160 protein-coding genes, 11 tRNA genes, 1 pseudogene and 1 riboswitch (1 of these 173 cut by a window edge) are annotated in these 230,686 nt (G+C 43.7%); of the genes and pseudogenes, 82 read left to right on the top strand and 90 right to left on the bottom strand.

Annotation, left to right across the window (positions count from 1 at the left end; genetic code table 11):
* Nucleotides 1-172 precede the first annotated feature (172 nt).
* The 4 genes from P3L47_RS10410 (at nt 173) to P3L47_RS10395 (ending at nt 7,571) form a co-directional block, all read left to right on the top strand.
* Nucleotides 173-1,138 (top strand): ROK family protein, encoded by a 966-nt coding sequence (locus tag P3L47_RS10410; RefSeq protein WP_122361005.1) that lies wholly within the window; start codon nt 173-175, stop codon nt 1,136-1,138.
* Nucleotides 1,139-1,225: 87 nt separating this feature from the next.
* Nucleotides 1,226-1,750 carry an NUDIX domain-containing protein gene (locus P3L47_RS10405; RefSeq protein ID WP_277783560.1) on the top strand — a complete coding sequence of 175 codons (525 nt, stop codon included), beginning with the start codon at nt 1,226-1,228 and terminating at the stop codon, nt 1,748-1,750.
* A gap of 621 nt (nt 1,751-2,371) precedes the next feature.
* Nucleotides 2,372-5,812 (top strand): SusC/RagA family TonB-linked outer membrane protein, encoded by a 3,441-nt coding sequence (locus tag P3L47_RS10400; RefSeq protein ID WP_277783559.1) that lies wholly within the window; start codon nt 2,372-2,374, stop codon nt 5,810-5,812.
* A 37-nt stretch (nt 5,813-5,849) separates the two neighbouring features.
* Complete coding sequence (locus P3L47_RS10395) at nt 5,850-7,571, top strand: SusD/RagB family nutrient-binding outer membrane lipoprotein (RefSeq protein WP_277783558.1); 1,722 nt, start codon at nt 5,850-5,852, stop codon at nt 7,569-7,571.
* A 111-nt stretch (nt 7,572-7,682) separates the two neighbouring features.
* Here the strand turns inward: P3L47_RS10395 and P3L47_RS10390 are convergent, their stop codons facing one another.
* The 5 genes from P3L47_RS10390 to P3L47_RS10370 all read right to left on the bottom strand — a co-directional run bounded on the left by P3L47_RS10390 (nt 7,683) and on the right by P3L47_RS10370 (nt 15,824).
* Nucleotides 7,683-9,086 carry an alpha-L-fucosidase gene (locus P3L47_RS10390; protein ID WP_277783557.1) on the bottom strand — a complete coding sequence of 468 codons (1,404 nt, stop codon included), beginning with the start codon at nt 9,084-9,086 and terminating at the stop codon, nt 7,683-7,685.
* An 88-nt stretch (nt 9,087-9,174) separates the two neighbouring features.
* On the bottom strand, nt 9,175-10,665 hold the full coding sequence (locus tag P3L47_RS10385) for a RagB/SusD family nutrient uptake outer membrane protein (RefSeq protein ID WP_277783556.1): 1,491 nt from the start codon (nt 10,663-10,665) through the stop codon (nt 9,175-9,177).
* A 21-nt stretch (nt 10,666-10,686) separates the two neighbouring features.
* Complete coding sequence (locus P3L47_RS10380; protein ID WP_277783693.1) at nt 10,687-13,962, bottom strand: TonB-dependent receptor; 3,276 nt, start codon at nt 13,960-13,962, stop codon at nt 10,687-10,689.
* Between the two features lie 289 nt (nt 13,963-14,251).
* Complete coding sequence (locus P3L47_RS10375) at nt 14,252-15,193, bottom strand: FecR family protein (RefSeq protein WP_277783555.1); 942 nt, start codon at nt 15,191-15,193, stop codon at nt 14,252-14,254.
* Between the two features lie 43 nt (nt 15,194-15,236).
* Nucleotides 15,237-15,824: an RNA polymerase sigma-70 factor gene (locus P3L47_RS10370; RefSeq protein ID WP_277783692.1), complete on the bottom strand. Its 588-nt coding sequence runs from the start codon at nt 15,822-15,824 to the stop codon at nt 15,237-15,239.
* A 212-nt stretch (nt 15,825-16,036) separates the two neighbouring features.
* Between P3L47_RS10370 and P3L47_RS10365 the strand changes: the two genes are divergently transcribed.
* The 3 genes from P3L47_RS10365 to P3L47_RS10355 all read left to right on the top strand — a co-directional run bounded on the left by P3L47_RS10365 (nt 16,037) and on the right by P3L47_RS10355 (nt 22,259).
* The gene (locus P3L47_RS10365) at nt 16,037-19,036 is read left to right on the top strand and encodes a tetratricopeptide repeat protein (RefSeq protein WP_277783554.1); all 3,000 of its coding nucleotides are present in this window, start codon (nt 16,037-16,039) and stop codon (nt 19,034-19,036) included.
* A 9-nt stretch (nt 19,037-19,045) separates the two neighbouring features.
* The gene (locus P3L47_RS10360; RefSeq protein WP_277783553.1) at nt 19,046-20,842 is read left to right on the top strand and encodes a TonB-dependent receptor; all 1,797 of its coding nucleotides are present in this window, start codon (nt 19,046-19,048) and stop codon (nt 20,840-20,842) included.
* Nucleotides 20,843-20,927: 85 nt separating this feature from the next.
* On the top strand, nt 20,928-22,259 hold the full coding sequence (locus tag P3L47_RS10355; protein WP_277783552.1) for an MATE family efflux transporter: 1,332 nt from the start codon (nt 20,928-20,930) through the stop codon (nt 22,257-22,259).
* Between the two features lie 61 nt (nt 22,260-22,320).
* Here the strand turns inward: P3L47_RS10355 and P3L47_RS10350 are convergent, their stop codons facing one another.
* Both P3L47_RS10350 and P3L47_RS10345 read right to left on the bottom strand, forming a co-directional pair.
* A complete protein-coding gene (locus P3L47_RS10350; protein WP_277783551.1) occupies nt 22,321-23,859 on the bottom strand; it encodes an Ig-like domain-containing protein in 1,539 nt (512 codons plus the stop codon).
* A 22-nt stretch (nt 23,860-23,881) separates the two neighbouring features.
* On the bottom strand, nt 23,882-26,026 hold the full coding sequence (locus P3L47_RS10345; protein WP_277783550.1) for a TonB-dependent receptor domain-containing protein: 2,145 nt from the start codon (nt 26,024-26,026) through the stop codon (nt 23,882-23,884).
* Between the two features lie 133 nt (nt 26,027-26,159).
* A riboswitch (cobalamin riboswitch) is annotated at nt 26,160-26,362 on the bottom strand.
* Nucleotides 26,363-26,479: 117 nt separating this feature from the next.
* On the opposite strand from P3L47_RS10345, the gene P3L47_RS10340 reads away from it, so the two are divergent.
* Nucleotides 26,480-27,760 (top strand): O-acetylhomoserine aminocarboxypropyltransferase/cysteine synthase family protein, encoded by a 1,281-nt coding sequence (locus tag P3L47_RS10340; protein WP_277783549.1) that lies wholly within the window; start codon nt 26,480-26,482, stop codon nt 27,758-27,760.
* A gap of 312 nt (nt 27,761-28,072) precedes the next feature.
* Here the strand turns inward: P3L47_RS10340 and P3L47_RS10335 are convergent, their stop codons facing one another.
* The 4 genes from P3L47_RS10335 to P3L47_RS10320 form a co-directional block, all read right to left on the bottom strand.
* Entirely contained in the window at nt 28,073-31,078 is a 3,006-nt protein-coding gene (locus P3L47_RS10335; RefSeq protein WP_277783548.1) for a DUF6383 domain-containing protein, read from the bottom strand.
* A 773-nt stretch (nt 31,079-31,851) separates the two neighbouring features.
* The gene (locus P3L47_RS10330; protein WP_277783547.1) at nt 31,852-33,003 is read right to left on the bottom strand and encodes a glycosyltransferase family protein; all 1,152 of its coding nucleotides are present in this window, start codon (nt 33,001-33,003) and stop codon (nt 31,852-31,854) included.
* A complete protein-coding gene (locus P3L47_RS10325; protein ID WP_277783546.1) occupies nt 33,000-33,803 on the bottom strand; it encodes a UDP-2,3-diacylglucosamine diphosphatase in 804 nt (267 codons plus the stop codon). Before P3L47_RS10325 ends, P3L47_RS10330 begins: the two co-directional genes overlap by 4 nt.
* A 130-nt stretch (nt 33,804-33,933) precedes the next feature.
* Complete coding sequence (locus P3L47_RS10320; RefSeq protein WP_122361021.1) at nt 33,934-36,090, bottom strand: elongation factor G; 2,157 nt, start codon at nt 36,088-36,090, stop codon at nt 33,934-33,936.
* 203 nt (nt 36,091-36,293) lie between these two features.
* Between P3L47_RS10320 and P3L47_RS10315 the strand changes: the two genes are divergently transcribed.
* From P3L47_RS10315 to P3L47_RS10295, 5 genes are all read left to right on the top strand, one after another.
* Nucleotides 36,294-37,784 carry a capsule assembly Wzi family protein gene (locus P3L47_RS10315; protein WP_277783545.1) on the top strand — a complete coding sequence of 497 codons (1,491 nt, stop codon included), beginning with the start codon at nt 36,294-36,296 and terminating at the stop codon, nt 37,782-37,784.
* Between the two features lie 5 nt (nt 37,785-37,789).
* Nucleotides 37,790-38,233 carry a lipocalin-like domain-containing protein gene (locus P3L47_RS10310; protein ID WP_233577038.1) on the top strand — a complete coding sequence of 148 codons (444 nt, stop codon included), beginning with the start codon at nt 37,790-37,792 and terminating at the stop codon, nt 38,231-38,233.
* A 52-nt stretch (nt 38,234-38,285) separates the two neighbouring features.
* A complete protein-coding gene (hemW, locus tag P3L47_RS10305) occupies nt 38,286-39,413 on the top strand; it encodes a radical SAM family heme chaperone HemW (protein ID WP_277783544.1) in 1,128 nt (375 codons plus the stop codon).
* Between the two features lie 140 nt (nt 39,414-39,553).
* Nucleotides 39,554-40,129 carry an ATPase gene (locus P3L47_RS10300; RefSeq protein ID WP_122361024.1) on the top strand — a complete coding sequence of 192 codons (576 nt, stop codon included), beginning with the start codon at nt 39,554-39,556 and terminating at the stop codon, nt 40,127-40,129.
* A complete protein-coding gene (locus tag P3L47_RS10295; RefSeq protein ID WP_165359785.1) occupies nt 40,122-40,292 on the top strand; it encodes a hypothetical protein in 171 nt (56 codons plus the stop codon). The genes P3L47_RS10300 and P3L47_RS10295 overlap by 8 nt, the downstream gene beginning before the upstream one ends.
* A 75-nt stretch (nt 40,293-40,367) precedes the next feature.
* Here the strand turns inward: P3L47_RS10295 and P3L47_RS10290 are convergent, their stop codons facing one another.
* The 4 genes from P3L47_RS10290 to P3L47_RS10275 are packed head-to-tail and all read right to left on the bottom strand — an operon-like array spanning nt 40,368 to nt 44,316.
* Complete coding sequence (locus P3L47_RS10290; protein WP_277783543.1) at nt 40,368-42,527, bottom strand: S46 family peptidase; 2,160 nt, start codon at nt 42,525-42,527, stop codon at nt 40,368-40,370.
* 24 nt (nt 42,528-42,551) lie between these two features.
* A complete protein-coding gene (locus P3L47_RS10285; RefSeq protein WP_129729500.1) occupies nt 42,552-43,028 on the bottom strand; it encodes a CYTH domain-containing protein in 477 nt (158 codons plus the stop codon).
* Between the two features lie 48 nt (nt 43,029-43,076).
* Nucleotides 43,077-43,214 carry a hypothetical protein gene (locus P3L47_RS10280; RefSeq protein WP_277783542.1) on the bottom strand — a complete coding sequence of 46 codons (138 nt, stop codon included), beginning with the start codon at nt 43,212-43,214 and terminating at the stop codon, nt 43,077-43,079.
* A gap of 34 nt (nt 43,215-43,248) precedes the next feature.
* On the bottom strand, nt 43,249-44,316 hold the full coding sequence (locus P3L47_RS10275; RefSeq protein WP_277783541.1) for a DUF2027 domain-containing protein: 1,068 nt from the start codon (nt 44,314-44,316) through the stop codon (nt 43,249-43,251).
* 105 nt (nt 44,317-44,421) lie between these two features.
* On the opposite strand from P3L47_RS10275, the gene P3L47_RS10270 reads away from it, so the two are divergent.
* Both P3L47_RS10270 and porE read left to right on the top strand, forming a co-directional pair.
* Nucleotides 44,422-45,639, top strand: a complete 1,218-nt coding sequence (locus P3L47_RS10270; RefSeq protein ID WP_277783540.1) for an S-adenosylmethionine:tRNA ribosyltransferase-isomerase — start codon at nt 44,422-44,424, stop codon at nt 45,637-45,639.
* Between the two features lie 71 nt (nt 45,640-45,710).
* Nucleotides 45,711-47,702, top strand: a complete 1,992-nt coding sequence (gene porE, locus P3L47_RS10265; RefSeq protein WP_122361029.1) for a PorE family type IX secretion system protein — start codon at nt 45,711-45,713, stop codon at nt 47,700-47,702.
* Nucleotides 47,703-47,710: 8 nt separating this feature from the next.
* Here porE and P3L47_RS10260 read toward each other — a convergent pair whose 3' ends face one another.
* The 5 genes from P3L47_RS10260 to P3L47_RS10240 all read right to left on the bottom strand — a co-directional run bounded on the left by P3L47_RS10260 (nt 47,711) and on the right by P3L47_RS10240 (nt 65,639).
* The gene (locus P3L47_RS10260; protein ID WP_277783539.1) at nt 47,711-48,070 is read right to left on the bottom strand and encodes a hypothetical protein; all 360 of its coding nucleotides are present in this window, start codon (nt 48,068-48,070) and stop codon (nt 47,711-47,713) included.
* 437 nt (nt 48,071-48,507) lie between these two features.
* Nucleotides 48,508-49,632 carry an aldose epimerase family protein gene (locus tag P3L47_RS10255; protein WP_277783538.1) on the bottom strand — a complete coding sequence of 375 codons (1,125 nt, stop codon included), beginning with the start codon at nt 49,630-49,632 and terminating at the stop codon, nt 48,508-48,510.
* A 175-nt stretch (nt 49,633-49,807) separates the two neighbouring features.
* Complete coding sequence (locus P3L47_RS10250) at nt 49,808-53,509, bottom strand: MBG domain-containing protein (RefSeq protein WP_277783537.1); 3,702 nt, start codon at nt 53,507-53,509, stop codon at nt 49,808-49,810.
* A 19-nt stretch (nt 53,510-53,528) separates the two neighbouring features.
* On the bottom strand, nt 53,529-60,197 hold the full coding sequence (locus P3L47_RS10245; RefSeq protein ID WP_277783536.1) for an MBG domain-containing protein: 6,669 nt from the start codon (nt 60,195-60,197) through the stop codon (nt 53,529-53,531).
* 306 nt (nt 60,198-60,503) lie between these two features.
* Nucleotides 60,504-65,639: a DUF6383 domain-containing protein gene (locus P3L47_RS10240; protein WP_277783535.1), complete on the bottom strand. Its 5,136-nt coding sequence runs from the start codon at nt 65,637-65,639 to the stop codon at nt 60,504-60,506.
* Nucleotides 65,640-66,467: 828 nt separating this feature from the next.
* Between P3L47_RS10240 and P3L47_RS10235 the strand changes: the two genes are divergently transcribed.
* The 6 genes from P3L47_RS10235 to meaB all read left to right on the top strand — a co-directional run bounded on the left by P3L47_RS10235 (nt 66,468) and on the right by meaB (nt 76,528).
* Complete coding sequence (locus tag P3L47_RS10235) at nt 66,468-67,262, top strand: thymidylate synthase (protein ID WP_122361035.1); 795 nt, start codon at nt 66,468-66,470, stop codon at nt 67,260-67,262.
* A gap of 71 nt (nt 67,263-67,333) precedes the next feature.
* Nucleotides 67,334-67,831 carry a dihydrofolate reductase gene (locus P3L47_RS10230; protein WP_122361036.1) on the top strand — a complete coding sequence of 166 codons (498 nt, stop codon included), beginning with the start codon at nt 67,334-67,336 and terminating at the stop codon, nt 67,829-67,831.
* A gap of 194 nt (nt 67,832-68,025) precedes the next feature.
* On the top strand, nt 68,026-73,683 hold the full coding sequence (locus P3L47_RS10225; protein ID WP_277783534.1) for an alpha-2-macroglobulin family protein: 5,658 nt from the start codon (nt 68,026-68,028) through the stop codon (nt 73,681-73,683).
* A 155-nt stretch (nt 73,684-73,838) separates the two neighbouring features.
* Complete coding sequence (locus P3L47_RS10220) at nt 73,839-74,216, top strand: DUF1573 domain-containing protein (protein WP_277783533.1); 378 nt, start codon at nt 73,839-73,841, stop codon at nt 74,214-74,216.
* 29 nt (nt 74,217-74,245) lie between these two features.
* The gene (locus tag P3L47_RS10215) at nt 74,246-75,358 is read left to right on the top strand and encodes a DUF1573 domain-containing protein (RefSeq protein ID WP_122361038.1); all 1,113 of its coding nucleotides are present in this window, start codon (nt 74,246-74,248) and stop codon (nt 75,356-75,358) included.
* Between the two features lie 72 nt (nt 75,359-75,430).
* Complete coding sequence (gene meaB / locus P3L47_RS10210) at nt 75,431-76,528, top strand: methylmalonyl Co-A mutase-associated GTPase MeaB (RefSeq protein ID WP_277783532.1); 1,098 nt, start codon at nt 75,431-75,433, stop codon at nt 76,526-76,528.
* 71 nt (nt 76,529-76,599) lie between these two features.
* Here the strand turns inward: meaB and pfkA are convergent, their stop codons facing one another.
* The 4 genes from pfkA to porQ all read right to left on the bottom strand — a co-directional run bounded on the left by pfkA (nt 76,600) and on the right by porQ (nt 80,291).
* Entirely contained in the window at nt 76,600-77,580 is a 981-nt protein-coding gene (pfkA, locus tag P3L47_RS10205) for a 6-phosphofructokinase (RefSeq protein WP_122361040.1), read from the bottom strand.
* Between the two features lie 96 nt (nt 77,581-77,676).
* Entirely contained in the window at nt 77,677-78,549 is an 873-nt protein-coding gene (locus P3L47_RS10200; RefSeq protein ID WP_122361041.1) for a 4-hydroxy-3-methylbut-2-enyl diphosphate reductase, read from the bottom strand.
* 28 nt (nt 78,550-78,577) lie between these two features.
* Nucleotides 78,578-79,267: a (d)CMP kinase gene (gene cmk / locus P3L47_RS10195; protein WP_277783531.1), complete on the bottom strand. Its 690-nt coding sequence runs from the start codon at nt 79,265-79,267 to the stop codon at nt 78,578-78,580.
* Nucleotides 79,268-79,289: 22 nt separating this feature from the next.
* Entirely contained in the window at nt 79,290-80,291 is a 1,002-nt protein-coding gene (gene porQ, locus P3L47_RS10190; protein WP_122361043.1) for a type IX secretion system protein PorQ, read from the bottom strand.
* A gap of 221 nt (nt 80,292-80,512) precedes the next feature.
* Here porQ and P3L47_RS10185 point away from each other — a divergent pair, with 221 nt between their 5' ends.
* The 8 genes from P3L47_RS10185 to P3L47_RS10150 all read left to right on the top strand — a co-directional run bounded on the left by P3L47_RS10185 (nt 80,513) and on the right by P3L47_RS10150 (nt 85,696).
* Nucleotides 80,513-81,202, top strand: a complete 690-nt coding sequence (locus P3L47_RS10185; RefSeq protein ID WP_122361044.1) for an energy transducer TonB — start codon at nt 80,513-80,515, stop codon at nt 81,200-81,202.
* Between the two features lie 82 nt (nt 81,203-81,284).
* On the top strand, nt 81,285-82,259 hold the full coding sequence (locus P3L47_RS10180) for a polyprenyl synthetase family protein (RefSeq protein ID WP_277783530.1): 975 nt from the start codon (nt 81,285-81,287) through the stop codon (nt 82,257-82,259).
* Nucleotides 82,260-82,262: 3 nt separating this feature from the next.
* Nucleotides 82,263-83,048 (top strand): TatD family hydrolase, encoded by a 786-nt coding sequence (locus tag P3L47_RS10175; RefSeq protein ID WP_277783529.1) that lies wholly within the window; start codon nt 82,263-82,265, stop codon nt 83,046-83,048.
* Nucleotides 83,049-83,198: 150 nt separating this feature from the next.
* Nucleotides 83,199-83,286, top strand: a tRNA-Ser gene (locus P3L47_RS10170).
* 81 nt (nt 83,287-83,367) lie between these two features.
* A complete protein-coding gene (locus P3L47_RS10165; protein WP_122361047.1) occupies nt 83,368-84,114 on the top strand; it encodes a MotA/TolQ/ExbB proton channel family protein in 747 nt (248 codons plus the stop codon).
* Nucleotides 84,115-84,123: 9 nt separating this feature from the next.
* Nucleotides 84,124-84,597 carry a hypothetical protein gene (locus P3L47_RS10160; protein WP_122361048.1) on the top strand — a complete coding sequence of 158 codons (474 nt, stop codon included), beginning with the start codon at nt 84,124-84,126 and terminating at the stop codon, nt 84,595-84,597.
* 38 nt (nt 84,598-84,635) lie between these two features.
* Nucleotides 84,636-85,226 carry a biopolymer transporter ExbD gene (locus P3L47_RS10155; RefSeq protein ID WP_122361049.1) on the top strand — a complete coding sequence of 197 codons (591 nt, stop codon included), beginning with the start codon at nt 84,636-84,638 and terminating at the stop codon, nt 85,224-85,226.
* 2 nt (nt 85,227-85,228) lie between these two features.
* Nucleotides 85,229-85,696 carry an ExbD/TolR family protein gene (locus P3L47_RS10150; protein WP_122361050.1) on the top strand — a complete coding sequence of 156 codons (468 nt, stop codon included), beginning with the start codon at nt 85,229-85,231 and terminating at the stop codon, nt 85,694-85,696.
* A gap of 63 nt (nt 85,697-85,759) precedes the next feature.
* Here the strand turns inward: P3L47_RS10150 and P3L47_RS10145 are convergent, their stop codons facing one another.
* Nucleotides 85,760-86,317: a GNAT family N-acetyltransferase gene (locus P3L47_RS10145; RefSeq protein WP_277783528.1), complete on the bottom strand. Its 558-nt coding sequence runs from the start codon at nt 86,315-86,317 to the stop codon at nt 85,760-85,762.
* 146 nt (nt 86,318-86,463) lie between these two features.
* On the opposite strand from P3L47_RS10145, the gene P3L47_RS10140 reads away from it, so the two are divergent.
* Nucleotides 86,464-86,934 (top strand): Lrp/AsnC family transcriptional regulator, encoded by a 471-nt coding sequence (locus tag P3L47_RS10140; protein ID WP_122361052.1) that lies wholly within the window; start codon nt 86,464-86,466, stop codon nt 86,932-86,934.
* Nucleotides 86,935-87,016: 82 nt separating this feature from the next.
* Here P3L47_RS10140 and asnS read toward each other — a convergent pair whose 3' ends face one another.
* The 3 genes from asnS to purB all read right to left on the bottom strand — a co-directional run bounded on the left by asnS (nt 87,017) and on the right by purB (nt 91,375).
* Nucleotides 87,017-88,423, bottom strand: coding sequence for an asparagine--tRNA ligase (asnS, locus tag P3L47_RS10135; RefSeq protein ID WP_122361053.1), 1,407 nt, complete (start codon nt 88,421-88,423; stop codon nt 87,017-87,019).
* A gap of 67 nt (nt 88,424-88,490) precedes the next feature.
* Complete coding sequence (locus tag P3L47_RS10130) at nt 88,491-89,969, bottom strand: pseudouridine synthase (protein ID WP_122361054.1); 1,479 nt, start codon at nt 89,967-89,969, stop codon at nt 88,491-88,493.
* A 62-nt stretch (nt 89,970-90,031) separates the two neighbouring features.
* Complete coding sequence (gene purB / locus P3L47_RS10125; RefSeq protein WP_277783527.1) at nt 90,032-91,375, bottom strand: adenylosuccinate lyase; 1,344 nt, start codon at nt 91,373-91,375, stop codon at nt 90,032-90,034.
* A 237-nt stretch (nt 91,376-91,612) separates the two neighbouring features.
* Here purB and P3L47_RS10120 point away from each other — a divergent pair.
* The 3 genes from P3L47_RS10120 (at nt 91,613) to P3L47_RS10110 (ending at nt 91,896) form a co-directional block, all read left to right on the top strand.
* Nucleotides 91,613-91,687, top strand: a tRNA-Val gene (locus tag P3L47_RS10120).
* A 27-nt stretch (nt 91,688-91,714) separates the two neighbouring features.
* Nucleotides 91,715-91,789, top strand: a tRNA-Val gene (locus tag P3L47_RS10115).
* Nucleotides 91,790-91,818: 29 nt separating this feature from the next.
* Nucleotides 91,819-91,896: transfer RNA gene (locus P3L47_RS10110), tRNA-Val, on the top strand.
* Nucleotides 91,897-92,018: 122 nt separating this feature from the next.
* Here the strand turns inward: P3L47_RS10110 and P3L47_RS10105 are convergent.
* The 6 genes from P3L47_RS10105 to P3L47_RS10080 form a co-directional block, all read right to left on the bottom strand.
* Nucleotides 92,019-93,296 carry a sensor histidine kinase gene (locus tag P3L47_RS10105; protein WP_277783526.1) on the bottom strand — a complete coding sequence of 426 codons (1,278 nt, stop codon included), beginning with the start codon at nt 93,294-93,296 and terminating at the stop codon, nt 92,019-92,021.
* Nucleotides 93,296-93,973, bottom strand: coding sequence for a response regulator transcription factor (locus tag P3L47_RS10100; protein WP_277783525.1), 678 nt, complete (start codon nt 93,971-93,973; stop codon nt 93,296-93,298). Before P3L47_RS10100 ends, P3L47_RS10105 begins: the two co-directional genes overlap by 1 nt.
* Before the next feature lie 57 nt (nt 93,974-94,030).
* Nucleotides 94,031-94,339 carry a hypothetical protein gene (locus P3L47_RS10095; protein ID WP_277783524.1) on the bottom strand — a complete coding sequence of 103 codons (309 nt, stop codon included), beginning with the start codon at nt 94,337-94,339 and terminating at the stop codon, nt 94,031-94,033.
* A gap of 89 nt (nt 94,340-94,428) precedes the next feature.
* Nucleotides 94,429-94,869 (bottom strand): DoxX family protein, encoded by a 441-nt coding sequence (locus P3L47_RS10090; protein ID WP_277783523.1) that lies wholly within the window; start codon nt 94,867-94,869, stop codon nt 94,429-94,431.
* A gap of 270 nt (nt 94,870-95,139) precedes the next feature.
* A complete protein-coding gene (locus tag P3L47_RS10085; RefSeq protein WP_277783522.1) occupies nt 95,140-95,598 on the bottom strand; it encodes a hypothetical protein in 459 nt (152 codons plus the stop codon).
* A gap of 328 nt (nt 95,599-95,926) precedes the next feature.
* Nucleotides 95,927-100,135, bottom strand: a complete 4,209-nt coding sequence (locus P3L47_RS10080) for a DUF6383 domain-containing protein (protein ID WP_277783521.1) — start codon at nt 100,133-100,135, stop codon at nt 95,927-95,929.
* A gap of 1,103 nt (nt 100,136-101,238) precedes the next feature.
* Here P3L47_RS10080 and P3L47_RS10075 point away from each other — a divergent pair.
* Nucleotides 101,239-101,424, top strand: a complete 186-nt coding sequence (locus P3L47_RS10075) for a type II toxin-antitoxin system HicA family toxin (RefSeq protein WP_122362911.1) — start codon at nt 101,239-101,241, stop codon at nt 101,422-101,424.
* Nucleotides 101,425-101,486: 62 nt separating this feature from the next.
* Nucleotides 101,487-101,891, top strand: coding sequence for a type II toxin-antitoxin system HicB family antitoxin (locus P3L47_RS10070; RefSeq protein ID WP_122362910.1), 405 nt, complete (start codon nt 101,487-101,489; stop codon nt 101,889-101,891).
* A 335-nt stretch (nt 101,892-102,226) separates the two neighbouring features.
* Here the strand turns inward: P3L47_RS10070 and P3L47_RS10065 are convergent.
* Nucleotides 102,227-102,299, bottom strand: a tRNA-Arg gene (locus P3L47_RS10065).
* A 228-nt stretch (nt 102,300-102,527) separates the two neighbouring features.
* Here P3L47_RS10065 and asnA point away from each other — a divergent pair.
* Nucleotides 102,528-103,565, top strand: coding sequence for an aspartate--ammonia ligase (asnA, locus tag P3L47_RS10060; protein WP_277783520.1), 1,038 nt, complete (start codon nt 102,528-102,530; stop codon nt 103,563-103,565).
* 86 nt (nt 103,566-103,651) lie between these two features.
* Complete coding sequence (gene ung / locus P3L47_RS10055) at nt 103,652-104,314, top strand: uracil-DNA glycosylase (protein WP_277783519.1); 663 nt, start codon at nt 103,652-103,654, stop codon at nt 104,312-104,314.
* Here the strand turns inward: ung and P3L47_RS10050 are convergent, their stop codons facing one another.
* The 3 genes from P3L47_RS10050 to P3L47_RS10040 all read right to left on the bottom strand — a co-directional run bounded on the left by P3L47_RS10050 (nt 104,315) and on the right by P3L47_RS10040 (nt 107,990).
* Nucleotides 104,315-107,047, bottom strand: a complete 2,733-nt coding sequence (locus P3L47_RS10050) for a putative LPS assembly protein LptD (protein ID WP_345799070.1) — start codon at nt 107,045-107,047, stop codon at nt 104,315-104,317.
* A 132-nt stretch (nt 107,048-107,179) separates the two neighbouring features.
* On the bottom strand, nt 107,180-107,722 hold the full coding sequence (locus tag P3L47_RS10045; protein WP_122362868.1) for an HDIG domain-containing metalloprotein: 543 nt from the start codon (nt 107,720-107,722) through the stop codon (nt 107,180-107,182).
* 85 nt (nt 107,723-107,807) lie between these two features.
* Complete coding sequence (locus P3L47_RS10040; protein WP_277783517.1) at nt 107,808-107,990, bottom strand: hypothetical protein; 183 nt, start codon at nt 107,988-107,990, stop codon at nt 107,808-107,810.
* A gap of 154 nt (nt 107,991-108,144) precedes the next feature.
* Here P3L47_RS10040 and P3L47_RS10035 point away from each other — a divergent pair, with 154 nt between their 5' ends.
* From P3L47_RS10035 to P3L47_RS10005, 7 genes are all read left to right on the top strand, one after another.
* Nucleotides 108,145-109,356, top strand: coding sequence for an exo-beta-N-acetylmuramidase NamZ family protein (locus P3L47_RS10035; RefSeq protein ID WP_277783516.1), 1,212 nt, complete (start codon nt 108,145-108,147; stop codon nt 109,354-109,356).
* 146 nt (nt 109,357-109,502) lie between these two features.
* On the top strand, nt 109,503-111,761 hold the full coding sequence (locus tag P3L47_RS10030; protein ID WP_277783515.1) for a sensor histidine kinase: 2,259 nt from the start codon (nt 109,503-109,505) through the stop codon (nt 111,759-111,761).
* A 416-nt stretch (nt 111,762-112,177) separates the two neighbouring features.
* Entirely contained in the window at nt 112,178-112,696 is a 519-nt protein-coding gene (locus P3L47_RS10025) for a DNA-binding domain-containing protein (protein ID WP_277783514.1), read from the top strand.
* Between the two features lie 47 nt (nt 112,697-112,743).
* Entirely contained in the window at nt 112,744-116,016 is a 3,273-nt protein-coding gene (locus P3L47_RS10020; RefSeq protein WP_277783513.1) for a SusC/RagA family TonB-linked outer membrane protein, read from the top strand.
* A gap of 20 nt (nt 116,017-116,036) precedes the next feature.
* Nucleotides 116,037-118,022: a RagB/SusD family nutrient uptake outer membrane protein gene (locus P3L47_RS10015; protein ID WP_277783512.1), complete on the top strand. Its 1,986-nt coding sequence runs from the start codon at nt 116,037-116,039 to the stop codon at nt 118,020-118,022.
* Between the two features lie 21 nt (nt 118,023-118,043).
* On the top strand, nt 118,044-118,850 hold the full coding sequence (locus tag P3L47_RS10010; RefSeq protein WP_277783511.1) for a DUF5018-related domain-containing protein: 807 nt from the start codon (nt 118,044-118,046) through the stop codon (nt 118,848-118,850).
* 75 nt (nt 118,851-118,925) lie between these two features.
* A complete protein-coding gene (locus P3L47_RS10005; RefSeq protein ID WP_277783510.1) occupies nt 118,926-119,561 on the top strand; it encodes a hypothetical protein in 636 nt (211 codons plus the stop codon).
* Nucleotides 119,562-119,706: 145 nt separating this feature from the next.
* Here P3L47_RS10005 and P3L47_RS10000 read toward each other — a convergent pair whose 3' ends face one another.
* Together P3L47_RS10000 and P3L47_RS09995 are read right to left on the bottom strand one after the other, a co-directional pair.
* Nucleotides 119,707-120,153: an META domain-containing protein gene (locus P3L47_RS10000; RefSeq protein WP_122362861.1), complete on the bottom strand. Its 447-nt coding sequence runs from the start codon at nt 120,151-120,153 to the stop codon at nt 119,707-119,709.
* 5 nt (nt 120,154-120,158) lie between these two features.
* Nucleotides 120,159-120,584 carry an META domain-containing protein gene (locus tag P3L47_RS09995; RefSeq protein WP_122362860.1) on the bottom strand — a complete coding sequence of 142 codons (426 nt, stop codon included), beginning with the start codon at nt 120,582-120,584 and terminating at the stop codon, nt 120,159-120,161.
* A 186-nt stretch (nt 120,585-120,770) separates the two neighbouring features.
* Between P3L47_RS09995 and P3L47_RS09990 the strand changes: the two genes are divergently transcribed.
* Complete coding sequence (locus P3L47_RS09990; protein WP_277783509.1) at nt 120,771-122,027, top strand: peptidoglycan DD-metalloendopeptidase family protein; 1,257 nt, start codon at nt 120,771-120,773, stop codon at nt 122,025-122,027.
* Nucleotides 122,028-122,084: 57 nt separating this feature from the next.
* Nucleotides 122,085-122,453, top strand: coding sequence for a YccF domain-containing protein (locus tag P3L47_RS09985; protein ID WP_277783508.1), 369 nt, complete (start codon nt 122,085-122,087; stop codon nt 122,451-122,453).
* Here the strand turns inward: P3L47_RS09985 and P3L47_RS09980 are convergent.
* The 9 genes from P3L47_RS09980 to ribD all read right to left on the bottom strand — a co-directional run bounded on the left by P3L47_RS09980 (nt 122,450) and on the right by ribD (nt 132,073).
* Nucleotides 122,450-123,118, bottom strand: coding sequence for a M15 family metallopeptidase (locus P3L47_RS09980; RefSeq protein WP_277783507.1), 669 nt, complete (start codon nt 123,116-123,118; stop codon nt 122,450-122,452). The two genes, P3L47_RS09985 and P3L47_RS09980, sit on opposite strands and share 4 nt — an antisense overlap.
* Before the next feature lie 9 nt (nt 123,119-123,127).
* Nucleotides 123,128-123,961, bottom strand: a complete 834-nt coding sequence (gene murI / locus P3L47_RS09975) for a glutamate racemase (protein WP_277783506.1) — start codon at nt 123,959-123,961, stop codon at nt 123,128-123,130.
* A gap of 80 nt (nt 123,962-124,041) precedes the next feature.
* Entirely contained in the window at nt 124,042-124,545 is a 504-nt protein-coding gene (locus P3L47_RS09970; protein ID WP_122362855.1) for an OmpH/Skp family outer membrane protein, read from the bottom strand.
* Nucleotides 124,546-124,613: 68 nt separating this feature from the next.
* Nucleotides 124,614-125,132 carry an OmpH/Skp family outer membrane protein gene (locus P3L47_RS09965; protein WP_277783505.1) on the bottom strand — a complete coding sequence of 173 codons (519 nt, stop codon included), beginning with the start codon at nt 125,130-125,132 and terminating at the stop codon, nt 124,614-124,616.
* A 145-nt stretch (nt 125,133-125,277) separates the two neighbouring features.
* The gene (gene bamA, locus P3L47_RS09960) at nt 125,278-127,950 is read right to left on the bottom strand and encodes an outer membrane protein assembly factor BamA (protein ID WP_277783504.1); all 2,673 of its coding nucleotides are present in this window, start codon (nt 127,948-127,950) and stop codon (nt 125,278-125,280) included.
* A 14-nt stretch (nt 127,951-127,964) separates the two neighbouring features.
* Nucleotides 127,965-128,708, bottom strand: a complete 744-nt coding sequence (gene uppS / locus P3L47_RS09955; protein ID WP_277783503.1) for an undecaprenyl pyrophosphate synthase — start codon at nt 128,706-128,708, stop codon at nt 127,965-127,967.
* A gap of 8 nt (nt 128,709-128,716) precedes the next feature.
* The gene (gene porG, locus P3L47_RS09950) at nt 128,717-129,436 is read right to left on the bottom strand and encodes a type IX secretion system protein PorG (protein WP_122362851.1); all 720 of its coding nucleotides are present in this window, start codon (nt 129,434-129,436) and stop codon (nt 128,717-128,719) included.
* Between the two features lie 80 nt (nt 129,437-129,516).
* Entirely contained in the window at nt 129,517-130,947 is a 1,431-nt protein-coding gene (gene bamI, locus P3L47_RS09945) for a BamI family beta-barrel-assembly machinery protein (protein WP_277783502.1), read from the bottom strand.
* A 64-nt stretch (nt 130,948-131,011) separates the two neighbouring features.
* Nucleotides 131,012-132,073: a bifunctional diaminohydroxyphosphoribosylaminopyrimidine deaminase/5-amino-6-(5-phosphoribosylamino)uracil reductase RibD gene (gene ribD / locus P3L47_RS09940; RefSeq protein ID WP_277783501.1), complete on the bottom strand. Its 1,062-nt coding sequence runs from the start codon at nt 132,071-132,073 to the stop codon at nt 131,012-131,014.
* 54 nt (nt 132,074-132,127) lie between these two features.
* On the opposite strand from ribD, the gene prmC reads away from it, so the two are divergent.
* From prmC to P3L47_RS09925, 3 genes are read left to right on the top strand one after another with little or no spacing between them, the layout of a single operon-like run.
* The gene (gene prmC / locus P3L47_RS09935) at nt 132,128-132,985 is read left to right on the top strand and encodes a peptide chain release factor N(5)-glutamine methyltransferase (protein WP_122362848.1); all 858 of its coding nucleotides are present in this window, start codon (nt 132,128-132,130) and stop codon (nt 132,983-132,985) included.
* Entirely contained in the window at nt 132,973-133,464 is a 492-nt protein-coding gene (locus tag P3L47_RS09930) for a regulatory protein RecX (RefSeq protein ID WP_277783500.1), read from the top strand. The genes prmC and P3L47_RS09930 overlap by 13 nt, the downstream gene beginning before the upstream one ends.
* Nucleotides 133,445-134,131, top strand: a complete 687-nt coding sequence (locus tag P3L47_RS09925; RefSeq protein WP_277783499.1) for a ComF family protein — start codon at nt 133,445-133,447, stop codon at nt 134,129-134,131. The genes P3L47_RS09930 and P3L47_RS09925 overlap by 20 nt, the downstream gene beginning before the upstream one ends.
* Nucleotides 134,132-134,336: 205 nt before the next feature.
* Here P3L47_RS09925 and P3L47_RS09920 read toward each other — a convergent pair whose 3' ends face one another.
* The gene (locus tag P3L47_RS09920; RefSeq protein WP_277783498.1) at nt 134,337-137,771 is read right to left on the bottom strand and encodes a DUF6383 domain-containing protein; all 3,435 of its coding nucleotides are present in this window, start codon (nt 137,769-137,771) and stop codon (nt 134,337-134,339) included.
* A gap of 538 nt (nt 137,772-138,309) precedes the next feature.
* On the opposite strand from P3L47_RS09920, the pseudogene P3L47_RS09915 reads away from it, so the two are divergent.
* Nucleotides 138,310-138,405, top strand: a pseudogene (locus tag P3L47_RS09915) (transcriptional regulator); the annotation flags it as partial.
* 243 nt (nt 138,406-138,648) lie between these two features.
* On the opposite strand, the gene P3L47_RS09910 reads toward P3L47_RS09915, so the two are convergent.
* The 3 genes from P3L47_RS09910 to P3L47_RS09900 form a co-directional block, all read right to left on the bottom strand.
* Complete coding sequence (locus P3L47_RS09910; RefSeq protein ID WP_277783497.1) at nt 138,649-141,903, bottom strand: DUF6383 domain-containing protein; 3,255 nt, start codon at nt 141,901-141,903, stop codon at nt 138,649-138,651.
* A 462-nt stretch (nt 141,904-142,365) separates the two neighbouring features.
* Nucleotides 142,366-144,762 (bottom strand): DUF3987 domain-containing protein, encoded by a 2,397-nt coding sequence (locus P3L47_RS09905; RefSeq protein ID WP_277783496.1) that lies wholly within the window; start codon nt 144,760-144,762, stop codon nt 142,366-142,368.
* Nucleotides 144,763-144,788: 26 nt separating this feature from the next.
* Nucleotides 144,789-145,025 carry a DUF4248 domain-containing protein gene (locus tag P3L47_RS09900; RefSeq protein ID WP_277783495.1) on the bottom strand — a complete coding sequence of 79 codons (237 nt, stop codon included), beginning with the start codon at nt 145,023-145,025 and terminating at the stop codon, nt 144,789-144,791.
* 212 nt (nt 145,026-145,237) lie between these two features.
* On the opposite strand from P3L47_RS09900, the gene P3L47_RS09895 reads away from it, so the two are divergent.
* From P3L47_RS09895 to P3L47_RS09840, 12 genes are all read left to right on the top strand, one after another.
* On the top strand, nt 145,238-145,681 hold the full coding sequence (locus tag P3L47_RS09895; protein WP_277783494.1) for an HU family DNA-binding protein: 444 nt from the start codon (nt 145,238-145,240) through the stop codon (nt 145,679-145,681).
* Nucleotides 145,682-145,697: 16 nt separating this feature from the next.
* Complete coding sequence (locus P3L47_RS09890; protein ID WP_122362841.1) at nt 145,698-146,165, top strand: glucosaminidase domain-containing protein; 468 nt, start codon at nt 145,698-145,700, stop codon at nt 146,163-146,165.
* A 16-nt stretch (nt 146,166-146,181) separates the two neighbouring features.
* Nucleotides 146,182-146,352, top strand: a complete 171-nt coding sequence (locus P3L47_RS09885; protein ID WP_199715735.1) for a hypothetical protein — start codon at nt 146,182-146,184, stop codon at nt 146,350-146,352.
* Nucleotides 146,353-146,461: 109 nt separating this feature from the next.
* A complete protein-coding gene (gene pyrE, locus P3L47_RS09880) occupies nt 146,462-147,100 on the top strand; it encodes an orotate phosphoribosyltransferase (protein WP_122362840.1) in 639 nt (212 codons plus the stop codon).
* A 16-nt stretch (nt 147,101-147,116) separates the two neighbouring features.
* On the top strand, nt 147,117-147,527 hold the full coding sequence (locus P3L47_RS09875) for an SRPBCC family protein (protein ID WP_122362924.1): 411 nt from the start codon (nt 147,117-147,119) through the stop codon (nt 147,525-147,527).
* An 11-nt stretch (nt 147,528-147,538) separates the two neighbouring features.
* Complete coding sequence (gene argH / locus P3L47_RS09870; RefSeq protein WP_277783493.1) at nt 147,539-148,876, top strand: argininosuccinate lyase; 1,338 nt, start codon at nt 147,539-147,541, stop codon at nt 148,874-148,876.
* 3 nt (nt 148,877-148,879) lie between these two features.
* Nucleotides 148,880-149,338 carry a Rieske (2Fe-2S) protein gene (locus tag P3L47_RS09865; RefSeq protein ID WP_122362838.1) on the top strand — a complete coding sequence of 153 codons (459 nt, stop codon included), beginning with the start codon at nt 148,880-148,882 and terminating at the stop codon, nt 149,336-149,338.
* Nucleotides 149,339-149,405: 67 nt separating this feature from the next.
* Nucleotides 149,406-149,478 (top strand) — tRNA-Gly (locus tag P3L47_RS09860).
* A 19-nt stretch (nt 149,479-149,497) separates the two neighbouring features.
* A tRNA-Leu gene (locus P3L47_RS09855) sits at nt 149,498-149,582 on the top strand.
* Between the two features lie 15 nt (nt 149,583-149,597).
* Nucleotides 149,598-149,670 (top strand) — tRNA-Gly (locus tag P3L47_RS09850).
* A 118-nt stretch (nt 149,671-149,788) separates the two neighbouring features.
* Nucleotides 149,789-150,088, top strand: coding sequence for a nucleotidyltransferase family protein (locus tag P3L47_RS09845; RefSeq protein WP_122362837.1), 300 nt, complete (start codon nt 149,789-149,791; stop codon nt 150,086-150,088).
* The gene (locus P3L47_RS09840; RefSeq protein WP_122362836.1) at nt 150,081-150,422 is read left to right on the top strand and encodes a HepT-like ribonuclease domain-containing protein; all 342 of its coding nucleotides are present in this window, start codon (nt 150,081-150,083) and stop codon (nt 150,420-150,422) included. The genes P3L47_RS09845 and P3L47_RS09840 overlap by 8 nt, the downstream gene beginning before the upstream one ends.
* A gap of 271 nt (nt 150,423-150,693) precedes the next feature.
* On the opposite strand, the gene gltA is transcribed toward P3L47_RS09840, so the two are convergent.
* The 15 genes from gltA to P3L47_RS09765 form a co-directional block, all read right to left on the bottom strand.
* Nucleotides 150,694-152,166, bottom strand: coding sequence for an NADPH-dependent glutamate synthase (gene gltA / locus P3L47_RS09835; RefSeq protein WP_277783492.1), 1,473 nt, complete (start codon nt 152,164-152,166; stop codon nt 150,694-150,696).
* 12 nt (nt 152,167-152,178) lie between these two features.
* On the bottom strand, nt 152,179-152,976 hold the full coding sequence (locus tag P3L47_RS09830) for a sulfide/dihydroorotate dehydrogenase-like FAD/NAD-binding protein (RefSeq protein WP_122362834.1): 798 nt from the start codon (nt 152,974-152,976) through the stop codon (nt 152,179-152,181).
* A 95-nt stretch (nt 152,977-153,071) separates the two neighbouring features.
* The gene (locus P3L47_RS09825; RefSeq protein WP_122362833.1) at nt 153,072-153,455 is read right to left on the bottom strand and encodes a co-chaperone GroES; all 384 of its coding nucleotides are present in this window, start codon (nt 153,453-153,455) and stop codon (nt 153,072-153,074) included.
* A 95-nt stretch (nt 153,456-153,550) separates the two neighbouring features.
* Nucleotides 153,551-154,129: a DUF4251 domain-containing protein gene (locus P3L47_RS09820; protein ID WP_122362832.1), complete on the bottom strand. Its 579-nt coding sequence runs from the start codon at nt 154,127-154,129 to the stop codon at nt 153,551-153,553.
* A gap of 71 nt (nt 154,130-154,200) precedes the next feature.
* The gene (locus P3L47_RS09815) at nt 154,201-155,553 is read right to left on the bottom strand and encodes an MATE family efflux transporter (protein ID WP_122362831.1); all 1,353 of its coding nucleotides are present in this window, start codon (nt 155,551-155,553) and stop codon (nt 154,201-154,203) included.
* Between the two features lie 33 nt (nt 155,554-155,586).
* Nucleotides 155,587-156,630 carry an ABC transporter ATP-binding protein gene (locus P3L47_RS09810; RefSeq protein WP_277783491.1) on the bottom strand — a complete coding sequence of 348 codons (1,044 nt, stop codon included), beginning with the start codon at nt 156,628-156,630 and terminating at the stop codon, nt 155,587-155,589.
* Nucleotides 156,630-157,664 (bottom strand): iron ABC transporter permease, encoded by a 1,035-nt coding sequence (locus P3L47_RS09805; RefSeq protein ID WP_277783490.1) that lies wholly within the window; start codon nt 157,662-157,664, stop codon nt 156,630-156,632. Before P3L47_RS09805 ends, P3L47_RS09810 begins: the two co-directional genes overlap by 1 nt.
* A 7-nt stretch (nt 157,665-157,671) precedes the next feature.
* Nucleotides 157,672-159,672: a fructose-1,6-bisphosphatase gene (locus P3L47_RS09800; RefSeq protein WP_277783489.1), complete on the bottom strand. Its 2,001-nt coding sequence runs from the start codon at nt 159,670-159,672 to the stop codon at nt 157,672-157,674.
* Between the two features lie 184 nt (nt 159,673-159,856).
* Nucleotides 159,857-160,759 carry an alkaline phosphatase family protein gene (locus P3L47_RS09795; RefSeq protein WP_277783488.1) on the bottom strand — a complete coding sequence of 301 codons (903 nt, stop codon included), beginning with the start codon at nt 160,757-160,759 and terminating at the stop codon, nt 159,857-159,859.
* Nucleotides 160,760-160,768: 9 nt separating this feature from the next.
* Nucleotides 160,769-162,289, bottom strand: coding sequence for a SusD/RagB family nutrient-binding outer membrane lipoprotein (locus tag P3L47_RS09790; protein ID WP_277783487.1), 1,521 nt, complete (start codon nt 162,287-162,289; stop codon nt 160,769-160,771).
* 13 nt (nt 162,290-162,302) lie between these two features.
* A complete protein-coding gene (locus P3L47_RS09785; protein WP_277783486.1) occupies nt 162,303-165,662 on the bottom strand; it encodes a SusC/RagA family TonB-linked outer membrane protein in 3,360 nt (1,119 codons plus the stop codon).
* A 151-nt stretch (nt 165,663-165,813) separates the two neighbouring features.
* Nucleotides 165,814-166,815 carry a FecR family protein gene (locus P3L47_RS09780; protein ID WP_277783485.1) on the bottom strand — a complete coding sequence of 334 codons (1,002 nt, stop codon included), beginning with the start codon at nt 166,813-166,815 and terminating at the stop codon, nt 165,814-165,816.
* Between the two features lie 65 nt (nt 166,816-166,880).
* Nucleotides 166,881-167,468 carry an RNA polymerase sigma-70 factor gene (locus P3L47_RS09775; RefSeq protein ID WP_277783484.1) on the bottom strand — a complete coding sequence of 196 codons (588 nt, stop codon included), beginning with the start codon at nt 167,466-167,468 and terminating at the stop codon, nt 166,881-166,883.
* A 290-nt stretch (nt 167,469-167,758) separates the two neighbouring features.
* Entirely contained in the window at nt 167,759-171,133 is a 3,375-nt protein-coding gene (locus tag P3L47_RS09770; RefSeq protein ID WP_277783483.1) for a DUF6383 domain-containing protein, read from the bottom strand.
* Nucleotides 171,134-171,841: 708 nt separating this feature from the next.
* Entirely contained in the window at nt 171,842-172,282 is a 441-nt protein-coding gene (locus tag P3L47_RS09765) for a DUF6078 family protein (RefSeq protein ID WP_277783482.1), read from the bottom strand.
* Between the two features lie 114 nt (nt 172,283-172,396).
* Here P3L47_RS09765 and P3L47_RS09760 point away from each other — a divergent pair, with 114 nt between their 5' ends.
* The gene (locus tag P3L47_RS09760) at nt 172,397-176,428 is read left to right on the top strand and encodes a hybrid sensor histidine kinase/response regulator transcription factor (protein ID WP_277783481.1); all 4,032 of its coding nucleotides are present in this window, start codon (nt 172,397-172,399) and stop codon (nt 176,426-176,428) included.
* Nucleotides 176,429-176,480: 52 nt separating this feature from the next.
* Here the strand turns inward: P3L47_RS09760 and P3L47_RS09755 are convergent, their stop codons facing one another.
* On the bottom strand, nt 176,481-177,686 hold the full coding sequence (locus tag P3L47_RS09755; protein ID WP_277783480.1) for a glycoside hydrolase family 88 protein: 1,206 nt from the start codon (nt 177,684-177,686) through the stop codon (nt 176,481-176,483).
* A gap of 7 nt (nt 177,687-177,693) precedes the next feature.
* The gene (locus tag P3L47_RS09750; protein ID WP_277783479.1) at nt 177,694-179,628 is read right to left on the bottom strand and encodes a heparinase II/III domain-containing protein; all 1,935 of its coding nucleotides are present in this window, start codon (nt 179,626-179,628) and stop codon (nt 177,694-177,696) included.
* Between the two features lie 652 nt (nt 179,629-180,280).
* Here P3L47_RS09750 and P3L47_RS09745 point away from each other — a divergent pair.
* Nucleotides 180,281-183,487 (top strand): SusC/RagA family TonB-linked outer membrane protein, encoded by a 3,207-nt coding sequence (locus tag P3L47_RS09745; RefSeq protein WP_277783478.1) that lies wholly within the window; start codon nt 180,281-180,283, stop codon nt 183,485-183,487.
* A gap of 34 nt (nt 183,488-183,521) precedes the next feature.
* Entirely contained in the window at nt 183,522-185,237 is a 1,716-nt protein-coding gene (locus P3L47_RS09740) for a RagB/SusD family nutrient uptake outer membrane protein (protein WP_277783477.1), read from the top strand.
* Nucleotides 185,238-185,334: 97 nt separating this feature from the next.
* On the opposite strand, the gene P3L47_RS09735 is transcribed toward P3L47_RS09740, so the two are convergent.
* From P3L47_RS09735 to P3L47_RS09720, 4 genes are all read right to left on the bottom strand, one after another.
* Complete coding sequence (locus tag P3L47_RS09735; RefSeq protein ID WP_277783476.1) at nt 185,335-187,086, bottom strand: RagB/SusD family nutrient uptake outer membrane protein; 1,752 nt, start codon at nt 187,084-187,086, stop codon at nt 185,335-185,337.
* A gap of 20 nt (nt 187,087-187,106) precedes the next feature.
* A complete protein-coding gene (locus tag P3L47_RS09730) occupies nt 187,107-190,427 on the bottom strand; it encodes a SusC/RagA family TonB-linked outer membrane protein (protein ID WP_277783475.1) in 3,321 nt (1,106 codons plus the stop codon).
* Between the two features lie 696 nt (nt 190,428-191,123).
* The gene (gene lacZ4 / locus P3L47_RS09725; protein ID WP_122362921.1) at nt 191,124-193,160 is read right to left on the bottom strand and encodes a beta-glucuronidase LacZ4; all 2,037 of its coding nucleotides are present in this window, start codon (nt 193,158-193,160) and stop codon (nt 191,124-191,126) included.
* Nucleotides 193,161-193,359: 199 nt separating this feature from the next.
* Nucleotides 193,360-195,900, bottom strand: coding sequence for a TonB-dependent receptor (locus tag P3L47_RS09720; RefSeq protein ID WP_277783474.1), 2,541 nt, complete (start codon nt 195,898-195,900; stop codon nt 193,360-193,362).
* 201 nt (nt 195,901-196,101) lie between these two features.
* On the opposite strand from P3L47_RS09720, the gene P3L47_RS09715 reads away from it, so the two are divergent.
* From P3L47_RS09715 to P3L47_RS09705, 3 genes are all read left to right on the top strand, one after another.
* Complete coding sequence (locus P3L47_RS09715; protein WP_277783473.1) at nt 196,102-196,734, top strand: SagB/ThcOx family dehydrogenase; 633 nt, start codon at nt 196,102-196,104, stop codon at nt 196,732-196,734.
* 84 nt (nt 196,735-196,818) lie between these two features.
* Nucleotides 196,819-197,910 (top strand): metallophosphoesterase, encoded by a 1,092-nt coding sequence (locus P3L47_RS09710; RefSeq protein ID WP_277783472.1) that lies wholly within the window; start codon nt 196,819-196,821, stop codon nt 197,908-197,910.
* A gap of 12 nt (nt 197,911-197,922) precedes the next feature.
* A complete protein-coding gene (locus tag P3L47_RS09705; RefSeq protein WP_122362811.1) occupies nt 197,923-199,047 on the top strand; it encodes a metallophosphoesterase in 1,125 nt (374 codons plus the stop codon).
* A 72-nt stretch (nt 199,048-199,119) separates the two neighbouring features.
* On the opposite strand, the gene P3L47_RS09700 is transcribed toward P3L47_RS09705, so the two are convergent.
* Entirely contained in the window at nt 199,120-200,874 is a 1,755-nt protein-coding gene (locus P3L47_RS09700; protein ID WP_277783471.1) for a S41 family peptidase, read from the bottom strand.
* A gap of 47 nt (nt 200,875-200,921) precedes the next feature.
* Entirely contained in the window at nt 200,922-201,899 is a 978-nt protein-coding gene (locus tag P3L47_RS09695) for an adenosine kinase (RefSeq protein ID WP_122362809.1), read from the bottom strand.
* A gap of 106 nt (nt 201,900-202,005) precedes the next feature.
* On the opposite strand from P3L47_RS09695, the gene P3L47_RS09690 reads away from it, so the two are divergent.
* The 3 genes from P3L47_RS09690 (at nt 202,006) to P3L47_RS09680 (ending at nt 202,298) form a co-directional block, all read left to right on the top strand.
* Nucleotides 202,006-202,079: transfer RNA gene (locus P3L47_RS09690), tRNA-Asn, on the top strand.
* 33 nt (nt 202,080-202,112) lie between these two features.
* Nucleotides 202,113-202,186: transfer RNA gene (locus P3L47_RS09685), tRNA-Asn, on the top strand.
* Between the two features lie 38 nt (nt 202,187-202,224).
* Nucleotides 202,225-202,298, top strand: a tRNA-Asn gene (locus P3L47_RS09680).
* 252 nt (nt 202,299-202,550) lie between these two features.
* Here the strand turns inward: P3L47_RS09680 and P3L47_RS09675 are convergent.
* From P3L47_RS09675 to P3L47_RS09650, 6 genes are all read right to left on the bottom strand, one after another.
* A complete protein-coding gene (locus P3L47_RS09675; protein WP_277783470.1) occupies nt 202,551-205,190 on the bottom strand; it encodes a glycoside hydrolase family 78 protein in 2,640 nt (879 codons plus the stop codon).
* Nucleotides 205,191-205,318: 128 nt separating this feature from the next.
* On the bottom strand, nt 205,319-206,098 hold the full coding sequence (locus P3L47_RS09670) for a LytR/AlgR family response regulator transcription factor (protein ID WP_122362807.1): 780 nt from the start codon (nt 206,096-206,098) through the stop codon (nt 205,319-205,321).
* Nucleotides 206,091-207,128, bottom strand: a complete 1,038-nt coding sequence (locus P3L47_RS09665) for a sensor histidine kinase (protein WP_129729649.1) — start codon at nt 207,126-207,128, stop codon at nt 206,091-206,093. Before P3L47_RS09665 ends, P3L47_RS09670 begins: the two co-directional genes overlap by 8 nt.
* Nucleotides 207,129-207,240: 112 nt before the next feature.
* Nucleotides 207,241-207,873 (bottom strand): outer membrane beta-barrel protein, encoded by a 633-nt coding sequence (locus P3L47_RS09660; RefSeq protein WP_122362805.1) that lies wholly within the window; start codon nt 207,871-207,873, stop codon nt 207,241-207,243.
* Nucleotides 207,874-207,888: 15 nt separating this feature from the next.
* Entirely contained in the window at nt 207,889-208,521 is a 633-nt protein-coding gene (locus tag P3L47_RS09655; protein ID WP_122362804.1) for a DUF4136 domain-containing protein, read from the bottom strand.
* A 69-nt stretch (nt 208,522-208,590) separates the two neighbouring features.
* Nucleotides 208,591-208,752 (bottom strand): hypothetical protein, encoded by a 162-nt coding sequence (locus tag P3L47_RS09650; RefSeq protein WP_199715731.1) that lies wholly within the window; start codon nt 208,750-208,752, stop codon nt 208,591-208,593.
* Nucleotides 208,753-209,007: 255 nt separating this feature from the next.
* Between P3L47_RS09650 and P3L47_RS09645 the strand changes: the two genes are divergently transcribed.
* The 8 genes from P3L47_RS09645 to P3L47_RS09610 all read left to right on the top strand — a co-directional run bounded on the left by P3L47_RS09645 (nt 209,008) and on the right by P3L47_RS09610 (nt 217,073).
* On the top strand, nt 209,008-209,208 hold the full coding sequence (locus tag P3L47_RS09645; RefSeq protein ID WP_075556047.1) for an HU family DNA-binding protein: 201 nt from the start codon (nt 209,008-209,010) through the stop codon (nt 209,206-209,208).
* A gap of 30 nt (nt 209,209-209,238) precedes the next feature.
* Nucleotides 209,239-211,608 (top strand): TonB-dependent receptor, encoded by a 2,370-nt coding sequence (locus tag P3L47_RS09640; protein WP_277783469.1) that lies wholly within the window; start codon nt 209,239-209,241, stop codon nt 211,606-211,608.
* Nucleotides 211,609-211,671: 63 nt separating this feature from the next.
* Complete coding sequence (locus P3L47_RS09635; RefSeq protein ID WP_277783468.1) at nt 211,672-212,754, top strand: sensor histidine kinase; 1,083 nt, start codon at nt 211,672-211,674, stop codon at nt 212,752-212,754.
* Nucleotides 212,744-213,808 carry a sensor histidine kinase gene (locus P3L47_RS09630; protein ID WP_277783467.1) on the top strand — a complete coding sequence of 355 codons (1,065 nt, stop codon included), beginning with the start codon at nt 212,744-212,746 and terminating at the stop codon, nt 213,806-213,808. Before P3L47_RS09635 ends, P3L47_RS09630 begins: the two co-directional genes overlap by 11 nt.
* Entirely contained in the window at nt 213,805-214,518 is a 714-nt protein-coding gene (locus tag P3L47_RS09625; RefSeq protein ID WP_129729657.1) for a LytR/AlgR family response regulator transcription factor, read from the top strand. Before P3L47_RS09630 ends, P3L47_RS09625 begins: the two co-directional genes overlap by 4 nt.
* 99 nt (nt 214,519-214,617) lie before the next feature.
* On the top strand, nt 214,618-215,163 hold the full coding sequence (locus tag P3L47_RS09620) for an ORF6N domain-containing protein (RefSeq protein ID WP_129729659.1): 546 nt from the start codon (nt 214,618-214,620) through the stop codon (nt 215,161-215,163).
* 17 nt (nt 215,164-215,180) lie between these two features.
* Complete coding sequence (gene trmB, locus P3L47_RS09615) at nt 215,181-215,939, top strand: tRNA (guanosine(46)-N7)-methyltransferase TrmB (RefSeq protein WP_277783466.1); 759 nt, start codon at nt 215,181-215,183, stop codon at nt 215,937-215,939.
* Between the two features lie 24 nt (nt 215,940-215,963).
* On the top strand, nt 215,964-217,073 hold the full coding sequence (locus P3L47_RS09610) for an Mrp/NBP35 family ATP-binding protein (protein ID WP_122362796.1): 1,110 nt from the start codon (nt 215,964-215,966) through the stop codon (nt 217,071-217,073).
* A 160-nt stretch (nt 217,074-217,233) separates the two neighbouring features.
* Here P3L47_RS09610 and P3L47_RS09605 read toward each other — a convergent pair whose 3' ends face one another.
* The 4 genes from P3L47_RS09605 to secDF all read right to left on the bottom strand — a co-directional run bounded on the left by P3L47_RS09605 (nt 217,234) and on the right by secDF (nt 223,874).
* Nucleotides 217,234-218,541 carry an outer membrane beta-barrel protein gene (locus P3L47_RS09605; RefSeq protein WP_277783465.1) on the bottom strand — a complete coding sequence of 436 codons (1,308 nt, stop codon included), beginning with the start codon at nt 218,539-218,541 and terminating at the stop codon, nt 217,234-217,236.
* Entirely contained in the window at nt 218,538-219,089 is a 552-nt protein-coding gene (locus P3L47_RS09600) for an RNA polymerase sigma factor (protein WP_122362794.1), read from the bottom strand. The genes P3L47_RS09605 and P3L47_RS09600 overlap by 4 nt, the downstream gene beginning before the upstream one ends.
* A gap of 266 nt (nt 219,090-219,355) precedes the next feature.
* Complete coding sequence (gene hutI / locus P3L47_RS09595; protein WP_122362793.1) at nt 219,356-220,606, bottom strand: imidazolonepropionase; 1,251 nt, start codon at nt 220,604-220,606, stop codon at nt 219,356-219,358.
* Between the two features lie 241 nt (nt 220,607-220,847).
* Nucleotides 220,848-223,874 (bottom strand): protein translocase subunit SecDF, encoded by a 3,027-nt coding sequence (gene secDF / locus P3L47_RS09590; protein ID WP_122362792.1) that lies wholly within the window; start codon nt 223,872-223,874, stop codon nt 220,848-220,850.
* Between the two features lie 170 nt (nt 223,875-224,044).
* Between secDF and P3L47_RS09585 the strand changes: the two genes are divergently transcribed.
* Both P3L47_RS09585 and P3L47_RS09580 read left to right on the top strand, forming a co-directional pair.
* The gene (locus P3L47_RS09585) at nt 224,045-225,070 is read left to right on the top strand and encodes a DUF4468 domain-containing protein (protein WP_277783464.1); all 1,026 of its coding nucleotides are present in this window, start codon (nt 224,045-224,047) and stop codon (nt 225,068-225,070) included.
* An 11-nt stretch (nt 225,071-225,081) separates the two neighbouring features.
* Nucleotides 225,082-225,624, top strand: a complete 543-nt coding sequence (locus P3L47_RS09580; protein WP_199715729.1) for a DUF4468 domain-containing protein — start codon at nt 225,082-225,084, stop codon at nt 225,622-225,624.
* 18 nt (nt 225,625-225,642) lie between these two features.
* Here P3L47_RS09580 and P3L47_RS09575 read toward each other — a convergent pair whose 3' ends face one another.
* Genes P3L47_RS09575 through P3L47_RS09565 form a run of 3 tightly spaced genes read right to left on the bottom strand, consistent with a single transcriptional unit; the run spans nt 225,643 to nt 228,324 of the window.
* Nucleotides 225,643-226,758 carry an endonuclease/exonuclease/phosphatase family protein gene (locus P3L47_RS09575; protein ID WP_122362789.1) on the bottom strand — a complete coding sequence of 372 codons (1,116 nt, stop codon included), beginning with the start codon at nt 226,756-226,758 and terminating at the stop codon, nt 225,643-225,645.
* Nucleotides 226,755-227,633, bottom strand: coding sequence for a rhomboid family intramembrane serine protease (locus P3L47_RS09570; protein WP_122362788.1), 879 nt, complete (start codon nt 227,631-227,633; stop codon nt 226,755-226,757). Before P3L47_RS09570 ends, P3L47_RS09575 begins: the two co-directional genes overlap by 4 nt.
* The gene (locus P3L47_RS09565) at nt 227,614-228,324 is read right to left on the bottom strand and encodes a rhomboid family intramembrane serine protease (protein ID WP_122362920.1); all 711 of its coding nucleotides are present in this window, start codon (nt 228,322-228,324) and stop codon (nt 227,614-227,616) included. Before P3L47_RS09565 ends, P3L47_RS09570 begins: the two co-directional genes overlap by 20 nt.
* Before the next feature lie 183 nt (nt 228,325-228,507).
* Here P3L47_RS09565 and P3L47_RS09560 point away from each other — a divergent pair, with 183 nt between their 5' ends.
* On the top strand, nt 228,508-228,780 hold the full coding sequence (locus P3L47_RS09560) for an HU family DNA-binding protein (protein ID WP_277783463.1): 273 nt from the start codon (nt 228,508-228,510) through the stop codon (nt 228,778-228,780).
* A 344-nt stretch (nt 228,781-229,124) separates the two neighbouring features.
* Here the strand turns inward: P3L47_RS09560 and P3L47_RS09555 are convergent, their stop codons facing one another.
* Nucleotides 229,125-230,686: the 3' end of a fimbrial protein gene (locus tag P3L47_RS09555; protein ID WP_277783462.1), read on the bottom strand. 1,591 nt of this gene lie beyond the right edge of the window; the window shows 1,562 of its 3,153 coding nt (coding positions 1,592-3,153); its start codon lies beyond the right edge, outside the window; it ends in the stop codon at nt 229,125-229,127.

Raw genomic sequence — 230,686 nt, 5'->3', positions numbered from 1 at the left:
AAAAGCTGAAAATGACACATTTTGATCAGGTAACAAACTAAAGTTACATTTATTGCCAAAACTGAAAACTGAAACAATTCAGCATTTTTTTGAAGAAAATCATTGCAGCTAAACAGATTCCTCTTATATTTGCTTTCCAGAAACGCTCATTATTAATCATAAATATAAAATCATGGAGAAGCCTTATGTAGTAGGTATTGATATAGGCGGTACCAATACTGTTTTTGGAGTAGTAGACGCAAGAGGTACAATCTTGTACAGTGGATCAATCAAAACAGGTAAATATAACGACATAGATGATTATGTTGCCGAACTCGGACAAGGTTTGTTATTAGTGATCGACCAGGCCGGCGGTCCCGACAAAATCAAAGGTGTAGGTGTAGGAGCTCCCAATGGAAACTTCTTCAACGGCTGTATTGAATTTGCTCCGAACCTTCCATGGAAAGGAAAAATTCCTTTGGCTCAGTTGATCAGCGAACAGATCGGCGGTATTCCTGTAGCACTGACAAACGATGCGAACGCTGCAGCAATCGGTGAAATGACTTATGGTGCAGCGCGCGGTCTGAAAGATTTTATCGTGATCACACTGGGAACAGGCGTTGGTAGCGGTATTGTTATCGGTGGTAACCTGGTTTACGGACATGACGGATTTGCCGGTGAGTTGGGACACGTAATTATGCGTCGTAACAACGGTCGTCCTTGCGGTTGCGGTCGCCAGGGATGTCTGGAAACCTATGCATCTGCGACAGGTGTGGCTCGTACAGCACGCGAATATCTGGAAATCCGTAAAGACGACAGCTTGCTGCGTGAATTGGATCCGGATGAAATCACTTCAAAAGATGTATATGATGCAGCGATGAAGAATGATAAACTGGCTCAGGAAATCTTCGAATTTACAGGAAATATCCTGGGTGAAGCTTTTGCCGATGCTGTTGCATTCTCCAGTCCGGAAGCTATCATCTTGTTCGGCGGTCTGACTAAGGCGGGCGATCTGATCATGAATCCGATCAAACGTTCTATGGAAAAGAACATGCTGAAAGTGTATGAAGGTAAAACAAAACTTCTTTTCTCTCAATTGAAAGAAAGCGATGCAGCTGTATTAGGCGCAAGTGCTTTGGGTTGGGAAGTGAAAGAGTAATCGTATTTCACAGGGGATTTTCCCCGGATCAAGGGCGGCCTAAAGCCGCCCTTATTCATTTGTATACATTATATATTAGTCAATTCTATGAGTCATCCTTTACATCAGTTCGTTTATTGCCCCAAATGTGGTGCTAAAACTTTCGTCGAACGTAACGAGAAAGCTAAACAATGTACGACGTGCGGTTTCGTATACTATTTCAACCCGTCATCGGCTGTAGCCTGTTTTATTCGTAATGCGGCAGGTGAGATCTTATTGGTACGCCGTGCCAAAGACCCGGCGAAAGGGACGCTCGATTTACCGGGAGGATTTGTCGATATGCATGAATCGGCAGAAGAAGCAGCACATCGTGAGGTGAAAGAAGAGACAGGACTGGATATAACCGAATGCCGCTATCTGTTTTCTATTCCTAATTTGTATATGTATAGCGGTTTCGAAGTACATACGGTGGATATGTTTTTTGAATGTCTCGTGGATAATTTCAACGGTGCCCACGCAGAAGATGATGCTGCCGAAATCGTTATCCTGAAAAAAGGAGAGCTAAATGCAGATGATTTCGGTCTGATATCAATAAAGAAAGGGATCGAAATCTATAGAAAAAATAATAACTAATCGGTAAGTACCAATTTATGACAATCAGGAGCGGGATAAAAGTCCGCTCTTTTTTATTTTTAATACAGTCAGAAGTATTACTGGATAAAATAAATTAATAGATAGTAAAAATTGAAGAAAAATAAGGAGATTTGGTAGAAATATCGCCTAAGTTCTGAAAGAACTCAATACTTAATACTTGCCACAAATGTATATCTTTTTTATTTCACATTGTTATTTTTCGTCAATATTTATTTCATAAAAGACCATTTTTAACATTCTAGTCTAAAACAAAATAGATCGCCCTGGTGTTATCAAACAACAAATCTTAGACCATGATTTTATTCATATTGTATATTTAAAGTACAAAAACATCCATTTAATTCCAGAAATTCAACCAGAACTATCATTCACACAATATTTGTTAATCAAGTATTTCTAAGCGATTCTGAATAGAAGTAGCTTGTTTTTCTATATTCATTTTTTTTATCACTTAAAATAAGTAAACCATCTTTGACTATCAATAGCTTCAAGCCTTTTTAAAGCCTAAGTTCTTTCAGAACTAAGATCAAAGATCAATAAACGTCAAAATCTAAAGGACCTTTACTAACACTAGTATTATCATCAATAACATCATTTATTATGTTGAAACACTTCAAACAAGTCAGCTTACTCCTCGCCGCAGGAGCCATGGTACTGCCAGTCAGTGCATATGCTGATTTAGCGCCAGAGAAGCTAGAAACCGCGATTTCCCAACAAAACGGGAAAGTGACAGGTGTTGTAGAAGATGATTTCGGTCCTGTTGCCGGAGCATCAGTAGTGATCAAAGGAACCACAAACGGTAATATTACCGACATGGATGGTAACTTTAGCCTTGAAGGAGTTAAAAACGGAGACGTTATCCAGATTTCCTTTATCGGATACGCGACTCAGGAAATTACCTACACAGGCCAGGCTTCCTTGAACATCAAATTAGCCGAAGACAGCCAAAAACTCGATGAAGTAGTCGTAACAGCTTTGGGTATCAAAAAAGATGCCAAAAAATTGGGTTACGCTGTAAGTAACGTTTCTTCTGAAGAATTGACAAGAACCGGCGGTTCGAACCTCGCTTCAGGACTTTACGGTAAGGCAACCGGTGTACGTATCCAGGCTGCTCCAGGTGGTGGAACATCTGCTGTTTCTATTTCTGTCCGTGGCCTTTCTTCTATCACAGGTAATACACAGCCATTGATCATCATGGATGGTGTCCCCCTCCACAACGGTAACACCAACAACGACGGCTATTGGGGTAACCAACGCATCAATTCCAACGGTATGGTCGATATCAACCCCGAAGACATTGAGAACATCTCTATCTTGAAAGGTGCTGCCGCTTCTGCTCTGTACGGCTCGGAAGCTGCCAACGGTGTTGTGATGATCACAACCAAAAAGGCTAAAGCCGGTACAGGTACACGCGTAGACTTCAGTGCCAACGTAAGTTTCGATAAAGTAGCCTACATGCCTGAGATTCAGAAAGAATACGGTCCCGGTTACGATAACTCTGAATTAGGTAACAGCAGCCAGGAAGCTTTGACCGGTTTCCGCCAATTACGTGTCGACCGCAACGGTAACCCTATTACTACGACTAACCGCGAAACGTACTATTCATGGGGTGCTAAATACGATCCGAGTAAGATGGTAACCTATTTTGACGGTACACAGCGGGCATATGAACCGATCGATCACAACCAGTGGGCAGATATCTTCCGTACAGGTATCAACCAAACATATAACCTGTCATTGACCAATAGCAATGAACGCAACAATGTACGTTTCTCGTACACCTATACTGATGCGAAGGCCATGCAGCTTAACTCTAACAATCATAAGCACAATTTCAACCTGAACGGTACATTCGATGTTACTAATACAATCAAGTTGAACTATACGGCTACTTATCAGAACCAATATATCAAGAACCGCCCATATCGCATCAGCCGTTTGACTAACAATTTTAGCGGTATGTTCGGTGGTTTCACCGATGTCGCTTACATGCGTGACCATACAGTAACTAGTTTCGGGTATAAGAACAGTTATTCTGCCAACAACGGCGGAACAAGCGATACCTTAACACCGGACGAACAGTTCCTTTACTCACCGATGGGTTCTACAGCGCTGATTGACGAATACTTCTGGAACATCATGGGTAAGGAACAGTTAGAAGATCATCAACGTTTCATTGGTTCTATCAACCCAACCTGGGAGATTATCCCCGGATTGACATTGAGTGGACGTGTAGCTGCCGATCTGACAGTCGACAAGATTGAAAACAAAGAGTATTCAGATAACTCACATATTTTCTCTACCAACGGTCAATTTAGTGACAAATACGGATTGAAAAACAGTCAATACCAAATTGTTTATAGCGACGTTATGTTAATGTATGACAAAACATTCAACGAACTCCATAACATAACAGCTAACCTGGGTTGGACAGCACGCCAAGAATCCTACTATCTGTCAGATGTAAGCACCAATCAAGGCTTGACACCGGAAAACTGGTTTAACCTGAACGCCTCCGTTGGTACAAAGAATGCAAGCATGACCAAACAGGAGTTACTTAAAACAGGTGCTTTCCTGACAGCCAGCTACGGTTATAACGGATGGGGTTTTGTGGAAGGTTCTATCCGTCAGGAAAAGACATCTACCTTGAAAAAGGGCAACAACTCTTTCTGGTATCCTTCTGCCAGCGTCAGTGTGCTCTATACAGAGTTGCTGAAAGATCAAATGCCGACTTGGTGGAACTATGGAAAGGTACGTGCCTCTTACGGTATTGTAGGTAACGCCCCCGAACTCTATCTTGCTAACCTGGCTTTCAGTCAAGAATCTTTGATGAGATCATCCAACTATATTTATAATACCGTACCAACAAGTATTGGTAACGAAGATATCAAACCGGAAACCAAGTATGAATTTGAAATCGGTTTGGAAAACAAATTCTTCGGTAACCGCTTGGGGATGGAGTTCAACTTCTATAGCAATACTATCAAGGATCAGATTCTTGCAACAACCAGTGCTGCATCAATGGGTGCACAAAGTATGTTGATGAATGTCGGTGAGTTAAGCAACAAAGGTGTTGAATTAAGCGTATACGGCACTCCCTTTGAAAACAAGGATTGGAAGTGGGATTTGCGTGCAAATGTAGCATGGAACAAAAACACCGTAAAAAAACTGGCCGAAGGTCTGGATGTATTAACCCATACAAACATCGACGGTGGAGCCGCTATTCTTGAATCACACGTTGGCGAATCTATGGGTGACTGGTATACTTATACCTATAAAACCGACGAAAACGGTAACTATATTGTAGGTAGCAACGGTTTGTATATGACTGACACATCTGAACGTCACAAAGTTGGTAACGCTATGCCGAAAGTAACCGGAGGTTTCGGTACAAGTTTAAGCTACAAGAACTTCACATTAGACATGGCATTCGACTTTCGCTTCGGTGGTGATGTATTGAACACTCCCTGGCAGTATATGATGGCAGTTGGAAATATAACCGATGCAGTAGGTGTTCGTGACCATTCAACCGGAGGTCTTTTCTACTACAGCGATACAGAAAAGATGGAAAACAAAGGATCTATCCATGTACTCAATCCAAGTGAAGTAGGCAACTACAATCGAGGTGAAACAATGGTTAACGGCCACTATGTTTGGGACAATGGTTTAATACTTCCGGGCGTGAAAGAAGACGGAACACCGAACGATATCGTTGTGACTCAAATGGAAGCAAACAACAATATGTATGGTTGGGGAACAGGTCCCAGCATGAGTTATCAGGATGCTATCCAGAAAAACAGCTACATCAAATGTCGCGAAATCAGTCTAGGTTACACTTTACCGGCAGAATTGACTAGAAAGTTTGCCTGCAACAACCTGATGGTTTCCGGTTTCGTACGTAACCCGTTCTATGTATATCGCACAATGAAACTGTTCGACGCTGAAGCGACAGACGGAACAAACTGGATCTACCAGGCACAAATCGGCGGTTCTACTGCCAGTGCACGTACATTCGGTTTCTCAGTACGCGCAAGCTTCTAACTTACTATTTACTAAATCAGATTAAAAAGAAGAATTTATGAAAAAGATATTTTCATTGTTAATAGGAGGAATCGCACTGATATCGCTCGCTTCATCATGTGCCGATTCAGCGTATGATGACAAGTATGCTGATCCCTCCAAGACAGAAACAGTAGGCGTTCCTCAGGTATTTACCGGTCTAATGTTCAAAGGTAATACATGGATGAACCCGATTTACTATCGTCATTGGATACAATCTACCACATCCGGTCTTTTCTCCGGTATTATCGGTACCAACAATGCACGCGGCCGCTATATGGGTTCTGGAGAAGGTCGCTACGACGATCGTTGGAAAAACTTCTATGACATGGTAACCCAGCTGCGTTTGCTGGAATATACCTATGAAAATCTTCCCGAGGTTGAAAAACCATCGAACTTGGTATTCTATTATTTGGGTCGTACGTTGGTTGAATCACAGTTGCATGAAATGTTGTCGGTATTCGGTGATGTTCCCTACACCGGTGCCGGAACTCTTTGGAGAGACGGTGACTACAATGAGGCTAAAAAGAAGTGCGTTTACGACGACGATGTAGAACTATACAAGCAGATTCTTACCAACTTGAAAGAGGTAGGCGACTATTTCGACCACGGCAATGTGGATCAGAAAGGATTAAATGCATTAAGCCGCCAAGATTATACAATCGCAGCTGGTGATGCTACTATGTGGCAGAAATACGTAAACTCGCTCCGTCTGCGTATTGCCCTTCATTTGTCAACCTCCGGTGATTGCGTAGCGGAAGCTCATGCCGCCATTGCTGAAATCCTGAACAATCCGGGCAAGTATCCGCTGATTGACAACAATAAGGAAAATATGGGAGTGACACCCGACACCCAAAAAGATGACTTCAACTTTGGTAAGTCACTGTCGCAAGCACTTCGTTCAAGTGGCATGGCAGCTTGTTCACAAGCAGTTCTGGATGCTATGAATGTACCAGCAAACGGTCTACCCAATGACCAGACTGACCCACGTTTGGAAGTAATGTACGACTGTAACCCAGAGGGCGAATATATCGCTTACGATGTCATGATGACCGATGCAGAAATATCTAACTTGATAGATCAAAAGCATCAGGAATATGTACAGAAAGGCATGCCAGATGCCAACTATTTCTGTGAAATTGACTCTATCGCAGCTGCCGGCTGGAAAGAGTATCAGGGAAATGAAAACATATTCGGTTTATGGTTGAGCGCAGCAGAGGTTAGCCTCAGCAAGGCAGAAGCCTATTTGATGGGTTATGGTGTAGCAGCTGACGTCAACAAGGCGAAAACTCACTTCGTAGAAGGTGTGAAACTGTCTACTGAATATTACTGGGATATGAAGGAAACAAGTTCGCTTTATAAGCCAGGCAACGATAGCTACAGAGGATTCCGTCCATTGGTTAGACCGACAGATGATGAAATCACAGCATACGCTGAAAGTATCTGGAAACCGACACAGGAAGCTGTCTGCACTCAGTTATGGTTAAACTTCGGTTTCTTGAACAAGCTGGAAGCCTGGAATGTGACACGTCGTACCGGTTATCCTGTTGTTGGATTCGCAACAGACAACCAGGTGACCGCTTTCCCGACTCCTCCAAATCGCTTACCCTATCCAAGTGATGAGCTGACTTACAACAGTGACAACTGCCAGGCAGCGATCGCCAAGAACTACGAAGAGTCATCCGGTTATTACACCAACCTCTTCTGGGCTAAGAAAGATTATTACAAAATGGTTCGATAATCAATAATAAAGATATATCCACATAAATTATATAAAACATAATTGATGGTAAATGTGGAACCCGAAACCGCCCCGAAGTGATTCGCGGCGGTTTTATTATTATATAAACTATCAACGTTGTTCATCATACACCCCGAACTCCGCAATGGAAGCTTGTCCGTTGGTTCTGTCAATCTCTATTTTTACTTTATTACCCCAGAGACGGTCGAAACGATGTACTTTCACTTTATCAGACTTATCACTCGAACAAATTTCTTTCCAGACACCATCCGATTCATATAACAAACGATAACTCTTTATACTTCCCTGCAGGTCTGTGATCGTTATCATATTGAATGAATGACATTTGTCCAAATCGACTTCCAGCCAAGGCTTTGCCACCTGTTTATTGGATCGCCAACTTGTTGTAAAATCATCATCATTGGCAAAATCCATGATCCACATATCATCGCTCCAGCTGGAATTAGTCGGTTTATGCTTTGCTATATTCGTTGCTGTTATCGGAGCATCATACACCGGCAATCCAGGGACTGTCGCATTGTCTTTCCAAATAGCTCCTATCTGCTTCAAACCTTCTACAGCATTCGGATCAATCAATCCGTCCCGGTTAGGAGCCACATTCAGTATGAAATTGCAATAAGCCTGGTTGAACGGCTCCAGATTATCCTTTACAATCGCGGTCGGATCCTTCACCGGAGAAGTTGGAAACTCTTCTTTCCAGAACCAACTCTTATTGATGGGCAGACAGGACAGAGCCGGCAACTGATTGGATTCTTTTGAAATATGCTGTCCGGCATTCTGTTCGTATGATTTAATATCGGTATAGAACAAAGCATCTTTCGGATATTTGGCAGCATTCAGGTCCATGACCAAACAGTCAGGCTGAAGCCGTTTGATCAGTCGGTAAATTTCCTGGAAAGGTATATCTTCATACGAAATTCTTGACCAGGGAGCATCCCAACCGTCGATAATGATCGCAGTTATTTCACCATAGTTGGTCAGAAGCTCCGTCAACTGCGCCTTCACCATATCGATATGCTCCTTCGTAATAAAGCCGGGACGCAATTTATGATGCGTATCCAGTATGGAATAATAAAGCATCGTTTTAAGTCCCTGCTTCCGGAAAGCCTCCACATATTCTTTTACTACATCCCGCTTGAGCGGACTGTTCATAACATTATAACCGGTCGTTTTCGTATCCCATATACAAAAACCGCTGTGATGTTTGGTCGTCAGACAGCCATAACGCATCTTGGCCGCTTTAGCTGCTTCCGCCCACTGGTTACAATCCAGTTTCACCGGATTAAAGATAGCCGGACTGGCATCGGGATCAGCCCAGTCGTCACTCATAAAAGTCGGAATATTAAAGTGGATAAACATTCCGAATTTCAGATCGACAAATTGCTGCTGCAAAGTGCGCAGATCCGAAGTTCCATTTACCGATTGTGTTTTTCCCTGTACTGCCAGGCAACATAAAAAGGCAAAACACAAAAGAATTGATACATTTTTTCTCATAACTGTTCCTTATTAAAATATTTGCCGGTTCCTCCGAAAAGTCAACCGGCAAATATACCTTTTTTATTCTACTTAAATAATCGTTCTTTTAATAACCGTCATTCTGTTTCAGGTTCTTATTGTTCTTGATCTCGTTCGTCGGAATCGGGAACAGTAATTCCCGTGAACTCAATACAGGACCATACGTAAACTTATGCCCGACATAGTCATCAAACTTACCGGTTGCCAGGTTCAACACCTTGCGGGTACGTGCCATATCAAACCAAATCTTATTCTCGAAAGCCAGTTCATGGTAACGTTCTTTCCAGACTGCATAACGAAAATCTTCCTGCGATAATCCGCTCAAATCTTTCAGATTCGCACGTTGTCTGATCTGGTTGACACAAGCATAAGCAGTAGCCGAAGGACCTCCCTCCGCTTCATTCTGAGCTTCCGCATACATCAACAGAAGATCGGCATAACGAAGCAACGGATAATTAAGACTGCTCTTAGCCGTATTCAAATGAGCATCCATATCGAAGAACTTATAAATGTAATAACCGCCGAATTTCACAACTTCTTCACGGTTGGCATTCGAAGTGAATTGTGTATAATAAAACTCACCTTCTTCAGTACGCTTATCCCCATCTTCATACGTATTGATAAATTCATCCAGTGCATATACAGAACCCGTTTCCGTCGAATAATAAGAAACGTCCATATTGTAAGGCAAGAGCAAGCTCTGGAACGGATTCTCTACGATACCGGACTGATATTGTATCATGAACAGATGTTCCCCTTTATTCTCCATTTCAATATTATGCAGGTCGCTGTAAGAAGAAAAGAGTTTATAACTACCGTTATCGATCACCTCTTTTGCCTTGGATGCAGCCAGCGCATAGTATTCCTTTCCTTTTTCCATCGGATATCCTGCCATTGTCAGATAAACGCTTGCCAGCAAAGATTTCACTGTCGCTTTCGTCACACGTCCGGTTTCATCCGTCCAGCCCAGATCAGATTCTTCCGCCTGTTTCAGGTCCGAAAGGATCGAGTTATAAACCTCTTCCGTAGAAGCCTGTTGCGGATACAATTCGGGGGAAGAAGCATCCACCGGCACCAATACCAACGGAACAGAACCAAACAAACGTACCAGGTTGAAATAATTATAGGCACGAAGGAAATAGGCTTCGCCCAAACATTTACTTTTAGTCGATTTATCCATCTCGATTCCCGGTATGTAAGTGATTGCCAGGTTTGCATTGGCAATAGCACGGTATGCATAGTTCCACCAACTCTTACTGTACTCGTTGTCCGAATTATTCACGACCAAACGGATATTATTGATGTTGACGTTCTGGCTTACTTTCGTACCTGCCAGCCCTGTCAGGAAATCGGTCATGAAATACGGATTGCCACCATAGTCACCGTTTGCCGAATACCGCAGATCTGCATAGATAGAATTAACCACGCTGCGCGCATGCTCCGCTGTCTTAAAATAGTTTTGCTGAGTAAAGTTAGACGGATTCGATTCGTCCAAAAAGTCAGTACAACTACAACCGAGCACCAGTGATAATATCAATAAAGCATATTTTGTCTTCATATTTAATAATAGTATTAAGAGTTAAAAACTAACATTCAGACCAATCGTGAACGTACGCGGTTTCGGATAACCGAATACGGTGATACCTTGAGCAAACGTCTGTGTCGCATCCGACACTTCCGGGTCATAACCGTTATATTTAGTGATCAGGAAGAAATTCTGAACACTACCGTACACTCTCAGATACTTGATCGAGATCTTCTTTGTCAATTCAGACGGGAAAGTATACCCCAAAACCAGGTTCTTACCACGCAGGAACGAGCCGTCTTCCACGAAATGAGAGTCGATGTTCGTCGTATATCCTGCACCGGTCGGTCTGATCTGTGCGATCATCGTATTCTGGTTTTCCGGAGTCCATGCATTCAGAACAGTCTTATAACTGTTTGCTATACCGGTACGGTCTTCTGCCGAGTGTTTGGAAATATCCAGTACATCGTTACCGAACATATACTGCAGGTCGACAACCAGGTCGAAGTTTTTATAACGGAATGAGTTGGAGAATGTCCCGTAACCGTCAGGAATACCTTTACCGATGATCAGGCGATCCATATCATTGATCTGTCCGTCATTGTTACGGTCCCAAAGTTTCAGGTCACCCGGACGCAAGTTATATTTAGCTGCTTCTTCCGCTTCATCCGTACCCCAGGTTCCCAGACGTTTGTAGCCATAGAAAGAACCGACCGGTTCACCAACACGGATGATGTTATTGCTTGAAGACAAAATATCCGGTCCCGGATAAATATCATCGTCTCCCTCGCTTAACGCCAACACCTTGTTCTTGTTGAATGAGATATTGAACGTCGTTTCCCATGAGAAATTCTCATTGGTAATATTTACCGTATTGATAGAAAACTCAAAACCCTTATTGCTCATACTTCCGACATTCTTCGTAATCGATGTGAAACCGCTGGAAGCCGGTACCGGAGCACTCAGCAACATATCTGTCGTCTTTTTATAATATACATCCATTTCCAGGTTTACGCGGTTGTTGAACAGACCGATGTCCAATCCGGCATTCACCTGAGAAGTCTTTTCCCATTTCAGATCAGGATTAGCCAAAGAAGAAACACCGATACCGGATGCTTTCGAACTGCCGAAAACAGTCGTATAATTGCCCAAACTACCCTGTGAAGCATAAGCACCTGTTTCCGAGTTACCAGTCAAACCGTAGCTGACTCTCAACTTCAAATTAGAGATAGCAGTAGCCGGTTTCATAAAACTCTCTTCCGAGATACGCCACGCAGCACCTACAGAGGGGAAGAATGCATATCTGTTTGACTGACCGAATTTAGACGATCCGTCTAAACGAGCTGTCGCCGTCAATAAATATTTACTCTTATAGCCATAATTGACACGGGCAAAATAAGAATTCAAACCATATGCATTGGCACTCGATGCTGCCGTAGGAGAAGTTCCGATCCCCAGGTTGTTATACTGGAAGAAATCATCTTCGAAACCTGTTGCCGACGCTGTGGACGAAGAGTTATCCACATGCTGCCAGGATAAACCGACCATACCGGTAAATGAATGTACCCGGGCAAAATCTTTATGATAAGTCACGTAATTTTCAAACTGCCAGGAGTTATTCCGGTTATTATTTACAGAAGCACTGCCGTTCGGAGAAGAGATCCAGATCAACTGACGACCTCCATAATAATTCGATTTCTGATTGATGATATTGGCACCCAATACGGAACGGAACTCCAACCCCGGAAGAATAGTGATGTTCGCATATACATTACCCAGCATAGTCTGTGTTTCCAATGTATAGTTACGGTCTTTAGCCACCTGCACCGGACTGTTACCGCCTTCCATTCCCGGATAATCGTTGTTTCCGGCAAAAGTTCCGTCCTCATAACGGACAGGCAGGAAAGGCAATGCCTCCACGATCTGACGTCCTACCGTGATACCGCCATCCCCCATTGAGTCGGTCTGGCGTTCTTTCTGATAGGCATAGCTCAGGCTACCCCCTACTTTCAACCATTTGGTCAGCTCGCTGTCCATAAAGAAACGGGCAGAATAACGTTTCAGGTAAGATTCGATGATCAGACCGTCCTCTCCTCTGAATCCGACAGACAACCCGTAGCTGTCGCCACCTTTTGTATTGGACACGGATACTTGATGTGTCTGCGAAAAAGCATTGCGGATAGTTTCGTCCTGCCAGTCTGTATCGTACAACGGCTGGCCGTTAGAATCGAACAACCGCGAGTCTGTTCTTTTCAGTTTCGGATCTTTATAGTTTCCGTTCTGCCATCCTTCCGGATCGAACTTCTGAGCATTCGCATAGGCGAGATCCTCCAGTTGCAGGAACTCGGCAGCATTCAGTACATCCAGTTTTTTAGGAAGAACACCTATACCGAAGTCGGTATCGTAACGAATACTAGTACCCACACCTTCACCTTTCTTGGTTGTAACCAAAATAACACCATTCGCACCTCGGGCACCGTAGATGGCTGTTGCCGACGCATCTTTCAAGACTTCCACCGACTTGATATCGTTCGGATTCAGATAGTCGATCGGAGATGTTCCGTTGGTCAATGTGCTGACATTCAGAATCACACCGTCCACCACATAAAGAGGGTCGTTCGTTACGCTGATAGAAGAGTTACCACGGATACGAATGGAAGCACGTCCGCCCGGACGACCTGAGTTAGTCGAGATATTCACACCGGATACGCGTCCCGACAAAGCCTGTCCGAAAGAAGTAACTGTCCGTTGTGCCAACGCATCTTCTTTTACAGAACCGGAAGCACCAGTCAAGTCACTTTTCTTCATCGTACCGTAACCAACAATCACGACCTCTTCCAGATTCTGAGTGTCTTCATGCAAAGTGATCTTCAGGATCGATTTATTTTTTGTACTGACTTCCTGCGTCAAATAGCCGATATAGGATACTTCCAGTACGGCATTATCCGGCACTTCGAAAGAGAATTTACCATCTACATCCGTTATATTCCCGGTCGTCGTTCCTTTTACCAGCACATTGGCTCCGATAACCGGATCGCCGTTATCATCTACGACAACTCCGGAGATCTGACGTCTCGACTGTTGCTGTGTTTCCTGCTTATTTTCTTTGGAGGACAAAACGATATGATTACCCTGGATCATATACTCGATATTGGTATCGCGAAACAGCTCATCCAATACCTGGGCAACCTGTTTCTCCTTTACATTAACAGAAACTTTTCGATTCACATCTATCTGGTTGTTATATACAAACAGATACTCCGTCTGCTTCTCTATTTCAGAGAAAATTTTGTTTAACTGTGTGCTTGATTTACTTATGCTCACCCGCATATTTTGTGAATGGGAAGTAGAGGCAAACGAACAAAAGATACAGACCAATAACAAGAATGTAGTTATCCGCATAATTCTAAAGAGTTGTTTAAGGTTGGGACTTTTTAAGCAATAATGTCCCTGTAAAGTATTTTTTTTCATACATTTGTGTGTTTCAAAATAATACAATTTAATTAATTGTGATTGAGATTCCTGCCGGTTGATGCGTCACCATCAACCGGCTTTTTCGTTAACAAAAACTTTTTTTACTATATCATAGGCAATCAGATTTAAAAGGTTATTATTTCATTTAATTAATATACACCACATGATTTTCGCGGTCGCGTTGATAGGTAAAGTGGATATTTTTCTGCAGCAGACTTAGCGCATAATCAATACCATCTGTTTGCTTAAATTTCCCTGTGTACAAATACTTTGTCACTTTCTGGTTGTTCACAATTATCTTCAACCCATAGAATTTCTCAAAGTCTTCCATCACCAGCCTGAACGGTTCATCCTGGAAACAGATCAACCCTTCTTTCCAGCGGTATCTTTCGTAATTATCAATTTTCTGTGTCAACAGTTTACCATTCGAACGATACACCTTATTATTGGGTTTTAGTGAAATTGTTTCCGAAGGGTCATTATGCATGGATACCTTGACGCTTCCTTCCATCAGCACCGTTTCAAATTTATCCCGGCTGGAATAGGCATCCACATTGAATTTCGTACCCAAGACCTCCACACTGCATTCTTTTGTATTGACGATAAAAGGCCGTTTCTTATCTTTCGCCACTTCAAAGTAAGCTTCGCCATCCAGCTTGATCTTACGTTCATGTTTGTTGAACGAAACCGGATATTGTATAGTCGTCTGCGCATTCAGCCAAATGTTACTGCCGTCAGGCAACGTGATATTGACGCATTGGCCGGCAGGAACGGCTATAGTCTGCATAGCTACCGGCCCCTCGTCGTCCCGGTCCTGGGCAAAATACCCTAACCCGAAAGCGATGACGATCATTGCCGCTATCCGCAGGAACTTCACGAAACCTAAATGCAACCCATGTTGTTTTTTGTTTCCGGCAACCGATGTATTCTCCGGTTCGGCATTCAACAGTATCGCATTATACAATTTCCTTTCTTTCAGAAAAGCAGCTTTATTATCCGGAGATACTTCCATCCACCGCATAATGCACTCTTTTTCTTCCAGTGTAGCAGTTCCTGTAAAAAACTTATATAGTAATTCTTTCTCCATATTTCTATCTTCTGTATATATAGAAATCGGGAGAAGCAAGCGCCTAGTTTAAAAAAGTTAAAAATTTCAGATTGTAAAATAAAAAGGGAAGGATCGTATAATAGTCTTTCAAATTCACACGAAGGGCGGCCAGCGCTTTGGATATATGGTATTCTACGCCTTTCGAAGTCATATTCAATTCGTCGGCAATCTCTTTACGGGTTTTATTCTCAAAACGGCTCATCAGAAAAACACGCCGTGTCTGTTCAGGTAATTGCTGAAGGGTCCGGTTTACTATCTCTTTTATTTCTGTAGTGAAAAGCTCTGTGGGTTCGCAGACTTCCAAAGAGGATATTTGCAGATTCAGCTCCCATTCGGCAACCGTCCGGAGCCTTTGAGAGACATCTTCCTGCAATTGTTTTCTTTTCAGGTGATTCAGACATTTATGCTTGATCAAAGTCAGGATATAGGCCGGTACATTCGAATCAGGCTGCAGCATTTCCCGCATTTCCCAATAATCCATAAAAGCCTCCATCGTGAAATCTTCCGCTACGGAAAATTCCTGCACATAGGAATTTGCAAAGCTGATAAAACGGCCTTTATAACTTTCCAACAACCTGCTTAATTCTTTTATGTCTTCCGATCCACCCATCTTTTGCTGTATGAAGAGAGCGTAAATATAAGACATTTTTACACGAAATCATGACCGATACCCTCACTTTTTGTTTTGACACGTTTGTTTATGATTCCAAATATTAATTCTTTTTGTTAATAACTTACTTAGCATTTGTATGTTATTCTTTATATTTGCAACTTAGAATTAACAGAGACTGTTTAATATCTGTACATTAAAGCGAAGGAGTGATGAAAAGAATACTTATTCCACTGTGCCTGGTGGTAGGAAGTCATGTGGCTAGCGGGCAGCGGTCGTACCAGTTTGAGGCACCGGACCGTTTGTTCGTAGAAGGTAAAGAATTGTTTAGTTTAAAAAACTATCCGGGTTGTATCAATAAGCTGGAGGCTTATAAACAACACGCAAAAGACGCAGACCTGGTCCAGGAAGCTGACTATATGATCGTATACGCAGCTTATGAACAGGGACGTCCCAATGCCGACGAACTATTGAAAGATTATCTGGAGGATTATCCGGCTTCACGCCATAACGACGAAGTGAACTTCCTGATCGGTTCCGTTCATTTCGGACGCGGGGAATACCAGAAAGCTATTTTCTGGTTCAACGAATCGGATATAGACCTGCTCAGTCCGGAGCAACAGGAAGCCTATAGTTTCCGGCTGGCTTATTCACTCCTGCAGACGGGCGAGATGGATAAAGCACGTAACTACTTTGCCCGGATACAGCAAATCGGCACACAATATCGGGAAGCCGCTACTTACTATGTGGCTTATATCGACTATGCGACCGGTAAATACAACAATGCGCTGGTCGAATTCAGCCGCCTGAAAGAGATGCCGGATTACCGTGAACAGTCGCTATACTATATTACACAGATCTATTTTATACAGAACAAGTATGAAAAGGTAATAAGCGAAGGGGAAGAACTCCTCTCCTCTTATCCGAACAGCAAGAATAACAGCGAGGTTTATCGTATCCTGGGTAACTCGTATTATCATCTGGGCAATCAGGACAAGGCGATCAGCATGTTAAGCAAATACGTATCGTCTACCGACAGCCCGTTAAGAGGCGACCTGTATATTCTCGGTGTATGCTATTATAATAAAGGGAATTACAGCAGTGCTGTCAGCGCCTTGTCACAGACCGTACGCGAAAACGATGCACTGACACAGAATGCTTATCTGTATTTGGGACAGTCTTACCTGAAACTGAAAGACAAGAACAACGCCCGCATGGCTTTCGAAGCTGCGGCAACGGCATCTTTCGACAAACAGATCCAGGAAGTGGCGATGTTCAACTATGCGTTGCTGATCCATGAAACAGCCTTTACAGGATTTGGCGAATCGGTGACTATTTTCGAAGACTTCCTGAACGATTTCCCTAATTCACAATATGCCGATAAAGTGAACGACTACCTGGTGGAAGTCTATCTGACTACTAAAAACTATCAGGCAGCCCTCAACTCCATTAATAAGATCAATCGTCCGAGTACAAAGATACTGGAAGCGAAGCAGGACATCCTGTTCCAACTGGGAACGCAGGCATTCACCAATATGAAACTGGATGAAGCGGTCGACCTGTTCACACAGGCGATCAATCTGGGTTCTTATAATATGGAATCACGCAACGATGCTTATTTTTGGCGTGGAGAATCATACTACCGCAAAGGAGAGTATCAGCAGGCGATCTCTGATTACCGTACCTATCTGAACAATACCCGCCAGCGGAATACAGACATGTACGCACTGGCTCATTACAATCTGGGGTATTGCTACTTCAAACTGAAAGAATACGGGGAAGCAGAAAACCGTTTCCGCCAGTATATCAACCTTGAAAGCAGCCAGCAGGCTCCTGCCCTGGCGGATGCCTATAATCGTGTCGGTGACTGCCTGTACCAGAAACGTCAGTTCACACAGGCAGAAGAAAACTATAGCCGTGCCGCTCAACTGCAGCCCTCTGCCGGAGATTATTCGGTTTATCAGAAAGGCTTCCTGCTCGGTTTGCAGAAAGACTATCGGGGTAAGATCAGTGCGATGGACCGCCTGATCCGCGATTATCCGGAATCACAATATGTAGACGACGCTCTTTTCGAAAAAGGACGTTCTTATGTATTGCTTGAAAACAGTTCACAGGCAGCCCAGGCATTCGAAACACTGATTCAGCGTTTCCCGCAAAGCAGTCTCGCCCGTAAAGCCGGTATCCAGTTAGGTCTGTTGTACTTCAACGACAACCAACCGCAGAAAGCGGCTGAAGCCTATAAGAAAGTGATCAGTAACTATCCGGGTAGCGAAGAAGCCAGAGTAGCTCTTCAGGACCTGAAGTCTGTTTATATCGACCTGAACGATATCAATGCGTATGCCAACTATGTCAACTCACTGGGAGGTAACGTCCGCCTGGAAGTCGGCGAACAGGATTCACTGACATACATCGCTGCAGAAAAACTCTTCCTGCGCGGTAATAACGACGAAGCCCGTCGCAGTCTGGTCAACTATCTGCAGACATTCCCGGAAGGAGCTTTCAGTTCGAATGCGAACTATTATCTGGGAAGCATCGCCTTTGCCAAGAAGGAATATGATGAAGCCCTGCAGCGTTTCAAATCGGTTATCGACAGCGGCGATACGAAATTCCTGGAAGAGTCAGTGGCACGTACGGCAGAAATGCAATATCTCACCCAGGACTTCCCGGCAGCACTGGAAACCTTCAAGCGTTTACAGGTTATCGCAGAAAATCCGGAGAACAAACAGGCAGCCCGTCTGGGTATCATGCGTTGTGCCCTGCAGACCGGACAACAGGAAGAAGCACAGCTCGCAGCCAACGAATTACTGAAAGATCCGAAGCTGTCTCCTGAAGTAGAAGCCGAAGCCCGTTATATCCGTGCCAAAGCTTATATCGACCATAAACAGCCGGCGAAAGCGCTTGAAGACTTGAAAGTTCTTAGCAAAGACACCCGTACGGCTCACGGTGCAGAAGCCAAATATCTGTTGGCTCAATATTTCTATGACACTAAAGACGATAAGAATGCTGAAAAGATACTGGAAGATTTCGCTAAGAACGGAACTCCTCACCAGTACTGGCTGGCACGCGGATTCATCCTGTGGGCAGATATTTATATCCGCCAGGGAGATGACATTCAGGCACGCGCTTATCTGAACAACCTGCAGAACAATTACAAAGGTGACGATGAGATTGCCGGTATGATAGAGGACAGATTAGGTAAACTAAAGCAATAATTGAATACAATGAAGACTATATATAATGTAAAAGCGCTGTGTGTTGTAGCCTTGCTTGGGACTACTGCCACAATGAGTGCACAGGAAGATACTTCGAAGAAACAGAATCTGGACCGGGAGATGACGCTCGAACGTGAATATGATCCGACGGTACAGGATGCAAGCAAAGTGAACACCCTTCCGGTCATCAAAGAACCGGAAGTGAAGAAGATGGCGATCGATTATGCCGGTTTTACGATCGCTGCCGATCCTCAGAAAGAGATCAGCCTGCTCCCTTCCGGTAATATCATGACGGATATCCAGTATAACAAACGCCGTGGTTATTTTAACTTCGGCGGCGGTACCTATCTGAACCTGAACGGTGACCTGGGGTATCATATCCTCAGCACAGACAAGGATCAGCTGAATATCTGGTTCTCACACCGTTCTACCAACGGCAAGGTGAAATATCTCCAGATAGATGAAAAGGTAAAAGCGAAGCTGAATGATAATATGGGCGGCCTTAACTTCAAGCATAACTTCGATAAGTTAGCTCTGAAGATGGGCGTTAAGTATGGTTATTCAGGATTCAATTATTACGGATTGCCGGCATTAGATCCACTTTCCAGTGTGGCTCCGAATTTAGCCAGCGATGTCGAAACCAACCAGGTCGCTCAAACGATCAAAGCGAATGTAGGCGTTGAATCAAAAGAAGATGCACCTGTTGGTTATCTGCTGGATTTAGGTTATACCAATTTCTCTTATAAATACGGAGCGGGCAAACAATTCGACGGACCGACAGAAGGAACATTCAATCTTAATTTTGGATTAAACGCAGGTTTTAGCGGTAATCAAAGAATTGGATTAGATGGAAACTTCCAATACTTCAACTATAGCTTACCAAATGAAATGAAGATACCGGAGGGAGAAAAAGCCGGATATATATATTATTTTGACAATTTTGCCGCAGCTACATTAAGTCCATATTATAAGGTAATAGGTGATAACTGGCATGTTAAACTGGGAGTGAACGCTATGTTTTTTAGCGGAGCAGAAAAAGAATTCATGGTGTCTCCCAACATTTCAGCAGACGTTGAAGTAGCAGACAAGACTGTATTGTATTTAAATGCTAATGGTAAATTAAATTCAAACAGTATGTATGACTTGTTTCAGGTAAACCGTTATGCATCTCCTACATCCAGACTAACCCCTTCCCGCAACTGGCTAGACGGTATCGTAGGAATCAAGAGTGGTGTTGCACCCGGTTTCTGGTTTGATGTTTTCGGCGGATATAAAATCACCAGCAACAACTATTTCTTTGTTCCGACACTCGCGTACGGAGATGAAGACTACTTCGGTTCTGCATGCGGTATGTTAAACGAAATAGATACAAAACAATTGTTGATTGGGGCTAATTTGAAATACAGTTACCAGCAATTGTTCGAAATCTCTTTGAAAGGTGTTTACAATAACTGGACAGCAGAATACAGTGACAAATATCCCGATACAGATTTAAGAGGAAAAGACGCCAAAGCATGGGGAATGCCGGAAATGGAAATCACTGCCGGTGTTACAGTGCGCCCGATCAAAAACCTGTCTGCTTCTTTGGACTATTATCTAGGGACCGGACGTGAGGCCAAACTGGGTTCTCAGGATGTGAAGATGGATAACATCAACGAACTGAACCTGACCGGAGCATACAACTTCAACGATACTTTCGGAATGTATCTGAAACTGAATAATGTATTATTCCAAAAGTATGAACTTTATTACGGATATCCGTTACAGAAGTTCAGTGCAATGATCGGAGTGAATATCAACTTCTAAGTTGATAAAGATATATAGGAGAAGGAGAATCCGGTTTTCGGGTTCTCCTTTTTTATTCCTACTTTTGTACCTAAATACGACGAACATGCAAGGAACAAAAAACCTGACACAAGGTCCCATCAAACGGCAGCTATTCAACCTGGCATTGCCGATCATGGGCACTTCTTTTATTCAGATGGCTTATAGTATAACCGATATGGCCTGGGTAGGACGCCTGGGAAGCGAAGCTGTTGCCGCTATCGGTGCTGTGGGTATCCTGACCTGGATGACCAACTCGATATCGCTATTGAATAAAGTCGGTTCGGAAGTGAGTGTCGGACAAAGTATCGGAGCACGGGATGAAGAGGATGCAAAAAACTATTCTTCTCATAACCTCACCATCGCTCTGATTATTTCCATCTGCTGGGGATTGCTGCTTTTTGTCTTTGCTCATCCGATCATCGGTGTATATAAGCTGGAAGCTCCTATTGCAGAGAATGCTGTCGAGTACTTACGTATCGTGTCTACAGCCTTTCCCTTTATTTTCCTGTCGGCAGCCTTCACTGGTATTCATAATGCTGCCGGAATGAGCAAAGTTCCGTTTTACATTAGCGGAACGGGGCTTATCATCAACATGCTGTTAGACCCGGTGTTCATCTTCGTATTTAATATGGGAACGGCAGGAGCTGCCTGGGCTACCTGGTTATCGCAAGCCACAGTATGTGCCATATTCGTTTATCAGCTAAAACAGAGGAGTAAACTATTCGGAGGCTTTTCATTCTTTGTCAAACTAAAGAAAAACTATTCCAAAAGAATCCTGCAACTGGGATTACCGGTTGCCATGCTAAACACATTATTTGCCATTATCAACATATTTATGGCCCGTACAGCGTCTACCTACGGCGGACATATAGGTTTGATGACACTTACCGCCGGAGGACAGATAGAAGCTATAGCCTGGAATACTTCACAAGGATTCAGTACAGCTCTAAGCGCATTTGTCGCCCAAAACTATGCAGCATCCGAAAAGAACAGAGTATTGGAGGCTTACCATACGACGTTGAAAATGACAGCCGTCTTCGGTATCCTGTGTACACTGTTATTCGTATTCTACGGCAGTGAGGTATTCTCGTGGATCGTGCCTCAACGGGAAGCCTATGAAGCCGGAGGTATTTTCCTGCGAATAGATGGATACTCCATGTTGTTTATGATGCTTGAGATCACCATGCAAGGTCTGTTCTACGGAACAGGACGAACGGTTCCACCTGCAATTATCAGCATTACTTTCAACTCGCTGCGTATCCCGATGGCGATCGCCTTATCGGCTATGGGACTAGGTATTGTCGGCGTTTGGTGGGCAATCAGTATATCCAGCATGCTGAAAGGAGTTGTTGCTTTTATTTGGTTCAGGATATTACAGAAGAGGATATTAAAATAAAAGTTACAGTTTCCCAGTTTGGGAAGCTGTAACTTTTATTTATATCAAACGAAGAAAAGGATCAATCGTTTTCCACCACGCGGATCATATCGAAGAAGAATTCGCCAGCCACTTCAGCACCCTTCTCTACAGTACCGGTCTTGATATCGTAGATATAGATGATAGCGTTGGTATCAGCCTCGGTATTCACACCAATGTAAGCTTTCTCGTTGAAAACAACAGAACGCTGAGAGAAGCGGCCACCGCTGTAAGCAATCTCTTTGCCGTCAAAGCTCAAACGAGTTCTTTCGCCTGTAGTAAGGTCGACGATAGAGTAATAGTGGCTGTAGCTATCAATTTTTGTACCGGCAGCATCATCACGCAAATAGACAAGAGCTTTGCCATTACCCAAATATTGCGTAGTCAGCACCTTACCTTCCGGATTCGGATAGCCGTTGTAGCTGGTATCGAAATCGGTTTCACCGTTGTTGATACGCAAGATATAGCCTTGCTCCATCTTCTCTGTTTCAGTAAATGCAGCCAGGTAAAGGTTACCGCTTTCATCGTACATAACACTGTTCTGCATTAGCTCGCCATACGCGCTTCCTGCCATTTCAGCAGCAATAGAGTTACGCTTGTTGCTCTCCACCGACAAGTCAGAAGGATTGAGGACAGCTGTATAGAATTGGGTAGTTGTCATACCACCTCTGCCGGATACACCATTCTTACCGAAATAAAAATAATACAACTTATCAGCCTTTTCATTATAGGTAAGGATACCCGAAGTTGAGAACTTCTTTGTTTCCTCGCCTTCTACTTCCGACTTCGGCAACGGGATATCCAACTCACCTTCTGCTATAATCGACATATTATCAGCATTCAACTTACTCCAAAGCACTTTAGAAGCATCGCCGCTGGCAGCCATAACCAATAAGGTATTGTCGTCAATCCATGTATGAGAATAAGAACGTACTTTATACGTATTTGTTTTGAACGGACAAGCTGCCACTTCCACTACCTGATTATTCTTAACCTGATACTTCACGAAGCGGTCGTTGCTGGAAGGCACCTGGTAGTAATACTTACCTCTTGAGATACTTTCCATCGCATAGTCACCCAGTTCAGTTCCTTCACCTTTTACCGTAATGGTTCCCATATCGGCAGTCAGTTTGCCTACGCTATTGACAATAGTGGTGTTATTGCTCGCCATACCGCCATGCTTACCTACGGTCAGGAACAAATCGAAGTGATACTTGCTTTCATCGAAAGCCGGAGCATCGCTTGTCACTGTCACTTCGCAAGTCGCTGTGAAACCACCATCATCTGTCTTTGCGGTAATTGTAGCTGCACCTTCGGCAACGGCTGTAACAACGCCTTTGTCTACCGTTGCAACAGCCTCATCCGAACTACTCCAGGATACAGATGTTACAGCAGCAGTACCAGGAGTAACAGTTGCGGTCAGTGTGCCGGTGGTTCCGGTTTTCAATGCCAATGTAGTCGGGCTGACAGTAACGCCGGTCACTGATACACTTTCTACCTCATCGTCGTCAGAACAAGCTGTGATTCCGAATGAAAGCAAAGCTGTCATAAAGGCTAACAATACAAATTTGAACTTCTTCATTTTCTTTTGTTTTAAATATGAATTAATTAATGAATACTCTGAATTTAGCGAAGAAAGCACGACCGGGCTTTTGCAGTTTATAATTGTCGTAGGCCGTCTCGTCAAGGAAGTTGGAACATTCCAATGAGATATTGTAGCGGTCGCGTTTCCATGAATAGGTGACATTGGCATTGCAGATACGTTGCGAAGGAATGCGTGCCTTCGTATCATAATTACCATACGCCTCCCAGGTCAGGAAATACCAATGCACCCACTGTAGCGAACATCCCAACCGTAACTTATTATCCGGAAACAAAAGATTACGGAACGTATAGCTCGCCTCAGCACCTCCGAACAACCAGGGGCGGTTGGGCACGTGATTATTGTATGTGGCAGAGGGTTTGCCGTCCTCTTTGAACTCTTTCTGATCGCGGGCATCCTGGTAGCTGACATTCGCCATGAGTTGCAGCCGTCCGTCCCAGTCGTAACGAACTTCTCCTTCCACTCCTTTGATATGGACAGCCGGATCGTTGACATACTGCAACATTCCCTCCTTTTCGATAACGGAAGTTTGTATGTAATTGTCTACATAGCGCAGGAAGCCATTCGCCTCATAATAAATGGAATGTCCGGCAGCAGGAAACCAGGTTCCGAACAGGGCGAAATTGACATTGTCACTCTTCTCCGGCTCCAGCGCCACGTTGGCATAGATAGTCGTTCCATTGCCCAACAACTCGCGGGCGATCGGCAAACGTACGCTATGCTCGTAGGAAACCTTTACTGCCAGGGGAGCGAAGAACTCATAACGCAGTCCGGCTCCGTATCCAAAATAATTCTTGGTAGCCGCGCCTTGCACCTTGTTCGAGCCGGTTACAGTAGACTGGTCGGTCTGTTGGATATTGGGGCGATTCACGTAGTCTTTTGCGAAGAATACATTCTGCATCTTACCGTCAAAAAACGACTGACTGTAGGTCAGTCCGAGAATATGTTTGGTGACCGCATCGTTAGACGGCTCAAAACTTTTGTCCAAATCGTCATAACGGTCGTTGCCCGTCCGGCTCAGATTATAGTTCAGGTTAAAACCATGATGCTCGTTCAGCTGATAATCCAGATTGGCTCGTGCGATGGTCAGCGGACGTTTATAATGACGCATGGAAGGTTCCCCGCCCCGGATTTCGTTGCGTTGACTTACGATATAGCCGCCATCCCAGTAATATTTACGATAAGCGGTATCGATTGTGAGGGAGTGATCCCATGTCTGTGATAAGGTCGCCTTCAATGTCATGTTTTCAGTGAGGAAGTTACGCTTGCTGTAACGTGCCGAGACGTTCCAGGCATCCGAATTGCGTTCTGCCATGCCATATACTTTGGTCTGCACCGAACCGGTCTGCAACTCCTTATCCGTTTTGGAGTAAGAAGCCGATACAAAGAATTCGTCTGCCCAGGATTTGCCTGTAACGCCTGCTTCCATCTGTGCTAACAGTGAAAAATAACCGTCATGGAAACGTTTGGGATTGCCATTGATAAACCGGTCGCCCGCCTCATTGCGCACCTGCACATCTTTCATTCGGTAATCATTTTTCGAATAGTTGATACCGATGGCAGGACGCACGATCAACCCCGTACGCCGTTCCACAAACTGCGCATTCAGATCGGCACTATGTGTATGAAAGGAACCGATACTGTAGGAGGCATCCAGGAAATTCGTCTTTTCCGCTTTGGTAATGATATTGATAGCACCACCCAATGCATCCGTTCCCAATGAGGCTGGCACTACTCCTTTATAGATCTCCACCCGGTCGATCAGGTTGACAGGCAGATTGGCCAGCGTCACATGGCTGCCTTTACTGTCTAAAGGTACGCCATCAATAAAATAACGGACGGAGTTACCCGATAACCCGTTGATGGAAAGGTCAAAATCAGAACCGACTCCCCCCTCTTCCCTAATCTTAATACCGGTAGTCCGGTTCACAATCTCACTAAGATTCTTTAGTGAATTAATCTGTGGCCTTATATCGAGGGCATTGACAGAAAAAGCACTTTCTTTGACCCTTTGGGTTTTCGTTTTACCATACACTTGTACCGATTCCAGTGTAATCGTCCGAAGCGTAGTGTCCTTATCCTGTGCCACCAGACTCACAGAACACAAACAAAAAAACAATAGAAAAACAGGTATGAAACTTCTCATTCCATCAAATACTTTAAATTGTTATGACAGACTTTCGAAGAATGTACAATGATACACATGAACAGACAGAATCCGCAATCAGATGAAGCAAAATCCTTCTCGTACATGTTTTTCAGCCCTATTCCTCGAAAGCTTAAAACTACTGATCCTGGCAGGTCTTCTGACTTACTCCATCATTGAACGTCCTTCCCATTCATTACGAACAGTGGATTGAGTTATGTTCAACGACTTTGGCGGAGCTTACAGCAGCGGGTCTGTTCAGGATTTTCACCTGATTCCCTTTTCATCACCCTTCCGTAGAACTGGAATTGTGACACCAAAACCGATGACAAAGGTAAAGATTATTTTTAAACAGTACCCTATTTTTTATAAATGATCGTAGATTTGTATTAACGGAACGAACTATTCTTTACTTTTGTTGGCAGAATATAATTTATAGCAAACATTAATAATATGAGCAATTCATTCAAACCGGCAACTTTGTGTGTACAAGGTGGTTGGCAACCGAAAAAGGGAGAGCCGCGTGTACTCCCTATCTATCAGAGTACTACATTCAAGTATGAAACCAGCGAACAGATGGCTAAACTGTTCGACCTGGAAGAGAGTGGTTATTTTTATACTCGTCTGCAGAATCCGACAAACGATGCCGTAGCATCCAAAATTGCAGCGTTGGAAGGTGGTGTTGCCGCCATGTTGACTTCATCGGGACAGGCCGCCAATTTCTTTGCCTGTTTCAATATTTGCGAAGCCGGCGATCATATTGTAAGTGCAACCGGTATCTATGGAGGTACATACAACTTGCTGTCCGTTACACTGAAAAAACTAGGTATCGAATGTACTTTCATAGATCAGGATGCCAGCGAAGAAGAGATCAGTAAGGCTTTCCGTCCGAGTACAAAGTTATTATTCGGCGAAACGATCTCCAATCCGGGAGTGATGGTGTTGGATATTGAGAAGTTTGCCCGTATCGCTCATAGCCACGGTGTGCCTTTGATTGTCGACAATACATTCGCGACACCGATCAACTGCCGTCCATTCGAATGGGGTGCTGACATCGTAACACATTCTACTACTAAATATATGGACGGACACGCTACTGCAGTCGGTGGCTGTATCGTCGACAGCGGTAATTTCGACTGGGAAGCACATGCCGACAAATATCCGGGGCTTTGCCAACCGGACGAATCTTATCACGGACTGACTTATACAAAGACATTCGGCAAGATGGCTTATATCACAAAAGCAACCAGCCAGCTGATGCGTGACCTGGGTTCTATTCAGTCTCCTCAGAATGCATTCCTGTTGAATTTGGGTCTGGAAACATTGCATTTACGTATGCCACAGCATTGTAAAAATGCATTGGCTGTTGCTAAATGGTTACAGAACTGCGATAAGGTTGCCTGGGTGAACTATCCGGATCTGGAAGGGAATAAATATTATGACCTGACAAAGAAATATCTGCCGAACGGTTCATGTGGCGTGTTGTCATTCGGCCTGAAAGGTGGACGTGATGTTTCTATCAAGTTCATGGATAGCTTGAAGCTGGCAGCTATCGTTACTCACGTAGCAGACGCCCGTACTTGTGTGCTTCACCCGGCAAGCCATACTCACCGTCAGTTGACAGACGAGCAGTTGAAGGAAGCCGGTATTGCTCCGGATCTGATCCGTTTCTCTGTCGGTATCGAAAGTGCAGACGATATTATTGCGGATATTGAGCAGGCTTTGAAGCAGTAAGATATACTTATCAGACAGATAATCGTATTGTATAGAATACGATTATCTGCCAAAATCGTTCTCTATACAATACGATTTTCCTATTTAACATAATGAACTCCGTTTCCCAGAACTATTCAAAAACAAAACCCCGATGACAGAATATCATCGGGGTTGTTTTTTGTCCATTTCCTCACTTCACAGGGATACTCATGGAGAACTTTATTTTATTACTAAAATTACGCTTCCAGTTTGTTCACCTTCACAGGCTACTCACCCTTCCCCGAAGGAAAGAGTAGAGAAGCTATGTTTTATTTAATTATTCTTTAATTCTTATTTAACGATTGCTTTAACAGCTGCTTCGCCGTCAACAGCTACTACAACTACACCTGCAGGAACAGAGATGGTAGCGTCGTCAGAAGAAAGAACTGTGTTAGCGATTGTCTGACCAAGAACGTTAGCGATAGTAACTTTCTTACCTACAGCACCCTTGATTGTGACATCACCGTTACCGGCAATTACACTTACAGAAGTAGCGTCGATTGTTTCGTTAGCAACAGGATTTTTAGTTTCTTCAACGTTCATGTTGAATACTTCAGCCTGATCGCGAGCTGTAATAACAGCAGGAGTACCGTTCAACCATTTGATGAAACCGATAGTCAGATCACCAGCAGCATCTCTTGTCTGAGTTTCGATGATGAAAGAACCGGCTTCTCTGTCGATATAACGGAATGCATATTTACCGATAGCTTCGCCATTATCTTTACCAACCCAGATAGAATCACCTACTACGTTGTTAGCACGTTCGATGAACAATGTATCATTAGTGTGGAAACCTTTAACGAAAGCAAGCTTGTAGCTCTGGTTGTTTTCCCATACATAAGGATTGTCATGTTTGTCGAATCCATAAGCATAAGCAGAATCAACCATATTTACCAGGAAGCGACCAAAAGTAGTATCAGCCTTGTGCTGAACATGACCCGGAACACCACACCAGTCGTCAGAGATAACGCGTTTTGCATTTACAGCCAACAGATACTGAGGCTTGTTAGTGTTGTTACGAACATAAGCAGTATCTACGAACAATGCAGGGTTCATATCTTTTACGTCAGCAATATGCTGCATACCTAAGAACTGTCCTCTTTCGTAAAGAGCGATCTTTTCGTTACCTTCTTTGTAGATAGAGATTGTATCGAATGTTGCTACCGGACGATAGTTAGGAGCATCAACCGGATCGATTACAAATAAATCATTGTCAGTCAGATAATACATACCTTCAGCTGTTTCATTCTGATTCACTTTGTCATCAGAGAATGCACCGTACAGCTTAACACTGTTGTCTGCCATCTGAGTACCAGGAGTTGCAACGATCAGGTTGTAAACACCTTCACCTTTTTGTTTGATAACGAATTTAACAACGTTAGCATTACGAGCATCATCCAATTTATTCAAATCAGGATTACAATAATAAGCTTTCTTTTCTGAATTATAGCTCAGGAATTCACCATTATCTTCGTTGTAGATAGCATAAGTAAATGCAACCAAAGTATCTTTCTTTGTATCATATTTACCATCGCTATTCTTATAACCTAAATTACGAACATAGATGATAGAGTCATTCGATGCATCTTTCTTTTCTTCAAACTTAACAAGTCTCCAGTTTACAGCGTTCCCTTTATCTGTGCTCAAACCAACGAAGTGACCTGCAGAGTTATGCTTTTCTGTCAAATAAACATTTTCTGTTACAGCAGAATAAACAGCGATATTAAATGCAGTCTTTTCCAGTTCCAGATTCTGAGAATAGTTCTTGTAACCATCATATTTATCACCTACTGTAGCAGGAACGATCTTGATAGTATCACCATTGTTTGCATATACTGCGTCTTCATCTGTATAATATAACTGAGCAGCAGTATATGTTTTACCTGATTCACGGTTTGTGAAAGTAAATGCACCGTCACCTGTAGAAGTGATAAGGAATTGACCTTCCGGTTTATTCAACATAACTCTTTCTGCATCAACTGCTGAAGCCAAAGCAGTTGTTGTCGGACCAAATACTTTTCCATAAGTATTTTTGTGTGCTGTTGATTCGTCACGGTCTTTGCTTATGATATTTACAATACCTAACAATTTCAGACGCGGAACGATATTGCTACCACCTAAAGCAATGAAAGTATCATTACCTTCACCTGTTCCAACATAATATTTACCTTCGAAAGTGAATACTGTAACGAATGCATCAGAAACAGAAGTCTTATGGTGATCTAAGATATGAGCTGTTCCATTACCAAAAACGCCATTAGAAACCTTTGCTTCTGTAGAAGCAATTTTCAATACTTTAGGAGCATTAACATCTGCACTTACAGCGAAAACAGCGTTACCTAGAAGTCTTGTAACAGCCAAATCAGCATTAGTTGCACCTGTTAAACCGTGAGCAGTTGTACCATAGATTTTGCCATCTTCTGTTACCATTTCAGAACCCTTAACCACCTTATATTTATAAGAGGTAGTCAAGCTTGCGTTCAAAGTTGAATAACTGATTGTATCAACAACGATGAATTCAGAAGCACGGAAAGCTTTGATTTCAGATTCAGTAGCTGCAGGAGCTGTAAAACCTTCGAAAGAACCAGATACTCTGAACACATAAGACATAGCGTCTGCTGCAGCTGTTGCTTTATCTAAAGACACAGCCTTAATTGTGTTAGAAGTAAACGGATTAGCTTCAACAGTCAGGTTATCTTTCAAATCTGCTTTCTTCTTGAAAGACAGTTTAAATGCTGAACCTAAGTTGTCATTCAATGTTTTTGCAGAGATACCCGCTGCAGGAACTACATAGAGTTTAAAATCTGTTGCAGAAGCAGTTGTACCAAATGTTGCTGCATTACCACTTGCGGCATCCAATGTTACATCTTTATCTGTAACACCTGTTGAAATCTTAGCTCCACCATTAGCTTCAGCACCTGCAGCATCATCATACCACTTAAAATAAGTAATAGCAGTTGCCATATTAGCTTCACTCTGATCTGCCACAAAAGCAGTACCATCAGCTTTTGCAGCTAACAATTGACCTGACTTCTCATTCTTGAATACAAATTTGTATCCATTAGAAGTAACGCTCGTAACAGTCCATTGAGCATACTCATCCAAACCTGCCTCATCAATAGTTAAGAGTGATTTGTCTTCAGCCTTAATACTTAAAAATAAGGAACCATCTGCACTCAAGTAATATTTATTACCTGAAACAAAAGTTGTAGCTACTTCAACTGCAGCCTTAACATTTGAGAACAGCGCACCGACCATCAGAAAGATGGTCAAAAGTGTAGAAAACTTTTTGTTCATAATCAAAAATTTAATATTAATACTAAGTAATTATAAGTTCTATTCTATAATAATGCCGATCAATCTTCTGTCGGCTTGCTTGTACGATCGTCAAATACTTCAGCAAAAGTAAGCAATAGTTTTATATCCGCAATTATTTCTACTGATTTTTTTTCATTACCATACTCTTTCTTATCAATTGAATACGATACGCTGTACCAAACAGGCTGTAAAAATAACAAACCTTGTTTTTCCCTTGTATGTACCTACTGTTATATGAATAATATCTATCCAAAAAGATCAATCTCTTACAGAGAATAAACCTATATTAATGTACGCGTACATTAAATAAATCCTACAAAACCAATCTTATACAGTATGAACCCACCTTTATTGCCACATTCATCTACCTTCATCCATAAAATCCACTTATTTTCTTCCCTCTTATTATTGACTTTACCAATAGATTTGCTTATATTTGTATTACTAATTTCATCCTATAACAAAAGAAAATAAAGTCACGTTCTCCTGACTTCTAAGTATTCAGCATAGGAGATCTAAAAATTTTCTTACTATGTTTCATAAGTAAAATACATTCATTCCGAATCAGAAAGGCTATGGTTACTGATAGGCAAGGCATACCTTACATTTACGCAATGCCTTAGTTACATATTTCAAACACCAGAGAAAAAACCTTAAACCTCCTATCTTTAGTACTTAATTCTCCTATCCTAAATGCTTAATTCCAGAAAGCAAAAAACAGTCGCTTAATCATAACACGCTTAAATACACACTTACATTAATGTCTTCGCTACCCGATACACCCAGTGCATAGACAAGCGATGCCAGGCAGAAGACGGCATCTCCTCCATCAGCAAATCTTCGCGGAACTCACGTAAGATCAGCCAGTCCGCCTGCTGTACCCAATGGCGGAACACAGGATTCGGCTGATGGCTTTCTGACAAATGCAGCAAAGCGTCCAAATCAAAACGGTCAGCTACCGCACCGGCTCCGGACAAAGATGCATCATAGGCATTACACGCCTGCTCGATATGAGTCGGAACCATCAGGACAGGTTTCTCCAGATACATCGCCTCGCAGACAGATTCAAAACCCGCAGTCGTGGCATACGCTTTCGCATTGGCCATATATTTAACGAAACGGATATCATTCAGCTGATGAAAAGAAAGCGTACTGTCTACCCGGGTAGTCTCACCTGCCCCTTTCTTATCCCAGAAAAAATGCATCGATACTTCCGGATGAGCGGCATGCCACTCCTTTACCTCCTCGCTGAATCCGCTGTTCAATAAATAACCATGCAGATAATTTCCTTTACGGGGAGTTTTGTTTATCACCTCCTTACGCAACAATGGAGGAACGACGACCATCTTGTCGGCAGGCACTTCGCGCATCTTCCGGAAAGACAAAGCCAACTTCTTCGTGGCACCGATAGCCGTCACACGCGTGAAGAATTTTAACAAAGACAAAGAAACCGTATTCAACTTCGGGAAAGAGAAGTCCGGATGCAAGAACAGGTATTGATGAGCAATACAAACCATCATCGCTTTCGGACGGCAGAACAGATAAGTCAATCCCGTCAGCAACTCATAAAAGTTGACGACCACGTCTGCCCCTGTCTTTTTTATCATACGGTCAATATAACGAATGCTGCCCATATAGGTATGCAGTTGCAACACATTATAACCTACACTTTTCAGCAAATTAACCTGCTTATTCTTTGCCGTAGGCAGGAAGTTCGGACTTTCAAACGGATAAACCGGTGCAGTGATCTTCTCCGTAAAGAAATCGGGTATGCTGCGGGCTGGACTTTTTCCGACAAGCACACCGACCACCTGGTGACCTTCATCCTCCAGCTTCTGACGGAGAGACAAAGCCTGTGTCAGATGCCCTCTGCCCTCCCCTTGTATGATAAACAGCATTTTCATATCACTTCAGCATATAATAAAGGTTTCCGGGCAGTCTCTTCGTCCGTATCGTAGTCTGCCTTATTGTAAGTAACAATATTCCACTCACCTTGTTCATCCTCCACCAGGGCAGTCATACTTTCCACCCAATCGCCGGAGTTCAGGTAATGGACATTGTCATACCAGACATTGGCGGCCTGATGGATATGTCCGCAGATAATTCCGTCCAGATGCTTGATCTGGGCCAGTTTGACCAGCTCCTTTTCAAAATCGGAGATATAGGAAACGGCACTCTTCACCCGGTGCTTCACATGCTGTGAAAGGGAGAAGTAAGGTTTTCCGTGCTTCTCACGGTTCTTGTTATAAATTTTATTCAGCCACAACAAGAAAGTATACCCGATATCGCCTAGCATCGCCAGCCAACGCATATGGGTGGTTATCGTGTCAAAAATGTCACCATGAGTCACCAGGTAACGTTTCCCGTGACTGTTCAACAGATAGTCTTTTACAATAGAAATGTTAGAGAACCGGAACGGCACCAAAGCATCCAGGAAGTCATCGTGGTTGCCGCGTACATAAACAATCTGCGTCCCTTTCTTCTCCATCATCTTCATCAGTACTTTGAAGAAATCGGTCTGCGCCTGTTTCCAACGCTTACCGGACTTCTGCAGTTGCCAGCCATCGATGATGTCGCCGTTCAGTATCAGGCGGTCGCAGTCGATATGTTTAAGGAAATTGGTTACTTCTTTTGTCCTGGAGTGTTCAGAACCCAGGTGAATGTCAGAAAGCACAACAGTCGGATAATATTTTCTTAGTTTCATACGTAAGATATTTACACTATACAAAGGAACAGAACCACTGTTACAGTGTTGCAACAACCGTATGAAGATGATATAAAAAAGGCAGCCGCTTGAAACAAGGGCTGCCTTATGTTTAAAGGATAATTTTCTATTAATCTTCTGTTTGTGTCGCTTCGTATGCTTTCAGCAACTTGTCCTGTACATCTGACGGAACAAGTTCGTAAGAGGCAAACTTCATCGTGAATGAAGCACGACCACCCGTGATGGAACTCAGAGAAGTAGAATAGTTGGACATTTCCTTCAAAGGAACTTTTGCCAACAACTTTTCAAATCCCTTTTCACTGTTCATACCCATAATGATGGCACGACGACCTTGTAGGTCACTCATCACATCACCCAGATAATCACCCGGAACGGATACTTCTACGTCATAAACTGGTTCAAGAATCTTAGGTCCTGCTTCTTTAAAGGCAGTACTGAAGGCATTACGACCGGCCAGCATGAAAGAAATTTCATTACTGTCTACCGGGTGCATCTTGCCATCATAAACAATGATGCGCACGTCACGGGCGTACGAACCGGTCAACGGTCCCTGTTCCATACGTGCCATAATACCTTTCAGAATAGCCGGCAAGAAACGTGCATCGATGGCTCCACCAACGATACTGTTTACAAACACCAGCTTACCACCCCAGTCCAAATCAATAGTTTGCGTATCACGTACGCTAATTTTATATTCCTGTCCGCCGAAACGATACATATCCGGAGCCGGCATACCTTCGTAATACGGTTCCACGATCAGGTGAACTTCACCGAACTGACCGGCACCACCGGACTGCTTCTTATGACGATAGTCTGCACGTGAAGCCTTAGTAATTGTTTCACGATACGGAATCTTCGGTTCAAGATATTCGATCGGCAGTTTATCATTATTTTCAATTCTCCATTTCAACGTACGCAGGTGGAACTCTCCCTGTCCTGAAACGATTGTCTGTTTCAGTTCTTTCGATTGTTCGATTACCCATGTCGGATCTTCCTCACGCATACGGTTCAGGATTTCCATCATCTTTTCTGCATCCGATTCATTGACCGGTTTAACAGCACGGCGATATTTAGGATCCGGATATTTGATAAAGTCGAATTTATAATCGCATCCCTTGCCGTTCAACGTATTACCGCGACGTACGTCTTTCAGCTTAACAGTTGCACCGATATCACCGGCAACCATCTCAGTCACAGCATTACGTGTCTGGCCGGCAACAGAGAATAACTGTGCTATACGTTCTTTCGAACCCCGGTCTGCATTCAGTAAATCGTCTCCTTCTTTTACTTTTCCTGATATCACTTTAAAATAGGAAACCTGACCGATATGCGGTTCTATCGTTGTCTTGAAGAAGAACAGACTGGTCGGACCGTCGGCAACCGGAGTCACTTCTACGCCTTCAGTAGTCACCGGACGCGGCATCTTATCGGTACAAGGCACCACGTTACCCAGGAATTCCAATGTACGGCGAACGCACATATCACGTCCTGCACAAACACAGAATACAGGGAACATACTGCGGGTCACCAGACCTGCACGGATACCTGCACGCATATCGTCTTCGCTTAACGTACCTTCTTCGAAGAATTTCTCCATCAGCATATCGTCATTTTCTGCCGCTGCCTCAACGAGCGCTTTGTGAAGTTCCATTGCTTTGTCCATTTCTTCTTCCGGAACTTCCAGCACATCAGGCACACCGCCTTCGGGTTTCCAACGGTACATCTTCATCTTCAATACGTCGACAACGGCGTTGAAAGAAGTTCCCGTACTGATCGGATATTGGATAGGAACGATCTTGCTACCGAACTGATCTCTCAGCTGGGCAATTGTTCCGTCGTAGTCCGCCTTATCGTTATCTAATTGATTGACAACGAAAATAACGGGTTTATGAAATTGTTCTGTATACCGGAACTGGTTCAATGTTCCCACTTCCACACCATACTGGGCATTCAATACCATCAGTGCCGTATCGGTCACGTTCAAAGCTGAAACAGCTCCACCGATAAAGTCATCCGAACCCGGACAATCGATGAAATTCAACTTCCTGTCCTGCCATTCAACACTGAAAACGGTTGAGAACACTGAGTAGCCATACTCCTTCTCAACCGGGAAATAGTCGCTCACCGTATTCCCTGCGTCTACAGAGCCGCGACGTTTTATAACTCCACCCTCGTAAAGCATCGCTTCAGCGAGAGTGGTTTTCCCAGAGCCCGAACTTCCCAAGATAGAGATGTTCTTAATTTCGTTTGTTTGGTATACTTTCATGATATCAGGTATTTTTGAGTTTAACAATAAATATCATTACGTGAATTGCTCACGAGGCCGCAAATTAGAGAATGTACAGGAAAAAAGCAATTATCGCCCCGTGTTTGAGAACTATGTTATGCAGCAGGCCTTGTATTTACTGAATATTTTGTACATTTGTCGTCATTAACTTTCTTGCGAAAGTTCGCATTTACTTATATTTCATGATTCACAAATTACGAACTGTATTACTGGCTATCTGCTGTCACACTACATTATTATATGGACAAACAACAGACCCGTCTCTTACCTATCATGTAGAAACTGGTGCTACTGCCGGAGGAGGTAATTATGCCCCGCTTTGGTTTACTGCCAACAGGAACGGTCTGTCCAGTATCGAGCCGAACAGCATCTATCTGAAAACCGGGCTTACCTTCTCCAAAAAGTTGAACCATCACTGGGATATACGGACTGGTCTCGATTTGGCTACAGCGGCAAACAATACTTCCGCTTTTATCATTCAACAGGCCTATGCGGACATATCCTGGCAATGTCTGACAATGAGTATCGGCAGCAAAGAACGCGATCCTTTCGGGAAAAATCCGCAACTAAGCAGCGGCGGAATGGTAGAGGGAAATAATACCCGCCCCGTCCCCCAGGTAAGAGTGGGGATCGAGGAGTTCACCAATATTCCTTTTACCAATGCCTGGTTGAAGGTGAAAGGGTACATCGCTTACGGACGTTTTACCGACGACCGCTGGCAACGTGATTATGTCGCCGTCAACAAGCAATATGTAGAAGATGTATTGTATCATAGCAAGTCCCTCTTATTCCGTATCGGCAAAAAGGAGAAGTTTCCTTTGGAGCTCGACTTCGGAATGATCATGGCGGCACAGTTCGGCGGCACAGTCTACGAAAATGATGCCAACCATCAGAAAAGACAAATATATACAATGCCTGTCGGGGTCAAAGATTTCTTCGATGTACTTATTCCCGGGAAGGGGGGTGATGATACTCCCATGGGGGAACAGGTCAATATCCTAGGCAATCATGTGGGCAGCTGGAACATTGCATTAAACTACTACCTGAACGACTGGAAATTCAGGGGATATTATGAACATTTCTTCGACGACCACTCCCAAATGTTCTTTGAGTACGGACGATGGAAAGACGGACATATCGGCTTGGAAGTGATCTTCCCGCACAACCGCTGGATCAGCACCTTTGTATGGGAAGGACTGGCAACCAAAGACCAAACCGGGCCAATGCTTTACGACGGTTTTGCCGGTCATTTCGACGAATACCAAATCAGTGCCAAAGACAATTATTATAATAACTACTATTATCAAAGCTGGCAACATTGGGGTATGGGAATGGGGAATCCTCTTTTACCCGGACCTATCTATAATGAAGATAAAAGTCTATTGCTCAGAAGCAACCGTGTATTATCACAACACATCGGATTCAGTGGAAATCCGTCAAAAGAAATAAGCTATCGCGTGCTGATGAGCTATTCCAGACATTGGGGAACGTACGATAATCCGTTGGATGAAGTTTGCAAACAGTTCAACTCGCTGTATGAAGTCACATACAGTCCGCGGAAGTTACGGGGATGGTCTGTCTCTGCAGCCCTTGGACTCGACCACGGAACTTATTTAGGAAATAACACCGGCGGCATGCTAACAATCAAAAAAGAGGGAATCATCCTGAAATAAAATATATGAAACCGACAATGATAAAGAATCTGAATATATTTATCGTACTTCTTTTCCTTACCGTCTTTTCAAGCGGCTGCGAGAAGGCACCGATAAACGGCAATGCTGACGGACAATGGCAGTTGATGCATTTCGAAACGACGGACGGAACCATTCACCCGTGCGAACGTATATATTATGCCATACAATTACAGTTGGTAGAAATCAGAGATAAAAGTGAGAACAAATACGGTACTTTCGTCGGCCGTTTCAATTACGACCAGGAGGCCGAAAAGATTACAGTAAAAGAGTTTAGTGTTCCCTACAATACAAACACATTGGCCACTCGCGAGCAGCTCCTGCCTTTCGGCATGGACAGTACAGAAACAGTATTCGACGTAATCAAAGCAGACGGTAAATCCTTAATTCTCCGGTCGGACTATGCAACGTTAACATTCCGGAGTTTTTGATAAGCAGCTTTTTTACCTACATTTGTTATCGAAATAACTAAATCAGTCCGATATGGCAGGTCTTTATATACACGTTCCGTTCTGTGCCAAACGATGTTTGTATTGCGATTTCTTTTCCAACACGGAAATGAAATACAAGGAACCATATGTAACTGCCCTTATCCGTGAACTGGAAATAAGAAAGGATTACATCGGCAATGAACCGTTAGAAACGATCTACTTCGGAGGTGGAACTCCCTCCCAACTACAAGCCACTGACTTCGAACGTATATTTGATGCCATACAACGCTTATTCGACACATCCGGTTGCAAGGAGGTCACACTCGAAGCCAATCCGGATGATATGACACCCGAGTATGTTACCGGCCTTCGCAGATTTCCTTTCAACCGTATCAGCATGGGGGTACAAAGTTTCAAGGCGGAAGACCTGCGCTTCCTCAACCGCCGGCACGACCGGGAACAAGCCTTGCGGGCTGTTGAGTTATGCAAAGAAAATGACCTCGCGAATATAAGTATCGATCTGATCTACGGCTTGCCCGGACAGACTTTGAAAGAATGGGAGTCGAACCTCGATATGGCCATCCGACTAGATATTCCCCATATCTCCGCTTACCATTTAATATATGAAGAGGGAACCGCCTTATATAAATTAAAGGAAGCCGGAAAGATATCTCCTGTCGAAGAAGAGGTCAGCGTATCTCTTTTCACCTCCCTGATCGACCGGCTGACGGCAAACGGCTATCTTCATTACGAAATATCCAACTTCGCACGTCCCGGAATGATCTCCCGTCATAACAGTTCCTACTGGACCGGGAAGAAATACCTGGGAGCAGGTCCGTCCGCTCACTCCTACAATGGGGAAAGCCGCCAATGGAATGTTTCTTCCCTTCCGGCCTATATCCGGGGGATTGAAAGCGGATCACCGGAGATAGAGGTGGAAGAGCTGGATATAAACACCCGTTATAACGATTTCATTATTACCGGTCTTCGTACTATGTGGGGCGTCAATTTAACTGAAATTCAAGGACAGTTCGGAAACGACAAATTAATCTATTGCCAAAAGCAGGCTGCCCCCTACCTCAAACAAGGACTTCTTATTGAAAAAGACGCAACCCTGACGCTCTCCCGCAACGGAATTTTCATATCGGATAGTATAATGAGCGACCTTTTATGGGTCTAAAATTAACAAAACAGGCCTCCGAAACAACGAAACAGGGGGTTATTCGTACAAATTCTGCACATTTTCACGATTTTTGAGAAATAAATAGTACAACATATTAAACTATTATCTATATTTGCCCTGTCAAAAAGCAGCAAATAGTGCCATATTTATATATAATATCAGGTTGCAACGGAGCAGGGAAGACCACAGCTTCATTTACAATTCTTCCAGAGATGTTGAAGTGTAAAGAGTTTGTGAACTCCGACGAGATAGCCAAGGGGCTTTCCCCTTTTAACGCAGATAGCATCGCCGTAGCTGTAGAAGCAAGCCGAATTATGTATAAGCGCATTAAAGAACTCATCGCAGCCGGTGAGACTTTTGCAATGGAAACTACGCTCGCCACCCGGTCAGTCGCAAATCTGATTAGGGAAGCACAAAGGGAAGGATATTATGTTACATTGTTATATTTCTGGCTGAATACGCCGGATCTGGCAGTGGAACGGGTAAAAATGAGAGTGGCAGCCGGTGGTCATAACATACCGGAGAGTACTATTCGCCGTAGATATGAGGCGGGTATTCACAATCTTTTTGAACTATATATCCCCATTAGTGATTATTGGATGGTAACAGACAATTCTATGTCTCCGATGGAAGTAATCGCCAAAGGATTCAGGAATGAAAAAAAAGAGATATATAATTCGGATATTTACACTAAACTTGAACATCATGAGTGAACAAGAAGTAAGAGAATTTGAAGAGAATATAGTTAAAGGTGCCAATATAGCTTTTCAACGCTTAGTTAACCAGAAAAAGAAAGAAGACGGCGAATTAGTCTTCTCTCGCAACGGATATATTTTCCGCGTAAAGGCAGCTGACCTGGAAAAAGGCATATTTTAATTATATCAGATATAAAAAAAGCGAGTGATCTTTCGATCATTCGCTTTTTTTATGATAACAACTCCCATTATCCGATTATTCTACCAGATCCATTTCCTCCAACAGGTAACCGGCACCGGCATATTTATCGATCAGGAACAGGACGTAGCGGATATCTACGATAATACTGCGCTGGTAATCCGGCAGGTATTGTATATCACCTCCTACACCTTCCCAGTTACGGTCGAAGTTAATACCGATCAGTTCTCCGTTTGCATTCAAAACAGGGCTACCTGAGTTTCCTCCGGTACTATGTGTCGTCGCACTGAAAGCAACAGGCATTTTTCCATTCGCCATACCGTAACGGCCAAAGTCTTTTGCGGCATACAATTCTTTCAGGCGGGCAGGAACAACAAACTCCCAGTTGGTCGAGTCTTCTTTTTCCATCACACCGTCAAGCGTTGTCTGACAACTGTAATAATCGGCATCCCGCGGACTATATCCTTTCACCTGGCCGTAAGTCAGACGCAGGGAGAAATTGGCATCGGGGAAATTGGCTTTATCCTGATACATGGCCAACAGCCCTTTTACATACATCCGGTGAGCGATGGCATAACCGGCATCGAAATCCGCCAGAGCAGCATTCAGGTTAGACTTTTCTTCCTGCACTGATTTAGCAAACAGGATCATCGGGTCTTCTTCCAGTGCTTTAACGGAAGGGCGCGTTTTAAACTTATCGAAGTTTTCTTCACTACCATAGATAGATTTGTCGAACAGATAATCCACAAAACGGTCTACATCTCCTTTGAACTTCTTGTCGATCAGAGCAAAGTAAGCCGGTTGCGACTTAGCCGGAACCAAGCGGCGATATTCCTTCAACATCACTTTGGCAATCTTCTTGTCCACTTCGGGTGCGTAATCCTTATCGGCAAAACGGTGGTAGGCCATTTCCAGCAGACGTACCTGCTTCTGTTGTTCGCTGCGGTCTTTACCCTTCAGGGCTTCACTGACAGCTTGAATATCCGAAGGCACTTTTGTGAATTCAATACCGCGCAGGATTGCTTCATCCAGCATCCAGCTACGGAAGCGAAGGTCTTTGCGATCGGAAACGATCTGTTCGATCGTAGATAAGGCTTCCGGATAATCAGACTCGTCATTATCCTGCGACCAGGCGATCAGGCGATCCTGCTCTTCCTTCTTTACCTGTTCGAAGTTACGTTTTTTTATCGCCCAATTGCTACCGATAGCATTTTTGTAAGCATTAGTCGATCCGGCATATTTGCTGGCGTACTGGATACGTACAGACGGATCTTTCAGCATCTCGTCCAGCATCACTTCCTGACGAAGGTTGCGGACATTAATACGGACTGCATTGTCGATATCACGACGTTCGGCAACTTCCCAGGAGGTATAATACTTATTTGTACGTCCGGGAAATCCCATCATCATGGCGTAATCGTCTTCTTCCACTCCCTTTATAGAGATCTTGAACCAACGCTTAGGACGCAGCGGAACGTTCGATTCGGAATATTCAGCCGGGTTACCGTTGGCATCGGCATAGACACGGAAAACGGAAAAGTCGCCCGTATGACGCGGCCACATCCAGTTGTCGGTGTCGGCACCGAACTTACCGATAGATGAAGGGGGAGCTCCGACCAGGCGGATATCCGAATAGATCTTCTTCGTGAACATATAATATACGTTACCGCCGTAGAAGGCTTTGATCTCGACTTCCGTTCCGGGGTTATCCTGCAGGAACTTCTCTCCTACCCGGGTTTTAGCCAGTCCGTTCAGGTATTTGGGAGAAAGGAAATTCATACTGTTCGGATCGGTATCTTTCTCGAGTTCCGCTTTCACGTAGTCGGTGACATCTTCTATTTTGTCAATGAAGGTCACGGTCAGTCCCGGATTGGGAAGTTCCTGGTCACGGGTAGTTGCCCAAAAGCCGTCGGTCAGGTAATCGTGCTCCAGCGTACTGTGTTGCTGTATCTGGCCGTATCCGCAGTGATGGTTGGTCAATAACAAACCGTCCGGCGATACGATCTCACCGGTACAACCGCCGCCGAAAATGACAACGGCATCTTTCAGCGAGGCAGAGTCGGGACTATAAATGTCGTAATCCTGCAACTTCAAGCCCAGTGCCTGCATCTCCGGAAATTTCTGTTGCTTAAGTAAAGGAAGCAACCACATTCCTTCGTCGGCTACGGCCGGCAATGACAGAGCGGCAGCCAAAAGGGATAATAAGATTCTCTTCATAGTGTTTTATCGTTTAAATTAGTACTATTTCTTCGCCCATCCGGTATAAGGTTCTTTGGTAAGCATCGAGTTGTAATATCTCCTGTCGCCGCTTACCTCTTCCCCTATCCATTCCGGTTTCTCAAATACTTCGTCTTCGGAAGCCAGTTCTATTTCGGCCATAACCAGGCCTTCGTTGGCTCCGTGAAAGACATCCACTTCCCAGATATGCTTCCCTGCACGGACAAGGTGGCGCACTTTATCGATGGCTCCCGGTTCGCATAGCTTCAATAACTGTTCGGCATCCGCAAGCGGCACTTCCTGTTCGAATTCGTAACGGCTCAGTCCTTTTTCGTCCGAAGGGCCTTTGATAGTCAGAAAACCTTTCTCCCCACGAATACGAACACGCACCGTGCGTCCGGGCTCAGAACAGATATATCCCTGCACAATACGTTGCGCGTCGAATACATCGGCAGAGAAGTCGCCTTTTACAATAAACTTTCTTTCTATTTCGGTAGCCATATCATTCTCGTTTATCCGGTTGTTTGCCGTATCAGGACGGCATCTATTTTAGTTTTCCCTTGCAGGAAAGTTGTTGCCGACAGTGTCGGCTATATTGTCGACAGCGTCAGCAATATTGTCGACGACGTCGGCAAAGCTGTCGACACTGTCGGCAACAGATTTTCTGCAAGGGAAAATAGGATTCATACGGTACTTATCTATTATTAATCAGGAGGTATCTTTACTTGATCGTTACCATAGTTGCGCCGAATCCGTACTCACGAAAAGATGCATCCTGATAATAGTGTTGTTTGTATCTCGTTTTCAACTCTTTTTCGATAGCCTTACGAAGTACTCCGTCGCCTTTACCGTGGATAAAGACAATCTTCTGTCCTTTATGATTGGCATACTTCGCCAATATTTCATGGAACTTATCTAACTGATAGGTCAGCATATCCGCATTACTCAGTCCATTCGTATTATCCAGCAGTTCGGTGATGTGCAGGTCGACTTCCAGTATAGCGCCGTCTGATTTTTTCTTCACGATAGACTGCGGAGCATGACGGTCTTCCTGAACTTTCTGATACATCGCTTCTTTCAGATCCGCTGCAGAAACAAGCAGTTCCCGCTCCGGTACATCGTTCCGGACAATTGGATAAACCATGGCATCCTCTTCAAAGAAGTCATTTTCCATAAAGCAATGTTGTTTATAGAACTTCACCGTATCGAGATGCAACTCAACAGAGATAGAGTTCTTCAACGAATAAGGTTTATCTTTCTTGAAAGCAATCAGCTGTACGCAGATACGTTCCAGATCGTTCAGATCTTCTTTGCCGAACTCTTCCAGGAAGATTTTCGTATTCGGTTCTATCAGGCCATTGTAACGGCTGATCCAGCTATTGTTATGGCGGTTCATATAGTTGAAGAACAGATAATAATTGCTGTCATTGATGAAATAGGCTTCATAACCGCTCTGCTGTATTACCTTGGTCGGTTCAAGCGGTAAATAAGCCAAATAGATATTCATCCGTTCCCCTTCGGGTGTTTCTTCAATCTTCACTTCCTCCGGCTGTGGCTTTGGAGCGGATTGTTGAACCTGTGCCTGTGGTTGTATTTTCGGACGGTTCGAGCTATGCACCTGCATTTCATTCTCACCTCCTACGACTACGCACTCACGGATCAGTGCCGGTACTTCAAACCCGTCTTCATCCTCGACCAGCACCTGGTCTTTTCCTTTAAAACTACGTACGATTCCGCCTCCTGTCGTATTCAGGAAACGGACTTTATCTCCGACTTTTACAGTATTCATCGTTTTATTATTAGTGTTATGAACACAAAAGTAATATATTTCCCACACATTTGTAGTACTTTTGCACCCGGTTCGAAAAGAACATATCCGAAAATAGAGATAGCAATGATTACAAAAACTCAACAGATAAGTATCGAAGATTATAACTATCCGTTACCTGATGAACGAATAGCGAAGTTTCCGCTGCCTAAGCGGGACGAATCCAAATTATTGCTTTACCGGGACGGGAAAGTAAGTGAGAGCGTTTTCAAGCATATTACAGATTACCTGCCGGAAGGTTCGTTGATGGTATTCAATAATACCCGCGTCATCCAGGCGCGATTGTTATTCCAGCGCGTGACGGGGGCTCAGATCGAAGTCTTCTGCCTGGATCCTGCCCTGCCGCATGATTATGAACTTATCTTCCAGGAAACGGAAGCGTGTAACTGGATTTGCCTGATCGGAAATGCGAAGAAATGGAAAGAGCCCGTTCTCTCCCGCGAGATCAGCGTTGCCGGCCAGACAGTCAGGTTATCTGCAGAAAAAGTACAAAGCTACGGAGAGACACATCAGATACGGTTCAGTTGGGACGGTGGTTTCAGCTTTGCCGAAGTGCTGGATGCGGCAGGCGAACTGCCCATACCTCCTTATCTGCATCGTAAAACGGAGGAAAGCGATCTGAAGACGTACCAGACTGTTTATTCGAAAGTCAAAGGTTCGGTAGCCGCACCGACTGCGGGGCTTCATTTCACACCGGAAGTGCTGGCGGACCTGGATACCAAAGGTTTCGGTCGCGAAGAACTGACATTGCATGTCGGAGCCGGAACATTCAAGCCGGTCAAGAGCGAAACGATCGAAGGGCATGAAATGCATACCGAATATATATCCGTACGCCGCAGTACCGTCGAACGGGTCATGCAGCACCTGGGACATATCATAGCTGTCGGAACGACTTCCGTCCGCACACTCGAAAGCCTTTATTACATAGGCGTAACGCTTGCGGCTCATCCGGGAGCAACCTCCGAAGAGTTGGTTGTCAAACAATGGATGCCGTATGAGGAAGCCAACAACCGGCTGACTACAGCGGAAGCCCTGCAGAATATACTCGATTATCTGGACAAACACCAGCTGAACACCTTGATCACGGCAACCCAGATTATCATAGCTCCGGGTTATGAGTTCAAGATCGTAAAAGGTATTGTCACCAATTTCCACCAGCCTAAAAGCACCCTGCTTCTACTGATTTCCGCGTTCGTGAAAGGAGATTGGAAAAATATCTATAACTATGCACTGGGACATGATTTCCGTTTCCTGAGTTATGGGGATAGCTCGCTGTTATTATAATAATGAATATACGGTTCAGGCAATATCCTTTCAATCCATTCGTTATTACATAGTATAAAGATTATCCGGTGATGAATAAGAAGATTACTCCCTATATATTACTGTTTTTAACCGCTTTATTGCTTTTTTCCTGCAAATCAGCCAAGCTGAGCGATGCAGAGGAGAAGCAGCGGATCGGCGAATACTTTGAGGCAGCAGCTATTTATCGGAAAGTTTATACGAAAACGTCTCCGCAGAAAAGGGACTTACGGGGATATATTGCCTACCGAATGGCTGAATGTAACCGGCTCATCAACAATACACCGAGGGCTACCAGTGCCTATATGAATGCATTACGCTATGAATATCCGGATAGTATCGTAAGCCTGCGACTGGGACAGATGTACCAGAAAACCGGCAAATATACGGATGCTATACGTTATTATAATGACTTCCTGCAACGGAACCCGGAAAGCGAACTGGCCCTTAACGGAATAAAAGGCAGTGAACTGGCTCCTGTATGGAAACAGAACCCGACCCGTTATGTCGTCAAGCGGATGGAGAAATTCAATTCCCGCCGAGGTGAATTCAGTCCGATGCTGTTCGGTGACAAATACGATCAGCTTTACTTCACCTCTTCCCGCACTCCCAAAGGGGCTAACAAAGACAAGGATGAAACGATCAGTGCCATCACCGGCATAAGAAACAACGACTTTTTCCTGGTCAAACAGGATGAACAAGGTAACTGGCTCGCCCCCATCGAACTGGAGGACGAAGTGAATACCGAATTCGACGAAGGAACACCTTCTTTCTCGAAAGACGGCAATACCATGTATTACACCTATTGCGCACAAGATCCGGAAGGACCGCGTACATCAGAAATATACATCTCTACCCGTAGCAGTGCTAAATGGGGCAAAGGGACACGTGCCACTATTGTAAAAGACTCAGTTACAGCCCTGGGGCATCCGTCTGTTTCACCTGACGGCAAATACCTGTATTATGTATCCGATGCAGTCGGAGGTTTCGGGGGAAAAGATATCTTCCGCTCCCGCCTTGTAGGTAACGATTTCGGTCCGATGGAAAATCTGGGACCGGAGATCAATACGCCCGGCGACGAAATGTTCCCGTACGTACGCGACTCCGTTACACTCTACTTCGCCTCTAACGGGCATCCGGGAATGGGCGGTCTGGATCTTTTCAAAGCGACCCAGGACAGTACAGGCAAGTGGCATGTCGAAAACCTGAAAGCACCGATCAACTCCATGGCTGACGATTTCGGCATTACATTCGAGGGAAACAAGGAAAAAGGATTCTTCAGTTCCAACCGTAACGATGCACGCGGGTACGATCATCTGTACTCGTTCGAACTTCCTACGATAACGATATTCATCGAAGGTATTGTCTTCGATGTGGATGAAAATCCGATCGAAGATGCAACCGTCCGTATTGTCGGCAAAGACGGTCTGAATGTGAAAGTTCCGGCAAAGAAAGACGGGACTTACCGGGTGGAACTGGAGCGCGACATCCGTTATGTTATGATGGCTAGTGCCCGTGGTTACCTCAACCAGAACTTCGAACTGAAAACCGGACCGGAAGAGAAGAACGAAACTTATATCGTAGACTTCTACCTCTCTCCGATCAGTAAACCGGTCGTTATCGACAATATCTTCTACGATTTCGATAAAGCGACCCTGCGCCCGGAATCACAGAAAGCACTGGATGAGATGATCAAGATGCTGAACGATAACCCGAACGTGACGATCGAGTTGGGAGCACATACCGACCGCAAAGGTAGCGACCAGTATAATGAACGCCTGGCACAACGCCGTGCCCAGTCGGTAGTGGATTACCTGATTGCAGGAGGCATCGACAAAGAACGTCTGGAAGCCAAAGGCTACGGCGAAAGCGTTCCGAAGGTCATCAACAAGAAGATGGCCAAAAGCTTCGACTTCCTGAAAGAAGGAGATGTGCTGACGGAAGAATTTATCCTGACACTGCCTCCGGAACAACAGGAAATGGCAGACCAGATAAACCGCCGCACAGAGTTTAAGGTACTCAGAACGAATTACAACCTGTTCTAAAGGTTTCGTTATTCCGTTTTGCTTTTCGCCAACACTTCGGAAAAAGAGATGGGCCAGTCAATCGCGTTCATCAACGTTTCGAAAGCCATGCGATAGTTAAGCGGAATAACCATATATTCGGAATACAGATCACATACAATCAATGCCAGCAGCATCTTGATGTTGTAATGTGTCTTTTTCAGAATAACCAGGCTTTCCAAGACGGACGTGTTCCGTGCCATTTCAAAATCCTGCTCCGTCAGGAGGAGCTTATTCTGTAACTGCTGAAAATGCGGACAATCAGCTGCGGTAGTATAGCCATCCATCCCCTCTTCAATATCCAGTAAAACCCGGCAAACAGCTATCCGTTCTCTTTCATTTGGATTCATATAGTATGATCAAGCCGCCCTGTTTCCCTTGTTTGGCATTTTATATAATAAAGAAGCGTGGAAACTGTTAATCCATTATTCGGAACTGAGGTATCGCCAAACACCCATCGAACAAATAATAAGACAACAGCCCACGCCCTATTCTATATACAGGAGTATATATAACAAGCGTGAGCGTTCAGTTGTCTATCATCTTCGTCCGACTAGAAATTTGGCGATTTTCAGTTCCAAAGATAATATCTTAAACGCTTATATGTCATCCAACTAATGAGTAGCCAAAACTCAACGGCCCGCTCATTCTTTGAATGGGACAAAGATAGCTAAAAGCAATAATATATATTCTTTGCAAAGAATTATTAACAAGAAAAAAGGCTACCCGTGCCGGATAGCCTTCCTTTTATAGCAGAATAACGATTTCCGTTGTTAATCAAATGAAATCATTCGACGGTAAATTTATAGATACATTCACTGATATACTTTTCACCAGGGTTCAGGACAACACTCGGGAAGTCTGGATGATTAGGACTATCGGGATAATGCTGTGTCTCCAGGCAGAAAGCTCCACGATGCGGATAAGTCACACCGTGCTTGCCGGTATCTTTTCCATCCATAAAATTTCCGGTATAGAACTGAATACCCGGTTCGTTGGTATATACTTCCAGGGCGATACCGCTGGTCGGAGAGTAAGCCTTGGCAGCCAGTACATTCTTGTCACCGTTTGTATTCAACACCCAGTTCAGGTCATAACCATGTCCGAACTGCAGCTGCTGGAACGAGTCGTTGATCTGTTTACCGATAGCGACCGGAGTACGCAGGTCCAGCGGAGTTTCATCAACCGGACTGATACCTACAGGGATCAGTGTGCTGTCAACCGGAGTATAGTTATCCGCATTGATCATAACCAACTGGTCCAATACATCGGAACCGGGAACACCCGAGAGATTGAAGTAACTGTGGTTTGTCAGGTTCACAACCGTTTTCTTATCCGTTGTTGCTTCATATCTGATATCGACAGCATTGTCATCCGTCAATGTATAAATAACTTTGATATTCAGATTTCCAGGAAAACCGGCTTCACCGTCCTTCGAGAGATAGGTCAGTTCCAGAGCCTGATCGTTCAGCTGTTTGGCATCCCACATACGGGCATGATATCCTTGAGCTCCGCCATGCAGACAATGCGTTCCGTCATTCTTGGGCAGTGTATATTCCGTGCCGTCCAAAGTAAACTTAGCCTGGTTGATGCGGTTTCCATAACGTCCGATCAGAGCGCCGTAGTTTCCGTCCGACTGCACATATTGGTTAATATTATCATATCCCAGCACCACATCGGTCATTTGTCCTTTCTTGTCAGGAACCATTACAGAGACTAGTCGTCCACCGTAATTCGTAATGCAAGCCTCTGCTCCGTTTTTATTCTTCAACACATACAAGGCGGTCGGCTTCCCATCCACTTCCGATACGAAATCAGACTTCATTAACCCGGAGATTGTAGCCTCTTCTCTTTTTTCGCCGCACGACAGCAATACACACATTGCCATGACAGCCATACATAGTCTTTTCATTTCAAATTGATAAATTAAAGTGTTTGTTGGATATGGATCAAATATACACTATTCCAGCCAAAATATCTTTCATCTACCGGATAATAATATCTTTTAACGTAAAAGGAGATATGCCATGTATAACATATCTCCTTTCATTCCTATTATCTATTTTCCAAATGGAAACAAGACAGAACTATTTCTTAATGATCCGAACAGTCTTCGCTTCGCCATTAGTCAATACGATACGAACCAGATAATAACCGCTACGCAACTGGCTCAGGTCGATCACCTGCTCAGGATTCTTAATAAGCTTCTGAAGTTTACCGGCTGCATCGATCACATAGATCGCATCCACAGGCATTTCAGAGACTACCGTCGCATTGTATTCTACCAGGGTCGGATACAAACCTACGCCCTGCAGGGTAATCGATTCATTACCGACCGTACCCAGCTTCACATTGAAGGTGACAGAGTCACGATGTGACAGGTGATTGGTCGATTCGGGAACTGTGATGTACAACTTGGTTATACCTTCGTTCTTACCGATCACATGCACACCTTCGATATGGTTTCTCGTACCTGCGACAGCGATGTTTTCAACCGTGTAAGCGATTGTTGCCGGAGATTCGCAGGAAGCATACAACAGAACAGAGTCGCCAACGGTGATCGATGTAGACTCGACAGACCATTCAAGACCGGCGGCTGCTTTTGCGATATTCAACTTACCAGGAACCAAAGTCACGGCATAGTTGTCTTCTTCAGAGCTCAGACAGTCGATGATAAGGTCGTAAGAGCCTGCGTTGACTGGGTTAACCTTGGTCTTCACTGTGTAGATGAAGTTGAGGGCATCCGGGTTGTCGTTGCCTACGAAGCCGGTGTATACCGGTTTCAGTTCAGGTATTTCATCACCGTAAACGATATCTACCGTACCGGCACTGATTGTCAGTGTAGCTTTCGAAACAGTCAGGGTTCCGGTTCCGCCTACCAGGGTGTAGTTGTCGCCCGGATCGCCACCTTCGACATACAGGGTATAATTTCCTGCGCCGGTTATTGTTCCTGCCACTTTTACGGTAGGAGCAGAAGCGGCTTTGAAGTCGTCGCTGCCGATAAATCCGGAATAGGTATATTCGAATGATTCAGGGATTGCTTCACCGAATGCAACCAGGGCATCTTTCGGTTTCACGATTACTTCGCGCGGTTTGATCTGCATCTTTTCTTTGCGGACAAGCAGGTCGGAACCGTTATGTTTCACGAAGATGGAGATGTTGTAGATACCAGCTGCAACCGGCAGTTCAGGATCACCGTTGTAAGTAATGATCGGAGTATATGTCTGGATACCCTTGAGGTCGGTCAGCTTCACATCGGCTTCTTTGCCGGTTCCGTCGTAATCGAATACCATGTTACCCAGGATCACGTTGAAGTCTGCTTCATTCTTCAGACGCAAAACTTTGAATACTTCCGACTTCAAGGCTTCTTCCTGTCCGGACTCTGCATTGTAGCGGGCAGTGATCGTTACGCCTTCGTCGCCCGTCAATGCTTTCGCTCGCAGATACCAGATGCTTTCTACCTTTTCCACCTGGATCAAAGCCGGGTTGGATGATTCGTAAACGATCTGGGAGCCTTCGGCTATTACGGTCGATCCCTGTTTAACAACTGCATTCAGACGTACAAGGTCGCCCACGATCAGTTCGTTCTGTATCGGAGTCCAAACCATCACATAGCTATTATCCGGATATACCTGATAACGGGCTTTGCCTACGATGGTGATTTCGTAGTTCGGATTTACCTTGTTGAGTTCGGTAATACCTGTCAGTTCGTATGTTCCTACCGGCAGAATACCTTCCGGACGGTTGTTGATAACCAGGTTCTTGATACGGTTGCCGACAGCAACGGTAGCCGTAGAGTCGAGGCTGTTGGCCGATTCATCCAATTTGAAGCCTTCGTAAGAGATAAACTCTTTCTGGACTTCCGCTTTGTTGAACTCAGGATCAGCCGAACCGAATGCTCTCTTGATGGTATCCAGACGGATAATCAATGGAGCTTTGGCAACTTCGAGACGTACACTGTCGTTCGTCATTGTGCCCGGAACCAGTGTGTTCATAATCAGCTTATAGTTACGATCCTTTGCCACGTACGGCGGTTGGATTGTTTTATCTTCGATAATGACCTTGATATGCAGGGTGTCGTTGTAAGAACCTGCGTGCAGGGTATTATCGGCAGCAACCGGCTTAACGACTACTTTCGGCATGAAGTCGATAATGTCGTCAGGAGTAGTTGTTGTCTGATATTTAACATCGAAGCTGGCGAGGCCGCGTTTCTTTTCGGCATCGTTCGGTTCGAAAGTCCAGGTCGTATCTTTATCGGCTTCACCATATATACGGTCTACGATCACTTTCCAGATGGCCAGCGGACGCTGGTTGATCAGGAAGGTTCCGTCTACTGTTTTGAAAGCGTAGTTCAGAGAAGATACTTTGTCTGCATTGTCTACCTTGGCGACATACAGGCTGTCTTCTTTCTGGTTCGGTTTCTCACGCTTCAGGTTTACTTCGGTCTTTTCGGTAGCCTTGCGTCCTTCATAATCGAAGTATCCGGCAAGCGGAGCCACTTTGAAACCTCTGTCGCCTTCGGCCGTTGCGGAGATATAATTTACTGCCTCAACTGCTTTCGAGAAAGCATACGAAGGAGCACTACCTTCTTCCAGACGTTTAGTCAAATAGAAATAACCATCCGGATTAGGTTCACCATACACCTTATGCATCACCTTAACCGGCTTTTCGTTGATAACGACTTCTGCTTCTGCCGGGAATACGGTGATAGTGATTGTGTCTTTCTTCACTTCGTATTTACCGGCGGTGATTGCCTGGATATCATAGTTAGAAAGAGTGGTTGCAACCGTGTTAGCTGCATTTGCATTCAACTCATAACTATAAGTTCCTACATCACTTTTGGTTGCGCCCAATGCACCGGAAACTGCTGTATGAGTAACCGGCAATTTGATATTACCGAACAAAGCCTCCAGTGTTTGGTCGTTCTTCAAAGTTCCGTCTGTGATAAGAAGTTCTTTTCCGGAGATATTCTTCACATTTGCATCGTCATACAAACGGGCACTGTCGGGGACAGCCAAGGTAAGAGGGGCTTGCTTAACTGTCAGCAACCCTCTACCATCGGGCCAGGCATCCGACCAAACCTGCAAGTTCAGTGTATAGTTGGCAGCTTGTCCCCCGCTCATACCGATTACAAATGTACCGGGAACCGAGTTTTTATCTGCTCCGCCATACGTAACGTCCGGTAAGACATTCACTTGCGAATTGGTAAAGATCGCTTCCGTATCGCCATTCACAAAACCACTGAACACAAAGTCTTTGGCAGACCAGGGCGTAGCCGGGTTCTCATCACCGTAGAAACGGCTGGTGTCGCGGGCTGCGATATTCAATGTAGCCGGGTTCACCGTTAAAGGCTGGCTGGTAAAAGCACCGGCCCGGTTACTGACAAAGAATACTACATTCGGATTGTTATTATACTGGAAATATTCAGTCAGGTTATCGGATACGAAACCTAATGTCTCGCCACCGCTCACTGTCGGAGTAGCCGAAAACTTCAGGATGTCGATCGCCTGTGCCGGAGACTTGAATGATACTCCGGAGCCAACACTTCCATATTCACTTCCATCCCCATTCACATAGAAATAGTTGAAACTGGCTCCATCGATACCCGCGGCAGCCGTACTCAGGTTGTCACCATAAGTCATCGGCAGCGGAGTATTCGTATTGAAGCTTACGTACACAGTATCGGGTACAGTCGTTTGCGCCTGCATGATACCGCCTGAAACAAGCATCAGGGGAAGCAGCATAAGCTGCTTCCTCGATGTGAATATTGATTTAATATATTTCTTCATACTAAATTAGTTTTACAGGTTACTTCTTAATGATCTTCACTGATTTGAACGTTCCGTCTTCCAATGTTACATTGAGCAGATAGATGCCTGATCCAAATGTCGACAGATCAATAACAGATCCCGGTTTGCGAATAACTGTCTGTAATGTTCCGTTCATCGACAGCAGTTCTACCTGCTTGATTTCAGACGGAGCAGCCACTGTGACAGTGTTGGTAAACAGTCTCGGATATACATCGATCTGGTCTGCAACGACGAGGTTTTCATTGCCTACCGACAGATATTCATCGTCCACAAGGAATGTTATCACCACAGGTTCAGCAGCGTTGTAGTTTTTATTACCATGCTGCATAGCTGTAACCGTTACCGTACCGGAAGTAACCGGAGTCAGTATCCATGCGTCGCCGATCTGATTTACATAAGCAACCGCGTCGTTAGACGAATTGAATGTAACCGGAAGTTTACTTGAAGCAGTAGCCGTAAGAACCACATCACCACCTTCTACGTCTATTGTAGTTTCCGGGCTCCAGCTTATCTTCTGTGAAGCAGCCTGCAGGTTGTATTTACCGTCTACATAAGAAACTTCGTAGTTATCAGATGTATAATTATCAGAGAAAGTGATCGGGTAAACACCTGCATCCGATGTACGTGTTACAGTCGAACTGATACGCGGAGCGAAACCGAGGTCTTTCAGCGTTTCACCGTTCACGAAGCCGGTAGCCGTGTAGGTCAGTTCTTCCAGATCCTTACCATAAACAGTTTCTTTGTCATCAGCCTGGATAGTCACGGCAGCCTTACTGACATTCAACAGTCCGGACACATAAGTAATCACATAGTTACGACCGAAGTCCTGAGCAGAATACGGAGTCAGCTTATATGAGCCGGCTTTACCGTTGTATCCTATCAGACGAACAACCGGAGCCTGGCCAACCAGGAAGTCTTCGCCGTTCAGGAAGTCACTCTTGTTATAATCGTATGCATTTGCGTAAGCGGGTTGTTCGCTACCGTACCGGATATTGAAGCTGCGGGCTGTTACCACAACCGGCTTCGGAGCGATCACCATCTTGTTCTTAGCGGTGTAAGAATAAGTGACGGAACCGAGCGTTGCCTTCACCGTTACAGTATATACACCGGCGTCTGTCGGAGCGTCCTGGGTAGACGGATACAGGGTCGGAACAGAACCTAACTGGTCGCCTTCGTAATAGATGCTGAAGTCTTTCACTGCCTCACCTGTTTCCACGTCGGTTACCTTTACGCTTACTGCTCTCGGGTTGCTGTCGTAAATGCTGGTCACATTAGAGATGATTACATTTACTTTGGCTGCATCACCTTCCGGAGCGATTACTTTGATCGTTCCGGTTACAGGAGTGGCATCTTCGTAGGTATCATCGCCATCGGCAAATACTGTGATGGTCACATAGTTGTCACCTTCCGTACGTACATTACCGGTTATAGCATAAACGCCTCTTGCTGTTTCAGACAGGATCACACGTTCGCGATCGTTGCCCGACAGTTCGTAACGGATATCGTAGATAGACGGTTTACCGTCGGCTTCCGATTTCAGGTAAGCTGATAACTCAACTGTTTCACCTACCGGGATTACCAGGTTGCGCTGATCTTCCGGCCAGATGATTGTACGGCGGATCTTATCGATCGACAAGGTTCCGTTTTCGTGAGTTACCGTATAATTACGTGCTTCCCCTTTTACCGTGAAGTAGATATCGTATGTACCACGTGAGTCGGATCTCGCATCTGTCGCGATCTTCGGCATCACAGAGAATACATCCGCCAGGTTTTCATATTCATTATTCTTCAAACCGATGTATTCGATTTCGAGATCCGGATTACCACCACCGTAAGGACGGTTGTAGCTCTTCGCACGTACGGTCAGCGGAGCCGGCGTTACCGTCAGGCCTGCGTTGATAAGCGTAGCAGCGGAGATATCGAAGTTCGGAAGCAGGGCTGCGATCCGGGTAGCGGCCGAAGATGTAAAGCGCAACTCGTATGTGCCGACGTCTGTCTTCTTGTTAACGCCCGACAGGTCGAGCCAGCTTGTACGGTTTACTTTATCTGCATTCAGCAATTGGGTGATCTCTGCCTGGAAGGCTTCGGATAAGTTACCCGAAACTTCTGCATATACATCAGCATCTGCTGCCTCTTCGCCATATTCGCGTGTAACGGATACTTTAACCGTTAAGTCGGTTGCCGTCAGCGGAGCCGGGGTAACAGATACTTTAGCCTCCGTTTCGCTTGCCACGAACTTAACGCCGATAACCGGAGTAAACAGTTCTTTCACCCTTGCTTCGATTGCACGGATCTGGTAGTCGCCTACCGGAGCGGTAGCTTCATAAACGTCAGTATCGAGCGGATCTACCGTTTCAAACAGGTCGATCACATTCTTTTCTGCCAGCAGTTTAGCTGCGGTCAGCTTCGGTTCTGTGGCAAATACAAGTTTCGCATTCAGATCGGTATCTTTAGTAACGACCGTGCCGTACACTTTTGTATAAGCATCTTTAGCCGCTTTCACTTCTACTGTTGCCGGAGTCACCTTCAGGTTAGCCAAGTCGGCATCCAACTGGATTTCGAAGTTACCGATAGCTGCTTTCAATGTCGAAGCGTCTACGATACGAAGTTTATAATTACCCTGGGTAACATTGTTCTTTACAGAGTCGACCAGGACACTGTTCAATGTATTACCGTGGAACTGAAGTTTATTGTTACGGTACAATGCCCAATGTAACTTATTGTTCTTGAACAACTGGTTCCAGCGTGCAGCTGTCATGGCCGGTGTCGGATTCTCCGGATCTTCCTTTATAGAAATCAAGGTAAATCCATAATCGTCACTTGCCAGTGTCAGGTTGGTCAGCTCATATACCGGTTTACCGGCAACGATCGTCCAGACACCTTCGAGCTTTTCTTCGTTGAATGTCACAACGACACCCGGAGCAACCACCTTCACTGCGTTGACAGCAGTAACGACATTCGTACCCGGTCCGTCAGTCACTTCAGCACCTTCGATCTGATAAACGAAAATATAATCGGCTGAGGTCAGTTCAACGGTATAGTTGTAGTCACCGATTACAGGATTATTTTTATCCAATTGCGCCTTGGTAGTAACCAGGCTGACTGCCAACGTATAATCACTCTTGATCTTCGCACCATTCAAAGCAACGATATCATCGTAGATCATTTGCTCGATCTCTGCCTTTGTCGCTTTACCGAATGTAAATGCAGCTTTCGCGGCTGTTTCTTCTTCGGCTGTAGCGGCCAGATAAGTAGGCAGTGTGATAGTCAGTTTACGCTGACCGATCTGAACAGAGTTCTGTACATTATGGAAGTTACTGCCGAATTGGTTGTCAAGCAGGAAGTTCGACAACAGGTTCGCATCAAGTACATCTACCCTGTAACCGTAATCACCGTTCTTCGGCAACGTTTCTGTTTCTTCTGCTGAACAATCAGCACTAGTCAACATAACCTTGAACAGGTCTGCCGGATTTTCGAAGCAGGTATATGCACTTAACAGACCTTCGTTAGCTGCCAGGAACTGACTGAGGATGTCAGCTTCGATAGCCACTTTACGTTTTCCATAACGATATGTAATATCTGTCGGGAATGTAAAGACAACCGGAGCCTGACCGACAACCAATGTCTTCGGACCTGCTTCTCTTATTTCGATATTATCCGTTACCTTTTGAACGAATGCTACCGAATAAGTATAGGTCCCGGCAACGGTTGTTCCTTCTTCTTCTATATTATTGATAGTAACTGTAAAGCTCTTCAGAGGTTTAACACCTGTCTTAGCTACCAGTTCGAAAAATTCTTCATTAGCCGGATCTTCCAGCACTGCTTTCTTTACGGAGTCAAGTAAAGCGACTTTCGTATTGATGTCATTATAAGTGACATTCACTTCCGGTAAAGTAAGCGTACGTTTTGCTTTTACTATACGGAGAGCCAATTTGGCAATCACATCGTTACCGTTCACTGTCAGGTGGATACTGGACGGTGCCGTATAATTTAATGTATAGTATTCGGAGAACTGGGTATTAGCGCCAGCAACCACTTCGTAACCATACAGGTCGGATACCTGCGGATAACTTTCGCCGGCAATACGTACCGGAACGTCTCCTGTAGAAGTTTCGTTGTTGATCAGATATGTTTTCACACCCCAGTTATTCAGGTCAGGAACTGTTACGCGGTCTGCACCCGGAGTCAGCCTGAAGTCATTCAACAAGTCTTGTGCATACTCGTCGGCAGTCTGTCCGAACGGACGTTCCCACAGAGGCAGTTGTACATTGATCGGAAGCGGGTATTCCGCCAACGACTGACCGTTGTCGGTTAATCGTACCGAGCGAAGATAAGTTGCCGTTGTATAACCTCCCCATTCTATCGGAATAATAAGACCTCCGTCTTCATTAGATACTTCGATCTTCCGGATATTGTCATTCGGATTGAATACGACAGTATACGAATAAAGATCTCTGCCGATGGCAGGTACTAATGTTACGCTGGAGATATAAGCCCCCTTCATATCCGGATTCTTCAAAAGCAGGTCAGCCAGGATCGCTTTTGCGATCATATCGTCGGATGCGCCTTCTTTCTTGAACTCATACTTATACAGTTTCACTTTTGCGATCGGACGCGGAGTGATGTTTACAGTACCTTCAAATGTAGTCGAGCTATGCGGCTGTCCGTTCACGGTTACTTCCGAGAAGAGAACATCCAGGTCAGCACTTAACGTTACCCGGTAGGTAGCCGTACCCATATTTTCCGTGATCCGGTTATTGGTGATCTGTACATTCGTTATATACTCTGCAATAAACGGATTTGCCAGATAGATGAAGTCCCGTACTTTATCTGCTACTTGTGTACGCGTCATGCCTTTCACATATTGAACGGTATATTCGCCGAATGTGAAGTCGATAGCCGGACGAGGAACGATAGCGATACTCTTTGAGTAAGTGATTTCAATAGTCGTACCTTTATCAACCACGTTGATCCGTTGGTTGGCCGGTGTTTCTATTTCCTGCAAAGTTGCACTCTTGGTGATAATGATCTTATAGCCGAACGAATCGTCTGTTTCTGCGATTGCATTCTTATTGCTCAGGTCATTATTGATCAGGCGAACAATGAATGTTTCATTTCCTAATACACCTGCATTACGAACCAGTAAGTCGCTCTTGATACGGCGGATGACCGCATTCGGAAGCATATCTTTTTCGTAGTCGATCTGATAGTTGCCCGGATAAGCCAAAGAATGGGTTGTAGGCAATGTAGTTACGAACAACAGTGAATTTTTGAACGAACAAACATTACCGTTGACAGTCAGGTTTGTAGAAGCTACATTACCATTCGTTACAAAAGTCAAACCGGTCTTTGTCAGATCTCCTTGTACGGTTACCTTATAACCCAACAGGCTATTGTCCGGCATAGAAGAAGAAACCGTACCGTCGGTGATATCCACCTTCGGAACAAGGTTCTGGTCGACCATATCCGGATTGATATCCTGGATCAGTTGTTTCAGCATCGTTGCCATTGCAGCATTATCGTTATAGCCGCCAATACGGATCGGACTGGAAATGAAGTCCGGCAGTTTTACTGTCAACGTATTCTTTTCAACCGAAATCGCATTTACGATATCATAACTATGCTTTGTTGTATTGAAGTTGATCGTAGCACCTCCAACACTGGCCGACACATTATTTCCTTTACCATAATTCGGCAGAAGCACGACGCGATAGCTATATACAGCTCCCGGGACCAGTTTGCCCGCTGTTACTTCATTGCTGAAATTGGCATCGGAATAGACCTTTATCTCTGAGATAAAGTCGGAAGGATTAATGTTGTTATTGATCTGATTCTTCGCTCTGATCAGATTCGTGTTTGCAGCCATCTTGCCCAGGCCGCCTACTCCTTCTGCAAATACAGGGAATATGGTATTATTGATCGGTTTCTCTTTTACTTTCAGCTTTGCTGTAGAAATGTAAGAACCGATAGCTTGTTGGGTACAGTTACTCAGAGAGGGAGCATAGGCAAACTGTTCAGTCGGCGGGAACGTAACCACTACGTCATATTCTCCCGCTTCCAGACTATTATTGCCTGTATATTGTATCTCTAAACCATCTTTAACCAGGAAAACCGAAGCATCAGTAATCGATACCCCGGACATACCTAATACCTGTATTTTGGTATTCAGGTCACTGATAGGCGTTCCATACACATAATTACCCCAGTTTGCTGGGAAATTCAGATTACCGACAGCCTGGCGGGCCTTGATCTCGATAGCATTAGACACGGCAATATTCACAGTATTACCAGTTAATTGAATCGAAGTTGGAGAAATCAGGTCATCACCGACTGTTCGCCTAAAAGCAAAGTCACCGGAACTTCCAGATATATTAAAGGTATAACTAAAGGAGTTAACACCTAATTCAGCAGGAGGGAGAGTTCCATTATTTCTCTGAACTACAACCTCCGAAATGATCGCTGTTCCACTAACAGCATCCTGCAATAAACTTTGGATATGGGATTCCAGCTGCACTTTATTAGCATATTCCGTTCCTTGATAAAACGACAGGACATCTTTTACGGGGACATAAATGTCTGCTGCAACTGCTTGTGTGATATACCCTCCCAATAATAGTACGAATATAAGTAGTCGCCTACTCACATCGATTAAGTATACTTTGTTCATACGCAATTATTTTAATTTGTTTATACTTCAATCAATAGACAGTAAGTGCTTATAACCAAGTCTGCATAAAACATAATACAAACCCTGACAAATAGACTCCGCCAGGGTTTGTATCCGCTTTCATTCTTCACAGAGCTAAGGCGGAAGAATTTATATTTCATTACTTTAGTATTAATACCCGCCTTTTCGCCTTCGCAGGTTAATTGGTGTCAGGTAGAGACGCTGCAAGCAACGTCTCTACATCCGCCACGCGGCTATTAGAAATTATTGATTATAAACTTCTTTATATCAATAGTTATTCATGTCTTACTTAACGACTGCCTTAACAATTGTTCCGTCTTCCAAAGCTACAACCACGATTCCTGCAGGAGCGTTGAATGTAACATTGTCAGAAGTGATCGTTGTGTTGGCAACGGTCTGACCTAATACATTACTGATGACAACTTTCTTGTTAGCAGCATTCAGGATCGTTACCTTACCCTGGCCACCCAGAACTGTTACGTCAGTTGTATTGATAGATTCGTTAGAAACCGGCTTATGTTCGTCAGCTTCATCGAAGTAGATGTCACCAGTAGAGGTAGCAGTCTTAGATGTTGCGAAGTCATAGAAGTCTTCTGACGGAATCATTTCTTCACCACCGACACACTCGTTGAATGCACGAACACGTGCAGTGTAAGCAGTCTGCGGGATCAGGTTATGAACAGCTATCGATGTTGCAGTTGCAGCAACCTTGAACGATTCTTCACCGTCGAAGTTGATATCATCCTGCCATTCGTAATAAGCCGTAGGCAATGAACCTACTTCAGTTCTCCAGTCACCTGTATTGAAGTCACCACCATTAATAGGCATACCCTGTACCGGTTTTCTTACCATCCATGTTGCAGGAGTATCGAACAGATAAATGTCGATCTGATGAGCGTCTGTCTGGAATCCTTCCATCAGGCGGATTGTATATTTAACAGGTTTCGTGATGTCTGTAGTCAGATCCATGTTGTCCATCTGATGGGCAATCGGAGCATAACCCCAGTTTCTGTCGATCGGTTGCGTATTACCTTGCAGTTCGAAGTTGTCTACACTTACCTTAGTTACCTCCTTCTTAGGTGCACCTGCAGCATCCGTATATTCTTTAGTTACTTCCAACCAGTAGTTAACTTTATTATCACGGTGGATCACATCGCCTGTTGCGTTGAACAATTCAACCCAGATAGTCTTGCTTGCATCGTCAGCACGTACTTCAGACATGAATACATCTTCAGAAGTATACTTCGGAGTGAAGCGACCTACAGCTACCTGATAGTACTGAGCACCCGGAGTTGCTGTCCATTTGATGCGAGCATCGCTACCACCAACGTCACCCGGTTCCATATCTTTGATATACGGCATTTCAAGACCGGCAGTGAATGCCAGCGGCAGATCCTGCTGAACGTCACATACTGCAGCCAGAGAAAGTTTATTCTCTACGTCACACAGATCTTCTACATTCGGAGTTGCACGAATATCGATCTTGGCAGCTACGTCACCACGAAGAACATTCTTAACCAGTTCGCCGGCAGCACCTGTATAGATATAAGGAGCTTCCTCAACTGTACCAGCCAGTTCCATTGATTTTTCACGGATGAACAGTTTCACTTCTTTTGATTTATTTGTTCCGAATGTGAACAAGTCAGAAGCGCTCAACAAGTTGATTTCCTGTTCAACCTTAGGATCCGTATCGTTCACAGTAGTACCGTAATGAGGCAGGTCACGACCCTGGATATAGAATACCGAGTCTTTAGAAGCACCACCATTTACAACACCGAACTGGAATGCATCGATTCTGTTCTTACCAGCAGCATCAGAGCTATACCATACTTCAGGAACTTTCACGTCACCCTTGATAGTAGCTGTCAGCGTATCGGTAATATTAACACCGTAAGGAGCCCAGATACCGAAGTGTTTCCACTTTTCATCTTCAAATGTCAAATTATGTTTGTAATCATCCAGGTCGAAGAAGTACACGCGGTTCCATCTTTCAACGTCAGAAGCATGCTGTTGCGGAGCCAGACGGATAGAGTCTTTCGCATAGTAGCGAGCCCACATACCTTTTTCAGCACCACTTGTAATTGTATCGATAGTCATTGCAATGCCATCGCGATCTTTCGGATCGAACTTAGCAGAAACAAGAGCCAATACTTCACCGTATTTGTTCGGAGAGATCTGAACTGTCGTACCTACTGTATCCACTTTACCATAAGGTTCGCCATTGAGGTCGGCAAGAACTGTTACTTCATAATCGAAAGCACCTTTCTTGTTAGAGAATACATCCATATCAACCGGCTCAGTAATGTTCAAACCGGAAATGATGAACTGACCGTCGCGTACCGGATAGCAAGTATTTACATAACGAGTCTTGTAATCCTTACGGAAGATTTCGTTATAGATCAGGTTCGGAGCAGGAACCCAGTTGCCTTCAGAGCTACCTATGCTACTACTATAGTTTGCATTCGGATAACCGCCACTACCGCAGTCATTGCAAGAACCGAACTGCTGAGTCAGGAATGAATAAAAGCTTGTATATGAACCGATGATCTTATCCGCATTCATTGTTGTTGTCAAACCTCTGTCGGTAGTACCGAATGTATAAAATTCGTTCCAACCTTTCTTGTTAGAAGCAGTTACACCGAACTGAGCTACGTGATTGAATACGTTAGGAGTGCCTTCGAAGCAGCAATAATCCCAATATTCTTTTTCAATCGGAAGCAGGTTCACGTCGTTGTAAGGTACATATTTAACAGTCATATCAAGACCGTTTTCTTCTACGTACTGTACTGCATAGTCGTTATCCAGGTCTACCTTGTAGATCAAAGTATCACCTATGCTCATACCGATAAATTTGCCGAATGTAGCACCGCTATATTCTTCGATCGGTTTTTCCTGAGTACCTTTCTTCACATATACTTTCGCAAAGTCAAGGCTTTCACCTGTGAACATGAACGCATTTGTATGATAAACTGCATCGTCGAAGCTTTCGCCTTTAGAGAACTGTTCTTTGAAGACCTTGATAGAAGCAACTTTTCCACCAGGAACATCCGGTTTCAAACCTGTTGCGAAGATCTTAACAGTGTGAGGTCTTGACTCATATTTGTAGTTATCCCATTCGTCGTAAGGAGCGAAGAAGAAATCTTTGCGGTCGATACGTTCGAAATATTTCAGGAATTCAGAGCTAAGAACACCCATAGCGTGGCTTAACAGAGACTGGTCAGTATCCTGGAACCATACGAATGTATTGTTACCGAAGACCTTGATCGGACCTGAATAAACTGCACCACCTACCTTATCCATCAGATCCTGACCGGTGTAAGTATAAGTCGTATTAGCCAATACTTCTCCATTTTCAAAATATCTTGCGATAGAAGCATCGTAAGTCAGAGCCGGATTGATAGTATATGTTTCATTTACATATTTAGACTCGTCGTCGCCGATGTTTACATCACCACGGTGATATTTGAAGATAGCGTTAACGCTAACGATGTTCGGATAAATATTACCTGAACAGTCGATAACTTTTACTCTTGCATGAGTACCAACCACTTCCGGTTCATCTTCAATGCAGCATTCCGGACAACCATGTTCTTCCAACCATGCAGCATAATCAGTATAGCTATGTCCCTGAACTGTCATCGGCAGATAACGACCTGGTACATAAGTAGAGTCTTTCTTATTATCATCATCAAGGAAGACGATCTTCCAACCCTTGATATTTACATCGTCATCGTAACGATCGGTTGAATGTCTAGGAGCTTTTGTCCGGTTAACCAGCAATAATTCACCATAATGCATTTCATCCATGTAACGACCGTTGTCGAATGAATTGAAATAAGGCAGGTTCTTGAAGCTAACTTTTGCAGTCTTGAAATCCAGATATTCGTCGAAGTGCAGATCGTTCAATTCGTTATATTCAGGAACAGAAGTAGCCTGAAGTGCATAACGAGCTGTATCTGAAGCTTCAGCTGTGATAGTAGACCAAATATAGTTAGATTTTTCAAATGCTTTTACTTCTTGAGGAGCGAAGTAATAAGTGAAACGAGCACTTGATTTGCAATCGCGATCGTCAGTAGCATCTGTCTGAACGAAGAATTCACGAGGGATCAGATAAGTAACTTTCTTATCTACACCCGGTGTACCTTTTCTAACAATTTTGTTAGGTGAATCAGTAGCCAGTTCATCTAAAGATACCCAACCCTCAACTTTCGACATATCGCCTATCTGAGAGATTTCCATCTTATCAACGATAAACGGATACTCAACATTCAGTTCATAATATGCCAACTCTTCTTTCGGAGCCTGAGTTTGATCGATAAAGGCCAGAACATCGCGAGTCGCACTACTACCGAAAGTGGCAGTATATTCATTGTTAGACTTGCTGTTCTTATACAATGTATTCCACAATTCAACAGTAGTTGTCAATGTATCAGGAGCGCAAGAAGTATTACGTCCGGCACCAGCTTCAAATATCTTTGTATTTGCAGCACCGAAAGCAACGCTCGGACGATTGAACGCCAATCTTGCATTTGTGAATACTGTCAACGGTTCTGTGTTCTTTGAACCTGTAGATTCAACTGCATCATCAGCAACCGATTTAGCACCTCTAAACATAACAATAATCATCTTGTTGTCCAAAGAGCCCTGCTGCCATGAACCAGGATTCGTATTATCGGCATCAGAAACATGCGCTTTAATATGATGCGTATGGGCTGTTGCTATTTCATGGTTATTAGCTGTGAAAATTGCACGGTCGCTAACCATCTGACCAACAAGCTCTCCTGACAGATCATAAACATATACGTCATACGTCCAGTCGATCTTACGGTTTACCAGGTCCGTATTACCAAAAGCACGAATATCCATTTCAACGCTTTCAACACCTGTCAAGCCTTTTGTGCTATACAGGAAGTCTACACGTGAACTGGCTGTCTGGTTCTGATAAATACCTAATCCGGTATTGCCTTTGTCATCTGTAAATTTCAGATATTCGGCCGTATTCATTTCTTCGTGATTCTTAATATCCGAATAAGCCATCTCCAGATACTTTCCGGTGAAAGGCTTCAGATAGTTAGGAGTATCACTTGCATCCAGATTGAAGAAGGTTACGAAAACGCCGTTCATCAAACCTGCATTCATTTTTGTGAAGTCGATCATCGACTCATAGTTGCCGTAAGAAGTCGAATTAGCTTCCCAATGATCGTGAACATTCACCTTGTCAATCGGTTTCAAATGAATCGAGCCTTCAATAAGGTCCGTCTCATCATTCCACGCGCTTTCAGTGTTCACTACTTCATACCATTTAGCCTTAATATTGGTATAGTCCGAATCTGCCGCATTCAGCACCGGAGACAAACCATAAAAGGCCATAGCACATAAAAGAGCGGCCGACCCGCCTTTTACCAAAGTACTTTTTCTCATACGTAAAACATTTAATTAATAAAATTATGATCTATACTCAAATTGATTATTTTCCTCTCATTTAGCCTCTCTCTGCTCATTTCAGCCGCCTAAACCCGTAGGACACAAGAAAAAGCATTTTAACGGAACTGTTAAATGCCTGTATATCGGCATCCTTTTTGCCCGACGATTCCCGATATGACGAGCTAAAACGTTCCTTTTTTCTAGTCAGTCGTTTAAGATTCTTTTACTTTTGTAACAAGAAGTGGCTATTTTGTCCTTATTTCCATATCGTACTGATAAGAAAGCAGATAGAAAAGTGAAAAAAGTTCTGAAAAGGGTTGCAGGTTCGAAAGGAATGCGTATTTTTGCTGAACGAAAAAAAGGAACGTTTTTTTTAGTCATTCGAAATCGGGCATCCGCCTTTGATATTTATTCCATACCAAGAATTTAGTCTATTTATTTGCATATCTTTTTTTGTGGTCGATCCAGGCTCCGGAAGCGCATTAAACTAACGTACGCGTACTTTAATATTAATAAATATATATCCAAAATTACCCATTCCCCTTAATTGTATAATATAATTTTTTCAGCTTTTATATAAACGTAAGATACACACTACTCCCCATCCCCTGATTATCATTTTATCACTAGCCGGGCGGCTAAATCAGACTAGTATACCATATAAATGATATTACCCTACCAGACAATATTTTTTACCTATCATTTAGCCTATCAAAAACGTCCGTCTCATTACAATGTGTAAACGGATGAAAAGGCATTTTAAAACATACCTGTTGTTTAATACAAATCCCTTTCGTATTTTTGTAAGCTACTAGAGAGATAAAAATGAAACAATATTTAGAATTGCTGGATCGCGTATTGGCCGAAGGTGTCAGGAAGGAAGACCGTACCGGGACCGGTACACAAAGTGTTTTCGGCCACCAGATGCGATTCAATCTGGAAGAGGGATTCCCTCTGCTTACAACGAAGAAACTGCATCTGAAGTCGATCATATACGAACTGCTCTGGTTCCTGCAGGGAGATACGAATGCGAAGTATCTGCAGGAACATGGCGTGCGTATCTGGAACGAATGGGCAGACCCTGACGGAAACCTGGGACATATCTACGGTTTCCAGTGGCGCTCATGGCCGGACTACAAGGGAGGTTCCATCGATCAGATCAGTGAAGCTGTCGACACGATCAAACATAATCCGGATTCCCGACGGATCATTGTCAGTGCCTGGAATGTGGGTGACCTGGAAAACATGAACCTTCCGCCGTGTCATGCGTTCTTCCAGTTTTATGTGGCAAACGGACGGCTGAGCCTGCAAATGTATCAGCGCAGTGCCGACATATTCCTGGGCGTACCTTTCAATATTGCTTCCTACGCACTGTTACTGCAGATGATGGCACAGGTTACAGGACTGAAGGCCGGAGATTTCGTTCATACGCTGGGCGATGCACATATCTACAGCAACCACATTGAACAGGTAAAACTACAGCTTACCCGCGAACCACGTCCTCTCCCCCGGATGGAAATTAATCCGGACGTAAAAAGCATCTTCGATTTCAAATTTGAAGATTTCAACCTGACCGGCTACGACCCGCATCCTCATATCAAAGGGGAAGTGGCGGTCTGAACAATTGACAATGGAGAATAGACAATTAAAGAGATAGAGAGTATAAACAGACTATATAAATTGATAAGTTTATGAGTACAATTTCAATCATTGCCGCAATTGCAGAGAACAACGCGATTGGTAAAAACAACAAGTTGTTATGGCGTCTGCCAGCCGACATGCGACGTTTCAAAGACTTGACCACCGGCCATGCCGTGATCATGGGACGTAAAACATTCGAATCTCTGCCTAAAGGACCGCTTCCCAACCGGAAGAACGTGATCCTGACTACTATGCCGGAAGCAGGTTTTGTAAACTGCTTTGCCTGCGAATCAATGGGCGCTGCATTGGATATCTGCGAAAAAGAAGATGAAATATTCATCCTTGGCGGCGCTTTGGTATATCGTCAGGCGTTACGTATCGCAGACAAGATGTACATCACACGCGTACACGGAGAGTTTAAGGATGCCGATACATTTTTCCCTGTCGTAAACTGGGATATGTGGGAAGAGGTGGAACGCCAGGAATTTCCGGCTGATGCCAAACATGCTTATCCGTATACATTCCTTACTTATCACCGTAAGAAATAATTTAATATCTTTCAGGGCTTATGGGTTTATCTAATAGCAGACGGTCTGATCGTCTGCTATTAGATAAACCCATTTTCTTTGATGTATCCCATACTGAAGTTTACACCTTATTAACAATAGGTTTACATCTTTTTAGTCTTTCTTTGTATCTATATAGCAAGGAACGTTGTTTAACATGTAAACCCATTACAGATATGAAGATAAAAGCTATTATTGTTTCCGCATTGATACTCTGCTGTTTGTCAGCAACTATCATGTATACGACAGCGGCACAATCGAAAAATGAAAGCAAAATGATTACCGAAGCCATTCAAGGTAAGAACACACCGCAACTGATCAAAGCTTTGATCGGCCGGATGAAAGAGCAACTCGAAGTGAACGAGGACGATTTTCCTGCGCTTATTAAAGAAGTGGAAAACTATGCAGCCGAATGCAAAGATCCGGCCTCGACAGCCGTACTCCATTCGATGGTAGCAGAAATGTACAACCGCTATTACATACAGAACCGGTGGAAGATCAACCAACGGACCGACCTGGTCGGTTACGTTCCGGAAGATATCCGCGAATGGACTTCCAATCTTTTCACCCAAAAGATTAAGGAGGAACTAAATGTTTCGCTGCAACCGGCCGGCCTCTTGAAGCAAACACCCGTATCCGAATTCAAGGCAATCCTTGAAACAGGGAAAGATACTCCGGCCCTTCGCCCTACCCTGTATGATTTCCTGGCATTCCGTGTCCTGGATATTGCTCCTTCGACAGAGATATACGAAGAACTGATCGCTTATCTGAATACGCAACCGGATAAAAAGGCAGTGGTACTTACCACCCTTGATTACCTTTCGTTCAAATATCCTTCCCTTTATCAGGAAAAGGATAGAGTTCCCTATCAGGCCGCTCTCGACAGCTTGCAGAAAGTGTATGCTGATAAGGATTACTCGGTAGAAATCGTTGCCGCCCGGTTAAATGCACTGATGTCTGCCGGCGATTATAACAATCCGGCAAAACAGGATTCCCTCAAGACAATAGAATACAATATTTGTAAGGAGACAATTGCCCGTTTCCCGAACTACGAACGGATCGGCCTATTAAAGAATCGGTTGGCGGAAATGCAAAATCCGCTGTTACGCGTCAATACAGAGAATACGATCTATCCGGGAAAAGAGTTGAACCTGAAAGTTAATTACAGGAATATCCCCAAGATCACCGTTAGTATATACAAAAGTCTGAAAACACCTTTGCAGACAACCTATTATAATGTAAAAGACACCAGCCAGGCACTCGGTGCACTCGTTAAAGAGGTTACTTTCTCTTTATCACAGCCCAACACATACACAGAGTCGGACACAAGCCTTGTTATCCCGATGGGAGATATGGGATTGTACGAATGTATCATTACGGTGCCCGGTACGCAGATAAAGACCAACAACCTGTTCAGTGTGAGTCGTCTGGCCAGTGTTTCACGCAATATGACCAACGGTTCCACCGAAGTGCTGGTGACAGACTACCTGAGCGGAAAGCCGGTAAGCGATGCCACCGTCGTTTACTATTCCGGGAAACGCAACAATCTGCAGAAGCAGGGAACTGTGAAAACAGACCGTGACGGATTAGCCGTTCTTCCCCGCCAAAGCGAATTGATGGGTTATCAGGCTACGCACCGCGAAGATATTTATTCAATGCTGACACTTGTTTATCCGGGCGGACAGCTCATTCAAAATAAAACAAAAGTCCGTCCGCAACTGGCTCTGTTCACCGACCGGGGATTGTATCGTCCGGGACAAAACCTCTATTTTAAAGGTATAGCTTATGTCAACGATACAGAAACACCATACGCCGTAGAAGGAGAAACCTATAAGATCACTTTACGGGATGCCAATTGGAAAGAAGTGGCAACCAAAGAGTTGAAGACCGACAAATTCGGTTCTTTCAACGGCGAGTTTACATTGCCTCAGCAGACACTTAGCGGAATGTTCACCCTTTCCACCGAGTATACCAGCACCAGCGTACGTGTGGAAGAATACAAACGCCCGACTTTCTTTGTCGAGCTATTGCCTGTCAAAGGAGATATTTCTTTCGGCGACCAAGTGACGATCGAAGGGAAAGCACAGACTTTCTCCGGCGTTTCCCTGCAAAGCGGAGAAGTGACTTACCGTATTAACAAGCAACCTTTCTGGATGCGTAATTATTTTGGTGGTAACACGAACGAACAGGTGGCAGAAGGAACCACAACAATCGACAACGATGGTACGTTCTCCTTCAAATTCCGTCCGGAGAAATCGACAAACGGATACAGCTTCTTCCCTTATCAGAGTTACATCGTAACAGCAACCCTGACCGACAGTAACGGAGAGACGCAGGAAGCAACCTATACGTTCTCAGTCGGAGAAACCAGTATCGTCCTGAATACCGATATTCCCTCACAAATAGACAAGGACTCTGTTAATGCAATCGTATCGGCACAGACGCTGAACGGGGAGAAACTAACTATCGAGGGTACTTATACAATCTATAAATTAAGTGATAAAGGAACAGATACCCTCTACGGACAGGAAGAATATAAAGAAGAACAACAGGTCGGAGCCGGCAAATTCGTTTCCGGACAGGCCATCGACAAAGAAGCATTCAAAAAACTGGCTGCCGGTCGTTATCGCATCAAACTGGAAGCCAAAGATTCAAAAGGTCGTCCAGCCACTACACAACAAGACTTTATATTATATAGTCTGCGAGATAAACGACCACCGGTATTCACACATCTATGGTTATTGAATGAGAAGACCGATTGCCTGCCGGGAGAAGAAGCCAATATACTGTTCGGTACATCCGACAAAGAGGCTCATGTCCTTTATGAATTGTATCAGGATGGCAAATGTATTTCACGTAAACGGTTGGTATTAAATAATGAGAACCATCTTTTCCGTATTCCATTCCTGGAAAGCTATGGAAAAGGTATTGTTGCCAGCTTCACCTTCGTAAAGAACGGAAGGTTGTACACCACCCAGTCGCAAATCAAACGTCAGCAACCGGATCGCCGTCTGACTATTAAACCGACGACTTTCCGCGACCGTCTGCTGCCGGGTAGCCGGGAAACCTGGAAATTCCGCATACTGGATGCTGATTCCGTTCCCGTTAGTGCAGAGGTACTGGCAAGCATGTATGATGCCTCACTGGATAAGATTTTACCGTTCAACTGGTACTTCAATCCGGAACGTTCTGTTTACCTGAACATCCCATTCTTTAATACAGGAACCGGTATGGATCAGAAAATGATGTACGATGCCGGAAGACCTGATCGTATTAATATACCTGATTATCAGTATGACCGTTTGAACTGGCAGGGCATTATGGATTTCAGAAACCGTAGAGCCTATGGCGGAGGTATCATGATGAAATCGTCGGCCGCCCCGATGATGGCAGAATCCCAAGCTGTTGAATATATATTAGATGATGCCGTAACGATTACCGGAGGTGTACTGGAAGAAAATGCAGTTGTATCACAGTCGCAGAAAGCGGATGAAGGCGCAGCGGATACACCGCAGGAAACAATGTTGCAGGTAAGGGAGAACTTTAATGAAACTGCATTCTTCTACCCTGCCCTCTTGACGAACAAAGAAGGTGATATAGAGCTGCAATTCACTTTACCGGAAAGCAATACGACCTGGAAGTTCCAGGCTGTGGCTAACACATCCGATATGAAATACGGTCTGTTGACAAAAGAAGTGATCAGCAGTAAGCCGTTGATGGTCGTGCCGAATCTCCCGCGCTTCATGCGCCAGGGTGACGAAGTGTCTGTCAATACACAGGTGATAAACAATTCAAAGGAATCTATCTCTGGACGAGTAAGCCTCGAATTATTTGATCCGGCAACCGATCAGCCAATTATCTGTTTAACCAAGTCGCAGAAAACATTCACACTGGCTGCCGACAGTATTACGACAGCTTCATGGACATTCCGCGTGCCGGAAACAACCAATCTGATCGGAATACGTATCGTAGCCGACTCGGATTCAGGCAGCGATGGCGAACAACACCTGATCCCAGTCCTATCGAACCAGTTGCTTGTTACGGAAAGCACGCCGTTCTACCTGATGGGAGAAAACGAAAAGCAGATCCGGTTATCCGGCAATCAACCCTCCGGAACCCGTAAGCCGTTCAGTATGACACTGGAACTGACAGCCAACCCGATCTGGTATGCCGTACAGGCCCTGCCGACGTTAACGCAGCCGGCCAACGACAATATCATTTCATGGTTCGCTTCGTATTACAGCAACACACTGGCTAACTATATCGCTACTGCCAATCCGCGCATACAGAAAGTGATCAGCCAGTGGAAGGCCCAGGGAGGAACAGCTTCAACCCTGTATTCAAACCTGGAAAAGAACCAGGAACTGAAAAATATCCTGCTTCAAGAAACGCCGTGGGTACTGGCTGCCGACAACGAAACAGAGCAGAAACAACGGTTATCCTTATTGTTCGACCTGAATCGTGCTGCCCAGCAACGCGAACTGGCTTTGCAACAATTGTTGAAGCAACAGAATGAAGACGGCGCATGGGGATGGTTCAAAGGCTTCTATCCCAGCCGCGAGATCACACTGCATATCCTGAAAGGAATGTCACAATTGGTAGAACTGGGTGCCGTTCAATACGGACAAGAAGAAAAAGAGATGCAGATGAAGGCACTCAGGTATCTGGACAAACAGATGCAATCGGATTACGAACGCCTGCAACAAGTCGATAAGAAGTGGCAGGCCAGTTCACCGAACTCATTGCAACTGGAATTCTTATTCGTCCGTAGCTCTTACCGGGATATACCTGAACTGGGTGAGGCCCGCGAAGCGATTCGTTTCTACACGACACAGGCTGAAAAAACATGGAATAAACAGAACCTTTACGGTAAAGGAGAAATTGCCCTATTGATGCACCGGAACGGTAAAAAGGAAGTGGCCAGCGAGATACTTGCCTGGTTGCGTAAAACAGCTACCATCTCTACCGAACAGGGCATGTATTGGGCGAACAACCGGAGAGAGAACGGTTTCTTTATCTCCCCGATCGATACGCATTGTCTGTTGATGAAAGTATTCAATACTTTATCGCCGGACTCTAAAGATACCGACCGCATGAAGCAATGGTTATTGAACCAGAAACGTACTCAGAACTGGGAGTCGGTTCCAGCTACACTGAATGCGATCTACGCCCTATTATTGACCGGAAGTGACTGGCTGAATGATAACAATACCTGTACCGTCGACTGGGGAGGTAAAACATACAGCACTGCCGAAGGTGAAACGGCAACCGGTTATCTGAAGGTCGTACTGGACGGAAAAGAAATTTCTTCCGGAAGCAATTCCGTTTCCATCCGAAAGGAAGGAAATGTACCTGCCTGGGGAGCCGTTTACGAACAGTACTTCGAAAATATAAATAAGGTAGATAAACAGAAGGGGGTACTCAACGTTGAAAAGAAATTGTTCATCGAAAGCAATAGCGGCACCGGCCTGCAGATACAGCCGGTAACCGACGGTAAACTTCGCATAGGCGACAAAGTAGTAGTACGCCTGACTATCCGCACGGATCGTGAAATGGATTATGTATTCCTGAAAGACTTACGGGCAGGATGTTTCGAACCGGCCGACCAGATTTCAGGAACGAAATTCAGAGACGGAGTAATGTATTACCAGTCACCGACAGACGTATCGGAGAACTTCTTCTTTAACCGTCTGCCGGTAGGAACCTTCGTTATCGAATATCCTGTTTACGTAACACGTACAGGAGAATATGCAGGTGGAATCAGTACAATTCAATGCCTGTACGCTCCCGAATTTGTTTCGCATACGGAAAGCGAGACAATCCTGGTTAAGTAAACATAGAAAGTCGGGGATTAAAAATGAGAGATTGAATATCATGATTGACAAACAAACAGTCTATCCACCGATTGTAAATTTCGACCTTCAATTCCCGATTTTCAATTCTAAATCTCTATCTTTGTAAAATAAACAATAGCTAAATAAAAAGTAAAATGAAACAGATTATTTTTATTTTTATGGCAATCCTGCTTGCTACAGGAATAGCTTCTGCTCAGAAAAAAGCAGTTATTTCTGCAGAACAAACTTCTCACGACTTTGCACAAATTAAAGAAGCCGATGGAAAAGTATCTACTACATTTGTAGTTAAAAATACAGGCGAAGCTCCGCTGGTAATCACTCGCGTAATTGCTTCCTGCGGATGTACAACCCCCGAATGGACAAAAGAACCGATCGCTCCCGGTCAGACCGGAGATATTAAAATAACATACGATCCGAAAGGACGTCCCGGACCGTTCTCCAAAACAATTTCAGTTTACAGCAACGGTAAAACCGGAAGTTACATCCTGACCATACGGGGAGAGGTAATTTAATTTACAACAAGCTAAACTAAAAACAAAGAATGCTGAATATGAAAAGACTGGGCTTTATTCTATGCTGCCTATTCCTGATAACAGCTAATATAGCGGCACAGAACGGAGCTCAGATAAGTGCAGACGAACTGACCTATAACTTCGGTACTATCGCCGAAGCGGATGGATTGGCCAGTCATACTTTTGTTATTAAAAATACGGGAGACGGTCCGCTGGTCATCACTCGTATCACTGCTTCTTGTGGCTGCACGCAACCGGAATGGACAAAAGAACCTATCGCCCCGGGAAAGACCGGAAACGTAAAAGTGACCTATAATCCCAAAGGACGTCCTGGCCCGTTCTACAAAACGATCTCAATATTCAGCAATGGTAAAAAAGGCAGCTATACGCTGGCTATCAAAGGAAACGTAACACCGAAACCGCTTATACCGCTTCAGATTTTCCCCTACTCGATAGGTGACCTGAAAATGCAGACTAAAACGGTGCTGTACAGCAGTGTCCGCCCCGACGATACACTGGGAGAAAAGATCAGTGTCAAAAATGAAGGAAAGACAACGCTGACGATACACCAGGGTAAAGTGCCTCACTACCTGACCGTAGAAGTGCGCCCGACCCAACTGGCTCCGGACGAAGTAGGTGAAATCACTTTGTTGCTGGACGCGAAAGCGGCAAAAAGAAAAGGTAGGGTTACGACAGAAATACCTTTGACGATCGAAAGTATCGGTCAAAAAGAAGTAACCGGAAAGGTACACGTAGCCGCCAATATCATCGATAACTTCGGCAAACTGACTGCTGCTGATAAGGCGCAGGCCCCGGTAGCCCAGTTGTCAGGAACATTGCTCGACTTCGGCAAGCTGCCGGAGAAAGGAAGCTTTATACCGTTGATCGGAGGGAAAGTAACCGGCACTGTAGAGGTGACCAACACCGGAAAGTCACCGCTTATCATACACAGTTTCACCTGCGATGATGAACGGATCGATATTTCAGGAGGGAAAAAAGAATTGAAGCCGGGAACAACGGCTATATTCAAAATATCAGTTCGTCCGAGAGAAATAAAGACGAAGCTGGAAGCACTGGTAAATATTGTATGTAACGACCCGAACGGTCCTGTTCGCCTCATAAAGGTAACAGCAGAAAAGTAAAATCAATGGACAATTGACAATGAAATATTGTTGTTGCCCCTTAATTGTCAATTGTCAATTATCAATTAAATTATGGAACATCCCGAAAACGACGATCTTTACAGAGGATTAAAGGTAAACAAGGGAGTAGCCGACGTACCGACTGTAAACCCCTACCTCAAAAAGAGACTTCAACGCAAAGAATATACCCCTTCCGAGTTTGTCGAAGGGATACTGAAAGGAAATATAACCATCCTCAGCCAGGCAGTTACGCTGGTCGAGAGTGCAAAATACGAACATCAGCAGCTGGCACAGGAAATCATCGAAAAATGTCTTCCTCATGCCGGTAAATCAGTCCGCATCGGCATTACCGGCGTTCCCGGAGCCGGGAAAAGCACCTCTATAGATGCTTTCGGCATGCATCTGATCAAGGAAGGGCGCAAGCTGGCGGTACTGGCTATCGACCCGAGCAGCGAACGTTCCAAAGGAAGTATTCTGGGAGACAAGACCCGCATGGAGGCTTTGTCGCGCGAGAAGAATGCATTTATCCGCCCTTCCCCATCCGCTGGATCATTGGGTGGCGTGGCACGTAAGACCCGCGAAACGATCGTCTTGTGTGAAGCAGCCGGTTTCGATACCGTATTCGTTGAAACAGTGGGTGTCGGACAAAGCGAAACGGCCGTTCATTCCATGGTCGATTTCTTCCTGCTTATCCAGCTGGCCGGAACAGGCGACGAACTGCAAGGCATCAAGCGAGGTATCATGGAAATGGCAGACGGTATTATTATCAACAAGGCCGATGGGGATAATGTCGAAAAAGCAAAATTGGCTGCTGCCCAGTTCAGAAATGCCTTGCATCTCTTCCCACCCGCAGATTCGGGATGGTTTCCTAAAGTGCTGACCTATTCGGGTTACTACAACCTGGGTATCAAGGAAATCTGGGACATGGTCGGTGAATATATGGAGTTCACGAAAAAGAACGGTTATTTCAATTTCAAACGGAATGAACAGGCTAAGTACTGGATGTATGAAAGTATCAACGATACATTGCGGGAAACATTCTATCATAATCCGGCAGTTGAAAGCATGCTGCTCCATACAGAGCAGCAGGTGCTGAACAACGAAATCAGCTCATTCGTTGCCGCCAAGAGGATGATGGATCTGTTCCTCGAAAACTTATCGAAGAAATAACGCAAAAGATAAAAAGAAAGCCCGTCGAATCGTTTGATTCGACGGGCTTTCTTTTTATCTTCAGTACCGGATCAGATAGAAGACACACGCAGTGTATTCAGCAAATCACGGTTGATCGGTTTGTCATTCTTAATAGCTTTTGAGAACGGAACATATACAATCTGGTCATTCTGTATCCCCATCATCACATTACGCTGGTCATCCAGCAAAGCATCGACCGCACCAACGCCCATACGGGTTGCCAGGATACGATCCTGAGCCGTAGGAGAACCACCACGCTGCAAGTGCCCCAGGATAGACACACGTACATCGAATTGAGGGTATTCAGTTTTCACACGTTCGGCAACTCCCATTGCTCCACCTGTTACTTCACTTTCTGCAACCAATACGATACTACTGTTCTTTGATTTACGGAAACCGTTCTCGATCATTTCAGCCAACTGGTCTTTCTCCATGGATATTTCCGGAATAATGGCAGCTTCCGCACCGGAAGCGATCGCACCGTTCAATGCCAGGAAACCGGCATCGCGTCCCATCACTTCGATAAAGAAAAGACGATCGTGAGAAGTGGCAGTGTCGCGGATCTTATCCACGCACTCCATGATTGTATTCAATGCAGTATCATAGCCGATCGTTATATCTGTACCATACAGGTCATTATCGATTGTACCCGGAACTCCGACGATCGGATAATTAAATTCCTGTGCAAAAATACGTGCACCGGTCAATGTCCCGTCACCACCGATGGCGATCAACGCATCAATACCTTCCTCCATTAACTTGTCATATGCCTGCTTACGGCCTTCGGGAGTTTTGAACTCCATACAACGGGCCGTTTTCAATATTGTTCCGCCACGCTGGATGATGTTACTTACATTTTGTGTCTTGAACTCCTCAATCTCACCTGTAATCAATCCTCTGTATCCTCGGAAAATACCTTTTACTCTCATCCCGTTATAAATAGCGGAACGCGTCACTGCACGGATGGCAGCGTTCATCCCGGGAGCATCACCTCCGGACGTTAAAATACCAATACATTTAATTGTAGACATACCGTCTTTATTTTAAATTATTCGTGGCAAAAATAGTAATTATTTGCCAACAATCTTCCATTTTCACTTAAACTTCATGAAATCTTAACCGTTTGATCAACGGTCTGCATTCAACTCCCGGATACGGACTGCGACCTCTTCCATCAGCCATTTCGGAGTGGACGTAGCCCCGCAAACCCCTACACGGCGGACACCGGCGGGAAGCGGTTCGGTGATCTCTTTCACCTCTGAAATGAAAATGGTATTGGGATTCGCTTTCCGGCATTCTTCCAGCAGCATCTTTCCGTTCGAACTCTTTTTGCCCGCTACAAAATAAACCCAGTCATGGCTGGATGCAAAGGCTTTTATATTCGGCAAACGATTGGCTACCTGACGACAGATCGTGTCGTAATATTCAAAGCGGGTGTCTTCCGCTTTCCGCTTCTGTATCTCTTCCACGATCTTACGGAATCCGTCCAACGATTTCGTTGTCTGGGAAAAGAGGCAGATATCACGTCCGAAATCCAGACGGTCCAAGTCTTCCGTCTTCTCGATCACGATGGCGGTCCCTTCCGTCTGTCCGACCAGACCGTTCACTTCTGCATGTCCTTTTTTACCGTATATCACCAACTGCGTATGATGTTCACGCGTTTCCTGATAGCATTTATGTATCCTCTTCTGTAACTGGAGTACAACCGGACAGGTTGCATCGACAATCGTTATGTCATTCTGTTTGGCAATCTCGTAGGTAGAGGGAGGTTCGCCGTGTGCACGGAGCAGGACTTTCTTTCCTTTCAGTGTGGAAAATTCTTCATGATCGATGGTACGCAATCCCTGTACCTGAAGACGTTCCACTTCCAGACTGTTGTGCACAATGTCACCCAAGCAATACAATATATCCGTATTGTCCAACTCACGTTCGGCACTTTCGATGGCTGTGACAACTCCAAAACAGAATCCGGAACCTTTATCTATTTCGACTTCAATCATTCCTAAAAACTAATTGATCTCTGCCCTGTTATTCGGCAGCAGCTTTATTATATTGAACAAGAAGCCATGCTTTTTGTTCAGCGATAGTCATGTGCGAGTTATCCAGCACAACGGCATCATCCGCCTGGCGCAACGGACTTTCCTTGCGGGTAGAATCGATATGGTCACGTGTCTTGACATTATCGAGCACTTCTTCAAAAGAAGCCGCTTCGCCTTTCGCCTTCAGTTCATCCAAACGGCGTTGCGCACGTACTTCCGGACTGGCCGTTACGTAAATCTTCAGTTCGGCATCCGGAAAGACTACCGTACCGATATCCCGGCCATCCATGATAATCCCTTTTTCTTTCCCCATTTCCTGCTGCATGGCAACCAGTGCACGACGAACAAACCCGAGAGTGGCTACCGGACTTACCCATTTGGCGACTTCCATTCCCCGGATTTCCTTTTCAACCTTCACGCCGTTCAGATAAGTATCCGGACGACCGGTCTCCGGATTAAAACGGAGAGAAATATGGATATCATCCATCAATGCCTGAAGCTTCTCTTCATCGATCTGATCGCCTTTGAACAAATTATGCTGGATGCAATACAAGGTTACGGCACGGTACATGGCACCGGTATCGATATAAGTATAACCTATTTCTTTCGCCAAATCTTTTGCCATGGTACTTTTCCCTGTAGAAGAAACACCATCTATCGCAATTACTATCTTTTTCATGCTTACATTTTATTTATATTTCCTAAGGTTTAAAATCGGCGAGTGTTGTCGAAACGCTTACCATCATCGACATAGCTGACGGATGGTATTTAGCAAATGAGACACCGACATCAAACATTTTTATCTTCACACCGGCTCCTGCTGAAAATCCGGACAGACCGTTTCCGCCTCCCTGCAGTTTCATGTCCATCTTCGTTTTCGGATTGAAACCGACACCGATCCAAAAGTTTTCACTGGGGATATAATCGATACCGATCACCAGGTGTTTAAACAATGCTTTCGCAAAATTATCGCCTTTGTAATCAGGATCGGCATTATCTATATAATCGAATTTCCACCGGTTCAGATACATGGCTGTCAGGGACAGCCGCAGAGGGGCATGATTCATCTTTTTGGTAATACCCATCTGAATGTCCCACGGCATTTTCTGACGATCTTCGTAATAAGGCTTCAACTGGGCTCCGATATTTTTCAGAACAACACCGAAAGAAAACTCCTTTTCCGAATTATAATAACTTAATCCGGCATCAAAACAGAGTCCCAATGATGTGTAGATGTCATAGTTTGAATACAGGAACTTCATGGAAACCCCACCTCGCCAACGTTCGGACAGGTCGTATGAAAAGAATCCATTCAGAGCGATATCGTTTGCTGTAAAATCGCCGGTAGGCCGGTTGTGTTCATCCATTCCCTTGAATTTCCCGTTATGGAAATAATGCACCCCCGCTCCCCAGGCACCACGTTCGCGGAAAGCTTTCGTAAACAAAGCGCTCCCCACATTGACATCCGCTATATAATTCATATAATCCAGATTGATCATTCCGTCCATTTCTCCGCCGAGCAGAGCCGGATTGTGAAAGATAAGGGACGGATCCCGTTCTACCAGTGATACGGTATGTCCTCCCAAGGCATTCGCCCGGGCAGAAGAAGGTAAAGTTAAAAATTCAAATACCTGATCTCCGGATTGTGCCGCGACCGATTGTAAAACGAATGAAAAGAGCAATATAATTAATGTATGTCTCATATTTTCTTAAACAAAATGCGTACAAAGATAAAATGCAGTTATAACATATTCCATAAAGAGAAACGGAAAAAACCGAAAAAAGGTATATAAACACCGTTATTTTTATTTTGGTTCAAAAAAAAGTGAAAATATAGAAGTATTTTCGCCTTTTTACCTTGTGATATAAAATAATTTGTATTTTTGCAGCAAAGGAAAACACATCTTTAAACAATTATAGAAGTATGGAAGTTAAGAAATCACCGAAAGCGGACTTGGAAAAGGGCAAAACACTCGGTATCCTGATGGGTATGGTTGTTGGGTTGGCCGTTTTGTTCGTTGGGTTCGAATGGGGAACCCGTGATGTCCAGATCGTCAAAAGCGAAGGCGTGGCTGATATCATCGCTGAAGAAGAAATTGAAATTACAAGACCGGAGGACACGCCTCCTCCTCCACCTCCTCCCCCAGCGCCAGCTACTGTAGAGCAGCTGAACATCGTGGACGATGACGTGGAACTGGACCAGGTAGATATCATCTCATCTGAGGACGACCAGAGTTCTGCACAGGTAGAAGCCTATGTAGCACCGGCAGTCGTTGAAGAAGAAGAAGAATCTGCTCAACAGATCTTTACCGTTGTAGAAACAATGCCGGAATTTCCGGGTGGACAGGGTGCTTTATTGCAGTTCCTTGCTAAATCCATCAAATATCCGGTTATTGCACAGGAAAACGGTATCCAAGGTCGTGTTACTTGTTCATTCGTTGTTAACAAAGACGGTTCAATCGTTGACGCAGAAGTGATCCGTGGTGTAGACCCTTCTTTGGATAAAGAAGCTCTCCGTGTGATCAACACCATGCCGAAATGGTCTCCTGGTAAGCAGAGAGGTAAACCAGTACGTGTAAAATATACCGTACCTGTTACTTTCAGATTGCAATAATTATCTTTTTAAACATACTAAAAAAGGCTGCTGTAGATTTGCAGCCTTTTTTATTTCGTCTTATCCCTAATTCAATATTTATATGTTATCCTTCAACGAGATCCTTCAAAAAGTAGAAAGAGAAATATCCCAACTGAGTTTTGACTATCCCCCTAAAAGTTTATACGACCCGATTGAATATATTCTATCGTTGGGAGGAAAAAGGATCCGTCCGGCACTCGCTTTAATGGCCTGCAACCTGTACAAAGAAAATATAGACAATGTCATCAACCCGGCATTGGGTATTGAAGTGTTCCATAACTTCACATTGCTTCACGACGACCTCATGGATAAGGCCGACAAAAGAAGAAACAAACCGACCGTTCATAAAGTATGGAACGATAATACGGCGATCCTTTCCGGAGATGCCATGCTGATCGCAGCTTACCAGTTAATAGGAAAAACAGAGCCGGATTGCCTGAAAGAGGTATTCGACCTGTTCACCGATACTGCCCTTGAAATATGCGGAGGACAGCAATATGACATGGAATTTGAATTGCGGACAGACGTAACCGAACCCGAATACATTGAAATGATCCGGTTGAAAACAGCCGTCTTACTCGCTTGCAGCCTGAAAATCGGAGCAATCATAGGTGGCGCATCCCAAGAAGATACCGACAACCTGTACGATTTCGGTATAAACATCGGACTGGCATTCCAGCTACAGGATGACTTGCTGGACGTTTACGGAGATACCGCTACATTCGGTAAAAACATAGGAGGTGACATCACCTGCAACAAAAAAACATTCTTATTGATACACGCATTCGAACTGGCTTCACCGGAACAAAAAGCAATCCTTACAAGCTGGATCGATAAAACCCAATTTATCCCCACAGAGAAAATAGAAGTATTCACTAACATATATAATGAATTACATCTGAAAGAGATCACGACGGCTAAAATGCAGGGATATTATGATAAGGCAATGGATCATCTATCCAAACTAAGTGTAGCTCCGGAGAAATTGACCATTCTGACAGATGTAAGTAACCGTTTAATGTACCGCCAATCTTAAAAGATGAAACTCATAGATACGCATAACCATCTGTATTTGGAAGAATTTGATCCGGAACAGGAGGCTTTGGCTGATATTGCCCGGGAATCAGGGATCGACACGATCCTGCTTCCCAACGTAGACATTTCCACCATCAAACGGATGCACGATTTAAGCGATCGTTTTCCGGATTTCGCCTACCCCATGATGGGATTACACCCGACCAGTGTGGATGAACATTATAGCGAGAATCTCAAAATAACAGAATCCTGGCTGGGAAAACGTTTTTACTGCGGAATCGGAGAAATAGGAATTGACTTGTATTGGGACAAAACCTATCTGAAAGAACAGAAAATTGTTTTTGAAGAACAGTTGAAGTGGAGTATCGACCTGGATTTGCCGGTAGCCATTCATACCCGGGAGGCTTATGCAGAAGTGTTAGACAGCATTCACAAAGTCGGTCCGGACAAACTAAAAGGTGTTTTCCACAGTTTTACCGGTACCACGGATGAACTGGAGGAAATAAAAAAACTGTCCGGGTTTAAACTCGGTATTAACGGAGTCGTTACATTTAAAAATTCCAAACTTTCGGACACCATCAAGGAGAGTAATATCTATAATATTGTATTGGAAACGGACGCTCCTTACCTCGCTCCGGTTCCTTACAGGGGAAGAAGAAATGAACCCGTATATATATGGAAAACGGCAGAGAAGGTAGCGGACACATTCGGCCTTAGCCTTGATGAAACCGTACAAATTACAAGAAAAAACGCATTGGATTTATTTAAAATTCCCAATAAAAAGGCTTAGTTTTAAATTTTCAGGTCAGATGCTAAATTTATTCCGTCAGATATTGTGCATATGTCAAGCAAAAACTTTAGATTTGTGCACTGAAACGTTTGGATATGGGATTTTTTTCGTATTTTGCGCTCGTTTTAGAGGAGACAAAGGCTGAAAATTGGAGAGATGCTCGAGTGGTTGAAGAGGCACGCCTGGAAAGCGTGTATACGCCTAAAGTGTATCGCGGGTTCGAATCCCGCTCTCTCCGCATAAATACCATGGAGGAATTTATTAACAACAAAAATAAAAACAAATAAGAGAATTATTAATCTTAAAAATTAAACACACAATGAAAAAGTATTTTGCAAAAACATTCATGGGTTTATGTGCCCTTGGAATCTCTACCGTAGCATTCGCGCAGGACGCTGCAGCCGGAGCTGAACAAGTTGTTGAAGGTGGTATGTACCAGGCTTTGAAAGTTAAGTTCATCGAAGGTGGTGCAGACTTCATGAGTTTGGTTGCTATCGCTTTGATTTTCGGTTTGGCTTTCTGCCTTGAAAGAATTATTTATCTGAACTTAGCTGAAACTAACGCCAGCAAATTATTAAAAGGTATCGAAGACGCCCTTGATAAAGGCGACGTAGAAGGTGCAAAAGCTATCGCTCGTGATACAAGAGGTCCTATCGCTTCTATCGCTTACCAAGGCTTGATGAGAATCGACCAGGGTATCGACGTTGTTGAAAAATCAATCGTTTCTTACGGTGGTGTACAGGGTGGTCTTTTGGAAAAGAACATGTCATGGATCACATTGTTTATCGCTATGGCTCCGTCATTAGGATTCTTGGGTACTGTAGTTGGTATGGTTATGGCGTTCGACAAAATCGAACAGGTTGGTGATATCAGCCCGACGGTTGTTGCCGGTGGTATGAAAGTGGCTTTGATCACAACAGTAGGTGGTCTTGTTGTAGCTTTGATCCTTCAGGTATTCTATAACTATTTGTTGAGCAAACTGGAAGCTATCCTGAACCAGATGGAAGACGCTTCTATTACTTTGATCGACATGGTTATCAAATACAACCTTAAATTCAAAAAATAATTAAGACTTATGGCAGTTACTAAAATAAGAAAAATATCCAGCTGGACATTACTGATCTCTTCTATTATCAGTATTGTCGTATTGGGTATGTTCTACGCAGGAGGTGTTGTAGACCCTTCTGTTGAAATGAAAGAGCCTATTTATACTGGCTTATTGCTCAACTGGACATCTATACTGTTCTTTGTCACAATTATCAGTACCGTGATATTTGCGCTTTGGCAGTTTACATCATTATTGAAAACCAGTCCGAAATCAGCATTGGCATCTTTGATCGTTGTTGTCTTATTTGCAGCAGTGCTGTTCATCACTTATTCAATGGGTGACGCAACTCCTTTAACAGGATTAAATGCAGATTCACAGGCTTACAACATTCCGTTCTGGTTGAAGATTACAGATATGTGGATTAACTCCACAATTGTTTTGATGGTTTTGATCATCATCGCTGTAGCAGCTGGTTCTGTAAAAAGAATGCTTAATAGATAATAGTAATAAGAATAACGATATAAAACAATTCAAGCGATATGGGAAGAAAAAAGAGAAAAGTGCCCGCAATGAATGCGACTTCTTCAGCCGATATTGCTTTCATGTTGCTTATCTTCTTCCTTATTACTACTTCAATGGACACAGATAAAGGTTTGGCAAGACGTTTGCCGCCTCCTGTACCCAAAGACCAGAAGAAAAATGAAGAAATGGATATCAAAAAGAGAAATATCCTGGTCGTACTGATCAACAGTAACAACCAAATTCTCTGTAATAATGAATTCATTGATATTAAGCAACTGAAAGACAAGGTTAGAGAATTCATTGAGAATCCTTATAACGATGAGCACAAACCTGAAAAGGTTGAAGTAGACGTACCGTATTTCGGAAAACAGATGGTAACTAAAAATCACGTTATCTCTCTGCAGAACGACCGCGGCACTGAATACCAGGCTTACATCGATGTTCAGAACGAATTGGCAAAAGCCTACAACGAACTGAGAGATGAGGTTTCTAAAAAGAAATTCGGTAAAGCTTTCGCTGACCTGGAGGAAGATCAACAAAAGGCTGTGCAGATGATTTATCCGCAAAAGATATCAGAAGCAGAACCTAAAAATTATGGAGGTAAATAATAATGGGAAAATTTAGTAAAGCGGGCGGTAGAGAAATGCCCGAATTAAATACTTCATCATTACCTGACTTGGTGTTTGCCTTCCTGTTCTTCATCATGATGGTAACAACTATGCGTGAAGTTACTTTAAAAGTTGTTTTCCAGGCTCCTCAGGCTACTGAGCTTCAAAAGTTGGAAAAGAAATCATTAGTAACATTCATTTACGTAGGTAAACCAACTCAGGAATTGAGAGCTAAGATGGGTTCTGAAACCCGCTTGCAGTTGAACGATCAGTTCGCAGAAGTAAGCGAAATCGAAACTTACATCGCACAAGAGAAGTCAAGTATGAAAGAGGAAGATCAGCCGTTTATGACTGTATCCATCAAAGCAGATAAAGAGACTAAGATGGGTGTTATCACAGACGTAAAACAGGCTCTTCGTGAAGCATACGCATTGAAGATTAGCTACTCTGCAAGACAGCGTGTTGACTAATTAATTCAATAATAAATAAAAAAGGCAGGACTTTTAGTTCTGCCTTTTTTATTGGAGTAAATTCTACCGGCATTCATTAACGCCGTATACATATCGGTAAAGGTTGTTCTTCACTTCCTCAAAAGACTGTTTCAAATCGAGCTCACCATAGGTCATTAACCGCATTTCCAACAAGGGTTCTCCCGGACGATACGGAGGCTGGAAATAAACATGATCGTCCAGCACATACCCCAAGCGCTCATAGAAGCCTATTCTACGCATACTCATCTCTTCGGTGGGTATTTCTACTTCCAAGACAATCGGAGTGTCACAAAGCGCCATAAACTGCCTCATAGCCTCTCCTCCTGTACCTCCATTACGGGCGGAAGCCTCAATAGCAAAATGCTCCACATAGGAAAAGCCGACAAAACGCCAGGCTGTAATGAAGCCGGCATATTCCTTATCTTTAAACAGCGCGTAAACGCTAAAACGCGATTCATCTTTGACCAACTCTCTCACCAGGGAAAACGCCCGTCGCTCGGCCTCCGGAAAAGAATCATTATATGTTTTTTCTACTTTATCCAACAAAGGATCGGAAAAATCTTTAACCGGCCTGCATTCGATTACCGTACTTGAACTCATACTCTTATAAAATTGATTGATTAATAAAAGAAAACTTACGAAATAAAATAATTGAGCAAATTATTTCGTCTAATTATTATAGTTTACCTATATTTGTATTTAAATGTAATCATACAGAATAACAGAAATACAAATATACAGAAATTATGGCACACCATCAACTGGATGAATTGGATGAAAAAATATTAAAGCTTATTATAGGCAATGCCCGCATGCCCTTCCTAGAAGTAGCCAGAGAATGCAATGTATCAGGAGCCGCTATACATCAGAGAATACAAAAACTCACCAACCTTGGTGTTATCAAAGGATCAGAATTTATCGTGGATAATACGAAAGTTGGTTATGAAACCTGTGCTTATATGGGATTATTCCTGAAATCTCCGGGACAATTTCCTTCCGTGACAGAAGCATTGAAGCAAATCCCGGAAGTTGTAGAATGCCACTATACGACCGGGCAGTACGATCTGTTCATTAAAATATACGCAAAGAACAACCAGCATCTGCTGAATATTATCCATAATAAATTACAGCCATTAGGGCTGGCCCGAACAGAATCCCTGATCTCTTTCAAGGAGGCTTTTAAAAGACAGATACCAATCGATCTGGATGACGAATAAATAGAACTAAAAAAGGCTTTAGAAATTTCTAAAGCCTTTTTTAGTTCTCAAAGTCTCCGGTAATTACCGGAGGAATACCTTTTTAGAAATCTGCATTATTCGGAGTTCTCGGGAAAGGAATCACGTCACGGATATTTGTCATACCTGTTACAAACAATAACAGACGTTCAAATCCCAAACCAAAGCCGGAATGAGGTGCTGTACCGAAACGACGGGTATCCAGATACCACCAGATATCTTTTTCAGGTACACCCATTTCTTTTGCACGTCTCGACAGTTTTTCGTAATCTTCCTCACGTTGTGATCCGCCGATAATCTCACCGATCTTCGGGAACAATACATCCATGGCACGAACTGTCTTTCCATCCTCATTCTGCTTCATATAGAAAGACTTGATCTCTTTCGGATAATCAGTCAGGATAACCGGACATTTGAAATGTTCTTCCACCAAATAACGTTCATGTTCTGAAGCAAGGTCTGCTCCCCAATAGATCGGAAATTCAAACTTATGTCCTTTAGCCACAGCATCTTCCAGGATCTTGACCCCTTCCGTATAAGGCAGACGGATAAAGTCATGTTTCAAGACGAATTGCAGGCGTTCGATCAATTCCTTATCAAACATATTGTTCAGGAACTGGATATCTTCCATACAGTTATCCAAAGCCCACTGCACACAATACTTGATAAAGTCTTCAGCCAGCTGCATGTTTTCCGCAATCTCATTAAATGCTACTTCCGGCTCGATCATCCAGAACTCTGCCAGGTGGCGTGGAGTATTGGAGTTTTCTGCACGGAATGTCGGTCCGAAAGTGTAAATCGCTCCCAAAGACATGGCAGCCAATTCGCCTTCCAGCTGACCGGAAACCGTCAAGCTAGCCTGCTTTCCGAAGAAATCATCCTCGTAAATGATAGAACCGTTCTCGTCTTTCTTCAAATCATACAGATTCATCGTCGTTACCTGGAACATCTGTCCGGCACCTTCGCAGTCTGAAGCTGTAATGATCGGTGTATGGAAATAGAAGAAACCTCTTTCATGAAAGAACTTATGAATAGCGATCGCCATATTGTGACGAATGCGGAAGACAGCACCAAACGTATTGGTACGCGGACGCAGGTGCGCTATTTCACGAAGGAACTCAAGTGAATGACCTTTCTTCTGCAGCGGATAAGTAGCGGGATCAGCAGTACCGTAAATCTGAATTTCAGCAGCCTGTATCTCCACATTCTGACCCTGTCCCTGTGATTTGACCAATTCACCGTTCACACTGATACAAGCGCCGGTAGTAATCGGTTTAAGGAACTCTTCACCCAATTTTTCCACATCCACAACGATCTGAACATTATTTATTGTAGAACCGTCATTCAGCGCAATAAAGCTAACCTGTTTACTACCACGACGGGTACGAACCCACCCCTTCACGTTAACGGTCGTACCGTAAGCCTCGCTTTTCAGTACATCTACAATTTTTGTTCTAGTAATTGTTTCCATGTTTATATGTTTATTCTTAGATAATCAAAACAAGATAGCCGGTATTGACTACCGGCTAATCTTCGTATTATTCAAAAGCACCCATTCGAAGCGCGTTCACCTCACGTTCGTTCAGATAACGCCATTTTCCACGTCCGAGCATCTTTTTAGTCAATCCGGCAAAGTATACACGATCCAGCTTCGTTACATGATATCCCAGCGATTCAAAGATACGACGCACGATACGGTTACGTCCCGAGTGGATTTCGATACCCACCTGGCTCTTGTCGTCTTCGCTGGCATAGCTGATTGCATCTGCATGGATTTCACCGTCTTCCAGTTCCAGTCCGTTAGCAATCTTTTCCATGTCTTCGATAGAAACGTTCTTATCCAACCAAACGTGATAGATCTTCTTTTTCTTGAATGACGGGTGAGTCAGCTTTGAAGCCAAGTCGCCATCATTAGTAAGAAGCAATACACCGGTTGTGTTACGGTCCAGACGACCTACCGGATAGATACGTTCCTGGCAAGCATTCTTCACCAGATCCATAACGGTAAGACGTTCCTGAGGATCATCCGACGTAGTCACACAGTTTTTAGGTTTGTTCAATACGATATACACCTTGCTTTCGATCTGTACCGGTTTATCGTTGAATTCTACCTTATCCTGACGGGTGATCTTTGTCCCCAGTTCAGTAACTACTACATCATTTACTTTTACAGCACCAGCTGTGATAAATTCATCTGCTTCACGACGTGAACAAACTCCAGCATTAGACAAGAACTTGTTCAGACGGATCGGTTCGTTAGGGTCAGCCAATACTTCCTTATACTTCAACTGTTTCTGGAAGTTGTACTTGGCATTCGGGTTGTAATCGTTTGTACGACGTTGTTGCGGACGTCTGTTTCCGTAGCCACCGCCATTGTTTCCATATCCGCCACCGCGATTATTGTTACCGTATGAAGGTCTGCCGCCACCGCGATTATCGCGAGAGTCGTAAGAGTTGACACGAGTATCACCTACTCTAGGTCTTCTTTTCTTCATACCGTCGCCGGTTGCATCTCCTTCCGGAGAAGCGGAATAGGCTCTGCCCGGTCTTTCGTCATAGTTAGGACGAGAAGGACGGTTGAAACCGCCGCCGCCACCATACGAACGATCGTTGTTTCCATAAGAACGATCATTGTTACCATAAGAGGGGCGATTGTTACCATAAGAAGGACGGTTGTATCCGCCTTCACGATTGTTGCTGTAACCACCCCGATTGTTGTCGCGGTTGTTGTAAGAAGGTCTGCTGTTATAACCACCACCTTCACGGTTGTCATACGTCCGAGGACGACTCGGACGGTCTCCGTAAGATGAGCGGTTATCCCCATAAGAATTATAACCACCGCGGTCATCCCGGCTTGGGCGGTTATATGGTCTCCGTTCATAGTTGTTTCCCTCAGGTCTGCTGTAACCTTGATTGTAAGGTCTTCTTTCACCTTCCTGATCTGTGTTTTCCCGTCTGATACTTGGTATCACCTTTCTAGGACGCGGTTGAGATTCTTCTCTTTCTTCTGTGCTCATTGTTGTAAATTAATAAATAATTAACTAATTGGTAACCTCACGGCTACACGCTTATTTTCACACTAAATACCTGTATAATTATGAGGCGTAATCGCCTTTAATTCTGCTTTTACTGCATCACTAACCTGCAGCGTTTCAATAAAGTCACTGATTGATTTCTCAGTGATTCCCTCATTTGTCCGGGTTAAGGCTTTCAAGGCTTCGTAAGGCTTCGGATAACCTTCACGACGCAAAATGGTCTGAATACCTTCAGCTACGACAGCCCAGCAATTATCCAGATCCCGGTACAGAGCGTTCTCATTTAATAACAGTTTACCCAGCCCTTTTGTTAAGCTTTTGAATGCGATTTCGATATGAGCCAAAGGCACACCCACGTTACGCAACACGGTAGAGTCTGTCAAATCTCTCTGCAGACGGGAGATCGGCAACTTCGTAGCCAGGTGCGTCAGGATAGCATTCGCCATGCCCAGGTTACCTTCTGCATTTTCAAAATCGATCGGGTTCACCTTGTGAGGCATTGCCGATGAACCGACTTCACCCGCTTTGATCTTCTGTTTGAAGTATTCCATAGAGATATACTGCCAGAAGTCACGATTCAGGTCGATCAACACTGTATTGACACGTTTCAAACCGTCGAAAATAGCTGCCAGATTATCATAGTTCGAAATCTGTGTAGTCCATTCCTCACGGCTCAGTCCCAGCACTTCATTCACAAACTTATTACCGAATGCTTTCCAGTCATATTGCGGATAAGCAACATGATGTGCATTGAAATTACCGGTTGCACCACCAAACTTGGCAGAAACAGGGATTGCTTTCAACAAAGCTACCTGCTGTTCAAGACGATAAACAAACACCATAATCTCTTTTCCCAGACGGGTAGGAGAAGCCGGCTGTCCGTGTGTCTTTGCCAACATAGAAACATTACTCCAATCTTCGGCATACTTCTTCAAGATATCGATCACTTCCTGAATACCCGGATAATACACTTCATCTAAAGCATCCTTGATAGACAAGGGTACAGAAGTATTATTGATATCCTGTGAAGTCAATCCGAAATGAATAAATTCTTTATAGTCCTGTAAGTTCAGCAGGTCGAATTTCTCTTTGATAAAATATTCAACAGCCTTTACATCATGGTTCGTTACGCTCTCGATCTCCTTGATACGGGTTGCGTCTTCCAGACTGAATTCCTGATAAATTTTACGCAACGCTTCTTTATTCTCCACTGTAGCCAGGCTATTTAACTGTGGAAGATACTCAGCAAGAGTAATAAAATACTCTATTTCTACTCGCACCCTGTATTTAATAAGTGCATACTCTGAGAAGTAAGCCGCCAGGTTTTCGGCTTTATTTCTATATCGTCCATCTACGGGCGATATGGCAGTTAGTGTTGAAAATACCATACTCATTTAGTTTATACACCTATATCCCTGAGTGTCCGGGCGATATGCCAACGATATCGAATACATATATACATTAATAATATAGAGTTGCAAAGTTACTACATTTCTTCAGATTAAATGGTAGTAATGAATTTTTTTTCAACTTTTTCATCGAAACATTTGGAGGTAATAAAAAAAGCCGTATCTTTGCAGCGCTTTAGAGAGATAAGGCGTACAAAACTTACTGAAGTAATGAAAGGGCGTTTAGCTCAGCTGGTTCAGAGCATCTGCCTTACAAGCAGAGGGTCGGCGGTTCGAATCCGTCAACGCCCACCTTTCATATCCAATTGATTTCAACTTGGGCGTTTAGCTCAGCTGGTTCAGAGCATCTGCCTTACAAGCAGAGGGTCGGCGGTTCGAATCCGTCAACGCCCACTCAAATTTATACCAAATTGATTTCAATCGGGCGTTTAGCTCAGCTGGTTCAGAGCATCTGCCTTACAAGCAGAGGGTCGGCGGTTCGAATCCGTCAACGCCCACCAAAAGAAAAGTCCGTTAGTCGAATGATTAACGGACTTTTCTTTCTATAATCACATATTCAAAAAGGACCACTGATTTTAAACCAGCAGGCTCTCCTTCACCATCTGAGAAACAGTAGTGCCAATCAGCTAAAAACGATCGTTATCCTGAATAGCTCATCCTCCGGATAATCGTACTGAACATGGAATTCGTTTTTATCACAGATTGATTTTACGATATTCAAGCCCAAGCCCAACGACTCTTCAGACTTATTATGAAAAGTGATCCGGTTAAACAAATTTGCCTCATTTCTCAATCCGCCTCTACATGTGTTGCTGATAACCAACCGGGAATTATCCAGGAACAGATCGATCCGGCCCTGAGGCAAATTATGCCGGATTGCATTACTAAGCAGGTTAGACAGCAATATTTCCGCCAAATTTGAATTCATAAGCAAAAGGCAGTGAGATACAGATATTTCAACCGTAAGTTGTTTGGCTTCAAACAGTTCGTCGAGGTCATTCAAATACACAGCCAATAATTCATCCAGGCGAATATTTTCCTTTTCCGCATATTGGTTATTATTGATCCGGGTGATCAGAAGCAAAGACTTGTTCAGCCGAGACAGACGGGAAACAGCTCTTGAGATAGCCCTGACGGAATTTTCATTATCCTTATCCTGCATCAACAGAGGGCTCTGCATCAGCAAGTCCATCTTCGATTTGATGATGGATAAAGGGGTCTGCATCTCATGGGAGGCATCCTCCGTAAAAAGACGAGAGTTTTCGTAGTCGGCATTGATCTTATCGACCATACGCAAAATCACTTCGTTCATTTCATCTAATTCTTTGATACCCGGATTCTCCAATTGCAATACCGCATTCGCCTTCAAATCATATTCATGTAACTTCTGAAGATTATAATTCAAAGGAGACCATACATTCTTTTTCAGAAGATATTCAATTACATAAGTAAACAAGACAAACAAGGCAAATAACAATAAAAGAGAAGTGACAATAGCGTAAAACAAATCATTCGAAATGACTGTCGGCTGATTGATTGTGATCAAGTGACGCTCGTCTTTATAAGAAACAGTAAAAAACAACTGGCGGTACGGAGTGAAAGTTCCGGTATCCTCGCTATACATAACGGTATCCCTGTACATTTCATCCGGAAATGAGCCAGACGCCTCAATAGCTTCAACTTCTATTCTGGCAGGTTTCAATACCAAGGTAGAAGCTAAAGGTAACGTATCATTTTGAGCAATATAATTCTCGATCTTTGTCTTTTGATCCTTCAACATCCGGTCACTCGAATAATGAATAAAAAAGCGAAAGATCAGATAATGGGAAACACTTCCTATCAAAAGAACGACCAGGATGGATATAAAAAGATATTTCCGTATCAATTTAATCAGGCTCATCACTCTGAAAATTTATATCCGATCCCATACACCGACTTGATGTAATCGCCGCTCCCGTTATCCATCAGTTTCTTCCGGAGATTCTTGATATGATTATAAATAAAGCTGAACGAATCGGCAGACAGACTCATATTATCTCCCCACAAATGTTCGGCTATATCCTCCTTACTCAGCACTTTATCTTCATTCATTATAAAATAAAGCAACAGGTCGTACTCTTTACGGGTCAATACGACCTCCAGTCCGTTCACATGAAGCCGGCGATTATCAAATTCAATGGTCAACTCGTTAAATCTTCTAATATTCGTTCCCTTTAATCCGCGACGGCGTATAATGGATTTAATACGTGCATTCAGTTCCGAAAGATGGAAAGGCTTGGTAAGATAATCATCTGCACCAATATCCAGACCTGTCAGTTTATCATCCAAAGAATTTCTGGCGGAGATAACAATAATACCCGCATCCTTATTCTTCCTTTTCAATATACGAATAATATCCAGTCCGCTCCCACCCGGCAGGTTTATGTCTACAACGACACAGTCATAGTCATACATCTCTATTTTCTCTTCCGCCGTTTGAAAAGAAGTCACGCACTCTACCGTAAATGCTTCCGACAACAGAAAGTCTCTGACAGACTCCAGCAAATCGACTTCATCTTCTATAATTAACAGATTCATAACGCCTTTCACTTTGATTCCAAGAACAAAGTTACTCAATAATAATTAAAAAGAAAGCTACTTCTTAATAACACGTCCTTCACTATCAAATACCAAACTTCTATAATAGGGATGATGCCCATCTCCGTCAAAGCGGATCTTCACAAAATAATTACCATTGTTCTTCCTCTTGGAAAGAAGGATCGTATAATCCGGATAATTCTTTTCCAGATACTTCACTATAGCTTTCGGTAGCTCCTTGGGTGAAATATTCCCTTTACGATACTTTCCGGCATGTTCATACCGATAATCTATCCTACTCACACTCGCTTCACTGATCCCGTTCAAGCTAAAGATTACCAGCATAAAAAATATCAACTTTCTCATATCCTCCTAAATTTATACCTCAAATATATAGGGGGAATCTGTAGTAATTCTGTATTCGCAGGATAAAATAACAGGCAGAAGCCGGTTGTTTATCTTCTTTTTTGCGACAATGGTATCGAGATCAAGCGGTCTATCGAAAATTTACCCGGCCCGGTAATATACATTAATATAAATACAACCAGATAGATAAAAGCCAACTCTTTCACCGCAAACGCATCATTGCCGTGAATAACGAAGAATGCCATGCACATGGTAAAGATCATCGGGATCATAGCCAATCGATACAATGCACCAAAAATAAAACCTATTGAACAAGCCAACTCACCAAAAATTGCAAGCCCTAACGAAACCTGGCTACCTACACCCAGCGGATCGGGAAAAACGGCAGACATCTCGGTATAGTTAGTCCATTTCTGGATACCATGAGATAACAACAATCCTCCGAAAAGGATACGCAATGCCAATAACAACAGTGAAATAACCGTACCGTCCGGCTTAGACGGAAATAAAAATCTGTATATCGCCAACATATTATTTAGTTTTTACATAAGATTAATAACTTATATATAAAACAAAGGAAATAAAAAAATGTTCATTACCCCTTACATCCTAAGACCTCCACTACCGACGATAATACGGAAGTTACCCAACTCACCCAATTGAACGATACGTATGACAGCAAAAACAGCAAAAAGCAACGAGTATTTAGATGTATACGATGATTCTCAATCCCAAACATTCAACAGCCTATCAACCATTACTCTCCCGTTGCTTTTCGGAAATCTAAACTTTTAAAATCTTTATTCTATAGCAATCTTTTCAAATAGTTCATACAAGTCATCCGTATCTGCTCTTGCATATCGGATTTTATCCGATAGATACTTCACTTTCAGATCAACATTAAATCCGAGCTTAACAGCGAATGCCAACTTTGTATAAGATGTTTTACGCTTTTTATCCGGTCGTTCCAAAAGGCTCAGGATACGAATAAACAATGCTTCATCCTTCACGTCGTAAAGAAACTCTCCTAAAACAGTATCATTGCGCACGAAATCGATAAAACGCTGACGTTCACTTTTAATCAGGTTAACAAAAAAATCACGATACCCCGGACTCAGATTTCTCCAATCTGAAAAAGCCAAAGCAAAGGAATCTTTATAAAAGCCCTCCTTTTCCTCCGGTAACAAATTATTCACATGTTGCTGATAAACACAAACAGCTGGTTGGGCACCCAGCAATGCCATTAATAACTTTTTCATAACATTCTTAGAAGGTTGAATAGCCCTTCACCCCTCAAGCCACCAAACAAGATAACAAGGCCTGTAAAGAGGATTTAAATCCAGCTCTTCCAGCATCTTTTTCAGTGGCTCTAAAAAACAAAAAACCCCGAAGAACTTAATCCCCGGGGCTTGCTTTTTTGTCTGTCTTCGCTCTTCACAGAGATCGAACAGAAGAACTTTATTTCATTACTTTAGTATTAATACTGACTACTTGTTCACCCATCGCGGGATACTTGGCAGGCATATTCATAGGGTTATGCCAAACCACGCAGTCAAATTTAAATTTATTGATTATAAATAGTTTCTATTATTTTACGATTGCTTTAACAGCAGCTTCACCTTCAACGGCAACGACTACCACACCTGCAGGAGCAGCGATGGTTGCTTCAGAAGAAGTGATTACTGTATTGGCAATTGTCTGACCAAGTACGTTAGTGATCACTACGTTCTTGCCTTCAGCACCCTTAACGATTACAGCACCGTCAGTTGCTACTACAGAGATTGCAGAAGCGCTGATTTCGTCGTTTGCAGTCGGATTAGAATGTTCTGCTGCCAGATCAAACTTATCACCTGCTGCATAACCCTTAGCTACAACAACCACACCGTTGATGTTCTTCAGGTAACCATCGTTAGAGAGTTCAGGCTGTTTCTTGCCAGCGATGTAAGTGTTATAATCATAATAACCTGTCTGAACCTTGAATGAACCGTCAGATTCATGGTTGATCGGGTTGATATAACGGAACGCAAACTTAGCTGTATTGAAATCGCTTGTGCTCAGGTCAATCACGTCGGAAGCCTTGCCACTCTTTGTATAGTTCTTGTCTGTGATATACAGTTTGTCACCTGTGCGGAAACCGTATACGAAACCTAACTTAGCAAAGTGTTCGCCTGCTTCATTGTCATTGATATACTTATTCGTATGGATAGCACCATTTACATAAGCTACATAAGCAGTGTCGATCAGGTTCACCAGGAAGCGACCGTAAGTCGTATCCGGAGTCAGCTGATGGTTAGCATTGTCGAATGTAGCCGGTTTGTATTCCGGATTAACAGCCAACAGATACTGATAACGATTGTTGTTGCCACGTTTTACATAAGCTGTATCGACATACAGAGCCGGAGCCATAGTAGTCAACTGAGCCTTGTTACCGATGTTCAGGAATTCACCGTTTTCGAACATCTGATCGTAATCATTTTCCTGACGGAAGATACGGATCGTATCACCCATGCTCTGCAGACGATATTCAGGAGCACCCACTTTCTGTACTTTGAACAGGTCGTTAGAGTTGATCTGATCGTAAGCGCCTTCAACTTCAACAGCACCCTGTTTTGTCAGCGTTGTTGCGCCATACAGTTTGTTGCCCAGGTTCAAAGAAGCATGAGTTGTTTTGCCATCTGCTACAAATCCTTTAGCGTCATACTTCGGATAAGTTACACCAACGATGTTATACAGATCAGTTCCTTTTTCTTTCAATACGAAACGATAAGCTTCAGAGATATTCTTAGTAGTCTTGTATGATTTGAAAGCAGGATCGCAAATCATTGACAGGATATCTGTTGTCTGCGGATTTTCGTAAGTCAGGAATTCATCGTTAGCCACATTCTGCAATGCGTAGCTGATGATAGCAACAGTATCTTTGTACTCATAGAACTTCTTGTCAGAAGCTTTGTAATACTGCGGATGGTTGAATACATATACAGAGTCGGAAGCCTGTGTCAGTTCTTTGTCAGAATCATAAGCTCTGGCAGCTGTCAACGGAACAATTCTCCAGTTTACTGTAGCATTTTCGTCGTGAGACAAGCCCAGGAAGTGACTCTTCGCAGTATGGTTTTCACCTACATAGTAATCTTCTTCAGAAGAAGCTACCAACAGGTTGAACAACTGATCCTGTACTTCTTCAGCTGTCAGGTTCTTATAACCGTCACGCTGAACAGCGTTATTTTTCAAAGCAGTTTCAACCGGAGTGATTGCGATTGTATCGCGAAGCAAAGCTGAACCGTTCCATTGAGCAAATTTAGCAGAACCACCGGTATAAGCTACAGCATATTTGTTGTTACCCAGGTAATATATCTTGCTTACAGCATACTTTTCGTTATTGTTTTCACGGTTTACGAAAGTAAAGCCGTAAACATTGTCACCCAATGATTGTCCCTTAGACAAATCACCTGTAGCAGCAGTCATTTGAACAGCCCACTGTCCTTCCGGTTTATCGAACAGGAAGTTAGCAGCATCAGCTGGTTTAGCTTCCGCACCCAAAACCTTACCATTCAATTTGATAGTCTTAGTACCATCTTTGTATGTTACATCCGAATGATTTACAAACGTAATGTTCACATACTTCATGTTCAGCGGATTGTAATCCTTGTCAGAATCACCGCGTACAGCGTTGTTTGCACTGAATTCAGCATATGCCCAATAAGCTTGTTTACTAGAAGTTGTCAGATAAGTACCTGCTTGTGCACCAGTCTTGATAGTAAATGTAGAAACATCACCTACACTCGTTTTACTATAATCAGATACCTGAATTGAATAGATAGGAGTTTTAGCTGTTGCTTCACCGTTTGCTACTTTGTTTGCATCGAAGTTGAATGTGAAGTAAGGAGCATAAGTGGCATCTTTCCATTTACCGTTTTTCATCACTTCAGCCATCGCTTTCTCGCTCAGTGTTACGAACTTGTAACCACCAGCGATCAACTCAGAGTTAATGTTACTCCATTCAGAATCTTTAGTTGTTTCAACTACGATGTAGCTGTTGCCTTTCTTCAGTAAGAAAGTTTTCAGCTCAGTATCAGTAAATGAGCTAGCATTATCTACCGTGATCGGAGTGAACGTCTTATTAGTACTGTTGTAACATACCGGAACCAAATCAGCATCTTCAAACGGGTTCTGAACCAATGTAGAAACGCCATCCTTTTCATCCCACAAAGACAGGTTGAAGCTTGTCAGTGTACCGAAGTCTGAAAGGATTTGTTTAGCTGTGAATGCCTTTGCATCTGCAGGAATGCTAAACAAAGCAGAAGGAGTAGATGGATCAACCAAAGAAGGTGTTCCATCCTCTCCAATACTTACATATTTTCCATTTGTAGCTTTTAAAGCAAAGCTTCCTTTATAGTCTTCCGCAGTAAATTCGGTTTCGCCTTCAACTGTGAAATAAGTATTGGCATCTTTCTTTTTGAAAGAATAACGATAAGTTCCGTCAGTTGTCGTTGCAGTCTTGCTTACTACCCAAAGAGTTGCCTTTTCGAGTGATCCGTCTTCACCTGCAAATTGAGTACCGTTACCCAAAAGCACTACATCTCCGGATGCAACAGAAGTCAAAAGAATATCTTTATTGGCATCATCAATAGTGGCAGCCGTAGATACACCGGTTGTTTTTAAAGCAACGCTAGATATATTTACTGAGTTTCCGTCAGTCACAACAGTTGCTTTTTCACCTTGTTTTAGTGTAAATGTAGAAGCTTTAGCTTTCTCTACCAAAACAAAAGGAGCAGCATCTGTTGATTTAAGACCTGCAGTTGCCTGCAGCCAGATCTTTGTTTCACCCAGTTTTTCAAGAGTGACATTCTTGTATTTGCTATCTACCAATACCCATGAATCTGCTTTTTCAGCATCATCTTCTGTCAAATAAACTACTTTTCCGTTTTGAACAGAAAGAACATTGTCTCCAATAGCAACAGTAGTCGGGGCAGGAATAGCTGTTACATCGCTGGTAACAGTTATTGTACCGTCTTCTGCAACAGAAACAGCAACATCACCCATGCCCGGAACATCTGCACCCGGAGCATTCTCTGCCAGTTCTGACTTAACGATTTCTACGTCTACAATAATGTCAAAAGTAACATCTTCGGACTGAATTTCAACATCGTCTTCGCTTTCGTTTTTAGTTACTAATGCAACATTACCATCACCCTCACCAGAAGAAAGTATACTTAGATTCTCTACACTTTTTTCTGTATAAGGAGTGCTTTCATCTGTATACAAGAATGCATTCGCTGCAGGAGTAGTCTTGTCTCCATCTCCTTCAAGTGCTACTGCATCAGTAGCATTCACAGTCTTTACTGTAAAAGAACCATCTTCTTCAGCAATGTAGAGATTTACTGCACCTTCTTCACCCACAGTAATTACCAAAGGTATTGCAGTTTCATTTCCTTCTGCCTCTTGAGTTTCTGTCTTACCTACATACTGAATGCCATTTTCACACAGGAACCATCCTTCAGCACCGGCTACTTGCAAATTGTAGGATTTGGCTGCTTCTTGACCGCCATCTCCATCAGTAACCGATGGTGTGTCAGAAGAAGCATCCACCAACGTCCATGCAGTCTTAAATGCATCCACATTTTTGAGATTACAAGAAAGGATTTTTTCCGTCGACTGGGCTGCATCCGAGCCAGTTCTAGTTGTCACATACGTTCTAGCTACCCCGTCGTTTGCCGGTAAGATCATTGCGTCTACAGCGTAGAACAATCCACCCGAAGCCAACAGTGTAGCTACTAATGTAGAAAACTTTTTGTTCATAATTCTTTAATTTAATATTAATAATAGTGTTAAAATAGCGTCATAAATCTTGTGAATCTTACTCTACACCTTTATCCCTTTCTTCCCCTAATTTTGTGTTTGTTAAAAGGTGTTTAGTAAAATGACTAGTTTTATCGATCCTTTTTTCTAGTCATTTTTTGAGTGAATTTTTATTTTATACTGAAAAGTGATAATTTCATACAAACTTTGTTATGTAGTTGATAAGAAAGACTATATATTTGCAAAAATAAATTTGAAAAGAATTGCAGGTTTAAAAACTAGTTGTACCTTTGTGACTAGAAAAAAGGATCGTTTAAATTAGCCATTCTATTTTAACACTTTAATTCATTATATACCAATCTATTAAATATCATTTCACACCTCATTTTACCACAATTTTAACATTCCAGTTTATTTAAGGATAAAATACTGTAATACTGAAAGTTAAGCTTGATTTTCACCACATTCTTTTCAGCAATTGTAAATCACTGTATAATAGCATCTTAAGTTTTAATATCTGTTTTGTATTCTCAGAGGTGTTGCTTTATATATAATGTACGCGATTGTACAACTATAAAAATAGTTGATATTTTTCTTGAAAGCCGTTTGGTTATTCTATAATAATCTTTGGACTTATCCCCCTAAGCTATGTATGATAATCCAATATTATTTTAGGTTTCCGTAATAATAACGGTTATTACAAAGTAAAGGTAAAAACTGAAAATCGGATTTGTATTCGAACGTCTTTGCGTTTGATATATATCAAACGAATAAAGCACATATATGCTTCTTTCATTTGATAATTGTTCTCCTTTCGTTCGATAATCATAGAATGATTCATTGTTCGGGATGAAAATTCGTTTTGGCTGGTATTAATTTAAATGCCCGTCATATACATACAAGCGCAATTTCTGCTAAATAATAAGCTATTTATTTGTAAAGAACTGGAATACCGGATTACCAACGACGGAATACACCCTGAAATTACAGGAACATTCTACGAAGTGATATAAAAGTAACAAATTTGTTACTTTTATATTTGGTCGTTTGGAACAAATATGTTACTTTTGCAGTGTTCAATTAAATAATAGTTCTTTTACACAATGAAGTATTCCGAGTTTTACAAACTGATTGAAGCCGCAGGCTGGACAATCAGTAAGGGTAAGAAACATCACAAGTATGTTCACCCGGACTTCGACTATTTCATTCCTGTCGGACGTCATCCGAGCAAAGAAATACCAAAAGGTACACTTGAATCGATGATGAAGGATGCCGGACTGAAAAAGTAAAAGTTCTGCCACTCCCTTCGGGGAGTGGCTTTAATTGGACTAAACCTCAAAAAATCTGTTGTATGAAAACAATTGTAGCAATTATCGAAAAAGCAGAAGACGGCGGCTATGGTGTTTACACCAAATCTGTACAAGGTGCGTACGGGTACGGTCTGACTGAGCAGGAGGCTAAAAATGACTTTGTAGACGTACTAAACGAACAAGCCGAATTTTACAAAGAAAAGAAAGGTGTGTTTCCGGAATGGTATACGGAAAATATATCGATAGATTACAAATATGACTTTTCCGGTTTTTTTAAAACCTTTCCTTTCTTCAATGTATCACAATTTGCACAAGCTGTCGGGATTAATCCTTCATTGATGCGCAAATATAAAGAAGGACTGGCTTTTGCTTCCGAAAAACAAAAGGCAGCCATACAAGACAAATTCAACGAGATCGTAACTAAAATGAGTCTGGTCCAGTTTTAAAAAGAGCTATTTTTAATTGAACACCTGTACCGCTCACATAACAAGGGGGAACCAATTGGTTCCCCTTTTTCGTCAAACTATGTTACAGTACAAATGCACTGGATAATAACGACTGCCTTATTGGGCTGCTTTACTCTTTTCGTATTCCCTATTCTAATTGCAATTTTCAAATAAGAAAGGAGACCCAAAAACGATTTATTCCCCGAAAATCGCCGTAAAGATTTGTTAAACAATTCTTATTTAAGCAGGCGCGTAATATGTTGGTACACATATAAAACGCAAAAGGCGACACCTCTAAAAAGAGGCATCGCCATTTACAAAAATACTTTAAACCGTGACCCGGGAGGGATTCAAACCCTCGACCTTCAGAACCGGAATCTGACGCTCTATTCACTAAGCTACCAGGCCAAAGACGGGGCAAAAGTAATTATAATATCGGAAGAAACCAAACGAACGGCAGAAGAGTTTTATATCTCTTTCTTTTTTCTGCCCTACAACATAAGTTTTGATAATTTGCAACACACTTTACCACATATACTGCCATTTTGCAAATAAAAAAGGCTTCAACATTGCTATTTTGCCATTAATCATTATCTTTGCGTCGCATATTTTACAAACACAAAGCACAACAAGTATATGAGCTATTTAATTAAACCTGCGGGATATAAGGCTTTGCTAAACCTGTCGCAAACAGAGATGGGAATCAAGAAAATCAAAGACTTTTTCCAGCAAAACCTGTCTTCGGAGTTACGCCTGCGTCGTGTCACGGCACCTTTGTTCGTTCTTAAAGGGATGGGAATCAACGATGACCTGAACGGAACCGAACGAGCTGTCACATTTCCGATCAAAGACCTGAACGATTCCAAAGCCGAAATCGTACACTCTTTGGCGAAATGGAAACGCCTCACTTTAGCAGACTATAATATCGAAGAAGGGTACGGCATTTATACCGATATGAATGCCATCCGCTCTGACGAAGAACTGGGTAACCTGCATTCATTATACGTCGACCAGTGGGACTGGGAACGGGTGATGAGCCCCAAAGAACGCAATGTCGAATATCTGAAAGAGGTCGTACGACGTATATATGCAGCCATGGTGCGTACCGAATATCTGGTTTATGAGATGTTTCCGCAAATACGGCCGACACTTCCCCAGCATATTCATTTCATACATTCCGAGGATTTGTTGCAAAAATATCCTACCTTTACACCGAAAGAACGGGAAGACGCTATCGCCAAAGAATATGGCGCAGTCTTCATCATCGGTATCGGATGCAAGCTGAGCAACGGAGAGAAACATGACGGACGTGCTCCTGACTACGACGACTGGTCGACTGTAGCAGAAAACGGACAGGTAGGACTGAACGGTGACTTACTCGTTTGGGACGATGTATTGAACCGCTCGCTCGAACTTTCTTCAATGGGTATCCGTGTAGATAAGGAAGCGCTGGAACGTCAGCTGAAGCTCTCCAACGCTGAAGAAAAGAGAGAACTCTACTTCCACAAACGCCTGCTGAACGGTGAACTGCCTCAGAGTATCGGCGGCGGTATCGGACAAAGCCGTTTGTGTATGTTCTATCTGCGCAAAGCTCATATCGGTGAGATCCAGGCTAGTATCTGGCCGGAAGATATGCGTCAGGAAGCCCGTGCTGCAGGAATGCTATTAATTTAATTGAAAATTGAGAATTGAGAATTGAAAATACCCAAAAGCAACTCTCAATTCTCAATTTTCAATTCTCAATTTTCAATTATAAAGTTATGGACGTAAAGATCGAACAAAGCTGGAAAGAGCGGTTAGCCCCCGAATTTGAAAAAGATTATTTCAAAGAGTTAATCAACTTTGTAAAACAAGAATACAGCCACGGTGCTGTCTATCCTCCCGGACCATACATCTTTAATGCTTTCGAACATTGTCCTTTCGATAAAGTGAAAGTGGTCATTCTGGGACAAGACCCTTACCACGAACCCGGACAGGCACACGGCCTTTGCTTTTCCGTGCAGGACGGAACGCCTTATCCTCCTTCCCTGATCAATATTTTCAAAGAAATAGAAAGCGACCTAGGCAAACCCATGCCACCAAGCGGAAACCTTTTGCGTTGGGCAGACCAGGGTGTTCTGCTATTGAACGCCACCCTGACAGTCCGTGCACACCAGGCAGGCTCACATCAGAACCGGGGATGGGAAACATTTACCGATGCCGTGATCCGTACACTGGCAGAAGAGCGCAGCCACATCGTTTATATCCTTTGGGGCTCATATGCACAACGCAAAGGGGCGGTCATTAATGCTTCACGCAATCTGATATTGAAATCGGCACACCCTTCTCCCCTCTCCGCTTACCGGGGATTTTTCGGGAACAAACATTTCAGTAAAGCAAATGATTATTTGATAGCCACCGGGCAAGAACCGATAGAGTGGTAATTAATACCAGCTCTGTCCTTCCCGGGCAGAGCTACTCTGGTTATACTTCAAGTCTTTCAGCAGCGAAGAGCTTACCGCAATAGAGAATGTATATGATTTATAAGGCCCTACAGGTACAAAGCTTGCAGACATCTGGAAACAGTGCAAGTTACGTGTCACGTTACATGTCATGAACGAAATTTTGTTATTGTCAAAATCGTACGTGGCATTGAAATTAAAGCTCCAGTTCTTCGTCGGCTGAATATTTCCGTTAAAACTCAGGGCATGCGTCAGCTTATACTTATACTCTAACCGGTTAGGATCGAAATCACCGTAACGCAACTGCATACTGTAATTGAAAGAAAGGCTCCAGGGGATCTTCGAGATCAGATAACCGTCGGCATCATACTCACCGGTATCTTTCTTCTTGCCGCGCAAACGTCCGCCTTCAGACTTTCCTTCGCCATCCGGATTTTCTCCGTCCTGGTTTTCCGCAGTCAGATTTTCGAGTTCTCCGTCACCCACATTATCTTCCGGGATATTACTGTCCGTCTCACCTCCGAACCATTTCTTGAAGGTATCGTTATTGAAAGTATAAGAGAAGCTGGTTCCTGTCGAACGTAAACGCCCGATACCTTTACCGGCTTTCCAACGGGGAATATCCAGTCGAATCGGTTTTCCGTTCTTATCTGCACCATAGGTGTAGGTATCGAACTGCCCGTTCAGATTCAAGGTATAACTCTTCGAGAACTTCAAACGTAACCCGACAGACAAGTCACTCCACTTGAAAGAATCTGCCGCCATATTATAGCTCATGCCCAATGATAACTTGTCGATCAGACTGATCTTACGGAAACCGGTAGTATCCTTGTCTGATTTGATCTTCATTTCGACATTGTTATCCAACGAGAAGTTCAGGCTTCCCTGCTTTCCGCTAGGAATAGAACCGTTGTGGGCAAAAGGAGAATACACATAGTCGATCGGATCGCCATTGGTATCGATATACTGGTAATGATCATAGAACCCGAAAATACTGCTGCCAAAGTCAGGAGCGGCACTGATACTGATCGACGGTTCCATACGATGGCGAATCATCTGCACTTTATCTCCCAGGAAAGGTAGCGGTTTATAAGAACCATACAGTGTTGTAGATGCCGATAAAGATGCATTATAATTATAAATACGATAGAATCCGTAAGTCGTATCCCGATTTACCAGCTTGTTCAGCTGCGGGTCGAACTGTTGAGTGATCTTGCTGGTATACCAGCTTTCCTTGTAGTTGAACGAAGGAGAGATATTGATATACTTGAATGCCGTAAATGTAGCACTGACCGGAATGCTATGTTCAAAAGAGTTCTTCCAGTCTTTGATAAGGTTCGACTTGAACAGCTGATCTTCTTTTGTCGTGATGCTATTTCTGAAATATCCGGAGTAACTCATGGAGATCTTCTCATACCAGCGTTCTTTACCGACCGGATTCTTCCGCTTAAAGGGGAATATACGGCTCAAAGTAATGGTCAGGTCAGGCAATGTCATAGAGATCATCGAGTCCTTGGAATTTTGGTTCACGTTCATGGTTGCCGAAAGCGTCAACGGATTATTCGGAAAACGCTGTGTTATATTGATACTGGAACCTTTTGTATTGTTCGTCGTATTAGGGTTGTAGATACCATAGGCACTGTTACGGTCGAAGCTGGATGTCTGAAAATTGACACTAGCCGAGAAAGTCCGGTACGGATTGGCTTTCGGGTCCTGGCTGTGCGTCCAGTTCAACCGGAAGTCTTTCGACAAGCTATAGTCTGCCAATCCTTTATCCCCATACTTACTTACTTGGTAAGCTGCATTGAAATTCCCTGAAAAACGATATCGCTTCTTATAAGATGATTGCGCCTGAAGCCCCCAGGAACCTTTCGTATAGACCTCCCCCGTCACAGCCAAATCGATATAATCGCTCAGTGCGAAGTAATACCCACCATCACGCAGACCAAAACCCCGCTGGGAGTCGTCGGCATAGGTTGGCATGATCACACCCGACGAATAGGTACTCGAAAACGGGAAGAAACAGAAAGGCAAGCCGATCGGATACAAAGGAACATCTTCTATTACCATGTAAACCGGTCCGGTCACAATATTCTTTTTGGGACGGACCTTCGCCTTTGTCATCTGAATATAAAAGTGAGGATGATCGTGTTCATCGCAGGTAGTATACTTACCGCCCACCATATTCAGCACATCGTCGTCCATCTTCTTCGTGCGTCCGGCAGTAACAAAACCTTCCCCCTGCTGGGTGATCACATCCGTGATATATCCCTTCTTGGTATTGAAGTTATATCGCATCGTTTTAGATTCATACTCTTGATCCCCGTCTTTAAACAAGGGATAACCGAACTCTTCACCAATAGAGTCAAGACCGAATTTGGCAAACACCAGGCTGCTGTCCAGGCTCATCTCGATATTCTCCGCCTGCAGCCCGATCTGTTGGTATTTGACATCTCCTTCACCATACAGATATGCCCAGTTACCGGCTGTCATCACCATAGAGTCTTTTGCCTGATAAATAACCGGAGCATCCAGTCCTACCTGCTTAGACTGAGTAGAATCGGAAGCAAGGACCGTACTATCGGTGACAGCTGTCGCTATCGTATCCCCTATGACAGGCAATACGGTATCCCGCGGGGCAACCAGCTCCTGCGAATACATCATCAAAGCCCCGGTGAGGAAATATAATAGGATAAATAGCCCTCTGTGTCTCATTAATTAAGTTGACAGTTGACAGTTGACAGTTGACAGATAGGAGATGAAGCCACTGTCATCCGTCATCTGTCAACTGTCAACTGAATCGTTACAGCGTGCAAATGTATAATAAATTAATGAGCCCTTTAGCTTTTATTCCCCTAAAAAGAGTTTACACCAGTTATCAAAACGTATAACGGTCTCCTCTCCATACCTGGAAAGGCTCTGTTTTACTTTCTCAACCGGCTTTTCCTTATCCAGTTTTGTCTTACTGTAAAACTTATCGGCAAAACAGATGAGCTGCTCTTCCAACGATACCGGAACCATTACACGCGACGGAAGCGGAAGATGTCTTTCTTCTATCATTTCCGCCGTTATCCCGGTCCCTGTATGGCGTTCACAGACCAGTGCATGCCGGGGAAAACCTTCTTTACGCATCAGGTCGGCACCCAGATAGCCGTGACAAATATATTCGGCATCACCCAGGCAACCGATCTCCGGTGCATTGCAAAGAAAGATACCGATGTCGTGAAGCATGGCTGCTTCTTCAATGAAAGGAATGTCCAGATTCATTTCCGGATGCATACGTGCCAGGCTCAATGCTTTCTCCGTCACGCTCCGGCTATGGGTTACCAGGATATGGTAGGCATCCGATCCTGCCGGATAATATTTGGATATAATATCAATAGGATTCATTTTATCTACGCTTTATTTTTAACCGATCCGACTGCGAAGATACTGATATTTTATATTGGCTATCCATTATCCGGCCGATAAAATACTAACCTCTGCATCCGAGGCTGTTCAAATCCGGATTAATCTCCTTAACGGCATCTTTCACCTTTTTCTTTGTTACTTTACCTTCAGTAGACACCTGTTGTACCGGATACCGATCTTCTTTATGATCTAACACTAAAGCCTCGGTTTTCGCTTTTTCTTTGATTTTTGGAAGTCTTGTTGCCATATGATTATTCTTTTTGTTTGTAATAATCCAACACAAAAAGAAGCCTGATAGTTCAAGTCAAACATGTTAAATGTAAACACATTTAACCGTTTCATAGCTTCAATAAGGCGAACATTTGCTACTTTTGCAGGCAATAAACAGTTGGATACGGATTATGAAAACAGTTTTCAGGCTTACACTTTGGTTTATCGGCATATTACTCACAGCAGAACTGCAGGCGGCAACAACTCAGGGTGCTTTGGTTTTAGGGGCCGAACGTATGGATGTGATCACTCGCTTACTGAAAGACAAACAGGTCGGATTAGTCGTCAACCAGACCTCGATCCTGGAAAAACAACAGAAACATTTGCTGGACGCACTGGTAGACCAGGGTATCCGGGTAAAAAAAGTGTTTGCCCCCGAACATGGTTTCCGGGGAACCGCCGATGCAGGTGAAGAGGTAAAAGACAGTCGTGACTTTAAAACCGGTATTCCTATTGTTTCCATCTACGGTAAAAACAAAAAACCGACAGCCGAGCAGTTAAGCGGACTGGATGTGGTTGTATTCGATATTCAGGATGTAGGCGCACGTTTCTATACATATATAAGTACAATGCATTATGTCATGGAGGCGTGTGCTGAGAACGGCATTGAATTTCTTGTGCTCGACCGTCCGAATCCGAATGACTTCGTAGACGGTCCGGTGCGTCAGAAAGGCTTTGAATCGTTTGTCGGTGTCGACCCGATTCCATTGTTGCATGGTTTGACGGTCGGAGAGCTTGCCTGGATGATCAACAGCGAGGGCTGGCTCAAAAGCAATCCGGACAGCTGTAAGCTCCATATCGTCAAGATGGAAAACTGGCGGCATGGCGATCCTTACTGGTTACCGGTCAAGCCGTCTCCCAACCTGCCGAACGACCAGTCGATCCGGCTATATCCTTCTTTATGCTTTTTTGAAGCGACCAATATCAGTATCGGCCGAGGCACCTATTACCCGTTCCAGGTGATCGGATTTCCGGACCGAAAATATGGAGACTTTACTTTCACGCCCGTATCATTGCCCGGTTTCGACACGAATCCATTACAGAAAGACAAGGAGTGTTACGGTATCGATCTTCGGGAATATCCTTTCGAGGGAGGATTAACGCTGCATTTCTTCCTTGACTTCTACAATAAAGCCGGGAACGAACAAGCTTTCTTTTTCTCCCGCCCGCAATGGTTCGACCTGCTGGCCGGAACCAAGGAACTCCGTTATCAAATTGTCAGGGGATTATCGGAAGAAGAGATCCGTGACAGCTGGAAACCGGAACTGGACAAGTACAAGCAAATGAGAAAAAAGTACCTGCTGTATCCGGATTATCCGCAAAAAGTAACAAAGAGCCAATAACCGTTGATTTTATTTGGTTTTTAATTATCTTTGCTCACTCGTAACAAAGAATAGGACGACAGTGTTATGCCCTGATTATATTACATGCATAACACTGTTTATTATAATATTAAACTTACAGTGCAGGGTTAATAACGGAATACTCATTGAAACGTTTTTGGCACATATTGCTGTTCTTCTTTTTATTCGCTATTGGAATAAAAGGTTATATAGAGGCTGCCGGTAGCAACTCCCCCTATAAGGTGCTTATTATCCAGTCGTACACGGAAGACCTTATAAACTACTCCAGGTTTAGCGATCTGATTGCCCAAAAATTGAAGAAAAAAGATATCCTGGTAAATATGAAGACGTTCTTTCTGGATTGCGAACGTTACAATGAGCAGGAAGAAAACACCCGCATGTACCACTATTTAGATTCCATAAATAGTTGGGATCCAGATATTATTTTGGTTAATGACGATCAGGCAACTTATACCTTAATGGCCTGCGGCCATCCGCTTGGAAAAACCAAGCCTGTCGTCTTTTCCGCCGTAAACTTTCCCAACTGGGCTTTGTTGGAACAACATCTCAACTTCACCGGTTTTTGGGATAAGCCTAATTACTTGAAAACAATCGAACTGATAGAAAAATTATATGGTGCTTCCAATATTCTGTTTTTCAAGAATGCCCGTTTCATGAGCAGGGAGTCATTCAAAACAATCCAGGAAGAGATCAGAGGCACAGGAAGAAGTTTACGTATTGGTTTGTACCATCAAAAAAGGAATGAATATCCTAAGGAAATTTGCCCGGGTGAACCAGGGAAATCTGTCTTATACACGACTGAAACAGCTTTTCTTTCAGCCCAAAGCCTGTTAGCCATTTTCCAGAACAAACCGTATACGGCCTGTTTGCAAATCATCCTCGATTTTGATGTGCTGACGATAGGGCGCCTGGCAAATGTTCCTAATTTCACAGTGATCAACAACGGATTCAATGATGACAAAGGGATCACCGGAGGATACTTCACGACTTTGGATATACAGACAGATATTGTTTCTGCGCGGGCCGCCGACATCTTGTCCGGAGCGTCTCCCACCAACTATTCTATTATGGAAAGTCCGAAAGTATATGCTTTCGACTGGAACGAAATGGAACGCTTCAACATTAAGAAAGAAGATTTGCCGGAAGGCTGCATCATCTATAATCTCCCATTTTATGAACGTTATCATAAAGCGATGATCATTGGGGGGAGTTTATTTCTGATATTGATCATCTATGTTATTATCAAGTTAATTCTCATGTACAGGCGTGAGTTCAACCGCAAAAAACAAATACAGATTAATTTATTTAAGGAAAGACGGTTTCTGAGACTCGCGCTGGAAGGTGGTAATACCTATGCATGGAAACTGGAAAAAGGACTCTTCATTTTTGAAAATGATTTCTTTGCGGCTAACCAGGTCACGCCGAGGGATATGTCTCTTACTGAACTATTAGCCATAACACATCCGGATGACCGGGAACATTTGCGCAGTCATATCCGGGATATTTACACCGGACAATGGGATGAGACGACCATCCAATGCCGGTTCAGTTTTGATGGGAAAGGGTATTGCTGGTGGGAACTTCGTTATAATCACAGTGAGGAGATGGTCGACTCCGAACAAACGGTTATAGGTCTGTGTCTGAATATACAATCATTCAAAGACAAAGAGGAAAAGTTGATGATCTTACAGGAAAAGGCCGAAGAAGCCAATAAAATGAAATCTGCTTTTCTGGCAAATATGAGTCACGAAATACGAACTCCTTTAAATGCAATCGTTGGATTTTCCAATCTGTTACAGGAAGAGAACGATATCACGGAAGAAGAAAAAGAGATATTTAAAGAGACGATCAATAAAAACAGTGATCTGCTTTTAAAACTGATCAATGATATCCTGGAGTTGTCGCGCATCGAATCCGGCCGTATGACATTCAGCTTTGAAACATTCAAATTAAATGATCTGATCGACGAGATATATCAGACCCATCTTTTGCTTATCCCGGAACATCTTCAGTTTATCAAGGACGCTCCTTCTTCCACTATCGAAGTCCATGTCGACCGTCTCAGGTTTACACAAGTGATTACGAATTTCATAAATAATGCAGTTAAATTCACTAAAGACGGATATATCAAACTGGGATATCAATACAAAAAGGAAGAAAACAATGTTTATATCTATGTAGAAGATACAGGCATTGGAATTTCCCAGGAGGCTATCGATAAAGTGTTTGAACGTTTTTACAAACAAGATGAATTTGCCCAGGGTACAGGTTTAGGTCTTTCCATCTGTAAAACCATTGCCGAACGACTGGAAGGAGATATCCTGATTTCTTCGGAAATAGGATATGGGAGCCGATTTATTTTAAAGATTCCTGGGAAATTATAATTACATAGAATTCTATTATAATTAAGAGAGAACATAATACCAATCTTACCTGCTTGATTATTTTTAATCAAAATAAACATAAATATCTAACCTCTATATTGTTTGCGAAAAAAGTTTCCGCAGCAACAATACCAACATTCAAGTCACAGATTTATTGGAATTAAAAAGAATAAAAAAACAGCCCTTAATAACATACTAAGAAAATAACTTTTCCAAAAGACCTAAGTTCGTAGAGTACTATGGTTAATTATTTTGCAAATATTAAAAAAAATATCGACATAATGTGTCCTATTTCCGATAAAAAGTTTACAAAATCAGTTTTCCCGAATATAAATTTCAATAAAAATCACTCTTTTAATGCAGAATAAGGTCATATATACCCTAGTTCTCTACGAACTAATTAAATCAATTATATTATGACATTAACAAATCCTAAAATGCGAAGCATTACTGGTAAATTAACACCGAACAAATTAACTGAACGTGAAGACGATTTTACTTTTAATGTAATCTATCAAGCAAACCGATCAATAAAAGATCTCTGCCAATTGGCAGCTGTTAACAGTAAATTTTCTGCATCGGAACTTGAGAGTGCTAACAACGCTTTAAAAGAGCAGGCCAAAACAGAACTTTACAATGCCTCTACAGTCGAGTTTGGATTTGTCACCAACTCGTTAGGGATTGACGGACCATTCATCGGACCAGATACCAAATTTGATCCGGCGAAAAACAGTGTCACTCTCCGCTGTACTCCTAAAACCGAATTAAAAAAAGAGTTGAAAAATATAACTGTAATAGTATCCGGCACATCTGAAGGTCTACCGGTCATAACAAAAGTGACAGATGTAACAACAGGAAGTGAAAACAATCAAATCACTCCTGGCGGCGGTTTGAACGGAGAAGTCTTGTTCCGACAGTCGGAATTGTTTGCCTAGACTTTATGTATTATTCCAAAATAAAGTATTATTAAAAAACACATGTTATGCTAAAAAACTTTAAACCAGTTGGTTTGATTTTGTTTGCAGGTATATTATGTTCACCCAGTGACATGAATGCCGAAACGACACCAATCAGATCGAGCGTGAACATTTCTCAACAAAATGGGAAAGTAACAGGAACAGTAGAGGATGAATTCGGTCCAGTTACCGGCGCATCTGTAATTGTAAAAGGAACCACAAACGGTATTATTACCGACATAGACGGTAATTTTACATTAGAGGGAGTAAAAAATGGAAGTATCATCCAGATATCTTTCGTTGGTTATACCACCCAGGAAATCAAGTACACAGGACAACCATCCATTAATGTTAAGTTAGCAGAAGACTCGCAAGCCCTGGACGAAGTGGTTGTAACCGGTTTTGCCGGTGTACAGAAAACAAAAACATTAACTGCTGCTGCCGTTAACGTAAAAGTAGAATCAATCGCTAAGCTACCAGTAACCTCCCCTAGTGATGGATTAGGTGGACGTGTATCAGGTATCATCACGCAGGCACGTTCAGGAGCTCCGGGTGAAACTTCCAAAATCTGGATTCGTGGCGGTAGCAAGATTTTGTATGTAATTGATGATGTTGTGATGGAAACAGATCAAGGTGAAGTATTCTTCAACCGTTTGCGTCCGGACGACATCGCTTCCATGAGTATCCTGAAGGATGCTTCCGCAACTGCTGTGTACGGTCCGCGTGCAAAGGATGGTGTAGTCGTTGTGACTACCAAGAAAGGGCAAGAAGGGCAGCTGGAAATTTCTTTTAGCCAGAAAATGACCATAATGACTCCATCTTACAAGCCCAAAGCTATGAACACATGGGATTATGTGAATACAAAGAATGAAATCGCAGCCGCAACCCTAAGAGAAAGCCCATTTTTCAACAACACAGAAATGTCCAAATTTTACATGGGACATTTGAAAGAACAAGGATACGGCCGTCAACAGATAACCGATATGGTAAACCAAAAGTACGGAATGGGATATACGCTGGACCAAGTGAACGACCTATTCAACCCGTTTGTAACACAGGGTGGTGATATAGAAAACTACTACGGAAACTATAACGCATGGGATTACTTTGACCATACCCAACCGATGACCCAAACCAATCTGAGCGTACGCGGTGGTAGCGAAAGAGTAAGATACTACTCCAGTCTAGGGTATATGAAGCAAAACGGTATCAGTGACACATACGATTACGAACAATACAATGCCATCGTCAACACAGATGCTTATCTATTGAAAGACAAGAGTCTGAAATTCACCTTAAACCTGAATGGCGTAATGGCTAAAAAGAACCAACCGGCAGGAGGTGACGGTATCTTTAACAATATCTTGATTGAAGGACAGGAAATGTATAAATCTCCTCAAAAGTGGACAACCGGTTTGGAAAAAGCGGGAGGTTTGGATTCCCGTTTACGTACAGGTTTCAACAATACCAACGATTACCGTCTACAAACCAACATCGGTCTGAAATGGAGCTTGCCTTGGGTAGAAGGGCTTTCTGTCAGTGGAAGTGTCAACTTCAACTACAGTAACTCCATGAACAAGACATTCAATCATCCGGAAGTCGGAGTATACGGTAACCCGTATGCAACCCAAGAGAGTGCTTATAATGCAAACGATGCCAATTTAGCACAGTCGTGGAACAACTACTCTCTGACAACCGGTATTTTGCAGGCGGACTACACCCGTTCTTTCGGCAAGCACAACTTGACGGCCATGGTCAACTATACCAGCCAGAAACGTCATACCAACTACACATACGCTCAAGCAAAAGGTTATCCGACAATTTTCAATCCGCAGATTGAAGCCGGAGCCAGCATGAACAAAGTTGATGGAACGGAAGGATTATGGGGCTCTGCCTCTTGGGTAGGTCGTGTCACTTATGACTATGCCAGTAAATACCTGTTGCAGTTGAGTGCCAACTACAACGGTTCGTTGTGCTACCATCCGGACAAACGCTGGGGATTCTTCTATGCAGCATCTGCAGGTTGGGTATTGACGGAAGAAGAGTTCATCAAGAATATCATTAACAAGGACATCATCAGTTCATTCAAGCTCCGTGCTGGTTATGGTTTGGTGGGTGACGAATTGGCAAAACCCTTCAGCTACATGAACCAATATGCGATGCAAAGCGGAAGAGTTCTGTTAGGTGAAAATATGTCAGCCAACACAGCCTGGGCAGAATCAAACGTATCCAGTAACCTGACATGGGGTGAATCACAACAGATCAGTGGCGGTGTCGACTTCGGATTCTTCAAAGAACGTTTAACGGGATCGTTCGACACGTATCTGTATCTGAACAAAGGAGAGGAAATCGACATGAACCCGGAAATTGTCTATACCCCGATTCTTGGTTTGCCCAACACACCTAAGATGAACGCTCCTTACGTAACCCGACACAAAGGTGGTGTTGAATTTTCACTGAACTGGAATGATAAGATCGGAGATTTCACCTACCGTCTCGGTGCAAACTTCACTCACTGGGAAGAGGTAGCCGTAAGACATGCCGACAAATCGGAAGATTATTACTATACTAACTGGAATGACTTAGGTAAGAATATCCATCAACCGACCTATACGTATGGTTTGCCTACCAACGGCATTTTTACTTCCTACGAAGATATGTATTGGTCATACCTGAACCCGTCTCGTAACCAACATATCGGTACACCGAGAATAGTGGATGCCAATAAAGATGGTTCTTCGAGTATTCCTGACTATCATTTTATCGAGGGTGGTGGTACGACTCCGCAAACACTTTACGGTATTACCTTAGGAGCCGGTTGGAAAGAATTCAGTGTTGAACTCTTCTTCCAGGGAGCATCCAGCGTAAGTGGTGACGTTACCTCTCCGGCACGTTCACAACAGGATTATTTCTATAATTACGGTAAGTTCTTATATCCGGAATCCTATACACCTGGTAACCCGGTTGACAATAAATTACCAATGGCGACTAATTCTGGTATCGCATGGGGTTATAGCTTTATCGATATGTGGGTATATGACGCTTCTTATCTGAAGCTGAAAAATATCAGTGTCAGTTATGACTTGAAACGCCGTGTACTGAAGAACGTTGACGTTATTAAAGGATTGCAAGTCAACTTTATTGCCAACAATGTATTCACTTGGGTAAAGAAAGATAATCCGTTCCATAACTTGACCGACCCGGAATACATCCCTGCAAACTCTATTTGGGGTGGAAACAAATTAGGTAGTTATCCTACTCAGCGTTCATTCACACTAAGTGCGACATTAACATTGTAATCACATAAGAATTAAATAAAATGAAGAAATTAAATATAATAGCTTTATTTGCTGCGGTTTGCTTATCCAGTTGTGACCCACTGGGAATCGAACCGACAACCTCAGTATTCGAAGATCAGTTTTGGACAAATCCACAATTGTCGCGTGCATTTGTGAACCAGTTCTACTTATGGGCTCCGGCTGGTGCCAACCAACAATTCCAAGCAGAACAATGGTCTGACAATGCTTGTGGAAACATCGACCGCGACCAGAATACATTCCGCCAGCATGACTTCAACAACAGATATTACGATGAACAGAACGGTATCGGTCTAATCGGTGCACCTTGGGGTGACGGATACAAAAGAATACGTCAAGCCAACATGGCCATCGAACGCATTCCGGAAGTACCAGGTATCACAGAAGCCGAATTAAGCCAATTGCTGGCAGAAACGTATGCTTTCCGCGGGTTGTTCTATGCCGATATGGAAAGATATTGGGGCATCCTGCCGATCATCATTGAGACGATGACAATTTTCGATGAAACAATGCTTCCACAGAACAAACGCGAAGAGGTTTTTGATCAGATTTTATCCGATTACGACAAATCGTTGGAGTTGTTTAAAAAAGTATCAAGCCAACCGACATTAGGCCTGATCAACGCTGATGCCGTACAAATCTTAAAATCGCGAACTGCTCTGAATGCTGCTGCTGCTGCAGAAGCTTCAGCCAAAGGGTTATACGACCAACTGAACGGCTCGGCAGAAAGCAAAGCGATGTACAAATTCACCAAAGATGCCAAACATTATTACCAAATGGCTTACGATGCCGCTAAAGCTGTCATAGGTAAATATGAACTGGACCCGGATTATGCGCAATTATTCAATGGTTCAAAAGGACATACATCCGCCGAATCTATTTGGCCGGTGATGTTCAACGAGATAAATCGTTCAGGTTTCAATCCGGCCAATTATTCGCATCCGGTATCTTGGGCAAAAATGTATGGTGGAACAACTGACTTTGCTCCAGATTGGGAAGGAGGTCGTGGAGGTGCTTATCCTACTCAAGAATTGGTAGACTGCTATTACCAGAAAGACAAAGCGACTGGCAAATGGATGCAATGGTGGAAAACAACCCAAGCTCAAGAAATGGGTATTACCCAAAACTCAAAAGGCCAATTGACAGCAACCAGCGAAAACTATTTGGATATGTATAAGGACAGAGATAAACGTTTTTACGCAACTATCCTTTACGACAGCTCTTATTATGCAGGAAATGAAAATGAAAGGTATCTGATTCGTACATGGATCGACAATTCCGAATTCACCAAAACAGAAAAATACAGTGCTTTGGGTACATATTATAAACACACAGAAAAACTGGATATTACCGGTGCTGCCCAATCGACTGTGACCAGCTATTATGCTGCCAAATACACCATTGGTCGTTACAACGAAAACGGAACAGTAAACTACACCCAATCTTCGGCTTGCTACTTCATGGTACGTTATGCCGAAGCATTGTTGAACTGTGCAGAAGCTGCTTATAAATTAGGAGGCAAAGAAAACGAAGTAAGAGAGTATATCAATCAGATTCGTAACCGCGCCGGTTTAGACAATTTCGACGCATCAGCAGTCGGTCACGACTTGTGGGAAGAATACAAGTTGCAACGCCGTATCGAATTTGCATATGAAGTACCTGCACAGCGTTACTTTGACCTGATAAGATGGGGAGAATCAGAGGGTAAGACAACGATCGACGAATTAAACAAACCGACTAAAGGCATGTTTATCTTCCGTAAAGGTATCGAAAGTGAAAAGGTTGGCGAAAACGGCTATTTGGCACCAAAAGATGATCCTAAATACTTCACGCCTTATTTTGAAATCCGTCCGGTTGATCAAACGACTTACTATAATCGTAAATTCAATAATGCCGTATTCTACAAATTGCCGTTTGCAAAATCCACATTGGAGACAAATCACAACTTTGTACAGAATCCGGGATGGGAAAACAGAAGTTATAACTAATCGTATCAAATAATCAGAAATATGAAACTTAAAAATATAGTATTAGCATTGACACTCGGTTTAACCAGCTTGTCCGGTTGCCAAAGCGGAATCGTATGGGACGAAGTTCCAGAATCGGCTTACAGCGAACTTGGTTTGGGAAGCGGATATATGAGAAACCGCCCGCGTGAATTGTTCAAAAACAAAGTATGGCAAATCAATTACGGAACTTCCGGACAGTGGTTGGATTATTTTTTGGCTAAATCATATATTCCTGCTTTCCTGGGTGAAACCGAATATACAAACGTCACTGAGGGAAATATTACTATTTTAGGTAAGACATTGGCTCCCGGTGAAAAAACAATGGTCAAAAACACGCTCGAAATAGTAGATGACAGTTCTGCACCGGAAGGTAAGAAGTACATCATCCATCTATTTTCTTACGACAAAGTAGGCTATGGAACACCTAACAAAGGACATGCTTTCATTAAATCAGCTTTCGATAGCGAATCAGTTAAACCGTATGCCTACATCGAAAAGATTGAAAGTGAATCTGCTGGCGCTAAAGAGGATATGTTCCGTTACGTAGTCATGCCTGTAAAACAACACGAAATGGTATTAGAATTCATTTGGGCAAATTCCTATTCTTGCACAGTGGAACCGGTCAACGGTGCACCTCAGTTAGGTACTCCGGGTGACTACACCAAACCCCAACAGTATCTTGTAAAGAATATCGCAATACGTCCGGATGGTGTTCCGCAAGCGCAACGTTTGTATGAAGTTCAAGTTCATCTGTTAGAAGTAACCCCTGAATTTGCACAAGCAAATACATCGTATACAACCTGGTAACACAAAATACAAAGGAGTGTGTTAAACCAATACACACTCCTTTTTTATCCCTCATCAGAAGACTAAAAAAAAGACATGAGACACGCTTTTATTGTTTTAGCTATATTATTGGTAATACCAACAACGCTTTGGAGTCAAGAGAAAAAAGATCAATATCTATTCCCCGACTTTACAAGCTCTTATATCTATTATAAAGATGGAAAAGTATTTCAAGTACCTACCAATTATGATTTGTTCAAAAACGAATTTATCTTCATTGATAAAGATAATGAGAAAAAAGAATTTACAGATCCAGGCATGATTGTCTCCATCAAAGCGGGCAACAGGACCTTCCGCCTAATATCAGGAAATGAAGCTGCCGAAGTCATACAAAACGATCCCATCATACTCATCCAATATATAGGAGAAAAAAGAATCAAGAAGAATTTATCAATGGGAGGAAAAACAGAAACCGCTTCTGTAGACAGCTACTCAAACCTCTATTCATATGGAATAGAAGATAATACAAATAATATAGAATTAGCAAATATAAGATATCAATTCTATCTCGATATAAACAAACGGTTAAAACGTTTTTCCACAGAAAAACAGTTTTTAAAACTATTCCCGAAACAAAAAGAACAATTAAAAAAATACATGGAAGAGAATCAGGTAGACTTTAACTCCATAGACCAAGTTGTAAAACTATGCAATTACGCTTTCACTCTATAAAAAAATTATTGATGGTTTTCTGATGGACATAATACGTTTAATTCCTTTTGGCGTGGGAATATGCGACAAAACTTTATGTTTAATCCTTAAATCTCAAAGAGGTGGCCTCCTTCAACAGGGCCACCTCTCCTTTTTATGAAATTACTTATTTCTTCTTTTCAATAACCATCAGTTTGCCATTATCGGTACCGTAAAAGGCTACTGTATTCACTGGTTTGACATCGCCTTCCGCTTCAAAACGAACTACTTTGTTCAAAGCTTCCAGAAACTCCTGTTCACCTTTCAATTCCGGACAGGCCATGCGCGTTGTCGCTACTTGCGGAAACTTGATGATGTTCTTCCGGGCTTCAGAATATTCAATGCTGCCGTTCATACGGTTGCATCCTGCATTTCCGGACAGATGGTTGCGCGCTACGTCTATGACGATAAGCTGGTTACTTTTGTCCGGATCTAATTTATTACCGTTCAGTTCCACCACGCTCCATTCACCATCCAGGTCTGAATAGGAAGCAACCACTGCTTTTTGAGATTTACAGGAAGCAAATACGGCTATCCCTACAACTGCCAGGCATAGATATAGATACTTCTTCATTTCCTTTAGTTTTTAGATAAGACAAGCAGAACATTACCGTCCTGGTCTACTAACACCATTTCATTCTCTGAGCTACCGGCTTTTACAGCTTTCACATTACCCATCGCCTGCATGATAGCATCTTCTGTCGCCATGTCCGGACAAGCCATCATGGTAGCAGCACCCGGTGCTATCGTGATTGAAGAAATGTCCTTGTCATCTAACGTAAAAGAAGAATTGAACATGTTGCAACCGGCATTTCCATGCAATTTATTTTGTGCCATATCAAATTCCATATAAGGTAATCCTTCTTTCAGAATCTTTTCACCTTTTACTTCTATTACATTCCATTTACCTTCCAGTTTCTTTGCATCTGTTTTGGCTTCAGAACAAGAAATCATCATCCCAAGTACCATCGGGAGCATCAATACATAAAAAATCACTCTTTTCATATTCTATACTATTTGTTATATCACTTACAAAGATAAGACGCTAAATCCGTCGAAATTGTTCCCCAAAAGTACTGGATTTAGTTAACATTAACAATCCATTTTCACTCTGCCGCTCCTATCCTTCTGAGCATTTACATTATTTTCTGTAAGTTTGCACCCGACGAACAAACTATAAATGAGGATATAATGATGAGATCGGGCATTGCACCTATTTTGATTTTACTGTTTATATTAGGTATCTCCTGCAAAAACACACCTAAACAATGCGAAGAAGAAGTTGACAGCGAATGGATCGACAGTGTGCAACGCGCATATCAATACGGCATCTGTATCGACACGCTGGATATCAAAGAATACAAGATGAAAAACGGAGACAATCCTGCCGCCATTTTCTCAAACCTGGGTTTCTCTGCCCTGATAGCGGACAGCATCAGCCGCTCGTCAATCGAGGTACTGGACCCAACTAAATTACAGGCAGGAATGCACTATTATACATTCAGTATGCAGGATAGTGCCGCCCAAATCCGCTATATCGCTTTTGCCAAAACGAAGACGGACTATGCCGTAATCGACTTTACCGGTGATACGATCAGTGCCTATGAATTTAACAAACCGATCACTTTAAAGCGACAATATGTGGAAGGAACAATCAATTCCTCCCTATGGAACGTGCTGCAATCAAAAGGTGTAAACCCGTTGCTGGCAATTAATATTGCCGATGTTTTTGCCTGGCAAATCGACTTTTACGATGTAAAGGAAGGGGATTCTTTCCGCGTACTCTACGACATTGCTTATATCGATGATACCACCGCTTTAAATATAAGCGGTATCCAGGGAGCAGTCTTCACCCACCAGGGTAAAGATTTTGTAGCCATTCCTTTTACACAGGACAGCGTCTTCGAGTATTTCGACCAGGATGGTAATTCTCTCCGGAAAGCTTTCCTGAAGGCACCGCTGGATATCTTCCGTATCACTTCACGTTTTACCAATGCCCGCTTCCATCCGATTTTGAAACGCTACCGTGCACATCACGGGGTCGATTATGCAGCTCCGGTCGGCACTCCGGTCAAAAGTATCGGAGCCGGAACTGTGATCGCAAAAGGATATCAGAATGGCGGAGGAAATTTTTTGAAAGTAAAACATAACTCAGTCTATACGACAACCTATATGCACCTTAGCAAGTTTGCCAAAGGCATACAGGTGGGTAGCCATGTTCAGCAGGGCGAAGTGATCGCCTATGTCGGTTCGACCGGCCTTTCAACGGGTCCTCACCTGGACTTCCGTGTACATAAGAACGGACAACCGATCAACCCGTTGAATATGGAAGCACCTCCATCACTTCCTGTCAAGCCGGAACTTCGCGACAGCTTCCAGATCGTAAAACAACAAGTGCTTGCGGAGTTAGACAGTATGAGCAATGCCTATTCGTTTAAGGCTCAATAACTATTGCTTTTAATGAGAATTATGCTACATTTGTGAAAACGATAAATTCAGAGACATATGAAATTTTTAGGCAACCTCATTTGGCTAATATTCGGCGGATTGATTACCAGTATTGAATATCTGATTTCAAGCCTGCTACTGATGATCACGATCATTGGGATTCCTTTCGGGTTACAGACCCTTAAACTGGCACTACTGGCATTATGGCCTTTCGGGAGTACCGTTACAGATAATGGAAATTCGGGCGGTTGCCTTTGTATCATCATGAACATACTTTGGATTATATTGGGAGGTTTCTGGATTTGCCTGACCCATCTCGGGTTCGGTTTGCTGTTATGTATCACAATCATCGGTATTCCCTGGGGTAGGCAGCATTTTAAAATGGCAGCCCTCGCACTGACTCCTTTCGGAAAGAATATCAATTAATCCAGTACCGAATAACTTTGCCGGGCTTCCGCCCGGCTACAAGCATTGAAATGCCACCATTCATATGGAATGATGCGGAATCCGGCCTGTTTCATAATCCGACGTAGCAACCGCCGGTTGTCATAGTCTGTACGATCTATCTTACCAGCATTCAATAAAGCCTCTTCATTATTCGTATGGGCTTCTTCACCAAAGAAATCAAAAGGCGTTCCCATAGGAAGAGCTACGCCCGCTTCATCCAGGATAGTGACATCTACTGCCATCCCGTAATTATGCAGTCCTCCTCCATTCGCCGGGTTACTCACATAATTCACTTTGTCTGTTCCCCGCACAAGTGCCCACATTTTTCGTTGTACCGACATCGGGCGGGCGGCATCATATACAACCAGCGTTAAACCGGGCTGCTCTTTTTTCAATAATTGTTGTGCAGCCACAAGCTTTTTTGCCGCATCCGGGTGAAGCCATGCACGTGTTATTCCCGAGTAAACGGCTTTCCCCATAAAATTGTCGGATGTCGCATAGATCAATTGTACACAAATAGTAGAGTCCAAAGTCGAAATATCCACCAGCCCTTTATTACGCAAATAAGTATCCAGCTCCTCCGCACTACTGAACGGACTAAAACACAGTATCAGCAACAGGAAAACATACTTTTGCCAACTCATAAACACTATTTAATCGATGGATATCTGTTCTACCTCTATCGGATCATTCAAGAAGACAGAAGCTGCATCTGAAAACTTTACAGCCGATTCTGTCGTTAGAAAACGACATTCTCCACCACGTGTAAGCCGCCTGTTCATCTCCGGATGTCTTTTTAAGTAGTCTATTAGACTTTCTGCCACGTATTCTCCTTGTGGGAGTACGGTAACCCCATCCGGCAAATATTGTCTGATTTTACCCATTAAAAGAGGATAATGCGTGCATCCCAGTACCAAAGTATCTATCTGTGGATCGATGGAAAGAATATGCTCCAAATGCTTTTTCACAAAATAGTCTGCTCCCGGCGAATCGAACTCATTATTCTCAACCAAAGGAGCCCACATCGGACAAGCTTCGCCGGTCACCTTCATATGCGGAAACATTTTACCTATTTCGAGGGAATAGGATTGTGAAGAGATCGTACCGGAAGTACCCAAAACACCGACATGTTTGGTCACACTGACCTGATCCATTATTTCCACTGTCGGACGAATAACCCCCAGCACACGGCGTTCCGTATCCCACCCGGGAAGATCGAGCTGCTGGATGGATCGCAATGCCTTTGCCGAAGCCGTGTTACATGCCAGAATAACCAACTGGCAACCCTCTTCAAACAACTTCAACACCGCCTGACGCGTAAACCGGTAAACAACTTCAAACGAACGTTGCCCATACGGAGCACGTGCATTGTCTCCTAAATAAATATAGTCATATTCCGGCATGGCCTGACGTATCTTATCGAAGACAGTCAACCCGCCATAGCCGGAATCAAAAATTCCGATCGGTCCTGTTTGTTGTGAAAACATATTTCTTCCTTCTTTTATAATACAACAAAGGATGCCCCTCCATAGAAAGGCATCCTTTGTTATATCCTAATTAGAATCGATTATTTCAAACCTAATTTAGCTTTTACCAGCGGAGTTGCATCAATTGCTGAATTACCAGTATAAAGAACGATACCAGGATTGTTATCGAAGATATAAGCATAGCCTTTTTCATCACCTACTGCCTTGATAGCTGTTCTGATCTTGTCCTGGATCGGAGCCAACAGTTCCTGCTGTTTTTTGTCCATATCCTGACGAGCTACCTGTGTAAAGTTCTGAACACGCTGTTCGATATCCTGCAATTCCTGCATTCTTCTTACTTTGATATTTTCAGTCATTGAATCCTGTTGAGCGATATAATCAGCATATTTCTTCTGCCATTCATCTTCCATCGTCTTCATCTCGCCAGCATATTTGTCATTCATCTGCTTCATCGTTTCCTGCATAGCAGTCAATTCCGGCATTGCAGCCATAATTTCATTTGAATTTACGATTGCTACTTTAGCTTCCTGAGCAAAAACGCCTAACGGCAGGATCATCAACAAAAAAATAATCAGTTTCTTCATTTTCTATAAAATATTACTTGTTATTAATCAATCATATTTTTGTGCATAAAGCGCACAAATGTAAGCATTTATTTTGAATATCCTAACTTTAACAGCACTTCATTACTGATATCTATTTTCGGAGAAGCAAAAATAATATTATTCATAACAGAAGCACGGTCGAGAATCAGCTGATACCCTTTGTCTTCCGATATTTCTTTCACCGCATTATATATTTCATCCTGGATAGGCTGCACCAAACTCTCACGTTTCTTATATAACTCACCTTCCGGTCCGAAATATTGGCGTTTCAGATCTTGTGCTTCCTGTTCTTTCTTCACGATCTCTTCTTCACGCTTTGTTTTCATCTCGGCAGAAAGGAACACCAGGTCACTCTGATAAGTCTTATACATATTCTGTGCTTCCTGCTGGAGCGCCTCCACTTCGTTCTGCCATTTCTTCGATATCTGGCTCAACTGTTCATTTGTCATTTCATAAGCCGGAATATTTTTCAAAATATATTCCGTATCTATCAAAGCAAACTTTTGCGCCATACCGGCAAAAGAGCAGAGGAGCATCATACAACTCAAAACAATAATCTTCTTCATACGCTTTCTTTTTATAGTTTCACTCTCTGACCGCAAAGATAAGAGAATTGAAAATGGGGAATTGAAAATTGAAAATTAATAATACACAATTAACACTTTAACAGCATAACCAATTATCAATTTTCAATTTTTAATTCTCAATTAACTAAAACTCCTGTCCGATAATGAAGTGGAAGTTACTACCACCTGCACTACGTGAACCATCCACCTTGTCGAAACCATATGCCCAGTCGATACCCATCAAACCGATCATCGGCAGGAAGATACGAACACCGACACCGGCAGAACGTTTCAAGTCAAACGGATTAAAGCTCTTCAAATCTCTCCATGCGTTACCAGCTTCAGCAAACACTAGACCGTAAATAGTAGAAGACGGTTCCAGCAAGAACGGATAACGTAACTCCATTGCCAAACGAGAGTAAGCATAACCATACGAGTTATAGCCACCGTTACCGGCGATACTACCGTTTTCGTAACCTCTCAAACCGATCGTTTCCGTTGCGTATGTACTGGAATATCCGCTCATACCGTCACCACCCATATAGAATGTTTCAAACGGAGAACGTTTATGTTTGTTGTAAGATCCCAGGAATCCGTATTCCACACGGGTCATCAATACCGGCGTACGTTTGATAGCCATAGGAGCCAACGGAGAGAAAATCTTTGCTTTGAACTTCCATTTATGGTATTCGATGAACTTAAATTTACTTTCATCATTGTCACTCATATTTTCATAATCCTTTCCATCCCACAAAGAGTAAGGAGGAGTCGCACTGACGGAGAAAGAGAATTGTGAACCACGACGAGTATACAACGGGTTGTCGATAGAGTTACGCTGTAACATCAATTCCAGGTTGATATTATGGCAATTGCCATTTTGAACCAGGAAGTATGCCCAGTCATGCATCATATACAACTGATAGTTCAAAGTTGCCATGAACTGGAAGTAGTCATCAGGCCAGCTCAAACGTTTACCGTAACCGGCAGAAAGTCCGAACATCATGATCGATTTATCCGGGTCATAGGCAAGTTCGTAGTTATTATTATAGTAACCACCATAATTACCATAGTATCCGCCATACATGCCGCCATAACTACCATAGTAAGGATAACCTCCATAATAATTAGACATACTATTATTATAGTAGTTACTACTGATATCAGTCTGTTTAGAGAAATAAGCACTTACAGAAAGTGTATTCGGACGTTTGCCACCGAACCACGGGTCCATAAATGAAATACTGTATGCCTGATAGTATCGTCCGTTGGTCTGACCGCTCAATGTCAAAGTCTGACCTTCACCCTGCGGAATGATACCTTTATAGGTCTTCGGATTCAGGAAGTTCTTCATGGAGAAGTTCGTAAACTTCAGACTCAGCTTACCGATCACACCTGTCTGTCCCCAACCTGCCGAGAACTCGATCTGGTCGTTGGCCTTTGACGTCAGGTTATACTGAATATCCACTGTTCCGTTTTCCGGATCGGGAATTGGCTTCGGATCCATGTTTTCAGGGTCGAAGTGTCCCATCTGGGCAATTTCACGAACGGAACGCATCAAGTCTTCACGACTGAACAACATACCCGGTTTGGTACGAAGCTCACGACGTACGATATCTTCATACAGACGGTCGTTACCATTGATGATTACACGGTTGATGGTAGCCTGCGGACCTTCCTGGATACGTACTTCCAAAGAGATGGAGTCGTTATCCACATCTACTTCCACCGGGTCGGCACTAAAGAAGATGTAACCATTATTGTAATACACATTGGATACGGCATCTTCATCCGTAGACAGACGTTCGGTCAGTTTCTTCTGGTTGTACACCTCACCCGGCTTCATTCCGAGGATAGCTTCCAGGTAATCTGAAGCATACTGTGTATTACCCACAAAACGAATGTCTTTCAGATAATACTTGTCTCCTTCTTCCAGTTTCAGGTAGATATCGACTTTCTTCTCATTGTAGTTCACAACACTATCAGCCAGCAATACGGCATCACGATAACCGTGTTCGTTATACTTGGCAATAATGTTCTGCTTATCTTTTTCGTATTCTTCAGTAGTAAACTTCTTCGTACTGAATGCTTCCAGGATACTGGTCTTCCAGTCGTTCGGCAGACTGAACTTTTCGTTTGTCTTCTTCATCGCCTTTTTCAGGTCACGGGCAGTAAGTTCCTTATTTCCTTCAAAGTAAATACGATGAATCTTAGTCTTTTCGTTCTTATCGATATTGATATCGACGATCACTTCGCCTTCCTTTGACAAGTCGTCGCGCTGTACAATATCAACGTCTACATTCTTAAAACCTTTGCCGTCAAAGAACTTCTGAATAACGATCTTTGTACGGTCTATCACGTTCGGAGTGATCTGGAATCCCTTCTTCAAGCCCAGCTTGGCTTCCAGGTCTTCCCGCTCTCCTTTCTTGATACCATGATAATTTACTTCCGATATACGGGGACGTTGCTTCAACTGAAATTCCAGCCAGATCTCGTCGCCTTCAATCTTGGTTGCCAGGATTTTTACATCCGAGAACAATCCGTGTTTCCAAAAACGCTTTACCGCTGCTGTAATCTCGTCGCCGGGTACGGTAACTACATCGCCGACCGATAGTCCGGAGAAACCGATTAACACGAAATCATCATAATTCTTAATACCCGTCACCTTAATATCGGCAATCTTATACCGTTTAGGCGATATCGAGTAATTAATGACCGGCACTTCCGCCGGTGCTTCAACCTTGGTAGTGTCACTTTCCTGGGCAAATGCTCCGCAGGCAAAACCTAGGAAAATAAAAAACAGCACTATTCTTTTGTACATATAACAGCTATTGTTTATAAGATTAATTGCTCACTTGTCTTACCGAAACGGCGTTCACGTTGCTGGTAATACAATATAGCTTCATACAACTCTTCTTCTCTGAATGCCGGCCAAAAAACATCGGTAAAGTAGAACTCCGCATACGAACATTGCCACAGCAAAAAGTTACTGATGCGTTTTTCTCCTCCGGTTCGGATCAGAAGATCCGGATCAGGAATGCCTTTAGTCGTCAGGTGGTCCGAGACAACTGCCTCGGTTATATCGTTGGGGGTTATTTTCTTTTCCTCTACCAGGACGGCGAGCTGTCTGACAGCTTCCGTTATTTCCCATCGGGATGAATAACTAAGAGCCAATACCAGAGTCGTCCCCGTATTGGCAGAAGTTTGTTCGATACATTTCAGCAACGTTACATGCGCATCTTCCGGCAGACGGTTCAGATTACCGATCGCCATCAGACGTACATTATTTTTCATCAGATCCGGTGTTTCCCGATGAATGGCAGAGACAAGCAAGCTCATCAGCGCCCTCACCTCCTCTTCCGGCCGGTTCCAATTCTCTGTAGAAAACGTATACACTGTCAGGTATTTCAGCCCAATAGCCGTTGCCGCCTCTACCACTTTACGAACAGAGACAACGCCTTCCTGGTGCCCATAGCTCCGGTCTTTCCCCTGTGCTTTGGCCCAACGTCCGTTTCCATCCATAATAATCGCCACATGTTGCGGCAAGCGATTTTTGTCTATTTCCTCTATCAATGACATAGTGTTTCTCAGTATCTAAACGTACTGTTACTGTTTATACTATTACATGGCCTGTTACGCGGACCGAAGTCCCAGGTAACAGATAGCAGTAAAAATGAATACCAATCCTTGTTCTTCAAAAAACTGCCGCTTATCTGATAAGGATTATCCAGCATTGCATTGCTTCCGTCCGTAACATCGAAATTGTCTCCGAACAATTTACGGAAAGAGAACTCGCAACCCAGGTTGATCCTGTTCTTTATCTTATATTTCACGCCTACTCCCAAGGGAATATTCGGTCCGAAAAACGCTTCATTCCCTGTGCCGTATGTAATTCCCAGTCCCAGGAATACGTATGGAGTGAAACGCTTCGCCCCTGCGTAATCAAACTTATCACTGTACGGAAAGAAGTTAAACTCCATCTGTCCGCCCAGCTCCACCAGGCTACGGCTAAACGATGCCTGCGCATTGTCCGGAAAAACATTCTCCAGTCCTTCCGTGCTGCCCGAAACCTGTCCCCACATCAGATTTGCCTTAAAAGCCCATCTGAAGTTGGCGTTATAGCGGAACACTGCTCCCACCGCCGGATTCATTCCTTTGAAGAAAGCATTTTTGTTGGCATCCCCCATATAGAAAGCGCCTCCGGCCATTCCGCCTATTTCATATTTATATTCCTGCGCGTGAATACCGGTAAATGAACCGGCCAGCAGTATCAGTATAAGAACCCGTTGAAAAAAAGTTGAAGTCATATGGCAATGCTGTTATGTTACTACACCTCTTTTCTAACGCTAAAATCTTCTTAAAATTATACTACACTTCACGAACTTTCTCAATCCTTAAAACCTAAGCGGTTTATGCGACCTCTCCAGATCTGATCCAAATCATTTGCATTATTCGTCTCTTTTCCTCCGAAAATCAACATGAAATTATCTTTATCCACCGATACCGATGCAAAACCTCGTGCTTTATAATTATCCGGCATCACGGTTAATGTGTCGGACAACGTCCATGTCACACCACCATCTATAGAGAAATATAAATCTTTCCGTGCTTTATTTGCTTCGTCGATACCGCCTATCAGACAGAACTTATTATCATAAGCAGAAAGTATTACACCTTCCCGCTTATCGAAATAGTCAGATTCCTCGTCTGTCAGCAATATCCACTGTCCGCCATTCATAGTCGCCCAGGCAGAGTTGAGCAATTTACCGTTTTTGTCTTTTCCAGCAACAACCGTCAGACTGTTCTGCTTGCTGCCGGTAGAATAGGAAGCTAAAGAGCCGAAACCACTAACCGGGAATCCGTCAGGAACGGCATCACCGATTGTCCATTTCATCTCTTCGTTCAGATAAGCAAAATCCAGCGTTCCGTTATTATCTACGATGGCAGACAGGAACGAAGGTTGCTGTAATACATTATTATCGACTGCTGCGATTGCTCCCAGCAATGCTTTTACATTATTAGACTGATCGACCAGAGTCCAGTCCTGTCCGTTTACAGAGCGGTACAGTGCCCCTTTTGTGGTAGGCACAAACAAAGCATCCTCATATTCTGTCATCTGTGAAAGACGGACTTCGCCAGCAGGCAGCCCGCTCAACGTCATTTCCGTCCAGGAGATAGCATTCGACACAGAAGAGGTGTGCAATGAATATCCTTTGCTTGCATCAGCAGCTTGTGCGTACATATAATAGTACTCGTTCTCCTGATCTCCCCAGGTAACCACTTTCTGTTCCTTCACCGGAAATCCCAACACGTTGCTAGCATACAGCTCCCAGCTCATGGAGTCAGGTACTACCTGATGGATATTGACCTGTGCGATATAAGTTTTCTTGGTGATGCCATCATACGCAGCCGTCACAAATTTAACCGGCTTGGAAAAATCCAAAGAATCTTCCGTATTCCAGAAAAAGGTAGAATCCGGCAACGCCTCCTGTGTCACTTCGATAGAAGCCAACCCGGACGCACGCGATATCGTACAGACAACTTTCTCGATCTCAGTGCCGAAAGGCATAGAGTCCGGATTAAAAATACGTCCGTTTACCTGATCGATCACAAACTTCACTGCTTCCAACCCTTTGACAGAATCACTTTTTAAAGAAAAAGACGTTATCTGACAATCCTTAGGTATTTCATACTCCTGATCGTCCGAATTCAGACAAGAAGACAGAAACAATGCAATACATCCCGCTACAAATAGTACTATTCTATTTTTCATCCAAAAATAAGTTTGTTGCATATAAAGCCACAAAAGTAGAAACATTTTTTGCTTTATTCCCAATATCGGCTAATATTTATAATATTTTAGTTCCGTTAAACTACTTCGCTCACTGATTTTTCCGTAAAAAAACAGAGATTACATGATCCTGCACTTTTTTCACGTCTGTCAGCGACAGAGATGCCACCCAGCTAAGATCCGGCGCTTTCACGCCCGATTCCAGATTGACCGGGGCTGTTTCAACCAACATCTGATCCCATAAACCGTCCTCCAAAAAATGACCGAGAAGCGTAGCTCCCCCTTCCACCATCAACGAATCCAGTTTACGGACATACAACTCACGCATTACCTGCGGCAAAACCGGCTGCCCGAAATCAATCGTGACATATTCCACATTCTCCCGGCTGACAGCCTCCACCGCTGTAAAAACCAGCGTTTTCACCGCCCCGTCCAACAGATGATAATGAGGCGGGATACGTAAAGTCCGGTCGAGAGCCACCCTTACAGGCGATTTCCCCGCCCAATGGCGTACCGTCAACGAGGGGTTATCCAGCAAAGCCGTTTGTGTGCCGACCATGATAGCCGCCACATTCGCCCGCAAATGATGTACCCTGCGCAAAGTCTCCGAAGAAGACAACACGACAGCCGGCAACGAATTATCCGTCCGCAGCCGATCCATAAAACCATCCGCACTCTGCGCCCATTTCAGATAGATATAAGGCCGTCGCTTTTCCTGGAAAGTCATAAACACCCGGTTCAACTCCCGGGCTTCCTCCTCCATCACGCCGGTCACCACCTCCACACCTGCCTCACGAAGCATCCTCACTCCTCTCCCCGAAACTTCAGGAAAGGGATCCAGACATCCGATCACAACACGGGGAATCTGCTTTTTGATGATGAGTTCAGCACAGGGAGGTGTTTTCCCATAATGAGAACAGGGTTCCAGGCTCACATATATCGTCGCCTCTTTCAACAAAGATTCATCACGGACCGAAGCGATCGCATTCACCTCGGCATGTGCCTCGCCATATTTCCGGTGATAGCCCTCTCCGATAATTTTCCCCTGATGTACAATCACAGCCCCAACCATCGGATTTGGCGCCACATTCCCGATCCCGTTACGGGCCAGAGAAATACAGCGCGCCATATATTTATTTTCAACCTCGACCATTTTCTTTGCGTATAAATGGTTTTTGCATTACTTTTGCATTAAAATTACATTGTTATGACTGAGACTGTCGCTTATATACAAAATACGCTCAAAGATTATTATCCGCTAAGTGAAATCAAAGCATTCATTCGCCTGATAATGGAGCGCGTGTGCGATATCCAGCCGCATCAATTCTTACTCTGCAAAGATAAAGAATTATCCGATAAGGAAAAGACCGAGATTCACAATATCGTAGAACGATTGACAAAATACGAACCGATCCAATATATTTTCGGCAAAACCGACTTTTACGGATTCGAGTTCCTGGTAAACCCGTCAGTCCTGATCCCGCGTCCGGAAACGGAAGAACTGGTCGAGTTGATCGTACACGATTATCCCAAGAAAAGTATCGACATACTGGATGTTGGTACCGGCAGCGGTTGTATTGCTATCACTCTGCGGAAATTACTGAGCAAATCACAGGTTTCGGCACTCGATATTTCGCCGGAAGCCCTGAAGGTAGCCCAAAGAAACGCTATACATAATCGCGTACAACTCTTTTTTTACGAAAGGGACATTCTTCAACCATCCAAAACAGCCGATTCCATAGAAGATGAGTTCGACGTGATCGTCAGCAACCCTCCTTATGTGATGGAGAAGGAAAAAGCGGAGATGGAGAAAAACGTCCTCGATTATGAACCGCCACTCGCCTTGTTCGTTCCCGACGACAATCCTTTGCTGTACTATAACAGCATTGCGCGTTTCGCCGAACAGAAACTGAAGAAAAAAGGATACCTGTATCTGGAGATCAACTCACAGATGGGTGAAGCCGTTGTGAACATGCTGCGCATGATGGAATTTAAGAACGTAGAACTGATCCAGGACCTGTCCGGGAAAGACCGCTTTGTAAAGGCACAGACATGGAACAGATAACCGAAGCGGAAATGTTGCGCCGTGCTGCCGCTTATTGTTCGACAGCCGAACGTTGCATCCAGGACGTGCAAAAGAAGATCAAAGCAGCCGGTCTCACCCAGGAGGAAGGCGAACGTATCATCGCCCGTCTGCTTCAGGAAAAGTTCATCGACGAACACCGGTTTGCCCGTTACTTTGTAAACGACAAGCTGCGCTTCAACAAATGGGGACGCATCAAAATCGCTTATGAACTTCAAAAAAGAAACATCCCCGCTCCCATACGTGCGGAAGCCCTGGAGGGGATAGACGAAACAGAATATACTCATATCCTCCAATCGTCTCTTAAAGCGAAAAAGAAATCGACCAAAGGGAAAGACGACCGGGATATTTATATCAAACTTCTGCGTTTTGCTGCCGGCCGTGGTTTTGAGAGCCGTGAAGCTTCCCGTTGCCTGAAACAACTATTCAACGGTAACGACTATGAGGAAGATTTTGAATGACCTGCTGAATCTCTTCTTCCCCAAGCTCTGCATGATATGCCAGACACCCCTCACCGGAGGAGAGGAACATATCTGCTTAACATGCTTGTGTGACCTACCCCGCACGGGATATGATTTCTTGAAGGAGAACCCGGCGACGTATCTGTTTGCCGGGAAAGTACCCGTTTACCGGGCAGCCGCTTTTCTGCATTACGAAAAAGGCGGCCATGTGCAACAGCTCATTCATTCCCTGAAATACCACGACAACCGCGAGATCGGTTTCCGCCTGGGACGCATGGCGGGTTTGAACTATCGGCAGGCTTTCCTGACAGATTGCCCGGATCTGCTCTTGCCTGTCCCGCTCCATCCCAAGAAGAGGAAGCAGCGCGGCTACAACCAGTCCGAATGGATAGCCCGGGGACTGAACAGTGTTTTAAAACTTCCGATAGATACCACCAGCCTCCGCCGTATCAAAGAGACAGACACGCAGACCAGCCGGCAGACATACGAACGCTGGCAGAACGTACAGGATATATTCTCGGTCGCAGACCATAAAGAACTGGAGGGGAAACATATTCTCCTGATAGATGACGTCATTACTACCGGCTCCACCATCGGAGCCTGCGCCGAAGCACTGCTGGCGATTCCCGGAGTACGGGTCAGCGTGTTGGCGATCGCAATCGCTTGAGAAAACAACTCATATTCATAAAATACAGAAAGCCCGGCAGAACTTCTAAACGGGCTTTCTTTCTGTACTCTCTCTTCACAGAGGTAAAACAGAGTTACTTTATTTTCATTACTTTAGTATTACTGATACCACTTGTTCTCCTGTCGCAGGGTACTTAGCGGGTATACATAGCTGCGTGGTATCTAAATTATTTGATTTTTAATTCTTATTTTACAATTGCTTTAACAGCAGCTTCGCCTTCAACAGCTACAACTACTACACCAGCAGGAACGTTGATCTGAGCTTCGTCAGAAGACAGAACCGTGCTAGCAACAGTCTGACCCAGTACATTGCTGATCACAGCAGTCTTACCGGCAGCACCCTTGATTGTTACTGAACCGTTACCTGAGATAACAGTGAATGTAGTTACAGAAGGTTCCTGTTCGTTAGCAACCGGATTGCCGTTGTAAGCTTCTTCCATGTTGAATGTTTCACCGTGTGTAAACTTATTAGTTACAACAACAGTACCATTCACCCAACGTAAGTAACCTTCGTTAGTTGCAGATTTTTCAAACAGATCCTTAGTAGGTGCACTATAATCTTTGTACTGTGTCTGGATCTTGAATGAATTTGCATCGTTATCTACATAACGGAAAGCAAACTTAGCCACATTGAAGTCAGGAGAATCCATACCCAATTTAACGACTTCACCACCCTTACGAGTAATATACAGCGTATCATCTTTATGATAACCTTCTACGAATGACAATTTAGCCAGGTTTTCGTCAGCTTCTATCATATTGATATACGGATTATTGTGCATATGTTCCTGTTTATAAGCATATGCCGTATCGATCAGGTTGATCAGGTAACGACCCTTCAATGCTGTGAACGATTTCGCATCAGAGCACGGACCACCGTTAGCTTCCAGCCATTCAGGTGTATTGTGTTCCGGATTATAGTCACAATGTGTTGTCGTTTCTTCCTTCACACTCAGACCCAGCAGATACTGGTAGCAAGTATTAGCGATACCGTCTGCATCCACACGGTTTACATAAGCTGTATCGATGAACAATGCAGGATTTGCACCAGTTACACTATTGTTCACATTCAGGAAGCTCAAAGTATCATTGTCTACAACAGACTTAACGTCAGCTTTTTCAAACAATACTTCTGTCGGATATTCTTCGCGATAAATCTTCACTACGTCACCCCATGCTTTTGCAACCTTGCGGTATTCAGGTCTGTCGATCAAGTTCAGAACCATCAAAGAGTTATCGTCAGCTTTATAAGTTTCCGTCGGTTTCAAAGAACCCCACTGGTTACTGTTACCTACATATATCTTATCAGCAGCGAGAGCGTCTTGAGAAACATTATTTTGACGATTAGGTAGAGTAACAATATTATATGTACCGTTAGGTTTTGCCTTCAAGGCGAAACGATCTTCAACTCTAGTATCAGCCACTTCGTGACATACATAATAATCCAGGTTAGTAGCACTTTCCAGTCTTACATATTCCAAGTTCGCTTTGTTCTGAATCTGATACGGAAGAACTGCCAATGTATCGACAACTACATCTTTATCACCTACATTACCTTGTACCAACTTACCGTTCTGTATAGTAGCCATCGGAGTCAGGATGAATACTGTATCTACTTCAGAGATTTCACTACCGCTCTTCAACTTCTTATCCAAGCGCAAAGTCCATTCAGCAGCATTTGCAATATTATTAGTAACACCTAACTGGTGAGTACCATTGCTCTGATGATTTTCTGCCCAGTAACCAGCTGTATTACCAGTTTCGTTATGATACTGACCGATATTGAATACCTGATTTCTCAGTTCGTTTACAGTTGCAGTTCTGAAACCATCGTACTTAGTACGGTTCGTTACAAATGCAATTTTGATAATATCGTCTTTCATATTTGTTACAGAAGCAGACTCAACAAGGTATTCATTACTTACTGTAGTTTCGCGTAAGATAACATTTGTAACAGTTTCACCACTTTCGCGGTTTGTCAAAGTCATCGGATTATTCGCTTTATTTACATCAACAGCAGTCACAGCCCACTGAGCTTCCGGAGAAGTCAATAATACAGTGCTCTTGTTTACATAGTCAGCTTCCTTACCTGTATAATCAGCAGTTGCTAAAACACCATTCTTCTTGTATGCAATATCCGAAGCAGTTTCAGTTTCATCACTTACAAAAGTAATGTTCATGAATTTACCCAGGAACTGCTTGTAATCAGCGATATTAGAAGATGTCAGGCTCAGATACGGAAGTGTATCATCTGTTCCCAAAGTAGCCTTAGCTGTCAGGAAATAAGCATTATTGATTTTATGTACAACCGCTTTCTTTGCATTAAGCATATCTGCTGCAGCTGCTACATGCAATTCAGCAACAACATTTGTAGCTGTATAAGCATTGCTCCGCATAACACTGAAATATGCCAAATGATCAGCAGTCACAGTTTCTACCAGTTCAAATACACCATCACCATTACTGTTAGATTTCTTTGTATTCAATACTAGGAATTTGTTACCTGATTTCAGACAATAAGCAGGTTCAGTAGTCACAGCCGCACCAGTTAGATCTTTAACAGCAGTCAGTTTACCAGAAAAAGCAGCTACATCATTAAGAGTTTCGTTACCCTTTTCAGTCACTTTAACTGTCAGGTTGAAACCATTTCTCAGCAAATCATTCAATGTTTCACCTTTAAATGCTTCTAATGTAGCATTGTAGATACCGAAAGTAGCAGCTGCAGTAGCAATGCCAGGAGCAAAAGCGTCAGTTACAGCTGCATCTTTAGAGATAAACAATGTAAAACCATTCGCATAAGCTGTATTAGCATAGAACTCAGAAGTATTACTAATAGCTGCAGTTATGCTAGGATCTGCTTTATTGACAAACTGATAATAGTCTACTTTCTCACTGCCTACAGTTTTTGTTGTTTTTATTATTTTCCATAAAGCAGCATCAACTTCAGCACTAGTCAGAGCAGAAGCAAGCTTCGGTTTTGTTGTTTTATCAGCTTTGTCGTAGAACAGCACATTAGCTGCAGTGATGCTAGACCCGATGAAATAATACACATCTTTACCAAATTCCGGACTTGCAACTAAGTCTACAGTTTGATCTATACTACCCTCTGATAAGACCAATGAAGATTCAGCCTTGTTTACTAACGTGATAATTTCATTCGTACTAGCCGCCGTCTTTAAATCTGTAGAATTTGCAACTAAGAAATGACCTACCGTATTAAGGCCACTAGTACCAGCCACTGCTACTTCAATTTTGTTATCGCTCAACTTGAACTGTACAATAGTAGCATCAGTTTTATTTGCTATTACTTGTGTCTCATCGGCACCAGTACCTTCATGCAAATAGCTTCCTGCACTATTCTTCAAATAAAAATTAGTAGTAGAACCAGTAACAGCTTCTAAAGTCCATTCCTGACCAAAAGCAGCAACAGTTCCGTTGGCAGTAACTGTACCAGCTGTAACTACTAGATTTGTTACATCATTGCCACCGGGTGCTGCCGAACCCAACACATAAGATTTACCAATCGCAGGGGCATCAACCACTACAACTTCAGCATCCAGTGTCGTCCATGCGCCAGCTGTCAATAGGACAGCCATCAACGTAGAAAACTTTTTGTTCATAATCAATAAATTTAATTAATAATAAAACTATACTAAAATTCGAATTATAAATTCCTCTCAGACATTGATAATCGTCAAATGACGAATTTAAACGTCCCTTTTTTCTCGTCATTTTCTGGGTTCGGTTTTGATTTCATGTAAAAAAGAGATAACTTCGTCCTCGTTTTTCTATCATCCTGATAAGAAAGGACATATAAACAATAAAAAAGATTGGTTAAATGATTGTCGGTTAAAAATATTGTCGTATTTTTGTGACGAGAAAAAAGGGACGTTTTCTTTAGTCACTACAATTCACTACATAACTTACTGTTTTTCAAAATATAAAACCATGTTTTTCATCACGTAAATTTTAGTGTTTTAAACATTGTGTGTTCGAGCACAAATACCCTCAAAAGAGTTTTTTTCATGAAATAAGGCACAAAAACTAAAAAAAGCCGGATTCTACCACTTTTTCTTCACTAATGAATAAACTCAATTACACGATCTATAAACCTTATACCCCAAAATTTCTTTACTTAAATTAAGTCAATAATACCTCATACGAAATGATGGTGAAAACATCACGCTCAAAACTTTATTTGATATCGTAGAACGTGGGCTCGGTGGCAAACTGAAAATCGAAGTGCAGCTGTAAAAACATTGTAGAAATAGAGCACTACAACCCAAAAGCCCCGGCAGGAGTACCTGTCGGGGCTTACTTTTTACCTGTCTTCACTCTTCACAGAGGTCGGACAGAAAGAACTTTTATTTCATTACTTTAATATTAATATCTCACCGCTTGTTCGCCTGTCGCAGGGTAATTATCATGGGGCGGTTCGCGAACCGCCCCTACGATGCGCGGTAATTGATTTAGAATATTTTGATTATAAATTACTTCTTATTTTACGATTGCTTTTACAGCGGCTTCGCCTTCAACAGCTACTACAACCATACCGGCAGGAGCTGCGATTGATGCTTCAGAAGAAGAAACGACTGTGTTAGCAACCTGCTGGCCAAGTACGTTAGTGATTACAACGTTCTTGCCTTCAGCACCCTTAACGATTACGGCACCGTTAGTTGCAACAACTGATACACCTGTTGCTTCGATACCTTCGTTAGAAGTTGCTGTTTCGCCTTCAGCAGCAGCCATTACTTCGAATGTTGCAGCTTCAGCAATATTGTCTACCAATACAGGTACTGTGTTGTGAACACGTACATAACGTGCAGGACCATTTTCACTAGCCGGAACAGCTTCGATAATGAATGTAGCCTTGTCGCCTTCAGGATCAACAGCACGGTCAACCAACTTGAATGCGAATGTAGCAGCGTTCATTCTCTGTTTGCCGTCTTTCTTAACGAAGCTCAATGTATCGTTCTTAGCAGTCTTTGTACCAGTATACTTAGAGCTTGCGATGATCAGAGAGTCGCCTACGTGTGTAGCATCAACGAATGCCAAACGAATGTTACCCTGATATTTAGCCTGTGCATAAGTAGCGATAGAATCGTCCAAAGCTACCAGGTAAGCACCAGTGCGATGGTCAGGAGTTCCTGCAGTCCAGTGCGGACAGTTCGGATCGAATCCGTGATCCGGACATGCAACAGCTTCTTTTCCTTTTACAAATTCATTACGTACAGACAGCAGATACAACGGTTTACGTGTTTCGTTGCGGATGTAAGCAGTATCCACCAGGAACGGCAGCTGGGCGTTAGCAGGCTTGTCAGCCAAGTTAGTTTCACCTAAGAAGTTCAGGCTAGCAGCACCGTTGTTAGCGTTGCGGTTCATTGTATTTTCATACAAGAACTGGTTTTCATCATTTGTACGGAAGAACTTCAAGATGTTCAAGTCACCTTCCATGTCGTTATAACCATCTTTCACTGTCTTACCCAGACGACGGTATTCCGGACGGTTGTTGTCAGCTACCATGAACAATGTGTTCTTGTTGTCGTCATACAAGCAGTTTACAGAATACATGTAAGAGTCGTTGTTACCTACATATACTTTACCATCCCATTTAGCAGTGTTCTTTCCTTCAATATCTTTAGCTTTAGCCAAGTTGAAGTGTTCGCCGGCAACACGGACAGCCATTGCTGTAGCTTCATCATCCAATAAAGCGAACTTGCCATCTTTATTCAAACCGAAATCCAAGTCACCTACAGTAAACTCGTAAACCGGAGCTTTCAGAACAGGTTCGTTCTTCTGCCATTCTTTCTTAGTTGCATCGTAGTAGTTGATCAACGTTTTAGCTGCCACTGTATCAACTGCTGTAGCAGTAAATTCAGCCTGTACAGCTTTCGTATCGATGAATGCCCAATCTTTGTCGTTGATAGCTACGTTAGCATAACCGTTGAATACTGTAGACCAGTAAGACATTACGAATGACTTTTCAGCCAAGTCAGGATCGTTCTTATCTGTACCTTCGCTCAAGTACATGTAGTATTTACTGCTTGCGTCTACCGGTACGAATGTGATTTCGTATTCGGTACCATTATATACATAGATGTTGTCTTTCTTGTCACCGTTTTCACGCAACAGAGTGTAAGAAACTTCTTTTTCAACAGCTGTATTTTCACGGTTCACCATCTTATAAACTTTCTTCTCTACATCGTAAGAAACAGCCCATTGTTTTTCTACGTCGTTGACTACTGATTCAGCCAATGCTATTGAATTGTCACAAGTTGTTGCAACAACGAACATGTCTACATCTTCGTTCAACTGTTTGATAACAGCGAAACCGTTCTTCAAGAATTCTTCCGGTTTAACGATATTGTCAGCGCCCAAAGTGATGTACGGCAATGTTTCCTTCTGGGTCTCATATTCATACAATTCAGGAGTAACAGTCAAAACATGTTTACCTTCCAATGAAGAGATAAACAGCTTCCCATACATTTCAGTCGCATCTTCTTTTTCATAAACAGTTACTTCTTTCACCAATTCACTAGCTGTCCCTGCATACTGGGTGAATTCAAACCAACAAGCATCAGCCACTTTATCAGTCAAGACAAACTTAGTCTTTCTCTGTGCAACACCAGTATTGTCTGCATCCCATCCTGTTTTGTTCAAAGCAATGTATTTCTCGCCATTTTTGATTTGGAAACGAGTTTTGTCATTCTGAGTAGCTACCAAGTCACCAGCGAATGCTTCAAGGCCTTCGATAGTTTCTTTTCCTGCTGCAGTTTTCTTGATGGTCATGTTGAAACCTTCGCTCAACATATCGTTCAGCTTAGTAGAGTTCAATTTAACAACCGGTGATTTGTAGACACCGAAGTTGGCTGCTGTTACATTAACTTCCAAAGCATCGCCATTAACACCCAGCAACTGATCGTTACCCACACCTAAAGTGAAGCGTGCAGCAGAACCTGCAACAATGAAGTTATCACGGTTTTCAATTACCAAAGACTTACCACTTTTCTTGTTAGTTAATTTGTAAGTAATTGTAGTACCGTCAGCAGCCTTACCTGTTGTGATTGTCCACAGTACGTTGTCCAGCTCAGCTTCATCTTCTGTCATTTCAACGGCAGTAACATTACCTTCACCGTCGTCTGTCAAAATCTGTTCGTCTGTAGCAGCGATAACGTAGTATTCACCTGTTTTGGCTTCATCCTGCAACTCAAGAGTTTCTTCAGCAAACGTTACGTCATCGTTGTAAACAAAGAATTCAAGGGCTTTTGTATTTGCAGGCTTTACATATCCATCGTACGGCAACCGTACGGTGCTACCTGTTTCTCCTACTTCAATCAATAGTTTACCTGAAAAAGTTGCAGTACCTTCTTCAAGACCAACGTACTCCAGTCCGCCACCGTTAACCTTGAATTCTATTTTAGATTTAGAAGTTTCGTTCCATGCCAAGTACCCTTCTCCGTCTGAGTCAAAACAAAGAAAGTTATCAGCATTTTTCAGATAAAAAACCCCTTCTTTACCTTCAACAGCCTTCAACTCGAAAGCCATATCATCTTCACTATCCACTGTAGCAGCATTACCCAAAGTCATGTCAGTACCAGTCCAAGCACTCACCTCTCCTTCTGCCTCACCAGCTATACCAACAACATACTTGCCACCGATCGCAGGTTTCACCCTCACAACGGCTGCATCCATTGTCATCCAAGCACCAGCCAGCAACAAACTGGCCACAAGCGTAGAAAACTTTTTGTTCATAATCAATAAATTTAATATTAATAATAGTGTTAATTAATGTCTAAATGACTAGCGAAAACGTACCTTTTTTCTCGTCACGTTTTTGCGCTCCTTTAGCTTACATTCAGAAAAGGGGGATTTTCGTACAGAGTTTTATATCTATCTGATAAGAAAGGATATAGATCAGGAAAAATATTTAGCAAAATAATTGGCGATTTAAAAAAGTATAGTACCTTTGCTGACGAGAAAAAAGGTACGTTTTTTCTCGTCACAGATTTTCGCGTTTCTAGATAATAAGAATCATACTCTACAAGCCATTTTAGTATTCAGTGAGTTTATCCCTTTTCAGGCAAAACCCTCCGAACGGATGCCTACCCGTTAAGTCGCGGATGCTTAGGCATTTAAGAGTCGATAACTACTCAACAGAAAAAGAACGGTTTCGAGGGCAAATTTACTCATTTGTCTCAATTATCTCAAAAATCTCTAATCCGTTTCTGAATTTTTTACATTCTTACCCTCTTCCGTCTTGCGATAGCAACCCGCTCCTACTGAGATCAATAGCTTGTATTCCTGCGCCTTTTTCAGCATCCGATACACCGTTGCACGGCTGATTCCGCGGACGCCCGCCAATTCGAGTATCTCGGTGATCCGGAACTCGTCCGACATGTCGGCAAACAAATCCAACTGAATGGTCGGAATCTTATAGTGATGCTCCGCCTTGCTATGCTTCATCGAAGTGCTGATCAGGAGCGAATGCTGCAACGTACGGGTGCCGATGTGGAAAGCCGTTTCGAAGTCTTCATCCGAAATCTCGATATGCGCATCCGTACTCAGGCTTTCACCCTTGCGCAAGGCTGTCAGCACCATCGCCATACGGAAGATTATCAGGCGATGACGAAGCACCACCGAAGCCACGTCATTATTATTGAACACGCGTACATTATAATATTCGCGTTTGAAATAACGATCCAGCCGCTTGCGCTGTTTGTCGGAAAAGCTGACAAAGGTCGGCGACTTGTCCAAATGAATCGCTATATCGAGCAGGCGCAACCCCAGCCCGTCATAATAGAACGCATTCTGACGCACATTGTCCGACGAGGTGAGCGGACGATATTCCGTATGACCCGTGATTTTGTAAATCAACAGGCGACTGAACAATCCGCTTTCGGTAGAAGGCACCAGCTGCGCCAGCATGCCCGGCGTACCGGTAGCCAACAGACCCATCATAGGACGCCGCACCAGGAAAGAACCGTTCGTCTTCGACGAGCTACTGATCGTTTCGTGATGGAATATCTGATTCAAAAGATACCCATACCCGCCGAAATCCTGCGTAAGAGTGACAGTGACCGACTCCAACTCCGTCTCAAACATCAACGAAGCATAATGGTCGTTGATATGCAACTGTTCGATCATACGCGCCGTCGTGGTGTAGCCGCTCATGTGCAGCTGTTTGAGGAAGACCGGCTTCGGCTCCGTGGGAACTGGCCCCGCGGTGGTCTTCTTCTTGCCGTAACGCTGCTGGAACTTGTACGTGTCGTAGGTCTCCTTCTCCTTTTTGTACTGCTCCACATCATGGCGCGACATGTCAGCCACGTATCGTTGCCAGGGTTCCACTACCTTGTGCATCGCATGGATACATCCCTTGCCGCTGCCCGAAGGACCGATCAGCAGGGTATAAAACGGCGGGGCATACGGTTCGTCCTTCAAATTGCCGGTCACGCCAGGCAAGGCGGTGCTGCAAACGGTCAGTCCGGCAAGCAGCATCAGGTCAAATTCCGTATCGTCGCCGGCCGGTGCCACCGCGTCCGCGAGGAGCTTCGGAAGACGGTCGAAAAGGTCTCTCCCGAAGTGGGGTAAACGGGCATCTTCGGCTTCAATATCAAAGCCCATAGAGCCATCATCCTCCGGAGTGGAAAAATCAGGAGCCGGAGAGAGATTTTTGAGATTTTTGAGACAAGCTCCCGGCTTCTCGCCTTTCGACGGATCATATGGATTACTGCCGTGCGCACTGCGGTAACGACGGTAAATGTCCGCCACGATTCCCCGGATTTCTTTCTCCCCGAATCCCGGTTCGCAGTAGCGACGCAGACATTCGGTTTCCACTTCATACTCCGCAAAACCGGCACTGTTCAGCGCCGAAGTCAGTCGCACCAGATAGCTGTGGCGGCCACCGTCGGCAAACGGGTTATCCGACTCAAAGCGGTCGATGTAGTTCGACAAGGCATTTGCGCCCGGTTGTCCGCCGCCACGTCTGATGGCACGGGCAACCGGAGCAGCCGGTTGTTTTTCGGCTTTCAGCTCGTCGACCGGGACGTGCACTACCTGCGCAACCTCCTTGTAGAAGGCATCCGGGTCGTAACTGACAAAACAGCTGCGGTTGGCATCCTTGCCCGAAGCGTCGACTTTTACGCCGGGCAGGTCGCGTTCGATCATCCGGCTGACATATCCGAATGCCGTCACATGGTCCGGCAGCGAACTGTCTACCAATACGAAGAGTTTATTTCCCGTTCCGGAAGGACTGATATGCCCCGCCTTCACATAATCGAGCGTCTCAGCCCGACGCAGGAAATCGAGAGGGTCGCCCGGCACATCGTCCAGGTCGATCGTTATACACCGGCTGTAGCGCACCATGTGCTCCAGCTTACGGCCACCTTCCATCACGCCTCCGGCAACGAGCAGGGGTAGTTTTTTCTTGGCGTTGTCCGCACGCTCCGTATCCCCGGCTGCCTTGTAGCTGCGCAGCCGTTCGACGAGAGCCTCGTATTTTCCGTTCTTTACTCCGGCCAGGTAACTCTCCAACGAGACGGTTACGCAGACCGCTGTCTTGAATGCCGATTCATAGAATGAGCATTCCACTTGCTGTTTTTTTAATTCACTCATGAATTTCTTATTAAATTTACGCCTGGTCAAGGTTCGCCCAGGTGATCGATCAATACGGCTACCTGCTTGGGGGTGTACAATTTCTGAAATTTCACCCATCCTGCCGCTTCGAGCTTTGCTTTGAGACCACGGGAGGTTCGTATCCATTCCCACATGCGCTTATAAGCCACCACCGGTGTCTGACCCGGAAAGTACAATTGTGCGAATTCGGTTACACCATACGCACGCCGCCAGGGAGACATCTCTCTTTTTTTGTCCTCCATAATATTTTATTTATTAAGTTATTAACTGATTACAATATACAAATAATATGCATACGTTGTATATCAAAAGGGGAATAATTATCAAAATAAATATACACGCTGATCATCACGTACCTTTCGTTAGCATCCGCTGGCGGGTAAAGGCTATAGTATCTTTGTATTGAAGTTCTATAAGAGCTATTTATTACACTAACCCTTAAATATTTAACACTATGTCAGTAAAGTACAAACTGGTCCAGAAAAAGGACCTTACCAAAGGTGTTGCCGACGATGCCAAACGTTATTACGCCTCGGCGCCGGTCAGTGGCAAGATGGATTTCGACTCGATTTGCGAACTGATAGCCGACCGGTCGACAGCAAGCGACGGTGACGTGGCGCTGGTCGTACTGGGGCTGATCCGTGCCATGGAAGAGGCATTGCTGCGCAACGAAGTGGTACAGCTGGGCAGGCTGGGCAATTTCCGCCTGTCGATCGGCAGCTCGGGCACAGTCGAAGAAAAAGACTTCCAGGCTTCCATGATCCGAAAACCCAAAATCATCTTCACTCCTGGCGACAAGCTCCGGGCAATGATCGAAAAGGTCAGCCTCGAACGCATCGACAAAGCTCCGGGGCAGTCGGGAAGCGACAATGACGATGATCGCCCGGTTATTGAATAAGTTAAAAAAACGTATTATGACAGCACAACAAATCAAATTCGTCAAAGCCTCCCTCCCTGCCGCCCTGGCGGCGGGAGCGGCTTTCAACATGAACCCCTCCGTGATATTGGCACAAGCTGCTTTCGAAAGCGGGTGGGGCACGAGCAACCTGGCTACAGGCAGTAACAATTTCTTTGGTATGACTGCCTACGGCGCCGGCAACCAGTATTGGCACGGCAGGAAAACACAGGTAAAGACAACTGCCTATTCGCTCGACTTCCGTCGGTACGACACACGTGAAAACTCGTTCCTCGATTTCGCCCGTCTGATCCGAAACAACTACCGATCGGCCTGGCAGGTAAGCAAAAATCCGGAAGCCTACGCCCGCGAGATAGCCTACAGTCCCTACATCAGCGAACTCAACGGTGATGACCGCGAAACCTACCGCCGCAGCCTGGTACAGATAGAAAAAACCGTACAGGCAGTAATCGCAATAATATACTAAACAAACATCAATACTTATGTCCAAATTCAAACGTATCATCGAATTTATTCTTGCATTGCTGAACTTTTTGTTTCACTTTAAACCATCGGCAGATGATGAAACAGCTATCGTTACTGAAACGTATCCCGCCCCTGCTGCTCCGCCTGGCACGGAAAGGGATTACCCTGTATTTGAGCCTGTCCCTTAGGATCAGGCTCAAATTGTTGTAAAAGTCTCATTTTTTTCGGCTTCTACAAGGTTATATCATTCTGATTGCCTACTTTTGCAAACTGATATAAATATATATGTAGGATTGTATGAAAACACTGGAAAGATTAGTTGCAGAGAAATTATTAAAGATTAAAGCCGTTAAATTACAACCGGCAAATCCGTTTACATGGGCTTCTGGCTGGAGATCACCGATTTATAACGATAACAGAAAAACGCTTTCTTATCCGGCTGTTCGCAGTTTCATCAAATTGGAACTGGCTCGCGTAATTAGCGAAAAGTATGAAAATGCAGATGCTATCGCAGGTGTAGCTACAGGAGCAATCGCTCAGGGCGCATTGGTAGCCGACTTACTGGGACTACCTTTTGTTTATATCCGTGCAACGCCAAAGGATCATGGATTGGAAAATCTTATCGAAGGTGAATTGAAACCGGGTTCAAAAGTGGTTATTATCGAAGACCTGGTGTCTACTGGAGGTAGTAGCTTGAAAGCTGTACAGGCTGTACGTAATTTCGGTTGCGATGTAGTAGGTATGGTAGCGATCTTTACTTATGGATTCCCTGTTGCCGTAGAAGCATTCAAGGAAGCTAAAGTTCAGCTGACGACACTGAGCAACTATGACGCTGTCCTGGAAGAAGCAGTACGTACAGATTATATCGACGAATCTGAAATCTCAATCCTTCAGGAATGGCGTAAAGACCCTTCCAGCTGGAATCCGGGTGTTTAATTTTACAGGATCCGGAATGACAGAATTTGTAAGTGATATCAAAACGATCCCCTATAACGAGGACCGTGTCTATGCAATGCTGTCCGACCTTTCCAACCTGGAACGGATTAAGGACCGCATTCCACAAGATAAAATCAAAGACTTCGAGTTCGACAGCGACTCTTGCAGTTTCGCTGTCGATCCCGTAGGTAAAATACGCTTCGAGATCGTAGAACGCGAACCGAACAAGACAATCAAATTTACGACAACCAATTCGCCCGTGCCACTCTTCTTGTGGATTCAGCTGAAACAGGTGGAAGAAGCTGACACGCGATTGAAAATGACGATCCGCGCCGATCTGAATCCGTTTATCAAACCGATGGTATCAAAACCGTTGCAGGACGCTCTCGACAAGATTTCAACTGTGATTGCCTCCCTGCCCTATTAATTCTCCGCATTATGGCTCAGAAACTTTGGGAAAAAAATGTACAGGTAGACAAGGAAGTCGAAACATTTACCGTAGGCAGGGACCGCGAAATGGACCTTTACCTCGCTAAATACGACGTTCTTGGCTCAATGGCTCATATAACGATGCTGGAAAGCATCGGGCTGCTCGAAAAAGATGAACTGACGGTTCTGCTTGCCGAGCTTAAAAACATCTATGCCGTGGCAGACCGCGGCGAATTCGTGATCGAAGAGGGCGTGGAAGATGTCCATTCGCAGGTGGAGCTGATGCTGACACGTCGTCTGGGCGATATCGGCAAGAAGATTCATAGCGGACGCTCACGCAACGACCAGGTGTTGCTGGACTTGAAACTGTTCACACGTGCACAGATACAGGAATTGGTAGAGCTGACCAACGGGCTGTTCGAAGTGTTGATCAGCCAGAGTAACCGTTATAAGCATATACTGATGCCGGGATATACGCATCTGCAGATAGCGATGCCTTCTTCATTCGGCCTGTGGTTCGGGGCGTATGCCGAGAGCCTGGCGGATGATTTGCAGATGATGCAGGCTGCTTATAAGGTTTGCAACCGTAACCCGCTGGGTTCGGCTGCCGGATATGGCTCTTCTTTCCCGCTGAACCGCCAGATGACGACGAACTTGCTGGGATTCGATGCATTGGATTACAATGTGGTCTATGCACAGATGGGACGCGGCAAGATGGAACGCACGGTGGCTTTCGCTATGGCAGGTATTGCCGCAACACTTTCGAAGCTGGCGTTCGACGCTTGCATGTTCAACAGCCAGAACTTCGGGTTTATCAAGCTGCCCGACCAGTTCACGACGGGTTCTAGCATTATGCCGCACAAGAAGAATCCGGACGTATTCGAGCTGACACGTGCGAAATGCAACAAGATACAGGGATTGCCGCAGCAGATCACGCTGATATGCAACAACCTGCCGTCGGGTTATTTCCGTGACCTGCAGATCATCAAGGAGGTGTTCCTGCCTGCTTTCGACGAGCTGAAGGATTGCATCCGCATGGTGACGCATATGATGCGCGAAGTGAAGGTGAACGAGCATATTTTGGATGATGACAAATATGCCCTGTTGTTCAGCGTAGAGGAGGTCAATCGTCTCGTGCTGGAGGGTGTTCCTTTCCGCGACGCTTATAAACAGATCGGTCTGAACATCGAAGCGGGTAAATTCACTCCGAATAAGGCGGTCAGTCATACACACGAAGGTAGTATCGGTAATCTGTGCAATGACAGTATTTCTGCTCTGATGCAAAATATTATCGACGGTTTCTCGTTTAGTAAAGTAAACGAAGCAGAAAAGGAACTGTTAGCATAATATATGAAAAGGATTATTTTTTGTCTACTTACTTTCATGGTTCTCTCTTGTAGTAAAACCATTGAACCCAGCTTAGGTCTCTATCCTGTTTATTTTGAAGTCAATTTAAATACAGAATGGAGACTTCAAGCGTCTCAAGCGTCTAAAATATTCACAGAGAAAAATACAAACCAACACGATGCTAGATTTGGGCTAGGTGGTATACTTGTATACAATGGGTTCAGTAATAACGGAGGTTCTCAAAATGTCTATTATGCATTCGATGCAGCCTGCCCTTATGAAGCATCTTCAAATGTAACAGTAGAAGTACAAGATGGGGTTTTTGCAGTCTGCCCTAAATGTGGAAGTAAGTATGACATATCGAATGGAGTGGGCAATCCTATGGAAGGTCCAGCAACTAAGGTCTTACAGCATTACCGTGTCGATCAGACAGATAAGACTTTATTGATAAGAAATTATTAAAAAAGTTCCTATTTTGTTTGCAAATAAAGAAAAATCATCTACCTTTGCACACGCAAACGAAAACAATGCGAAAGTAGCTCAGTTGGTAGAGCATAACCTTGCCAAGGTTAGGGTCGCGGGTTCGAGTCCCGTCTTTCGCTCATCTCTAAGAGAAGGGATGCTCGAATGGTGGAATCGGTAGACACGAAGGACTTAAAATCCTTTGGCCATTGCGGCTGTGCGGGTTCAAGTCCCGCTTCGAGTACAGTTTGATTTAATTGCGAAAGTAGCTCAGTTGGTAGAGCATAACCTTGCCAAGGTTAGGGTCGCGGGTTCGAGTCCCGTCTTTCGCTCGCTTCCAAAAGGCCTCGGTATTGCTTGCAATATCGGGGCTTTTTATTTGTAGTCTATCCCTCCTATTGCTCTTTTAAAGAATAATATCTACTTTTGTTACAACTAAATACAAGGCATATGAACTTCTTCAGCAATTATCTACCAAAGATTATAGCTTTATGCAAAAAGCATAAGGTAAAGAATTTGTTTGCTTTCGGTTCTGTACTTACTAATCGATTTACAGACAAGAGTGATATCGATCTGTTAGTAGACTTCGAAGGTGTCAATTTAGAAGATTATGCAGATAATTACTTTGATTTAAAATACGCACTGGAAAGCCTTTTAGGACGAGATGTTGATCTATTGGAAGGTAAAGCTGTACGAAACCCATATTTGAAAGAAAGTATTGACACAACTAAAGTACAATTATATGGATAACTATATAAAAAAACATTTACAGGACATCATAACGGCCATCGAAGAAATAGAAAGTTTCTTTGAAAACCAACCGAAGTTATTTGAAGAATTTAACAGGGATCTACGCCTTAGACGCGCAGTGGAAAGAAATGTTGAAATTATTGGAGAAGCCATGAACCGGATCCTAAAAGTAAATTCCGACATTACAATCACTAACTCACGTAAGATCGTCGATGCTCGTAATTACATCATACATGGATACGACAGTCTGTCTATCGATATATTGTGGAGTATCGTTGTAAACCATTTGCCTAAATTAAAACAAGAAGCAATAGCATTACTAAAATCAGAATAACTAAATAAAAAAGGACCACAGCATTTCTGCCATAGTCCTCCCTTCATAGACACACTAATATTTATAACTATTGTATAAATACTACCTTTACCTCTATATGTCTTTTTTCTGAATGATCAGTTAAACGCAAATTTAAAAATAAATTTCTCATTTGCAACATCTTTTTACCGGAAGCTCTTAAAAATTGGAAGACATAGACATTTCATAACATTTATGCAAAGAAAAAGCCCGGCCTGTCCGGACCGGGCTCCTATTTATAGAGTTATTCAGATCATTTTCCCTGCAGGGCGGCATCCATGGCAGCAGCAGCTTTACGGCCGTCACCCATCGCCAGGATCACCGTCGCGCCACCGCGAACAATGTCGCCTCCGGCATATACATCCGGCAGCGCCGAACGCATGGTATCCTGATCGACTACGATCGTGCCCCATTTGCTCACTTCCAGGCCGCTGAAAGCACGCGGGATAAGCGGGTTGGGAGAAACACCGACGCTGACGATAACTTCGTCTACATCGATCGTATCGATGGCGCCTTCTATGGGTACGGGGCGGCGGCGGCCGGAAGCATCCGGTTCACCCAGTTCCATCTTCTGCAGGCGCATCTGTTTAACACGGCCTCGTTCGTCGCCGATATATTCGATCGGGTTGTGCAAGGTCAGGAATTCCACGCCCTCTTCTTTGGCATGTTTCACCTCCTCGATACGGGCAGGCATTTCTTCTTCGCTACGGCGGTAAACGATCATGGCACGTTCGGCCCCCAGACGGCGAGCAGTACGTACAGAATCCATCGCCGTGTTACCACCACCGATCACAGCCACTTTCTTACCCTGCAACACAGGCGTATCGCTCTCGGGATTGGCAGCATCCATCAGGTTGACACGTGTCAGGTATTCGTTGGACGACATGACACCGATCAGGTTCTCACCCGGTATGTTCATGAAATTAGGCAAACCGGCACCACTGGCGGCAAAAAAGCCCTTGAAGCCTCCTTCGCGCAAGTCTTCATAACTGATCGTCTTGCCGACGATACAGTTCGTGATAAACTTCACACCCATCTTACGAAGTCCTTCGATCTCTACGTCCACGATCTTGTTCGGCAGACGAAATTCAGGAATACCATATTTCAACACACCACCGATCTCGTGCAACGCTTCGAACACGGTAACATCATATCCACGTTTCGCCATATCACCGGCAAAAGACAGACCGGCAGGACCGGAACCGATCACGGCCACTTTGATACCGTTCCTTTCTGCGATTTCCGGCACAGATATCTGACCGCTCTCCCGTTCATAGTCGGCAGCAAAGCGTTCCAAATAACCGATGGCTACCGGAGCTTTCTTCATCTTCAGGTGGATACATTTGCTTTCACACTGTTTCTCCTGCGGACATACACGACCGCAAACGGCAGGCAGGGCACTCGTTTCTTTCAGTACCTTCGCTGCTTCGAGAAATTCACCCCGTTCGATGTTCTTGATAAATGTCGGGATATTGATACTTACCGGACAACCTTCCATACAGGTCGGATTCGGGCAGTCGAGGCAACGTTGTGCCTCCTGCATCGCCTGTTCTTTTGTCAGACCCAGGTTCACCTCTTCCAGGCGGGTATGGCTACGGTACTCCGGATCGAGTTCATTCATTTCTACACGGGGAATATCCGTGCGTTCTTTATTTTTTTTGCTCTTGCGCAGCTCTTCCCTCCAGGGTTCGGAACGGCGGGCCGCAATTAGTTCTGCTGTTGTCATTTGTTTAAGTGGTTATTTCTTTTCAATATCTTTATAAGCACCCAGACGCATAAGCATCTCGTCGAAATCAACCTGATGAGCATCGAACTCCGGTCCGTCCACACAGACGAACTTGGTCTTTCCACCCACCGTGATACGGCAAGCGCCGCACATGCCCGTACCGTCTACCATGATCGTATTCAGGGATGCGACGGTAGGTATCTCATATTTCTTTGTAAGCGCTGAAACGAATTTCATCATGATAGCCGGACCGATGGTTACACACAGGTCTACCTTCTCACGGTTGATCACACTTTCCACGCCGTTCGTCACCAGTCCTTTCGTACCGTAGGAACCGTCGTCGGTCATCACGATCACTTCGTCGGAGTTGGCTTTCATCTGTTCTTCCAGGATCACCAGGTCTTTCGTACGGGCAGCCAGTATGACAATCACACGGTTACCCGCCTTATGGAAAGCCTCGACGATAGGCAGCAGCGGGGCTACACCTACACCACCACCGGCACAAACTACCGTTCCAACCTTCTCGATATGGGTAGCCTGTCCCAGCGGACCTACCAAATCGGTAATATAGTCGCCTGCGTTCAAGTCGCAGATCTTCTTGGATGAGCCGCCTACAGCCTGGATCACCAGGGTAATGGTTCCTTTCTGAGTATCAGCTCCTGCAATGGTTAAAGGGATACGTTCACCTTTCTCTCCCACTTTTACGATCACAAAGTGACCGGCCTTGCGTGAGCGGGCAATCAGCGGAGCTTCCACTTCCAGCTTCACGACGTTGGCAGAGAAATGTTCTTTACTTACAATTTTATTCATTCTAATCGCTACTGTTGATAGTTTATTTTGTTGATTTGCTTGCAAAAATACATCAAAAAAGTATATCTATTAGTATTTTGCCAAAGAAAAAGGCTTTATTCGAACAATCCTTCGTCGCGAAGCAGCATCAGAATGGCAGAATGAGGCACGATCAGGAACTTTTCATCGTTAAACTTGATCTCATAGGCGGCATTCTGCAAATAAACAGCCAGGTCACCCTCGTGTGCCTGCAGTGGCAGGTAATGGACAGCTTCATCCTCTTTCTTTTCCCATACTTCGTGCTCTTCTTTCTGCGAAGGCAGGGGAAAACCGGGACCCACCTTGATGATATAACCGCTCTGTATCTTATCCTGCTGTACCGTAGGCGGCAAGTAAAGACCTGATTTAGTCTGACTCTGCGGATTTTTCGGTTTGACAAGCACCTTATCGCCTATCATGATAAATTTATCTATGTCTTTTTGGTCGATTGATAATTGCATACTCGTTCGTGTTATCAGTTAGTTGAATGCAAAGATATAAAAAAAGAGACGTCGCAAAGCAACGTCTCCTTCATTCAGAGTATATCAATATATGTTTAAATGGAACGTCCCTTAAACACATTGGATTGTTCTGTCGGATACAGGGTACCGGTAAATGAGATACGGTTGCTGTTGAAGTTAGGACTTACAGTAGCCGTACATTTGTTGGTTCCCTTTGCCATACGGAAAGTTACGTTAGCTGAAACAGCTACACCTTGTACCATCATACTGAAAGTGACATTCCCTTTCTTGTCGGTCTTCATTTCGACATTCGAGGCGTTTCCTTCTACAGTGATCCCTCCGATACCGTTAGGACCGGCATATGCTCCGTTGAATGCCAACTGGATCGTTGCACGGTTACCGTCCATCGATACGAAGTTGGTACTGGGAGTGACATATACAAAGCGTCCGCGTTTAAATTCCACACGATCTGCTTCGAGCACGAAGTCTTTACTGTTAAGAGCCTGGACAGCCTGTTCAAACAACGCCATGTTTTCAGCTTCTTCTGCAGCTTTCTTAGCTTCTTTCTCCGCTTTTTTAGCAGCCTTTTCAGCCGCTTTATCCTGTTGTGCCATCATTGTCCCCGAACCGGCACTAAACAGCAGGACAGCTAGCAATAATAATACTCTTTTCATACTTCTATTCTTTATAATTACTACCTTGTGAATCACTTTTCATTATATAGACAAATAATATGCCAGGAAGTTCAATCAAGTCCTTTACTTTTTATGTTTTTAACATGATACCACAAGAAACCCCAGGCAGTTACGGCTGCAATGAAGTCTGAAAAAGGAGATGCATACCACACACCGTCCAGTCCCCAGATATTCGGAAACACCAGCAGGGCGGGTATCAGGAACAGGCACTGGCGGCTCAGGCTAAGAAACATGGCTTTCCAGGCGATGCCGATACTTTGGAAGAACTGGCTGATACATATCTGCGAACCGACCACCACAAAGACCAGCAAACTGATGCGAAGACCGTTCGCCGTCACCTCTATCAGTGCCGGATCGTTCGTGAAAGCACGTGAGATCACTTCGGGGAAGAGGACGCTGCACAGGCAGCCGATCCCCATAATGACGGTTGCCGTAATAATAACGAGCCACAAGGTATCCTGCACGCGTTTATGATGTCCTGCCCCGTAATTGAAACCGACAATCGGCTGCATTCCCTGCGCGATACCGATGATCAGCATGACCAGCAGCATACCGACACTGGTTATGATCCCGTTCGCCCCCAACGCCAGGTCGCCGCCATGTACTTTCAGCGCATAGTTCTGGATAACGACCACCAGGCTGCCTGCCAGCTGCATGGCGAACGGCGAGATACCGATTGTCAGGATATTCCATACGACATGCCCCTCCAGCTTGAACGTTCCCCTGTGGAAGCGGACGATACTGTCTTTCTGAACAAAGTGATTCATCACGAAAGCGGTACTCAGCAGCATGGAAATGATGGTAGCAATCGCCGCTCCCTGTATCCCCATATCCAGCCAGAAGATAAAGATCGGATCGAGGACCACATTGGCGATCGCTCCGATCAGCATGGTGAACATGGCTTTCTTCGGATAACCGGAAGCACGCATGATGGCATTAAAGCCGAAACTCAGTGAGGTAAGGATTGTTCCGGGGACGACTATATTCAAATAGTCTTTAGCATAAGGAATGGTCTGTTCGCTACCGCCAAAGGCCTGCAGCAAGTCTTCCATCCAGATCATACAGGGGAGCACCGTGACGAGCGTGATGATAAATGTCAGCGTGAAAGCATTTCCCAACACTTTCTCTGCCATATCGTTCGCCTTTCTTCCCAGGTGGATGGAGACACGCGTCGCAGCACCAGCCCCCACCAACATACCGAACGCCTGCAGGAAAAGCAGGATCGGGAACGTCAGCGTAAGCCCGGCAATCGCCAGCGCACCGACACCCTGACCGATAAAAACACGGTCTACGATATTGTATAAGGAGTTCACCATTGTCCCGATCACTGCCGGGATAGCATACTGTAACAGCAGACGGCCTACTTTCTCATTCTCTAACCGCCAGGTTATTTCATTTGCCATAATTCGTCTATACTTATCTTGTTATATCTTTTATTATTCTTTCATTCTTCGTAACACTGTCAAGTCACTGACATCCTCCCTTACAGCTTCCACCAAAGCAGCCACTCCATCCAGTTTTCTCACTTTTCCATCGGGCATAGTCAGCAGAAGCTCACTGGAAGACAGGCAATTCACGTTTACCTGTCCCTCTTTTGCCGGAGCAGGACGGTAACCGTTCCGGATAAGGGCATTCCCCACCCAGTAGGAAACCAGGAAGTCGCCCTCTACGCCTATCGGACGGACCGGAGCTTTCGTATTCAGCTTTCCGGTGGAGGGATCGAATACGATACCTTCCTTTCCGAAGAAAGACTCGAAAGCACCGCTCAATATCAGGTCTTCGGGTGTACCGCAGGCCATCGGACGACCTTTCTCCTGCAACCACAGGCAGTCGCCCATCTGGATAGCCAGATCGAGATCATGGGTAGACAGGAGGATGGCTTTATGTTGTTCCATTGCCAGGCGATGCAGCAGCACCATGGTCTCTATGCGGCTGGTGACATCCAGGAAAGCGGTCGGCTCATCCAGCAGGATGATCGGGCATTGCTGTGCCAGGGCTTTGGCGATCATGGCTTTCTGCCGTTCGCCGTCGCTCAGTTCGGATACGTAATTTTGTGCTTTGTGGGCAATGCCGGCTGCCTCCAGCGATTGCTCGATGATCTCCTTGTCGTGCTTCTTCAGCTGGCCGAAAAAACCGGTGTACGGGTGACGACCCAGGGAGACAAGTTCGTAAACGGTGATTCCCCCAGCATTTGTCTTCTCCGTCAGTACAACACCTACCGTCAGCGAAAAGTTGCTTTGCGAATAGGATGCCAACGGTTTTCCCATCAGGCGGATCTCGCCCGACAACGGGGGCTGGAAACCGCAGAGGGTACGCAACAGAGTGGATTTGCCGGCTCCGTTCAGTCCTAACAGGCAGGTGACTTCGCCTGCTTGCAGATGCAGGTTCAGGTCCTCATGGATGACCTTGCGCTTGCCGCCTTTCAGCAGGTAGCCGATACTGAGATGGCTGGCTTCTATGACAGGTTCCTGTGTCCTCATCAGTCAAAGTATTGGATATTTTTACGATTCACGATCACATAGATAATGACCGGAGCGCCCAACATAGGGGTTACGGCATTCAAAGGCAGGATATTGTTGGTTCCGGGCATGACCATCAGTATATTACAGAGTAGAGCGATACAGGAGCCTGTCAGCATCGTGACCGGCACCAGCATCTTATGATTGGACGAGCCGAGCATCAGACGGGCGATATGCGGAACAGCCAGACCGATAAAGGAGATGGGACCGCAAAAGGCAGTTGTCGTAGCCGTCAGCAGACCGGTACAGAACAGGATCCCGATACGGGTTCGCTTGATCTTTATCCCCAGGTTGGCGGCATACATCTCTCCCAGGAGCAAAGCATTCAGCGGCTTGATCAGCAGGATAGCCAGTAACAGACCTGCCAACGTGAAAAAGAAGAAGTAAGGCAGTTGCATCAGGGAGACACCCGAGAAATTACCCAACCCCCACATGACAAAGGCATGTACCTTGTCGGTCGATGCATAATAATTCAGCACGGAGATCAAGGAGGATGCCATATAACCGATCATAATCCCGATGATGAGGAGCATGACGTTATTCTTTACCTTCGCAGAGAACCAGATAATCAGTCCCAGGATACAGGCAGCACCGGCAAAGGCGGCGATAACGACCGCCAGATAACCGCTGATGGGCAGTTCGGTCACCATACTGAGGGTTCCGCCGAAATAGAGCATGATGGCAGCCACTCCCAGGTTTGCACCGTCGCTGATACCCAGGATAGAGGGACCTGCCAACGGGTTTCGAAAAAGCGTCTGCAGCAATAGCCCGCTGGTAGCAAGCGAAGCACCGGCAAGCAACGCCGTTACCGCCTGCGGAAAACGGGATTGCAGGATGATGTTTTGCCATGCCGGACGGCCGATGTCCTTCCCTAAAAGGATATCGATGACACTTTCCAACGGAATAGATACGGCACCATATATCAGCCCCCCTAGAAATAGCAAGACTATCAGGATGGTCAACAGTATGGGAGACCAGGTTATTCGTTTTTGCATAGAAGAATCAATACTCACTACGTTCCTTCTCCTTGATGAAACCGTTACGGTAGGCATACAGTAGTTTTTCCAGATCCTGGATCTGGCGTTGCAGGTCGGCTCCCTTGTCAGTATCTTTTACCATCTGACGATGGGAACTCAGCTCAACTACAATAGTTGTGGAACGGATATCACGGCCTTCCTTGATTGCCTGGTCGGTAGACAGGAACGGTTCGTGCTGTACCAGCTGGAAACCGCGGGAGTGGTAAACCAGCGTATAACCGGCAATACCCGTCTCCGGATGATACGCCTTTGAGAAGCCTCCGTCGATCACCAACAGTTTCCCGTTCGCCTTGATCGGATTTTCTCCCTGGATGGAACGTACCGGCACATGGCCGTTGATGATATGGCGATGTACGCCCGTCACACCAAACTCATCCAGCAACATGTCGCATATCTTTTCTTCTTCACGCAAGGTATAATAAGCCCCTTTCTCCTCCTTCTGCACCTCTTTATCGTCGATAAAGGCACGTTCGAAAGTCGCCATCTTGCTCTTATCGAACAGCGGAGAGTCTTTTCCTCCCCAAAGATACCAGATATAATCCAGTGCGAAATCCTTCTCCGGAGAATCCTCCGAATCGAAATAAGCCGTACGGATCAACTGGTCGACCTTATCCAGCAAAGCCTTCCCTTTATACTCCTGCCCATTGACACGAACGCTCTTCAGTGTACCGTCGGTATTCATCGGTACAGAAGCATGGAACAAAAGATTCGAATTACAAACCTGATACATGCTACCATGACGGAAAAGGCAGCGCATATGTTTTTTCAGTTTTTCACTGTATTCGAACGAATGCTGTATCCGGCGGATCAGGTCTTCTTCCTCGATAGACAAGGCGTAAGGATCTTTCGGGTTGAGCGTAGGCCAGTTCTTGTCTTTCAGCTCGTATTCTTTCCCATCTAGATTGATGACGCCCCGTTTCAGGTCGATATGGTGAAGCAACAGGCGGTCGTCCATCTCGAACTCGGGACGGCGGCGGATGATTTCACCCTCCAGCTTGAACTGAATGATTGTAATCGCCTTGTGCATCTGTGAGATCAGCCGGGTGGTCTTCTCATCGAACACCGTATCGGAGCCGTTGCTTTTCGGCATAAACAGTTCGCAGGGATCGTCCCCATACGTATCCATCGCAAAGGTAGCCAGCGGCAACAGGTTGATACCGTAGCCGTCCTCCAGGGTTGTCAGGTTTCCGAAGCGCAGACACATACGGATCACATTGGCAATGCTGCCTGCATTCCCCGAGGCCGCCCCCATCCACAGGACATCGTGGTTTCCCCACTGGATATCGAAATGATGGTAGTCGCAAAGTGTATCCATGATGATATGGGCACCCGGACCACGGTCGTATATATCGCCGATCACATGCAGGACATCGATCGTCAGCCGCTGTATCAGGTTACACATGGCGATGATGAAGTCTTTAGCACGCCCGGTCGAGATGATCGTTTTGATGATCTGGTCGACATAAGCCGATTTGTTGGGCTCGTCCGACGACTCGTGCAATAGTTCCTGAATGATATAAGAAAACTCCTTCGGAAGCGCCTTACGCACTTTCGAACGGGTATATTTGGAAGATACATTCCGGCACACCCGCACCAGTTGGTTCAGCGTGATCAGGAACCAGTCATCCAGATCGGATTCCTTGCATTTGACCAGCTCCAGTTTCTGCTCCGGATAATAGATCAGTGTACACAATTCTTTCTTTTCATAATCGCGCAGCGTATTGCTGAATATCTCATTCACTTTACGCTTGATTGCCCCGGAAGCATTTTTCAGGACATGGTTAAAGGCCTGGTGCTCGCCGTGGATATCGGACATGAAATGTTCCGTTCCTTTCGGCAGATTCAGGATCGCTTCCAGATTGATGATCTCCGTACTCGCATCTGCAATGGTAGGAAAACTACGTGCCAGTAATTGCAGATAACGCAAGTCACCAAGCACATATTCGGGTGTTATATCTTTCGTCATAAATGTTTACAAGCTTTTAGACTGCAAAGATAAACAAATACAAGCAGACAAGCTATCCCAATTCTATTATTAGGCATTACCTGAAAATAAAAAATCGATAGTTACCGTTTTATCAACAGGTAACTACCGATTCACCGACAGACTATTATCTGTTCTTTCTAATCTGCTTTTAGCAGCATTTATCTTATTTAAAAACCTGTTTCATCGGTCTGCCGATCCAGACCTGGGGCTGTTTCAGGTTAAAGATATAAGCAATGGTAGAAGCGACATCAAACTGCATCATGCTTTCCGTGAACTCATATCCTTTCTTCACTCCCTTGCCGGAAATAATGAAAGGCGTTTCCATTTCCCGCATGGTCTTTCCGCCATGTCCCTTATTGATACCGCCATGATCGGCTGTTACGATAAAGATTGTTTCATCCAGCATACCGGCATCACTTACAGCTTGTATAATCTCACCGATATATCCGTCCAGTTCTTTCATTTTAGTGTAATAAGCCGGTGTATCATGTCCGTCCCCATGACCTGTTCCGTCAGGCTGCTCAAAGATGATCCCCACAAAAGCCGGGTGTTTTTCTTTGATATAACCGACAGCCGCATCCGTACAGCCACGTGGATTCGTTTCGGAAGGAGCGATATTTATATCCTTATTCATCGCCTGCATTTCAGCCAGATATTTCATACCGTCCCATTCATAGATATAGCCCATCTCGGCATCGGGATTCGCATCCCGGAACAGTCCCCATACAGAAGGAAAAATACCGTAATGGCCGATCTCACGTGAAGGAAGTTCAGGCTTCTGTGATCCCCACTCCGTGTATCCGTGAAGCTCCGGTCCCGCTCCCATAAACATGGAAGCCCAGTTCACTGCACTCGACGAAGGCAATACACTACGTTTCTTCAACGTATAAGAACCGTCGGCCATCAATTTCTTTATATTCGGTATATCCGCCTTTTCCACACTATAGGCTCCCCAACCGTCAAGTCCTATCAGTACAACATGTTTTGCTTTCCATTTTGCACCATAAGAAACATTGACACACAGGAAAGCACAAATCACCAACAATAAAAACCGATACTGTTTCATAATAACCTATTATTTTAAAATCCACATTAATTGATTCACTTCATCATTTCCTCCATACTGGCGTGCCACGGCTTCTTCCACATTCTCTTTATTATAGGAATATTCATCCGTAGAATACATCCAGCGTACCGGTATTTTATCCTTTGCATTGGTGTTCAAGCTGGTTGCCGGATTTATCGGTAACTTCGGATATCCGGTTCTGCGATATTCGAAATAAGCATCCCATGGGTATTGCATAAAGCTCGAAATATAACGCTGTGTAATAATCTTTTCAATATCACCTTCCTTATCTCCGGTCAACTGTATGGAGGGTTGGGCTAGAAAGTCGTTAATAACTTCCTGAGTCATTTTCCGTCCCTGGTGATAGATATTCTCATCCGGGGTATATTTCACGATGAAATCCATACTCGCTTTGATTCCTTGCTTGTAATAGGTTGAAGCATCACCAGCAATCCACCCTCTCACTACCGCTTCCGCCAGAATAAAATTCAGTTGCGAATATCCCAGACGTATCACAGGTTCACCTGGCCGGTAATAATTGTAGCGATCGTTTACACAAGAAAATTGACCTGCAATGTATAAAGGTTTATGAACAGAGAAATCCTCTCTGACATCAGTACCCACAAACACATCCCAATTGTCTGCTGCCACTCCGGCCTTCAACTGAGCCTCACTCGGCTTTGCATAATAGAATAGACGATAGTCCTGCTGCTCTTTCATCATGTCGATAAGGAAAGAAGAGACCATCGGATTCTTCGAGTACATGTTATCGTTGAATGGATATAATTGTCCCGCCTTATCGGAATAGACCATCTGGAAGTTATCGTCGTTCGACGCCATCAAGGCCGATGAACTGACAATACGGGCAAAACGTTCCTTCACTTTCAAATCGGCATCGTCTGCTTTCTTCGATAACGACATCAATACCTGAAGCTGGAAAGTGCTAACGATTTTCCGCCACTTTTCAACACTTCCGCCAACAAAAGGATCGCCTTTAAAATCGTTTGCATTAGAAAAGAAGTCGTATGATGCTTCCAGATCCTCAAGCACCTGGCGCATCACCTCCTTCTGGGTATCATACTTAGGTTTCAAAACACTTTCTTCTCCCTTTAAAGCATCGCTATAAGGAATATCTCCCAGATCCATGGACGACCAGAACAGCTTATAAGCCTTGACAAACTTCGCCAGTCCCGAATAAGCAGCCAAGTCTTTCTCTTCAGCCAATTCAACCATTTTCTGCATATTTATGATGGTATGGTAGTCACCCAAGCCAGTACGCCCCCAACCATTGAAAACATAACTTTCAGAACCTTCTCCCCAAGCCATATATTTACTGGCCATGCAGTTATAAAGAAAGCCTTTTCCCGTAGAATTCGAAAGCATGCTTTTAATACCTCCGGTTGCCAGCATCTCAGACGAGACACGGGTCGGTACATCCGGATTTGTGTTTATCTCATCAAAATTACCACAGGATGCCATAAAGATTATAGCAGATAGCAGGCAAGCCGCTAATTTTATATATTTCTTCATTGTCTGATCTTTATTATAAATCCAACTTAATATTGAAACCGAGCAAACGGGTAGAAGGTGCATTCAGATTATCACCTCCAACATCCGGGTCAGCATACTTAAACTCTTTCGTCCAAATCAACAAATTCTGCCCAACCAAACCGATAGTCGCACCTTTCAACCGTACCTTTTCGCACAATGATTTTGGCATCTGATAAGTAAGCGACAGATCCCTCAACTTGAAAAAGGTCTGCTTAAAGTAGTTCTGAGGCCTTCCGGAATAAGCATTGGCATGATACTCTCGGACATATTGTTCATAAGATACTTCCACATCATTAGGAGCAAACACACGGTCGTCGAACGTGATGTTTCCATCCGAATCATACTGAACCGTACCGGAAACCACTTTTACCCCTTGTCCGATGTAATTCTTTTTCCCATTCACAACTTCATCATAACGCCAATGATTGTCGCTTTCGATATGGGCTCCCGTATTCCACAAAGACTGATTTGTCCAGGAATAAGCGACACCTCCTACACGACCGTCAATCGTAAAACTCAACGTAATATCTTTATAAGAAACTGTATTGACCCATCCCCAGATCCAGTCAGGACCTGAAAAACCATGATGAGTCGAATACTTGCTCAACAACGGATAACCGGCTTCATGGATCATATTGCCGTCTTTGTCATATTCGTAATCGGCATAAGTCACATGATCTGTACGAGCCCCCTCCTCTATCCAAGGTTTCTTAGACGAAAAATCCGGGTCCAGTTTAGCATAATACTGTCTGTCCAGTGCCCAGTTAAATGTAGAACTCCAAGCCCAATCTTTACTCTTTATAATATCACCGCTTAATTGTATCTCGAAACCTCGTCTTACATATTCTTCTTTAGAGTTTACCTGCGTATTACTAAATCCGGTAGATGCACTAAGTGTTGCGTTCACAATCCGGTTATAGTAATATTTATTATAATAAGCGGCATCCAAAACCAGCCGTTTGCCAAAGAATGTCAGCATTGTACCCAATTCATACGACTTGGATGTACTCGGCTTGACAGATTTACCCCGGATCGTAGAAGGATAAGACGCACTGGTCATATCATCCCAGGTATTTGTAGAGATGGAATACGTGTTATTGGTAGCATACACATCGGTGTCGGCTTTCGACATAGTCCAGGAACCTCTCACTTTCCAAAAGTCGATAAAAGACGGCATCGGGATAAACTCGGAAAGGACGACACTACCAGCCACCGACGGATAAAAATACGAACGGGTTTCGGATGGTAAAGAAGACGACCAGTCGTTACGTCCGGTTACATCCAGAAATAAAGTGCTCTTCCAGGCTACGGATGCTTTGGCAAATAAACTGTTTGTCTGTTTCTTTTTCATGCCGGCAGAAGTTCCGGGAGGATCGACCGAAGCATTCAAAGAATAAAACCCGGGAACCAGTAAACCGTTCTTTGTTGTACTGGTATGTGTGTTATCCTGATAGAAATAGATATTACCTCCGACAAAGCCATCCAATGAAAAATCCCCGAACTTGTGGTCAGCCATCAACATAAAGTCTGTATTAATGCTATAACCGTTTGGTGTTTGCAGTTCATAATATCCCTTTTTATCCCATGCGCCGTAGGCTCCGATCGGGTTACGCCATTCCTTACGGGTGGAATAAACATCCAGGCCGGATCTTAATGTCGCTTTCAACCAGGGAGTAATTTCATAGCTACCGGAAACAAAACCATTCACTTTATCGAAATCACTTGAAGCGATGATCTCATTTGCAATGTAATAAGGATTATTATAGTAGGTGTCATTATACCAGTTCTGTTCCTGATCCTTTACACGCCAATAGTTCTTATAATCGCGGATATCCCATTCTGGTCCTGTCCACACCAACAGATTATAGATATAGCCAAGACCTCCGTATCCGGTACCGGTTCCCTGGGGAGAAAAACGCTTATTGTAAGTAATACTGGCGTCCAGGTTAAATCCTTTATAATTCATATTCCCGGCAGCCGTATACGTTATCTTATTCAACTTAGCATTCGGCCACTGACCTTTATTGTAAACATGAGTCAGTGATGTACGGAAACTGCCGTACTTCCCTTTTTGTGTAACGCTCACGTTATTGTTGGTTACAAATCCTGTTTCCTGGAAATTCTTCAGGTTGTCTTTTCCTTTTGATGTCAACGGCATCTCACGCCATTCAAAGGTATAAGGATCATATTGAAGAGCCGTACGACCTATGTCGAGCTTATCCCCCCAGACAAAGTCTGTCGGATTATATTTGCCGCCCTGTCCGCCACTATAGGAAGACTGTACCTCCGGAAACTTCAAATAACCAGCATTGAACATCGTGTTGCTGTTTATCGAAATATTCAGTCCATCCTCCGAACCTCTTTTAGTCGTCACCATAATAGCTCCGGAAGATCCCCGGGCTCCATAAAGAGCTGAAGCCGTAGCTCCTTTCAGAACGTCTACGGATTCAATATCATCGGAAGCTACATCCTGTAGTTTCATATTACCATAAGGTACTCCATCTATAACCAGCAATGGGTTCTCTCCACGCAGAGACAAATCCGGAGTCGTATTAAATTCCGTACTGTTCTTCACATTCAGACCTGCAATTTTACCAGTTAAGGCAGTAGCAACATCCACTGTTTTTACGGCAGCCAGGCGTTCACCTCCTACTTTCTGGACAGAATATCCCAACGCTTTCTCCTCACGTTTGATACCCAATGCCGTCACAACAACTTCATCAAGCAATTCGGCATCTTCTGATAAAGTGACATTTATCACAGACTGTTTGCCTACCGGCACTTCTTTCGTCTTATAACCGATAAATGTTACCACCAATACCGATTTAGCCGGAACATTCAGGGAATAGCGGCCATCCATATCGGTTATAGTTCCCAGCGTCCGGCCTTTCACTAACACATTGGCGCCGGAAACAGGTTCTCCCAGCTCATCTTTTACAACACCTGAAATCCGGATGTCTTTTGCCACATTCTCTCCCGGAACCAATATATCCTTTCCGGTTACAATGACATGCCTTCCTTTAATCTCATATTTGACAGGCTGATCGCTGAATATAATATCCAACACTTCAGAAATAGATTTACCTGTCAGATTAATGCTGATTTGTTTATGCAGTTGTACCTCTTTCGTATCGATGAAAAAAGAATAACCACTCTGTTTTTTTATGGTTTCTATTGCATCTTTCACTGTAATATTCCGGACATTCAAGGTTATTTTCTTTTCTTGGGGCAGTGCCGCGAAAGCAGATTGTCCGTTACCTATTATAAGTACAGTACATAAGCCTGTGATAAATAATGATTTTTTATGAGCAAATAATGTTGCTCTGATTTTCTCAAAAGGAATGTTTTCCATAATTTTGTATTGTTGTTTTTAATAACAAATTAGTTTAACGACTATCTGAATCGGGAAATGGTACCAACATTTTCCGATTCGCTTTTTATCCACGATCTCAATTTTCTATATCTATTCTCCTTTCCTTTTTTAAAGTTAATACTGTATTTATTTAATAGAGCTCTATCACATTATCTGTTTTCCTGTACCTGAATTTACCACTGCTCGACATGATCATCAGGATATCTTCCAATGAATCGTCATTACGGAAATCACCGTAGAATGTCAGGTATTTCTTTTCTTCATTTCTGAAGATGAAAGTGACATCAAACGCCTTTTCCAGCTGTCTCACTATTTCTTCCAAGGTCAACTCATTGAAGAAATGAGCACCGGTCGTCCAGTTATCTGCCTGTGAAGCCGATACTTTCCGTATCTCTATATGACCGCATTCCTTATGATAAATAGCCTGTTGTTCAGGTTTCATGGTCAAGGGTTCAATCTGATTATTCCGGCTCAACAAATTTACTGAACCTTCAGCCAGGATAACCTCGATATTTTCCTCATCACCGTAGGCTTTTACATTGAAACGGGTTCCCAAAACTTTCACATCTATATCGCTGGTACGCACAATAAAAGGCAACTTCTTATTATGAGCCACTTCAAAGTAACCTTCCCCTTCCAACTGCACATTCCTGTCTTTATGGGAAAAAGCGGAGTTGTAGCTCAATTTACTTCCGGCATTCAGCCAAACGACCGTTCCGTCTTCCATCACGATACGGCTACGCGATCCCATCGGCACTTCGACTGTCTGCATGGCATAAAGAGCAGAATGATCCAAAGGCTGATTGCCCAGATAATAACCTGTTCCCAACAACAGCATACCGGCAAAAACAGCCGCAGCGATCCTGATAAAACGCAATGAGAATCTTTGCCCTTTTCGAGGAGTTGATATTCTTCCCCGGAAATGTTGAAACGCCCGTTCGCTTTCTTCCTTGCTGCCGGCGGTAGCGTTAGCTGCCAGCCATATTTCGGTCATTTCATAAAAATATTGTTTATGAGCGGCATCGGCTGCCACCCATTTTTCCAGTTCAATGCGCTGTTCTTTATTCAACTCATTATTCAAATAAGCTGCGATCAGTTCATCCGGGTAATATGTATTCTCTGTATTATTCATTTTTATGTTGTTATAAGGTAGACAAGAAAAGGGAGGAAATGGGGTAGTCAGAATAGTTACTTTTTTCAAAATATTTTCATCAGGCAGGCTAAAAGCACTAACTGATAATCTTTTAGACGATCCCGCAAAATAGACAGAGCTTGCTTAATATGGTATTTGACGGTATTAACGGATATGCCCAGACGTTCGGCTATCTCCTCATGTTTCAGTTCTTCCAGGCGACTGAGGATAAATACCTGACGTGTTTCTTTAGGAAGCCGGTTTATTTCTTCATGGAGTTTCTCTGACATTTCCTTTTCCAGCAAACGTCCCAACGGATATTCGTCCGATAGGAATAACAAAGGGGAAGTGATATCGAGACCGTTCAGGCTGACTTCTTTCTCCACATAATTCTTCTGCAGATAATTCAAAGAGAAGTTACGAACCATACGTATCAGATACGCATTCAGGGATATTTGTATATCCAGTGTCTTACGGGTTTCCCAAAGGTGAAAAAAGACATCTGAGACAATCGTTTCCGCCAGAAAATCATCTTGCAGATATTGCCGGGAAATACAGAAAAGACGATGATAGTAATTGTCATAAAGACTACGGAAAGCATTTTCATCGCCCTCCTTTACTCCTCGTATTATTTGTTTTTCATAATATTCCACGTATCTCTCTCTCAATAAGGATAGGCAAAATTAATCAAAACATTTTATTTTCAATGTCATAGTATCAATCATTTAAGTACAAAGCCCCGGAAGACGTATCTCCCGGGGCTTGTTTTTGGTCTGTCTTCGCTCTTCACAGAGGTCGGAACAGAAGAACTTTATTTCATTACTTTAGTATTAATATTTACCGCTTGTTCGCCTGTCGCAGGGTAATTATCAGAGGGCGGTTCACGAACCGCCCCTACGACGCGCGGTAAACAATTTAGAATTATTTGATTTTAAATAATTGCTTATTTTACGATTGCTTTTACAGCGGCTTCGCCTTCAACAGCAACTACAACGATACCTGCAGGAGCAGAGATTGTAGCTTCGTCAGAAGTGATTACTGTATTAGCAATTGTCTGACCAAGTACGTTAGTGATTACTACGTTCTTGCCTTCAGCACCCTTCACTGTTACAGAACCGTTACCGGCGATAACAGAGATAGCTTCTGCATTGATTTCATCGTTAGCTGTAGCAGCTTCTTTTTCTGCACTTTCGATATTGAACGGAGCAGCCTGTTTGATATCTTCAACCAATACAGGAACAGAGTTCAATACGTGTACATAATGAGTTGTCAGTTTGCCTTCTTTGTTTTCAGCGATTGTTTCGATGTAGAAATCACCTTCACCACCTTCTTCTGCATCAGCCGGATTAACCAAACGGAATGCGAATGTAGCAGCATTCATCTGAGCGTAACCATCTTTGTCAACGATGCTCAAAGAGTCTTTGTAAGCTTCTTTCTTCTTGTTAGTGAATTCAGAGCTTTCGATTACCAATGTATCGTTTTCGAAGTGAGTTGCCGGAACAAATGCCAAACGAGTATAGCCTTTGTATTTTACATCAACTTTTGATTTTACATCAACAGAGTCAGACAGAACAACCAGGTAGTCAGCCTTACGGTAACCCGGAACAGCCGGAGTTGCATGCGGACACTGTTCTGCAGTCAATGCATTACCGTTTTCATCGTAACCATGATTATCTTCCTTGTCACACGGTTTGAACGGAGTTCCTTCTACCCATTCAGCATCGCGTACAGCCAACATGTACAACGGTTTAGTTGTTTCATTACGTACATAAGCCGTATCCACCAAGAACGGAAGAGCAGCAGTTTCAGGCAGGTCGTTCAGATGAGATTCACCTAAGAAGTTCAGACTACGTTTGCCACCCTGAGTATTACGGTTCATTGTGTTTTCATACAGATAATAGCTAGTTACATCATTTGTACGATAGAACTTAGCTGTATCTACCTTACCTGTGAATCCATCGTTTTCGATAGTAGCACCCAGACGACGATAAACCGGACGATTGTTTTCTTCAACCACGAACAAGTCGTTAGTTGTTTCAGAATACAAATTACCTGTGTACTTCAGATAACCTGCAGCAGCATCAGATGTACTGGCCCAAACTTTACCACATTCCATTGTCACCACACCATCACCAGCAACTTCAACTGTACGTAAGTTCCAGTAGTCGCCATCTTTACGGATAGCAAAAACATCTGCATCTGCATCAAACTGATACTTATCGTTACTCAAACCTAACTTATTATCACCTACAGCGAACTTGTAAACAGGTACTTTCAAAGTATATTCTTTCTTTTCAAGTTTACCGTCTTTGTAGAAGTTTACAGCAGTTTTCACTTCTGCAGTATCTTTCTTAGCTACTTTACCGTTAGTTGCTTTGATTTCAAGGGCATTATCTTTGTCTTTATCGATTAAGACATAACCATCTTCATCCATAGTGAACCAAGCATCCAGATCGTATACACCAGAGTGGTGTGCCATCACGAATGTCTTTTCAACTACATCACCCAGGTATTTGTAGTAGATATCGCTTGCATCAACAGGAACAGTCTTGATCAGGTAATCGTTTGTACCGTCTGTATAAACGTTTTCTTCCGCATCTGCATTCTGACGTAAACCGTCTTTACCGTATGTAACTGTAGCAGCTGTGTTTTCGCGGTTAGTCAGCGTGTACTCTTCTGTTTCTTCATTGTAAGTCACAGCCCATTGAGCTTCCAGCTGGTTACCTACTGATTCAACCCAACCATGTGCGTCACCACAACCAGTAACAGCGAAGATTTGATCTTCTTCACCTTCTTTACCCAACTTTGTGATTGTGAAGTAAGCATCTGCCAAGATGTCTTCCGGTTTAACAATGTTGTCGGCAGCCAATACGATATACGGCCATCCTTCTTTAGTAGCATCAACCAAACCATTAGTCGTTGTCAAACATACCTGACCATTCAATGAAGTAACGAACAGGCTACCGAATTCACTTGTTGTGGTTACTGCGTTATCAGCAAATACATCTACGGTATAGAGTTCTTTCTTCGTGTTACCTGCATATTGATTGAATTCAAACCAAGACAAATAGTTTTTATCTTTAGCAGCATCTGCTTCCAAAGCTTCTTTTGTAACCAATTCGAACTTATAACCTCTATCGTTAGCACCAATGTTACCGTTATTCCAATCAGCTTTCTTATTCAATACAACATACTTGTCATCGTCTATCAACTGGAAGCGAGTTGCAGCAGTAGTTGCTCCTTCAGCTTTTAACTTACCACCGAATGCACCTACACCTTTAACAAGCGTATTGTCACCTTTGGCTCTTTTGATTGTCATATTGAAACCGTTCACCAACAAAGCGTTCAGTTTATCAGCTTTAGCCTGTACGATCGGTGATTTGTAGATACCGAATTCGGCAGCAGCACCTGTAGCCAAATCAGCAGTCAATTTATCATCAGCATTCAAAGCCAAAGTAAAAGAGGCAGCAGAACCATTTACGATAAATTTATCTATGTTGCTTATTACAGCCTTCTTGCCACTCTTTCTATTTTCGAAAGTGTAAGTAGTTGTTACACCATCAGCCGCCTTACCTGTTGAGATTTTCCACAGATAGTTGTCCAAATTGGCTTCAGTCACAGTTGAATTTGCTGGTGTAGTAAGTGCACCATTACCATCATCATATAACAGATTATCTTTATCTGCAGCGATAACATAATATTCGTCAGCATTAAAAGAAGTCTGTAAAGCAAGAGGGTTGTTCAACTCGCTCAAAGAACTCAATACAGTTACGTCATCATTATAGATGGCAAAAGCAAGCTTAGTTCCTTCCAAAGTTGGATTACCTGTATTAGTTACAGTCACACGACCACCCGCTGTCAGCACTAATTCTTCATCTTTTTCAAAACCAGCACCACCAGTAGCACTCGTATTCTCTGCTACTACCAATTTATCTCCTTTATAAATAAATTTGATAGGAGCAGCACCTGCCTCGTTCGAATAACCAGTATAACCATCACTACTATTACTCAAAACAAATGACAAATGCAGTCCAACATAGTTGGTCGTAGCAGTTAAATAAAAACAATCTTTATTGTCTGCAGTTTTTGTAGGTGTTAAAATCCAGGCATCAGACATCGCACTGACAGTTGCATCTGTAGAGTGAAGATTCGCTGTTTGTAATAAATTTGTTATTTTACCGTCAGCTTCATTTACAGTCGTACCAACCAGATAAGTTCCGCCAGCTTGCGGTGTCACCTTCACCAGTTCGGCATCCGCTGTTGTCCAAGCTCCGGCCAGCAGGAGACTGGCCACAAGAGTAGAAAACTTTTTGTTCATAATCAATAAATTTAATATTAATAATAGTGTATATAAAAGTTCTTTTCAATAAGCGTTTAAACCTCGTCCGACATCGAGTGACTAATTTAAACGTCCCTTTTTTCTAGTCATTTTTTGAGAGTTCGTAATCAAAAGGGCGAAGTTCGTACAGACTTTGCTATCGTGTTGATAAGAAAGGAAATAGGAACAGGAAAAAATAAACAAGAAAAGATTGCCGGTTAAAAATATTGTCGTAATTTTGTGACTAGAAAAAAGGGACGTTAAAATTAGTCATTCATTTTTCGCCTTCTAGTCTTTAATTATCATACTCCACAAAGGCATAAATCAATTATTTTCTTTTTATAGGTTTCAGTCTTACTATATATAATGTACGCGCACGTACATTAATATTATTATATACCTGGAGCTTCTCAAATGCGATTATTACGAATTTTCGCATTTTCATGCACAAAACCACCGATGAAAAGACTTTTCACGACCAAAAGGTTCATCATTCATCCTACATTCATCCATCAAAGTTTACCCCACATATTATAATAAAAGTTCTACATATTATGGAACCAGAGTTCTATATATTACGGAACTAAAGTTCCATATATTGCGAAACTTTAGTTATATAATATATGGAACTTTTATTCCATATTATATGAAACAAAAATTCCATTCCATGAAAAAACAATGAAACTGGAATATACTAATTATCAGGCATTAACCCAAATCGTAATACTCCCGGTATTCGTCATATTTCGGTTCATCCTCGATATCTTGACGGAGAAACAGCTTTTTGATATAAGCCTGCTCTTTGGGTTTGACCATACGCTCCTTCCGTTTACAACGGTAAAAGTTAGAACGCCCCATATAGCTCATTATTTGACCTTTGATGATATTGGCTTTGCGGACGGGAAGGTCATCGAACAAGCCGGTTATGCCTATCGCAAACCGCTGGGGCTGATCGAGCAGGAAGAAACGACAGGTCTCGCCGGAAAGGGATTCCAGGTAACCGGGATTGATTATATACAAGCCAGCGCGCTCCTTTGGAACACGAAGAGCCATTTGATGTCGTAAGCAACTATCGCCACGCCGGCACTGTTCATTGAAGCAATGAGCGAAAGTAGCAGGAAAATCAGCATAATTGAAATCAGCTTTCATAATTTATAGATTTTACGGATACCATGATTTACAAAGATAGCACATTATACTCGTCATCCTATAAAATAGTTTCGGATTTTATCCCTATCTTCGCCTACAAATAGTGCAAAAGCCATGAGAAAAACGATCATACTATTCATCTTCCTGCATGTCCTTTCTTACGCCTTCCCTATCTATTTTAAACATATCGGGATGAAAGAAGGGCTTTCCCAACTTTCCGTAATGTCCATCTACCAGGATGAACTGGGGCGCATGTGGTTCGGAACGGAAGAAGGACTGAGCGTTTTTGACGGTGTCCGTGTCACCTCACACAAACCCACGCTGAAAAGCGGGACGGACAAAGAGACTACGATCGGCAACAGCATCAATTTCATAACCGGAGACCAGCAGGGAAATATCTACTTCACGTCCGATAATGCGCTCATACAATACAGCCTGCATACGCAGGAGTTTACCTGCCTGGAACGATCGATAGTCACAGCCGTTGCATTTGGCGACGAACAACTCTGGGTCGGGATAGCGGATTCTGTCTTCACCTGGGAGCCGCAAAAGAAAGAGCTTCAGTTCCAGTTCAAGCTGGAGTTTCGTTACCAGCATGCCACCCGTATCCTCGTCGATTCGCAGAAACAATGCTGGGTCGGGACGAATGCCGGGTTATACATGAGAGAAAAGGATAAACCGTTGAACTGTATCATTCCGAGCGAAGATATCTATGCCCTGTTCGAAGATTCGCATGCCAACCTGTGGATCTCGGCACGAATGAACGGACTTTATAAAAGGGAACCTTCCGGTAACTTCGAACGTTTCCGCTATGACCCGACGAAAGCAAACAATATCTCCAGCAACCAGGTCAGAGGGATTGTGGAAGATAACTTCGGAAATCTCTGGATAGGCACTTTCACGGGACTGAACAAATACAATCCGCATAACGGTCATTTCCAGGTCTATACCCGCGACAATCTTCCGGGCAGCCTCGCCCACTCTTCCGTCTTTCCGGTTTTCAAAGACCAGCAGGGAAGTATCTGGCTGGGGACTTATTACGGAGGTGTCCATTATTTCAATCCCGAAATGGATCTGTTTACCTTTTATACGGCGGATAAGTCCAGAAACGACTGTGTCAGTTTCCCCTTTGTCGGACATATGGTGGAAGATAAAGACGAGAATATCTGGATCTGCACCGAAGGCGGCGGACTGAACCTCTTCGACCGGGAAAAGAAGACATTCACCTATTTCATGGCCGACCCGGATAAGAACTCCATCGCACACGACAACCTGAAAGATATAGCCTACAGCGCCAAACGCAACAAGCTGTATATCGGTACGCACACCGGCGGACTGTCCATTTTCGATATTCCCCGCAGACGATTCAGAAACCCTTATTTTGAAACTCCTTCGTATGCAGTAGTGGCAGGCGACCGTATCAACCAAATGCAGATATGGAAAGATAAATACCTGATATTCCTGACCCAGTGGGGAAGTGTCAAGATGGATCTCGACACGGAGCAGCTCACACCGATATTTCCCAGCGGCAAACAATACGGCAACCACAGCTTCACAATCGACTCGAACGATTACATCTGGATAACTTCCGGTAAGATTATCTATAAGATCAATCTGAACAATGAAGAGGATAAAACCGTCTTCCGTTGCGGACAGGACGGGCTGGGAGATCAGCCTATCTCGACTATCCGTGAAGACAAAAAAGGAAATATATGGTTTGGAACGCATGGGGCCGGCTTATATTTATATGATCGGCAAAAGAATAAATTCAAAGGATATACTACGGAAAACAGCCTGATCCTCAGTAACTATTGCTACGAGATACAAGACTCACAGCAGGGTTATCTGATTATTTCCGGTGATAAAGGGCTCTCTTTCTTCGATCCGGAGCAGGAACTGTTCAAAGTGGTCGAACTCGGCACGGCGCTTCCTCTGTCGGGAATCAATAAAGGGTGCGGACTTCTGGTATGTGACAACGGCGAGATATTTGTCGGAGGCATAGACGGTTTGAGTACGTTCTTCGAACAGGATATGTTCCGTCCCGCCAAAGATTATCAGTTGTATTTCTCCGAACTTTATGTGAATAACGAGTTGGTTTCGCCTAAAGACCCGACACGTATTTTATCCGAAGCACTGCCTTATACCCAGGAGCTCCACTTGAACCATAATCAGAACAATCTCATTATCGCGTTCAACTCGAACAACTATATCAATACTTTGAAAGAGACAGCTTACGAATATATGTTGGAAGGGTTTGACAGCAAATGGATCGGCAACAACGACAACAGTATCCAATATACGAACCTTAATCCGGGCAAATATACATTGGTCGTACGCGAAAAACAATACGACACACGGATTGAACCGCAGACGATCCGGATGGGGATTACGATCCATTCGCCGTTCTATGCTACGCCTCTGTTTTATATCTTATATGTGCTGGTTGGCGGCGGTCTGATCTTTGGCTTTTTCCGTTTCAAACAATCACAGCTGCTTCTCAGAACTTCCCTGGAGTATGAACGGAAAGAGAAAGAACGGATCGAGGAACTGAACCAGGCGAAGTTACAGTTCTTCTCCAATATATCACACGAGTTCCGCACGCCGCTTACGCTGATCATTTCACAGATAGAACTATTGCTGCAAAGCAGTTCACTGGCTCCTTCAACCTACAACAAGCTGTTGAAGATATATCGCAACACGCATAATATGAGGGCATTGATCAGCGAATTGCTGGACTTCCGCAAACTGGAACAAGGGCATGTCAAATTGAAGGTGTACGAGCAGAACATCGTGCCGTTCCTGAAAGAGATCTATCTGTCGTTCTATGAATATGCTTCCAGCCGTTCGGTAACCTATCTTTTTACTTCCGGAGAAGAAAACATTCCCTGCTGGTTCGATCCCAAGCAGATGCAGAAAGTCTTTTATAACCTGCTGTCGAACGCTTTCAAATACACCAAGCCGGGAGCGAGTATCGAGATGGTGATCGAAGAGGATGAAACGACGATCATTGTCAAGATCATAGACAACGGAATCGGGATCAATAAGGAAGATATCGATAAGATATTCGACCGTTTTTATCAGGCGGGCAATCAGACACCGGATACACCACAGCCGAGTACCGGTATCGGACTGTCGCTCACCAAAAGCATCATCGGACTGCATCACGGTAAAATACAGGTGGAAAGTACGCCCGGATACGGAAGTATCTTCATCGTACGGTTGCCTAAAGGGCGGACGCATTTCAAGGAAGGCGAATGCCAGTTCGTTGAACCGAACAACGAGGCTATACGAAACGAGATTCTCCCGGAAAGTATCCGTGCAGAGCTTCCTGAAAGCACTCCCGAACTATCTTTTGCTGAAACGGATGCGACCTATACGGTCCTGCTGGTCGATGATAACGAGGAATTGCTTCAGATACTTCATTCCCTGTTCTCGCCGATGTATAAAGTATTGCTGGCACGGAACGGGAAAGAGGGATTGGAGGTTGCGCGCAGTGAAAAGCCGGATATTATCGTAAGCGACATCATGATGCCGGAAATGTCCGGTACGGAGATGTGCCTGAAGATCAAGAACGATTTTGATGTCTGTCACATTCCGGTGATCCTGCTTACGGCACTCAGTTCGACGGAACAGAGCATAGAAGGGTTACAACGCGGGGCGGACGATTATATCAGCAAGCCGTTCAATGCCAAAGTGTTGCTGGCCCGCTGCAACAACCTGGTGCGTAACCGTATTATCCTGCAAAAGAAATTCAATGAGCAGAGGGATTTCGATACGCAGTCGCTTGCCAGCAATCCGATCGACCAGAAGTTTATGGATGCCGTAAACAAGATCATCGAAGAGAACCTCAACAACATCGAATTCGATATGAACACGCTGGCAAAGGAACTGGGATTGAGCCGCAGTTCTTTATATGCCAAGTTCAAAGCTCTTACCGGTATGACTCCGAATGATTTCGTGCTGAATTGTAAACTGAAGCGGGCAGCAACGTTGCTGATCGACCGTCCCGATCTCCAAATAGCCGAGATATCGGATATGCTGGGCTTCGGCTCTCCCCGTTATTTCACCCGTTGCTTCAAGGCACAGTTCGATACGACACCGGCGGAATACAGGAAGAAAATCACTTCATTCATAAAAAACGGATAGGCACCGATTACAGCACGGGTACCTATCCGTTTTATAAGTAATATCTCATTTACTATTTAGCTTCTATATCCTTTTTACGTTTCAGGGCTTCGACGAAATAGTAATCGGCATAGTTCAACGGAACATCGATTTCTGAATTATGAGGAATACTTCCCACAGAATGCATCAGGATAAAGTTGCCGTTCGTACCTAAAGCCGCACGATAAGCCGGAGAAGCCAGCGATGTCATGATGTTATCGGCATATGTTTTATAGTCTGCCGCATTCTCAACATCCAGCGTGCTGATCTCATACAAAGCGGAAGCGATACAGGAAGCAGCCGAGGCATCGCGCGGTTCGTTCGGAATATTCGGTGCATCCATATCCCAGTAAGGGATCAGGTCAGCCGGCATTGCCTTATGATTCTTCATGAAGTTGAATGTCTTCAACGCCTGATCCAGATACTTACGGTCGCCTGTTTCACGATAGCAAACCACAAAACCGTAGATTGCCCACGCTTGTCCGCGGCTCCAGGCTGATTCGTGTGCATATCCCTGTGCCGTATGGCGGTGACGTACGGAACCATCTTCCAGGCTATAATCGATCACATGGTAACAGCTGCCATCCGGACGGAAGTGTTCCTGCAGCGTGCGGTCGGCATGCGCCAGGGCTATTTTATAGAAAGAAGAATCGCCGGATAAACGGGTGGCTTCGAACATCAGTTCCAGGTTCATCATATTATCGATGATCACCGGACATTCCCAGCCACGTTCCGACTGCCAGCCACGATCGACATTCCAGGACTGGATCACCTGCGGAGCTTCACGGAAACGGGTAGACAATGACTTGGCGGCCTGCACCATCACATCTTTATAAGACGGATCGGCAGTCAGACGCAAACCGTTACCGAAACTGCAGTTGATAATGAATCCGATGTCATGATGCCAGGTCAGGTTCTTGGCTTCCTCGATTGCCAGCGTATATTTCTGGGCAAGCGGAAGCAATGCCGTATCGCCCGTCAGTTCATACAGATACCACACTGACCCAGGGAAAAATCCGCTGCGCCAGTCTGCATAACCGCAATAATAGACGGAACTGTCTTTTTTCAACGTGACAGGATTCATAAATTTACCACTGGCTTCGATGATTTCTATTTCCTTACCGATCTGCGCGCGAGCGAAATCGGCATTCTCGTCAACAAAGCTTTTCTCTACTGTTTTAGGTGCTCCTCCGCACGATATCAGGAAGGCGGAGAAAGCAAGAGCGATCCAATTTTTCATTCTTTCTTTATTTATTGTTTTGTTTGATTGTGTACACATACGTTCCGGAGAGGGCTTTCTTCTTTGCCGTCAAAGAAAGGCGGTATATCTCTTTTCCCCACACATTGGATAAACGCGGATCATCCAGCGTAATAGTCTCGAGTGAAGGAGTAAAACTGTTTTTGTCGTATTGCAGGTTAACCTTTTCGCCATTCACTTCGATAGCGACTACCCCGGGAGTGGCAATATCCACTTGCCCCCAGGTCAGGAAGTTGACGCGGTTGAAGTCTTTCAACTCATTCAAAGTGAATGTGTCTTTGATCTTCAATTCTCCTTTGCCCAACGTATAGGAACGAAGCCACTTATTGACTCCGGCTTCTTCGGGGTAAGCAGTAGCGATGTTGGCTGAGAACGCACTGCTTTTCGGATTGAAAGAGACGTCCGTTGCTTTATATTTTGCTCCGAATGATTGGGGTACACCGTTTATCATCGGTAAGTTATGATAGTTGCTTTGCATGGTCCAGATCGTATATCGTTCGCTGCTGAACGTCTGGCGGGTATACGTTCCTACGCCGGCATCGATAAAGACCGGAGTCGTATGCAGGTAGAGCGAGAAAGTTCCGGCATCGTTGTGATTATGACTTTCATTATTATAGCCTCCCTTGGCAGCGAAGAAAAGACCGGATTTATTTGTCATATAACAGAACTCTGTTTCCGGGTACCAAGTATAAGCGGGCGATTCGTAGACAGGTTTTACCTGCTCCATGTCTTTGGCATAAAGAATACTTTGCAATGTGCGGAATATATCCCGTCCGGAAGAAGGGGCTTTCTGCTTCGACAGGCTGCTGAGATAAGCAGCATACTGCATCATCACATCGCTGCCCACTGCTTTTCCATAGCGGAAGATGATCGGTGCATCTCCTCCCCCTTTGGCGGAAGCATCGGCAAAGTTCACCACCCAGCCGTTCCCTACGTATGAACGGGCAATGTATTCGCCCATGTTCCTGATCATCGGCTGGTCGAACAGACTGATCTTACCACCTGTTCCGTCATATAATAATTGTAGATAGTCATACATCTTTCCGGCAGCATGTCCCCAATAGGAAGGGCCTTCTTCGCAAGCCCCGTCGGAATGGGTATAGTTGATGAATTTATCGACAGAAACCATCGTACGGTAAACGGCTTTTGCCAACGTTTCTTTATCATTTTCCAATAACAGAAAACATTGCAGGACATTCGAGTTACACCACGGATTCCAGTTGTTTACCAAAGCTCCCGGCTTATAGTGGAAAGCCATCCACCAGAAACGATCTTCTTTCATATAGGTGTCGAGAATACGTTCCTGCAACTCATGGCGCAAGCGTTCGGAGATAACCGGATTTACCTTGTCAAACTCGGAGTGGAAGAAGTAGTAAGTCCATGAAAGCAACGATCCCAAATCACCGGAAGTTAGGTCGATCACGTGTTCTTTATAGTCCGGCAAAGACCTTTTCGAATGCTGTGCGCTCAAATGGGCGGACAAAACCCAGGAAGTCATTTCACAGGATTGGTACACACCATTGATAAGCTGGTCGATAAAACGGCCTTTTCCTTCAGCCAGTTCTGCCATCAACAGATCGGCAAGGGCGGTATTATTACTGCCGAAAGGATCTTCCATAATCCGCCGGTTGCCGCTACGTTCATATTCTATATAATCGGTAGCTTTTACGACTTTCCATTCGTAATTCAGTTGTTTCTCTCCCCTTTTGATATAATCATTCTTGTAGTCACCCAGAAACTGATCCCAACCGACACGGTCGGTATAAAGTGGGTAAGTCACCCACTCCTGGTTGAGAATCAATACAGATTCCAGTTTTTCCACATTGGCAGCCTGTTGTAGCAAATCCCGTTCAACATATGCATGGACAGGGGTTGTTAATAGTAGTAACAGGCACAATAAAGTTACATTTTTACATACATTCATAAGTCGCATTTGTTTCATGGTAATACACAAAAGTAGAAAGAAAGTCCATAAACGACAGGATTATTTATCCAATTCATGTGCCCCAATCGTCCAAAAGGGAGGTTTTAACGGGTTTTCTCATAGTCGTAGTTCGTATAGAACTAATGCCAAAACACTGCAAATATAAATGTTAATTATTTTAATATATGTACAATTTTATCCATTCATAGTGCACTAATTGTCCAATTATTATTCGTTAAAAACACATACACTTAATTTACACTGAGTTGTAGTTCCATAGCAAAACAAGGTTTTGACAATTTTAAACACATCATTCATTATCTATTCCATATCATAAGAAGCATTTATCAATGCCACAGCAGCAATAGGAAGGATCTTTATCCCTCAAAAATAGGTTTTCATAAGTATTATCTTTCAGTTTATCCTACTGTTAAGTTACTCATTTATTCAATATTATCTCCCATGGTTTTTAAAACGTCAAGCACACTTTAAAATTCAAGTTTTCTCTGTTCGCCAACCAGCATAGACCATAGTTCTATACGAACTATGCTCCTACTTGATATCAAGTAGACATATGGAATATAGAAAACGAAAAATGACAATTACAAATGAGAAAACTATTATCTAATTATTAACTAAATCTGGTGTTATTATGACTAAAGATTTTACTCACTTTCACGTATCGAAGGCGCTGTTTTTGGGAACAACCATGTTCCTTACATCCGTAAGCGAGATGTCGGCGAATCCTTCTGTTGAATTATTGAGGCCCACAGGACCTAGTACAGCAGTAACATCGCCACAACAGGCGAAACAAACCATCAAAGGAGTGGTACAGGATGCATTCGGCCCGATTGCCGGAGCAAATGTTATCGAAAAGGGAACTACCAATGGTACAATTACCGACATGGATGGTAATTTCACACTGGATGTAGCCCCCAACTCTATTCTGGTTATCACATTTATCGGATATAAAGAACAACAGCTTCCGGTAAATAACCAAAAAACCTTTAATATCAAACTCACCGAAGACTCACAGGCATTGGATGAAGTGGTTGTGGTTGGTTACGGTACGCAGAAGAAAGTGAACATGTCCGGTTCCGTGACTTCGGTAAATGTCAGTGAAATGGCTGAGAGTCGTCCGTTGACCAATATCTCTACAGCATTGGCGGGTACTGCACCCGGTGTTCAGATTACATCCAGCAACAACCTTCCGTCCAATAACGGCGATGCGGATATTAAGGTACGTGGCCAGGGAACATTGAACAACTCTTCGCCGCTGGTTATCATTGATGGGGTGGAAGGAACGTTAAACAGTGTAAGCCCACAGGATGTAGAAACAGTCAGCGTATTGAAAGATGCGGCCTCTTCTGCCATCTACGGTTCACGTGCTGCCAACGGTGTTATTCTGATCACGACTAAACAAGGTAAATCCGGCAAAATGAAACTGGATTATACAGGCTACGTATCATTCCAGACACTGGACCAGCCGTATGAAGTCGTTTCCGATTACGCCAATTACATGGAATATCTGAATGAAGGGATGGCAAACAGCAACAAGCCCAAACCATTCTCCGATAATGTGATCAACCTCTGGCGTGAAAAGTCCAAAGACCCGAACGGCCTGAACGAATACGGGATGCCGAACTATTTGGCATATCCGAACAACAGTATTTTCGATGTGTATGAAACAGGTGTTTCCCACCAGCACAATATCTCCGCATCCGGAGGTTCGGAAAAGATCACCTATTACACCTCTTTCAACTATCTGAACAACCCGGGTATCCTGGAAAACTGTGGTTTCGAACGTTTCAGTCTGCGTGCCAATGTCGACTCACAGGTAAAAGACTGGTTGAAGATCGGGGTAAACCTGAGCGGATACACCTCTAACACAACACCGGTCAGCGATAATATAGATGATATCTATACCTATGGACTGACAGGTGGTAACCCGGGAATCGCTTATCTGGATGATCAGAACCGGCTGGGTATCAATGCCAATGCGGAAGATGACCCTCAGAATGCAACGAACAACCCGTATAACCGTCTGAGAAACGTTTCCGGTAATATCCAGGTTAACACGTTAAAAACCCGTCTGTATGCTGTCCTGACACCATTGAAAGGTTTGACTATTCAGGGGTCATATACGTATGACTACTATGATAAATTCAAGGAGAACAAACCGAATTTCGTTCCGATGTACAACTTTCAGACTAATACCTTGTATACAGATGGTGTAGGTCAGACCAGCATTGCGAATTACAACGAAAAGACATTCAGAAACTTTATGGATGCTACTGTCCGTTACGAACGCAATTTCTTCGACAACCGCCTGAGCACGAACCTGATGGTCGGCGGTAGCCAGGAACAGTACAAACGCCAGTATTTCAGCGGCACCCGCAAAGACCTGATCGACCCGTCACTGAACGTAATCGGAGGTGCTATCGGCGAATCATCCACAACAGGAAATGTTACCGAGTGGGCCATGCGTTCATTCTTCGGTCGCCTCAACCTAGGTTGGGATGACAAATATCTGTTGGAAGTCAACCTGCGTGCAGACGGTTCTTCACGTTTCCTGGCTGACAACCGCTGGGGTTACTTCCCCTCTTTCTCCGCTGCATGGCGCATTTCGGAAGAAGGTTTCATGGAGAATACCAAGAACTGGCTGGACAACCTGAAGGTTCGTGCATCTTACGGTTCGTTGGGTAATAATACATTAGGTGACAACCGCGATAACGACGGTAATTATACATCGCAATCCCTGTACGCGCAAACAAACTATGTATTGGGACGCGCCGTAGCCATGGGGCTTTCACAGACGGCGATCGCAAATGCCGCGCTGACATGGGAAACGACTTATATTACCAACGTCGGTCTTGATTACAATGTATTAGGTAACCGCTTGTCAGGATCTGTCGAATTTTTTAACAAAAGAACAGAAGGCATCCTGATCGACCTTCCGGCACCGAAAGTACATGGTAATGCCACTATCCCCAAACAGAACTCCGCACAGATCACCAACAGAGGTCTCGAATTCTCTACAAACTGGAGTGATAAGGCGGGAAAGGATTTCTCTTATAACGTCGGTTTCAACTTCACTTACATCAAGAACAACGTAGATAAATTCAAAGGAGACGACTATACGATCAAGGATGCTAGAATCCTGCAGGAAGGTCTTCCTATCTGGTCACTATATGTACGCGAAGCAGACCGTATCATCCAGACAGACGAAGACCTGGCAATCGTACAGGCCATGTTGGATAACCCCGCCGTAGAAGGCAAAGTGGTATTCCCTTACGGAACTCCCCAAAAAGGTGATATCCTCTACAAGGACCTCAACGGTGACGGACTGGTAAATGACGATGACCGTACTGTCATCGGCAACGGACAGAACCCGACATTCACTTACGGTGTGAACCTCGGTTTCAACTGGAAAGGCATTGACTTCTCCGCATTGATACAAGGACAGGCCGGTATCAAAGACGTATATCTGAGTGCCTTGTATAAAACAACCGTACGCCAGGGATATCAGTTGAATGCAGATGTTATCGACGGACGCTGGTATGAAGGACGTACAGACGCCAGCTACCCCCGTTTGCTGGATTACAGCGATACCAGGAACGAACAGTATTCCGATTTCTGGGTAACCGACAAGTCTTACCTGAAGATCCGTAACATCACATTGGGATATACGCTGCCGACAGCCTGGTCGAAAGTAGCTTATATGGATAGAGTCCGGTTCTACGGCAGTTTGGAAAACTTCTTTACATTCACGAAATGGAAAGGATACGACCCTGAAGTAAATGGTATCAAATATCCTACCATGCGCCAGGTGGTCGTTGGAGTCAATGTTACATTCTAATCATGATTGTTGAACTTATAAACGGAATTACAAAATGAAAAAATATATTATACCTTTTTTAGCAGCACTTCTGGCATTGACAAGCTGCTATGACCTGGACAGGGCACCTTACGACCAGTTAAGCTCTTCGACCTTCTGGCAGACAGAAGATCAGTGTAAGTCAGGTTTGATGGGTGTGTATGCGTCCCTGAAAAACACCGACCTCTATGGTAAAATGTTTATGATCGACGTAAACTCGGATGTAGCAGTCGGCTACGACCAGTATGAAGCTCTACAACTGGGAACTTGTACACCGCGAACCAGTTTCCTCAACGGTAAATGGCAGAACGGATACAACGGCATCCAGCGTGCCAACCTCGCCATCCGCAGTATCGGTGAAGCACCTATAGACGAAACAGCAAAGAACCAGATGCTCGGTGAAGCCCATTTCCTCCGTGCCCTCATCTATTTCCATCTGATGGATTACTTCGGAGGTCTTCCTCTCTATGACGAAACGACCAATCTGGAACAGGATTTCAACGACCTGATGAATCCGAGAAGTTCTGCCGAAGAAACACGTGCTTTCATCATTGCAGACCTGGAAAAAGCGCAGAACTCAGGACTTCCGGATACATGGGATGCTGCCAATTACGGTCGTGTAACGAAATCTGCCGTAGAAGGATTATTGGGTAAGGTATATCTGTACAGTAAAAATTACGACAAAGCGATCGAACATCTGGAAAAATCGACCAGCGGTCATGAACTGTACGAAAGCTTCGCCGACTTGTTCAACCTGACAGGACACACCAGTTCGGAAATGATCTTCTCGATCATCAATCTGGGTGGTACAGGTAATGATTACGGTATGCCGCTATGCTTCTACGCCGGCACACGTAACTCATTCGGCAGTTGCTGGAATAACACCCTTCCTTCTGTCGACCTGGTCGACATGTATGAATATAAAGACGGACGTCCTTTCAACTGGGATGAATTGTTCCCGGGATATACAACCGACAATCAGGTACGTGAACGTGTATTCAGATGCACAGTGAACGATGCCGGCGACGAAATCCTCGATCAACCGGCAGAATCCGCAAAGATCCTGGAAATGTACGAACAACGTGACCCGCGTATGTCAGCTACAGTGATCGCTCCTTACAGCACTTATTTGGGATGGAACCGTAACGAAGAGCGCCTGATGACATTCATCTTTGCAAAAAACACCAAAGGAGATGTAGTAGCAGTGAACGAGAACAATGGTTTCATGCGTAATAATAAGGGAGGTTGGGAAACCTATTTCTGGAGAAAATTCGTACCGGAAGGAGACTGGAACGGTGCTATCACGAACCGCGAACATACACCTGTAAACTTCCCGATCATCCGCCTGGCTGATGTTTACCTGATGCTGGCAGAATGTTACAATGAAACCGGCAACCAGACTAAGGCGGTAGAATACATCAACAAAGTACGTGCCCGTGCGGGTATCGCATTATTGAACAGTGGTCCTTCTTATTTGGCAGCTAATTCGAAAGATGAAGTCTTCCAACGTATCTTCCGTGAAAGAGCCTATGAACTGGCTGGTGAAGGTGTTCGCGACAGCGACCTGCGCCGTTGGAAATTGTCACACACATTACTGAATCGCGAAGAATACGGTATCACCGGCAAGCGCCTGCTGACACGTGTATTCCGTGAAAACCGCGATTACTTGTGGCCTATCCCGGCAGAAGAAATAGAAATGAATGATCAGCTTGAACAGAATCCTAACTGGTAATTATTTATTTTCTGAATTATTTTGATCACCAGGTCAGATATAAGCAGAGGGTATGCTTTTAGAAGCATACCCTCTTTTGGTTAGTCAAATACACGAACTAATCTATCCAACCATCATTCTGTTTCAGATTATCATTCATCTGAATTTCAGTTCTCGGGATAGCCCAGTTATATAAATGATCGCCTCCCCATGAATAAGAACTTTGTACTTCTCCCCAAACCTGTTTCAGGCCGGCACCGTCGAATAATTTGCTTTTATGCCAGGTCTTCCAGCGCATTTCATCAAAGAAATTCACACCTTCACCGGCAAACTCCCAACGACGCTCATTGCGGATACGTTCACGCAAATTATCCTGCCCTGTCACCTGGGTATATTGATTGCTGTTCAACAAAGCAGCACCGGCACGTTCACGAACCTTATTGATCGCATCTACCGCTTCGCTCGTTTTATTCTGCTCGTTCAGACATTCAGCCAGAGACAGAAGCACATCGGCATACCGAATAATTGGAATATCGATCGGAGAATACTCGCGATTCGGTATTTCGGAAGAACCTTCCGCCACAAACTTACGGAACAGATAGTAGAAACGGTTGTTCGTATCGGTTCTCACATCATACGGTTCAGCATTGTCATATCCTCTGTACGGCCAACGCAAAGTATATACATAATCCGTATTACTGGAAGATCCGATATATTCTGCATACGGCGTCACTATAGTCGCTGCCAAACGCGGATCACGATTTCCATAAATGGCTTTTATACGTGCTTCATTTCCTGAAGGCAAATATTTGGACATATCAGCACCGTTAGCTGTTAAGGTATTTATTTCCGTTTCAGTCAAGCCGTCACGCAGGAAATAGACAGAGCGGGCAGCCGGAGACATTTCGTTATATCCGGGTAAATAATCATTCCAGTTAAACGGTTTCCCGTCTGCACATTCATACGTGTCGACAAAATCCGTGCTTGCCAGGTATGTATTCCAGCAAGAACCATAAGAGACACGAGAACCATAACGGAACGAGAAATTATTACCATAACCGCTCAAACCAATGCACTGCAAGGAGAAAATCATCTCATCGGACTGTTCGTTCGCTTCCTTAAACAGTTGCTTATATTCTCCCTTGAACAAGCCGTAACCCAACTCTCCGACTTTACGGAAATCGGCTTCTGCGCTTGCCCAGTTTTTCATCCACATATACGCTTTTCCACGCAATGCATACGCTGCTCCTTTTGTCGCACGTCCGTAATCACCCGAACCGGAAGCATATTTATCCGGGAAATCGGCTGTATTGATCGCATCTGTCAGGTCTGTGATAACCTGATTCCACACGGCTTCTTCCGTATCACGCCCTTTGGTGTAGCCTTCCAGTTCCGTCGGTTCCAGATACAAAGGAACTCCTTTATACATCATATTCAGCTTATAATAGAAATAGGCACGCATGAACTTCGATTCAGCCATCAATCGATTATACTTGGACTCGGCCAACGGAGCCTTCGACAAATTGGCTATCGCATCGTTCGTACGGCTGATTCCTTCATAATGAATTTTCCAATAATCGGAAAACTGGGAATTGCTCGTTGTGGCATTACCTCTCAATAGAGCATAATTTCCGTCACGATAATCTGCAGAAACACCATAGCTGTCGAATTTATGCAAATCGCCGGCAACATTGTCGGAACGCAAAACATTATAAATACCGTTTACGCCCATATCTGCCAGATTCTCTGTTGCCCACATATTTCCGGAAGAGATAGAATCATACGGATTCAGATCCATCAAATCTCCCTGACATCCTGTCAACAGAACAACGGCAGCTCCTGTTAAATATATATTTTTCAATAGTTTCATATTCTTTCTCGTTTTAATCTTTAAAATGTAACATTAACCCCGAATGCGAATTGTCTTAAAGAAGTATATTCAGGATATGCCCCCAATTCAGGATCTTGTCCCGGGTACTTTGTGATATTGAACACATTTTCAACAGAGACATACAAACGAAGATTATCCATGTATGCTTTCTTACTTATAGCAGCCGGCAATGTATAACCAACCGTCAGATTCTTCAATTTCAAGTAATTACCATTGAAAATATAAAGACTTGTCGCTTCCGTATTCTGATAGCCGCTTTCTCCATTCACCAGACGACCGTATTTTGCATTGATATTGGTACGCGGGTCAGAAGGATTTTCCGGATCATAGAAATAATGATCTTTGGCAATCTCTGTCGGTAAAGCCAAACCTACACGCGTTGTCGGTGAATTGTAACCAGTCGTAGCTCCCCAATAAAGGTTGAAACCGGCTGCACCAGCCCAGTTCATAGATATATCGATACCTTTCCACGCTGCCGACATTTGCAATCCGAAGTTGTATTTCGGGTCTTTGGATATGTTCATAAACTCACGGTCGTCCGTACCGCCATAAATTCCATCACCGTTTGCATCTGCATACACATAGTCGCCATACCAAAGACGATCTTTTTTTACCGTCTGATTCGGCATAAAGGTATAGCCTGCATCGATCATCGCCTTCAACCACTCCATATCGGTTTCAGTACGGATCATACCGTCAACCGGTCCACCGCCGATTCCATCAGCAGCATAACCTTTTCCGGAGCCCTGATATGGATTACGAGTATAAAACTCACCCTTAATATGGTCTTCCACTACCGGATCGATTGCCGAAGAACTGGATGCCACATCTCCGATATTGCTTACCCATTTACCATTTTCATCGTATCCTGCCTTCAACTTACCTTTGTAGTAGGTTACTTTATTCGGGGTGTAAGAGAAATTACCGTTTACAGAGTAACTTACTTCCCCAATTCTATCCTGCCATCCTAAGGTCAACTCGATACCTTTTTTCTTCATCTCGGCAATATTCTGGCGGGGAGCCGTCTTATTACCGACAGTGATATTGATAGAAGGTCTATACAAGATATCTTTCGTTTTATAGTTGAATACATCCATCGTGAAAGAAAGACGGTTATTCAAGGCATTCAAGTCAACGCCTACATTCGTCATCGTTGTTGTTTCCCAGGATAACATGGAATTGGCAATAGAGGTAGATGCCAGCCCGGATGCCAGAAGGCCACCGAACGGATAACGGGCAGAGCTATAAGTAGACTGATACTCATAGTTACCTACATCAGTGCCACCGTCATTACCTACAGAGCCGTATGAAGCACGGACCTTCAGGTTATCCAGCCAGTTCTTTGTATTTACCATAAAAGCCTCTTCCGAGATACGCCAGGCTGCAGAGAAAGAAGGGAAAGTACCCCAACGATAGTCCGGATGATAGCGGGAGTTTCCATCCCGTCGCAAGTTTGCTTCAAACAAATATCTGGATTTGTAGGCATAATTAATACGGCCAAAGAAAGAACGTCTGGACTTGTCGTAAGCACCACCGCCAATACTTTGCATTTCCGTTGCTGAACCCGGAGTGTGAACACTCGAATCGATCAAACCTTTTTTCTGGGCACTACGGGTATCCTGCTTGTAATAATATTCTTCATACCCCAGCATGATTCCAAAATCATGATCTTCCTTAATGGTTTTATTATAACGCAAAAGATTCTGAATCGTGTAACTGTAGTCTGCCCGGTTATAAAAATAGGTCGACATATCAGCCGGAGTAGTAGCCGGAGACATAACGGTTCCATCACTGAATTTTACCTTCTCAAACGGATTGGTCCAATTGGCATTGTCTTCCCAGTATCGCTTGTAGTTCAGATTAAAATCCCATGAAAGTCCTTCAATCGGAGATATACGGGAGAAAAGAGTCGTATTAAAGTTCGTCTTTTGTCTGTGTCCGTCCTGAGAAACCAGATAAGAGGCAATATTATTGGCTGTTGCACTCTCTTCCGGTGCTTCCGGATAACCGTATTGTCCGTTCCATTCCGGATAAACGCCCGGAGTTGTCTGACGCAGGAAGTTATTGGCATTATCGAAATGGCCGACCTCCTTGTCCTCCTGAGTCGCGAAAGTACGCGTTCCGACAGTTAGCCATTTAGCGATATCCGCTTCTATATTGGCACGCAAAGAATATTTCCGGATACCTGTATTTTTTACCAATCCCGGATTATCCAGATAACCGGCAGTCATCAATACGCGCAGCTTTTCCGTTCCGCCGGAAACAGAAACGTTATGGTCATTAATGATACCATGTTCAAACAAAACTTTCTGCCAATCCGTATTCGGATAAGCAATGTAATTCGGTACGCCATTCTCATTCAGCCCGTTCGGATCTGCCGATTTTTCGCGCCAGAGATCGATAGTGCTTTGTGCAAAATGTTTCGGCTGACCGATATTTTCAAACGATTCATTGATCCAGCCCATATAGTCCGCATAATTACTAACCTGATCGATCAGATTCGTCGGCTGGGCATAAGAAATACGTCCCGAATAAGAAACGGACAACTTTCCGGCTTTTCCTTTTTTGGTCGTAATCAAAATAACACCATTGGCTGCACGTGAACCATAAATAGAAGAAGATGCAGCATCTTTCAACACAGAAATACTCTCGATATCCTGCGGGTTTACCAGGTCCATGGAACCTTCCATTCCGTCAATCAATACCAGAGGGTCAGCGTTATTCAACGTACCGACACCACGGATACGAATAGTGGACCCGTCACTACCAGGATTACCGGAGCTCTGCATAACCTGTACACCTGCACTCAAACCAGCCAGTGCATTGGAAACATTCGTAATAGGTCTGGACAAAGCTTGTTCTTCAAAATTAACGGAAGAGACAGAACCGGTCAGGTTCACTTTCTTTTGTGTACCGTAACCTACTACTACTACTTCATCCAAGGCTTGTGTGTCTTCCTTCAGCTTAATAGTAAATGACGTTTGGTTTCCAACGGAGACCTGTTGCTCCGTATAACCGATGAAAGTAACGACCAAAACAGCATTAGGAGAAACATCCAGGTTAAAACTACCGTTCATATCGGTAATCGTTCCGTTTGTTGTACCTTTTTCAATAACATTGGCACCCGCGATAGGTCCCATGGCATCTTCTACTGTTCCGCTTACTTTTTTCTTTGCCTGCTGAGGTGAAGCGGCAAGTGCATCGGAAACAGGAATCTCGATTCCCTGATTGGCAGAGGCCATGCCTACGGATACCAGGAACATCGTAGCACCTATGAACATCTGCCTTGATAAATAAAAACGATTAAAATCCTTCGTCATAATAACACCAGATTTAGTTAATAAATAAATGTGTTTGCGCACACCAAATAATCCGAACTTGCTGTGCTAATAATATTAGTTTTGTCCGTTTCACATCAGAAAGGAAATAGTTCTGTATGAACTATGTACATTTATTTATTAACTAATTATTGTTTTTTCATCCGACAGAATGTTACAGAAAACCACGGAGGGCTTATAAAAGAAGAGATTATCTATTTGTCTTTCAATAGCAGAACGAATAAAAATGAGAGATCCTACCCAAACTGCCTTATGTAAATATTAATAGAAAAATGGTAAACCAAATGACTCTATTTACGGGATGAGCTATTCTGTTTCTACCCGCCTGGAAATTCGTAAGTAGGTGACAAATTGATGACAAGGAAAGTACATCCTTGATAACCAAATTATTATACTTGTGTTAATTTTTTAAGAATGGACAATAGATGCACCTATATTAGACAAAAATGCATGTTAATATATCATACAATACGTTATTTTTGCATCGTTCAGTTTCTTGCATTTTTAGGAACGTAGTCCATACAGAACTATATTCAGAATAAAAAAAAGGATAAGGTATTAGTCACTAACACCCTATCCTTTAAAGACTTTTCTATTAAAACTATTCCCAATAACCTTTATTCAGTTATCATTCTTTTTGCAAGAACTACAATTCAGTAGAAAAAACCATCTATTATATTACTTACAAGTCCAGTTTACACTATCAGATATATTGTTCTTCTTTTGTACAGCACGAGCCTCAACCGTATTTTCTCCATCCGTCAGATTTACACCTTTCCATACAAATGTAGCATACTTATCCGGTGTCTGTTTTCCTTGGCTTTTACCATTCACAAACAACTCAACCTCAGGTAGATTAGAAAATACCATCACATCAGTCACTTGCGTGGCGCGGTCGCGATGGCGACGGTTAGCGATGTAAACAAATTTATCGTCTTTGTTCCAGTTTGCTTTATAATAATAGAAAGCATCCTTCTTTACCTTACGGTCGAATGTAACCAACCCTTTATCGTTAATACCCGGACGATCCCCTTCCGTACGATGGGCAGCCCCAAAATCGAACAGGTTCCAGATGAAAGAACCCCAAACAAACGGACGTTCGGCAATAGCCTCCCAGTTACCCATATGATAGAATGTCTGGAAATTCTCCGGATGCCACCAACCGGAAGCTACACCCGGCTTAATAGAATCTTGCTGATGATAAATACTGGCACCTGCACCGTATTCACTAATGGCGATCTTATAATCCGGATGTGCTTTATGATTGGCATCCAGCCATTTTCCCATATCGGAGGGAGAACCTCCATACCAGCCGAAATACTGGTTCCAGGCAATCACATCAGTTATTTTACTGATATCGCTGTCATACGACAGGAAGCTGGCAGCCGTTGTCGGACGTGTCGGGTCTTCCTGGTGAGCCAGTTCATTCAGTTCCTTGATATATTCGATCGGATTGTCTCCATGTGTTTTCAATTCATTGAATAAGCCCCAAAAACAGATGGACGGGTGATTGTAATGCTGACGAATCAACTCTTTCAGTTGTTCTTTGCCGTTCTCACGGAAAGAGGGCAGATCGTTAAAACCTCTGTCCTGGTAACCGCCCGGTCCGATAAAGGGAATCTCCGCCCAGGTCACCATACCGTATTTATCCATTAAATCATAGAAATAAGTAGCCTGCGGATAATGTGCCAGACGGATGGCATTTGTACCCATCTCTGCAATAATGGCTGCATCTTCTTCATGGTGCTCTTTATATAGGGCATTCCCCCGTTCCGCACGGTCCTGGTGACGGCATACGCCATGCAGTTTCAGATGTTCGCCATTCAGGAAGAAACCTTTCTCTGCGTCAACATGATAGAAACGCAATCCCAACGGCTGTTCCACTTTATCTATTTCTTTTCCGCCAGCGAGCAAAGTAACCTCCGCACGATACATGAACGGATCTTTCCTGCCGTTCCACAGATGCGGGTTCTTTATGGTAAATTCCAAACCGGCTGTATGTACTTGCTGAGCATCTACAGTCAGATTCAGATCCTGTTGCTGTACAATTTTATCTGCATCCCATATCTTTACATTCACCTGCACCGGTACCTTCTCCGACGAACTATTCGATACAAGTACCTTAGCCTTTACATCAGCCTGTTCTTTCGTTACCTTTTGCTGTATCAGATAAACGCCGGGAGATGCATAATCGGTCAATGAAATATGTACCGGATCCGTAATGATCAGGTTGACATCCCGATAAATGCCGCCATAGAAATTGAAATCGCCGACCAACGGCATAATATCCAGTTGCAGGGCGTTATTCACCTTTACCAGTATCTTATTTTCGACACCATATTCTACTTTATCTGTTATTTCAAAAACGAAAGCGCCATAACCACCACGGTGTTCTCCCAGACAAACGGAATTTACAAAAACTGTAGCGATCGTATTAACTCCTTCAAAGCGCAGGAATAAACGTTTACCTTTCCACTCCGGTTTCACGAACAATGTTTTCTCATAATTTCCCATTCCACGATAATAATCCTGTTTTCCGGAAAGGGCATCACCGCTATTCCAGGTATGTGGAAGGTTGACGCGCTGCTCGCTATTCTTCTGCACCTGATGCGAAAAACGGAACATCCAGTCATTATTTAAAAGTATCTCCTTACGGGAGGCATAAGTTAATGTACTGCACAACACCAGCAGTAAACCGATAAGAATGTGTTTCATGTTATTTATTTCTTTATTCCGATAGCAAAGATAAAACGAACCTTTCAGGAAGAAAGGCACTTTTTGTCTAAGATAAGGTACTTTTTTGTCCAAATATGGCTTTTTCACGATTGATGGTTATCAAAAGAATCGGATCGCATAGGCAAAAAAAATCCGGATATTTCTATCCGGACCTTTACCTAGTATTTATGAATTATAATTACATGGCCTGTTCTCCGCCACCCTGGTTATTTTCTCCGCCGCCTTTCGAGTCATCATTACTGATACCACGACGTACTTTCTTGATCTGTCCCTTCATCGTACCGAAACGGTAGGATATACTGAAACGGAATTCACGGGCACTGCGCCAGTTGGTCGATACATCATGGAAACCGTCTCCCTTGGTGGTCGTTTCCATCTTCATGGTTTTCCAGAACGGATTATTTGCTCCCAAAGAAACAGACAATTTCTTTTTCAGGAAATCCTTGCTGACATTCAAACCGGCAAAATAGAACGGAGACATTTCACTTTGTAATTGAATCCACGGACTGAAATATCCACCGTTCAGGTTGATACGGAAATCTTTCGGCAGCGTAAACTGCGTACCGGCAAAGATTCGTCCGCTGACACCGTCTTTTTCCTTATTCAGAGTAGGAGCTTTCATGCTTACATAATCCAAACCTCCGTTCATATAAATACGGAACCAGGTAGTCGGAGACCAGTTACCATACAAAAACATACCAACCTGCTGCTTCTTACCTACGTTATCGTAGGTACTCCACATAGCACCATTATACTGTGAACGAGGATCGCTTTCCGGGAAATTGGCAGTAAATGTGTGACGTTCGATCGGATTATTAACGAATGTATAGCTCAAACTGGCATTGATACTGAACTTCTGAGTAAACTTACTGAAGTTTAAGTTGACATTATTACTCTTTTCAGAATCCAGGTTCGGATTACCCTGAGAGATATTCTGAGGATTGACATCATTGATATAAGGATTCAGATACCAGATACCCGGACGCTGGATTCTCATATTATATCCTAAACGAATCTGGGTAGACATATCCAATTGATAAGTTAATGTAGCATTCGGAACCACATCAAAATAATTAGAATTGAAATCCATATCCGGTTTCAAAGCAAACTTGGCATCCAGGCTTGTTCCTTCTCCACGAACACCTGCTTTGATTCCGAATTTATCCAGACGAACCAAATAACCCAAATAAGCTGAATAAATATGCTGTGTATGATGGAATTGGCTATTGTCTCTCTTTTGGTCTACCCAAATACCTGTTTCACCATCATAAACTTGTTCCAACGTATTACTCTTATTCTGACGGTTGATGTATTTTACACCAGCCTCAAGCGTCTGTTTATTAAAAAGAGGTGTAGTATAGTCAACCTGTCCGGTATGTTCGATAGTGGAAGCATCATTGATATTCCATTTCGGATAATCTTTTTCCATATAATAAGTGACCACATCAGACAACTCTGTTTTGCTTTCATTATCATTAGGAGACTGGCTGAAACGATAAGAGATTGTCAGCAATTCATCTTTTTTAGAGGTAGAGTGTTGATAGTCTACATTCAAGTCAGTCGATCCAAAAGTACTTTCAGAGTTACTATTACGATGATACCGATAAATTGGAGCAGTCTGTTCATTGATTCCAACATTCATAGGATTCAATACAGCATCCAATTCGGAAAGATTCTCTGATTTTCCACGAAAGAGATTAGCCCCCACGCTTATCAGGTTAAGCGTATCGATTTCGTAACTGGCTTCCAGATAACCGTACTGGAACGGTCCTTTATACTTGCTGCGTCCGTCCTCTATTAATTTAGTCGGTCCGTCTTCAGCCAAGCGATCCTTATCCGTTTCACGTTCACTATGAGAATCATTCCAGGGAGAATTTCTTTTATTATACCCATAGTTAGCAGTAAGCCCCAGGCTTCCGACCTTCAACGAGACATAACCGCCACCGCCAAAGCTACCCAGTGAACTGGCATTGGCACGAACTGTTCCTGTATATCCCTGCATGGCGTTTTTAGTCGTGATAATATTGATAATACCACCGACGCCTTCCGCATCATATTTTGATCCCGGATCGGTAATGACTTCGATATTCTTGATAGAACTGGCAGGCATACTTTTCAATACATCTGAAGCATTTTCACCGCTCAACAGGTTTGAAGGTTTGCCATTCATATAAATCTTATAGTTTGAAGATCCCTTCAACTGTATCTTGTCTTCACCGTCGACAGTCACCATCGGCACTTTACGGAACATTTCCAAGGCATTGCTGGTCTTAGCTTCCGGGTCATCATCCAGGCTATACGTAATTTTATCCACTTCCACCGTTACCAATGGCTTTTGGGCAACAACGGTTACTTCATTCAATTGCTGGGTATCGTCATTCATATACAACTTACCCAAATCCAGGCTTTTCTTGTTTTCAGACAAGGTGAAATACTTTACAGCCGGAACTTTTCCCAGCGACTGCATGGATATGATGTACTTTCCGGGTTGTTTCAGGGTAGTGGTAAACTTACCGTCATCATCACAAGCCAACAATTTAACCGCTTTCTGAGGGGCACTAGCCAAAGCGATGTTCAACGTTGCATAAGGAACTGTTTCATTAGACAAGGAATCAACAACTTGTCCCTTGATCGTGTAATCAGCGGCATTCTGGCTTTGTGCATATAAAGGCACAACCATCATCAACACCAACACTAAGTAGAGCAGTTTTTCTTTCATCAAATTTAAAGAATTTAGAGGTTATCGATTGATTTATTATTCAAATACTATTTAATTCAAGTGTGAACCCGATGCAAATGTAGAAGTTTCTACGAAACGTTCGTATTCATCAGAATTAAAGAATCGTAAAAGATGTATTTTGCTGTTTGCTTAGATGAATTTCTTTTAAATTTGTCAGACTTACTATTAATAAATATAGATATGAGAAAGATTTCATTCTTTTTAACCGCTTTATTAGTCATTTCCGTTATGAATGCACAGGATCTCAAAGTTATTAAACTCAATGCTCCGGACAAGACACGCGGAGCCGCCGTCATGAAAGCCTTTTCCGACCGTCACTCCGACCGTGAATATGCTTCCAAAGAATTAACTGCTCAGGATCTTTCCGATTTGTTATGGGCAGCCAACGGTATTAATCGTACAGATGGAAAACGTACGGCTCCTTCGGCTTTAAACAAGCAGGACATCGACGTTTATGTGATCATGAAGGATGGCGCTTATCTGTATGATGCCAAAGCACATGCATTAACACCGATAGCCGAAGGCGATCACCGTGGGGCTGTAGGTGCCGGACAGGATTTTGTAAAAGAGGCACCGGTTTCTCTTGTTCTGGTATCTGACCTGTCCCGTTTTGGAAATGTAGGAGAGCATACCAAGCTGATGGCAGCCATGGATGCAGGTATTGTATCGCAGAATATCAATTTGTGTTGTGCCGGAATCGGATTATCGACTGTTCCCAGAGCCACCATGGACCAAGCTGCTTTGAAAAAGATACTCAAATTATCAGACAGTCAGGTATTGATGATGAATAATCCGGTGGGGTATCCGAAATAAGAACGGATACCGGTCGAATAGCCAAAACCTTTTTTCACAAATGAATTGAAGATTATTATGTACATTTGCCGAAAATTTGACAAAATGCCTACAATTTTCATAGCCCTCTTTTGCGCTTATCTAGCAGGGAATATCTATATATTCACCAGGGGGGCACAAGCTCTCGTTGCTCAACCTTTTGGTGTGAAAGTGCTTCTGACAGTTCTATTCTGGAGTTGTGCGCTTTCCTTCGCCGTCAGTATGCTGGCTAGAAATGTAAAATATCCGGATGTATTGGCACATACGATCCATGAAGTGGGAACAGGCTGGCTGGTATTTACCTTATATATGGTATTATTCCTGGTAGCATTCGATATATTCAAACTTTTCAACGGGGGTTTTAAATATGGGTTCTACATCTCTTTACTACTGACTTTAAGCCTGTTAAGCTATGGGTATTATCATTATCAACATCCGAAGACAGAAGTTATCAACATAGTTATCAACAAGGTTGTCAACAACGATTCCTCCCCGATGAAAGCGGTTGCCATAAGCGATATTCACCTGGGTTACGGAACAAACAAGGCACAACTGAAGAAATATGTAAACATGATCAATGCCGAAAAGCCGGATTTGATTCTGATCGGCGGCGATTTGATAGATAATAGCGTAACGCCCCTTTATACGGAGAATATGCAGGAAGAACTATCACAATTGAAAGCACCGCAGGGTATTTATATGGTTCCCGGAAATCATGAATACATCAGCGGAATAAAGAAAAGTGCCGAATTTATCCAGTCGACACCGATTCAACTCTTACGTGATACGGTAATCACGCTTCCCAACGGAGTGCAGATTGCCGGACGCGACGACCGTCACAATCCGTCACGCTTGTCTCTCCGGACATTATCACAAAACATTAACCCGGCCCAGCCTGTTATCCTTTTGGATCATCAACCATACGACCTGCAGAATACCGAAAAAGCCGGTATAGACTTACAGTTCAGCGGACATACGCATCGCGGACAGATCTGGCCGATGAGCCTGCTGACCGACTACCTGTTCCAGCAAAGTCACGGATACAGGCAATGGGGAAACAGTCATGTTTATGTATCTTCGGGCTTATCGCTCTGGGGACCTCCTTTCCGGATCGGCACAAACAGTGAAATGGTGGTATTCAATATTGCATTCAAGTAAGGCAAGCAAGATATGAAAGTCTTTATTCAATCGATCGTAGCACAACTGTTGTTGAATCCCTACATCTTTTGGCGGGGTTACCAGGCACTACCAGCTAAAAAAAGCTGGCGTATTCCGTATACACTGTTCTTCGTGCTTGAGCTGGCTCTTTATTTTTTCGGCTTTATTTTCCGTAAAGAGTTGCCGGATACGCTCATGACAACCATCCAATATATCTGCAACACCTGGTATATCGCATCCATTTATATCACTCTTTCCTTGTTGACTCTGGAAGTGATCCGGTTGTCGAACCGTTTCTTCCATTGGTTTCCGGGGTGGATCACCCGTCATTGGAAACAAACGAAACTGACATTGTTTTTCGTGATCATTGCCGGTGTTTCCGGACTGATGGTCAAAGCGTACCGGACTGTCGCCTACCCGACCGTCAAAGAAGTATATGTCACGCTACCGAAAGGCAGCAGCGAGCGAGATAGCCTTACCGTGGTGATGATGAGCGATCTCCATATAGGAGAAGTGATAGGAAAGAAAATGGTACAACGATATGTGGCTTTAAGCAATGCACAGCATCCGGATATGGTCGTATTGGTCGGTGACATTATGGATTATGAATCGCGTTTTGCTGAAATGGAGCATATCGAGGATGATCTCCAACAATTAAAAGCACCTTTGGGTGTATATGTCGTGAATGGTAATCATGAATACCGCGCCAACCGTTTCGCAAAATATCGTTGGCTGGCAAAAACCGGTGCCACACTGTTGGTCGATTCGGTCGTACAGCCGGATTCTTCGTTTTATCTGATCGGTAGGGATGATTATATCAATAAAAAGCGAAATGCTTTACATACTTTAATGGCTGACATCGATACCACTAAACCGATTATCGTACTGGATCATCAACCCTGGTCGTTTGCCGAAATGGCGATGAACGGTGTCGATCTCGGTCTTCATGGTCATACTCATAACGGTCAACTCTGGCCCTATCCTTTATTAATGAAGCTGATCTACGAATGCCCGTACGGCTATCATAAAAAAGGGCCGACCCAATTTTATGTTTCATCAGGTATCGGAATAGCCGGTCCGCCTTACCGGGTTGGAACAGTTTCTGAACTGGTTGTACTGCATATTAAATTTAAGTAAGAAAGTTTCTACCCCAACAAAAAAGGGAGTAAACCTTTTTGCTTACTCCCTTTCCATATTCAGTTAAGACTATTATCCTATAGTTTGATCGAACACATATGCAATATTTCCACCATTGGATGCTTTGGGTTTATCTTCAGTCGGGACAGTTCCTTCCTCTGGAGTGCTCAATGTCTTATTATATAGCTCCTGATCGCCCAAAACTTCGATGGCTTTCTCCAGCACTTCGTCCTCTTTCAGGCTTTCCTGTAACTCACCTTTCTGATAATAATAACGCTTCACTATTTCTGAAGCCATAAGTTTCTTGATCTGATCTTTGTAATGATTAAAGTCACGTTCCAAATCCGGTGTTAAACGATTTTCCAGTTCTTTAAAAATGGTAGAATCGCTATCCATATATCCTTCAAACTTGGCAACCTCCTTCAAATTTTTCAGAACCTTCTCACTCTGACGATCGTATGTAAAATTCTTTTCCTTTGCATAGTTTTTGAATGCTTCAAAATCTTCGTCAGAAACAGTAAACTCTTCTACCGGGGGAATAGTCTTATGCTTCTGTGCCCAGTCCGTAACGAAATCCATCAAAATAAAATCAGTTGCCAAATAATACATCATTGTCGGCATCTCTTCCTCTTCTATCTCAAACTCAGGACGTACTCCACCACCGTCACGAACCGGACGCCCCTTGGATGTATAGAATACAGAAGTCAAGCTATCCGGTATGGCATCCACACTGCCGTCTGCCTTCCGATGCGAATAGTCCATCTGTTGAATACAACGTCCGCTGGGGATATAGTATTTACTCATAGTCACTTTCAAACGTCCTTCATAAGGCAGCTCACGAGTAGACTGTACCAAACCTTTGCCATACGACCGCTGTCCTACCAATACAGCACGATCCATATCCTGCAAAGCACCGGACACGATCTCAGCTGCTGAGGCAGAGTTCCCATTGATCAGTACCACCATCGGCATAACTGTATCGATCGGCTCAGTCGAAGTACGATACGTACGGTCCCATTGACTGATCTTTCCCTTGGTCGATACTACTTCTTTCCCTTTCGGAACAAACATTCCGACTATCTGTGCAGCACTTTCCAGCAAACCACCAGGATTATTCCGCAAATCTAGCACCAACGATTTGATCTGATGGTTCTTCTTCAAATCTTCCAAAGCTGCTTTTACCTCCTGCGCACTCTTGTCTGTAAAACTTTTCAGATAAATATATCCGACACCATCACCCCGTACACCATAATACGTAACCTGATCTACCAGGATCTGCTTACGTATCAGTTCCACTTCGCGAGGTTTCTTTTCATTCGGACGCTGTATCTTCAAAACCATTTTGGTATTGGGTACGCCTTTCAGCAACTCGCTTACTTCACTGGATGTTTTATTGCTCGTATCCACCGTATCGATAGCCAGGATACGGTCTCCCGCTTTCAGACCGGCTAACGCAGCAGGCATTCCTTCGAAAGGCTCGGTCACATACACTCCGCCCTCTTTACGTTCACGGATATAAGAACCGATACCGCCATACTCACCCGTCGTCATTATCTTCAGTTCATCCATATCCTGTTCCGGATAATAGACCGTATAAGGATCCAGACCGCCCAACATGGCGTTGATTCCTCTGCGAACTGTCTTCTCTACATCGACCGAGTCCACATAAAACATTTCAACTTCTTTCACCAGGGCATTGAAAATGTCCAGGTTCTTACTTACTTCAAAGCGATTATCTTTCTGAGCTTGTGCAGGTATAACGCTCCCAGCCAGGAGCAGTAAACAAAACAAACCTATCAATCTTTCTCGTCGTATCTGCTTAAACATAGAATATTTAGTTAATTAACGATGTAAATGTATACATAAAACCCTTTTCAGGATACTATCGCATCTACTTTTAACTTTATTTGTTCCCATTTATCATCCGGTATCTGCGCCCCGATCACGTCTATGATATACCCAGCCAAAAGGGAGCCGATGTGGGCAGATTGCTCCAAAGAGGCACCTACAGATTGTCCGTACAGGAACCCGGCAGCGAAATGATCGCCAGCTCCTGTCGTATCGACAGGCTTGCCGCCCTCAGCCGGGACTGCAATAATCTGTCCGTTACTACCGACCAACGCTCCTTCCTTTCCTAAGGTAACCAAAGAAACCCCAACCATTCCGGAAAGTACTTTAACAGCCTCCTGAGCCTTCAATCCGGTAAAAGCTTCCGCTTCACTCTCATTGGAAAACAGAATGTCCACATATTTAGGAATAATATCATCCAGCAAGCCTTTAAAAGCATTGACGATATTAAAGTTTGATAAATCGAGAGCTACTTTCAAACCCAGCTTTTTAGCTTTTTGCATGGTGGTACGGACCAGTTCCTCGTTTACCAGCAAATAACCTTCTATATATATACAATTGTATAGGCTTAAAATCTCTTCTTTGATCTCCTCCGGAGTAATTGTCGGAGCCGGTCCCAGGAATGTTCCCATAGATCGTTCGCCGTCCTTAGAGATCAGGACCGTACAACTGCCGGATATCCCCTCCGTCTTTATAAAATAAGGAGTCACATTCACATCCTTCAATGCTTTTTCATAATACTCACCCACAGAATCCGTTCCTATCTTTCCGATAAAACCGGTATTTGCCCCCAGGCAAGCCATGGCGCGCATCGTGTTACAAACCGAGCCGCCCGGAGCCTGGCTTCTCTCAAGGCGTTCCTGTGTTTTACGGATAGCGATCATCTGTTCCTGGTTGATCATATCCATTGCACCTTTCTTTATACCGACTTTTGTAAGTACATCATCACTATCCAACTGTAGTAAAACGTCCACTAAAGCGTTTCCTAAGCCTATTGTATTCATTTTTTCAATTTTTTTCTGCAAAGATATTGCATATTTCAAAAAGAACCTCTACTTTTGCAGTGCAATTTCAGAAAGGGATGCAACAAGTCCCTGAATGGTTGAAAATTCTTCCTTAGCTCAGTTGGTTAGAGCATCTGACTGTTAATCAGAGGGTCCTTGGTTCAAGTCCAAGAGGAAGAGCAAAAAGACATCGGGAAAGACTGAAAAACATATTCTTCCTTAGCTCAGTTGGTTAGAGCATCTGACTGTTAATCAGAGGGTCCTTGGTTCAAGTCCAAGAGGAAGAGCTGAAAAAGACATCGGGAAAGACTGAAAAGACATATTTTCTTCCTTAGCTCAGTTGGTTAGAGCATCTGACTGTTAATCAGAGGGTCCTTGGTTCAAGTCCAAGAGGAAGAGCAAAAAAAGAGATATCTCACTGAGGTATCTCTTTTTTTATGTAGTTTCCTTTCTGTTCCCTCAGCAGGAAACCACAGTTCCCTCCTAAGGAAACGCCAGTTCCCTGCCGAGGAAATTGCAGTTTCCTGCGCAGGGAACTAGAGTTTCCAAAGCAAGGAACTACGAAGAAACTGTAATAAGCTGCAAGTTAGATGGTAAGCCATAAAACAAGAAATAGGAACAATACTTTCCTAAAAGCGCTTACTTTATAGGTCATTTCGATACTGTTAAAACCAGATTATGCCTTCCCGATTCCAGTTCGATGACTTTGTCTCCTTTTATATAATCCGGCAGATAAAGAGTTGCCGTGCTGTTGGCAGGTACAGTTACTTCATATTTGATCTTCTTCTTGTTCCACTCCCATTTCGAAATAATCCGTCCGTAAGGAGAATTATGTTGTGCCTCAAAATGCTTCAACTCTTTTACAAAGTTGGGACGCAGTAATATATGTTTGAAACCCGGCTGTTCCGGATCGGGGAAAATACCTCCTAACCCTTTATAGAACCATCCGCCGATCTCCCCGAACATCATATGATTATCCGAAATATCGCGTTCGGCTTTCAAGTCCCAGTTCTCCAATAAAGTTGTTGCCCCGTTGACAATCCACCAACCCCACGATGGATAAGTATCTTGCGCCGCAACTTTATAGGCAACTTCCGGATATCCGTTTTCACTCAACGCATTCAGGATCGCTTTGGCTCCCAATACACCGACGTCCAGATGGAATCCGGCCTCTTCCACTTTCTTTGCCAGATTTTGTGCAACTTTAGCTATCATATTGTCGGGAACTATTTTCCATTGCAAAGGAACACTTAATTCCGTCTGGCTACCATTCGCATAGATACCAGTTTCCTTATTCAGGTATTTATCATTTACCGCATTTTTGATTTTCTCGGCTAATGCTGTATAATAGGCATAATCATCCTTTTTATCAAACAACTTAGCGGCATTCGCCAATATCCTGGCATCCACGTAAAAATAGATAGAAGAGGTAAGTTCCTTATTGGACTGGGATTTGACCGGAACCCAATCTCCACGCCCCCAGGTAGTCAGATGGTTAGGACTTGTACGGTCTACATAATCGACATATCGCTTAATGCTCTCATAACAATCGGAGAGTGGTTTGCTATCGCCATAAAACATATATAAGTTCCAGGGGATAATGGCAATTGTACTTGTCCAGTCCAACCCGTTGTCGGTACCGTAGCCCCATCCGCCTGTCGGGATAATATCGGGGAGTACTCCGTTGGGTTGCTGTTCGTCGCGATGGTCGGCCAACCATTTCTCATAGACGGTAATTCCGTCAAAATTATACAAAGCCGTTTCAATGGCAAAATGCCCGTCTCCGGTCCATCCGTTCTTTTCACGCTGCGGACAGTCGGTCGGATAGCCCATCAAATTCGACAGGTAGGCGTTATTGGTTGCCCACCACAACTTATTGACAAGTTCGCTCGAAGTACTGATCTGTCCTACCGTAGGAACATCACTATGCATAAAGTAAGCTGTCAGGCTGTTTTGGTCAAGCGCCAACGGCTTATCGCTGGTGACTTCCACATAACGGAATCCTTTGTAGTTGAACTTCGCCATAAATTCATCATTACCACCGCTAAGGATCAGGATATCTGTCTGGAAAGGATCTTTTTCCTTGTCTCCCCGATAATAAACATCAATATTGGACATATCGATACGCCCATTATCAAAAAGCCGCTCTCCATGTTTAATCCTTACTTCCGTTCCTCTTTCTCCCGATACTTTTATCCGGGTAACCCCCGACATATTCTGACCAAAATCAAAAACGTACGTCTTTTCATCTATTTTGTTAACAGATTTCGCCGGAAGAGTCAATACATTCCGGATCGGACGGGCTTGTTGTGCCGTAACATTTTGGGAAGGGACGCCTCTATATCCTACTCCATTCCATTTAGAATCATCAAAGTCCGGAGTATTCCAACCAGTCTGTTCGAGACGTGCATCGTAATGTTCCCCGGTATAGATACTGTTGAAAACTAATGCACCCGAAGATGTTTTCCAACTAAGATCGGTAGGAATAGTTTCGATACTACCATCATTATAAATGATACGAAGATCCATACAGAAAGCAGGTCTGTTACGCCAGGGAGCCCGGTCGAAATCCCAAACGGCTTTCGATTGATGATTATACCATCCATTACCCAAAAGTACACCTATGGCATTATCCCCATTCTGAAGCTGCCCGGTCACATCGTAAGTTACATACAAGTTACGTCGGTCGAAACGGGTATACAGCGGATCAAGACGATGATCTCCTATTTTCTCTCCATTGATATATAACTCATATAATCCGGCAGCAGCAATATAGGCACGTGCCGATTTTATTGTTTTACCGGCTGCAAACTTCTTACGGAAATAAGGGGCAGGTTGATAGTCCACATCTTTTCCATCGCCTATCCAGGCTCCCTGCCAGTTCCTTATATTCATCATCCCCATTTCAAAAGAGCTGACAGGTGAAGCTATTTCTTTATTTTCCAGATCGCCACCTATCACCTTCCAGTAATATTTAATAAAAGGTTCAAGCTGTTTACCCGCATAAGTAATCAACATATCTCCGGAATTTATTTTTCCGGTATCCCATATATCGGCATTTCCGTTTACAACTTTCATCGAGTCTTTATCCACCAACACACGATAAGATGTTTGTTTTGCCCCTTGCCGGCTGTCTTCCATTTTCCACGAAAGACGAGGAGCCGGATTATCAATACCTATCGGAGTTTCAAGATGGTCACTCTGCAAGTCGGTCAAACGGACAGACTGCCCGTTAGCCCCAGAATAACTAAGAAAAGTAGTAACAGTAATAAATAATATAAGCTTTTTCATTCGTTTGTCATTTTATAGTAATACCGCAAATTAATAAATAAAAATACTATTTACCGGTTTACTTTTTGACAAATTTGTGTCATTTATGCGCTTTTTTAATCAAAGCTCTAAGAGCCGACAGTTATAGATTAATAATTCAGCCATGATTTGAACGCACTGATCTTCTCGCGGCTTACAATGATCTTATCTTTAAAAGGCGGGATCACCTTTACAACCACTTTACCGAGGAAATAACTTTCTATTTTCTGGATAGATTGCACACTTACTACCGTTTGTCGGTTAGTCCGGAAAAAACGGTCGGGATCGAGTTGTTCGCACAGTTTATCCAAAGACATATCTATAATGTATTCTTTATTCTGATGGGTAACGGCAAAAGTGATCTTATTCTCCGTGTAGAAATAAGCGATGTCATCCACTTGCAAAGTAAACAACTTGTCTTCTCCCGAAATAAGGAATCGCGTCCTGTATTTCTTTGCCGGACTGGTTATATTTTGAAGTATTTGTAAAATATCCCCCTGTTTGCCGAAATCCCTGTAATATTTGGAGACTAGTTTTTCAAACTTCTCCAATGCCTCGTTCAACCGTTCCTTATCGATAGGCTTCAACAAATAATCTATGCTGTTCACTTTGAAGGCACGGATCGCATATTCATCGTAAGCCGTTGTGAATACGATCATACATTCGGGATTTGCCTGTTCGATAAAAGAAAAAGAAACACCGTCTGTCAACTGGATATCCAGGAACAGAATATCCGGATGCGGATTGTTGTTAAACCATTTCACAGCACCTTCCACATTTCCAGGCAATAACAGTATCTCCCATTCGGGACGCAACTCCGTCAACATCTTGTTCAGCAGACGGGCTGCCGGAATTTCATCTTCAATAATAGCAGCTCTTATCTTATTCATTCAGTAATGGTATTTTAACGGTAAAACAATTCGAATCATTTTCCACGATAATATCCTGATTACTCATCAGTTTATACCGGGAAGAGAGATTCCTGAGCCCGGTTCCCGACTTTACGACATTTTGTTTAAGCCTTATCTGATTACTTACTACCAACATTTTCCCGTCTTCCGTAGTACTCAGATGAATGGTCATCGGTTTATCCGAATTAATTATATTGTGCTTGATCACATTCTCGGTCAATAACTGTAAAGTAAAAGACGGTATTTTCTTTTCCAGCAGAGCTGGAGCGATCCGGTTATCTACGAAAAGACAATCCCCTAACCGTACCTGATGAAGGAATATGAACGATTTCAAAAAGGTTATCTCCGAACGCAAAGTAACCAGTCCCTCCTGCTGGCTTTGTAAAATATACCGGTAAACATCCGACAACCGCCGGGTAAATACCACGGCATTCTCCGGATTATATTCTATTTCCGAGATCAGCGTATTCAGGTTATTAAAGAGAAAATGCGGATTTACCTGGTTTTGCAAAGCAACATACTGTGCTTTTATCGCACTCTCCTCCAGTTTGTTCGCCTTTTCATGAAGAACGATCAGTTGCCTGTAAAAATTAGCAACCATCGTCAGGCTGACAATCACCATCTCCACCAGCCACACCACAAAAATCATCCGTACACCTGCTCCCCTCAACGCAAACGGCGAAGGAATCTCCAATAAAACCTTGACAATAGAAAACAACAGATAATTCAGCAGAAACAAAAGCCCGGCCATCAAAATACAATTAATCAACAATTGATGTTTCCCTCTTACCAGAAACTGATAGCTTCTCTTCTGCCATTCATTGATCAGCATAATACTGAACCCTAATGCATTAAATACAAATACGACTAGCAGGAAAGCCCAGAAAGAGATCAAAAGATTCTGATGCTGCGGAGAAATATCCGAATAAAGCACCATGAAAAAGTAAGAGAAACAGGCTAACCCTGAAAAAAGGAAGAAATTAAAATAATGATTGTATTTGTTTTGCATAATTTGATGATCTATTGTAAGCACAAATGTAAGGCTTTCAAAGAAATAAAGAGGCTATCTGATATCAATTTTCAGATACCCTCTTTATAAGAAAACATATATCACGAACCTATCAGAAACAAATACCGACACGGAATCCCAGATTGTTTTGCCCGTTCATCGAATAAGTCAGTAAATCCGTTTGGTTTGTGGCGTAACTGTAATACAAGGCCACATGAAAACCGAAACGCTTGTCCGGCACAGGATAAATATTCATTCCCAGTTCAGGCGATACATAGAAACCCCACGGATTCGAATAATAACGAACTGTCGTCATATAACTGGAATTTTCCGCATACATGGCACCCAATTTCACACCCACATACGGTTTCAGATAATCATTCTGCCCGAAGCGGTAGGAAGTCGTCAGACCAAAAGGTAATTGAAAAGCCGATAACTGCTGGTCGGTCGTCAACGATTCGGTCGGCGATAATTGCAAGGTCTGCCGGTCTACGTATTTATGATTCGTATGAAAACTCAGGAATGCTCCCAATGACCAGGAAGGCGTTACATAGTATCCTGCTTCAAAATTCATTCCCCAACCGCTGATCTTATCTGCAAAATCCGTATGGATCGGAGCATTCATCTGCCAGTCTACATTAAAATGCAGCTTATCTTCTATCTGTGCCTGTCCTTTCAAGCAGAAAACAGACAGTATCATCAATAATATGAATTGTTTCTTAAAAATGTATCTCATCGTTTTCATAATCTTCCGGTTTTATTATTTATTGATATAAGAGGATTGGGCAAAGGCCTGTTCGACAGCACGCAGTGTCAGTTGCATATCGATGCGCGAATTATTATACATCAAGCCCGAAGCATAAGCATGCCAGATAACCGGCAGATCGACCTTCTTATTCCCATCGGTCGGTTTATCCGTTAAGTCGACCATTTCTGCAACAAATGTGCCGGTGTCATAACTATAGGAAACAGGATACGGATAATACCAGTCATTCCAGAACGGTCCCCAGAAACCGGCTCCCCACCAGCCGTAACCATAGCCATATCCCGGAGAGATGATCTGCGTAGTACTTTGGGCATAGGATAACTGTAAACCGATGTCGGCCTTTTCCTTGTCATCGATCCGGGTATATCCACGGGCATCCATCTCAGTCACTACCTCATTAATGATCTTTTGGGCATTCTCGTCTTTCCAATATTGGGCCTTCAAACCACTACCGGCTACCAGAATGCTATCAGGAAGATAATAAGAATTGAATTTGTTGAACTGAACATTGCTATCATAATTCGTATAGACAGCATAATCACTGGACAGCTTATTCAGATCCGGGTCTTTCTCGCAGGAAGAAAATAAGGCTGTCACAGCCAAAGCAAATAAAAACAACTTCTTCATACGTCTTTTAATTTTTAAGTAACAGAATTAAATCTAAACACACAACGAATGTCTCTGAAATTCGTTCGATCATCTATTAACAACCAGTCCGTTCTCTTCGAACATAGGCTTATCCAAAACCTCCGGATTCACTTTTTCTTCTTCCGTGACCGGTTTACTTTCTGTCGGCACCGACCTATAATCGGCACACGTAAATGCAGCTAATAACCCCAACAATAATGTGTTTGCCATTTTTCTCAACAATTTTAATCATCCAATCATTCATTTCGATGCAAACTTATTATATAGATGTATTGTAAACTTACTTTATTTTGCCGAAACGAAACAGGAATTTTCCGAAACGTATTTTTCCGCTGCTGAAACGAAACAAGACCTTGTCGACCGTAATAAGAATTCTATATACGAAAAAAGCACTTCCGTCTACAAACCCGAAAGCACTTTCCTTACAGGACTATCTTCGCTGCATAATCATAAAACAAAAGAGTTATGAACAAAAGAGAAGTCATTTCAGCAGTAGCAAGCCGTTCGGGAGTAGATCCGGAAGATTGCATCAAAGTATTCGATACGTTCGAAGATGTTTTCAGTGAAGAAATAACCCGAAGCAAATGGAAAGGCACGGTATTCGAATACGTCTACGATATCCTGACACGTATCAAAAACAAGAAAAACAACGGAAGTATTTCGTAATCCCCAGTATCACCCAATTCAATAATCAATATGTATCGTACAATCACTTTTTTATTCCTGCTTATCTGGTCTGTATCCGTAACCGGTGGCTATGCCCAACCAACCGCAAACAACCAACCCGCACAAACTCTACGCGGAACCGTCATCGACAAAGCCTCCGGTCACCCGATGCCGGATGTGACAATTATGCTTTCGGATATGCCCGGAACAGGAACCACCACAGATGAAAAGGGGCAGTTTGTATTATCCGGCATTCCAATAGGAAGACATAATGTACAGGCTACTTATTTAGGTTACGAACCCGGTATATTCCGGGAAGTCCTTGTCACTTCCGCCAAGGAAGTCTATCTGGATATCTCACTGAAAGAGAATGTTCAGGAATTAAGCGAAGTCGTTATCCGCCCGCAGATAAACAAAGAACAGCCTCTCAATAAGATGGCTGTCACCGGAGCCCGTATGCTCAGTGTGGAAGAAGCCAGCCGTTATGCCGGCGGACTGGATGATCCGGCACGCCTGGTCAGTTCGTTTGCCGGTGTAGCTGCCAACCTTTCCAGTAATGGGATATCCATCCACGGGAATGCTCCCCATCTATTACAATGGAGAATGGAAGATGTGGAAATACCTAATCCGAATCATTTTGCCGATATTTCGATATTGGGAGGCGGTATCCTTTCTTCACTCAGCAGCCAGGTTCTGGGTAATTCCGACTTTTTCACCGGCGCATTTCCTGCGGAATACGGGAACGCGGTATCCGGGGTATTCGACATGAAACTGCGGAACGGAAATAACCGGAAAATGGAAAATACGATCCAGGCAGGCGTATTAGGTTTGGATATAGCGTCCGAAGGCCCTTTAAGCAAAAAGCATCAGGCCTCCTATATATTCAACTACCGGTATTCCACGACCGGGTTATTGAACCGTATCTATCCGGGATTAGACATGGGTGGTACGCTCGATTACCAGGATCTGAATTTCAAATTCAACTTCCCGACACGTAAAGCAGGAACCTTTTCTGTTTGGGGAACCAGTCTGATCGATAAATATGAAGGTGACTTCGAAGAGAATCCGCAGGAATGGGAACATACCCGCGACAACTTCAAATCAACAGCCAAACAATATATGGCAGCCGGAGGAATCAGCCACCGCTATTTCTTTCCGAACGATGCGATGCTGAAGACGACTTTGGCCGCCACTTATTCCGAAATGAACGCAACCGAAGATTCCTATGCCGCCGATCATACCTTCACTCCGTTTACCTACCAAAAGAATAAGAACACAAACCTGACTCTAACCTCGTCTTATAACCGGAAATTCAGCGCACGCCATACCAACCAGACAGGTTTCACCTATACCCGGATGTTCTATGATATGAGAATGAACCTGGCTCCGTTTGAAACAGCCCCGTTAAACACCCTGTCCAAAGGGAAAGGACAAACCGACCTGATCTCCGTTTATACCAGTTCCGCTTTCGGGATAACCAACCAACTGTCTATAAACGCTGGTTTGAACAGCCAGATACTGACGCTCAACAATAGCTGGACGCTGGAACCACGCCTGGGAATGAAATGGACACCCACCGCCCGTACCTCACTTGCCCTGGCTTACGGCTTACATAGCCGCATGGAAAAGATGGATGTCTATTTCGTCAACTCCAAAAGTTCCGGCGAGGAATCGGTTAATAAGGATCTCGATTTCACGAAAGCCCATCACCTGATGTTGACACTCGGTTATAAGTTATCCGACAATTTACTTCTCAAAGTCGAGCCTTATGTCCAGTTCCTGTACGATGTTCCGGTCATTGCCGACAGTTCCTATTCCGTCCTCAACCGGAGAGAGTTTTATGTGGAAGAAGCACTGGTAAACAAGGGAAAAGGACGTAACATCGGAGTAGACATCACACTGGAGAAGTATCTGAGCAGAGGATTATATTATCTGATAACAGCCTCTGTTTTTGATTCCAAATACAAAGGTGGAGACGGTGTCTGGCATAATACCCGCTTCAACCGCCGGTATATACTCAACACCTTGATCGGAAAAGAGTGGATGCTGGGTAAAAACAAACAGAATATCCTGAGTGCCAATGCAAAATTCACCCTGCAGGGAGGAGAACGTTATTCTCCCCTCGATACGGAAGCCAGTCTGTCTCATCCGGATAAGGAAGCGCAATATGACGAAACACGCGCCTATTCACAACAATATCCGGTCATGTTCATCGCCAACTTCACCGTCAGCTATAAAATAAATAAAAAGAAAGTAGCGCATGAATTTGCTATCAAAGCACTGAATGTAACGGGGACTAAAGAATATTACGGCTATCATTATAACCTGAAATCCGGTGTGATGGAGCGGAACGGGCAAAGTATTCCTATCAGTAATATAAGTTATAAACTAGAATTTTAACCGTTTTACCGACTGGTAACAAATAAAATAGTAATTTCGGACACTTAAAGAGGATGCCGCTATATGACAGACAACCCTATTAATAAACAAACTTTCCTGTATCAGTTTCTGGTCAGTTCCAGATACAGAATAGCGCGTCATATCCTGTTGCTCGTGGCAGTAGCGGCAGTATCACTCAACCAGAACATCTATACATACGGAGCAAGAGTTGAGTTGTTGGATAATTATGTTTACCTGGCAGGTTTCAGTACTCTGATTTCCTATGTTATAGTCGGTTATCTCCATCTCTATCTGCTCGTACCCAGATTATTGCTAAAAAAGAGGTATCTGACTTATATCATTTATTCCGCCAGTTCCATCTTACTGCTTATATTGATACGGTATGTGCAGGAATACTGGATATTTACTTCATCCGGTATTCCTCCGATCAGGAGTTCTTACTTCAATATGGTCAGTATCCTGGATAGTTTATCGGACTTCATGCTGAACATGATCTGTATCACCGGTATCTCCATGACCGTATTACTAAGACATTGGATGATAGAGAACCAACGGGTAAACCTACTGGAGAAGAAACAGATACAGTCGGAAGTGGATAACCTGAAAGAACAGGTGAATCCATCGTTATTATTCAATACATTAAGCCGGACTGCCGTGTTATCGAAAAGCGAACCGGAGAAAGCGGCGGATATGGTGTTACGGTTAAGCCAGTTACTACGTTACCAACTGTATGACGGGGCACGCGATAAGGTATTATTAAATTCTGAAATCACTTTTCTGAATAACTACCTGGCACTGGAGAAGTTCTATTCCGATTCATTCGATTATCGGATTGTATCGGAAACGGAGCTGACGGGAGTGCTTATTCCTCCCCTCCTGCTTGTACCGATCATTCAATACGCTTTGAAAAGAACCGGGAAGCAAACAAGTCGTCCATCTATACTCTTGCAGGCAAGCCGGGAAGGGCAACAGATTTCTATTATCTGCCGGTTCGACGAAACCGATACACCGGCTATCCAAGAGTTGGATGGCCTCAAAGCACGTCTCAACCTTCTTTATCCGGGCAATTATTCATTATCCGTTACACAGGACAAAGATCAGGGAACAGGCACTATTCTATTAAAATTGAATACGCATGGCAAATAATATAGATTATATAGTATCTGATTTCCTGTTAAGTCCGCGGAAAAGGATTTACAGGCATCTCCTGTTGCAACTGGTCGTTTTTCTTATCACGATCAACGTATTCTGGGATACGCCGGACGAACTGATCATTACTCCGGCACGTATCCGTTCATGGATAGGTTATTTCCTGCTCATCGACATACTCATTTATGTAAATGCTTATGTATTGGTACCACGGTTTCTGCTCAAAGGGCGTCTGCTTCTTTACCTGATCACGGCATTTACATTGATTCTTGTATCGATTGTGACATTAGGGTCTCTCCAAACTCTTTTCGAAGATACACGGTTTGAGGAGCTGCCATCCAGCCAGTCGGTAATCTGGTTAAATATCCTGTCTTCAACAATATCCACTGGCTTGTTGGTTGCCGGTTCTTCTGCTATGATGCTCTTTAAACATTGGATCAGCAACAATCAGCGTGTCAGCGAACTGGAAGCCGCCACCCTGCAATCGGAGTTGAAATTCCTGAAAAGCCAGATCAATCCTCACTTTCTGTTTAATATGCTGAACAATGTATATGTACTGATCAGGAAAGAACGTGACGAAGCAGCAGATGTATTGTTCAAATTGGAAGACCTGTTGCGTTACCAGTTCAACGACAGTGCCCAGGACAGGATACAACTCAGTTCTGACATCCGTTTTATGAGTGATTTCCTGAATCTGGAGAAGATACGCCGGGATAAGTTCAATTATACCATTTCCAAAGAGGGCGATATCAACAGTGTATGGTTACCACCTCTGTTGTTCATCCCTTTTGTGGAAAATGCAGTCAAACACAATACAGACGGGGAGAATGCTTCGTTTGTATATCTTTCTTTCAATGTGCAGGATAACCGGTTGACCTTTCGGTGTGAAAACTCGAAGCCTGCCGAAGAGGAAGAAAAAGACAACCGTATCGGCGGACTGGGCCTGAAGAACATCAGGCGACGATTGGATTTACTGTATCCCGGCCGCCATTCGCTAGAAATCATAGAAGATAAACATAGTTACATCGTTAATTTACACCTGGACTTATGAACTGTATCATCGTAGACGACGAACCTCTGGCCCGTGAAGCGGTAGAGATGCTGATAAATGAAACCGGAGGACTGACACTGGCCGGTAGTTTCAACAATGCCACTTCGGCTGCCCGGTTTATCGAAGAACATCCGGTCGACCTGATATTTCTGGATATCCGCATGCCCAAAGTAACCGGACTGGAGTTCGCCCGTACCATTCCTAAAAGCACTCTCGTGATATTCACTACTGCTTATGCAGAATATGCAATCGACAGTTACGAGGTGGATGCCGTCGATTACCTGGTGAAACCGATTGTCTCCGAGAGATTCCAAAAAGCGGTTGAGAAAGCCAAATCATATCATGCACTTCTGTTGACGGAAGAAAAGGAAAATATCGAAAACGTGGAGAGCGAATTCATGTTTGTCAAGTCCGAACGTCGTTTCTTCAAAGTCAATTTTAAAGATATATTGTTCATCGAGGGGTTAAAAGATTATGTAATCATTCAACTTCCCGATCAGCGCATCATCACCAAAACCAGCATGAAAGCGATACACGAACTACTCCCCAAAGTATTCCTGCGGGTAAACCGTTCTTACATCGTCAACACCCAACAAATAGCCTCTTTCGACAATAACGATATCTACATCGACAAATACGAAATAGCCATCGGCAACAATTACCGCGATATCTTCTTTGATGAATTTGTTGCAAAAATGGGAAGGCTGTAATCCACATCCTACTTTTAATAAAAAGAATAATAAGGGCATCCCTTGTTTATTGAAAGATTTATTTACATTTGTAGATTACAAATTAAAACAATCTTAGCTATGGAATTACAACTGATACAACAAAAGATTTTTGAGATCAGAGGGTATAGGGTGATGATGGATTATGATCTGGCAAAACTCTACGAAGTAGAAACAAAAGAATTAAAACGAGCTGTAAAGCGAAATATTACTCGTTTTCCTTCCGATTTTATGTTCGAACTTTCTGAGAAAGAGTATGAAGCTTTGAGGTACCAATTTGGCACCTCAAACTCCACAGACCATTTGAGGTCACAATTTGTGACCTCAAAAAGAGGAGGTAACAGATATCTACCTTTTGCTTTTACAGAGCAAGGAGTTGCTATGCTATCCGGTATTCTCAGAAGTCCCAAAGCTATTGAAATCAACATTGCCATCATGCGTGCTTTCGTCTTGCTACGCGAATTGACAACCGGTTATACAGAAATAAAAAAACAGTTAGATCAGTTTATGCTTGATACAAACCTGCAAATTGCTGATATTTATGATATACTGAATGAAATGGCTTTAAAACAAAAACAGCAGGATAAGCCACGCAACCCGGTTGGATATGTCATCCCGAAAAAATAAAGTATTATCTTTGCACCATGGGAAAAAATAAGTTAGCAAAGTTTGACGATATGGCGGAATATCCGCATGTTTTCCAGTATCCGTTTGCCGTTCTGCAAGAGAAAGGATTTGAGTTGAAAGGACACTGGCACAAGGAGTTTTTCAAGAATGACAATCCGATCGTACTTGAATTGGGTTGCGGTAAAGGTGAATATACAGTGGGACTGGCACGGTTGTTTCCCGATAAGAACTTTATCGGCGTAGACATCAAAGGTGCACGCATGTGGACCGGAGCCAAAGACTCTTACGAATCGGGAATGACCAACGTTGCTTTCCTCCGGACCAGCATCGAACTGATCTCTCATTTTTTTGCAGCCGGTGAGGTTGCCGAAATATGGCTTACCTTCCCCGACCCACAGATGAAAAAGGTCAACAAGCGCCTGACATCCACCCGCTTCATGAAGATGTACCGCGAAATACTGTCCGGCGACGGCATTATCCACCTCAAAACCGACAGCAATTTCATGTACACGTACACCTGCGAAATGGTGAAAGCCAACAACTACCCCGTCTTGTTCAGCAACAACGACCTGTATCATTCAGGACTGGTAGACGACATCCTATCTATCAAAACCTATTACGAACAGCAATGGCTCGACCGCGGACTGAACATCAAATACATCAAGTTTGTTTGTGAGGAAAGAGATGAACTGATCGAACCGGATGTAGAGATCGAACTCGATCCTTACCGCAGTTTCAACCGGAGCAAGCGCAGTGCACTGGCTTCCGGCAAATAAGACAACCAATTATACAATTATATTATGGCTATATATCCTAAACTAATCATGGACGCACTAGCCAAAGTGCGTTACCCGGGGACAGGGAAAGACCTTGTCGAAATGGGCATGGTGGAAGACAACATACGGATCGACGGCAATAAGGTAAGTTTCTCACTCCTTTTCGAGAAACCTAACGATCCGTTTATCAAATCAGTCGTAAAGGCTGCCGAAACAGCCATCCTTACCTATGTAGGTGAAGAGGTCGACATCAAAGGAAACATCGAAGTGCTGGCACGTCAGGCAGCACGTCCCGAACCGGACAAACTGCTTCCGCAGGTAAAAAATATCATTGCCGTATCTTCCGGAAAGGGAGGTGTAGGTAAAAGTACGGTTGCAGCCAACCTGGCTGTGGCACTGGCCGGTCTCGGTTATAAAGTAGGTTTGCTGGATGCTGATATTTTCGGTCCTTCGCAACCCAAAATGTTCAATGTAGAGGACGCCCGTCCTTATATGGAAGAGGTTGACGGACGCGATTTGATCCAGCCGGCAGAAAACTACGGAGTCAAACTGCTGTCGATCGGTTTCTTTGTGAATAAAGAAGATGCCGTTCTATGGCGCGGTGCTATGGCAAGCAATGCCCTGAAGCAGTTAATCGGCGATGCCAACTGGGGCGACCTCGATTATTTCCTGATCGACCTGCCACCGGGAACAAGTGATATTCATCTGACAATGGTACAGACACTGGCTATCACCGGTGCTATCGTTGTCAGCACACCGCAGGAAGTTGCCCTGGCCGATGCCCGCAAAGGTATCAGCATGTTTACCGGCGAAAAGATCAATGTCCCGGTACTGGGACTGGTCGAAAATATGGCCTGGTTCACCCCTGCCGAACTCCCGGAAAACAAATATTACCTGTTCGGTAAAGAAGGAGCCAAACGTCTGGCAGAAGAACTGAATGTTCCCCTGTTAGGACAAATACCTATTGTACAAAGTATCTGTGAGGGAGGCGACAACGGTACACCTGTTGCCCTAAACCCCGATACGATCACCGGAGCCGCTTTCCGCGATCTGGCAGAGAACGTAGTCGAACAGATCAATTACCGCAATGCAAACATAGCTCCTACACAACGGGTTAATGTCAGTAAAAGTTGACAGTGGACAGTTTGAGTCCGATTTATAGACAAATCGGCTGAAAGCCGAATAACTGTCAACTGTCACTTGTCAACTGTCAACTGAAAAAGAAAGAGCAGGGCTCCCCGTCGGAAACCCTGCTCATCTTTTTTCCTGTACAGGAAATCATCATCACATCTCATCAAAAAGCAAATCTCACGCCGAATTGCACCGATGCACAGAGTGGCTGCTCTTTCCGGATCGTCTCAACCACACTCTTATCATCAAAATAATAGGCGATACCGGGTTCGGCATAGATACTAACGGGTTTTGCTATATCATATTGTACCCCGAGCGATGCCAGGGCAGAGAACTGCACTTTATCCACATCGAGGTCAGTCTTACTTTTACGCTGACGGGCGTTATTCAGATAATAATCCGTATTCAAACTTCCGTCCACACACATCTCCGCCATCGCCCCCGCAGAAGCATAGAGAGATAAACGGTCTTTCTTCCAGATGGTATAATTCACTTTCACAGGTATTCCCAGATAGTGTAACCGCTGTTCCTGCTTGTAATAATCCCCTTCGCCGGCTGTCAGTTCCGAAGAAAGGAAGGTATAAACCAGTCCGCTCTCCAGCGAGAACCGGTCGCTGATCTGTTTCTTCACCGTAACACCCGCAGAAAGAGGGAAACGGTGTTTCATCTTAGTCCCCGTCGGGCGCTGGTAATTTTCGGCAGCGATCTTCTCAAACATCGTAAAATCAGCTGTTTCCCGGAAGTAAGGAGCATTCGACGCCACATGATTCATATAGTCGTCGAATGTCCCTGAACCCGGGTTATTATTCACACTTACATCCGAACGGGTTGCCGGCATGCTGAACATCTGCAAACCTCCTGTGGCAGAGGTATTGCCGTTAAACATATTTCCGGCATATAAACCGAATGTCCACCCTTTCGGGGAAGAAGCAGCTTTCACCGGAACCGGCTCGTAACTCTTCTCCGGAACATATTCATACCGTCCGCTTTCCACTACCGAACGATTGTTGTACGAATTATTTTCCGCAACATTCTCTTCTGTTATCTCTCCATGAAAATAGGCTGAGATAGACATGTACACTTCCGACACCACCTGCGACAAGTCCGGCAATTCAGCTTCAACCTTTTTTACCTTGGCTACCAGTGTTTTTGTGATCGGTTGCGGCGCTATCGGCTCAACCGGCACGACCGGAACAGGTGTAACAGACGGAGTCTCACCTTGTGGAACAGGAAGAACGATGTCCGACAAGACCGGTTCTATCTCCTTATCTATCCCCATAAAGTAAAGAGCAGACCCCAAAACTGCCAAGAAAGACACTGCTGCCGCCAACCAACGATAAGGGAAGCGACGAACTTCAGGAGCCGGAGCGAACGCAGCTTCCAGCCTCTCCCAGCCATCCTCCGGCAACGGCAGACGGTATTCAACCGACCGATTCCGGTATTCCTCAATTAATTTATCTTCCATCTTCATCTTCTGGCTTCTTTCTGAATGTAATCGTTTACTTTCTTTATCAGCATTGCTTTCGCCCGGCACAACTGCGACGACGATGATCGTTCGTTTATGTGTAAAAGCTCGGCAATTTCTTTATGACTTCGTTCTTCAAACGTATATAAGTTAAACACGGTGCGATAGCCCGTCGGTAACTCCTGGACGAATTGCATCAGGACCGACGTCGGGATCTGTTCGATCTCCTCCGGAGGCTCTTCTTCTGTCTCAGCAATACTGTCAAGGGGGACTACTTGTTTGAGGACATCCTTTTTCCGAAGGTACTCCAATGCCGTATTTACAAATATACGGCTCATCCACGCTTTCAAACTCCCTTCTCCACGGTACGAAAAACTTGAGAAGGAGGCGAATACTTTCAAAAATCCGTCATGCAACAGATCGTAAGCTACGTCCATACCTCCTGTGTACCGGAAACAGATGCTCAACATCTGTTCCGCATAAGTATCGTAGAGTTCTTTACGGGCTGCATTCACACCCCGCATACACTGCTTTATCAGTTCTGCTTCACCCATCAACGCCGCGCGTGTTTATTATATAAATGTAATGACTGCGGGAATACTGCATGCGATTTCTAAAATTTTCAGCCAAAGTAGTAAAATAATACGGATATCCTGCAGGAAAACTTCATCCAGTACTGAAACAATCATTTTGCCACCCTATTGGCAGACTTCTGCCATACTAATGGCAAGGTACTGCCAATACGATGGCAGAGCCTTGCCATTAGCATGACAAAACCTTGTCACCGTCATGACAAAGGCAATACAGACTCATAAGGACATCAAATCATATACAGAATACCATCCTTAATCACCGTATCCACAATGTTCATTCCTATATTATAAGGCAGGAACTTATAAGACGGATGTTTCAACAGTATCAGATCCGCTTTCTTACCGACATCGATACTTCCGGTCTTCCCTGCCAATCCCAAGGCTGCAGCACCGTTTATAGTCAGAGCGGTCACCGCTTCTTCGGGTGTCAGTTTCATCTGAATACATGCCAGGGCAAATAACATCGGAATGGAACAGGAATAACAATTTCCCGGATTATAATCGGAAGCCAAAGCAACCGCACAACCGGCATCTATCATTTCACGCCCACGAGGATACGGTTTGTTTTGTGAAAAAGAACTGAACGGAAGTAAAGTAGCCACAACCCCGCTACGTGCCAAACGCTTAATACCCTCGTCTGAAACATGCAGCAAATGATCAGCACTGACTGTTTTCAGCCGGGCAGCCAATTCCGCCCCGTCAAAAGACGCCATTGAATCCGTATGCATTTTCAGTTTGAAACGCTGGCTGCGGGCTGCACGAAGCAAACGTTCTGCCTGCCGCAAAGAAAACAAGCCCTGGTCACAATACACATCACAGAAAGAAACCGACCTTTCCAAACGTAGCTCCGGTAAAATCGTTTCTATCATATAAGTGATATAATCGTCTGTCTGATGCATATATTCGGATGGAGTAACATGTCCTCCGAAATAGGTAGATACAACATCTATCGGATGCTCTTCATTCAGATCGGACATTACACGAAGTTGTTTCAGTTCCGTCTCCAGATCCAATCCATAACCACTCTTTCCCTCTACGGTCGTCACTCCCATGTTGAACATTTCATCCAGACGCTCATAACCCGTTTCCCACAGTTGTTCAAAATCACATGAACGAGTAGTACCGACAGTCCCCAAAACATCTTCACGATATTCTCCGGCAGACAAGGAGCCATTTCCCTTTAAACGTTCGGAAAAGATCGTTTCCCGGTAACCTCCGAAAAGGAAATGCGTATGGCTGTCTACAAAGCCGGGAAGTAACGTTCGTCCCGTTGCATCGATTTCCAGATAATCATCCGCATCGACTGTACGTAAAATCTCACTGGTCGGACCGACATGTGTGATTATACCGCCGGAAATGACGACGGCACCATCGTCTATAATATGAAGGTTAGACATTTCCGCACCTCTTTTGGCTGCAAAACCGGAGCAGGTAATAACTTGCGAGGCGTTCCTTATTAGTAATTTATCTCCTTCCATTTTCTCATTTCATTATTCAGGCCCAAACACATGTCAAATCTTTCTCCGACAATAGCCTACCCGAATGTAGTCTAATTGATGACGTTTTAATTCTTACCCACAATTCGTTAAAGTGGGCTACAAGGTAATTATTTAGATGTAGCCGGACAATCCCGTTTTATATGTTTAGAAGCATATCACAAAAAGAAAAGGCCACCCCAATACGAGGTGGCCTTTTCTGTAATTCTATGATTTCTGCTTCTTACTTGGCAATTTCAGCTGCAGCTTTCTTGTTTATTTTCTTCTTCTGCAATTCGTATGCAATCGGAGTTGCAACAAACAGAGTAGAATAAGTACCGATGATAATACCCAACAGGATAGCGAACGTAAAGCTACGGATTGTGCTACCACCCAGGATAAAGATACACAGTACAACAACCAATGTAGTCAATGAGGTATTGAATGTACGGGATAATGTAGAGTTCAATGCGTCATTAATTACCTGGTAACGGTCACGTTTCGGATACAGACCGATCGTTTCACGGATACGGTCGAATACAACCACGGTATCATTGATAGAGTAACCGATAATCGTCAGGATAGCCGCGATAAATGTCTGGTCGACCTCCATAGAGAACGGCAACACTTTCCATAATAATGTATAGAAAGAAATGATACACAATGTTGTTACTGCAACAGATGCAAATGCACCGATTGAGAACGATACATCACGGAAACGAAGCAGGATATAAGCAGCCATACAGAACATCGCGAAGATAACCGCCATGATAGCGCTGTTCTTGATGTCGTCAGCCATACTCGGTCCAACTTTCTGAGAACTCTGGATATAAGTCGTTGTGAACTGATCCAATGTCGTACCTTCCGGAAGCAACGGCTTAACACCTTCGAACAACAGATTTTCGATTTCCTGGTCTACTGCAGGATCAGCATCGTCGATCTTGAAGTTGGTAGATACACGAACCTGGTCCGGAGTACCGATCGTGATAACACTTACAGCACCATCCAACTTTTCGTCCAGCATATTACGAACTTCATCCGTCTTCACGTCCTGATCAAAACGAACGATATAGTTACGTCCACCTGTGAAGTCGATACCATTATTCAAACCGATTGTCATCATGGAGATAGCTCCCAGAACGATAATACCGGCAGGAATCAGATAACCGATCTTACGGGCACCCAGGAAGTTGATCTTCGGATTAGTCAACAGGTCTTTTGTGATAGATGTTACGAACGTTACATTCTTCAGTTTATCTTTAGCCAGCAATGCTTCGTAAACGATACGAGTCAAGAAGACTGCTGTAAGGAAAGATGCGAACAGACCGATGATCATCGTAGTTGCGAAACCACGGATAGGACCTGTACCGAAGTAGAACAATACAACACCCGTAATGATAGATGTCAAGTTGGAGTCGAAGATAGCAGAAAATGCATTGCTGTAACCGTCGGCAATAGCTTTACCTAACGACTTGCCTGCACGAAGCTCTTCTTTTGTACGTTCATAGATCAATACGTTCGCATCGACTGCCATACCCAGCGTCAACACCATACCGGCAATACCCGGCAAAGTAAGTACAGCCTGGAAAGAAGCAAGGATACCCATTGTAAAGAAGATATTCAATACCAAAGCACCGTCGGCAATCAGCCCCGGGATAATTCCGTAGAATGCACACATATAGATCATCAACAGGATCAATGCCAGTGCAAATGAGATAACACCTGAACTGATAGCTTCCTGACCCAGTGACGGACCGACTACGTCTTCCTGTACGATATGTACAGAAGCAGCCATCTTACCTGATTTCAATACGTTGGCTAAGTCCTTCGCTTCTTCCGGAGTGAAGTGACCTGTAATCTGAGAACGACCGCCGGTAATTTCATCGTTTACGTTCGGAGCAGAATAAACCATGTCATCCAAAACGATAGCGATTGCTTTACCGATATTTTCTTTTGTCAGACGAGCCCATGCTTTAGCTCCTTCTGCGTTCATAGCCATACTAACCTGCTGTTCTGAACGGCCAGCCTGCTGAACGAAGTCAGCGTTAGCATCCGTTACAACGTCACCACCCAAAGCGGGTGTACCGTCACGGTTAGTCACCTTGATAGCATATAATTCGAAGAACTGTTCTTTTTCGTCGATAGCTTTCACACCCCATTTCAAAGACAGGTTGCGAGGCAATACGTCCTTTACCTGCTTCATAGCCAGATATTCGTTGATCTTAGGAATGTCTCTTACGTTAGCCACACCAACAGATGCACCACGTCCTAACTGACCATTATACTGGTTGATCTGCAATAAAGCAAACAACGGATGCTGTTTTGCAAATTCTTCCATCGACTGGTTAGCCTGAGTTTCAGGTTTGTCCTGAGCGATCTGCTGTAGCAAAGAATCAGCTTCGCTTGTAGCAGCGGCATTGTCAGTAACGGCTTCTGTCGCTGTTGTTTCAGCACCGTCAGCAGCAACAGTTTCTGTTTCAGTAACAGTTGCTTCGTCTTGGTGTTCAGCCAGAACAGTTGCCAATATATTATCGGCAGCAACCAACTGCTGGTAAACTTCCGGTAACTGATAAGTTTCCCAAAATTCCAGGTTAGCACTGCCCTGTAACAATTTACGTACACGTTCAGGTTCTTTTACACCCGGAAGTTCCACCAGGATACGTCCTGCTGTTTCCAAGCGCTGGATGTTAGGAGATACCACACCGAAACGGTCGATACGGGTACGCAATACGTTGAATGAATTATCAATAGCACTTTTCAACTCATCTTTCAACACTGCAACAACCTGAGCATCTGTGCTCTGAGGAGTAATTTTATCTTTCAATTCGAAAGTACTGAAAACGGCAGACAGGCGTGCTCCATTGTCCAGGTTCTTGTATTCTTCTGCAAACAAGTCAATAAAGTCCTTTTGACTGGTTGCCTGGCGTGCATAGGCCAAATCCAATGCTTTGTTGAAGTTCTCATCCTGGTTGTTATTTGAAAGTGAGCGGATCACATCAGCCACATTCAACTCCAGAACGACGTTCATACCGCCCTTCAGGTCAAGTCCTAAACTAATTTCCATTTCACGGCACTGCTTGAGCGTATAGCCCAGCCACACCTTCTGAGTAGATAATGAGTCTAAATAAAGACTCTCTTTCGACGGATCCCCGCCTGCATACTCAGCGGCTTTATTGTTGTAATATCTTGTTACAAATGAGAACGATAGATAGAACAAACATACAAGCGTAAGTAACACCGCGAAGACCTTTACAAATCCTTTGTTTTGCATTTGAATCTTGAGTTTATGTTATTACATTATTTATTTTCGTTTTTTCACAGGGTGCAAATATAGGCTTTTTTTCTTTGTCAAGTAGTAATTAGATTAATTATTTGTCACTCTCATAGTTAATTTCAAACACAAATATATATCTTTGCCTGTAAAAAAACACAGAATTCACCATGAAACAGTTATTTTTATTCCTTTTATTCATTCCTTCCCTGTTGATTGCGCAGGAAGATCAGAAGTATTTAGCCGGAGCCGTACCTGAAGACGGCGGCAAAGTTATCTTTACCAAAGAGATAAGCATGCCCTCCCTCTCAAAGGATCAGATGTATGACATTATGCATAACTGGGCCGAAAAGTTCTTCAGCGAAGAAGGCCGCCGGCTGGTTTATTCAGATAAAGACAAAGGCGATATCGCTGCAGTAGGCGAAGAATACCTGGTATTTCAGAGTACGGCACTCTCATTAGACCGCACGATGATGAACTATCGCGTAACGATTGAATGTGAAAACAATGCAGCCACTATCAAACTGGCCGGTATCCGTTACGAATATAATGTTTCTTACCAGCGCGAACCGGAGAAATATACCGCAGAAGAATGGATTACCGACAAATATGCCCTGAACAAGAAAAAAGACAAGCTGAATCGTGGCAACGGTAAGTTCCGTCGTAAGACAGTCGACTTCGCAGAGACAATGTTCCAAAGCGCCGATGCGGCATTCGGCATACAGCCGGCCGGCGTAATCGTTCCTGCTTATGCAGTTGTTCCTGCACAACAACAGCAAGTGGCACAGGCAGCAGCACCTGCCCAAAATATCACTCAGGCTCCGGTCGGTAACAATACTGAAGTATGCCAAGGTCTAACCGCCTTCGAACCGGGAAAGGTTCCGGCTACCTTATTGAATATGTTACCGGAAAGTAAAATGGAAATAACTCCGGCTGAGAAGGATAATCTGGTGGAACATTACGCCACCTGGAAAGAAATGGGCAAAATGTTCGGAAAGAACATCGCATCCATCTCTATCAGTCCGGAAAGCGAAGTCTATAAAGCGATCAGAGATAACGACATCTATACTATTTCTTTCAAGAAACAAGATGATCCTGAAACCTGGTTCATGATCCAGTGCATCAAGCAGGGCGAATCCAGCGAAGGTCCGCAGAAAATAGTTATTGGTGAAATACTTAACGTATGGATCAGATAAACAGAAGGATTATGAAGAAATTAACAATCCTGCTCTTGCTGATATGCCCCATGCTGATTATGGCACAGGGGCATAAAGGTAATGTCGAGTCATGCGCTCCCATGAAAGAGGGAAAAGTATGTTACAGCGACGAAGTAGATGTCGAAGGCATGAAGAAGGGCGAACTGTTCAATGCGATCGACAAATGGGCCAAAAAGAACTATGGAAAAGATGTTTTCCTGTCAAGCGTCACTTCCAGCAAGTCGAAAGGGACTGTATTCATCAACTCCAAAGTGGAGCTACTCCTGAATGAAACAGATAAAACCATCATCAAATATAAAATGAGGATTTATTGTTTCGATGAGAAGTACACCATCGAACTGACTGATATCACCTATCAGTATGATCCGAATAACGAAAAGAAATACAAGACTTATCCGGCAGAAAACGTGATTGCGAATAACGGGAAAAGTAATACGATTGCTTTGATCAAAGACCCGTTGCTTTTCTGCAATGCAACTTTCTTTTTTGCAGAGAACCTGTTCGGAGATGTATTCGATGCAGTAGAAGATTAATAAACAATGGAGGAATATTTATTCCTCCATACTCAAATAGCACCATAACGGATAATGATCCGAATAACGTATCTTGTCAATCGTACAATTCATTGACTTCATATTCTTTGAATGCAGGATATTATCAATGCGGAACCAGAACATATTCTGATTATAAGTTACTCCCATACCCAGCCCCGACTCAGCGAATGAATCGACCAAAGGTCCCTGTATTGTACGATGTGCATAAGAGATGGGAGTATCGTTAAAGTCTCCGCAAACCAAGACATAGTCACCTTTTGCCCTGGCAACCTCAGCAGCTACAGCTTCAGCCTGTTTAGCACGTATTTTAAAAGCCGGTCCTAACTTTTGCTCCAAAGCCCCTTTAATTCCGTCAAAAGTATCCGTACTAATATTCTTAATAAAAGCCGTATAGCGGCTCCGGTCTTCCATCGTCAACTTAAATGATTCAAGATGATTGTTGATAAGGGTCAGTTTCTTTCCTTTCACATTCAGTTCATGAACAGAAGAGCCGTTGAACTCACTTTCATATTTTATTCGCCGGGAGTTTGAGATAGGATATTTGGAAAAAACGGCAATACCGACATTCAGGTACCCCGATGAATTAATAGGAATAACAGAACGATACGGATACATATCCAACGCCTGATAAACCTTCTTGGGAGTAAGAAAACGATCCAGTTTACCTACCGCATATTCCTGCAGACAGACAATGTCTGCTCCCGAATTAGCGATATATTCAATAATCTTATTAGGAGATTCTTTTGTATGGTCTTTATAGGCAAATCCCATCACATTATACGTAAGTACCTTCAGTACATTTTCCTGTGGAATGTCTTTTACCCGGCTATGGTAGGGAAAATACTTTTTTACAGGTCCCCAACAGATCAGAAAAGAACACAGTCCGATCAACAGGAAACGCCACTCCCATAAAAACAACCAATAAAGCACAAAACAAAGATTCAGGACACATAAAATAGGAAAGGCCAGTCCCAAATATGAAAAACCCAGCATTGTATCCGGAGAGACACGGTCTGAATATGCTGAAGCAATCAACAGCACAACGATCAAAACATTGGCAAGAACAAACAATGATTTGAACAACAGCTTCAGTGTCTTCAATCCCTCACTCATTTTTTACTGGCATCGAATAGTTGTCTCTTTTCATCGGCAGAAAGACTTTCGTACCCGGAACGCTTCAGTTTATCCAGGATAGCATCGATATCAGCCGACTCCCTATGTTTACGGGCATTATATTCATAATCTGTTTCTGCCCGTTTATAAGTTACTTTCATTTTAGGCTTTCTCTTTCCTAAATTAACGACCCGATCAAGCAGGCGATTCATAGGCCCCGTCAAATCCTTTCCTTCTTTTATCCGCACAGCAAACCAAATTCCGAACAAAGCGCCGCCAATATGTGCAATATGCCCACCCGCATTATCGGATGTTATGGCCAGCAGATCGATTACAAATGTGAACAGAGCCAAATAGATCAGTTTTATCCGCCCGATCAGGAACAAATTAATTTCCAAATCCTTCCGGTAGAATGATACGGCAAAAACAATAGCCATCACAGAAGCAGATGCGCCCATCAAGTAACTGGAAGAAGCTACTGTCTGGAAATACGGGAAGATATTATAGGCAAGCATAAACAGCACTGCCCCGGCAATACCGCCTAACAAATACAGGCCGCCCAACTGTCGTTCGCTGAAAAATGTAAGGAACAATCCGCCGAACCAGTACAACCAAAGCATATTAAAAAGAATATGCAGGAAGTCAAAATGGGTAAACATATAAGTAATAACCGTCCATGGCCGGTACATCAGCAATTCCGGCGACGAAGGCATCTGCAAATATTGCAGGAAAGGTATACCCGGAATATTGAAAAGCAAAAACAACACTCCCAGCAATCGGATCAGGATAAAAAGCCCTACATTAATATATATAAGCTTAACCAATATACTTCCTGCCCGAAACGTATTCTTCAGATTAGTAAAAATACTTTCCATTGCCTGCATCTTTCTTTTTCCAGTAGCGAACCATAAAAAAGCCGAACAACATACCGCCTAGATGGGCGAAATGTGCGACCGTGTCTCCACCAAAACTGGAAACACCCATAAATAGTTCAGCCAAGCCGTAAAACACGACAAAATATTTAGCTTTAATAGGGATCGGAATAAACATAAGGAACAAAGGGACATTCGGAAACAGCATGGCAAACGCCAGCAGGATACCGAACACGGAACCCGAAGCGCCTATCGTAATCATCATATTCAGCGACGGATCCATCCGAACCAATTGGAAAAGCGTCAACCCATTGGCACTCGCAAAAGACTGAAGGGAATATGCCCATACCAGTTCCTGTATGATACCGGCACCGATACCCGTCACGAGATAGAAGGTAAGGAAACGCTTCGGTCCCCACACATTTTCAAGAACACGCCCGAACATATACACCCCGAACATATTGAAAAAGACATGTGCAAAGGAATGCGTATCGTGCATGAACATATAAGTAACGAACTGAAACGGGTAAAAATCTTTCACACCCGGAAAGTGCAAACCCAATAGTTGCACCAAATCTATCCCTACTTTCGGTAAGACCAGACTGGCCACCCAAAAAAGCAGGTTGATAATGATAAGGTTTTTTGTAACGGGCGGTATACTATTCAAGAACCCGGAGCCATTTTGATTCATCATATACATATCAATTTGCGGCAAAGGTAAATATATTTTGATTGTTTTTTCTTCAAATAGTACTAAAACATAGTAAATCAATAAAAAAAACTATCTTTTTCTTTGCAGAATATTAAATAAAAACTACATTTGGATCGACTTTTAGGCTATCACAGATTTGTTTAATATATTAATTATCAATCCATCATGAACAAAACAGAATTTATCACAGCTGTTGCAGAAAAAGCTGGTTTAAGCAAGGCTGACGCAAAGAAGGCAGTGGATGCTTTCGTTGAAACAGTATCCGACGAAATGAAGGCTGGAGGAAAAATCGCTCTTTTAGGTTTCGGTTCTTTCTCAGTAACAGAAAAAGCAGCCCGTAAAGGCGTTAACCCGAAGACAAAACAACCCATCGAAATCGCAGCCCGCAAAGCAGTTAAATTTAAAGCTGGTGCAGAGCTGAACGACAAGATAAAATAAGAACTGATAAAAAAATAATTCCAGAGAACATCACTGCCCCCTGGAACCCACACTAGTATTAATATTAAACTTACCTGATTTACAGGTCAGTATTTTATTTCGAATTAATGATGACGGGGAATAATCTTTCCCGTCATTTATTTTATACAAAGATGCTGCTTTTCAATCTATTATTCTCAACTTTATGGTTCTGATACCGCACTTCATGCCTCAAGAAGATCTCTTTATAAACAACTGACTTTATTAGAGTTTCATTTTTCAAAACCAAAAGAGTTTCCATTGCATCTAATTGCTTCGCAAAACAACAGACAGCAACAATGGTTCAAATTTCGAAAGCCTGGTTGTTAGTCTTTTGGTTTCACACAGCGAATTCCCACATAATTAGGTCCGGTAGAGTCTTTTGCATATTTTTCCCCCCAAAAACCATAGTTGTACTGATCGTTCCCTGCTGGTAAAACCAAATAGGCATTATTACCATCAGTTGTCGCAGTCCAGATAAGCGCATCGATTTTGGTAAAACTACTCGGCCAATCAAGAGATGTAGCTCCATTATTTGTGCCCGAAATCAAATTATTATCCATTGTTGATCCGTTCAATCCAAAAATCAGGTATGTCTCACTGAGGGTAGGCAACCTCCAGCCACCACCATCTTCCGTCTTAGCCGCACATACCGAACTAGCTGTAGCCCAAGTGCCTGTTCCATTATTTGCGTTAGCCACTAAAAGCTTCGGTGCCACTTTATTATCAGCAACAGTCGTCGATAGTGCCGATGAGCTTACTCCTGAACTACCGCTTCGGGAAGTTATCAATACACCTACACTACCATATGTTTGAATATTGGGATACTTCGTCCCTGCAGAAGGATCAGTATATACGCATCTGGCAGCATTATAATTAGTCGGATCCACCCCTTTAGGGTAATTGGGCAAGTCGAACGGTATTTGAATATATTGCCCCGCATCTCTTTGCGTAGTCGTCCAATAATTATACTGGTGATACCAACCTACCAGATTTGTCTTTCTATTCGTGTCATAAATCAGACCTCCTAATGCACCTCTATAAGCCATAGCAGTAGCCATTTCACCCAGAGTCGGAACACGCCATCCTGACCCTATATTTCCACACAACGTCTGAGCCTCACTCAAGGGCATAGCTTTAGGTGTTCTATCCGGGTTTAAAATTCTTAAAGGATTCACATGAAAAAGAGGAGCTGCTCCTGTTTCACTGGTATAAGAGTTTGTCTCCGAGTTTATATACAAATCGATAGTCCTATAAAACGGATACCTTTCATCTCCACCAGTGGATGGCTTTGTATGCATCTCGTTTTTAAATGTAATCCGGACTGTTCCGTTTCTATTGGCAGCCCACAGAGCGCTCTTAATTCGTAAGAGAAAAGTCTGAGTAGTCCCTACGATATCCTGTTTGGCTGCATCATTACCAGACAAATATCCTGCATTACTCTGAGATTGATATACATCTCCATAGTCTGCAACAAGTTCACTACTCGTACTACTGCCTATGACTTCTATTTTTTCTATTTTCCAATTGACATTAACAACAAGTGGTAAATAATGTGTCATCCCCAAAGGTATTTTGTAAGTATACGGAGTGCTTCCAACCGGATAGTCTTCAAGAATAAAATCCAGGCTTCCCTGATTGATCGGGCATGTCACTTCCCCCAATTCACGGTTAGAGACATCATATAATCTAAATTTCAGATGTTCCTGACGCCAGGCATCTGTACCAGCCTGGGGTAACAATGTAATCGCCTGAACTCCATTGAATAACTCATAGGGGGTACCTTCTGTTATAGTACCTGAAGCTGGAGGAGCCCCTATACCCGGAACTATCGTTGCATACTGCAGAGCTGCAGTAGTACCGGATGCCGTACGGTCCCGACTCACTG

Origin of the sequence: Parabacteroides chongii (genome assembly GCF_029581355.1) — a bacterium.
Lineage (GTDB): Bacteria > Bacteroidota > Bacteroidia > Bacteroidales > Tannerellaceae > Parabacteroides > Parabacteroides chongii.
Note: the sequence above shows the minus strand (reverse complement) of the source record. Positions and strands in the feature narration are given on the sequence as shown.

Coding starts and splice junctions, on each gene's coding strand:
- argH (WP_277783493.1), top strand. CDS start 147,539: ATGGCTCAGAAACTTTGGGAAAAAAATGTACAGGTAGACAAGGAAGTC.
- P3L47_RS09600 (WP_122362794.1), bottom strand. CDS start 219,089: ATGGGTGAAGCAGAACTGATAAAGCAGTGTATGCGGGGTGTGAATGCA.
- P3L47_RS09875 (WP_122362924.1), top strand. CDS start 147,117: ATGACAGAATTTGTAAGTGATATCAAAACGATCCCCTATAACGAGGAC.
- P3L47_RS10370 (WP_277783692.1), bottom strand. CDS start 15,824: ATGGGTGGATCGGAAGACATAAAAGAATTAAGCAGGTTGTTGGAAAGT.
- P3L47_RS09810 (WP_277783491.1), bottom strand. CDS start 156,630: ATGAGGACACAGGAACCTGTCATAGAAGCCAGCCATCTCAGTATCGGC.
- P3L47_RS10400 (WP_277783559.1), top strand. CDS start 2,372: ATGTTGAAACACTTCAAACAAGTCAGCTTACTCCTCGCCGCAGGAGCC.
- P3L47_RS09695 (WP_122362809.1), bottom strand. CDS start 201,899: ATGAATACAATAGGCTTAGGAAACGCTTTAGTGGACGTTTTACTACAG.
- P3L47_RS09645 (WP_075556047.1), top strand. CDS start 209,008: ATGAACAAAAGAGAAGTCATTTCAGCAGTAGCAAGCCGTTCGGGAGTA.
- P3L47_RS10145 (WP_277783528.1), bottom strand. CDS start 86,317: ATGAGTTCAAGTACGGTAATCGAATGCAGGCCGGTTAAAGATTTTTCC.
- P3L47_RS09980 (WP_277783507.1), bottom strand. CDS start 123,118: ATGAGTTGGCAAAAGTATGTTTTCCTGTTGCTGATACTGTGTTTTAGT.
- P3L47_RS09760 (WP_277783481.1), top strand. CDS start 172,397: ATGAGAAAAACGATCATACTATTCATCTTCCTGCATGTCCTTTCTTAC.
- P3L47_RS10080 (WP_277783521.1), bottom strand. CDS start 100,135: ATGAACAAAAAGTTTTCTACATTAGTAGCTACACTGTTGGCTTCGGGT.
- P3L47_RS09675 (WP_277783470.1), bottom strand. CDS start 205,190: ATGAAAAAGCTTATATTATTTATTACTGTTACTACTTTTCTTAGTTAT.
- P3L47_RS10275 (WP_277783541.1), bottom strand. CDS start 44,316: ATGAATACTGTAAAAGTCGGAGATAAAGTCCGTTTCCTGAATACGACA.
- P3L47_RS09620 (WP_129729659.1), top strand. CDS start 214,618: ATGGAATTACAACTGATACAACAAAAGATTTTTGAGATCAGAGGGTAT.
- P3L47_RS10095 (WP_277783524.1), bottom strand. CDS start 94,339: ATGAGAAAGTTGATATTTTTTATGCTGGTAATCTTTAGCTTGAACGGG.
- P3L47_RS09815 (WP_122362831.1), bottom strand. CDS start 155,553: ATGGCAAATGAAATAACCTGGCGGTTAGAGAATGAGAAAGTAGGCCGT.
- P3L47_RS10200 (WP_122361041.1), bottom strand. CDS start 78,549: ATGATTGAAGTCGAAATAGATAAAGGTTCCGGATTCTGTTTTGGAGTT.
- P3L47_RS09665 (WP_129729649.1), bottom strand. CDS start 207,128: ATGCAAAACAAATACAATCATTATTTTAATTTCTTCCTTTTTTCAGGG.
- P3L47_RS10365 (WP_277783554.1), top strand. CDS start 16,037: ATGAAAAGAATACTTATTCCACTGTGCCTGGTGGTAGGAAGTCATGTG.
- P3L47_RS09930 (WP_277783500.1), top strand. CDS start 132,973: ATGGAACAGATAACCGAAGCGGAAATGTTGCGCCGTGCTGCCGCTTAT.
- P3L47_RS10360 (WP_277783553.1), top strand. CDS start 19,046: ATGAAGACTATATATAATGTAAAAGCGCTGTGTGTTGTAGCCTTGCTT.
- P3L47_RS09580 (WP_199715729.1), top strand. CDS start 225,082: ATGAAGAAATTAACAATCCTGCTCTTGCTGATATGCCCCATGCTGATT.
- P3L47_RS10075 (WP_122362911.1), top strand. CDS start 101,239: ATGAAGTATTCCGAGTTTTACAAACTGATTGAAGCCGCAGGCTGGACA.
- P3L47_RS10180 (WP_277783530.1), top strand. CDS start 81,285: ATGTTATCCTTCAACGAGATCCTTCAAAAAGTAGAAAGAGAAATATCC.
- murI (WP_277783506.1), bottom strand. CDS start 123,961: ATGTTTTCACAACAAACAGGACCGATCGGAATTTTTGATTCCGGCTAT.
- P3L47_RS09630 (WP_277783467.1), top strand. CDS start 212,744: ATGGCAAATAATATAGATTATATAGTATCTGATTTCCTGTTAAGTCCG.
- P3L47_RS09570 (WP_122362788.1), bottom strand. CDS start 227,633: ATGGAAAGTATTTTTACTAATCTGAAGAATACGTTTCGGGCAGGAAGT.
- P3L47_RS10015 (WP_277783512.1), top strand. CDS start 116,037: ATGAAGAAATTAAATATAATAGCTTTATTTGCTGCGGTTTGCTTATCC.
- P3L47_RS10255 (WP_277783538.1), bottom strand. CDS start 49,632: ATGAAAAGACTATGTATGGCTGTCATGGCAATGTGTGTATTGCTGTCG.
- P3L47_RS09625 (WP_129729657.1), top strand. CDS start 213,805: ATGAACTGTATCATCGTAGACGACGAACCTCTGGCCCGTGAAGCGGTA.
- P3L47_RS10345 (WP_277783550.1), bottom strand. CDS start 26,026: ATGAGAAGTTTCATACCTGTTTTTCTATTGTTTTTTTGTTTGTGTTCT.
- P3L47_RS09660 (WP_122362805.1), bottom strand. CDS start 207,873: ATGAAAACGATGAGATACATTTTTAAGAAACAATTCATATTATTGATG.
- gltA (WP_277783492.1), bottom strand. CDS start 152,166: ATGACAACAGCAGAACTAATTGCGGCCCGCCGTTCCGAACCCTGGAGG.
- P3L47_RS10050 (WP_345799070.1), bottom strand. CDS start 107,047: ATGAGACACAGAGGGCTATTTATCCTATTATATTTCCTCACCGGGGCT.
- P3L47_RS09740 (WP_277783477.1), top strand. CDS start 183,522: ATGAAAAAATATATTATACCTTTTTTAGCAGCACTTCTGGCATTGACA.
- P3L47_RS09885 (WP_199715735.1), top strand. CDS start 146,182: ATGTCCAAATTCAAACGTATCATCGAATTTATTCTTGCATTGCTGAAC.
- trmB (WP_277783466.1), top strand. CDS start 215,181: ATGGGAAAAAATAAGTTAGCAAAGTTTGACGATATGGCGGAATATCCG.
- P3L47_RS10160 (WP_122361048.1), top strand. CDS start 84,124: ATGGCAGTTACTAAAATAAGAAAAATATCCAGCTGGACATTACTGATC.
- P3L47_RS09715 (WP_277783473.1), top strand. CDS start 196,102: ATGAGAAAGATTTCATTCTTTTTAACCGCTTTATTAGTCATTTCCGTT.
- P3L47_RS10025 (WP_277783514.1), top strand. CDS start 112,178: ATGACATTAACAAATCCTAAAATGCGAAGCATTACTGGTAAATTAACA.
- P3L47_RS09795 (WP_277783488.1), bottom strand. CDS start 160,759: ATGAAACAGTATCGGTTTTTATTGTTGGTGATTTGTGCTTTCCTGTGT.
- P3L47_RS09920 (WP_277783498.1), bottom strand. CDS start 137,771: ATGAACAAAAAGTTTTCTACGTTGATGGCTGTCCTATTGACAGCTGGC.
- bamI (WP_277783502.1), bottom strand. CDS start 130,947: ATGTTTCTACTTTTGTGGCTTTATATGCAACAAACTTATTTTTGGATG.
- meaB (WP_277783532.1), top strand. CDS start 75,431: ATGGAACATCCCGAAAACGACGATCTTTACAGAGGATTAAAGGTAAAC.
- P3L47_RS10230 (WP_122361036.1), top strand. CDS start 67,334: ATGAGTACAATTTCAATCATTGCCGCAATTGCAGAGAACAACGCGATT.
- P3L47_RS09970 (WP_122362855.1), bottom strand. CDS start 124,545: ATGAAGAAACTGATTATTTTTTTGTTGATGATCCTGCCGTTAGGCGTT.
- P3L47_RS09605 (WP_277783465.1), bottom strand. CDS start 218,541: ATGAAGATGGAAGATAAATTAATTGAGGAATACCGGAATCGGTCGGTT.
- P3L47_RS09900 (WP_277783495.1), bottom strand. CDS start 145,025: ATGGAGGACAAAAAAAGAGAGATGTCTCCCTGGCGGCGTGCGTATGGT.
- hemW (WP_277783544.1), top strand. CDS start 38,286: ATGGCAGGTCTTTATATACACGTTCCGTTCTGTGCCAAACGATGTTTG.
- asnS (WP_122361053.1), bottom strand. CDS start 88,423: ATGGAAACAATTACTAGAACAAAAATTGTAGATGTACTGAAAAGCGAG.
- P3L47_RS09640 (WP_277783469.1), top strand. CDS start 209,239: ATGTATCGTACAATCACTTTTTTATTCCTGCTTATCTGGTCTGTATCC.
- asnA (WP_277783520.1), top strand. CDS start 102,528: ATGAGCTATTTAATTAAACCTGCGGGATATAAGGCTTTGCTAAACCTG.
- P3L47_RS10250 (WP_277783537.1), bottom strand. CDS start 53,509: ATGAAGAAATATATTAAATCAATATTCACATCGAGGAAGCAGCTTATG.
- P3L47_RS09780 (WP_277783485.1), bottom strand. CDS start 166,815: ATGAATAATACAGAGAATACATATTACCCGGATGAACTGATCGCAGCT.
- lacZ4 (WP_122362921.1), bottom strand. CDS start 193,160: ATGAAACACATTCTTATCGGTTTACTGCTGGTGTTGTGCAGTACATTA.
- P3L47_RS09755 (WP_277783480.1), bottom strand. CDS start 177,686: ATGAAAAATTGGATCGCTCTTGCTTTCTCCGCCTTCCTGATATCGTGC.
- P3L47_RS10290 (WP_277783543.1), bottom strand. CDS start 42,527: ATGAAGAGAATCTTATTATCCCTTTTGGCTGCCGCTCTGTCATTGCCG.
- P3L47_RS09765 (WP_277783482.1), bottom strand. CDS start 172,282: ATGAAAGCTGATTTCAATTATGCTGATTTTCCTGCTACTTTCGCTCAT.
- hutI (WP_122362793.1), bottom strand. CDS start 220,606: ATGGAAGGAGATAAATTACTAATAAGGAACGCCTCGCAAGTTATTACC.
- P3L47_RS10355 (WP_277783552.1), top strand. CDS start 20,928: ATGCAAGGAACAAAAAACCTGACACAAGGTCCCATCAAACGGCAGCTA.
- P3L47_RS10405 (WP_277783560.1), top strand. CDS start 1,226: ATGAGTCATCCTTTACATCAGTTCGTTTATTGCCCCAAATGTGGTGCT.
- P3L47_RS09565 (WP_122362920.1), bottom strand. CDS start 228,324: ATGATGAATCAAAATGGCTCCGGGTTCTTGAATAGTATACCGCCCGTT.
- P3L47_RS10270 (WP_277783540.1), top strand. CDS start 44,422: ATGATTACAAAAACTCAACAGATAAGTATCGAAGATTATAACTATCCG.
- P3L47_RS10315 (WP_277783545.1), top strand. CDS start 36,294: ATGATTCACAAATTACGAACTGTATTACTGGCTATCTGCTGTCACACT.
- P3L47_RS10340 (WP_277783549.1), top strand. CDS start 26,480: ATGAGCAATTCATTCAAACCGGCAACTTTGTGTGTACAAGGTGGTTGG.
- P3L47_RS09840 (WP_122362836.1), top strand. CDS start 150,081: ATGGATAACTATATAAAAAAACATTTACAGGACATCATAACGGCCATC.
- pfkA (WP_122361040.1), bottom strand. CDS start 77,580: ATGTCTACAATTAAATGTATTGGTATTTTAACGTCCGGAGGTGATGCT.
- P3L47_RS10240 (WP_277783535.1), bottom strand. CDS start 65,639: ATGAGAAAAAGTACTTTGGTAAAAGGCGGGTCGGCCGCTCTTTTATGT.
- P3L47_RS10280 (WP_277783542.1), bottom strand. CDS start 43,214: ATGAATCCTATTTTCCCTTGCAGAAAATCTGTTGCCGACAGTGTCGAC.
- P3L47_RS10320 (WP_122361021.1), bottom strand. CDS start 36,090: ATGAAAGTATACCAAACAAACGAAATTAAGAACATCTCTATCTTGGGA.
- P3L47_RS10040 (WP_277783517.1), bottom strand. CDS start 107,990: ATGGCAACAAGACTTCCAAAAATCAAAGAAAAAGCGAAAACCGAGGCT.
- P3L47_RS09705 (WP_122362811.1), top strand. CDS start 197,923: ATGAAAGTCTTTATTCAATCGATCGTAGCACAACTGTTGTTGAATCCC.
- purB (WP_277783527.1), bottom strand. CDS start 91,375: ATGGTATTTTCAACACTAACTGCCATATCGCCCGTAGATGGACGATAT.
- P3L47_RS09800 (WP_277783489.1), bottom strand. CDS start 159,672: ATGACGAAAGATATAACACCCGAATATGTGCTTGGTGACTTGCGTTAT.
- P3L47_RS09710 (WP_277783472.1), top strand. CDS start 196,819: ATGCCTACAATTTTCATAGCCCTCTTTTGCGCTTATCTAGCAGGGAAT.
- P3L47_RS09990 (WP_277783509.1), top strand. CDS start 120,771: ATGATGAGATCGGGCATTGCACCTATTTTGATTTTACTGTTTATATTA.
- P3L47_RS09790 (WP_277783487.1), bottom strand. CDS start 162,289: ATGAAGAAATATATAAAATTAGCGGCTTGCCTGCTATCTGCTATAATC.
- P3L47_RS09670 (WP_122362807.1), bottom strand. CDS start 206,098: ATGAATAAGATAAGAGCTGCTATTATTGAAGATGAAATTCCGGCAGCC.
- P3L47_RS10215 (WP_122361038.1), top strand. CDS start 74,246: ATGCTGAATATGAAAAGACTGGGCTTTATTCTATGCTGCCTATTCCTG.
- P3L47_RS10005 (WP_277783510.1), top strand. CDS start 118,926: ATGAGACACGCTTTTATTGTTTTAGCTATATTATTGGTAATACCAACA.
- porG (WP_122362851.1), bottom strand. CDS start 129,436: ATGACTTCAACTTTTTTTCAACGGGTTCTTATACTGATACTGCTGGCC.
- P3L47_RS09745 (WP_277783478.1), top strand. CDS start 180,281: ATGACTAAAGATTTTACTCACTTTCACGTATCGAAGGCGCTGTTTTTG.
- P3L47_RS10100 (WP_277783525.1), bottom strand. CDS start 93,973: ATGAATCTGTTAATTATAGAAGATGAAGTCGATTTGCTGGAGTCTGTC.
- P3L47_RS10070 (WP_122362910.1), top strand. CDS start 101,487: ATGAAAACAATTGTAGCAATTATCGAAAAAGCAGAAGACGGCGGCTAT.
- secDF (WP_122362792.1), bottom strand. CDS start 223,874: ATGCAAAACAAAGGATTTGTAAAGGTCTTCGCGGTGTTACTTACGCTT.
- P3L47_RS09735 (WP_277783476.1), bottom strand. CDS start 187,086: ATGAAACTATTGAAAAATATATATTTAACAGGAGCTGCCGTTGTTCTG.
- P3L47_RS10035 (WP_277783516.1), top strand. CDS start 108,145: ATGAAAACAGTTTTCAGGCTTACACTTTGGTTTATCGGCATATTACTC.
- P3L47_RS10010 (WP_277783511.1), top strand. CDS start 118,044: ATGAAACTTAAAAATATAGTATTAGCATTGACACTCGGTTTAACCAGC.
- P3L47_RS10325 (WP_277783546.1), bottom strand. CDS start 33,803: ATGAAACTAAGAAAATATTATCCGACTGTTGTGCTTTCTGACATTCAC.
- P3L47_RS09635 (WP_277783468.1), top strand. CDS start 211,672: ATGACAGACAACCCTATTAATAAACAAACTTTCCTGTATCAGTTTCTG.
- P3L47_RS09730 (WP_277783475.1), bottom strand. CDS start 190,427: ATGACGAAGGATTTTAATCGTTTTTATTTATCAAGGCAGATGTTCATA.
- P3L47_RS10385 (WP_277783556.1), bottom strand. CDS start 10,665: ATGAAGACAAAATATGCTTTATTGATATTATCACTGGTGCTCGGTTGT.
- P3L47_RS09965 (WP_277783505.1), bottom strand. CDS start 125,132: ATGAAGAAGATTATTGTTTTGAGTTGTATGATGCTCCTCTGCTCTTTT.
- P3L47_RS10410 (WP_122361005.1), top strand. CDS start 173: ATGGAGAAGCCTTATGTAGTAGGTATTGATATAGGCGGTACCAATACT.
- P3L47_RS10140 (WP_122361052.1), top strand. CDS start 86,464: ATGGCACACCATCAACTGGATGAATTGGATGAAAAAATATTAAAGCTT.
- P3L47_RS09785 (WP_277783486.1), bottom strand. CDS start 165,662: ATGGAAAACATTCCTTTTGAGAAAATCAGAGCAACATTATTTGCTCAT.
- prmC (WP_122362848.1), top strand. CDS start 132,128: ATGACTGAGACTGTCGCTTATATACAAAATACGCTCAAAGATTATTAT.
- P3L47_RS09865 (WP_122362838.1), top strand. CDS start 148,880: ATGAAAAGGATTATTTTTTGTCTACTTACTTTCATGGTTCTCTCTTGT.
- P3L47_RS10390 (WP_277783557.1), bottom strand. CDS start 9,086: ATGAGAAAAAATGTATCAATTCTTTTGTGTTTTGCCTTTTTATGTTGC.
- P3L47_RS09610 (WP_122362796.1), top strand. CDS start 215,964: ATGGCTATATATCCTAAACTAATCATGGACGCACTAGCCAAAGTGCGT.
- porQ (WP_122361043.1), bottom strand. CDS start 80,291: ATGAGACATACATTAATTATATTGCTCTTTTCATTCGTTTTACAATCG.
- P3L47_RS09830 (WP_122362834.1), bottom strand. CDS start 152,976: ATGAATAAAATTGTAAGTAAAGAACATTTCTCTGCCAACGTCGTGAAG.
- cmk (WP_277783531.1), bottom strand. CDS start 79,267: ATGAAAAAGATAGTAATTGCGATAGATGGTGTTTCTTCTACAGGGAAA.
- P3L47_RS10175 (WP_277783529.1), top strand. CDS start 82,263: ATGAAACTCATAGATACGCATAACCATCTGTATTTGGAAGAATTTGAT.
- P3L47_RS10185 (WP_122361044.1), top strand. CDS start 80,513: ATGGAAGTTAAGAAATCACCGAAAGCGGACTTGGAAAAGGGCAAAACA.
- P3L47_RS09925 (WP_277783499.1), top strand. CDS start 133,445: ATGAGGAAGATTTTGAATGACCTGCTGAATCTCTTCTTCCCCAAGCTC.
- P3L47_RS10225 (WP_277783534.1), top strand. CDS start 68,026: ATGAAGATAAAAGCTATTATTGTTTCCGCATTGATACTCTGCTGTTTG.
- P3L47_RS09820 (WP_122362832.1), bottom strand. CDS start 154,129: ATGAAAAGAGTATTATTATTGCTAGCTGTCCTGCTGTTTAGTGCCGGT.
- P3L47_RS10245 (WP_277783536.1), bottom strand. CDS start 60,197: ATGAACAAAGTATACTTAATCGATGTGAGTAGGCGACTACTTATATTC.
- P3L47_RS10045 (WP_122362868.1), bottom strand. CDS start 107,722: ATGAATCCTATTGATATTATATCCAAATATTATCCGGCAGGATCGGAT.
- P3L47_RS09750 (WP_277783479.1), bottom strand. CDS start 179,628: ATGAATGTATGTAAAAATGTAACTTTATTGTGCCTGTTACTACTATTA.
- P3L47_RS10155 (WP_122361049.1), top strand. CDS start 84,636: ATGGGAAGAAAAAAGAGAAAAGTGCCCGCAATGAATGCGACTTCTTCA.
- P3L47_RS09700 (WP_277783471.1), bottom strand. CDS start 200,874: ATGTTTAAGCAGATACGACGAGAAAGATTGATAGGTTTGTTTTGTTTA.
- uppS (WP_277783503.1), bottom strand. CDS start 128,708: ATGTCATTGATAGAGGAAATAGACAAAAATCGCTTGCCGCAACATGTG.
- porE (WP_122361029.1), top strand. CDS start 45,711: ATGAATAAGAAGATTACTCCCTATATATTACTGTTTTTAACCGCTTTA.
- P3L47_RS10375 (WP_277783555.1), bottom strand. CDS start 15,193: ATGGAGAAAGAATTACTATATAAGTTTTTTACAGGAACTGCTACACTG.
- P3L47_RS09805 (WP_277783490.1), bottom strand. CDS start 157,664: ATGCAAAAACGAATAACCTGGTCTCCCATACTGTTGACCATCCTGATA.
- P3L47_RS09650 (WP_199715731.1), bottom strand. CDS start 208,752: ATGGCAAACACATTATTGTTGGGGTTATTAGCTGCATTTACGTGTGCC.
- P3L47_RS10150 (WP_122361050.1), top strand. CDS start 85,229: ATGGGAAAATTTAGTAAAGCGGGCGGTAGAGAAATGCCCGAATTAAAT.
- P3L47_RS10000 (WP_122362861.1), bottom strand. CDS start 120,153: ATGAAGAAGTATCTATATCTATGCCTGGCAGTTGTAGGGATAGCCGTA.
- P3L47_RS09995 (WP_122362860.1), bottom strand. CDS start 120,584: ATGAAAAGAGTGATTTTTTATGTATTGATGCTCCCGATGGTACTTGGG.
- P3L47_RS09985 (WP_277783508.1), top strand. CDS start 122,085: ATGAAATTTTTAGGCAACCTCATTTGGCTAATATTCGGCGGATTGATT.
- P3L47_RS10310 (WP_233577038.1), top strand. CDS start 37,790: ATGAAACCGACAATGATAAAGAATCTGAATATATTTATCGTACTTCTT.
- P3L47_RS10090 (WP_277783523.1), bottom strand. CDS start 94,869: ATGTTGGCGATATACAGATTTTTATTTCCGTCTAAGCCGGACGGTACG.
- P3L47_RS09560 (WP_277783463.1), top strand. CDS start 228,508: ATGAACAAAACAGAATTTATCACAGCTGTTGCAGAAAAAGCTGGTTTA.
- P3L47_RS10260 (WP_277783539.1), bottom strand. CDS start 48,070: ATGAATCCAAATGAAAGAGAACGGATAGCTGTTTGCCGGGTTTTACTG.
- P3L47_RS10130 (WP_122361054.1), bottom strand. CDS start 89,969: ATGAGCACAGAAGAAAGAGAAGAATCTCAACCGCGTCCTAGAAAGGTG.
- P3L47_RS09890 (WP_122362841.1), top strand. CDS start 145,698: ATGACAGCACAACAAATCAAATTCGTCAAAGCCTCCCTCCCTGCCGCC.
- P3L47_RS09825 (WP_122362833.1), bottom strand. CDS start 153,455: ATGCAATTATCAATCGACCAAAAAGACATAGATAAATTTATCATGATA.
- P3L47_RS09910 (WP_277783497.1), bottom strand. CDS start 141,903: ATGAACAAAAAGTTTTCTACGCTTGTGGCCAGTTTGTTGCTGGCTGGT.
- P3L47_RS09895 (WP_277783494.1), top strand. CDS start 145,238: ATGTCAGTAAAGTACAAACTGGTCCAGAAAAAGGACCTTACCAAAGGT.
- ribD (WP_277783501.1), bottom strand. CDS start 132,073: ATGGTCGAGGTTGAAAATAAATATATGGCGCGCTGTATTTCTCTGGCC.
- P3L47_RS10395 (WP_277783558.1), top strand. CDS start 5,850: ATGAAAAAGATATTTTCATTGTTAATAGGAGGAATCGCACTGATATCG.
- P3L47_RS10295 (WP_165359785.1), top strand. CDS start 40,122: ATGAGTGAACAAGAAGTAAGAGAATTTGAAGAGAATATAGTTAAAGGT.
- P3L47_RS10020 (WP_277783513.1), top strand. CDS start 112,744: ATGCTAAAAAACTTTAAACCAGTTGGTTTGATTTTGTTTGCAGGTATA.
- P3L47_RS10235 (WP_122361035.1), top strand. CDS start 66,468: ATGAAACAATATTTAGAATTGCTGGATCGCGTATTGGCCGAAGGTGTC.
- P3L47_RS09905 (WP_277783496.1), bottom strand. CDS start 144,762: ATGAGTGAATTAAAAAAACAGCAAGTGGAATGCTCATTCTATGAATCG.
- ung (WP_277783519.1), top strand. CDS start 103,652: ATGGACGTAAAGATCGAACAAAGCTGGAAAGAGCGGTTAGCCCCCGAA.
- pyrE (WP_122362840.1), top strand. CDS start 146,462: ATGAAAACACTGGAAAGATTAGTTGCAGAGAAATTATTAAAGATTAAA.
- P3L47_RS10085 (WP_277783522.1), bottom strand. CDS start 95,598: ATGAAAAAGTTATTAATGGCATTGCTGGGTGCCCAACCAGCTGTTTGT.
- P3L47_RS10335 (WP_277783548.1), bottom strand. CDS start 31,078: ATGAACAAAAAGTTTTCTACACTTTTGACCATCTTTCTGATGGTCGGT.
- P3L47_RS10105 (WP_277783526.1), bottom strand. CDS start 93,296: ATGAGCCTGATTAAATTGATACGGAAATATCTTTTTATATCCATCCTG.
- P3L47_RS09845 (WP_122362837.1), top strand. CDS start 149,789: ATGAACTTCTTCAGCAATTATCTACCAAAGATTATAGCTTTATGCAAA.
- P3L47_RS10285 (WP_129729500.1), bottom strand. CDS start 43,028: ATGGCTACCGAAATAGAAAGAAAGTTTATTGTAAAAGGCGACTTCTCT.
- P3L47_RS09585 (WP_277783464.1), top strand. CDS start 224,045: ATGAAACAGTTATTTTTATTCCTTTTATTCATTCCTTCCCTGTTGATT.
- P3L47_RS10380 (WP_277783693.1), bottom strand. CDS start 13,962: ATGCGGGTGAGCATAAGTAAATCAAGCACACAGTTAAACAAAATTTTC.
- P3L47_RS10220 (WP_277783533.1), top strand. CDS start 73,839: ATGAAACAGATTATTTTTATTTTTATGGCAATCCTGCTTGCTACAGGA.
- P3L47_RS09720 (WP_277783474.1), bottom strand. CDS start 195,900: ATGAAAGAAAAACTGCTCTACTTAGTGTTGGTGTTGATGATGGTTGTG.
- P3L47_RS10350 (WP_277783551.1), bottom strand. CDS start 23,859: ATGAAGAAGTTCAAATTTGTATTGTTAGCCTTTATGACAGCTTTGCTT.
- P3L47_RS10165 (WP_122361047.1), top strand. CDS start 83,368: ATGAAAAAGTATTTTGCAAAAACATTCATGGGTTTATGTGCCCTTGGA.
- P3L47_RS09575 (WP_122362789.1), bottom strand. CDS start 226,758: ATGAGTGAGGGATTGAAGACACTGAAGCTGTTGTTCAAATCATTGTTT.
- P3L47_RS09770 (WP_277783483.1), bottom strand. CDS start 171,133: ATGAACAAAAAGTTTTCTACTCTTGTGGCCAGTCTCCTGCTGGCCGGA.
- P3L47_RS10330 (WP_277783547.1), bottom strand. CDS start 33,003: ATGAAAATGCTGTTTATCATACAAGGGGAGGGCAGAGGGCATCTGACA.
- bamA (WP_277783504.1), bottom strand. CDS start 127,950: ATGTACAAAAGAATAGTGCTGTTTTTTATTTTCCTAGGTTTTGCCTGC.
- P3L47_RS09655 (WP_122362804.1), bottom strand. CDS start 208,521: ATGAAGAAGTTGTTTTTATTTGCTTTGGCTGTGACAGCCTTATTTTCT.